156 protein-coding genes, 3 tRNA genes and 2 pseudogenes are annotated in these 165,599 nt (G+C 68.1%); 39 read left to right on the forward strand and 122 right to left on the reverse strand.

What is annotated here, in order from left to right; translation table 11 throughout:
- Positions 1-26: 26 nt before the first annotated feature.
- From OC372_RS05335 to OC372_RS05375, 9 genes are all read right to left on the reverse strand, one after another.
- Positions 27-878 carry an aldehyde dehydrogenase family protein gene (locus OC372_RS05335; RefSeq protein WP_262001122.1) on the reverse strand — a complete coding sequence of 284 codons (852 nt, stop codon included), beginning with the start codon at positions 876-878 and terminating at the stop codon, positions 27-29.
- Positions 875-2,317 carry an aldehyde dehydrogenase family protein gene (locus OC372_RS05340; protein WP_262001123.1) on the reverse strand — a complete coding sequence of 481 codons (1,443 nt, stop codon included), beginning with the start codon at positions 2,315-2,317 and terminating at the stop codon, positions 875-877. Before OC372_RS05340 ends, OC372_RS05335 begins: the two co-directional genes overlap by 4 nt.
- Before the next feature lie 13 nt (positions 2,318-2,330).
- Positions 2,331-3,332 carry a deoxyribose-phosphate aldolase gene (gene deoC, locus OC372_RS05345; protein ID WP_262001124.1) on the reverse strand — a complete coding sequence of 334 codons (1,002 nt, stop codon included), beginning with the start codon at positions 3,330-3,332 and terminating at the stop codon, positions 2,331-2,333.
- Positions 3,329-4,264 (reverse strand): sugar-binding transcriptional regulator, encoded by a 936-nt coding sequence (locus OC372_RS05350; RefSeq protein ID WP_029261628.1) that lies wholly within the window; start codon positions 4,262-4,264, stop codon positions 3,329-3,331. The genes deoC and OC372_RS05350 overlap by 4 nt, the downstream gene beginning before the upstream one ends.
- A 154-nt stretch (positions 4,265-4,418) precedes the next feature.
- The gene (locus OC372_RS05355; RefSeq protein WP_029261627.1) at positions 4,419-5,060 is read right to left on the reverse strand and encodes an ATP-dependent Clp protease proteolytic subunit; all 642 of its coding nucleotides are present in this window, start codon (positions 5,058-5,060) and stop codon (positions 4,419-4,421) included.
- A gap of 20 nt (positions 5,061-5,080) precedes the next feature.
- Entirely contained in the window at positions 5,081-5,677 is a 597-nt protein-coding gene (locus OC372_RS05360; protein ID WP_017830295.1) for an ATP-dependent Clp protease proteolytic subunit, read from the reverse strand.
- Between the two features lie 81 nt (positions 5,678-5,758).
- Positions 5,759-6,253, reverse strand: coding sequence for a tetratricopeptide repeat protein (locus OC372_RS05365; protein ID WP_262001125.1), 495 nt, complete (start codon positions 6,251-6,253; stop codon positions 5,759-5,761).
- 72 nt (positions 6,254-6,325) lie between these two features.
- On the reverse strand, positions 6,326-7,801 hold the full coding sequence (gene tig / locus OC372_RS05370) for a trigger factor (RefSeq protein ID WP_262001126.1): 1,476 nt from the start codon (positions 7,799-7,801) through the stop codon (positions 6,326-6,328).
- A 62-nt stretch (positions 7,802-7,863) separates the two neighbouring features.
- A tRNA-Pro gene (locus tag OC372_RS05375) sits at positions 7,864-7,937 on the reverse strand.
- 123 nt (positions 7,938-8,060) lie between these two features.
- Between OC372_RS05375 and OC372_RS05380 the strand changes: the two genes are divergently transcribed.
- A tRNA-Gly gene (locus OC372_RS05380) sits at positions 8,061-8,131 on the forward strand.
- 125 nt (positions 8,132-8,256) lie between these two features.
- Positions 8,257-9,489, forward strand: a complete 1,233-nt coding sequence (locus OC372_RS05385; protein ID WP_262001127.1) for a hypothetical protein — start codon at positions 8,257-8,259, stop codon at positions 9,487-9,489.
- 74 nt (positions 9,490-9,563) lie between these two features.
- Here OC372_RS05385 and OC372_RS05390 read toward each other — a convergent pair whose 3' ends face one another.
- The 17 genes from OC372_RS05390 to OC372_RS05470 all read right to left on the reverse strand — a co-directional run bounded on the left by OC372_RS05390 (position 9,564) and on the right by OC372_RS05470 (position 26,348).
- Positions 9,564-9,917, reverse strand: a complete 354-nt coding sequence (locus tag OC372_RS05390; protein WP_017830291.1) for an RNA polymerase-binding protein RbpA — start codon at positions 9,915-9,917, stop codon at positions 9,564-9,566.
- Positions 9,917-10,165, reverse strand: a complete 249-nt coding sequence (gene secG, locus OC372_RS05395) for a preprotein translocase subunit SecG (protein ID WP_029261623.1) — start codon at positions 10,163-10,165, stop codon at positions 9,917-9,919. Before secG ends, OC372_RS05390 begins: the two co-directional genes overlap by 1 nt.
- An 81-nt stretch (positions 10,166-10,246) precedes the next feature.
- Positions 10,247-11,038 (reverse strand): triose-phosphate isomerase, encoded by a 792-nt coding sequence (gene tpiA, locus OC372_RS05400; protein WP_167633366.1) that lies wholly within the window; start codon positions 11,036-11,038, stop codon positions 10,247-10,249.
- Entirely contained in the window at positions 11,029-12,243 is a 1,215-nt protein-coding gene (locus tag OC372_RS05405; protein WP_029261621.1) for a phosphoglycerate kinase, read from the reverse strand. The genes tpiA and OC372_RS05405 overlap by 10 nt, the downstream gene beginning before the upstream one ends.
- A 10-nt stretch (positions 12,244-12,253) precedes the next feature.
- The gene (gene gap, locus OC372_RS05410; RefSeq protein ID WP_105710159.1) at positions 12,254-13,264 is read right to left on the reverse strand and encodes a type I glyceraldehyde-3-phosphate dehydrogenase; all 1,011 of its coding nucleotides are present in this window, start codon (positions 13,262-13,264) and stop codon (positions 12,254-12,256) included.
- A 115-nt stretch (positions 13,265-13,379) separates the two neighbouring features.
- Complete coding sequence (locus tag OC372_RS05415) at positions 13,380-14,006, reverse strand: superoxide dismutase (protein WP_029261619.1); 627 nt, start codon at positions 14,004-14,006, stop codon at positions 13,380-13,382.
- Between the two features lie 156 nt (positions 14,007-14,162).
- Positions 14,163-14,933, reverse strand: a complete 771-nt coding sequence (locus OC372_RS05420; protein ID WP_262001128.1) for a hypothetical protein — start codon at positions 14,931-14,933, stop codon at positions 14,163-14,165.
- Between the two features lie 12 nt (positions 14,934-14,945).
- Positions 14,946-15,923: a DNA-binding protein WhiA gene (gene whiA, locus OC372_RS05425; RefSeq protein WP_017202788.1), complete on the reverse strand. Its 978-nt coding sequence runs from the start codon at positions 15,921-15,923 to the stop codon at positions 14,946-14,948.
- A 67-nt stretch (positions 15,924-15,990) separates the two neighbouring features.
- Positions 15,991-16,863, reverse strand: a complete 873-nt coding sequence (rapZ, locus tag OC372_RS05430) for an RNase adapter RapZ (RefSeq protein ID WP_091037165.1) — start codon at positions 16,861-16,863, stop codon at positions 15,991-15,993.
- A gap of 34 nt (positions 16,864-16,897) precedes the next feature.
- Positions 16,898-18,802 carry an excinuclease ABC subunit UvrC gene (gene uvrC / locus OC372_RS05435; RefSeq protein WP_029261616.1) on the reverse strand — a complete coding sequence of 635 codons (1,905 nt, stop codon included), beginning with the start codon at positions 18,800-18,802 and terminating at the stop codon, positions 16,898-16,900.
- Positions 18,802-21,690, reverse strand: a complete 2,889-nt coding sequence (uvrA, locus tag OC372_RS05440) for an excinuclease ABC subunit UvrA (protein ID WP_262001129.1) — start codon at positions 21,688-21,690, stop codon at positions 18,802-18,804. The genes uvrC and uvrA overlap by 1 nt, the downstream gene beginning before the upstream one ends.
- Before the next feature lie 9 nt (positions 21,691-21,699).
- Complete coding sequence (locus OC372_RS05445) at positions 21,700-22,296, reverse strand: hypothetical protein (RefSeq protein WP_262001130.1); 597 nt, start codon at positions 22,294-22,296, stop codon at positions 21,700-21,702.
- Positions 22,293-23,606, reverse strand: a complete 1,314-nt coding sequence (locus tag OC372_RS05450) for a DUF58 domain-containing protein (protein ID WP_262001131.1) — start codon at positions 23,604-23,606, stop codon at positions 22,293-22,295. Before OC372_RS05450 ends, OC372_RS05445 begins: the two co-directional genes overlap by 4 nt.
- The gene (locus OC372_RS05455) at positions 23,603-24,574 is read right to left on the reverse strand and encodes an AAA family ATPase (protein ID WP_029261612.1); all 972 of its coding nucleotides are present in this window, start codon (positions 24,572-24,574) and stop codon (positions 23,603-23,605) included. Before OC372_RS05455 ends, OC372_RS05450 begins: the two co-directional genes overlap by 4 nt.
- Positions 24,571-25,086: a hypothetical protein gene (locus OC372_RS05460; RefSeq protein WP_262001132.1), complete on the reverse strand. Its 516-nt coding sequence runs from the start codon at positions 25,084-25,086 to the stop codon at positions 24,571-24,573. The genes OC372_RS05455 and OC372_RS05460 overlap by 4 nt, the downstream gene beginning before the upstream one ends.
- A complete protein-coding gene (locus tag OC372_RS05465; RefSeq protein ID WP_262001133.1) occupies positions 25,083-25,829 on the reverse strand; it encodes a DUF4129 domain-containing protein in 747 nt (248 codons plus the stop codon). The genes OC372_RS05460 and OC372_RS05465 overlap by 4 nt, the downstream gene beginning before the upstream one ends.
- Positions 25,830-25,904: 75 nt before the next feature.
- Entirely contained in the window at positions 25,905-26,348 is a 444-nt protein-coding gene (locus OC372_RS05470; protein WP_029261609.1) for a MarR family winged helix-turn-helix transcriptional regulator, read from the reverse strand.
- Between the two features lie 45 nt (positions 26,349-26,393).
- Here OC372_RS05470 and OC372_RS05475 point away from each other — a divergent pair, with 45 nt between their 5' ends.
- Positions 26,394-26,636, forward strand: a complete 243-nt coding sequence (locus OC372_RS05475) for a hypothetical protein (protein ID WP_081859978.1) — start codon at positions 26,394-26,396, stop codon at positions 26,634-26,636.
- 2 nt (positions 26,637-26,638) lie between these two features.
- On the opposite strand, the gene OC372_RS05480 is transcribed toward OC372_RS05475, so the two are convergent.
- The 10 genes from OC372_RS05480 to rpsA form a co-directional block, all read right to left on the reverse strand.
- Positions 26,639-26,989 (reverse strand): TfoX/Sxy family protein, encoded by a 351-nt coding sequence (locus OC372_RS05480; RefSeq protein WP_262001134.1) that lies wholly within the window; start codon positions 26,987-26,989, stop codon positions 26,639-26,641.
- 15 nt (positions 26,990-27,004) lie between these two features.
- Complete coding sequence (uvrB, locus tag OC372_RS05485) at positions 27,005-29,077, reverse strand: excinuclease ABC subunit UvrB (protein WP_029261607.1); 2,073 nt, start codon at positions 29,075-29,077, stop codon at positions 27,005-27,007.
- A 78-nt stretch (positions 29,078-29,155) separates the two neighbouring features.
- Positions 29,156-29,755: a dephospho-CoA kinase gene (gene coaE / locus OC372_RS05490; RefSeq protein WP_105710165.1), complete on the reverse strand. Its 600-nt coding sequence runs from the start codon at positions 29,753-29,755 to the stop codon at positions 29,156-29,158.
- A gap of 32 nt (positions 29,756-29,787) precedes the next feature.
- Positions 29,788-30,372, reverse strand: a complete 585-nt coding sequence (locus OC372_RS05495) for a CoA-binding protein (RefSeq protein ID WP_258134069.1) — start codon at positions 30,370-30,372, stop codon at positions 29,788-29,790.
- The gene (locus tag OC372_RS05500) at positions 30,369-31,673 is read right to left on the reverse strand and encodes an O-acetylhomoserine aminocarboxypropyltransferase/cysteine synthase family protein (protein ID WP_105710166.1); all 1,305 of its coding nucleotides are present in this window, start codon (positions 31,671-31,673) and stop codon (positions 30,369-30,371) included. Before OC372_RS05500 ends, OC372_RS05495 begins: the two co-directional genes overlap by 4 nt.
- Complete coding sequence (acs, locus tag OC372_RS05505; protein ID WP_410054855.1) at positions 31,670-33,673, reverse strand: acetate--CoA ligase; 2,004 nt, start codon at positions 33,671-33,673, stop codon at positions 31,670-31,672. The genes OC372_RS05500 and acs overlap by 4 nt, the downstream gene beginning before the upstream one ends.
- The gene (locus OC372_RS05510) at positions 33,670-34,527 is read right to left on the reverse strand and encodes an ABC transporter permease (RefSeq protein ID WP_262001136.1); all 858 of its coding nucleotides are present in this window, start codon (positions 34,525-34,527) and stop codon (positions 33,670-33,672) included. Before OC372_RS05510 ends, acs begins: the two co-directional genes overlap by 4 nt.
- Positions 34,524-35,564, reverse strand: a complete 1,041-nt coding sequence (locus OC372_RS05515; protein WP_105710168.1) for an aliphatic sulfonate ABC transporter substrate-binding protein — start codon at positions 35,562-35,564, stop codon at positions 34,524-34,526. Before OC372_RS05515 ends, OC372_RS05510 begins: the two co-directional genes overlap by 4 nt.
- Entirely contained in the window at positions 35,561-36,418 is an 858-nt protein-coding gene (locus tag OC372_RS05520) for an ABC transporter ATP-binding protein (RefSeq protein WP_262001137.1), read from the reverse strand. The genes OC372_RS05515 and OC372_RS05520 overlap by 4 nt, the downstream gene beginning before the upstream one ends.
- 142 nt (positions 36,419-36,560) lie before the next feature.
- Complete coding sequence (rpsA, locus tag OC372_RS05525) at positions 36,561-38,018, reverse strand: 30S ribosomal protein S1 (RefSeq protein WP_105710170.1); 1,458 nt, start codon at positions 38,016-38,018, stop codon at positions 36,561-36,563.
- A gap of 238 nt (positions 38,019-38,256) precedes the next feature.
- Between rpsA and OC372_RS05530 the strand changes: the two genes are divergently transcribed.
- The 3 genes from OC372_RS05530 to OC372_RS05540 all read left to right on the forward strand — a co-directional run bounded on the left by OC372_RS05530 (position 38,257) and on the right by OC372_RS05540 (position 40,542).
- Positions 38,257-38,796, forward strand: coding sequence for a hypothetical protein (locus OC372_RS05530; RefSeq protein WP_262001138.1), 540 nt, complete (start codon positions 38,257-38,259; stop codon positions 38,794-38,796).
- A gap of 269 nt (positions 38,797-39,065) precedes the next feature.
- Positions 39,066-39,566, forward strand: a complete 501-nt coding sequence (locus tag OC372_RS05535; RefSeq protein ID WP_262001139.1) for a PKD domain-containing protein — start codon at positions 39,066-39,068, stop codon at positions 39,564-39,566.
- Positions 39,567-39,597: 31 nt separating this feature from the next.
- On the forward strand, positions 39,598-40,542 hold the full coding sequence (locus OC372_RS05540; RefSeq protein WP_105710375.1) for a 5'-3' exonuclease: 945 nt from the start codon (positions 39,598-39,600) through the stop codon (positions 40,540-40,542).
- An 18-nt stretch (positions 40,543-40,560) separates the two neighbouring features.
- On the opposite strand, the gene OC372_RS05545 is transcribed toward OC372_RS05540, so the two are convergent.
- Positions 40,561-41,547, reverse strand: coding sequence for a PHP domain-containing protein (locus OC372_RS05545; protein ID WP_181156214.1), 987 nt, complete (start codon positions 41,545-41,547; stop codon positions 40,561-40,563).
- A gap of 2 nt (positions 41,548-41,549) precedes the next feature.
- Entirely contained in the window at positions 41,550-42,620 is a 1,071-nt protein-coding gene (gene trpD, locus OC372_RS05550; RefSeq protein ID WP_262001140.1) for an anthranilate phosphoribosyltransferase, read from the reverse strand.
- A 288-nt stretch (positions 42,621-42,908) separates the two neighbouring features.
- Between trpD and OC372_RS05555 the strand changes: the two genes are divergently transcribed.
- From OC372_RS05555 to OC372_RS05580, 6 genes are all read left to right on the forward strand, one after another.
- Entirely contained in the window at positions 42,909-43,466 is a 558-nt protein-coding gene (locus OC372_RS05555) for a heme-copper oxidase subunit III (protein WP_205828862.1), read from the forward strand.
- 20 nt (positions 43,467-43,486) lie between these two features.
- On the forward strand, positions 43,487-44,287 hold the full coding sequence (locus OC372_RS05560; RefSeq protein ID WP_029261592.1) for a c-type cytochrome: 801 nt from the start codon (positions 43,487-43,489) through the stop codon (positions 44,285-44,287).
- 36 nt (positions 44,288-44,323) lie between these two features.
- A complete protein-coding gene (locus tag OC372_RS05565; RefSeq protein ID WP_029261591.1) occupies positions 44,324-45,400 on the forward strand; it encodes a ubiquinol-cytochrome c reductase iron-sulfur subunit in 1,077 nt (358 codons plus the stop codon).
- Positions 45,397-47,208 (forward strand): cytochrome b, encoded by a 1,812-nt coding sequence (locus OC372_RS05570; protein WP_105710174.1) that lies wholly within the window; start codon positions 45,397-45,399, stop codon positions 47,206-47,208. Before OC372_RS05565 ends, OC372_RS05570 begins: the two co-directional genes overlap by 4 nt.
- A gap of 79 nt (positions 47,209-47,287) precedes the next feature.
- A complete protein-coding gene (locus OC372_RS05575) occupies positions 47,288-47,695 on the forward strand; it encodes a RidA family protein (RefSeq protein ID WP_262001141.1) in 408 nt (135 codons plus the stop codon).
- 2 nt (positions 47,696-47,697) lie between these two features.
- The gene (locus OC372_RS05580) at positions 47,698-48,213 is read left to right on the forward strand and encodes a GNAT family N-acetyltransferase (protein ID WP_262001142.1); all 516 of its coding nucleotides are present in this window, start codon (positions 47,698-47,700) and stop codon (positions 48,211-48,213) included.
- A gap of 198 nt (positions 48,214-48,411) precedes the next feature.
- Here OC372_RS05580 and OC372_RS05585 read toward each other — a convergent pair whose 3' ends face one another.
- From OC372_RS05585 to OC372_RS05605, 5 genes are all read right to left on the reverse strand, one after another.
- Positions 48,412-48,846 carry a cytochrome c oxidase subunit 4 gene (locus tag OC372_RS05585; protein WP_029261586.1) on the reverse strand — a complete coding sequence of 145 codons (435 nt, stop codon included), beginning with the start codon at positions 48,844-48,846 and terminating at the stop codon, positions 48,412-48,414.
- A gap of 3 nt (positions 48,847-48,849) precedes the next feature.
- The gene (gene ctaD, locus OC372_RS05590) at positions 48,850-50,583 is read right to left on the reverse strand and encodes a cytochrome c oxidase subunit I (protein ID WP_029261585.1); all 1,734 of its coding nucleotides are present in this window, start codon (positions 50,581-50,583) and stop codon (positions 48,850-48,852) included.
- Between the two features lie 3 nt (positions 50,584-50,586).
- The gene (gene coxB, locus OC372_RS05595; protein ID WP_029261584.1) at positions 50,587-51,489 is read right to left on the reverse strand and encodes a cytochrome c oxidase subunit II; all 903 of its coding nucleotides are present in this window, start codon (positions 51,487-51,489) and stop codon (positions 50,587-50,589) included.
- Positions 51,490-51,628: 139 nt separating this feature from the next.
- A complete protein-coding gene (gene erpA, locus OC372_RS05600) occupies positions 51,629-51,991 on the reverse strand; it encodes an iron-sulfur cluster insertion protein ErpA (RefSeq protein WP_029261583.1) in 363 nt (120 codons plus the stop codon).
- A gap of 70 nt (positions 51,992-52,061) precedes the next feature.
- A complete protein-coding gene (locus OC372_RS05605; RefSeq protein ID WP_262001143.1) occupies positions 52,062-53,465 on the reverse strand; it encodes a dipeptidase in 1,404 nt (467 codons plus the stop codon).
- A gap of 45 nt (positions 53,466-53,510) precedes the next feature.
- Here OC372_RS05605 and OC372_RS05610 point away from each other — a divergent pair.
- Positions 53,511-54,083: pseudogene (locus tag OC372_RS05610) on the forward strand (DUF3043 domain-containing protein).
- Here OC372_RS05610 and OC372_RS05615 read toward each other — a convergent pair.
- The 27 genes from OC372_RS05615 to OC372_RS05745 form a co-directional block, all read right to left on the reverse strand.
- Positions 54,058-55,095 (reverse strand): quinone-dependent dihydroorotate dehydrogenase, encoded by a 1,038-nt coding sequence (locus OC372_RS05615; protein WP_262001144.1) that lies wholly within the window; start codon positions 55,093-55,095, stop codon positions 54,058-54,060. The pseudogene OC372_RS05610 and the gene OC372_RS05615 overlap by 26 nt on opposite strands.
- A gap of 10 nt (positions 55,096-55,105) precedes the next feature.
- Positions 55,106-55,576, reverse strand: coding sequence for a transcriptional regulator NrdR (gene nrdR / locus OC372_RS05620; protein WP_105710179.1), 471 nt, complete (start codon positions 55,574-55,576; stop codon positions 55,106-55,108).
- Positions 55,577-55,586: 10 nt separating this feature from the next.
- A complete protein-coding gene (gene hisD, locus OC372_RS05625; RefSeq protein WP_262001145.1) occupies positions 55,587-56,891 on the reverse strand; it encodes a histidinol dehydrogenase in 1,305 nt (434 codons plus the stop codon).
- A gap of 1 nt (position 56,892) precedes the next feature.
- Positions 56,893-58,101: a hypothetical protein gene (locus tag OC372_RS05630; RefSeq protein WP_262001146.1), complete on the reverse strand. Its 1,209-nt coding sequence runs from the start codon at positions 58,099-58,101 to the stop codon at positions 56,893-56,895.
- 70 nt (positions 58,102-58,171) lie between these two features.
- Positions 58,172-61,690, reverse strand: a complete 3,519-nt coding sequence (gene dnaE, locus OC372_RS05635; protein ID WP_262001147.1) for a DNA polymerase III subunit alpha — start codon at positions 61,688-61,690, stop codon at positions 58,172-58,174.
- 62 nt (positions 61,691-61,752) lie between these two features.
- Positions 61,753-62,781, reverse strand: coding sequence for a hypothetical protein (locus tag OC372_RS05640; RefSeq protein WP_262001148.1), 1,029 nt, complete (start codon positions 62,779-62,781; stop codon positions 61,753-61,755).
- A gap of 22 nt (positions 62,782-62,803) precedes the next feature.
- Positions 62,804-63,409, reverse strand: a complete 606-nt coding sequence (locus OC372_RS05645) for an RNA polymerase sigma factor (RefSeq protein ID WP_262001149.1) — start codon at positions 63,407-63,409, stop codon at positions 62,804-62,806.
- A gap of 31 nt (positions 63,410-63,440) precedes the next feature.
- Positions 63,441-64,040, reverse strand: a complete 600-nt coding sequence (locus OC372_RS05650; protein WP_262001150.1) for a GNAT family N-acetyltransferase — start codon at positions 64,038-64,040, stop codon at positions 63,441-63,443.
- A gap of 48 nt (positions 64,041-64,088) precedes the next feature.
- Entirely contained in the window at positions 64,089-65,009 is a 921-nt protein-coding gene (locus OC372_RS05655; protein WP_262001151.1) for an RluA family pseudouridine synthase, read from the reverse strand.
- Positions 65,010-65,011: 2 nt separating this feature from the next.
- On the reverse strand, positions 65,012-65,707 hold the full coding sequence (gene lspA, locus OC372_RS05660) for a signal peptidase II (protein ID WP_262001152.1): 696 nt from the start codon (positions 65,705-65,707) through the stop codon (positions 65,012-65,014).
- An 8-nt stretch (positions 65,708-65,715) separates the two neighbouring features.
- Positions 65,716-66,315 carry a DivIVA domain-containing protein gene (locus OC372_RS05665; RefSeq protein ID WP_105710187.1) on the reverse strand — a complete coding sequence of 200 codons (600 nt, stop codon included), beginning with the start codon at positions 66,313-66,315 and terminating at the stop codon, positions 65,716-65,718.
- Positions 66,316-66,496: 181 nt separating this feature from the next.
- Positions 66,497-66,796, reverse strand: coding sequence for a YggT family protein (locus OC372_RS05670; RefSeq protein ID WP_029261567.1), 300 nt, complete (start codon positions 66,794-66,796; stop codon positions 66,497-66,499).
- Positions 66,797-66,799: 3 nt separating this feature from the next.
- Positions 66,800-67,273, reverse strand: coding sequence for a cell division protein SepF (locus OC372_RS05675; protein WP_029261566.1), 474 nt, complete (start codon positions 67,271-67,273; stop codon positions 66,800-66,802).
- 43 nt (positions 67,274-67,316) lie between these two features.
- The gene (locus OC372_RS05680) at positions 67,317-68,024 is read right to left on the reverse strand and encodes a YggS family pyridoxal phosphate-dependent enzyme (protein WP_105710188.1); all 708 of its coding nucleotides are present in this window, start codon (positions 68,022-68,024) and stop codon (positions 67,317-67,319) included.
- Complete coding sequence (ftsZ, locus tag OC372_RS05685; RefSeq protein WP_029261564.1) at positions 68,021-69,163, reverse strand: cell division protein FtsZ; 1,143 nt, start codon at positions 69,161-69,163, stop codon at positions 68,021-68,023. Before ftsZ ends, OC372_RS05680 begins: the two co-directional genes overlap by 4 nt.
- Before the next feature lie 185 nt (positions 69,164-69,348).
- The gene (locus tag OC372_RS05690) at positions 69,349-70,161 is read right to left on the reverse strand and encodes an FtsQ-type POTRA domain-containing protein (protein ID WP_262001153.1); all 813 of its coding nucleotides are present in this window, start codon (positions 70,159-70,161) and stop codon (positions 69,349-69,351) included.
- A gap of 131 nt (positions 70,162-70,292) precedes the next feature.
- A complete protein-coding gene (murC, locus tag OC372_RS05695; RefSeq protein ID WP_262001154.1) occupies positions 70,293-71,693 on the reverse strand; it encodes a UDP-N-acetylmuramate--L-alanine ligase in 1,401 nt (466 codons plus the stop codon).
- Positions 71,694-71,733: 40 nt separating this feature from the next.
- Entirely contained in the window at positions 71,734-72,810 is a 1,077-nt protein-coding gene (locus OC372_RS05700) for a UDP-N-acetylglucosamine--N-acetylmuramyl-(pentapeptide) pyrophosphoryl-undecaprenol N-acetylglucosamine transferase (RefSeq protein WP_262001155.1), read from the reverse strand.
- Positions 72,807-74,012, reverse strand: coding sequence for a putative lipid II flippase FtsW (gene ftsW, locus OC372_RS05705; RefSeq protein WP_029261560.1), 1,206 nt, complete (start codon positions 74,010-74,012; stop codon positions 72,807-72,809). The genes OC372_RS05700 and ftsW overlap by 4 nt, the downstream gene beginning before the upstream one ends.
- The gene (murD, locus tag OC372_RS05710; protein WP_262001156.1) at positions 73,981-75,516 is read right to left on the reverse strand and encodes a UDP-N-acetylmuramoyl-L-alanine--D-glutamate ligase; all 1,536 of its coding nucleotides are present in this window, start codon (positions 75,514-75,516) and stop codon (positions 73,981-73,983) included. The genes ftsW and murD overlap by 32 nt, the downstream gene beginning before the upstream one ends.
- Positions 75,506-76,612, reverse strand: a complete 1,107-nt coding sequence (gene mraY / locus OC372_RS05715) for a phospho-N-acetylmuramoyl-pentapeptide-transferase (RefSeq protein WP_029261558.1) — start codon at positions 76,610-76,612, stop codon at positions 75,506-75,508. The genes murD and mraY overlap by 11 nt, the downstream gene beginning before the upstream one ends.
- Positions 76,609-78,021 (reverse strand): UDP-N-acetylmuramoyl-tripeptide--D-alanyl-D-alanine ligase, encoded by a 1,413-nt coding sequence (murF, locus tag OC372_RS05720; RefSeq protein WP_262001157.1) that lies wholly within the window; start codon positions 78,019-78,021, stop codon positions 76,609-76,611. Before murF ends, mraY begins: the two co-directional genes overlap by 4 nt.
- Before the next feature lie 27 nt (positions 78,022-78,048).
- The gene (locus OC372_RS05725) at positions 78,049-79,818 is read right to left on the reverse strand and encodes a peptidoglycan D,D-transpeptidase FtsI family protein (RefSeq protein WP_105710194.1); all 1,770 of its coding nucleotides are present in this window, start codon (positions 79,816-79,818) and stop codon (positions 78,049-78,051) included.
- A 25-nt stretch (positions 79,819-79,843) separates the two neighbouring features.
- Positions 79,844-80,410, reverse strand: coding sequence for a hypothetical protein (locus tag OC372_RS05730; protein WP_262001158.1), 567 nt, complete (start codon positions 80,408-80,410; stop codon positions 79,844-79,846).
- Positions 80,407-81,345, reverse strand: coding sequence for a 16S rRNA (cytosine(1402)-N(4))-methyltransferase RsmH (gene rsmH, locus OC372_RS05735; protein WP_029261554.1), 939 nt, complete (start codon positions 81,343-81,345; stop codon positions 80,407-80,409). The genes OC372_RS05730 and rsmH overlap by 4 nt, the downstream gene beginning before the upstream one ends.
- 102 nt (positions 81,346-81,447) lie before the next feature.
- Positions 81,448-81,879 (reverse strand): division/cell wall cluster transcriptional repressor MraZ, encoded by a 432-nt coding sequence (gene mraZ, locus OC372_RS05740; protein WP_029261553.1) that lies wholly within the window; start codon positions 81,877-81,879, stop codon positions 81,448-81,450.
- A 244-nt stretch (positions 81,880-82,123) separates the two neighbouring features.
- Positions 82,124-82,498, reverse strand: a complete 375-nt coding sequence (locus OC372_RS05745) for a DUF3040 domain-containing protein (protein WP_262001159.1) — start codon at positions 82,496-82,498, stop codon at positions 82,124-82,126.
- 97 nt (positions 82,499-82,595) lie between these two features.
- Between OC372_RS05745 and OC372_RS05750 the strand changes: the two genes are divergently transcribed.
- Positions 82,596-83,684, forward strand: a complete 1,089-nt coding sequence (locus OC372_RS05750; protein WP_262001160.1) for a polyprenyl synthetase family protein — start codon at positions 82,596-82,598, stop codon at positions 83,682-83,684.
- A 13-nt stretch (positions 83,685-83,697) separates the two neighbouring features.
- Here the strand turns inward: OC372_RS05750 and OC372_RS05755 are convergent, their stop codons facing one another.
- Positions 83,698-84,066 (reverse strand): Rv2175c family DNA-binding protein, encoded by a 369-nt coding sequence (locus OC372_RS05755; protein ID WP_331280457.1) that lies wholly within the window; start codon positions 84,064-84,066, stop codon positions 83,698-83,700.
- Positions 84,067-84,187: 121 nt separating this feature from the next.
- Between OC372_RS05755 and OC372_RS05760 the strand changes: the two genes are divergently transcribed.
- Both OC372_RS05760 and pknB read left to right on the forward strand, forming a co-directional pair.
- Positions 84,188-85,378, forward strand: a complete 1,191-nt coding sequence (locus OC372_RS05760; RefSeq protein ID WP_262001161.1) for a LysM peptidoglycan-binding domain-containing protein — start codon at positions 84,188-84,190, stop codon at positions 85,376-85,378.
- 77 nt (positions 85,379-85,455) lie between these two features.
- Entirely contained in the window at positions 85,456-87,411 is a 1,956-nt protein-coding gene (gene pknB, locus OC372_RS05765) for a Stk1 family PASTA domain-containing Ser/Thr kinase (protein WP_029261548.1), read from the forward strand.
- Positions 87,412-87,470: 59 nt separating this feature from the next.
- Here pknB and OC372_RS05770 read toward each other — a convergent pair whose 3' ends face one another.
- The gene (locus OC372_RS05770; RefSeq protein ID WP_029261547.1) at positions 87,471-88,811 is read right to left on the reverse strand and encodes a class II 3-deoxy-7-phosphoheptulonate synthase; all 1,341 of its coding nucleotides are present in this window, start codon (positions 88,809-88,811) and stop codon (positions 87,471-87,473) included.
- Between the two features lie 48 nt (positions 88,812-88,859).
- On the reverse strand, positions 88,860-89,549 hold the full coding sequence (locus OC372_RS05775; RefSeq protein WP_029261546.1) for a lysophospholipid acyltransferase family protein: 690 nt from the start codon (positions 89,547-89,549) through the stop codon (positions 88,860-88,862).
- A 150-nt stretch (positions 89,550-89,699) separates the two neighbouring features.
- On the opposite strand from OC372_RS05775, the gene OC372_RS05780 reads away from it, so the two are divergent.
- Complete coding sequence (locus tag OC372_RS05780) at positions 89,700-91,532, forward strand: AMP-dependent synthetase/ligase (protein ID WP_262001162.1); 1,833 nt, start codon at positions 89,700-89,702, stop codon at positions 91,530-91,532.
- 62 nt (positions 91,533-91,594) lie between these two features.
- Here OC372_RS05780 and OC372_RS05785 read toward each other — a convergent pair whose 3' ends face one another.
- From OC372_RS05785 to OC372_RS05795, 3 genes are all read right to left on the reverse strand, one after another.
- A complete protein-coding gene (locus tag OC372_RS05785; RefSeq protein WP_105710201.1) occupies positions 91,595-92,086 on the reverse strand; it encodes a peptide deformylase in 492 nt (163 codons plus the stop codon).
- Positions 92,086-93,882: an AAA family ATPase gene (locus OC372_RS05790; RefSeq protein WP_258134080.1), complete on the reverse strand. Its 1,797-nt coding sequence runs from the start codon at positions 93,880-93,882 to the stop codon at positions 92,086-92,088. The genes OC372_RS05785 and OC372_RS05790 overlap by 1 nt, the downstream gene beginning before the upstream one ends.
- Positions 93,883-93,950: 68 nt before the next feature.
- On the reverse strand, positions 93,951-97,358 hold the full coding sequence (locus tag OC372_RS05795; RefSeq protein WP_262001163.1) for a pyruvate carboxylase: 3,408 nt from the start codon (positions 97,356-97,358) through the stop codon (positions 93,951-93,953).
- A gap of 93 nt (positions 97,359-97,451) precedes the next feature.
- Here OC372_RS05795 and OC372_RS05800 point away from each other — a divergent pair, with 93 nt between their 5' ends.
- Entirely contained in the window at positions 97,452-98,264 is an 813-nt protein-coding gene (locus OC372_RS05800; protein ID WP_029261541.1) for a ParA family protein, read from the forward strand.
- Positions 98,265-98,339: 75 nt separating this feature from the next.
- On the opposite strand, the gene OC372_RS05805 is transcribed toward OC372_RS05800, so the two are convergent.
- From OC372_RS05805 to OC372_RS05815, 3 genes are all read right to left on the reverse strand, one after another.
- A complete protein-coding gene (locus OC372_RS05805) occupies positions 98,340-98,885 on the reverse strand; it encodes a MerR family transcriptional regulator (protein ID WP_029261540.1) in 546 nt (181 codons plus the stop codon).
- Positions 98,886-98,985: 100 nt separating this feature from the next.
- Positions 98,986-99,672 (reverse strand): MerR family transcriptional regulator, encoded by a 687-nt coding sequence (locus OC372_RS05810; protein WP_105710204.1) that lies wholly within the window; start codon positions 99,670-99,672, stop codon positions 98,986-98,988.
- A complete protein-coding gene (locus tag OC372_RS05815) occupies positions 99,672-100,157 on the reverse strand; it encodes an FHA domain-containing protein (RefSeq protein ID WP_029261538.1) in 486 nt (161 codons plus the stop codon). The genes OC372_RS05810 and OC372_RS05815 overlap by 1 nt, the downstream gene beginning before the upstream one ends.
- A 101-nt stretch (positions 100,158-100,258) precedes the next feature.
- Here OC372_RS05815 and OC372_RS05820 point away from each other — a divergent pair, with 101 nt between their 5' ends.
- Both OC372_RS05820 and lpdA read left to right on the forward strand, forming a co-directional pair.
- Positions 100,259-100,909: a copper resistance protein CopC gene (locus OC372_RS05820; RefSeq protein ID WP_105710205.1), complete on the forward strand. Its 651-nt coding sequence runs from the start codon at positions 100,259-100,261 to the stop codon at positions 100,907-100,909.
- Positions 100,910-100,918: 9 nt separating this feature from the next.
- Complete coding sequence (gene lpdA, locus OC372_RS05825) at positions 100,919-102,316, forward strand: dihydrolipoyl dehydrogenase (protein ID WP_029261536.1); 1,398 nt, start codon at positions 100,919-100,921, stop codon at positions 102,314-102,316.
- A gap of 66 nt (positions 102,317-102,382) precedes the next feature.
- Here the strand turns inward: lpdA and OC372_RS05830 are convergent, their stop codons facing one another.
- The 6 genes from OC372_RS05830 to OC372_RS05855 form a co-directional block, all read right to left on the reverse strand.
- Positions 102,383-103,504: an FAD-dependent oxidoreductase gene (locus OC372_RS05830; RefSeq protein ID WP_262001164.1), complete on the reverse strand. Its 1,122-nt coding sequence runs from the start codon at positions 103,502-103,504 to the stop codon at positions 102,383-102,385.
- On the reverse strand, positions 103,491-104,225 hold the full coding sequence (locus OC372_RS05835; RefSeq protein WP_262001165.1) for a methyltransferase domain-containing protein: 735 nt from the start codon (positions 104,223-104,225) through the stop codon (positions 103,491-103,493). Before OC372_RS05835 ends, OC372_RS05830 begins: the two co-directional genes overlap by 14 nt.
- Entirely contained in the window at positions 104,222-105,382 is a 1,161-nt protein-coding gene (locus OC372_RS05840; protein ID WP_262001166.1) for a type III polyketide synthase, read from the reverse strand. Before OC372_RS05840 ends, OC372_RS05835 begins: the two co-directional genes overlap by 4 nt.
- Positions 105,383-105,445: 63 nt before the next feature.
- Complete coding sequence (locus OC372_RS05845) at positions 105,446-106,060, reverse strand: CYTH domain-containing protein (protein WP_262001167.1); 615 nt, start codon at positions 106,058-106,060, stop codon at positions 105,446-105,448.
- Positions 106,053-106,268 carry a hypothetical protein gene (locus tag OC372_RS05850; protein ID WP_029261531.1) on the reverse strand — a complete coding sequence of 72 codons (216 nt, stop codon included), beginning with the start codon at positions 106,266-106,268 and terminating at the stop codon, positions 106,053-106,055. The genes OC372_RS05845 and OC372_RS05850 overlap by 8 nt, the downstream gene beginning before the upstream one ends.
- A gap of 51 nt (positions 106,269-106,319) precedes the next feature.
- The gene (locus tag OC372_RS05855) at positions 106,320-106,790 is read right to left on the reverse strand and encodes a prepilin peptidase (protein WP_262001168.1); all 471 of its coding nucleotides are present in this window, start codon (positions 106,788-106,790) and stop codon (positions 106,320-106,322) included.
- Between the two features lie 131 nt (positions 106,791-106,921).
- Here OC372_RS05855 and OC372_RS05860 point away from each other — a divergent pair, with 131 nt between their 5' ends.
- The 3 genes from OC372_RS05860 to OC372_RS05870 are packed head-to-tail and all read left to right on the forward strand — an operon-like array spanning position 106,922 to position 112,706.
- Positions 106,922-107,704 carry a hypothetical protein gene (locus tag OC372_RS05860; protein WP_262001169.1) on the forward strand — a complete coding sequence of 261 codons (783 nt, stop codon included), beginning with the start codon at positions 106,922-106,924 and terminating at the stop codon, positions 107,702-107,704.
- Positions 107,701-109,239 (forward strand): DNA polymerase Y family protein, encoded by a 1,539-nt coding sequence (locus OC372_RS05865; RefSeq protein ID WP_262001170.1) that lies wholly within the window; start codon positions 107,701-107,703, stop codon positions 109,237-109,239. Before OC372_RS05860 ends, OC372_RS05865 begins: the two co-directional genes overlap by 4 nt.
- Positions 109,239-112,706 carry an error-prone DNA polymerase gene (locus OC372_RS05870; protein ID WP_262001171.1) on the forward strand — a complete coding sequence of 1,156 codons (3,468 nt, stop codon included), beginning with the start codon at positions 109,239-109,241 and terminating at the stop codon, positions 112,704-112,706. The genes OC372_RS05865 and OC372_RS05870 overlap by 1 nt, the downstream gene beginning before the upstream one ends.
- Before the next feature lie 31 nt (positions 112,707-112,737).
- On the opposite strand, the gene OC372_RS05875 is transcribed toward OC372_RS05870, so the two are convergent.
- Positions 112,738-113,121 (reverse strand): hypothetical protein, encoded by a 384-nt coding sequence (locus tag OC372_RS05875; RefSeq protein ID WP_091037394.1) that lies wholly within the window; start codon positions 113,119-113,121, stop codon positions 112,738-112,740.
- 262 nt (positions 113,122-113,383) lie between these two features.
- Complete coding sequence (locus OC372_RS05880) at positions 113,384-113,968, reverse strand: NADPH-dependent FMN reductase (protein ID WP_262001172.1); 585 nt, start codon at positions 113,966-113,968, stop codon at positions 113,384-113,386.
- A gap of 163 nt (positions 113,969-114,131) precedes the next feature.
- On the opposite strand from OC372_RS05880, the gene helR reads away from it, so the two are divergent.
- Positions 114,132-116,264, forward strand: a complete 2,133-nt coding sequence (gene helR / locus OC372_RS05885) for an RNA polymerase recycling motor ATPase HelR (protein WP_262001173.1) — start codon at positions 114,132-114,134, stop codon at positions 116,262-116,264.
- An 18-nt stretch (positions 116,265-116,282) separates the two neighbouring features.
- Here the strand turns inward: helR and OC372_RS05890 are convergent, their stop codons facing one another.
- The gene (locus OC372_RS05890; RefSeq protein ID WP_262001174.1) at positions 116,283-116,771 is read right to left on the reverse strand and encodes a FadR/GntR family transcriptional regulator; all 489 of its coding nucleotides are present in this window, start codon (positions 116,769-116,771) and stop codon (positions 116,283-116,285) included.
- A 51-nt stretch (positions 116,772-116,822) separates the two neighbouring features.
- Between OC372_RS05890 and OC372_RS05895 the strand changes: the two genes are divergently transcribed.
- Positions 116,823-117,215, forward strand: a complete 393-nt coding sequence (locus OC372_RS05895) for an alpha-isopropylmalate synthase regulatory domain-containing protein (RefSeq protein ID WP_262001175.1) — start codon at positions 116,823-116,825, stop codon at positions 117,213-117,215.
- A 28-nt stretch (positions 117,216-117,243) separates the two neighbouring features.
- Here OC372_RS05895 and OC372_RS05900 read toward each other — a convergent pair whose 3' ends face one another.
- From OC372_RS05900 to OC372_RS05925, 6 genes are all read right to left on the reverse strand, one after another.
- On the reverse strand, positions 117,244-117,786 hold the full coding sequence (locus OC372_RS05900) for a hypothetical protein (protein ID WP_262001176.1): 543 nt from the start codon (positions 117,784-117,786) through the stop codon (positions 117,244-117,246).
- Between the two features lie 44 nt (positions 117,787-117,830).
- The gene (locus tag OC372_RS05905; protein ID WP_262001177.1) at positions 117,831-118,931 is read right to left on the reverse strand and encodes an ATP-binding protein; all 1,101 of its coding nucleotides are present in this window, start codon (positions 118,929-118,931) and stop codon (positions 117,831-117,833) included.
- A 92-nt stretch (positions 118,932-119,023) separates the two neighbouring features.
- Positions 119,024-119,410, reverse strand: coding sequence for a hypothetical protein (locus OC372_RS05910; RefSeq protein WP_262001178.1), 387 nt, complete (start codon positions 119,408-119,410; stop codon positions 119,024-119,026).
- A 195-nt stretch (positions 119,411-119,605) separates the two neighbouring features.
- Positions 119,606-120,985 carry an FAD-binding oxidoreductase gene (locus tag OC372_RS05915; RefSeq protein WP_262001179.1) on the reverse strand — a complete coding sequence of 460 codons (1,380 nt, stop codon included), beginning with the start codon at positions 120,983-120,985 and terminating at the stop codon, positions 119,606-119,608.
- Entirely contained in the window at positions 120,978-121,871 is an 894-nt protein-coding gene (locus OC372_RS05920) for an alpha/beta hydrolase (protein ID WP_262001237.1), read from the reverse strand. The genes OC372_RS05915 and OC372_RS05920 overlap by 8 nt, the downstream gene beginning before the upstream one ends.
- 5 nt (positions 121,872-121,876) lie before the next feature.
- Positions 121,877-123,103 (reverse strand): metal-dependent hydrolase family protein, encoded by a 1,227-nt coding sequence (locus tag OC372_RS05925; RefSeq protein ID WP_262001180.1) that lies wholly within the window; start codon positions 123,101-123,103, stop codon positions 121,877-121,879.
- 94 nt (positions 123,104-123,197) lie between these two features.
- Here OC372_RS05925 and OC372_RS05930 point away from each other — a divergent pair, with 94 nt between their 5' ends.
- Both OC372_RS05930 and solA read left to right on the forward strand, forming a co-directional pair.
- A complete protein-coding gene (locus OC372_RS05930; protein ID WP_262001181.1) occupies positions 123,198-123,764 on the forward strand; it encodes a TetR/AcrR family transcriptional regulator in 567 nt (188 codons plus the stop codon).
- On the forward strand, positions 123,761-124,942 hold the full coding sequence (gene solA / locus OC372_RS05935; protein WP_262001182.1) for an N-methyl-L-tryptophan oxidase: 1,182 nt from the start codon (positions 123,761-123,763) through the stop codon (positions 124,940-124,942). The genes OC372_RS05930 and solA overlap by 4 nt, the downstream gene beginning before the upstream one ends.
- A gap of 22 nt (positions 124,943-124,964) precedes the next feature.
- Here the strand turns inward: solA and OC372_RS05940 are convergent, their stop codons facing one another.
- Positions 124,965-125,750 (reverse strand): HAD-IIB family hydrolase, encoded by a 786-nt coding sequence (locus OC372_RS05940; RefSeq protein ID WP_262001183.1) that lies wholly within the window; start codon positions 125,748-125,750, stop codon positions 124,965-124,967.
- Positions 125,747-126,865 carry a LacI family DNA-binding transcriptional regulator gene (locus tag OC372_RS05945; protein ID WP_105710225.1) on the reverse strand — a complete coding sequence of 373 codons (1,119 nt, stop codon included), beginning with the start codon at positions 126,863-126,865 and terminating at the stop codon, positions 125,747-125,749. The genes OC372_RS05940 and OC372_RS05945 overlap by 4 nt, the downstream gene beginning before the upstream one ends.
- Positions 126,866-127,082: 217 nt before the next feature.
- Here OC372_RS05945 and OC372_RS05950 point away from each other — a divergent pair, with 217 nt between their 5' ends.
- The 3 genes from OC372_RS05950 to OC372_RS05960 are packed head-to-tail and all read left to right on the forward strand — an operon-like array spanning position 127,083 to position 130,007.
- A complete protein-coding gene (locus OC372_RS05950; RefSeq protein WP_105710226.1) occupies positions 127,083-128,021 on the forward strand; it encodes a carbohydrate ABC transporter permease in 939 nt (312 codons plus the stop codon).
- Positions 128,018-128,890 (forward strand): carbohydrate ABC transporter permease, encoded by an 873-nt coding sequence (locus OC372_RS05955; RefSeq protein ID WP_262001184.1) that lies wholly within the window; start codon positions 128,018-128,020, stop codon positions 128,888-128,890. The genes OC372_RS05950 and OC372_RS05955 overlap by 4 nt, the downstream gene beginning before the upstream one ends.
- A gap of 34 nt (positions 128,891-128,924) precedes the next feature.
- Positions 128,925-130,007 carry a glycosidase gene (locus OC372_RS05960; protein WP_262001185.1) on the forward strand — a complete coding sequence of 361 codons (1,083 nt, stop codon included), beginning with the start codon at positions 128,925-128,927 and terminating at the stop codon, positions 130,005-130,007.
- Positions 130,008-130,151: 144 nt separating this feature from the next.
- On the opposite strand, the gene OC372_RS05965 is transcribed toward OC372_RS05960, so the two are convergent.
- Together OC372_RS05965 and OC372_RS05970 are read right to left on the reverse strand one after the other, a co-directional pair.
- Positions 130,152-134,678, reverse strand: coding sequence for a discoidin domain-containing protein (locus tag OC372_RS05965; RefSeq protein WP_262001186.1), 4,527 nt, complete (start codon positions 134,676-134,678; stop codon positions 130,152-130,154).
- Positions 134,679-134,836: 158 nt separating this feature from the next.
- On the reverse strand, positions 134,837-136,141 hold the full coding sequence (locus tag OC372_RS05970; RefSeq protein WP_262001187.1) for an ABC transporter substrate-binding protein: 1,305 nt from the start codon (positions 136,139-136,141) through the stop codon (positions 134,837-134,839).
- Between the two features lie 338 nt (positions 136,142-136,479).
- Here OC372_RS05970 and OC372_RS05975 point away from each other — a divergent pair, with 338 nt between their 5' ends.
- Positions 136,480-137,016: a hypothetical protein gene (locus OC372_RS05975; protein ID WP_262001188.1), complete on the forward strand. Its 537-nt coding sequence runs from the start codon at positions 136,480-136,482 to the stop codon at positions 137,014-137,016.
- Positions 137,017-137,036: 20 nt separating this feature from the next.
- On the opposite strand, the gene OC372_RS05980 is transcribed toward OC372_RS05975, so the two are convergent.
- Positions 137,037-137,615 (reverse strand): hypothetical protein, encoded by a 579-nt coding sequence (locus tag OC372_RS05980; RefSeq protein ID WP_262001189.1) that lies wholly within the window; start codon positions 137,613-137,615, stop codon positions 137,037-137,039.
- Positions 137,612-138,298, reverse strand: a complete 687-nt coding sequence (locus OC372_RS05985; protein WP_262001190.1) for a hypothetical protein — start codon at positions 138,296-138,298, stop codon at positions 137,612-137,614. Before OC372_RS05985 ends, OC372_RS05980 begins: the two co-directional genes overlap by 4 nt.
- 156 nt (positions 138,299-138,454) lie before the next feature.
- On the opposite strand from OC372_RS05985, the gene OC372_RS05990 reads away from it, so the two are divergent.
- Entirely contained in the window at positions 138,455-139,291 is an 837-nt protein-coding gene (locus OC372_RS05990) for a hypothetical protein (RefSeq protein WP_262001191.1), read from the forward strand.
- Between the two features lie 37 nt (positions 139,292-139,328).
- Entirely contained in the window at positions 139,329-139,862 is a 534-nt protein-coding gene (locus OC372_RS05995) for a hypothetical protein (RefSeq protein WP_262001192.1), read from the forward strand.
- On the opposite strand, the gene OC372_RS06000 is transcribed toward OC372_RS05995, so the two are convergent.
- The 5 genes from OC372_RS06000 to OC372_RS06020 all read right to left on the reverse strand — a co-directional run bounded on the left by OC372_RS06000 (position 139,859) and on the right by OC372_RS06020 (position 144,747).
- Positions 139,859-140,617, reverse strand: a complete 759-nt coding sequence (locus OC372_RS06000; protein ID WP_262001193.1) for a pentapeptide repeat-containing protein — start codon at positions 140,615-140,617, stop codon at positions 139,859-139,861. The genes OC372_RS05995 and OC372_RS06000 overlap by 4 nt on opposite strands.
- On the reverse strand, positions 140,614-141,096 hold the full coding sequence (locus OC372_RS06005) for a hypothetical protein (protein WP_262001194.1): 483 nt from the start codon (positions 141,094-141,096) through the stop codon (positions 140,614-140,616). The genes OC372_RS06000 and OC372_RS06005 overlap by 4 nt, the downstream gene beginning before the upstream one ends.
- Before the next feature lie 132 nt (positions 141,097-141,228).
- Complete coding sequence (locus tag OC372_RS06010) at positions 141,229-141,807, reverse strand: hypothetical protein (protein ID WP_105710257.1); 579 nt, start codon at positions 141,805-141,807, stop codon at positions 141,229-141,231.
- A 147-nt stretch (positions 141,808-141,954) separates the two neighbouring features.
- A complete protein-coding gene (locus OC372_RS06015; RefSeq protein WP_262001195.1) occupies positions 141,955-144,318 on the reverse strand; it encodes an arylsulfatase in 2,364 nt (787 codons plus the stop codon).
- Positions 144,319-144,673: 355 nt separating this feature from the next.
- Positions 144,674-144,747 (reverse strand) — tRNA-Pro (locus OC372_RS06020).
- A gap of 108 nt (positions 144,748-144,855) precedes the next feature.
- Here OC372_RS06020 and OC372_RS06025 point away from each other — a divergent pair.
- Genes OC372_RS06025 through OC372_RS06045 form a run of 5 tightly spaced genes read left to right on the forward strand, consistent with a single transcriptional unit; the run spans position 144,856 to position 148,515 of the window.
- Positions 144,856-145,440 carry a GNAT family N-acetyltransferase gene (locus OC372_RS06025; RefSeq protein ID WP_262001196.1) on the forward strand — a complete coding sequence of 195 codons (585 nt, stop codon included), beginning with the start codon at positions 144,856-144,858 and terminating at the stop codon, positions 145,438-145,440.
- A gap of 34 nt (positions 145,441-145,474) precedes the next feature.
- Complete coding sequence (locus OC372_RS06030) at positions 145,475-145,930, forward strand: hypothetical protein (protein WP_262001197.1); 456 nt, start codon at positions 145,475-145,477, stop codon at positions 145,928-145,930.
- 59 nt (positions 145,931-145,989) lie between these two features.
- A complete protein-coding gene (locus OC372_RS06035; protein ID WP_262001198.1) occupies positions 145,990-146,658 on the forward strand; it encodes a lysoplasmalogenase in 669 nt (222 codons plus the stop codon).
- Positions 146,658-147,029 (forward strand): RNA-binding S4 domain-containing protein, encoded by a 372-nt coding sequence (locus OC372_RS06040; RefSeq protein WP_262001199.1) that lies wholly within the window; start codon positions 146,658-146,660, stop codon positions 147,027-147,029. Before OC372_RS06035 ends, OC372_RS06040 begins: the two co-directional genes overlap by 1 nt.
- Before the next feature lie 52 nt (positions 147,030-147,081).
- Entirely contained in the window at positions 147,082-148,515 is a 1,434-nt protein-coding gene (locus OC372_RS06045; RefSeq protein WP_262001200.1) for an HNH endonuclease signature motif containing protein, read from the forward strand.
- A gap of 45 nt (positions 148,516-148,560) precedes the next feature.
- Here the strand turns inward: OC372_RS06045 and OC372_RS06050 are convergent, their stop codons facing one another.
- The 17 genes from OC372_RS06050 to OC372_RS06130 all read right to left on the reverse strand — a co-directional run bounded on the left by OC372_RS06050 (position 148,561) and on the right by OC372_RS06130 (position 164,775).
- Positions 148,561-149,460 carry an NUDIX domain-containing protein gene (locus tag OC372_RS06050; protein WP_262001201.1) on the reverse strand — a complete coding sequence of 300 codons (900 nt, stop codon included), beginning with the start codon at positions 149,458-149,460 and terminating at the stop codon, positions 148,561-148,563.
- Positions 149,461-149,521: 61 nt separating this feature from the next.
- Entirely contained in the window at positions 149,522-150,994 is a 1,473-nt protein-coding gene (gene der, locus OC372_RS06055) for a ribosome biogenesis GTPase Der (RefSeq protein WP_262001238.1), read from the reverse strand.
- Positions 150,995-151,034: 40 nt separating this feature from the next.
- Positions 151,035-151,757, reverse strand: coding sequence for a (d)CMP kinase (gene cmk, locus OC372_RS06060; protein ID WP_262001202.1), 723 nt, complete (start codon positions 151,755-151,757; stop codon positions 151,035-151,037).
- Entirely contained in the window at positions 151,750-152,886 is a 1,137-nt protein-coding gene (locus tag OC372_RS06065; RefSeq protein ID WP_105710292.1) for a prephenate dehydrogenase, read from the reverse strand. Before OC372_RS06065 ends, cmk begins: the two co-directional genes overlap by 8 nt.
- Positions 152,883-153,689: a pseudouridine synthase gene (locus OC372_RS06070; RefSeq protein ID WP_262001203.1), complete on the reverse strand. Its 807-nt coding sequence runs from the start codon at positions 153,687-153,689 to the stop codon at positions 152,883-152,885. The genes OC372_RS06065 and OC372_RS06070 overlap by 4 nt, the downstream gene beginning before the upstream one ends.
- A complete protein-coding gene (gene scpB, locus OC372_RS06075; protein WP_262001204.1) occupies positions 153,686-154,282 on the reverse strand; it encodes an SMC-Scp complex subunit ScpB in 597 nt (198 codons plus the stop codon). The genes OC372_RS06070 and scpB overlap by 4 nt, the downstream gene beginning before the upstream one ends.
- Positions 154,272-155,120 carry a segregation and condensation protein A gene (locus tag OC372_RS06080; protein ID WP_410054856.1) on the reverse strand — a complete coding sequence of 283 codons (849 nt, stop codon included), beginning with the start codon at positions 155,118-155,120 and terminating at the stop codon, positions 154,272-154,274. Before OC372_RS06080 ends, scpB begins: the two co-directional genes overlap by 11 nt.
- A complete protein-coding gene (locus OC372_RS06085; protein ID WP_167381670.1) occupies positions 155,110-155,943 on the reverse strand; it encodes a ParA family protein in 834 nt (277 codons plus the stop codon). The genes OC372_RS06080 and OC372_RS06085 overlap by 11 nt, the downstream gene beginning before the upstream one ends.
- A 156-nt stretch (positions 155,944-156,099) precedes the next feature.
- Positions 156,100-157,002 (reverse strand): site-specific tyrosine recombinase XerD, encoded by a 903-nt coding sequence (xerD, locus tag OC372_RS06090; protein ID WP_262001206.1) that lies wholly within the window; start codon positions 157,000-157,002, stop codon positions 156,100-156,102.
- Positions 157,003-157,005: 3 nt separating this feature from the next.
- Entirely contained in the window at positions 157,006-157,587 is a 582-nt protein-coding gene (locus OC372_RS06095; protein ID WP_262001207.1) for an NUDIX domain-containing protein, read from the reverse strand.
- Positions 157,580-159,289 carry a CTP synthase gene (locus OC372_RS06100; RefSeq protein ID WP_029261484.1) on the reverse strand — a complete coding sequence of 570 codons (1,710 nt, stop codon included), beginning with the start codon at positions 159,287-159,289 and terminating at the stop codon, positions 157,580-157,582. The genes OC372_RS06095 and OC372_RS06100 overlap by 8 nt, the downstream gene beginning before the upstream one ends.
- A gap of 17 nt (positions 159,290-159,306) precedes the next feature.
- Entirely contained in the window at positions 159,307-160,998 is a 1,692-nt protein-coding gene (recN, locus tag OC372_RS06105) for a DNA repair protein RecN (protein ID WP_262001208.1), read from the reverse strand.
- Positions 160,995-161,915: an NAD kinase gene (locus OC372_RS06110; RefSeq protein ID WP_029261482.1), complete on the reverse strand. Its 921-nt coding sequence runs from the start codon at positions 161,913-161,915 to the stop codon at positions 160,995-160,997. The genes recN and OC372_RS06110 overlap by 4 nt, the downstream gene beginning before the upstream one ends.
- Positions 161,912-162,709 carry a TlyA family RNA methyltransferase gene (locus tag OC372_RS06115; protein WP_262001209.1) on the reverse strand — a complete coding sequence of 266 codons (798 nt, stop codon included), beginning with the start codon at positions 162,707-162,709 and terminating at the stop codon, positions 161,912-161,914. The genes OC372_RS06110 and OC372_RS06115 overlap by 4 nt, the downstream gene beginning before the upstream one ends.
- Positions 162,706-162,882, reverse strand: a complete 177-nt coding sequence (locus tag OC372_RS06120; protein WP_262001210.1) for a hypothetical protein — start codon at positions 162,880-162,882, stop codon at positions 162,706-162,708. Before OC372_RS06120 ends, OC372_RS06115 begins: the two co-directional genes overlap by 4 nt.
- A gap of 52 nt (positions 162,883-162,934) precedes the next feature.
- Positions 162,935-163,972, reverse strand: a complete 1,038-nt coding sequence (locus tag OC372_RS06125) for an HAD-IIA family hydrolase (RefSeq protein ID WP_262001211.1) — start codon at positions 163,970-163,972, stop codon at positions 162,935-162,937.
- Positions 163,972-164,775, reverse strand: a complete 804-nt coding sequence (locus OC372_RS06130; protein WP_105710300.1) for a hypothetical protein — start codon at positions 164,773-164,775, stop codon at positions 163,972-163,974. Before OC372_RS06130 ends, OC372_RS06125 begins: the two co-directional genes overlap by 1 nt.
- Before the next feature lie 6 nt (positions 164,776-164,781).
- Here OC372_RS06130 and OC372_RS06135 point away from each other — a divergent pair.
- Positions 164,782-165,599: pseudogene (locus OC372_RS06135) on the forward strand (hypothetical protein); the annotation flags it as partial.

Here is a 165,599-nt window from a genome sequence, read left to right on the forward strand (position 1 = left end):
CCCCTCACGAGATCTGCAGAGCCGCGTCAGACCATGCTCTTGGTGTGCCAGACCGTCTTCACCTCGGTGAAGGCGCCGATCCGCTCGGGAGAGGCGACGACCTCACCCGGAGTGAGCACACGCTTGAGGGTGTCGGCGGCCGCGATCTGCATGTCGACCCAGTCGAGGTCGCCGGCACCCGCGAGGTCGAGGGCGTTCACATCCTGGTGCGACGCCAGCCACGGGGCGACCTCCGCAGGCGAACCCGTCAGCACGTTGACGACGCCGCCCGGCACGTCACTCGTGGCCAGGACCTCGGCGAGGCTGATGGCCGAGAGCGGATGCCGTTCGCTGGCCACCACCACGACCGTGTTGCCCGCCACGAGCGCCGGAGCGACGACCGAGACCAGCCCCAGCAGCGCGGAATCCTGCGGCGCGATGATCGCGACGACGCCCGTCGGCTCCGGAACCGAGATGTTGAAGTACGGGCCCGAGACCGGGTTCGCGTTCCCCGCGACCTGGGCGTACTTGTCGCACCAGCCCGCGTACCAGACCCAGAGATCGATGGCGTCGTCCACCTGCGTGGCCGCGGCCGAGGACGAGAGTCCCTGCTGGGCGACGATCTCGTCGATGAACTGCGCACGCCGACCCTCGAGCACCTCGGCGACACGGTAGAGCACCTGTCCGCGGTTGTAGGCGGTCGCCCCGGACCAGCCCTTGACCGCGGCGCGCGCGGCCACCACGGCGTCACGGGCATCCTTGCGGGAACCCTTCGCGGCATTGGCGAGGAATTCGCCCTGGGGCGAGAGCACCTCGTACGTGCGACCTGACTCGCTGCGCGGGAAAGCCCCGCCGATCGCGAGCTTGTACGTCTTCGGGACGGTCAGACGCTTGCTCATGCTGCAGCTCCCTTGAGGTAGGCGGTGAGACCCTGACGTCCGCCCTCGCGGCCGTATCCGGACTCCTTGTAACCGCCGAACGGGCTCGACGGATCGAAGCGGTTGAACGTGTTGGCCCAGATCACCCCGGCGCGGAGCCGGTCGGCCACCGCGAGGATGCGGGATCCCTTGTCGGACCAGATGCCCGCCGACAGCCCGTAGGGCGTGTTGTTCGCCTTCGCCACGGCCTCGGCCGGTGTGCGGAAGGTGAGCACCGAGAGCACGGGACCGAAGACCTCGTCACGCGCGATGCGGTGCGACGCCTCGACTCCGGTGAAGATGGTCGGAGCGAACCAGAACCCCTGCTCGGGGATCGCGCAGTCGGCCGTCCAGCGCTCCGCACCTTCGGCCTCGCCGATGTCACTCAGCTCGCGGATGCGGGCCAGCTGGGCTGCGGAGTTGATCGCACCGATGTCGGTGTTCTTGTCGAGCGGGTCGCCGAGGCGCAGAGTCGACAGGCGCGCCTTGAGCCGGTCGACGACCTCATCGTGGATCGACTCCTGCACCAGCAGGCGGCTCCCTGCGCAGCAGACGTGGCCCTGGTTGAAGAAGATGCCGTTGACGATACCCTCGACGGCCTGGTCGATCGGAGCATCGTCGAACACGATGTTCGCGGCCTTGCCGCCCAGTTCCAGCGTCACCTTCTTGTTCGTCCCGGCCACGGCGCGCGCGATGTCGCGACCGACGCCGGTCGAGCCGGTGAAGGCGACCTTGTCCACATCGGGGTGACGCACGAGCGTCGAGCCCGTGGCTCCCGCGCCGGTGACGATGTTCACGACACCGGCCGGAAGGTCGGCCTGCTGCAGGATCTCGGCGAAGATCAGCGCCGTCAGCGGCGTGGTCTCGGCGGGCTTGAGCACGACCGTGTTGCCGGCGGCGAGAGCGGGCGCGATCTTCCACGCGAGCATGAGCAGCGGGAAGTTCCACGGGATGATCTGTCCGGCGACGCCGAGAGCGCGGGGGTTCGCGCCGAGCCCGGCGTGATCGAGCTTGTCCGCCCAGCCCGCGTAGTAGAAGAACCAGGAGGCGACGAGCGGCACGTCGACGTCACGGCTCTCCTTGATCGGCTTCCCGTTGTCGAGGCTCTCCGCGACGGCGAGCTCGCGAGCACGCTCCTGCACGAGGCGGGCGATGCGGAAGAGGTACTTGCCGCGGTCGCGGCCGCTCATCCGCGACCAGGTCTTCTCGTAGGCGCGACGCGCCGCCTTGACCGCACGGTCCACGTCGTCGTCACTCGCGGAGGCGATCTCCGCGATGTGCTTCTCGGTCGCAGGGGAGATGGTGTTGAAGGGCGTGCCCGACCCGTCGACGAACTCGCCGTCGATGAACAGCCCGTAGCTGTTCTTGAGGTTCAAGACCGCAGTGGACTCCGGTGCCGGAGCGTATTCCAGAAATGACATGTTCGTCTTCCCGTCAGTCGATCGTGACGTAGTCGGGGCCCGAGTAGTGGCCGGAGCTGAGCTTCTGACGCTGCAGGAGCACATCGTTGAGAAGGCTGGACGCACCGAAGCGGAACAGGTGCGGCTGCAGCCACTCCTCCCCCACGGTCTCGGCCACCGTGACGAGGTACTTCACCGCGTCCTTCGAGGAGCGGATGCCGCCGGCCGGCTTCACGCCGATCTTCTCACCCGTGCCGCGGTGCCAGTCGCGGACCGTCTCGAGCATCAGCAGCGTGGTCGGCAGGGTCGCCGCAGGCTGCACTTTTCCGGTCGACGTCTTGATGAAGTCGCCTCCCGCCAGGATGCCGAGCCAGGAGGCGCGCTTGATGTTGTCGTAGGTGTTCAGTTCACCGGTCTCGAGGATCACCTTGAGGGAGGCGGACGAACCGTCTTCGCGGCGGCAGGCTTCCTTCACCTGGGCGATCTGATCGAACACGAGGCCGTAGCGCCCGGAGAGGAAGGCTCCCCGATCGATGACCATGTCGATCTCGTCTGCGCCCGCGGCGACCGCCTCGGCGGTGTCGGCGAGCTTGATCGCGAGCGACGCACGGCCGCTCGGGAACGCTGTGGCCACTGCCGCGACCGAGATCAGACCGTCGTCGGGGTCGCCGTGCAGGCTGCCCAGGGCGGTGACCGCGTCGCCCACCATGTCGCCGTACACGCACACGGCCGCGACCCGAGGGGTCGAGGGGTCGGCGGCGTCCGGATTCTTCGCCTTCGCGACGAGCGATCGCACCTTGCCAGGAGTGTCCGCACCCTCGAGTGTGGTGAGGTCGATCAGCTTGATGATGGTGTCGAGGGCCCAGGCCTTCGACGTGGTCTTGATGGAGCGGGTGCCGAGGCCCGCAGCGCGCTGCTCCAGGCCGACCGCGTCGACACCGGGGAGCCCGTGCAGGAAGCGACGGAGGGTGGCATCGTCCGGCTCACCGCCGAGGACATCCACCGCCGTCCTGCGGCTGATTTCTGTGGTCGTCACTGTTCCTCCAACAATGCTCGTGCTGTGGTCTCATCGGTCACCAGTACACCGCACAGGCCACTGGTCACGACCGTACGTGCGATGTCGTGCTTGGCGGGGCCCGCCGTGACGAAGATCGCGTGGGCGGCTCCGCGCAGCCGGTCGAGCGACACGCCGACCGTCCGGGCGTCGAGCTGCGAGTCGACGATGTTGCCCTCGGCATCGACGTAGCGGCCGAGAACGTCACCGACCGCGCCGCGCCGCGCCAGCTCCTCGACCTCCTCGCCCGTGAGGTAGCCGTTCTCGACGTGGGCGGACGAGGCATCGCAAGGTCCCGCGGTGAACAGGAACGCCTGCGCCTCGGCAGCTTCTTCGAGAACTGCCGCGACCGTGCGGTCGGACTCGATGGCCTGTTTGGTCTCCACGCGCTCGAGGATCGCCGGGCTCGGCAGCAGCGACACCTGCCCGGAGGCGCGCTGGGCGATCGTCACTGCCAGCCCGGCCGCGCCGCCGGAGCGGCGGTTCAGGCTGACGCCGCCGTTGAGCTGCACGACGGTGACACCGTTGGCCCATCCGTCGGGGAGGGCTTCAGCGACGGCACGGAGCGTACGCCCCCAGCTCACGCCGAGGGTGCGCGGAACCGGACGCAGCGCGGTCAGGAAGTCGGCGGCAGCCTGCGCGACGCGCTCGAGCGTCCCGTCGTCGCCGTCCGGCGCGGGCACGACGACGGCATCGGTGAGGCCGAACCGCTCCACCAGCATCCGCTCCAGACCGAGCCGACGGGCACGCGGGTGCACGATCTCGATGCGCACGATGCCGCGGTCCTTGGCCTGGACCAGAAGTCGGCCGACCTTCCAGCGGGAGATCTTGAGGAGCCCGCCGATCTCGTCCTGGGTCTTGTCCTCGTCGTAGTAGAGCTCGGCGACGCGAACCATGAGCAGATCTTCTTCCACGGCATCCTCCTTCCTCACCCAGCGTAGGCCGGAAACTGCGTTCGCGCACGCAATTGCTCATATGAGCAGAACGCCCGCAGCGCGTGCACATTCGCCGGACACGGCGAAGGGGCGCCCGTCATGATGACGGACGCCCCTTCAGAACCGAACGGTCTCAGACCCGCTTGCGCGTGGTGAGCACCTGGTCGACGATGCCGTACTCCAGCGCCTGCGCGGCGGAGAGGATGTTGTCGCGATCGATGTCACGATTCACCTGCTCCGGGGTGCGCTTGGTGTGCCCGGCCAGGGTCTCCTCGAGCCAGGTCCGCATACGGAGGATCTCCGCGGCCTGGATCTCGATGTCCGAAGCCTGGCCGTGGCCGGCCTCGCCCATCGCGGGCTGGTGGATCAGCACTCGGGCGTTCGGCAGCGCGAGACGCTTGCCGGGTGCGCCGGCCGCGAGCAGCACGGCCGCGGCGGATGCCGCCTGGCCGAGCACGACGGTCTGGATCTGCGGCGCGACGTACTGCATCGTGTCGTAGATCGCCGTCATCGCGGTGAACGAACCACCGGGCGAGTTGATGTACATCGTGATGTCACGCTCGGAGTCCTGGCTCTCCAGGACGAGGAGCTGCGCCATCACGTCGTCGGCCGACGCGTCGTCGACCTGCACGCCGAGGAAGATCACGCGGTCTTCGAACAGCTTGTTGTACGGGTCCTGACGCTTGAACCCGTAGGCCGTGCGCTCCTCGAACTGCGGGAGCACGTAGCGGCTGGAGGGCAGGTCACCGGCAGCGCGGAAGGTGGGTGTGTACATGAGCGTCCTTTCGCTTTCCGTTACTCGGTGTCCTGGTCGGTTCCGCCGCCGCCGATGACGTCGGAGGCCGATTCGCGGATGTGGTCGACGAAGCCGTACTCGAGCGCTTCCTCGGCGGTGAACCAGCGGTCGCGGTCACCGTCGGCGTTGATCTGCTCGACAGACTTGCCGGTCTGCGCTGCGGTGATCTCGGCGAGGCGGTTCTTCATCGACATGATGAGCTGCGCCTGGGTCTGGATGTCACTCGACGTACCGCCGAAGCCACCGTGCGGCTGGTGCAGCAGCACCCGGGCGTTGGGCGTGATGTAGCGCTTGCCCTTGGTGCCCGCGGTCAGCAGCAGCTGGCCCATCGAGGCTGCCATTCCGATGCCGACGGTGACGATGTCGTTCGGCACGAACTGCATCGTGTCGTAGATCGCCATACCCGCGGTGATCGAGCCACCCGGCGAGTTCACGTAGAGGTAGATGTCTCGCTCGGAGTCCTCTGCGGCGAGAAGAAGGATCTTCGCGCAGATCTCGTTCGCGTTCTCGTCTCGCACCTCCGAGCCGAGCCAGATGATGCGGTCCTTCAGCAACCTGTCGAAGACGCTCGTTGCGAGGAGGGGTTCTGCAGCCATGTCAGCTCCTGATTCCGTGTTTCAGTGATTCGAATCTACCGGCGACAACGCAGCACTCAGGCCGTGTTCGCCGTCGGCATATCAGGTGTCGGTGCCGGCGATCTCGTGGGCGTAGGCCGTCATCGAGCGGTGGTACCGCGGGAGGTGCGGCACGAGGGCGAGCAACGCGACCGAGAGCCCCTGCGCCGGTCGCCCGGCACTCGCGAGGATGAGTGCGTGGACCGTCGCGACGGCGTCGCGATAGGGCCCATCAGCCGACAGCTCCTCCTCGGCACGGATGACGGCGAGAGCCTCGTCGTACTCCCCCAGGTTGCGCAGGGAGCTCGCCAGCTGGATCACGCACTGCGGGCGGTGCTCCTCGTCGAGACCGAGCTGCAGGGCGCGCCGGTACAGTTCCACGGCCTCGGCCGGCTTACCCGCAGAGTCGCGCGCACCCGCACGTTCGAACTCCGCGCGTGCGTCGTCCGATCCGCGCTCGGCGGCCAGGGCATCGATCCGCGCGATCGTGTCGTCGCCGACCTCTTCGCCCGTCGCGTCCTCCCACACCTCGTCGATGCGCTCATCCCACGTCTTCATCGCTGCTCCCTCCCTGGATGGAAAAGAGGGCGGATGCCGCAGCACCCGCCCTCTTCACTGGATCGTGTCCGATCACTCAGCCTTGTCGGCAGCCTTCTTGGCCGGAGCCTTCTTGGCGGCGGGCTTCTTGGCAGCCGGCTTCTTCTCGGCGGTCTCGTCCGCAGCGTCGGCTTCGGCCTTCTTGGCCGGAGCCTTCTTGGCGGGAGCCTTCTTGGCCGGAGCCTTCTTGGCCGGCTTCTCCTCGGCTTCCGCCTCGGTCTCGGCCTCGTCGTCCGTGACGATGAAGTCGGAGAGGTCGACGGCCTTGCCGTTGCTGTCGACGACCTTGACCTTGCCGAGCGCGATGGCGAGGGCCTTGTTCCGGGCCACCTCGCCGACGAGCGCGGGCAGCTGGTTCGAGGACTGCAGCGCCTCGACGAACTCCTGCGGAGCCATCCCGTACTGCGCGGCAGACTGGATCAGGTACTGGCTCAGCTCTTCCTGCGAGACCTGCACGTCGGCCTGCTCGGCGATCGTGTCGAGCAGCACCTGCGTGCGGAACTGCTTCTCGCTCGCCTCGGTGACCTCGGCGCGGTGCACGTCGTCCTCGAGACGGCCTTCGCCCTCGAGGTGGTTGTGCACCTCGTCCTCGATGAGCTGCGGCGGAACCGGGATCTCGATCTTCTCGAGCAGCGCCTCGACGAGCTTGTCGCGCGCGGCGGAACCCTGCGTGAAGACGCCCTGCTGTGCGACGCGCTCAGCCAGGCTCTCGCGGAGCTCCGCGATGGTGTCGAACTCGCTCGCGATCTGCGCGAAGTCGTCGTCGGCCTCGGGAAGCTCGCGCTCCTTGACGGCCTTGACGGACACGGAGACTTCGGCCTCGGAGCCGGCGTGGTCGCCGCCCACGAGAGCCGAGCGGAACGTGGTGTCCTCACCGGCGGTGAGCGACTCGATCGCGTCGTCGATGCCCTCGAGCAGCTCGCCGGAGCCGATCTCGTAGGAGACGCCCTCGGCGCGGTCGATCTCGGCGCCGTCGATCGTCGCGACGAGGTCGAGTTCGACGAAGTCGCCCTTCGCTGCCGGACGGTCGACCGGCACCAGCGTGCCGAAGCGCGCACGCATGTTGTCGAGCTCGGCATCCAGTGCGGCCTCGTCGGCCTCGACGGCGTCGACCGTCACGGTGATGTCGTCGTAGGCGGGCAGCTCGATGTCGGGGCGGACGTCCACCTCGATGTCGACGAGCAGGTCACCGGAGAAGTCCTTCTCGTTCGGCCACTGCGTGATGTCGGCGGCCGGACGGCCGACGACGCGCAGCTTGTGCTCGACCGTGGCGTCACGGAAGAACTTGTCCAGGCCCTCGTTCACCGCGTGCTCGATGACCGCACCGCGGCCGATGCGCTGATCGATGATGGGCGCCGGGACCTTGCCCTTGCGGAAGCCGGGGATCTGCACGTCCTGAGCGATGTGCTCGTAGGCGTGCGCGATGCTGGGCTTGAGGTCGTCCGGGGTGACCGTGATGGTGAGCTTGACCCGGGTCGGGGTCAGCTTCTCGACGGTGCTGTTCGCCATGCTGGTGTGTTCTCCTTGTGATTTCCGCGCGGTATCGCGGCTGTAAGGTCCGTGGGGCCGTGTCGGGGCGACAGGAGTTGAACCTGCGACCTCCCGCTCCCAAAGCGGGCGCTCTACCAAGCTGAGCTACGCCCCGGGGAATCCGCACGCAGATTCAGCCCCACCGAGTCTAACGGACGAGAGCACCCCCGACTGTCCGGTATGATCGATGAGTCCGGAGATGCGACTCCGGCCCGTCCCCGAGATTCCGCGGGGATCCGGGGCTGTAGCTTAGTGGTAAAGCCTTAGTCTTCCAAACTAATGATGCGGGTTCGATTCCCGTCAGCCCCTCCGGATCAGAAGGCCCCCATCGGAAACGGTGGGGGCCTTCTCGCATGCTCGGCGGTCGGTCCAATACTCTGAAAGCATCGACTCTCGCAGTCTCCGACCGGAAGGCACCATCGAATGGGCACGACGTGACCGCCCCGCTTCCGTCCGGCCTGGAGGCTTCGATCCCCCTGACACGCGGGCCCCACGAGCTGCCGGCGCGCTTCTCCTCGAGTCCGAATCCGACCGCGCGTCCCCGTGCTCGCCGACGCCCGCATCAAGGCCTCCTCATCGGCGTTCTCGGCGGCGCCGCGGTGATCGCCGCCCTCGGCATCACCCAGCTGTCCGCGAACCTCGGCTACGACGCTGCCGCGGACCGATTCGCCGACACCCTGCGGACCGCGACGGCGATCACGTCGGAAACCGCTCACACCCGAGACGTGCTGACCCGGGCGACGGATGCCGGCCACGTCATCCTGGACGCGGGCAGCGCACAGATCGCCGTGCCGGAGGAGACCGTCTCTGCACTGTCGACCGCCGTCGCCGAGGGGGAAGAAGCCGGAGCGGTCGCGGAGAAGCTCCTCGCCACCGCCTTGCCGTCCCCCGAAGAGAAGCCGGTCTGGTTCTGGGAGCTGTTCGGAGCGTCCGCGGCGCTCGTCGAGGACGAGAGCGCGCTCGACGAACTGGCGCAGGAGCTCGAAACCGCGTCCGAGAGCGCCGTCGAAGCAGAGGAGGCCGTTCAGGAGAGTGGCCTGGGCGTGCTCACCGCAGCCGGTGAGGCGGCAGCGGGTTTCGAGACGGCACACCCCTCAGCCCGCAACGATGCCGTGATCGCGCTCCGGAGCGCCGCCGCGGATGCGCTGGCGGCGACGACCGTCGATGACGACGCGGCGACCACCTATGTCGCATTGCAGGACGCCGGCGCGCAGGTCATCGCGACCGAGTCCGAAGAGATGGCGGAGAAGTCGGGGCCGTTGCGAGGTGCTCGCCTGGAGATCGAGGCCTTCGCCCGCTCACTCGCCCCCGGCGTGCTCCTCGAATTCGACTGGTCCCCCGTGGTCAACGGCGCGGGTTACAACGGCAGCATGGGCGGGTACACCACGTGGTGGTGGGATGACCCCGGCCGCGCCAACATCGAGCTGTCGAACTCGGTCGCCGAGCAGTGGCCGGCGGAGCGGAGCAAGGCACTGGTCGCGCACGAGGTCGGTCACGCGATCAGTGTCAAGTGCGAGGACATGTACGACGCGTCGACACAGGACAGCATCGAGAAATGGGCGACTGCGTGGGCCATCAGCATGGGATACACCGACGATGCCAACGGGGTCTGGGCCTACGGATACCCGCCCCAGGAGTACATCGACGCCGCCGCAGGCTGCCGCTGAGCCACGAAACAGACCCGGGAACGGAAGAAGCCGCCGTGATCGCTCACGGCGGCTTCTTCGATGTCAGCTCGAGGTCACTGTCCCCGACGCTCGCGCAGCTGCGTGAGTGCGTCGTCGAGAAGCTGGACGGCTTCCTCGTCGGTACGACGCTCCTTCACATACGCGAGGTGCGTCTTGTACGGCTCCGCCTTCGCGAGAGCAGGAGGGTTCTCCTTGTCACGCCCGGCCGGGAGACCCGACTGCGGGTGATCGATCGTCTCGGGGATCTCCTCTTCGGGGAGTCCCGCAGCGAAGTAGCGCACGGTCTCGTTGCCGAGTCCGTCCCAGTACGAGACCGCGATTCGGTCGGCGTGATAACCGTGATCCTGCTCGCCCATCGGGCCGGAGCCGACACGGGTGCCGCGGATGGCGTTTCCACCGGTAGCCATCAGATGACCTCGAATTTCGTGATGAGGCCCAGCGCGACGATGGCGACGAACCATGTCAATGCCAGGACGACGGTGAAGCGGTTCAGGTTCCGCTCCGCAAGACCGGAGGAGCCGACCGCAGAGGTCATGCCTCCACCGAACATGTCGGACAGTCCACCGCCCCGACCTTTGTGCAGGAGGATGAGGAGGGTCAGCAGAACGCTGGTGATGCCCAGCACGACCTGCAGGACGAACTCGAGAATTGCCACGAGAAAGAGCCTTTCGCTGGGGCCGGAACGCCCCCGTAACGGTCAAGTATACGGTGCAGCGGGGCCGCAGCCCCGCTGCACTCACACTCCGACGTGCTTCTCGAAGCGGATGATCGCTGCGAACTCGTCCACGACGAGGCTCGCCCCGCCGACCAGTGCGCCGTCCACATCGGGCTCGCGCATGAAGCTGGCGATGTTCGCCGCCTTCACGGAGCCGCCGTAGAGGATGCGCGTGCGCGCGGCTGCCTCGTCGCCCAGAACCTTCGCGACGACCGCACGCAGAGCGGCGCAGACATCCTGCGCCTGCTGCGGCGTCGCGGCCTGGCCGGAGCCGATCGCCCACACCGGCTCGTACGCCACCACGATGTCCGCCTTCGGGGACACGCCCTGAAGCGCGGCCTCGAGCTGCGACACCGGGACGGCGCTCGCACCGAACTTCTCCAGGTCGCCCGCGGTCTCACCGACGCAGATCACCGGCACGAGACCGTGCTTGAGCGATGCCTGCACCTTGGCCGCCACGACATCGTCGCCCTCGGCGTGGTATTCACGACGCTCCGAGTGGCCGATGATGACGTACTTCGCGTCGAGCTTCGCCAGGAAAGCACCGGAGACCTCACCGGTGTACGCACCGGAGTCGTGTGCCGACACATCCTGCGCACCGAGCGCGAACGGGATCTTGTCCGCGTCGATGAGCGTCTGCACGCTGCGGATGTCGGTGAACGGCGGGAAGACCGCGACCTCGACGGATCCGTCTTCGTGCTTGGCATCCTTCAGCGTCCAGTGCAGCTTCTGCACGAACGCGACCGCCTGAAGGTGGTCGAGATTCATCTTCCAGTTTCCCGCGATCAGCGGGGTACGGGAGTTCACACCCATCCGAGGACCTCCAGCCCAGGTAGTTTCTTGCCCTCGAGGAACTCGAGGCTCGCGCCGCCGCCGGTCGAGATGTGACCGAACTGGTCGTCGGTGAATCCGAGCTGACGGACGGCCGCGGCGGAATCGCCGCCACCGACGACACTGAGGCCGTCGACCTCGGTGAGCGCCTGCGCGACGGTCTTGGTGCCGGCCGCGAACGCCGGGAACTCGAACACGCCCATCGGGCCGTTCCAGAACACGGTCTTCGATTCGCGGATGACGTCGGCGAAGCGTGCTGCCGTCTCCGGACCGATGTCGAGTCCGATGCCGGAGGCACCGAACGGCGTCGACTCGATCGCGTCCGCCGCGGCGACTTCGTGCGCGGCGTCCGCGCCGAACGATGCGGCGACGACGACATCGGTGGGGAGCACGAGCTCGACACCGCGTTCGGCCGCCTCAGCGATGTAGCCGCGAACCGTCTCGAGCTGATCCTCTTCCAGCAGGCTCGAAGCCACAGCGTGCCCCTGCGCCTTCAGGAAGGTGAAGAGCATTCCGCCACCGACGAGAATCCTGTCGACGCGCGGCAGCAGGTGCGAGATGACGCCGAGCTTGTCGCTGACCTTCGACCCGCCGAGCACGACCGCGTACGGGCGCTCGGGGTTCTCAGTCAGACGGTCGAGCACGTCGAGCTCGGCCGCGATCAGCAGTCCGGCCGCAGACGGGAGCAGTTCGGCGAGCTCGTAGACGCTCGCCTGCTTGCGGTGCACGACTCCGAACCCGTCGGAGACGAGCACGTCACCGAGCTCGGCGAGCTCAGCCGCGAAGGCTCCGCGCGCGGCGTCGTCCTTCGCGGTCTCCCCCGGGTTGAACCGCAGGTTCTCGATGACGACGACCCCGCCGTCCTCGAGCGAGGCGACGGCCTCCTTCGCCGACTCGCCGACCGTGTCGCGTGCGAACGCGACCGGAGCGCCGAGCAGCTCGGACAGCCGCTGAGCCACCGGCTCCAGGCTGTACTGCGGGTCGGGCGCGCCATCCGGCCGTCCGAGGTGAGAGCACACGACGACGCGGGCGCCCGCGTTGATGAGTGCATTGAGGGTCGGCAGCGAGGCGCGGACACGGCCATCGTCCGTGATGATCCCGTCCCGGAGCGGGACGTTGAGATCACAACGGACGATGACGCGCTTGCCCTCGAGCGACCCCAGTGTGTCCAGGGTGCGCAGAGTCATGTTCCTGAGCTTAGAGGCGCTCGGCCACGTACTCGGTCAGGTCGACGAGACGGTTGGAGTAGCCCCACTCGTTGTCGTACCAGCTCGAGACCTTGATCAGGTTGCCGCTCACGTTGGTGAGCGTCGAGTCGAAGATCGACGAGTGCGGGTTGTGCACGATGTCGCTCGACACGATCGGGTCCTCGTTGTACTGGAGGTAGCCGGCGAGGCGACCCTCGGCAGCAGCCTTCTTGTACGCCTCGTTGACCTCGTCGACCGTGAGGTTCTCACGGTCGGTGATGAGGGTGAGGTCGACGATCGAACCGGTGGGAACCGGAACGCGGTACGACGAGCCGCTGAGCTTGCCCTGGAGCTCCGGGAGCACCTCGCCGATGGCCTTGGCAGCACCGGTGGAAGCCGGGGTGATGTTGATCGCGGCGGCGCGTGCACGACGGAGGTCGCTGTGCGGGCCGTCCTGCAGGTTCTGGTCGGCGGTGTACGCGTGCGCGGTCATCATGAAGCCGCGGTCGATGCCGAACGCGTCGTTGAAGACCTGCGCGAGCGGTGCGAGGCAGTTCGTGGTGCACGACGCGTTGGAGATGATGTGATCCGTCTCCGGGTTGTACGTGTCCTCGTTCACGCCCATGACGAACGTGCCGTCGACACCGGTGCCCGGAGCCGAGATGAGGACCTTCTTCGCGCCGGCCTCGATGTGCTTCTTGGCGAGCTCGGCCTTGGTGAAGAAGCCGGTCGACTCGATGACGATGTCCACACCCAGCTCACCCCACGGGAGACCGGCGGGGTCGCGCTCGGCGAAGGCCTTGATGACCTTGCCGTTGACGGTGATGCTCTCGTCGTCGTAGCTGATCTCGGCGTCGAGGACGCCGCCCACCGAGTCGTACTTCAGCAGGTGCGCCAGGGTCTTGTTGTCGGTGAGGTCGTTGACGGCGACGATCTCAAGGTCCGCTCCCTGCGCGAGAGCCGCGCGGAAGTAGTTGCGTCCGATGCGGCCGAAGCCGTTGATACCGATCTTGACAGACACTCAGGTCTCCCTGTTTCTCGTGCGCTGCACACAGCTTTCCAGCATGTATGAAGCGCGGGGTTTTTTGGCTGAGAGGGCGTCCCGACGAGCCGTGGCCCGTCGGGACGCGACCCGATTACGACAGTACCAGCAGGCCGTTCGTCTGCTTGCGGGCGACCTCGAGGCGCTGGGCGACGTTCTCCCAGTTCGCGATGTTCCACGCGGCCTTGACGTAGTCCGCCTTGACGTTCAGGTAGTCGAGGTAGAACGCGTGCTCCCACATGTCGAGCTGGAACAGCGGGATGGTGCCCTGCGCCGTGTTCGACTGCTGGTCGAACAGCTGCTGGATGATCAGGCGCGAGCCGATCGAGTCCCAGCTGAGCACGGCCCAGCCGGAGCCCTGGATGCCGGTCGCCGCCGCGGTGAAGTGCGCCTGGAACTTCTCGAACGAGCCGAAGTACTCATCGATGGCCGCCTTCAGCTCGCCCTCGGGCTGGCCTCCGCCGTTCGGCGACAGGTTCGTCCAGAAGATCGAGTGGTTGACGTGGCCGCCGAGGTTGAAGGCGAGGTCCTTCTCGAGCTTGTTGACGTTCGCGAGGTTGCCGCTCTCGCGGGCTTCTGCGAGCTGGTCGAGCGCGGTGTTCGCGCCCGCGACGTACGTCGCGTGGTGCTTGTCATGGTGCAGTTCCATGATCTTGCCGCTGATGTGCGGCTCGAGGGCTGCGAAGTCGTAGGGAAGGTCGGGGAGCGTGTAAGTCGCCATATCGCTTTCATCCAATCCGCGCCGCGCCGCGGCGCTTGCCGATCCTCCGCGCCGCCGATGTGCGGCGTAGAGCGGACATCTTTCATCCTACTGACGACAACGCGGGTGCGCCCCGGAACCTTCCGCCATATGACGGTTCGGACCGGTCGACCCGGATCAGGCGTTCAGCCCCATCTGCGGGATGCCGAGGGCGAACGGACTGAGCACGAGCTTGCGACGGTCGACGTACATCAGCGAGTCTTGTCGGAGCGCCGCCGGATTCGGCGCCCCCGTAGCCACGACCTGCTCCAGGAGTGCGCCCGCGGCGATGGATGCGTTCTCGGGGGTGGCGGGGAACGAGATCCGCTCTGCGTGCGCCTTCCCGCCCACCGGCATCACATGTATGTTCCCGGTCCCCGCCTTGAACGCGATGCTCAGCGAGGTCTTGCGACGCGCCGCCCAACGGTCGGCCCTGGCGAGGGCGTCATGTGCCGGATCGGCGTACCAGACGTGCAGTTGCGCCTCGGAACGCCCGTCCCCCAGCGCGGCCGTCGCCTCGCACAGCGTGACGAGTGTCCGGGTCAGGACCGGAGCCAGCGCGTCGAAATCGTCGACGACCCGCTCCCCCGGCAGGTAGCTGCCGTCGGGGAGGAGGCCGATGTCATCCGCGCGCCACCGGTAGGGAAGAGCAGAGTCGGGCAGGGACTCGAAGTTCCGATACTCCTCGTCAGCGATGGCATCCGTGTGCGCGACGAGGATCTGCGCACCGCCACTGCTCGACGGACGGACGGAGATCTGCCGCGCACCGTCGTACCAGCGGACGAAAGGCCCCTCGGTGATCGTGGGAGCGACGCCGAGGACCGTGATCGCATCACGGATCGTCTCCGCGAACGGCGTCTCGACCGTCGCCTCACCGAACTCTGCACTGCGCCAGCCGAAGACACTCATGCAGGGATTCTCTCAGACGTCGAGTCCCACGGGCACGGCGGCCTCGGTGCCCGGAATACCCTCCTGCTGAGCGCGCTTGTCGGCCATCGCCAGCAGGCGGCGGATGCGGCCAGCGACGGCATCCTTCGTCAGCGGCGGGTCGGCGTGATGGCCGAGCTCGTCGAGGCTGGCATCCCGGTGAGCCAGACGCAGCTCTCCGGCGACCTTCAGATGATCGGGTACCTCGTCGGCCAGGATCTCGAGTGCGCGCTCCACACGCGCGCAGGCGGCGACCGCGGCCTGCGCCGAGCGGCGCAGGTTCGCGTCGTCGAAGTTCACGAGGCGGTTGACCCCGGCCCGGACCTCGCGGCGCTGACGGAGTTCTTCCCACGCGATGGCGGTCTTCTGCGCGCCCATCTCGTTGAGGATGGTGCGGATCGCCTCCCCTTCGCGCACGACGACACGCGGCATGCCGCGGACCTCGCGAGCCTTGGCGGCCACGCCGAGCCGGTGCGCGGCACCGACGAGGGCCATCGCCGCTTCCGACGACGGGCAGACGACCTCGAGCATGGCCGAACGGCCCGGCTCGCTCAGGGTGCCGGCGGCGAGGAACGCTCCGCGCCACAGGCCGGCGACCTCGGCCCGAGAACCGGTCGTGAGGCGGTTCGGGAGCCCACGCACGGGACGCCGCCGCTGGTCGAGGAGCCCCGTCTGACGGGCGAGCGTCTCGCCCTGGGCGATCACCCGCACGGCCCACCGGGCACCGTCGTTCGCGGTGCTCGACTGCACCTGCGCGATCTCGGGACGCACGCCGTAGATCTCGGCGAGGTCACGTGCGACGCGGCGCGCGAGAGTCTCGGCGTCCACCTCGGCCTCCACGGCCACGCGGCCGGCGATCGAATGCAGACCACCGGCGAACCGGAGGATCGCGGTGACTTCCGCAACTCGCACCGTCGGGGGTGCATTGCGGATGCTGACCAGCTCGGCCTTGACGTCGGTGGTTAGTGCCACGACACTCCTTCACGTTCACGCGCCGGGTCGCGGCGCAAACGTCCAGCTTACTCGGCCGGGCGGACCGCTATTCTCGGCCGAGGTCTCGGTGGCGGACGTTGACGGCGACGCCGGGGATCGCGGACAGCCTGCGCGCGAGCTCCTCCGACATCGCGACCGAACGGTGCTTTCCCCCCGTGCAACCGATCGCGATCGTGGAGTGGCTCTTGTTCTCGCGCTGGTACCCCTCGAGGACAGGCACGAGGGCCGTCGAGTAGGCGTCCAGGAACTCCATCGCACCCGGCCGCGAGAGGACGTACTCACGGACCGTCTCGTCCTGGCCGGTCAGGCCGCGGAGTTCTTCGTTCCAGAACGGGTTGGGCAGGAATCTCATGTCGGCGACGATGTCGACGTCGGTCGGCAGGCCGTACTTGAATCCGAAGCTGAGGAGCGTCACGCGGTGGCGCGCCGCGCCCTCCTCCGAGAAGATGTCCGAAACCTGCGTCGCCAGTTGATGGATGTTGAGCCGCGAGGTGTCGATGACCAGGTCGGCCGCCTCACGGATCGGTGCGAGTCTGGTGCGCTCGATGCGGATCCCGTCGAGGAGCGTCCCATCCCCCTGGAGCGGATGCGGCCGTCGGACGGACTCGAAGCGCCGCACGAGGACGTCGTCGGAGGCGTCGAGGAACAGGACGCGGACAGACCCTCGAGACCGGAGAGCGCGCGCGACGCCGGGGAAGTCGTCAAAGAGGTTGCGTCCCCGGACATCGACCACGGCGGCGACCTTGGGAAGCGCATTGCCACCCATATCGGTCAGATCCAGCAGCGGCCGGAGGATCTGGGGCGGGAGGTTGTCGACGACGTACCAGCCGAGATCCTCCAGCGCATTCGCCACCGTGGTCCGACCCGCGCCGGACATTCCCGTGACGATGAGGAACTCGCCCTTTTCCTCGTCAGACATTGCTCAGTGCTCCCTCTCCCCCTCGGCCTCCAGCCTAGCGAGTGGACAGGTGCGAATGGATGTTCTGGGCGAGCACGGGCCCGATTCCCTGCACTTCTTCGATCTGTCCCGGTTCGGCTGCGCGCAGCGCCGTCACCGAGCCGAAGTGCTTGAGCAGCACCTTGATGCGGGATGCCCCGAGCCCCGGCACCTCGGCGAGCACGGAGGAGATGTCGTTGCGCCGTCGCTTGCGCTGGTGCGTGATCGCGAAGCGGTGCGCCTCGTCACGAAGACGCTGCAGCAGATAGAGCGCCTCGCTGGTACGCGGCAGGATCACCGGGAAATCGTCACCCGGGAGCCACACTTCCTCCAAACGCTTCGCGATTCCGCAGACCGCGATCTCGGTGTGCCCGGCGTCACGGAGGGCCCGGGCCGCTGCTTCCACCTGCGGTTGCCCACCATCGACGAGCAGGAGCTGCGGCGGGTAGGCGAATCGCGGCTTTCGCCGCGCGGTCGCCTCTCCCACGTCTTCTCCGACGACTGCCTCGGTCGTCGGATCGATGACCTCCGGTTCCTCGGGACGATCGAGGTAGGCGAGCCGACGACGAAGCACCTGGTACATCGAGTCGGTGTCATCCGTCGTCTCGGCGATGTTGAAGGAGCGGTACTGGTCCTTGCGGGGAAGACCGTCCTCGAACACGACCATCGATGCCACGACGTTCGTTCCGCCGAGGTGCGAGATGTCGAAGCACTCGATGCGCAGCGGGGCCTCGGACATCCCGAGAGCCTCCTGCAGGTCGGTGAGCGCCTGCGTGCGGGCGACGTAGTCGCTCGTGCGCCGGGTCTTGTAGCGGATCAACGCCTGCTGCGCGTTCAACGTCGCGGTGCGCATGAGGTCTGCCCGCTGCCCGCGCTGCGCGACCGCGATCTCGACTTTCTTGCCGCGACGTTCGCGCAGCCAGACTTCGAGCTCGGCAGCGTCGTCCGGAAGGGTCGGGACGAGGATTCGGCGAGGGACGTCCTGCGCCTCGCCGTATGCCTGCTGCAGCACCTGTTCGACGAGATCACCACTCGAGATGTCGATCTCCTTCTCGATGGTCAGCGCACGCACACCGCGTACCCTGCCGCCGCGGATCACGAAATGCTGCACAGCTGCCGCCAGCTCATCCTCGGCGATGCCGAAGAGATCGGCGTCCTCGTCGGCCGGGAGCACGAGCGCGCTCTTGCCCAGAACTGCTTCGATCGCCGAGAGCTTGTCCCGGTACTTCGCCGCCGCCTCGTAGTCCATCGCCGCCGAGGCAGCCAGCATCCGCTTGGTGAGCTCCCGGGTGAAGCGCTCATCACCGCCGGCCATGAACGCCACGAAGTCATCGACCATGGCCCGGTGCTCCTCGATGCTCACCGTCATAGAGCAGGGGCCGCCGCACTTGCCGATCTGCCCGGGGAAACAGGGCCTGCCGGTCTGCATCGCGCGCTTGTAGCTGGAATCGCTGCAGGTGCGGATCGGGAACGCCTTGATCATCAGATCGATGGTCTCGTGCACCGCCCACACCTTCGGGAACGGGCCGAAGTACCGCGCACCGGGGATCTTGCGATTGCGTGTGACGATCACCCTGGGCGCTTCGTCGGCGAGCGTCACCGCCATGAAGGGATACGACTTGTCGTCTTTGTAGCGCACGTTGAACGGCGGATCGAACTCCTTGATCCACATGTACTCCAGCTGCAGCGAGTCGACGTCCGTCGACACGACCGTCCATTCGACGGATGCCGCTGTCGTGACCATGCGCCGGGTGCGCTCGTGGAGCGTACGCAGCGGGGCGAAGTAGTTCGACAGGCGCTGACGCAGGTTCTTCGCCTTGCCGACATAAAGCACCCGCCCGGACGCATCACGGAAGCGGTACACGCCGGGATCGGTCGGGATCTCCCCCGGCCGCGGCTTGTACGGCAGCACGTCGGCCATCAGCTGGCCTTCCGCGCGGCGCGCCCCTCACCCAGGATCTCGCCGAGGAACAGCCCGGTGTGGCTCGCCTCGACGCGCGCGATCTGCTCCGGGGTTCCGGTGGCGACGATCTGGCCGCCGCCGGAACCGCCCTCGGGGCCGAGATCGATCACCCAGTCGGCCGACTTGATCACATCGAGGTTGTGCTCGATGACGATCACGGTGTTGCCCTTGTCGACCAGTCCGTTCAGCACCTCGAGGAGCTTGCGGACGTCTTCGAAGTGCAGACCCGTCGTCGGCTCGTCGAGCACGTAGATGCTGCGTCCGTTGCTACGACGCTGAAGCTCGGTGGCGAGCTTGACGCGCTGCGCTTCACCACCGGAGAGCGTCGTCGCCGACTGTCCGAGTCGGACGTAGCCGAGCCCGACGTCGACGAGCGTCTTCATGTAACGGTGGATCGCCTGGATCGGCTCGAAGAACTCCGCGGCCTCCTCGATCGGCATCTCGAGCACCTCGGCGATGTTCTTGCCCTTGTAGTGCACGGCCAGCGTGTCGCGGTTGTACCGCTTGCCGTGGCAGACCTCGCAGTCGACGTAGACATCGGGCAGGAAGTTCATCTCGATCTTGATCGTGCCGTCGCCGGAGCATGCCTCGCAGCGGCCACCCTTGACGTTGAAGCTGAAGCGACCGGGCTGATAGCCGCGGACCTTCGCCTCCGGTGTCTCGCTGAAGAGGGTGCGGATGCGATCGAAGACACCCGTGTACGTGGCGGGGTTCGACCGCGGGGTGCGGCCGATCGGCGCCTGGTCGACGTGGACGACTTTGTCGAGGTTGTCGAGTCCGGTCACACGCGTGTGCTTGCCGGGGACCGTGCGAGCCCCGTTCAGCCGCGACGCGAGCACCTGGTACAGGATGTCGTTCACGAGCGAGGACTTGCCGGAGCCGCTGACACCGGTGACGGCGGTGAGCACACCCAGCGGGAAGTCGGCCGTGACGTTGCGGAGGTTGTTGGCCCGAGCGCCGACGACGCTCAGCATCCGCTTCTTGTCGATCTTGCGGCGCTTCGTCGGCAGGGGGATCTCACGGCGACCCGAGAGGTACTCCCCCGTCATCGAGTCGCTGTCGTCGAGCAGAGCCGAATACGGACCCGAATGCACGACCTCGCCACCGTTGACGCCGGCGCCGGGACCGATGTCTACCACCCAGTCGGCCGCTTCGATCGTCTCCTCGTCGTGCTCGACGACGATGAGGGTGTTGCCGAGGTCGCGCAGCTTCAGCAGCGTGTCGATGAGGCGCCGGTTGTCACGCTGGTGGAGTCCGATCGACGGCTCGTCGAGCACGTAGAGGACACCGGTGAGGCCGGAGCCGATCTGCGTGGCCAGGCGGATGCGCTGCGCCTCTCCACCGGACAGGGATCCGGCCGAGCGGCTGAGGTTGAGGTAGGAGAGTCCGACCTGGAGCAGGAAGTCGAGGCGCAGGCGGATCTCGCGCAGCACCTGAGCGGCGATCTTGGCCTCACGGTCGGTGAGCGTGAGCGTCTCCATGAACGCGCGGGCGTCGGCGAGGCTGAGGTGCGAGACTTCGGCGATGGAGTGTCCGTGCACCTGCACGGCCAGCACCTCGGGCTTCAGACGATTGCCGTCGCAGACCGGGCACGGCACTTCGCGGAGGTACTCGCCCCACCGGCTGCGCTGGTTGTCGGACTCCGCCTGCAGATACTGCCGCTCGATGTAGGGGACCACGCCCTCGAAGCCGGAGGCGTAGCGCATCTCGCGTCCGTAGCGGTTCTTCCACTTGACGGTCACCTTGTAGTTCTCGCCGCGCAGGATCGCGTTCTGCACATCGGAGTGCAGCTTGCGCCACGGGGTGTCCAGCGAGAAGTCCAGATCGCGGGAGAGTCCCTCGAGCAGGCGCTCGTAGTACTGGAAGAGGCCCTTGCCCTGAGTGGTCCAGGGGATGATGACGCCCTCGCGGATCGAGAGATCTTCGTCGCCCAGCATCAGGTCGACGTCGACCGACATGCGGGTGCCGAGCCCGGAGCAAGCCGGGCACGCACCGAACGGCGCGTTGAACGAGAACGTGCGGGGCTCGATCTCGGTGAGCGTGAGCGCGTGCCCGTTCGGGCAGGCCAGCTTCTCGGAGAACGTCTGCCATGCGTCGTCGCCCTCGCCGTCGACGTAGTTGATCTGCACCACTCCGCCGGCGAGACCGAGCGCGGTCTCGACCGAATCGGTCACGCGGCCGAGGATGTCATCAGACGCCACGAGGCGGTCGACGACCACCGCGATGTCGTGCTTGTAGCTCTTCTTGAGCGTCGGCGGCTCGGCGAGTTGGACGAGATCTCCGTCGACGATGGCACGCGAGTAGCCCTTCGCACCCAGTTCGCGGAACAGGTCGACGAACTCGCCCTTCTTCTGGGAGACGATCGGTGCGACGACCTGGTAGCGGGTGCGCTCCGGAAGTTCCATGAGCTGATCGGCGATCTGCTGCACGGTCTGACGCTGGATGCGTTCACCGCATTCGGGACAGTGCGGGATACCGATGCGCGCCCAGAGCAGGCGCATGTAGTCGTAGATCTCGGTGATCGTGCCGACGGTGGACCGCGGGTTGCGGTTGGTCGACTTCTGGTCGATCGAGACGGCCGGGCTGAGGCCCTCGATGAAATCGACGTCGGGGCGGTCGACCTGCCCGAGGAACTGGCGCGCGTACGCGCTCAGCGATTCGACGTAGCGACGCTGCCCCTCGGCGAAGATCGTGTCGAACGCGAGACTCGACTTGCCCGACCCGGACAGGCCGGTGAACACGACCAGCGAGTCGCGGGGGATGTCGATGTCGACGTTCTTGAGATTGTGGACGCGGGCACCGCGGACACTGAGTTTTCCTGGGGAAGCAACGGGGACGATGGGCACCGAACAAGTCTACGAGGGACCACGGACATCGGCTCCGACTCCGGCATCCACTCCGGTCTCTCCCCCGCCCGAGGCCGTGTGCGCCGGCTCACCGTCCGACCGTTTCGCCGCCCGCAGAGCGAGGAGCACACCCATGACCAGGGCCGCGGCCGCGACCGGCGCAAGCCACTCCGTTCCACGGTCGACACCGCTCGGTGCTAGCAGCCACATCGCGAACACCAGCGGCTGCGACAGGAGCTGCACGATGCCGAAACGCAGGAGGGTCGGCCCCAGCACCCGCAGAGCGAGGCGCGACCGCAACGGCACGACCAGGCTCAGCGCGGCGAGGACGTGGATCGCGTGCACGAGTAGGAGCGCAAGAGCCGTCCGGCCCGGGGACGGCTCCGTGAGGATCACCCCGAACGGGAGGCATGCCGCAGCCGCCCACGCCGCGAGTGTGCGCGGGATGACGACGGCGACGACGACCGCGACAACGGCGATCGCCTGCCAGAGCGGGAACGGGACCAGCGTCACCGCCCCGACCGCGACCACGCCGACGAGCAGCAGCCGGACCGTGACCCCGGGTACGGCACCCGGCACCTGAATCTGCCGGATCGCGCGACTCATCGTCGCACCGCCCTCATCCGCTGCTGGCGCAGGTCCGCCAATCGCATGGCGGCATCGACGTCGGGCGCCGCCCACGACACCACCTCGATGCCCGCATGGCGCAGCTCGGTCAGGATGTCGGTGCGCTCCGCGAGGACGGTGCGCAACGCGATGTGCTGCTCCCGAGTGAGGCGTGACGCGTCTGGCGTCGGAAGGACGTCCACCGCGACGACGGCGTGGCCGGACGCTCGCCATCGGGTCGCCAGCTGGGCAGCCACCCCGTCGAAGAAGGTCGAGAGCACGAACACGATGGAGCCGGAGGGGACGACGGGTGATCGGCGATAGGGCGAGCCGTCGGTACTCGGACCGGTCGCGGCGATGACATCGCGCACCCGGGCGAGGTGTCGTGCTCCTCCGCCCGAAGGGATGCTCCGCCCGCCGCTCGACAGCGCGTGGTAGGCGATCCTGTCGCCCGCGCCGACGGCCGTGGTCGCGATCGACAAAGCCGCTTCTCGGGCGAGGTCCAGCGAGGTCACGCCGGACCGGTCGGGGTCGGCGGCGCCCCAGCCCGCGACCACGACACCGAGATCCTCTGCCGTGTCCACCGCGATGACGACCGACGAATCGCTCAGGGTGTTGTTCCGTCGCACGAGGAGCTCGCCGGGCCGCTGGGCAGCCCGGGCAGTGGCCCGCCAGTCGACGCGGCGCAGCTCGTCACCCGGCGCGAACGGATGGATGTCGCGGAAGTCGCCACCCTGCCCCGGGCGTCCGCCCTCATGAGCGCCATGAAGCCCGGTGAGTCGCGGTGCCACGGGGAGTCCCGCGAGCCGGAGTACGCGCGGCGGCGTGTTCCACCGGATACCGGCGGCCGGAGCCTCCTCCGTGATCCAGGCGCCGTCCTGCGCCACGCACCGCGCCGTCACGCTCAACAGATCCAAGGGGCCGGAATGCTGAAGGCGTGTCCTCGTGGTGACCACGGATCGACCGACGCCGACATCTGCGAGTCGCTGCGGGCCCCTGTCCTGCGCGACGGCGAGCTGCACCCAATCCGCATCGACGTGGATGTCGAGGTCGCCCCATGCCTCCGCCTGCTCACCGCCCACGCCAGCCTGCGCGCGCAGTTCGACCCGCAGATCGGCCGTCGCAGGCCGGCGCACCAGCATCCAGGCCGTCGTCAGCGCGAGAGGCAGGCCGATGCCGATGATGTCCGGCCGCGAGAAGGCGAGCCCCGCCGCGACGAGCAGCGCCGCCCCGGCCACACCGATCGCGACGACGGGGGTCCGCCGCCAGCGGAGAGTCGTGCGCTCGGAGACGCGGATCGGATCGGTCATCGCACCGCGGAGACGGTCGGCGGCACCGACGTCTTCGCGACGACCGCCGCGACGACCGCTCGGGGATCCACGCCCTGCGCCCAGGCCTGCGGGGTGAGGGTGAGGCGGTGCGCGAGCACGGGCTCCGCGATGCGTTTGATGTCGTCCGGTCGCACATACGCACGTCCGTCCAGTGCCGCGAGAGCGCGTCCGAGCAGCACCAGGGACTGCGAGCCGCGTGGAGAGGCGCCCACCGAGACGTTCACCGCCTCGCGTGTGGCGCGGACCAGCTCGACGCAGTAGCGGGCGACATCCGCGTCGACGTGGATCCGTTCCACCGCTCGCTGGATCGCCAGCAAGCCGTCGCCGTCGACGACCGGTTCGACGGACACGTCGGGCGACTGTCGTCGCACCCGGTCCAGGATGATGCGGGTCTCGTCGTCCGCGTCTGGATAGCCGACCGAGAGTCGCACCATGAAGCGGTCGAGCTGGGCCTCGGGAAGCGCGTAGGTCCCCTCGTACTCGATCGGATTCGATGTGGCGATGACGTGGAACGGCCGGGGCAGTGGGAAGCTGTTGCCCTCGACGGTGACCTGACGCTCGGCCATCGCCTCGAGCATCGCCGACTGCGTCTTGGGGGTGGTGCGGTTGATCTCGTCCGCCAGCAGCAGTCCGGTGAAGATGGGCCCCGGCCGGAACGGGAACTCGCCCGTCGCCGGCGCGTACACGTACGACCCTGTGACGTCACCGGGGAGCATGTCGGGAGTGCACTGCAAGCGCCGGAAGTCCAGGCCCAGCGCAGAGGCCAGGCTCCGCGCTGCGAGTGTCTTGCCGAGTCCCGGGACGTCTTCGAACAGCACGTGACCACCGGCGAAGATCGCGGCCAGGGCGATCGTGACCGGCTCGTCCATGCCGACGACGACTGCGCCGACGCTCTCCCGCACTCGACGCCCGAGGGCGGCGATCTGTGTGACGTCTTCCGTGTTCATCGGTTCTCCTCTGTGCCGACTTTCGCGGCGGTCTGGGGGTCTGAGTTCGCGGGGACCTCGGTGGTGATGCGCTCGACCGCGTCGAGGACCCGCTCGAGATCGGCAGCCTGAACCTCGCGATTGTGCAGAGAGTCACGTACTCCCGGCCCGAGGAGCGCGTCGATCGCCGCGTGTTGAGCGGGGTCGTCGAGGTCGAGCCCCCGGTGGGCCAGTCGTCGCCGCAGCACGTTCTGCACCCGACGGACGACCACGTGCCCGGCGACACCGGTGCGCGAGTTGATCGACCAGGCGAGCCGAGACACCTCGGAGCCGAGCTCCGCACGTCGGCGTCGCTCCGGGGGCCAGAGGGAGGCTTCGTCGAAGAAGACCTGACGGCTCACGAGCGCGATCGTCAGCACGATCAGCAGCCAGGACGCGGCGAACAGCGTCGGCACGCCGAGTGCGCCGAGCAGCACGAGGACCACGGCCGCGACAGCCGCCCCGACTCCCAGGAGAATCAGCCGTCCCTTCATCGCCACCCCGCCTGGATGCCACGTAGACACGCTGCTGCCGTGGCGCGGTCGCGTTCCTCCGCGACGAGACCGCCGAAACGGACCTGTTCGTACAGTCCGAGCAGCGCGACGACATCAGCCGCGATTCCCGCGCGGCGTCCGATGATCCGGACCGTGAACTCGGACGGCGTCTCGTGCGGGGCCCGACCGGCACCGGCATCCGTCGCCGATTCCTCCAGACCGACCCACGCGGCGACGATGCTGTCACCCGGCGCCGGGTCGACATCGATCGTCCGCAGCGCTTCGTCGATCCCTCTTCGGATGATCGCGGCGTCGGGCTCGGCATCCGTCCCGGCGATGACCACGCTCATCGCGTCGACGGCGGCCGCCTCGCGCCTCTCGAGCGGTCGATCTCGCCAGAGTCCGCGCAGGTAGCGGACCAGCATGCGCGCGCCGAAGAACAGCAGCGTCAGCACCGCGATCGCGACGAGGACCGCCAGGATCACCTTGAACAGTGGCGATTCCTCGGTCTGTTCCATCGGCCCGGGCGTCATCTCGGCGGGCGCCGGCTCGGAGGTCCCGACGTCGACGAGTTCCGTTCCACCGCCCGGCAGCGGGCGGAACTGCGGAAGGCCCTGCTCCGCTGCTACGAACATGACGACGGCGAAGAAACCCGCGACTGCGACGAGAGGCAGCAGAACCCGGAGCACGCGCGAGCCGCCGACGCGCCGGTCCCCGGAAACCGGGGCTTCGTGGCGCGACATGACTCCACCCTAGGACGCGACTCCCGAGGAATCCGTCGTCGGGACGCGAGCCGCGCTCGGCGGAGTCGGTCGGACTCAGCCGAGATCGGGACGCCGCCCGGCGAACGGACCGAGGCCGTCGCGGAGTGCGGCGACCTCATCGATACCCATGCCGACCGCCGCCATGACCTGGTGCGGAACGTCTACAGCCCGTTCGCGCAGCGCCGCGCCCGCCGCGGTCAGGGTGATCTCCAGACGCCGCTCGTCCTCACTGCTTCGCTGTCGGGCCACGAGGCCTTCTGCTTCGAGCCGCTTGACCAGGGGCGATGCCGTCGCGGGTTCCAGAGCGAGATCCAGAGCGAGATCGTTCAGCGTCCGCGGCGCCCGCTCCCACAGGGCGAGCATCACGAGGTACTGCGGGTGCGTGAGACCCAGAGGCTCGAGGATCGGGCGGTAGAGGGCGACGACGTTGCGCGCCGCGGTCACCAGGGCGAAGCACAGCTGGTTCTCCAGCTTGAGCAGGTCGTCTGTAGCCGTCACAACCTCGACTATACATCTGCACTAATCATTAGTACACTAAGCAACATGGCACAGGACCCGGACCGCCCACCCCTTCGCACCCGCATTCGCGAAGCAGGTGGCCTCTATTCCTGGGTGAACACCAATCTCATCCGGCTCGCCGGTCCTGCCTCCGTCGGCCCGTATGAGAAGACTCCCCCACCGAGCGCCGCAGAACGCGCCGAACGCGCGTGCCCGCTGTGCGGCGCCCCGATGACGCAGCACGAGATCGACCGCTCGGGTCCCAAGCCTCTGATGCACTGCCCGTAGGGTCAGTCCTGGTTGGATCCATCGGTCGCCGAGCCGGAGGACTCGCGCGCGACGTCGAGCCAGAACATCAGACCGCCGTCGTCCTCGATGACCTCGGGCGAGACGTCGAGCCATCCGGATCCCATCGTGCGCGAGCCCATCACCGCCCGGGCGACACCCGTGCGCGTCACGAGCGCCGCTCCGTTCTCGTCGTCGACACGCACCAGAAGCACGCCGCCCGGCCGCGCTCCGAGAAGGATGCGCCCGTCGTCGAGGAAAGCCCGGGTTCCGAACATCCGCCGCTCCTCGATTCCGACGTCGGCGCTCAGCAGTGTCCGGATCCGATCGGCCAGCTCGTTCCCCGCAGCATCCATGGTCCGAGTCGCGCCTTACGCGTGCCCCGCGCGTTCCATCGCCCGCAGCTCCTTCTTGAGGTCTTGCACCTCGTCGCGCAGGCGTCCGGCGAGCTCGAATTTCAACTCCGCGGCTGCCGCAAGCATCTGGTCGGATAGATCCTGGATCGTGGCTTCGAGCTGTTGCGCTCCCTCGGCCGCGATGCCCGTGCGACGCAGGTTGGGCGTCGGCGACTTGCCCTTGCCCGATGCGCGACCACGGCCCGACATCATCTCCGCCGTGTCTGCGCCTTCGCGGGCGAGCACCTCGGTGATGTCCGCGATGCGTTTGCGGAGGGGCTGCGGGTCGATGCCGTGCTCCTTGTTGTACGCGACCTGCTTCTCGCGGCGACGATCCGTCTCCTCGATCGCCTTCGCCATCGAGTCGGTCATCTTGTCGGCGTACATGTGCACTTCGCCCGAGACGTTTCGGGCGGCGCGACCGATGGTCTGGATGAGTGAGGTCCCCGACCGCAGGAAGCCCTCCTTGTCGGCATCCAGGATCGCCACGAGCGAGACCTCCGGAAGATCGAGACCTTCACGCAGCAGGTTGATGCCGACCAGCACGTCGTACACGCCGGCACGCAGCTCACTGAGGAGTTCGACACGACGCAGCGTGTCGACATCGGAGTGCAGGTAGCGCACGCGCACACCGTGCTCCCCGAGGAAGTCGGTCAGCTCTTCGGCCATCTTCTTCGTGAGGGTCGTGACGAGAACCCGCTCGTCCCGCTCGACGCGGACGCGGATCTCCTCCAGCAGGTCGTCGATCTGCCCCTTCGACGGTTTGACGACGATGTGCGGGTCGACCAGACCGGTGGGACGGATGATCTGCTCGACGATGCCGTCGGCGATCCCCATCTCGTATTTGCCGGGCGTGGCCGACAGATAGACGGTCTGTCCGATCCGGTTCTTGAACTCGTCCCATCGCAGCGGGCGGTTGTCCATCGCGCTCGGCAGCCGGAAACCGTGATCGACGAGGGTGCGCTTGCGGGACGCGTCTCCCTCGTACATCGCGCCGATCTGGGGCACGGTGACGTGCGACTCGTCGATGACCAGCAGGAAGTCGTCGGGGAAGAAGTCGAGCAGCGTGTGCGGCGGCTCCCCCGGCATGCGCCCGTCCATGTGACGCGAGTAGTTCTCGATCCCCGAGCAGAAGCCCAACTGCTGCAGCATCTCGAGATCGAACGTGGTGCGCATGCGCAGACGCTGCGCCTCGAGGAGCTTGCCCTGCCGCTCGAACTCGGCCAGGCGCTCTTCCAGCTCGTGCTCGATCGTGCCGATGGAACGCTGGATCACATCGGTGCCGGCGACGTAGTGAGACGCCGGGAAGATCGGGACGGCGTCGAGTTTCTCGATCACCTCGCCCGTGAGCGGGTGGAGCGAGTACAGGGCCTCGATCTCGTCGCCGAACAGCTCGATACGGATGGCGTGCTCTTCGTAGACGGGGATGATCTCGATCGTGTCGCCGCGTACCCGGAAGTTGCCTCGCGAGAAGTCGACGTCGTTGCGGTTGTACTGCATCGCGATGAACTGGCGGATCAGCGCGTCGCGGTCGTATCGCTCCCCCACCTGCAGGGCCACCATGGCGCGCAGATACTCTTCGGGAGCGCCGAGTCCGTAGATGCAGGAGACGGTCGAGACCACGATCACGTCGCGACGGCTCAGCAGCGAGTTCGTCGTCGAATGCCGCAGCCGCTCGACCTCGGAGTTGATCGACGAGTCCTTCTCGATGAAGGTGTCTGTCTGTGGAACGTAGGCCTCCGGCTGGTAGTAGTCGTAGTACGAGACGAAGTACTCGACGGCGTTGTTCGGCATGAGCTCGCGGAATTCGTTGGCCAATTGGGCCGCGAGCGTCTTGTTGTGCGCGAGCACGAGCGTGGGCCGCTGCACCTGCTCGACGAGCCAGGCCGTGGTTGCCGACTTTCCCGTACCCGTCGCTCCGAGCAGCACGACGTCGGTCTCGCCCGCATTGATCCGCGCCGCCAGATCGGCGATCGCCGCCGGCTGGTCGCCGGCGGGCGCGTACTCGCTGATGACCTCGAAGGGGCGGACACTGCGCGTGGGTTGCATACCTCCAGCGTATGCCGCCCCTCCGACATCGAGGCCGTCAGGCAACGATGGTCGCCGTCTTCACGTGCCCGGGTAAGATCACTGCTGCCGGAGCCGCCCCCAGAGCGCGTCGGTCTGCTCGTACGTGCGCTCCAGGGTTCCTGCCGTGTCGATCACGACATCCGCGATGGCGAGCCGCCTCTCGTCGGAGACCTGAGCGTCCACCCTCTCCTGCGCCGCTTTCTCTTCCATGCTCCGCAGCTCGGTCAGCCGCTGGAGCCGCACCGCCGCGGGGGCGTGCGCGACCACGATCAGGTCCCACGGATCGTCGACTCTGGCCTCCACCAGCAGGGGGACGTCGTAGACGACCACGGCATCCGCATCAGTAGTGAACGCCGCATCGAATCGGCGCTGCGACTCCTCCCGAACGGCGGGGTGCACGATCGCGTTCAGCTGAGCGAGCAGCTCGGGGTCTCCGAAGACCTTCGCACCCAGGGCTGCGCGGTCGAGCGCGCCCTCGCCGTCGATCATCGATGCTCCGAACGTCTCCGCTATTCGCTCCAGCACCGGCGAGCCCGGCGCCTGCACGTCGCGGACGATCTGGTCGGCGTCGACGATCACCGCACCGTGCTCCGCCAGTCGCCGGGCGATGGTCGATTTCCCCGAGGCGATGCCGCCGGTGAGCGCGATGAGTGGCATGTCGCCAGTCTATGTTTCGATCCGATTGATGCTCAGCGGGCGAGCAGCTGGCGCCGCGAGCTGATCACGCCGGTGTCGAACCCGGCGAGGTGCAGACCGCCGTGGAATCGCGCGTGTTCGATCTTGATGCAACGATCCATCACCACCGACATCCCTGCCGCCTCGGCGACCGCCGCAGCGTCTTCATTCCATGAGCCGAGCTGCAGCCAGAGCGTCTGCGCGCCCGCCTCGATTGCCTCCTGCGCGACACCCGGAAGGTCGTCGTGCCGGCGGAACACATCCACGATGTCGGGGACGACGGGAAGGTCGCTCAGCGACGCGTAGACCGGCTGCCCGAGGATCTCGGTCTCGCGCGGGTTGACGAGATAGACGTCGTAGCCGGTGCTGGAGAGGAGGTAGGTCGTCACGAAGTACGACGCCCTCGCCGGGTTGTTCGACGCCCCCACGATCGCGATGGATTTGGCCCGCCGGAGCAGTCCGAAGCGCTCCTGTTGGCTCGGGCCGACCCAGCTCCGCTCGGGATGAGCTGCGGGCGCACCGGGCAGCGCACAGGCCACCCCGTCCGACACCGCCGGAACAGCGCAGGACTCTGCGGTGGCCGTCTGCGTCTCGCTCATCGGTTCGCTCCTGTCGCGGTCGTGAGGGCCTGGTCGAGATCCCAGATGATGTCTTCGGCGTCTTCGAGACCCACCGAGATGCGGATCAGGTCGGGGCGCACGCCGGCGGCGACGAGCTGCGCCTCGGTGAGTTGGCGATGCGTCGTCGAGGCCGGGTGGATCACGAGGGTGCGAGCGTCGCCGATGTTGGCGAGATGCGAGGCGAGCTGCAGGTTCTCGATCAGCGTCTCCCCCGCTTTCCGGCCATCTTCCGCCGCGACGCCGAACGCGAACACCGAACCGGGGCCGAGCGGCAGGTACTTCGCCGCCCGATCGTGGTGCGGATGCTCTTCGAGACCCGCCCACGTCACGTAGGCGACCCGCGGATCGGAGGCGAGCCAGTCGGCGACGATGCGTGCATTCGCGAGGTGAGCATCGATGCGCTGCGGAAGCGTCTCGATGCCTTGGAGAAGATTGAAGGCCGACTGCGGGCTGAGTGCCGGGCCGATGTCGCGCAGTTGCTCCGAGCGAAGCTTGGTGAGGAATCCGTACTCCCCGAAGTTGTCCCACCATTTGATGCCGCCGTAGGAGTCCACGGGCTCGGTCATCTGCGGGAACTTGCCATTGCCCCAGTCGAACGTCCCCTTCTCGATGACGACGCCGCCGAGGGTGGTGCCGTGCCCGCCCAGGAACTTCGTCACGGAGTGGATCACGATGTCGGCGCCGTGCTCGAGCGGCCGTGCCAGGTAGGGCGTGGCGAGAGTCGCGTCCACCACGAGGGGAACCCCGGCCTCATGGGCGACGGCGGCCAGTCCTTCGATGTCGGCGATCTCCCCGGACGGGTTGCCGATCATCTCGACGTAGACGACCTTGGTCTCCGGACGGATGGCCGCCGCATAGTCGGCAGGGTCGGAGGACGCGACGAACGTCGTCTCCACGCCGAACCGTCGCAGCGTCACGTCGAGTTGCGTCACGGTCCCGCCGTAGAGCTGAGCCGCAGCGACGACGTGGTCGCCGGCCCCGACGAGGGCCGCGAACGTGATGAACTCGGCGCTCATGCCCGATGCGGTCGCGACGGCGCCGATGCCGCCTTCAAGCGATGCCAGGCGCTCCTCCAGTGCGGCGACCGTGGGGTTGCCGATCCGCGAGTAGATGTTGCCGTACTTCTGCAGGGCGAACAGGTTCCCCGCATCCGCCGCATCCTCGAAGACGAACGAGGTCGTCTGGTAGATCGGCACCGCTCGGGCACCGGTCGCCGCGTCGGGCGTGCCACCGGCGTGCAGGGCTCTGGTGCGAAATCCGAAGCGGTGTTCTTCCGTCATGCTGTCCTCAGTTCGGCGGCGGCGAGCACGTCGGCGATGTCGTCGACGGCCCAGGGGTTCTGCAGCGATGTGGTGTCCCCGAGGGGGCCGGGGTCGCGGCCGGCTCTGCGATCCTGCTCGGCCTCCCACAACTGTGCCAGGAGTCTGCGCATGATCTTGCCCGAGCGGGTCTTCGGCAGGTCGGGCACGATCACGATGTGCTTCGGCTTGGCGACGGGGCCGATGGATCGTGCGACCTGGGTGCGCAGGTCGGATGGGGTGATCTCTGCCCGGCCGGACGGGGTGACGAAGGCGACGACGGCCTGTCCGGTGACCGGATCGGACACGCCGGCGGACCCGGCCTCCCCCACGGTGTCGTGTGCGACCAGAGCCGATTCGATCTCGATCGTGGAGAGTCGGTGTCCCGAGACGTTCACGACGTCGTCGAGTCGGCCGAGGATCCAGATGTATCCGTCGGCGTCCCTGGTCGCTCCGTCACCGGCCACGTAGAACCCGCCGTGGTCACCCCTACCTGCGAACGTCGACCAGTAGGCGTCGCGATAGCGGGCGGGGTCACCCCACACGGTCCTGGCCATTCCGGGCCAGGGTCTGCGGACCACGAGGGTGCCCGAGCGGCCGGGCGCGACCTCGTCGCCCCGCTCGTCCACCACCGCCGCATCGATGCCCGGGAGCGGGACCGAGGCAGAGCCCGGCTTGAGGGCGGTGACTCCCGGGAGCGGGGCGATCATCGCCGCGCCGGTCTCGGATTGCCACCAGGTGTCGATGACGGGCAGTTCGTCGCGGCCGAAGTTGCGTCGGAACCACACCCAGGCTTCCGGGTTGGTCGCCTCCCCGACGGTGCCGAGCAGTCGCAGGGTGGAGAGGTCGTGGCCCTGTGGCAGCTCCGCACCGAACCAGGTCATGAACGTGCGGATCAGAGTGGGCGCCGTGTAGTAGACGGTCACCCCGTAGCGCTCGATGATCTCGAGGTGGCGTTCCCGGTGCGGTGCGTCGGGAGTTCCCTCGTAGACGACTTGCGTGAGTCCATTCGACAGCGGACCGTAGATCTCGTAGGTGTGCGCCGTGACCCACGCGAGGTCTGCGGTACACCAGTGCACGTCGTCGGGCTTCGCGTCGAAATGGGCCCAGTGCGCCCAGCTCGCGTGCGTCAGGTACCCGCCGGACGTGTGCACCAGCCCCTTCGGCTTCCCCGTCGTGCCGGACGTGTAGATGATGAAGAGCGGATGCTCGGCGTCGAAGGATTCCGCCTCGTGCTCCGGCGACGCCGTGTCGACGACGTCATGCCACCACACGTCGCGATCGTCCGTCCACGGGACGTCCTGACCGGTGCGGCGCAGGACGAGGACGTGCTCGAGGTCAGGAAGATCCGCCGCGGCGACGTCGGCCGTCGACTTCACCTCGGTGGCGGTGCCGCGGCGATACTGACCGTCACTCGTGACCAGCAGCTTCGCGCCGGTGTCAGCGAGACGGAACCGCACGGCTTCGGCCGAGAAGCCACCGAAGACGAGCGAATGCACGGCGCCGATCCGCGCACAGGCGAGAGTGATCACGATCGTCTCGACGAGCACGGGGAGGTAGATCACGACGCGGTCCCCGGGACGGATGCCGAGAGCTGTGAGCGCGTTGGCGGCCTGCGACACGCGGCGCTGCAGATCGGCGTAAGTGACCGAGAGGCGGTCGCCCGGCTCCCCCTCGAAATGCAGGGCCACCTTGTCGCCGCGTCCGGCGTCGACGTGACGGTCCACGCAGTTGACCGCGACGTTGAGTCTGCCGCCGACGAACCAGCGCGCCGCCGGAACGGCATCGCTGACCGGCGGGTCCCATTCGTGGGCGGTGTTCCACGGCTCGGACCAGTCCAGGCGGCGCGCGGCCTCTTCCCAGAACGCGATCGGATCCGCGGCGGCGCGCGCATACGCCTCCGCGGTGACGTTCGCGTCGCTGAATCCGCCGCCGGGCGCGTACACACGCGACTCCTGCAGTCGAGCCTCGGTCACCCTCACACCCACCGACGGAGCAGGTATTTCTCGACCAGCACGAGGATCCCGTTGGTGAGCGTGCCCAGAAGTGCGAGCAGCACGATCGAGAGCAGGATGCGGTCCACGCGCCCGCTGCTCTGCGACTCGGTCAGCAGGAAGCCCAGGCCCATGGACGCTGCGATGAGTTCTGCGGCGACGAGGAACAGCCACGCTTGCGCGAGTGCCAGACGCAGCCCGGACACGACGGACGGCACCACCGCCGGCAGCTGCACGATGCGGAACAGCGACCAGCCGCGCAGGCTGAACGAACGCCCGGCTTCGACGAGCTGCGGATCGACGTGTCGGAGCGCCGACGAGACCGTCGTATACACCGGGAAGAACGCACCGATCGCGATCAGAGTGACCTTCGACTCCTCGCCGATCTGCATCCAGAGGATGAGGAGCGGCACCCAGGCCAGCGACGGCACGGCGCGGACTGCGGTGAGTGTCGGACTGAGAAGCACCTCTCCCAGCCGGGAGAGCCCGACGATGCCGGCCGCGGCCAACCCGATGACGGATCCGATCGCGAAACCGAGCAGCACGCGCTGCACCGAGATCGCGATGTGCGTCCAGAGCTGTCCGGTCTCGGCCAGCTCCACACCGGCCTGGAACACCGACGCCGGTGTGGGCAGGCGGTACGGCGGCACCATCCCGCTCGTCGTCACCACCTGCCAGGCCGTCAGGATGATCACGGGCAGCAGGAGACCGGCGATGAACCGCACGACCGGCCGGTCCCACGAGCGCCGCGTAGCCCCGCTCCGGGGCTGTGACGTGCCCTTCGCGAAGTCGAGCGCGTCCCGAGACTCCTCGGGAACGATCAGTCGGTCGGGAATGGTCACTCGCCGTCGACCGCCTTCTTCGCGAACGTGTCGTTCACGATCGATGAGAGCGCCTTGTCGACGGAGTCCTTGCCGCCCTGCACGTCACCGGACTCGACGAGAACGGGCGCGATCTTCTCGAGCACCGCGATCTGGTCGTCACCGGGGACGCCGCTCACGTCGAGGTTCGAGCGCTCCTCGATCACCGTGGTGGCGACTTCGGGGTCGATGCCGGCGACCTCGGCGAGCAGCGCGGCAGTCTCCTCGGGGTTCTCGAGCGCCCACTCTCGCGCCTGCTCGTACGCGTCGACGACAGCCTGTGCGAGGTCGGGATGGTTCGTGATGAAGTCCTCGGTGGCGTTGAGGAAGCCGTACGTGTTGAAGTCGACATTGCGGTAGATGAGCTGGTCACCCGACTCCACCTCGGCCGCGGCCATGATCGGGTCGAGTCCCGCCCAGGCGTCCACGGAGCCACCGTCGAGCGCGGCTCGGCCGTCGGCGTGCTGCAGGTTCTGCACCTCGACGTCGGAGAGCGACAGGCCGCCCTCCTCGAGTGCCTGCAGGAGGAAGAAGTAGGGGTCGGTGCCCTTGGTGGCGGCGACGGACGCGCCCTTGAGGTCTTCGAGGCCGGTGATGTCGCTGTCCGGGCCTACGACGATGGCAGACCACTCGGGCTGCGAGTAGATGTCGATGACCTGGATGGGCGAGCCGTTCGCCCGAGCGAGCAGTGCGGCCGATCCTGCCGTCGAGCCGACATCGACGGAGCCGGAGCGCAGCAGTTCGTTGGCCTTGTTCGAGCCGGCGGACTGCACCCACTCGACCTCGACGTCATCGCCGAGGATCTCCTCGAGGATGCCCTGGTCCTTGACGACCAGACTCAGCGGGTTGTAGGTGGCGAAGTCGATCGACAGGGTGTCCGCCGACCACTCGGTCGTGCCCGGTGTGCTCTCGGTGTCCGATGCCTTGGCATTCTCTCCGGCCACGCACCCGGTCGCGACGAGCATCATCGTCCCGGCGATCGCGATCGCGGGGATGATTCGGCGTGTGGTGGTGCTCATCGGGACTCCTCGGTGATGCGGTGGTGGGTGTCGACGCCGAGTCCTTCGAGAAGGTCGGCGCGCAGGTCGGCGAGGCCACGGTCGGCGCGGTCGCGGGGACGGACGCCCGGCACGGAGATCGTGCGGGCGATGGATTGGTCGTCGTCGGCGCCCGTGCCCGAGCTGTCCAGCGTGCGCAGCAGCAGCACGCGGTCGGCGAGGTAGAGCGCCTCTTCGACGTCGTGGGTGACCAGCAGGATCGTGGTGGGCTCGGCCGCATGGATCTTCAGGAGCAGATCGTGCATGCGCAGACGCGTCAGGGCGTCGAGCGCGCCGAACGGCTCATCGAGCAGCAGCACCCCGGGGTTTCGGGCGAGCGCCCGGGCCAGGGAGGCGCGCTGGGCCATACCGCCGGAGACCTCGCGCGGGCGCTGGTCGGCCGCGTGCTCGAGCCCCACGAGGTGCAGCAGCTCGCGCACTCGCTCACGGCCGACACGGCGGGCGGTTCCTCGCGGCAGGCCGAGCTCGATGTTCTGGGCGATGGTGCGCCATGGGAGCAGTCGCGGCTCCTGGAAGGCGATGGCGGTCCGCTCGTCGACGTCGGCGACACCGATGTCGTCGAGGAGGATGCGTCCGCTCGTCGGAGCATCCAGTCCGCCGACGAGACGGAGGAGGGTGGACTTGCCGCACCCGGAGGGACCGACGACCGCGAGGATCTCCCCGGCCGCGATGTGGAGGTCGATGCCGCGGAGCACGTCGCGCCTCCCGCGCGGCAGCGCGAAGGAACGGTCGATCCCGTCGAGACGGACAGCCTGCGCAGTTCCTGCCGACGGCGAAGCGTCAGCGGTGCGCGACGCGGGCAGCAGAGCAGTCATAACCCCATGCTGGCGGGGCGGACCGATTGTTACGAATGCCGACGTAATGTTCCGTCACGCAAAAGCAGCAGCACCCCGGAAAAGCGAAACGGGCCGCCACACCCGCCCGAAGGCGAGGTGGCGACCCGATTCAGAGTGCTGCTTAAGCGTTGCCGCCCGAGAGCTTCTCGCGCAGAGCCGCGAGAGCCTCGTCGTCGGCGAGGGTGCCGGCGCCGGCGACCTCGCTGGTGAAGGACTGGCCTCCGCCGAAGTCCTCTCCGGCTGCGGCCTCGGCCTCGGCCGCCTTGACGACCTGAGCCTTGTGCGCCTCCCAGCGAGCCTGGGCTGCAGCGTACTCCTGCTCCCATGCCTCGCGCTGGGCGTCGAAGCCTTCCTTCCACGCACCGGTCTCGGCGTCGAAGCCCTCCGGGTACTTGTACTCGCCGTTCTCGTCGTACTCGGCGAGCATGCCGTAGAGAGCCGGGTCGAACTCGGTGCCGTTGGGGTCGACCGACTCGTTGGCCTGCTTCAGCGACAGCGAGATGCGGCGACGCTCGAGGTCGATGTCGATGACCTTGACGAAGACCTCTTCGCCGACCGACACGACCTGCTCGGCCAGCTCGACGTGCTTGCTGGAGAGCTCGGAGATGTGGACGAGGCCCTCGATGCCGTCTGCGACGCGGACGAACGCACCGAACGGAACGAGCTTGGTGACCTTACCCGGCGTGACCTGACCGATCGCGTGGGTGCGGGCGAAGACCTGCCACGGGTCTTCCTGCGTCGCCTTCAGCGACAGGGAGACGCGCTCGCGGTCGAGGTCGACCTCGAGGATCTCGACGGTGACCTCCTGGCCCACCTCGACGACCTCGGAGGCGTGCTCGATGTGCTTCCAGGACAGCTCGGAGACGTGCACGAGGCCGTCCACGCCACCCAGGTCGACGAACGCACCGAAGTTGACGATCGACGACACGACACCCTTGCGGACCTGACCCTTGTGCAGGTTGTTCAGGAACGTGGTGCGCGACTCCGACTGCGTCTGCTCGAGCAGCGCGCGACGGCTGAGGACGACGTTGTTGCGGTTCTTGTCGAGCTCGAGGATCTTGGCCTCGATCTCCTGGCCGAGGTACGGCGTGAGGTCGCGGACGCGACGCAGCTCGATGAGCGACGCCGGCAGGAAGCCACGGAGGCCGATGTCGACGATGAGTCCACCCTTGACGACCTCGATGACCGTACCGGTGACGACGCCGTCGTTCTCCTTGATCTTCTCGACGTCTCCCCAGGCACGCTCGTACTGTGCGCGCTTCTTGGAGAGGATCAGACGGCCTTCCTTGTCCTCCTTCTGGAGAACGAGGGCCTCGACCAGGTCGCCGACAGCGACGACCTCGTTGGGGTCGACGTCGTGCTTGATCGAGAGCTCGCGCGAGGGGATGACACCCTCGGTCTTGTAGCCGACATCGAGGAGGACCTCATCGCGGTCGATCTTGACGATCGTGCCTTCGATGATGTCGCCGTCGTTGAAGAACTTCAGGGTCTTCTCGACCGCGGCCAGGAAGTCCTCAGCAGATCCGATGTCGTTGATGGCGACCTGCTTGGTGGCCGGGGCGGTCGTTGCGGTAGTCATGTAGTGGGTTGTCCTTGTTGAATGGAGACTCGGGCTGAGACTCAACGGCCGCGCACGGCCGACTGCATGCTTCTCAGCGGTTGGATTTTGGTTTTCTCGCCACGAGGGCATGCGCATGCACGCCACGAGTGACGGTTAAGGCTATCAGAACTTCGGATCCCGCAGGAAGTCGGATTCCGGCCTCGCGAGCTGTGGATAACTCGAACGGGCAGGCGGCCCTCCGAGTTAGCGTGACCGGGTGATCTCCCCGACGCCTTCCTTCCGCTCGTTCGCGCGCGTTGCAGCACTCACGAGCACTCTTCTCCTGCTCGCCGGCTGCGCGCCCGAGCCCTTGCCCTCGCCTACTCCGACCCCCGCCTTCGCCTCGGAAGAAGAGGCCTTCGCCGCCGCCGAGGCGACCTATCGGGCATACACGGATGCGTCCAACGCGACTGATCTTCACGATCCACATTCGTTTGAACCGGTGTACCGATGGCTACGAGGGGAAGCCCTCTCAGCAGCCAAGGAGAACTACAACGCCTTTTATGCAAGCGGCATGACCCGCTCTGGCGAAACCACGTTCGACTCGTTCACTCCTGTTTCGCACGACGGACAGATCATCGCGGCTCGTCTTTGCTTGGACGTTTCGGACGTTGAACTGCTCGACACGAATGATGTTTCAGTAGTGCCAGCCGACCGCGCACCCCGACAATCGCTCGAAGTTGAGTTCGTCCCTGCGAAGACAGACTCCGCACTGGCGATATTGTCGACCATCTCGACGGCGGCGATCAAATGCTAAGAGTCCGCGCCCTGCTAATCGTCTCTCTGGTCTTGGGGCTCGTGGCGGCTGGGCAGACGGACACTCGTCCGCCCCAGGCGGGTATCGATGATGCTTGGGCATCGAACGTCAACAACTCCGTCGTCATCTCCGGCACCGATACCCAATCGCCCCGCGACGCCTCCCGGTCACTTGACACTCCAGGCGACAAGCAGACGAGTCCCGAGAAGCCGAAGCCCTGCACAACCGACCCCGTCCGCCAGGCGTCCTGCAACTTCACCGCTGAGCGGGTGACGAACGACGAAGGCCGTCCGCTCACCATCACCGACGTCGCACAGTTCGCTCCTGCACCCGTCACCACCGCCGGAGAGCCGGGCAACGTCGGCATCGCAGGCATGCCGACGAACTTCGTGGCAGCCGCAGCCGTGCACACCCGTGCCGGCACGCTGTTCGACAGACCGATCAGCGTACGATTCACGCCTGTCCGTTTCGGGTTCGCGTTCGGCGACGGCACAGCGGCCACCTCGAACACAGGCGGTCGGTCATGGGCTTCCCTGGGGCAGGCGCAGTTCACCCCGACCCCGACGAGTCACACGTATCGCGACCGCGGCACGTATTCGGCGCACGTCACCGTCCACTACACCGCCGAGGTCGACATCGGCGGTGGGTGGTTCCCGATCGACGGCGAGCTGTCCATCGATGGCCCGGCGCGGCAGATCCGTGTCTACGAAGCAGAGACCGCACTGGTCGCTCGCACCTGCGTCGAGCAACCCGGTGCGCCCGGTTGCTGACCGCGGGCCGACCGCGCTCTACGCTGAGTCCATGACCCGCGCCGACCGCCTCATGCTGCTCGACACCGCCAGCCTCTACTTCCGCGCCTTCTACGGCGTTCCCGACAAAGTGACGGCGCCGGACGGATCGCCCATCAACGCGGCCCGCGGTCTGCTCGACATCATCGCCAAGCTCGTCACCCTGTATGAGCCGACGCATGTGATCGCGTGCTGGGACGACGACTGGCGCCCGCAGTGGCGCGTCGATCTCATCCCGAGCTACAAGACCCATCGCGTCGTCGAGATCGTGGCCAGTGGGCCGGACGTCGAGGAGATCCCCGACCCGCTCGAGGCGCAGATCCCTCTGATCCGCGAGACGCTCGCCGCCATCGGTATCCCCATCATCGGCGTCGCGGAACACGAGGCCGATGATGTGATCGGCACACTCGCGACCGACGCCACGATGCCGGTCGACATCGTCACGGGCGACCGCGACCTGTTCCAGCTCGTCGACGACGCCCGCGACGTGCGCGTCATCTACACCGCGCGCGGCATGAGCAACCTAGAGATCGTGACCGATGCGACCGTCGTCGCCAAGTACGGGGTCCTCCCGTCTCAGTACGCGGACTTCGCGACCATGCGCGGTGACGCCTCCGACGGGCTCCCTGGCGTCCCCGGCGTGGGAGAGAAGACAGCGGCGACCCTCCTCCAGACGCACAGTGACCTCACGGGGATCCGCGCCGCGGCGGAAGCCGGCGAGGGGATGAGCGCGGGAGTCCGCGCGAAGGTCCTGGCGGCTTCGGACTACCTCGAGGTCGCACCCACCGTGGTCGCCGTGGCGACCTCGCTGCCGATCAGCGCCCCCGGCATCCCGCTCCGCGTCCTCGACCCCGCCGAGGTCGACGCCGCCACCGCTCTCGCCGAGAAGTGGAACCTCGGCGGTTCCATGACGCGGGCGGTCGCAGCCGTGTCGAAGGCTGCCCTGCAGGCCGACTGATCGGCGTGCGGGCCCGACTCACTCGGCCCAGGCGAGCAAACGGGATAGGCCCCAGGTCGTCACGATCCGTGATGCGGGGATCCCCGCCCGTTCCGCGCGCTCGGCGCCGTGATCCAGCAACGACAGCTGCCCCGGTGCGTGCGCATCCGAATCGATGGAGAACAGGCACCCCGCGTCGAGCGCGATGGCGATCAGTTCGTCCGGAGGGTCCTGCCGCTCGGGCCGCGAGTTGATCTCCACCGCCACGCCGTTCTCCGCGCAGGCGGCGAAGACGGCTGCGGCGTCGAACGCCGACGGCGGACGCGTTCCCCGATCGCCCTGCACGAGCCGGCCCGTGCAATGCCCGAGTACATTCACCCGAGGATCCGAGACGGCGGCGATCATCCGCGCCGTCATCGGCCGTGCGTCCATGCGCAGCTTGGAGTGCACGGAGGCCACGACGATGTCGAGTTCCGCGAGCAGCCCATCCTCCTGGTCGAGTGTGCCGTCCTCCAGGATGTCCACCTCGATCCCCGCGAGCAAAGTGAATCCGTCGCCGGACTCGGCACGCACCAACGGCATCTGCTCACGAAGGCGCTCGGCAGACAACCCGCGTGCCACCCGGAGTCGTGGAGAGTGATCCGTGATCGCCTGATACTCGTGTCCCAGCGCCCGCGCGGCCGCGGCCATCACCGGGATGGGTGTCGTGCCGTCCGACCAGTCGGTGTGCGCGTGCAGGTCACCGCGCAGCTTGGCACGCAGCGCCGAGACGCGCTCCGGCTCGACGTCGCCGCGCAACTCGACGAGATAGTCGGGAATCCGACCCGCCTGCGCCTGACGGATGACCGCGAATGTGGACTCTCCGATGCCCTTTGCCGCACGAAGCCTCGTCGGATCGGCCTGCACGTCGTCGGGCAGATCCTGCAGAGTCGCCGCGGCCTGGCGGAACGCCTTCGCCCGATACCGCGACGCACGCTCGCGTTCGAGGAGGGAGGCGATCTCGAGCAGCGCGTCGACGGGATCCACGATCACTCCTGGGGTGCCGCCAGCTCGCGGCTGACGCCGATCCACTGATCGAGCTTGGCCAGGGCACGACCGTCGTCGACCGCCGCCGCGGCCTTGTCGTACCCCGCGCGCAACCGCTCCAGGATGGGCCGCTGCACCTGCGTGGCGTCCTGCGAGAGCTCGAAGGCGACGATTCCGGCAGCGGCGTTGAGGAGCACGATGTCGCGTACCGCGCCGGTCTCCCCCGCGAGCGTGCGCCGGAGCACCTCGGCGTTGTGCTGCGGTGAGCCGCCGATCAGGTCGGAGAGATCGGCGATCGGGATGTCGAGGTCGCGGGGGTCGAGGTCGTGCTCGTGGATGTCTCCCCGGGTGACCTCCCAGATACGACTGTGTCCGGTGGTCGTCAGCTCGTCGAGCCCGTCGTCGCCGCGGAAGACGAGTGCGGTCGCGCCGCGGGTGCGGAACACGCCCGTGATCAGCGGCACCCGTTCGATCTGCGCGACACCGACGGCATTGGCTTCGGCACGCGCCGGGTTGCACAGCGGGCCGAGCATGTTGAAGACCGTCGGCACCCCGAGCTCGGCACGCACGGTGCCTGCGTGCTTGAAGCCCGGGTGGAACGCCCCGGCCCACGCGAACGTGATGCCGGTGCGGTCGAGAATGGATGCCACGTCGGCGGGGTTCAGAGAAAGCTCCAGGCCGAGCGCTCCGAGCACGTCCGACGATCCGGAGGCGGAGCTGGCCGCACGGTTGCCGTGCTTCACGACGGGCACGCCGGTGGCACCGATGATGATCGCCGCGGTCGTGGACACGTTGACCGTACCGACGCGGTCCCCTCCGGTTCCGACGATGTCGAGCACGTCCGGGGAGACCGGCAGCGGCACGGCGGCCTCGAGGATCGCATCACGGAACCCGACGATCTCGTCAATCGTCTCGCCCTTCGCACGGAGAGCGACGAGGAAACCGGCGAGCTGCGCCTCGCTCACGCCACCCTGCATGATCTGACGCATCGCCCACGTGGACTCCCAGACGCTGAGATCGCGGCGCTCCAACAGCGAGGTGAGCACGTCGGGCCAGGTCAACGAATCAGGCATGTGTGCGATCCTATCGGCGTGGAGAAAACATGCAGATGCTTCCGCACGCATGCGCACTCCGTGCCCACCCCCTGTTTCCCGCGGATTCACCGGGTATTCGCAGTGTTTTCTTAGGGTCCCCTAAGTCCAGGTCCGGCGATTCGAAGGTCGTGGGTGCAAGAATCACGCCCCAGGATCGGCCATAATGGAGGGGTGACGACCTCAGCGACGTATGCCCCGGCGGCGAGAACGATTAAGCGGCCCAACCCGGTAGCTGTCGGCACCATTGTGTGGCTCGGCAGTGAGGTGATGTTCTTCGCGGGACTCTTCGCGATCTACTTCACGCTCCGCAGCACCTCCCCGGAGCTGTGGGCAGACCGGACCGAGCTGCTGAACGTCCCGTTCGCCGCAGTGAACACTGCGATCCTCGTCCTCTCCTCGTTCACGTGCCAGATGGGCGTGTTCGCGGCAGAAGACCTGCAGCCCTACAAGATCGGTAAGGGGCAGAAGAACGGCGCCGGACGCCGTCGCCTCTTCGGTTGGGGAATGGTCGAGTGGTTCTTCCTCACCTTCGCCCTCGGCGCGATCTTCGTCTCCGGCCAGGTGTGGGAGTACGCACAGCTGGTCGCTGAAGGCATGCCGATCAACGCCGACTCGTACGCCTCCGCCTTCTACCTGACGACCGGCTTCCACGCCCTTCACGTCACGGGCGGCCTCGTCGCGTTCCTGCTCGTCATCGGACGCGCATACGCCGTCAAGAACTTCCGGCACAAGGAGGCGACCTCCTCGATCGTGGTGTCCTACTACTGGCACTTCGTCGACGTCGTCTGGATCGTGCTGTTCCTCGTTATCTACTTCCTGAAATAAGAGCGGAGCTGATCCCCGAGATGGCACGAGAGAAGAAGCGCCGTTCCAGCGGTCGTCGCAGCCCGTTGGCGGCGGCCGCGCTCATCGGAGCAGGCCTCATGATCACCGGCGCCGTGTACGCCGGTGCGACGGCTGCGTTCGCCGCATCCGACACGCCGACCGCGTCGACGCAGCTGACCGTCGAAGACGGCGAGAAGCTGTTCCAGGCGAACTGCGCCACCTGCCACGGTCTCGACCTGCAGGGAACCGCCAACGGCCCCAGCCTGTACGGCGTGGGCGAGCTGGCGACCGAGTTCCAGCTGTCGACCGGTCGCATGCCCCTGCAGATGCAGGGACCGCAGGCGCCGCAGAAGGCACCGCAGTTCACCGAGGACCAGATCCTCGCGATCTCCTCGTTCGTGCAGTCCGAGGCTCCCGGCCCGACGTTCCCCGCCGACCACATCCTGGACGGAGAAGGTGACGTCGCGAACGGCGCCGAGCTGTTCCGCGTCAACTGCGCGATGTGCCACAACGTGGCCGCAGCGGGTGGAGCGCTCACCGAGGGCAAGTACGCACCCGGTCTCCAGGAGACCAGCGCGCTGCACATGTACGCGGCGATGGTCACCGGCCCGCAGAACATGCCGGTCTTCGGCGACATGAACCTGTCCGACGAGGACAAGCGCGACATCATCTCGGCGCTGCTCTTCCAGCAGCAGTCCGTGCAGATCGGCGGATTCTCGCTCGGTTCGCTCGGACCGGTCTCCGAGGGCCTGTTCGTCTGGATCTTCGGAATCGGCGCGCTCGTCGCCATCACCGTGTGGATCACGGCGAAGTCCAACTGACGCTTATTCATCGAAGAGGAACGTACGAGGAGCACCATGGCACACGACGACGACTCGCAGGCTCTTGACAGGGCCTACCAGCCCTCTCCGGGGCTGGGTGTCGCAGTCAGCGATCCCGTGCAGAACCCCGGGCTTCCGCCGCACCGCGAGCGGATGACCGACAAGGACCCGCGCGCTGAGAAGGCCGCTGTCCGCACTGTCTACACGCTGTTCTACCTCTCGCTGGCCGGGAGCATCTGGGCGGTCGCCGCCTACATGCTGTTCCCGATCGAGAGCGGCGCGCTCATCGACATCCGGCAGAACAACCTCTTCATCGGTCTCGGCATCGCCCTCGCGCTGCTGGCCCTCGGCATCGGTGCGATCCACTGGTCCAAGGCGCTCATGTCCGACAAGGAGTTCATCGAGCACCGCCACCCCACTCGTGGCAAGGACGCGACCCGCGAGGCGGCCATCCAGGCCTTCTCCGACGCGAACGAGGAGTCCGGTTTCGGACGCCGCACGGTGATCCGCAACTCGCTGTTCGCCGCACTCGTCGCCTCGATCATCCCGGGCGTCACGCTCTTCCGTGGTCTCGCTCCGCACTCGACGCCGGATGACCCCACCGCGGGCGACCCGGTCGTTCTCCTCAAGCACACGATGTGGGAGAAGGGTGCGCGCCTCGTCCGCGACCCCGACGGCACCCCGATCCGCGCCGCGGACGTGACCCTCGGGTCGGCGTTCCACGTGATCCCCGAAGAGCTCGCGACGCTCAGCCACCACGACGGCTACCTCGAGGAGAAGGCCAAGGCCATCGTGCTGATGATGCGTCTGCGCCCCGAGCAGCTGATCGAGGCCGAGGACCGCAAGGACTGGTCCTACGACGGCATCGTCGCCTATTCCAAGGTCTGCACGCACGTCGGATGCCCTGTGGCTCTGTACGAGCAGCAGACGCACCACCTGCTGTGCCCGTGCCACCAGTCGCAGTTCGACGTCACGGACCACGCCAAGGTCATCTTCGGCCCGGCGGCTCGTCCGCTGCCGCAGCTGCCCATCACCGTCGATGACGAGGGCTACCTGGTCGCACGCAGCGACTTCAAGGAACCCGTCGGCCCGAGCTTCTGGGAGCGCCATTGAGCACCGCAACGCTGTCCAAAGAGGACAAGGACACCAAAGCGCCCCTCGGCGGTCGCTTCGTCGGTGCCGCGTCGAACTACATCGACGAGCGCACCAGCCTCTCCGGCTTCGTCAAGGAGCTCGGACGCAAGATCTTCCCCGACCACTGGTCGTTCATGCTCGGCGAGATCGCGCTGTGGAGCTTCGTCGTCGTGTTCCTCTCCGGAACCTTCCTGACGTTCTTCTTCCAGGCATCCATGGTCGAGACCCACTACACCGGCGCCTACGCGCCGATGCGTGGTATCGAGATGTCGGCGGCGCTCGAGTCATCGCTGCACATCTCGTTCGACCTGCGCGGCGGGCTCCTGGTCCGCCAGATCCACCACTGGGCGGCGCTCGTGTTCATCGCCGGCATCGGCGTGCACATGCTCCGCGTGTTCTTCACCGGCGCGTTCCGCAAGCCGCGTGAGCTCAACTGGGTCATCGGCTTCGTCCTGTTCATCCTCGCGATGGCAGAGGGCTTCACCGGCTACTCGCTTCCCGACGACCTGCTCTCGGGTAACGGCCTCCGCATCATCGACGGCATGATCAAGGGTCTCCCCCTGATCGGCACCTGGACCTCGTTCCTCCTCTTCGGCGGCGAGTTCCCCGGGACCGACATCGTCGGACGTCTGTACACGCTGCACATCCTGTTGCTGCCGATGCTCGTCATCGCGCTCATAGTCGTGCACCTGATGCTGATGATCATCAACAAGCACACGCAGTTCGCGGGCCCCGGCCGCACGAACGACAACGTCGTGGGCTACCCGATGATGCCGGTCTACATGTCGAAGATGGGCGGCTACCTGTTCATCGTGTTCGGCGTGATCGTCATGATCGCGACGTTCTTCCAGATCAACCCGATCTGGAACTACGGCCCGTACGACCCCTCCCCTGTCTCGGCCGGCACGCAGCCGGACTGGTACATCGGCTTCGCCGACGGCGCTCTGCGTCTGGCGCCGTCGAACTGGGACATCGTGTTCCTCGACCGCACATGGTCCTTCGGAATCATCGCTCCCGTGCTTGTGCTCGGCCTGTTCATCGTGGTCGTCGCGATCTACCCGTTCATCGAGGCGTGGGTCACCGGCGACAAGCGCGAGCACCACATCGCACAGCGTCCCCGCAACGCGGCGACGCGCACCGCGATCGGCGTCGCCGGCGTCATCTTCTACGCCGTCCTCTGGGCTGCAGCATCGTCCGATCTCATCGCGACGCACTTCATGCTCACGATGGAAGGCGTCATCCACACGCTGCAGGCGTTGCTCTTCCTGGGCCCGATCCTCGGATACTTCGTCACCAAGCGCATCTGCATCGCGCTGCAGAAGAAGGACCGCGAGATCGTACTGCACGGCTTCGAGTCGGGGCGCATCGTCCGTCTCCCCGGTGGCGAGTTCATCGAGGTCCACCAGCCGGTCGACCAGTACGACCGCTGGAAGCTCATCGATGTCGACTCCTACGAGCCTCTCGTGGTTCGCCCGAACGCCAAGGGCCGCATCCCGTGGACGGAGAACCTCCGTTCCTCGATCTCCCGATGGTTCTTCGAAGATCGTCTGGCCCCGCTCACGCAGGCCGAGGTCGAAGCAGCCGATGCGCACCAGCACCACGTCACGGCTCAGAACGATGAGACCGAGGCCGCAGAGATCCAGGGCGCTCACGAGCGCGCCGGCTTCCCTGATGCCCCGCTCACGGTCGATGAGACACACGTCGACGAGACGCCGAACACCCCCAGCACGGTCATCGCGACCGAGCCGGTGAAGAAGCCTCGCAAGAAGAAGGAGGATGGCGAGTAGTCGCCACTCCCCCACGATGAAGGCCTCGTCCACACGGACGGGGCCTTCATCGTTAATCCGTGAATGAGAGGATCGAACCATGTCATCTGCCGTCCAGCTGATCCGCGCCCCTGCCCTCGCCGACGCCCCCTACGCCTATGCCGCCACTGCACCGGCGGGTTCGCGTTTCATCTTCCTCGCGGGAGCCTGCCCTCTGAACGACGACGGGACGACCGCCGCACCGGGCGACTACGCGGCTCAGGCGGCCCGATGCGTGCAGACGCTCGAGGCAGCACTCGACGTCGCTGGCGCGGACCTCACCGATGTCATCAGCACACGAGTGCTGGTGGCCTCCTCCGCGCAGGCCGACCTCGTCACGGCGTGGGACGTGGTCCACGCTGCCTTCGGCGACCACGATGTCCCCAGCACCCTCCTGGGTGTCACGGTGCTCGGTTACGATGACCAGCTCGTCGAGATCGAGGCCATCGCCGCCGTCGCAGGAGAGTGACCATGGAGATCCGAGTACGTCCTGCGCATCCGGCGGATGACGCGGAGACCGAACAGATCGAAGCCGCGGCGGATGCTCTGCTCGTCGATCGTTTCGACGCGGTCGACTGGCCGCCCCCGACCACTGCTCGGGAGCGCGCTTCGATGCCGGGCTTCGTGCTCGTCGCTGAGCCCCACGAGGCCTCAGCCCCCTCTTCGGGCCCCGTCGGCTTCGTGCACGTCCTGGAGATCGACGGGCACGCTCATCTAGAGCAGCTCTCTGTGCTGCCCACGTACGGCCGGCGCGGGATCGGGCGTCGGCTCGTCCAGGCGGCGCTCTCTGAGACCCGAGACCGCGGACATCGTACGATCACCCTCCGCACCTACCGTGACGTCCCCTGGAACGCGCCGTTCTACGCCTCCTGCGGCTTCACGGAGACCGAGCCGGACTCCGCTCTGCTCCGCTCCCTCATCGACACGGAGACCGCCCTCGGGCTCTTCATATACGGCCCTCGCGTGCAGATGACTGCCACCCTCTGATGCGTCGACGCTGACGGCATTCGCTCTCTGGGCAACGCCGACGGTGTGCACTGCCGTCCTGTCGACCCACCGACCGGCATCGCACGGGTCCGAACGAGGTCGTGAAGATCCCCGCCGCCCGCACACGAACCGACCCACTGGCGCGTACACGAAGAAGGCCCCCGGACGAATCCGGGGGCCTTCTTCTATTCAGAAGTCTCAGCGGGCGAAGTTGCCGCGGTAGTACTCGTAGACCCAGCCGACGATCGCGACGACGAAGATCGCGAGACCGATCGGGAGCAGGAAGTGTCCGACAGCAAGGCCGACGACGAAGACACCGGCCGAAGCCGCGAGCACGATCGGCCACCAGGACCACGGGCTGAACTCGCCGAGCTCAGGGTCACCGTCGTCGATGTCCGCCGTCAGGATGTCTTCCGGCAGCTCACCGTTCTGCGCCTTGTGCGTGCGATCGAGATAGAACGCGACCATCGCGGCCATGAAGGCTGCGAAGAACAGGGCGACAGTGCCGACCCACTCGATCCGCATCGCGAAGTTGTCGGACGGAGTGACCAGGATGTGCCAGCCGGTGTAGACGACACCGACGAGGGCGAAGAACGCTGTCAGCACCCACCAGAGAATGACGTTGTCGCGCATGACTTAGTGGGCCTCTCGCTCGCCGGGCGCCGTGGTCGCGAACTCGGCAGCCTCCGGGTGATTCAGGTCGAACGCGGGACGCTCGCTGCGGATACGCGGGATCGACGTGAAGTTGTGCCGCGGCGGCGGGCACGACGTCGCCCACTCGAGCGAAGCACCGTAGCCCCACGGGTCGTTGACCGTGACCTTCGGAGCCTTGCGGGCCGTGATCCACACGTTCAGGAAGAACGGGAGCATCGAGGCGCCGAGGATGATCGCACCGATCGTGGAGACCTGGTTCTGCCAGGTCCAGCCGTCTGCTGCGGAGTAGTCCGCGTAGCGGCGCACCATGCCGTCGACACCCAGCCAGTGCTGGATGAGGAACGTCATGTGGAAGCCGATGAACAGCATCCAGAAGTGCACGTAGCCGAGACGCTCGTTGAGCATGCGACCGGTCCACTTCGGCCACCAGAAGTAGAAGCCGGCGAACATGGCGAACACGACGGTGCCGAACACCACGTAGTGGAAGTGAGCGACGACGAAGTACGAGTCGGAGAGCGCGAAGTCCAGCGGCGGGGCCGCGAGGATGACACCGGTCAGACCGCCGAAGACGAACGACACGAGGAATCCGAGTGCGAAGACCATCGGAGTCTCGAAGGTCACCGATCCTCGCCAGAGCGTGCCGATCCAGTTGAAGATCTTCACCCCCGTCGGCACGGCGATGAGCATCGTCATGAGGGCGAAGAAGGGCAGCAGCACCGATCCGGTCACGTACATGTGGTGCGCCCACACGGCCACGGAGAGAGCGGCGATCGCGATCGTCGCGTAGACCAGCGTCTTGTATCCGAAGATCGGCTTACGGCTGAAGACCGGGAAGATCTCCGACACGATGCCGAAGAACGGCAGAGCGATGATGTAGACCTCGGGGTGGCCGAAGAACCAGAACAGGTGCTGCCACAGCAGGACACCGCCGTTGGCGGGGTCGTAGATGTGAGCGCCGAGGATGCGGTCCGCTGCAGCGGCGAAGATCGCTGCCGCGAGCACGGGGAACGCCATCAGGATGAGCAGGCTCGTGATGAGCGTGTTCCAGGAGAAGATCGGCATGCGCCACATCGTCATGCCGGGAGCGCGCATCGTGATGATCGTGGTGATGAAGTTGACGGCACCGAGGATGGTTCCGAAACCGGAGATGCCCAGTCCGACCATCCAGAGGTTTCCACCCGCGCCCGGCGAGAACGACGCACCGGCCAGCGGTTGATAGGCGAACCATCCGAAGGAGGCCGCGCCCTGCGGGGTGAGGAAGCCGGCGACCGCGATGGTCGAGCCGAAGAGGAAGAGCCAGAAGGCGAACGCGTTCAGACGCGGGAAGGCCACGTCGGGGGCGCCGATCTGCAACGGCAGGATCGCGTTGGCGAAGCCCGCGAAGAGCGGCGTCGCGAACATCAGCAGCATGATCGTGCCGTGCATCGTGAACAGCTGGTTGTACTGCTCCTTCGTCGGGACGATCTGCATGCCCGGCGCGAACAGCTCGGCGCGGATGACGAGGGCCATCACGCCACCGAGGAGGAAGAACAGCACGGACGCGATCAGGTACATGTACCCGATGGTCTTGTGGTCGGTGGAGGTGATCCACTTGACGACGATGTTGCCCTTCTGCTCCACGCGCGAGGAGCTCATGAGAGCGGCCTGGCGGGCGGGCAGAGTGGTCGGACGCGACTGGGGAGTCTCGTCGGTACGGGGAGCTTCTGTGGTCGACATGACTTACTCCCCTCCTTCCTCGGTGTCGGTCTTCGGGGTCGTCCCCGGGAAGTTCGAGAGACGGTCGTACGCGTCGGTGATGTCGCCCGTGTTGCCCTTCTCCTCGAGCGACTCGAGGTACGCGTCGTAGTCGTCCTGAGAGACGACCTTGACGTTGAAGAGCATCATCGAGTGATACTCACCGCAGAGCTCGGCACACTTGCCGGCGTACTCGCCCTCACGGGTGGGGATGAACGACCAGGAGTTGTCCTTCCCGATGAACATGTCCTTCTTGTAGAGGAAGTCGATGATCCAGAAAGAGTGGATGACGTCGCGCGACTGCAGGTCGATCGTGACCTTCTTGTCGACCGGCAGAACCAGCGTCGGCAGCTGCGACTGATCGATGTTGCCTTCGGCGTCGGGCTGGGCCTGGATGCCCATCGTCCACACGGCGTCGGAGTTGTCTTCCTCTTCACCGTCGTACTGGAAGTCCCACGCCCACTGCTTGGCGATCGCGGTGATCTCGACGTCGGGCTCGTCCCACTTGGCCTCGATCTCGGTCTGATCACGAGCGGTGAAGAAGAACATACCCAGCACGAGGATGAGCGGCACGATCGTGTAGAAGATCTCGATCGGCATGTTGTAGCGCATCTGCACCGGGAGGCCGGTCTGGCCCTTGCGGCGACGGTACGCGATCGCGGCCCAGGCCATCAGGCCCCAGGTGATGATGCCGACGGCGAGAAGCACGATCCAGGAGTTCACCCAGAGCGAGGAGACGCGCTCGGTCTGATTGGTGGCTGCGGGGCCACCCTCCACGAAGCCCGGAAGAAAGCCGTTCAGCTCGGTGGGAGAACATCCCGCCAGGGCCAAGGCTGCCACGACTCCCACAGGGAGTGCGGCCCAACGAAGGCTGCGTTTCGAGGGCACGATGCACCTTTCAGATCGCGAACAGAGCACACCCAAGTCTAGGGCAACCTCACACCTGATTCATGCCAACCACGCAGGTTCCGAAAGCGGAACGGCCGCCGTCACCCATGGTGACGGCGGCCGTTCGGCAGACGGACGATCAGTGGAAGCTGTCGCCGCAGGCGCAGCTGCCCGCTGCGTTGGGGTTGTCGATCGTGAACCCCTGCTCGGAGATCGTGTCCTTGAAGTCGATCGCCGCACCGTCGAGGTACGGGACGCTCATGTTGTCGATGATCACCTCGACGCCGTCGAAGTCGACGGTCTCGTCGCCTTCGAGGTAGCGCTCGTCGAAGTACAGCTGGTAGATCAGGCCCGAGCATCCGCCGGGCTGCACGGCGACGCGAAGACGGAGATCGTCGCGGCCTTCCTGCTCGAGGAGGTTCTTCACCTTGACGGCGGCAGCGTCGGTCAGGGTGACGCCGTGTGCGCGGGTGGTCTCTGGGGAGAGTGTGGTGTCGCTCATGTCGCTCCTTGTGACGGGCCGCAGGGGCACGGCTTCTCGGACGATTCTACCGCCGCAGATCCTGTGAGGCTCAGAGTTCTGCAGCATTCATGCGGGTGAGCAGCAGCGCCTCGGTCGCGACCGCATGGCGGAAGGTGTCGAGGTGCAGCGACTCGTTGGGGCTGTGCGCCCGCGAATGCGGGTCCTCGACACCGGTGACGAGGATCTGCGCGGCCGGGAACTCCCGCACCAGGTCGGCGATGAACGGGATCGAACCGCCGACGCCCAGGTCCACCGGCGGAACCCCGTAGCCGTCGTGCATCGCGTCGCGCGTGAGCTGCACCGCCCAGCCGCTGGTGTCGACGAGGAAGCCATCCCCCAGGTCGACATCCGAGAAGGTGAGCTCCGCGCCGAACGGAGCGTGAGCCCGCAGGTGGCTCTCGAGGGCGTCATACGCGGCCTGCCCCGTCTGCCCGGGCGCGACACGAGCGCTGATCACGACCGTGACCTCGGGAAGCAGGGTGTTGGATGCCGCCGCCACGCTCGTCGCGTCGATGCCGATCACCGTCACCGCGGGCTTGTTCCAGATCCGGCTGAGGATCGTGCCGTCACCGATCGGAGTGGTGCCGGGCAGGAGCCCTGCCTCGTCACGGAGTGTCGCCTCGGTGTAATCGGGAGTGGGCGCATCGCGCTCAGTCATCCCCGCCACCGCCACCGATCCGTCGGAGTTCCACAGCGTGGAGAGCAGCTTCACGGTCGACATCATCGCGTCGGGCACCGCTCCCCCGAACATCCCCGAGTGGGACGCGTGATCGAGGGTGCGCACGCGCAGCGTGAAGCGCGCGTTCCCGCGAAGCGAGACGGTGAGGCCCGGGGTGACCGAATCCCAGTTGCCGGAGTCGGCGACGACGATGGCGTCCGCGCGGAGCGCCTCCTTGTTGTCGGAGAGGAACTGAGCGAAGGAACGAGACCCGTACTCCTCCTCCCCCTCGATGAACATCGCGATACCGAGGTCGAGGTCGTCCCCCAGCACCTCGTGTACGGCTCGGATCGACGCGATGTGCGCCATGATCCCCGCCTTGTCGTCTGCGGCGCCGCGTCCGTACAGACGCCCGCCACGGACCGTCGGCTCAAACGGCGGGGTCTCCCAGAGGGCGTCATCACCGGGAGGCTGCACGTCGTGGTGCGCGTAGAGCAGGATCGTCGGCTTGCCGTTGCGGGCCGCGCGCGTGGCGAGGACTGCCGGCTGTCCCTGCTCATCGGTGCCCGGGATCGCGGCACGGAGCACACGCACCTCGTCGAAGACACCGGTGTCCGAGGCCAGCGCAGCCACGGCTTCCGCGCTGCGCTCCAGCTGGGTCTGATCGAACGCGGGCCAGGCCATTCCCGGGATGCGCACGAGGTGGCCGAGGTCCGACAACGCGGAGGGGATACCGGTCGCCACAGCCTCGAGGACGGCGGCATCGGGCTCACGGGGAGGAACAGGAGAGGTCATGCGAGTAATCTTAAGGTGATCCCCCGCAGCGAACCGAGGAACTCCGTGGCCACTACCCCTGTCTCCCCTTCGACGAACGACGACGCCCCCGAGACGCCCGCCGTCTGAAAGGGGCGCGCGACGCCGACCCGTGCGGAGCAGGAGGCTGCCCGCCGCCGCCCCCTGGTCGCCAACACCAAAGAGGCCAAAGCCGCCGCCAAGGCCGAGCTCAACGAGCGCCGAGCCAAGGCACAGGCCGGCATGGCCGCCGGCGAGGAGAAGTACCTCCCCGTCCGCGACAAGGGGCCTCAGCGCCGCTGGGTGCGCGACTACGTCGATGCGGGCTGGCACCCGGCCGAGTTCGTGATGGGCGTCATGGTGCTGGTCATCCTCGCCTCGCTGCTGCCCACGAACATGATGATCTCGTTCTACGCGTACCTGGTGATGATGGGCTACCTGGTGATCGCGATCGGCGGCATGGTCCTGCTGGCCATGCGGGTCAAGCGCAAGGCTGCGGCGAAGTTCGGCAAGGAGCGTCTCGAGCGCGGTCTCGGCTGGTACGCGGCGATGCGGGCCCTGCAGATGCGATTCATGCGCTTGCCGAAGCCGCAGGTCAAGCGCGGGCAGTACCCCGACTGATCAGTCCCCTGTTGATCTCGCGGCCCCAGAACGGACCGCGGTACAGGAACGCCGTGTAACCCTGCACGAGAGTGGCGCCGGCTTCCAGACGCTCCTGCACGTCTGCAGCGGTCTCGACACCGCCGACCGCGATCACGCAGAAGTCGGCGGGAACCGCGCCTCGCACGACGCGCAGCACCTCGAGCGAGCGCTGCTTCAACGGCGCCCCCGACAGACCACCGGCGCCGGCGGCCTCGACCTTCGCCGCATCCGAAAGCAGGCCGTCTCGGCTGATGGTCGTGTTGTTCGCGATGATGCCGGCGAGTCCTTCGACCACTGCCAGCTGCGCGATCGCTGCGATCTCCTCGTCCGGAAGGTCCGGGGCGATCTTCACGAGCAGCGGCGTGGCACCGGAGGCCTGCTTGACCGCCCGCAAGAGCGGGGCGAGGGTCTCCACCGCCTGCAGCCCGCGCAGCCCCGGCGTGTTGGGAGACGACACGTTCACGGCGAGGTAGTCGGCGAGCGGGGCGAGACGAGTCGCGGAAGCCACGTAGTCGGCCGTCGCGTTCTCCACGTCCACCACCCGACTCTTGCCGATGTTGACGCCGACCACCGTGTCGGGCGCTCCACGGCGCAGACGGGCCAGACGGCGCGCTGCCGCGTCCGCGCCCGCGTTGTTGAAGCCCATCCGGTTGATGACGGCACGATCGGCGATGAGACGGAACAGACGCGGCTTGGGGTTGCCCTCCTGCGGGATCGCGGTGAGCGTGCCGACCTCCACGTGCCCGAAGCCGAGAGCTGCCAGGCCCCGCACCCCGACCGCGTTCTTATCGAACCCGGCCGCGATGCCGAACGGCGAGGGGAAGGTGAGACCGAGAGCCTCGACACGCAGCGATGGGTCCGGGTGCGTCATGGCACGCGTCACCCAGGAGAGGGGGCGCACGCCGAGAACGCGGATCACCGCCATGCCGGCGTGGTGGGCGAACTCGGGGTCGAAGCGCGAGAGGACAGCGCGGAAGAGCAGCGGATACATCCCTGCCAGATTACCGCTCCGCGGACTCCTGCTTCGTGTGGTCGGCCCGCAGATCGGTGATCGCTGCCTCGAAGTCCTCGAGCGAGTCGAACGCCTGGTAGACGCTGGCGAAGCGGAGGAACGCGACCTCGTCGAGCTCACGCAACGGGCCCAGGATGGCGAGACCGATCTCGTTCGCGTCGAGCTGCGAGACACCGGTCTGGCGAACCGCCTCCTCCACACGCTGCGCGAGGATCGCGAGGTCGGCCTCGGTCACCGGCCGCCCCTGACAGGCCTTGCGCACGCCGGAGATGACCTTCTCGCGGCTGAACGGCTCCATGACGCCGGAGCGCTTGATGACGTTGAGGCTCGCCGTCTCGGTCGTGGTGAACCGGCCCCCGCATTCCGGGCACTGGCGGCGGCGTCTGATCGACAGCCCGTCGTCGCTGGTGCGCGAGTCGATGACACGGGAGTCGGGATGACGACAGAAGGGGCAGTGCATCTGACCGATCCTACGCCGTGAAACGCGCCTCGATCGCCTCGCCGTGTGCCGGGAGCACCTCGGTTTCGGCGAGGGCCACGACACCGGCGCGAACGACTGACAGCGCCGCGCGATCATACGAGATGACCTGCTGCGGGCGCAGGAACGTGTAGGACCCGAGACCGGGCGCATACCGCGCCTGACCACCGGTCGGGAGCACGTGGTTGCTTCCCGCCATGTAGTCACCGAGGCTGACGGGAGTCTGGTCGCCGACGAAGACGGCACCCGCGCTGGTGAACGCCGCCGCCGCATCTGCGGCGTCGGCGAGGTGCAGCTCGAGGTGCTCCGGAGCGTAGGCGTTGCTGAAAGCCGTCGCCATGGCACGGTCGTCGACGAGGACGATCGCGGATTGCGGACCGCTCAGAGCCGCCCCGACACGCTCGCTGTGGCGTGTGACCGCCGCCATCCGCTCGACCTCGACGGCGACCTGATCCGCGAGCCCGGCAGCATCCGTCACCAGGACGGCGGAAGCCTGTTCATCGTGCTCCGCCTGGCTGACCAGATCCGCAGCGATGAGTCTCGCATCGGCATCGGCATCGGCCACGACGAGGATCTCGGTCGCACCGGCCTCGGAATCCGTCCCGACGACGCCGGCGACGGCCCGCTTCGCAGACGCGACATAGTTGTTCCCCGGGCCGGAGACCACGTCGACGGGGTCGAGGCCGAGCGACGGAACGCCATGTGCGAAGGCGCCGATCGCGCCGGCTCCCCCCATGGCGTAGACCTCGGTGACGCCCAACAGGGCGGCGGCCGCAAGGATCGTCGGATGGATCCGACCGCCCTGATCGGCCTGCGGTGGAGACGCCAGAGCGATCTGCTCGACGCCCGCCACCTGCGCGGGAACCACGTTCATGATCACGCTCGACGGGTAGACCGCCTTGCCGCCGGGAATGTAGACGCCCACGCGGTGCACGGGCTGCCACCGCTGCAGAATGCGCGCCCCAGGGCCGATCTCGGTGGTCTGAGGCGCCGGCACCTGGGCCTCGGACCCACGGCGCACGCGCACGATCGCCTCTTCGAGCGCAGCGCGGACGGGGGGCTCGATGGATGCGAGGGCGTCGGCGATGTGCGCGGCGGGAACCCGCACCTCGTGGCCCGTCACCCGGTCGAACTGCTCCGCCTGCTCACGGAGAGCGGCCTCACCGCGAACGCGCACGTCCTCGACGATCCGGGCGGCGGTGTCGAGCGCCTCCGCCCGAGCCTGCGTGGCGCGCGGCACGGCCGCGAGCATGTCAGCGGGCGAGAGCTCGCGCCCCCGCAGATCGATCGTGCGCATTTCAGCCCTTCGAGATGTCGGAGATGTCGTGGAGGTAGCCGATCCGTCCGTCGTCATGTCGGACGACGTACGCACCTCCACGGTCCTCGATCACGAGGGCCCAGGCACTCGGCCCGATGCGGAACAGCGGTTCTCCTCGCTCGTCATGCACATCCCGTTCGGAGGCGGCGAGGATCCAGAACGGCTGCGCGGCGGGAGCCGCCTCGCGAGGATTCGTCGCGTCGAGATCAGCGTCGGCGTCGGCGAAGCCCTCGACGATGCGGGGCTCCGCTTCGGCCAGGACATCGCCGGTCTCGTAGGTCGCTGCGGTCTCGAGCAGCGACTCGATGCTTCCGGTGTCCGAGACGATCTCGGGCTCCTGTCCACGGGATCGACGGGAGTAGGCGGGCACATAGTCCTCGTCGGAGGCGTCCTGGTCGGTCCCGACGCCACCGCCGGAGGCATGCGCCGTGAGAGGTACCTGCTCCGCGAGGTCGAGTCGGGCGATCTCGTCAGTCGCCTGTCGCCCGGTCGTCTCGATGTCGAGGCCGGTCACCGGGGGCAGCCCTGACGCATCGACGGTGACCTCGGGCTCGGTGCTGCTGGGGGAAACGGTCGACTCGGCGACGGGAGCGGGCTCGGGGCGCGGGCGCGCGATGACCGGGCGCACCGGATTCGCATTGCGATGCGCGAGCGTGACGAGGCGGCCGTGGAAGTCCTCCTTGAGACCCGGAATGATCGGGGCGAAGACCGTGAGCACGACCAGCGCGAGAGACGTGATGACCATCCCCACGCCGTTCCACGGGAGCCCCCAGTAGCCGGTGGCGATCAGCCCGGAGATCGAGAGCCACAGATTCCCGACCCAGACGACGGCCGCGACGGAGAACGCCACGGAGGCGAACTGGTCGATGCCCAGCGAGCCCACTCGGCGGATGCCATCCGGCGAGAAGCGGCGCAGCACCAGCAGGAAGACGGCCACGGTGGGAAGCGCGATGGGGAGGATCCACTGGATACCGATCCCCCAGAGCGAGAGGCCGCCGGTCAGCGGGAAGAAGGACAGCACGAAGGCCACCACCCATACGCCCACGATCAGCAGTTCACGCAGCGTGAATCCGAGAATGCCGAATTCCGGAGTCACCTCGTCGTCGTAGAGCACGCCGTCGTCGTCGCTGAAGATCGAGTCCTCGGGGTCCGACTCGGGAAGGTCGGGTTCGGAGGTGTCCGTACTCATGGTGGTCCTTTCGTCACAGTGCTCGACGGGGGTGTTCGTCGTGCTGCCGACGGCTCACGATCCTACCCGCTCACCCCAGACAGGTGGGTCCGAGCAGTGACTTGAGGTCACCGAAGAGGTCTGCGGAGACCTTGACCGGCATCGGCACTTCGAAGACCTTCGCGGTCCCCCCTCGATGCACGCGGAGCAGCACTTCGGTATCGCCGTTGTGGCGGCGAAGCACCTCGGCGAGCTCGGTCATCACCCGCTCCGTCGCGCGCTGCTCGGCGAGGACGAGCGACAGCGGACCCGCCGCATCGAACGAGCCGATGTCGGGCGCGAACGCCGATTGGGCGTGCAGGTTGAGCCCGTCGTCACGTCGGGAGACTCGTCCGCGGACAGCGAGGATCGCATCCTGCTGCAGCGTGTGCTGGAACTCGGTGTAGGTCTTCCCCATGAACATCACGGTCACCTCGCCGTTGAAGTCCTCGACCGTGATCATGCCGTAGGGGTTTCCGCTGGCCTTGGCGACGCGGTGCTGCACGCTGGTCACGAGTCCGGCGACCGTCACCTGATCGCCGTCCTGAAGGTCCTCGGAGTTGTTGAGGTCGTGGATCGAGATCGACGCGTGCTTGGCCAGCGGGACCTCGAGGCCCGCGAGCGGGTGATCGGAGACGTAGAGGCCGAGCATCTCCCGCTCGAAGGCGAGCTTGTCCTTCTTGATCCACTCCGGGCGGGCGGGCACCTTGGCGGGAGCTGCCTCTTCCATGCCGTCGTAGAGGCTGTCGAAATCGAAACCGATCGCTCCCTGGGCCTCATTGCGCTTACGGTCGACGGCTGCCTCGACCGCGTCCTCGTGTACCTCCATGAGAGCCCGCCGCGAGTCCCCCATCGAGTCGAAGGCACCGGCTTTGATCAGCGATTCGACGGTGCGCTTGTTCGAGACGTGCAGAGGGACTTTGTCGAGGAAGTGATGGAACGAGGTGAACCGCTCGTCCTTTCGAGCCCGCACGATGCCGTCGACGACATTGCTGCCGACGTTGCGCACAGCGCCGAGACCGAAGCGGATGTCATCGTCGACGGCCGCGAAGTAGTTGATCGAGTCGGACACGTCGGGAGGGAGCACCTTGATGCCCATGCGACGGCACTCGTTGAGGTACAGCGCCATCTTGTCTTTCGAGTCACCGACGCTGGTCAGCAGTGCCGCCATGTACTCGGCGGGATAGTGCGCCTTGAGGTAGGCGGTCCAGTACGACACGAGGCCGTACGCGGCGGAGTGGGCTTTGTTGAACGCGTAGTCCGAGAACGGAAGCAGGATGTCCCAGAGGGCCTTGATCGCCGCCTCTCCGAATCCGCGCTGCTTCATGCCCCCCGCGAAGCCCTCGTACTGCTTGTCGAGCTCGGACTTCTTCTTCTTTCCCATCGCTCGGCGCAGGATGTCTGCTTGTCCGAGGCTGAATCCGGCCACCGCCTGAGCGATCGCCATCACCTGCTCCTGGTAGATGATGAGGCCGTAGGACTCCTCCAGGATCTCCGCCAGAGCCTCCTCGAGTTCAGGGTGGATCGGCGTGATCTCCTGTAGACCGTTCTTGCGCAGCGCGTAGTTCGTGTGGGAGTTCGCTCCCATGGGGCCAGGGCGGTAGAGGGCGATGAGGGCCGAGATGTCACCGAAGTTGTCGGGCTTCATGAGGCGCATCAGCGAGCGCAGCGGCGGACTGTCGAGCTGGAAGACACCCAGGGTGTCGCCGCGCGCGAGCAGTTCGTACACCCCGGGATCATCGAGGCCGAGGTGCTCGAGGTCGAGCTCCTCGCCACGGTTCGTGCGGATGTTGTCGAGCGCGTCGGAGATGATCGTGAGGTTACGGAGCCCCAGGAAGTCCATCTTGATCAGGCCGAGCGACTCGCACGACGGATAGTCGAACTGCGTGACGATCTGACCGTCCTGCTCCCGCTTCATGATCGGGATGATGTCGAGCAGCGGGTCGGACGACATGATCACGCCGGCGGCGTGCACGCCCCATTGACGCTTCAGACCTTCGAGACCGAGCGCGCGGTCGAAGACCGTCTTCGCCTCGGGGTCGGTCTCGATCAGCGCACGGAACTCGCTCGCCTCTTTGTACCGCGGGTGCGCCGAGTCGAACATACCGTCGAGGGGCATGTCCTTGCCCATGACGGGCGGCGGCATCGCCTTGGTCAGACGCTCCCCCATGCTGAACGGGAAGCCGAGCACGCGGCCCGCATCCTTCAGCGCCTGCTTGGACTTGATGGTGCCGTAGGTGACGATCTGGGCGACGCGCTCCGAGCCGTACTTCTCCGTGACGTAGTCGATGACCTCGCCACGACGGCGATCATCGAAGTCGACGTCGAAGTCGGGCATCGAGACGCGGTCGGGGTTCAGGAAGCGCTCGAAGATCAGGCCGTGCTCGAGGGGGTCGAGGTCGGTGATCTTCATCGCGTACGCGACCATGGAACCGGCACCGGAGCCACGTCCGGGACCGACGCGGATGCCGTTGTCCTTGGCCCAGTTGATGAAGTCGGCGACGACCAGGAAGTACCCGGGGAAGCCCATCTGCAGGATGATGCCGGTCTCGTACTCGGCCTGCTTGCGCACCTTGTCGGGGATGCCACCCGGGTACCGGTAGTGCAGGCCCGCCTCGACCTCTTTGATGAGCCAGCTGTCTTCGGTCTCGCCGTCCGGCACCGGGAACCGCGGCATGTAGTTCGCCGAGGTGTCGAACTCGACCTCGCAGCGCTCGGCGATCAACAGAGTGTTGTCGCAGGCCTCGGGGTGATCGCGGAACAGCTGCCGCATCTCCGCGGCGGTCTTGATGTAATAGCCGTCGCCGTCGAACTTGAAGCGGTTCGGGTCGTCCATGGTGGAGCCCGACTGCACGCACAGCAGAGCCTCGTGCGCATCGGCCTCGTGCTGATGCGTGTAGTGCGAGTCGTTGGTCGCGACCAGCGGGATGTTCAGGTCTTTCGCGAGGCGGAGCAGATCGGTCATCACCCGACGCTCGATGGAGAGACCGTGGTCCATGATCTCGGCGAAGTAGTTCTCCTTGCCGAAGATGTCCTGGAACTCTGCCGCCGCCGCCCGTGCCGCGTCGTACTGCCCCAGCCGGAGCCGCGTCTGCACTTCGCCAGACGGGCACCCCGTCGTCGCGATGATGCCCTTGCCATAGGTCTGGAGCAGCTCGCGGTCCATGCGGGGCTTGAAGTAGTAGCCCTCCATGCTCGACCGTGAACTGATCCGGAAGAGGTTGTGCATGCCCTGGGTGCTCTGGCTCCACATCGTCATGTGGGTGTAAGCGCCCGAGCCGGAGACGTCGTCGCTCTTCTGGTCGGGCGAGCCCCACTGCACGCGCGTCTTGTCGCTGCGGTGTGTGCCCGGCGTCATGTACGCCTCGAGCCCGATGATGGGCTTGATGCCCGCATTCCGCGCCGCGTTGTAGAACTCGAACGCCGCGAAGGTGTTGCCGTGATCGGTCACCGCGATGGCCGGCATGCCGTAATCGGCGGCAGCCTGGGTCATCGCATTGATCTTCGCCGCACCGTCCAACATGGAGTACTCGCTGTGCACATGAAGGTGGACGAAGGAGTCGGATGCCATGCCTTCGAGTCTACGGCTGAGCCCCGACACCGCAGGTCGGTGTCGGGGCTCAGCCTCGGCCGCTAGCCCTGGGGCGCGGAGTCCACGACGGAGGTGCGCACCGTGGTGACGGAGTCGACCGTGTCGCCTGCAGGTCCTCCGCTTCCGTAATTCTCCGAGATCGAGTCGACGAGGCCCTGCTCGGTATCGATCGCGATCTCCGTCGTCCGGTGGCCGGGAACGACGTACTGCAGCGTCGCCGTCGAACCCTCCTCCGCCACCACCTCGAATCCGGGGATCAGCGCGATCGCGAGGAAGAACGCCGAGCGCAGGTCGGCCGGCATCAGGTTGATCGCCGACGGGTCGCTGAGACTCGCCACGAGCCAGCGGTCCCCCTCCTCCCCCGTCATCCCCGACTGCGCGCGGAGCCAGTCGAGCAGCTTCTGAGGATCCCTCGGCATCTCGGAGTAGTACGGACGGTATCCGTCCGCCAGGTACGGCATCGGCGGTTCGTCGCCTCCCACGGCGAGGTACTCGCCCGCCGGGAGCGTCTCGATCGTGCCGCGTCCACGAATCGCGGAGCCGGGCGAGGATGACCACTCCCGCACCGCCTCCGCGCCACGGGGTCCGAAGGAGTCCACGACCTCGGAGGAGCCCCAGTCGTAGAACCAGTCACCGGCCCGGTCGGCCGGGACGTAGAGCACGCGCGTGTCCCGCTCCAGCACGGCGGCGTCGGCACCGTCTCGCGAGACGTTGAACGCGAACGTGTTCTCGTCATCGTCATCGGCCCATTCGGCCTTCCAGAAATGGAGGTACTCACCGACGGTCTCGATCCGCAGGTACTGGCCGGCGACGAGTGTCGTGTCCTGCGCATCGAACGTCACCGCTGACGCACGCTCCAGCACTTCGGCTGCGGCCGCGTCGGGTGCGTCCGGTGGCGCGATGACAGAGCCGACCACGATCGTGGCCACGGCCGCTCCGGCCACGAGACCCCCGAGACCGATGCCGGCCCATGTGCGTCGTCGCGACGACCTCGCGCGCTCCGGACGCGCACTCCGCGCCATCTCTCGCGTCAACGCCTGCCGCGCTGCGAGAACGGTGTCATCATTCACACGGGACTCATCGATCCCGATCTCACGAACTTGTTCCATAAGCTGCATCGCTCTCCTCCTTCGCCATCCATGTCAGTCGAGCTGCTCCGTGCGAACCGGGCGGCGCGAGCTTGCGACGAACGCGATTCAGTCGGGACCGAACGGTTCCGACCGGCACGCCCAGCGCAGCGGCGATCTGCTCATACGTGAGATCGCCCCACGCATGCAGCAGCAAGGTGTCGCGATCCTTCGCCGCGAGGGTCGCGATCCGCGGGGCCAGCGCCCGCAGAGCGGCATCGGCATCGATCCGCGACTCGGATGCGACCTGCGGAGTCTCCACGGCGACTTCCTCCGCTGATGCCGAGGCTTCGAACGCCCGCCACTGCCGCGCTTCCGCAGCACGATGGCTCTTCACCACCCTGGTCGCGATGCCGAGCAGCCAGGGCCGCGCCGACTCCGTCTCGAGGTCGAACGACGAACGCCGTCGGAAGGCGACGAGGAACGTCTCGCTCAGGACGTCGTCGACGGCGTCCGCCCCGACCCGTCGCCGGAGGTAGCCTCCGACGGGTCGGACGTGCCGCTCGAAGATCTCGGAGAAGACTCCGGGTTCTTCGAGCGACCGCTGGATGATCTCGCTGTCCGTGCTCACACTGAGTATTGGGGCGAATCGCGAAAACGGTTCACGCTTTCTTCGGAGCCTTTCGTGAAGCGCCCAGATCGAGCCGCATCAGCACCCGGGGGAACCCGTCGAGCACGGAACCCGTATCCGCTGCCTTCACGAACCCTGCGCTCTCGAAGAGCGCTCGCGTGCCGACGTACGCCATCGTCAGGTTGACCTTCTCCCCGCCGTTGTCGACCGGGTACCCCTCGATGGCCGGGGCGCCGCGCTCCCTCGCGTAGGCCACGGCACCGTCGATCAGCGCGTGGGAGATGCCCTGCTTGCGGTGTCCTGGCCGCACCCGGAAGCACCACAGCGACCAGACGTCCGAATCGTCGAAGTGCGGGATGAGACGGTTGCGCGCGAACCTCGTGTCACGCCGTGGATGCAGCGCCGCCCAGCCCACCGGCTCATCGTCGAGGTAGGCGATGACCCCAGGTGGCGGATCCTGATGGCACAGCTCGCGCACGCGATCAGCGCGCTGCGACCCGCGCAGCGCGACGTTCTCCTTGCTGCCGATGCGATAACTCAGGCAGAAACAGACGTTGGACGTCGGCTTCTTCGGGCCGACGAGCGTCGCGACATCGTCGAACTCCGTTGCTGGTCGAACCTCGATGCCCATGCGATCAGTGTGGCGCACGACGCAGACATCGCGTCGATGAAGCGCGGGCTATTCGCCGCGGAGCACGTCCAGCGCGTGCCGGAAGTCCTCGGGGTACGGCGACTCGAACTGCACCCAATCCCCCGTCGCCGGGTGCGTGAACGCCAGTTGGTGCGCATGAAGCCACTGCCGCGTGAGTCCGAGGCGGGCCGACATGGTCGGGTCGGCCCCGTACAGCGGATCACCGACGCACGGATGCCGGTGGGCGGCCATGTGCACACGGATCTGGTGCGTGCGGCCGGTCTCGAGATGGATCTCCAGAAGCGAAGCACCGGGGAACGCCTCGAGCGTCTCGTAGTGAGTGACCGAGGGCTTGCCGTCGGGAACGACGGCGAACTTCCAGGAGTGGTTCGGGTGGCGCCCGATCGGCGCGTCGATCGTCCCCGCGAGCGGGTCGGGGTGCCCCTGCACGACGGCGTGATAGATCTTCTCGACCGTACGATCCTTGAACGCCTGCTTCAGAACCGTGTACGCGTGTTCGGATTTCGCGACGACCATCAGACCGCTGGTGCCGACATCGAGCCGATGCACGACGCCCTGACGCTCGGGAGCGCCACTCGTGGCGACGCGGAATCCCGCGGCGGCAAGAGCGCCGACCACGGTCGGCCCCTCCCAACCGACCGACGGATGCGCCGCGACGCCGGTGGGCTTGTCGACCACGACGATGTCGTCGTCGTCATACACGATGCCGAGCTCGGGCACCGCGATCGGAATGATCTTCGGTGCTTCCTTCGGCTGCCACTCGACATCGAGCCAGCCGCCGCCGCGGAGGCGGTCGGACTTGTCGAGTGTCACGCCGTCCAACCGCACACCGCCTGCGGCGGCGACGTCGGCGGCGAAGGTGCGGGAGAAGCCCATGAGCTTCGCCAGAGCTGCGTCGACGCGAGTGCCGTCCAGACCGTCGGGCACCGGCAGAGACCGCGAATCCACGGTCAGCGTCCTTCGGATGCGGGAGCCGCATCCTCCGATGACGCATCGTCGTCGCTCGAGCGTCCTGTGCCTGCGGCATCCGTCGCTGCATCATCCGCGTCCGCGAATTCTGCATCCTTCTCGGTCGCGACCATAGCGGCCACAGCAGCCGCTTCGGCTTCTTCCTCGGTCTCGACGACAGCGTGGTCGCGCTCTCGCGTGCCGTCGAATCGGAGCCCGAACACGACGAGAAGGGCGACCGAGATCATTCCGGTCACGATGAAGACGTCTGCCACGTTGAAGATCGCGGGCATCATCCACGGCATCGAGATCATGTCGACGACGTGCCCCACGGGGAAACCGGGCTCACGAAGCAGCCGGTCCGTGAGGTTGCCCAGCACACCACCGAGCAGGCACCCGAGAACGACGGCCCACAGTCGGGACTTGATCCCGAACGCCTTCCAGATGATGATCGAGGCCACCACCGCGAGGGCGATCGTGAAGATCCACGTCACCTCGGACCCGAGCGAGAATGCCGCGCCGGGATTGCGGACGTAGTACAGCTGAAGGAACTCACCGAGAACCGGAACCGGCTCATGCAGGGGCAGGTTCTCGATCGTGAGGTACTTCACAAACTGATCGGCGGCCAGCACGAGCGCTGCGAGAATCGCAACGATCGCACCGGCCGCCGACCGACGAAGGGGCGGGCGTCCTGACAAGGGGCGCCTTACAGACCGATCGCGGAGACGGGCGTGGAGTCCGTGGATGCCGACTTCTCGTCGAGCTCGCGGAGCTGACCCTCGATGTAGCCGCGCAGCTGCGAGCGGTAGTCGCGCTCGAAGTTGCGGAGTTCGGTGATGCGGGCTTCGAGCGTGTTGCGCTCGCGCTCCAGGCGTGCCGACTCTTCGCGCTGCTTCGCCTCGGCCTCGGTGCGGATGCGGGCCACCTCGGTCTCGGCCTCGGCGATGAGCGCATTGCGCTTCGCCTCACCCTCGGCCACGTGCTCGTCGTGCAGACGCTGCGCGAGCTCGATGATGCCGGCAGTCGCGGTGGCGGAGCCGGTCGGTGCGGGCTCGGCAGCAACCTCGGCGACGGGCGCGGGGGCCTCGGTCGCGACGGGTGCAGCGGCGGGCGCGGCGGCCTCGGGGGCAGCACCGGACTCGTACGCGGCCAGCTTGGCCTTCAGCTCGACGTTCTCCTCGAGAGCCTTGCGCCACTCGATGACGATCTCGTCGAGGAAGTCGTCCACCTCGTCCGGGTCGAAGCCGTCCTTGAATCGGACGTGCTGGAACTGCTTGGTGACGACGTCATCCGGGGTAAGTGCCATGAGTGGCTCCTCTTTCGATGAGTTCGAATGCCAGTATCGATGTATGGCGTGGTCGTGATGTGGCGCGAACCCGGGGCGCGCACCTGGGTGCCAGCATAGCCCCCGCGCCTCAGCGCCGCGATGTCGCGACACCCAGAGAACACGAACTCGGGGCGTGCCCGACACACGGAGCGGGCGGAGTTCAGCGGATGAAAAGCCGCACGATGTTCATCAGGATCAGCACCACCAACAGGGTGAGTGTGAACCCGAAGTCGAGTGACAGCGATCCGATCCGCAGCGGTGGGATGAGCCTCCGGAAGAACCGGATGGGTGGATCGGTGACCGTGTAGACGGCCTCAGCGGCGACCAGACCGAAACCCTTCGGACGCCATTCCCGATTGAACATCGGGATGTAGTCCAGGATGAGGCGCGCGAAGAGCACGAAGATGTACAGCAGCAGCACCAGGTGGACGATGCTCGCTGCGACGGAGACCAGCTCCACGGGCTACGACTGGTCGAAGCCCGCAGACTCAGCGTCTGCGTGTGCGATGCCCCCGTGGCCCGAAACCGCGATGTTCTCCGGCGAGAGCAGGAACACCTTCGAAGTGACGCGCTCGATACGGCCGTACAGACCGAGGGAGAGCCCGCTCGCGAAGTCGATGAGGCGACGCGCGTCGGCATCGCTCATCTGGGAGAGGTTGATGATGACGGGGACGCCCTCACGGAAGCTCTCGGCGATCAGCTGTGCGTCGCGGTACTGCTTCGGGTGGACGGTGAGGATCTCGTTCACGGCTCCTGCAGACGGCTGGCGGACGGCGACAGGGCGGCGCAACGGCGTGACGGGGGCCGGTGCCGGCTCCTCGCGGTCACGGTCACGTTCGCGGTGAGCGCGGGCAGGAGCCTGCGCCTCTTCCTCATAGACCTCTTCCTCGTCGGCGAGGCCGAGATACACCATGGTCTTCTTCAGCGGGTTACCCATCGTGTCCTCCGGTTCGAACGTTTGGGGCTGGTCTTTTCACAGGTTAACCCCGGTCGGGCCGGGGTCCGGTGATTGCGGAGCCGATCCGCAGGTGTGTCGCGCCGGCGGCGATCGCCTCGGCGAAGTCGCCGGTCATCCCGGCCGAGATCCAAGTCGCGTCAGGGGCGGTGGCTCGGACGACGTCGGAGACGTCGCGCAGCCGAGCGAATGCGGCAGCAGGCTCCTCATCGAGAGGAGCGACAGCCATCACGCCGCGCAGACGCAGGGAGGGCAGGGCGAGCACATGCTCGACGAGACCGACCGCATCGGCGGGGGCCACGCCTCCTCTACCCGGATCATCCGTCAGGTTGACCTGCACGAGCACGTCGAGCACATCGTCGCCGTCGGCGGCTCTGTGCAGGGCATCGGCGAACCGGTCTCGGTCGACCGAGTGCACCACATCGGCGCTGCGACGGATGGCCGCCGCCTTGTTGGTCTGCCCCTGGCCGATGAAGTGCCAGGCCAGGTCGAGGGCGGCGAGCTCGGCCTGCTTGGCCGACAGCTCCTGCTGTCGGTTCTCGCCGACCGCGCGCACACCGATCGCATGCAGGTCGCGCACGAGCGATGCCGGGTGGAACTTCGTCACCACGATCCTGGTGAGCTCTTCTGGATCTCTGCCTGCGGCACGCGCGGCGGCGGCGATCCGTTCGTCGATCGCCGCCAGCCGCGCGGCCAGGCCCGATGGCTCCTGGCCGTCGACCGCCGAGGTCACTTCAGGAATTCGGGGATGTCGATGTCGTCGTCGGCGAAGGCCGGCTCGATGCTCGTGGCGGGCACCCGCTGGTGCACGGGCTCGGCCTGTGCGGGCTCGCTCTTCGTCTCGGACTCCTCCGGGAGGGACACCTCGGGAAGCGTCGCGGCCGACGGACGCGAGACCACCATCGGGTCGAGGCGCAGCGAGGGCTCTCCCCCATCGAACCCGGCGGCGATCACGGTCACGCGCACCTCGTCACCGAGGGTGTCGTCGATGACCGTACCGAAGATGATGTTCGCCTCGGGGTGCGCGGCCTCCTTGACGAGGTCGGCGGCATCGTGGATCTCGAAGATGCCGAGGTTCGATCCTCCCTGGATCGAGAGCAGCACACCGTGCGCACCCTCGATGGATGCTTCGAGGAGCGGCGACTCCACGGCGAGCTCTGCGGCCTTGATCGCACGGTCGGCGCCGCGAGCGGAGCCGATGCCCATGAGCGCCGAACCTGCGCCCTGCATGACCGACTTGACGTCGGCGAAGTCGAGGTTGATCAGACCCGGGGTCGTGATGAGGTCGGTGATGCCCTGGACACCGGCGAGCAGAACCTGGTCGGCGGTGGCGAAGGCCTCGATCATCGAGATGCCGCGATCGCTGATCTCGAGGAGACGGTCGTTCGGCACCACGATGAGGGTGTCGACCTCTTCCTTGAGCTTGGCGACACCGGCCTCCGCCTGGCTCTGACGGCGGCGACCTTCGAAGGAGAACGGCTTGGTGACGACACCGATGGTGAGGGCGCCGATGGACTTCGCGATGCGAGCGACGACCGGGGCGCCTCCGGTTCCGGTTCCGCCGCCTTCGCCGGCCGTCACGAAGACCATGTCGGCGCCGGTCAGGGCCTGCTCGATCTCCTCGGCGTGATCCTCCGCGGCGCGTCGACCCACTTCGGGGTCCGCGCCGGCACCGAGGCCGCGGGTGAGCTCACGGCCCACATCGAGCTTGACGTCGGCGTCGCTCATCAGCAGCGCCTGCGCGTCGGTGTTGACGGCGATGAACTCGACTCCGCGGAGACCGAGATCGATCATGCGATTGACGGCATTGACGCCGCCACCGCCGACGCCGACGACCTTGATCACGGCGAGGTAGTTCTGGTTCTGGCTCATGGCCGGCCTCCGATTATTCGAGCCTGGAAAGGGTGAACCTTAAACCTCAACTAGAGGTGTAAAGTATTTCCCGGTATTGCGTTCTCTTTGATCGAAGGTAAGCGCCGCCTGCCTGCGCGCGCGCAATCGCCTGGGCGTGTCGCGCCATTCCCCCGGGAAAGCCGTCGGCTCGACCTCGAAAGGCGTCAGCCGACGACGGCTACCTCAGGAGAAGTGACGTCGATGGAGGCGGCGTCCGGGTTCTTGACCATGGCTGCCGAGAGGGCGAGCGCCTTGAGCGCAGACTCCTCCGCACTTCCCCAGACCACGGTCAGCCCGGAATCGAGGGTCAGGGTCACATCGTCCGCTGTCGTCGCACGCACACCCGTGAGCGCAGCGCGGACATCTGCCGGCAGCGCGCGCACGACGAGACCCGCGCTCTGGAAAGCACGCGACTCGACGCCGCCGTCGACCTCGATCACCGGCTGTCCCGCCGGCTGATCGGACGTGGTCGAGAGAGCGACTCCCGCGGCATCGACGAGGGTGTACCCGGCACCCGATCGGATGACGCCGACCGGCGTGCGTTCCACGATCCGCACCGTGAGGTCGTGCGGAGGACGCGCTTCGAGTGCGTACGTCTCGATGAGCGGGAACGCCAGCAGCGCAGCCTTCACCTCGCTGGTGTCCACGAGCGCCAGTGGTGTGCCGAGCTGGTCGCCCAGGGCCGCCTCGATGGCGGCGGGGTCGAGGCTCGCGGCCCCGACCACGGAGATCTTCTCCACGGCGAACAGCGGGCTGTAGGCCGCCGCGACGCTCCCCCCGATCAGCAGGACCACGGCGCCGATGCTGCTCAGCCAGATGATCCGTCGACGCCGGGAGCGCTGCGTGAAGCGCCGGATCTCGGAGCGGAGAGCCTTACGTCTGGCCCGTGCTGCACGCCACACGTCCCTGGTCGAGGTCGGCTCCGGCTCGTCCGCGCCAGCAGCGTAGAATCCGTCGTGGGCCGGAGGCTCCGGCACCGACCCATCCGGTTCGGACCGCACCCCGCTGCGGTCGCTCCGCCGTCCGTGGCGTGCCCGTGCTTCTGACGCGTCGCCCTTCTCCACCGGGCTCTCCGGTGCGGACGGAAGCGGTGCGGGACGGCGCATCGTTACGCCTCGTCGGTCCGGCGCAGCGAATCCAGGACCTGCGGGATGATCTGGTAGACGTTGCCGCAGCCGAGCGTCACGACGAAGTCGCCGTCACGGGCCACCGCGGCGGTGTAGTCGGCCGCCTGCTGCCAGTCGGCGACGAAGTGCACATGCGACGGATCGCGGAACGCCGTGCTCACCAGCTCGCCCGTGACACCGGGGACGGGGTCTTCGCGAGCGCCGTACACGTCGAGCATCACCGTGTGATCGGCGAACTCCTCGAGGACGTCGGCGAACTCCTGATACATGTGCTGTGTGCGGGAGTAGGTGTGCGGCTGCTGGATCGCGATGATCCGTCCCGACCCCGCGATGCTGCGCATGGCCTCGAGCGCCGCCCGCACCTCCGTCGGATGGTGCGAGTAGTCGTCGTAGACCGTGACGCCTCGTTCGACGCCGTGCTGCTCCAGGCGGCGCACGGTCCCGGCGAAGCCCTCGACCGCGCGCACGGCGTCGACGAGCGGGTACCCGAGTGCTCGGAGCACCGCGACGACTCCGGCCGCGTTGATCGCGTTGTGCACGCCCGGGACCGCGAGCTGCATGCGCGCCTGCTCATCCCCTTGGCTGATGGTCGCGGCGACCGGTCCGGCCGCGACGATGTCGGTGACGCGCACGTCGGCGTTCTCCGCCTGGCCGAACGTGAGCACGTTCGGGTGGGACAGCCCTGCACCGACGCGGAGTGCACCGGCGTCGTCGCTCGAGATGACGACGGCTTCGGTGGCCGCGTCGGCGAACCGCACGAAAGCGTCGTGGAATGCCTCTTCCGAGCCGTAGTGGTCGAGGTGGTCGGGATCGACGTTGGTGATGAGCGCGACCGCGGTGTCGTAGAGCAGGAAAGTGCCGTCGGACTCGTCGGCCTCGACCACGAACAGGTCGCCCGTGCCCGTGGCGCTCGAGGTGCCGAGCTGCTCGATGACGCCTCCGTTGACGAAGTGCGGGTCGGCGCCCAGCTCACGCAGCGCCGTGACGATCATCCCGGTCGAGGTGGTCTTCCCGTGGGCACCGGCGACCGAGACCAGCCGCCGCGAACCGATCAGCCAATGCAGCGCCTGCGACCGGTGGATCACGTGCAGGCCGCGAGCCTTCGCCGTCACGAACTCGGGGTTCTCGGGCCAGATGGCGCCCGTGTGCACGACGGTGTCGGCATCACCGAGGTGGGCGGCGTCGTGGCCGACGTGCACGGTCGCCCCCGCGTCCGCCAGGGCACGCAGATTGTCGCTGTCCGCCCGGTCGCTGCCGGAGACGCGGATACCCGCGTCGAGGAACATCTTCGCGAGGCCGCTCATGCCGGAACCGCCGATGCCGATGAAGTGCGCAGCGGTGATCGTCTCGGGAATGGGGAGGGAGAGGTCGGGTCTGATCATGTCCGCTTCAGTCTACTTTTCTTCGGTGTCGACGACCGTGTCAGACCGCGTCCAATGCGCGGTCGATCAACCCGATCACGTTCTCGGTGCCGTTGCGGGTGCCCGCCGTCTCGGCCGCGGCGGCCATCCGGTCGAGCCTGTCCCTGTCTCCCAGGATCGGCAGGACGATCCGCCGTACGGCGTCGCCGTCGAACGTCGCGTCGTCGAGAAGCTCGGCCGCTCCTGCCGCCACCGCAGACGCCGCGTTCAGGCGCTGCTCGCCGTTGCCGACCGAGTACGGCACGTAGAGGGCGGGGATGCCCAGCGCACTGATCTCGCTGACCGTCGCCGAGCCGGACCGCGACACGATCAGGTCCGCCAGCGCGAAGGCCAGATCCATGCGGTCGACGTAGCGCCGCAGCGCGTACCCCTCGACGCCCGGATCGGCGAGATCGCTGCGCTCACCCGTCACATGCAGCAGCTGCCACCCGGCTGCGAGGACATCGCGCCAGGAGTCCGCGAGGGCCTCGTTGAGGCGCTGAGCACCGAGCGAGCCGCCGAACGCGAGCAGCACCGGGCGATCCGGGTCGAGACCGAAGTACTCCGCGGCCTCCGCGCGCGTCGCCGCACGATCGAGCGTGATGACCTCCTGGCGCAGCGGCATCCCGACCGTCTCGCTACCCCGGAGCGGCGTGCCCTCGAACGCCACGCCCACGGCCGCGGCACGGCGGGCCCCGAGCACGTTGGCGAGACCGGGCTTGGCGTTGGCCTCGTGCACCACGAACGGCACGCCCTCGCGCCGCGCAGCCACGTAGGCGGGTGCGGATGCGTAGCCCCCGAATCCGACGACGACATCGACGCCGTGTCGGCGGATGTGCGCGCGCACCTGAGCGATGGCGCGGCGGAACCGCATCGGGAAGACCGCAGCCTGGCGATTCGGACGACGCGGGAACGGGACCTTGTCGACGACGAGCAGTTCGTAGCCTCGAGCGGGCACCAGCCGGGACTCGAGCCCCTCGGCCGTACCGAGCACGAGCACGGTGGCATCGGCGTCGCGTTCACGAAGTGCGTCGGCGACGGCGAGCAGGGGGTTCACATGGCCGGCGGTGCCACCGCCGGCGAGGAGGTACGAGGTCACCTGGTGACCCTACCCCGCTCGGCTGAGGGCTTCTCGACCACGGGAATGGTGCGCGCGAAGGCGAGCAGCACCCCGCACGCGATCAGCACGGCGAGCAGTGCCGTGCCTCCCTGAGACATGAACGGGAGCGGGACTCCCATCACCGGGAACACACCGATGACGACGCCGATGTTGAGCACGGCCTGACCGACGATCCACACCGTGATTCCGCCGGCCGCGACGCGGATGAAGGGATCCGGCGTCTTCCGGATCACGTGGAAGGCACCGACCGTGAAGAACGTGAACAGCGCCAGAACGACGATGCAGCCGATCAGCCCGAGCTCTTCCCCGACGATCGCGAAGATGAAGTCGTTGCCGGCGGCGGGCAGCCAGCCGTACTTCTCCTGGGAGTTGCCGAGTCCGAGCCCGAATATCCCGCCCGATGCCATCCCCCAGATGCCGTGGATGGACTGGTAGCAGTCGCTCTCGTACAGCGCCATGTTGTCGCAGGTCGCCGTGATGCGCCGCATCCGGTCCTGGCTCGACAGCGCGTAGGCGAGGACCGCGCCGATGCCGATCACCACCGGGATGATGAACAGGCGGAGTTTGACGCCCGAGAAGAAGAGACAGCCCAGCAGGATGAGCACCAGCACCATCGCGGTGCCGAGGTCCTTGCCGGCGAGCACGGTACCGATCGCCAGCGCCCCGACCGGGATCACGGGGATGAAGACGTGGTGCCAGGTGCCGAGCATGGCCTGCTTGCGCAGCAGCACCGCGGCGATCCACAGAGCCAGTGCGAGCTTCAGGAACTCGGAGGGCTGCAGCGTGAAGCCGCCGATGTCGATCCAGTTCCGGTTTCCGCCGTCTTCGATCCCCAGGGGGGTGAACACGAGTAGCTGCAGGGCGACGGCGCCGAACAGCGCGGGCCACGCCATCTTCTTCAGGAACGCGACGGGTAGACGGCTGATCAGGAACATCAGCGGGACTCCGAGGAGCGCGAACACGCCCTGGCGGAGGACGCCGCCCATCGGATCGGCTCCGCTCGCGACTGCGGTCGCGCTGGTCGCGGAGAGCACCATGACCAGGCCGAAGAGCGTCAGCAGCAGGGCGGTCGACGCGATGAGGAGGAACTCGGTCGACACCGGCGTGAACCGGCGTCCGAGCGACACCCTGGCGGCGAGTCCGCCGGACTCAGAGCGCGGAGGGCGGGACACCTGCGTCATCGGCGCTCCCCCGGTCTATCCAGTCACGCACCGCCTCGGCGAAACGGTGACCTCGATCCGCGTAGCTCGAGAACTGATCGAACGATGCCGCCGCCGGGGCCAGCAGGACTGTGCCCTCGCCTTCGACGATCCCCGACGCGATCTCCACGACACGGTTCATGACCTGTCCAGTCTCGCCAGCATCGACCTCGAACACCGGTACCGACGGCGCGTGTCGCTGGAATGCCGCGACCACGGAGTCCCTCTCGACCCCGATCACGACAGCGGCTCGCGCCGTGGCACCGACATCGGCGACCAGATCGGCGATGTCGACGCCCTTCAAGTCACCCCCGACGATCCACACCGCGCCGGGGTAGGCCCGCAGCGACGACGCCGCGGCGTGCGGATTGGTGGCCTTGGAGTCGTCAACCCAGGTGACGCCCGCATGCCGCGCGATGACCTGGATGCGGTGCGCGTCCAGCCGGAAATTCTGCAGCGCCGTGTGGATCGCCTCCGGTTCGACTCCCAGTGACCGCGCCAGAGCACTGGCGGCGAGGATGTTCTGGACGATGTGCGGAGCCGCGAGCCCGGCCTCGTCCAGGGCCGCGATGGTCGTCAGCTCGAGAGCGCTGCGTGCGCGGTCGTCGAGGAAGGCGCGGTCGACGATGAGCCCCTCCACGATGCCGAGGTCGCTCGGTCCGGGGATGCCGAGATCGAAACCGATCGCGCGGGCTCCTTCGACGACCTCGGCTTCTTCGACCATGAGCCGGGTCGCCTCATCGGCCTTGTTGTAGACACAGGCGACGCGGGTGTTGCGGTAGACCACGGCCTTCGCGTCGCGATATGCCTGGGCGCTGCCGTGCCACACCAGGTGGTCGTCGGCGAGGTTGAGGCACACGGCCGCGTAGGGGAAGAGCTCGCCCTCGGGCCGCGACTGGCCGAGGTACCAGAGCTGGTGGCTGGAGAGCTCGACCACGAGCACGTCGAAGCCGGCGGGATCCCGCACCGCGTCGAGGACGGGTACGCCGATGTTGCCGCAGGGCGCCGCACGAAGGCCACCCTCGACCAGCAGCGAGGCCGTGAGTTGCGTCGTGGTCGTCTTGCCGTTGGTCCCCGTGATGAGCACCCAATCAGCCGGCGTACCGTCGGCGCGGACCACCTTGTCGCGGACGCGCCAGGCGAGTTCGACATCGCCCCAGATCACGATTCCCGACGCCTGCGCCCAGCGGATCACGGAGTGCGATGGGGAGAAGCCGGGCGAGGCGATGACCACCTCGGGCGCGAAGTCCACCAGTGCGGCCGGCACCTCGGCCAGGGGGCCGAGCTCGAGCGCGGCACCGATCACCGGGAGCAGACGCGCGTACTCCTCTTCTGCGGACTCGCTGAGGACGAGCACCTCCGCACCGAGCTCTGCGAGAGTGTCGGCCACCGAGAAGCCCGTCATCGACAAGCCGAGCACGGCGACGCGGAGATCACGCCAATCGGCGTTCCAGCTCGTGAGTCCGCTCAGGCGATCAGTCGACACGAGTGAGCCACTCGACGTAGAAGAGGCCGACCGCCGAGACCGCAAGGAGTCCGGCGATGATCCACATGCGCACCACGATCGTGACCTCGGACCAGCCGCGCATCTCGAGGTGGTGATGGAAGGGACTCATCAGGAACAGCCGCTTGCCTCGTGTGATCTTGAAGTAGGCGCGCTGCAGGATGACCGAGCCGGAGGACAGGACGAACACGCCGGCGATCACCAGCAGGAGAAGCTCGGTGCGGGTGAGGATCGCCATCGCGGTGATCACGCCGCCGATCGCCATCGAGCCGACGTCACCCATGAAGACCTTCGCCTTGGGCGCGTTCCACCAGAGGAACCCGATGAGGCTGGCCGCGACCGACGCCGCGATGATGGCCAGGTTGAACGGGTCGCGCACCTCGTAGCATCCGCCGAGGGCGTCGGGATCGCCGCCGATGCAGGGCTGCTTGAACTGCCAGAAGGCGATCACGCTGTAGGCGCCGACGACGATGACTCCGGCCCCGGCGGCGAGACCGTCGAGACCATCCGTCAGGTTCACACTGTTCGAGGTCGCGACGCCGATGATCGAGATCCACACGAGGTAGAGGATCCAGCCGAGGACGACGCCGAAGGCGAAGAGGTTGAGCCAGGTGATGTCGCGGAAGAGCGAGATCGCGGGGCTCGCCGGCATCTGCCCCCACCTGTTCGGGAAGTTCAGAGCGACGATGCCGAAGGGGATGATGACCAGCAACTGGCCGATCACCTTGCGCCAGCCGGACAGCCCGAGGCTGCGCTGGCTGCGCACCTTCATGTAGTCGTCGATGAAGCCCACGGCGCCGAAGCCGACCATCAGCCAGATCACCAGGATCGCCGAGAGTGCCGGCACCTCGCCGCTCACCAGCACGCCGGTGAAGTAGCCGACGATGGATCCGACGATGAAGATCACGCCACCCATGGTGGGGGTTCCGCGCTTCGCCTCGTGGCTCGGATTGTGCACCGACTCCGGGGTGCGGATGACCTGCCCCCAGCCCCACTTCCGGAAGAGCCGGAGGAAGACAGGAGTCAGGAACAGGGTGAAGGCGAGCGAGATCGCCGCCGACATGATGAGAGACCTCACGAGAACAATTCTCCCAGACGATCGCCGAGATGCCGGAGGCCCACGGAATTGGATGACTTCACGAGTACACGGTCACCGTCGCGGAGCTCGGTGCGCAGGTACTCGAAGGCTGCCTCCTGGTCGGGGAGGTGGATGGCCTCGCTGTCCCAGGAGCCCTCGCCGACCGCAGCGAGGTAGAGCCGCCGCGCCTCAGGGCCGACGACGACGATGCGTTGGATGTTGAGCCGCACCGCGAGCAGACCGATACGGTCGTGCTCCTCCCCCGCACCTTCTCCGAGCTCGGTCATCGCGCCGAGAACGGCGACGGTGCGCTCCTCCGGCCCGGTGATCTGCGCGAGAGTCCGCAGCGCCGCGGCCATGGAATCGGGACTCGCGTTGTAGGCGTCGTTGATGATCCGCACACGGTCGCTGCCCAGCGGCTGCATGCGCCACCGCTCGGCGATCTCGACCGTCTCCAGACGCGCGACCGCGTCTGCGGGCGTGACGCCGACGACGAGCGCTGCGGCGATGGCTGCCAGCGCGTTGGACACGTGATGCGCACCGAGGACCCGCAGACGAAGGGTCAGGCGGTCGCCGCCGACCTCGACGGTGCAGGACGTGCCGGAGGCGGAGACGGAGATGTCGTGCGCGCGGACATCGGCGCTCGACCCTTGTCCGAAGCCGACGACCTGCAGACCACGCGCTTCGGCGAGCCCTTCCATGGCGGCGACCCTGCTGTCATCGAAGTTGAGGACGGCGGTCCCGGGAACGCGAGCCGCTTCGACGAGCTCGGCCTTCGCCTTCGCGGTGGCTTCGATCCCCCCGAATCCGCCGGCGTGCGCCATGCCGACCATGAGCACGACGGCCACGTCGGGCTCGACGAGACCGGCGAGGTGCGCGATGCTTCCCGGTGCCGCCGCCCCGAACTCGCTCACCAGGAACCGCGTGTTCTCGGTGACGCGGAGCATCGTGACGGGGGCGCCGACCTCGTTGTTGAACGACTTGACCGGCGCGACGGTTTCGCCCTCACCCTCGAGGATGCGTGCGAGGAAGTTCTTCGTGGTGGTCTTGCCGTTGGATCCGGTGATCCCGATGATGCGGAGGGAGCCGCCGGCACGCACACGTGCCACGACCTCTCTGGCCAGCTCGCCCAGCGCAGCGACGGCGTCGGCGACGACGATCTGGCTGACGGGCACATCGACCGGGTGCTCCACGATCGCCAGCACGGCGCCGGCTGCGACAGCAGCTCCCACGAACTGGTGGCCGTCGGTCTCCGCGCCGGGCTTCGCGACGAAGATCGAGCCGGGGACCATCGTCCGCGAGTCCGTGTCGACGAGGCCGTCGACGACGGTCTCGGCCGTGTCTTCTCCGGCCACGCGCAGATCACCGCTCACTGCGGCGGTTATCTCAGCGAGCGTCAGGGCGATCATTTCATCTCCATGCGCGGCTCTCGCCGACTATCCGAACTTGGGAAGGAGCTCGTCCATCGGGACAGAGGACGGCATCACGCGATACGTTTTCATCACCTGCGTCATCGCCTTCTGGAAGGCGGATGCGGTGGCCGCGGACGATACAACCTTAGTCGGCTCATCGAGGGTGACCACGACGACGTACTGGGGATCGTCCACCGGCGCGAAGCCCACCATGCTGGTGTAGTACACGCCGTTCTTGTAGCCGCCGTTGACGGGGTCTGCGACCTGAGCGGTACCGGTCTTGCTGGTCACACGGTAGCCGGGCACCTGGATCCGCTCGGCGTTACCGCCCTGAACGGCCACGTTCTCGAGCATCCGGGTGATCTCGGCCGCGGTCTGCTTCTCGATGATCTGCTCGTGCTTCGGCTTGTCGGGCGCGGCGACGGTGCCGTCCGATTTGGTGCAGGACTCGACCAGCGAGAGATCGATCTTCTCGCCGCCGTTGGCGATCGCCTGGTACGCGCCGGCGAGCTGCGCGGCTGTGACCGTGTAGTACTGGCCGAAGGTCGTCGTGTAGAGCGACTGGCTGTCCCATTCGCTGACCGGGTGCAGTGTTCCCCCGACCTCGGAGGGGAAGTCGATCGTCTTGTCGCCGACCCCGAACCGCTCCAGGTAGTCGTAGCGCACCTCGGGACTCACCTTGGTGCCGAACTTCGACAGCGCCACGTTCGAGGAGTCGATGAGTCCACCGGCGAGGGTGTAGTTGTACGCCGGGTGGTTGAACGCATCGTTGATCACGGCGCCGTTGGGGAATGTCTCCCGCGACGACGCGGTGACCGTGCTCAGGGGCGTCAGCCCTGCGCCTTCGATGACGGCGGCGGCGGTGATGGCTTTGAACGTCGATCCCGGCTCGAAGTCCCGGTGGAAGATCTGGCTGTATCGCGTCTCGGGTGTCGAGGAGTCGAGGTCGTTGGGGTCCAGGGACGGCCACTCCGCCGCCGCACGGATCTTCCCCGTCTTCGCCTCGACGACGGTGACGGTGCCGCCCTTCGCTCCTTGCTTGCGCGCCTCTTCGCCGACCATCTGCTGCAGGTACCACTGCAGATCGCTGTTGATGGTCAACTGCACCGAGCCGCCGTCCACGGCATCCACCGTGCGCTCGCTTCCCGGGATCACGACGCCGTTCGCGCCGCGGCGATAGGACTCCTCGCCGTCGATCGGCGCCAGGCACTCTTCGCCCAGCTGCTCGACACCGGCCTGCGCCGTTCCGGAGCCGTCGAGGAAGCCGAGGATGTTGCCGGCGACCGCGCCGTTCGGGTACACCCGGGTCTCCCGTCCCTCCATGTGGAGGTAGGCGAGCTTCAGGTCACGCAGCTCGATGTACTGCTCGGTGGTGAGGGACTTCTTCAGCGGTGCGTACTGACTCTGCGAATCCTTCGCGAGTGCATCGGCGACGAGCGCGCGGACCTCGTCGCCGGTCTGCCCGGTGATCGCCGCGATCTTCTCGGACGCTTCCGCCCAGGGAACCTTCGGGTCCTTCTCTTCGAACTGGTTGATGACGAGCGGGCTGAGTTGCGCGTCGTACACGAGCACGCTCGAGGCGAGGACCGTTCCACCGGCGTCGACGACCGATCCGCGCTGACCCGGGATCTTGTCGCCCGCGCCGATCTTGGTGAGCGACTGAGCGACGTGCTCGTCGGCGCTCACGACCTGGATGTCGACCAGACGCACCACGAAGGCCGCCAGCACGGACAGGATGACGGCGAGGGCGACGACGGTGCGTCGCCGCGGTCCGCGGGTGGCTCGTGTCGTCATGGGTCTCTCCGTCGATCGTGGGCGTTCAGCGTGTGGTGGGGCTCGGGAGTCCGTCGGTGATCGCCGGCGGCAGATCTTGGGTCGTCGCGTCCGAGGGGCCGTCATCTGTTGCCGTCTTCGTCTCCGTCGGCGCGGGCTTGACGATCAGTGAGTTGCTCACTGCACCCGCTCCACCCGGGTTCACGGTCGACGTCCAGTCCGCTCCCGCCCCGGTGCCGAACACCGCGCCATCGCTCAGACGCAGGTACGACGGCGATCCCGCCACCACCATCCCGAGTCCCGCAGCGCTGTTGGCGAGCACCTGCGGTGAGCTCAGACCGGTGAGCTCCTCCTGGAGAGCGTGCGTCTGCAGACTCAGCTCACGCTGCTGGGACGAGAGACCGGCGAGTGTGAACGAGTCCTGTGTGATCGCGAGCGACAGCGCGACCTGAGCCGCGCCGATCGCCAGCGCACCGCTGAGGGCGACGAGTGCGTAGGCGAGCTTGGGCTTGCGGCGGACGGCAGGCGAGCTGACGGGCTGAAGTCTCCGCTGCGGCTCGCGGGCGGGTGCGACCGGCTGGACCGGTTTGCGGACGACGGCGTTCAGGCTCATGCGCTCTCCCGCAGCTTCTCGGCGGCGCGGAGCCGCACCGGTATCGCCCGCGGGTTGCGCGCGCGTTCTTCGTCGGAGGCGAGTTCTGCCCCCTTGGTGAGGATGCGGAACTTCGGAGCATGCTCGGGAAGCTCGACGGGGAGCCCTGCCGGAGCGGTCGAGGCTGCGGCGGCGGCGAACGCCTGCTTGACCAGACGGTCCTCGAGCGACTGGTACGACATCACGACGATGCGTCCGCCGACGCCGAGCGCATCCATCGCGGACGGGATGGCATCGGCGAGCACGTTGAGCTCGGTGTTCACCTCGATGCGCAGGGCCTGGAACACACGCTTGGCCGGGTGCCCGGCGCGCTGAGCGGCTGCCGGAGTCGCGGCGATCAGGATCTCGACCAGCTGGCCGGAGCGGGTGATCGGCTGCTTCTGCCGGGCATCGATGATGAAGCGCGCATAACGGCCGGCGAGCTTCTCCTCGCCGTACCGCTCGAAGATGCGACGCAGGTTGCCCTCGTTGTACGTCGCGATGACGTCGGCCGCCGTGACGCCCTTGGTCTGATCCATACGCATGTCGAGCGGAGCATCCTTCGAGTACGCGAATCCTCGCTCGGCCTCGTCCAGCTGCAGCGAGGAGACGCCGAGGTCGAAGAGGATGCCCGCGGCGCCCTGGGCGTGCAGGCCGATCTCGTCGTACACCGTATGCACGAGCGTCACGCGGTCTTTGAAGCGCGCGAGCCGCTCCCCCGCGATGCGCAGGGCGTCGGTGTCGCGGTCTAGTCCGACGAGGCGGATGTTCGGGAAGCGCTCGAGCAGCGCCTCCGAGTGGCCGCCCATGCCGAGCGTGGCATCGACGAGCACCGCTCCGTCCGCCTGGAGGGCGGGAGCGAGCAGCTCGACGCAGCGGTCGAGCAGTACGGGGGTGTGAATGTCTCGGAGGTTCATGATCTTTCTCGGGGTGACCTTCGGCTCTGATCCCCCTCCGCTTCTCGACCCGGCACCGGGGAAGTGTGTCGGGGCGGGAGCGGCGGGGCATCACAGCCGTGGTCAGAAGAGTCCCGGAATCACCTCCTGCTCGAGGTCCGAGTAGGTCTCCTCGCCGGCGGCGAGGTAGGTGTTCCAGCTCTCGGCATCCCAGATCTCGGCGTGTGCGCCGACTCCGGTGACGATGAGCTCTTTCTGCAGACCTGCGTACTGACGCAGGTGCGCGGGGATGGTGATGCGGTTCTGGCTGTCGGGCATCTCCGCGCTCGCTCCGGAGAGGAACAGTCGCATGAAGTCACGCGCCTGCTTGTTGGCGAGCGGGGCCTGACGGATCCGCTCGTGCATCGCCTCGAACTCGGCCGTGCTGAAGACGTAGAGGCAGCGTTCCTGGCCTCGGGTGACGACGATGCCGCCGCCGAGGTCTTCGCGGAACTTCGCAGGAAGGATGACCCGTCCTTTGTCGTCCAGCTTGGGTGAGTGCGTACCCAGCAGCATCGGCCACCACCCCCTCTCCGTCCGGCCAACTCGAGGTGCGCCCCACTTTACTCCACTTTCCTCCACTTACCTACGACCAATCCGCAGATATCGCACCATCGGCCCGAAGGGCGCGCCGAAGAACCGCGGAATTCCGCGGTGGAGGAAGGTGGAGGCTCAGTGGAGGAGCAGAGCGGCGCGCGCGTTAACGACAGAAGCCCGGATGCTCAGCATCCGGGCTTCTGTCGTGAAAATCTGCGGGGGGTCAGTGACCGTCCTGGCGCCGATCCCAGCGATCATTCATACGGTCCATGAACGAGGCGGAATCCTGACGCTTCGGGGCGGAACGCTCTCGCGGCTCGGCGGGAGTCGCTCGACGCACGGGTGTGACGGCGACCATGACTCCGGCGAGCATCGCCGCGAATCCGATCACACCGACCACGATGCCCCACACGCTGCCGAGGATGACGCCGGCCACGAGGCCGCCGACTCCGGCGAGCAGGAGAAGAGCCCCGTAGACCAGATTTCGGTAGCTCAGTGCACGGTCGCCGGACGGCGCGGTGACCACGTCGGCATCGTTGTGAAGGAGATGGCGTTCCATCTCGTCGAGCAGACGCTGCTCCTGTTCGGAGAGTGGCATTTCGTCCCCCTCGGGTATCGTGCGTTCCATTCTACGCGCGCCCGGGCGTCCGGGGCTAGCAGTTCGGCGTCCCCTTGCTTTACGTATGCTGGGAGTCGTGCCGACTTCCTCCCCCGTTCCCGGTGCGGTCGCCGCACGCCTCGACCGATTCCTCACTCGGATGCGCGAGGAATCCTCGGAGTACGGCCCGGATGCCGCCTCCTTCTTCGATGCCGCTGCCGGCACGCTCGAAGGAGGGAAGCGGTTGCGCGCCCGGTTCTGCCACGCCGGGTGGCGGGCCGTCAGCCGATTCAGCGATCGCACCGCGACCGAGACGGATGCCCTCTGGGACATCTGCACCGCGTTGGAGATCTTTCAATCGGCCGCGCTCGTCCATGACGATCTGATCGACAACTCGGACACGCGCCGCGGCCGCCCGGCCGCCCACCGCGCCCTCGAGGAGTCGCACCGTTCGGCCGGCTGGTCCGGCGATGCTGAGGCCTTCGGCCGCGCTTCCGCGATCCTCCTCGGTGATCTCCTCGTCGCCTGGAGCGACGACCTGCTCGAGTCCGCCCTCAAGGGGCTCCCGCACGCCGGGGACGTGCGCTCCGAGTACGCCAGGATGCGCCGAGACGTGACCACGGGGCAGTTTCTCGACATCGCCGAGGAGTCGGCCTGGAGCGTCAACGACGGTGGACTCCATGCCGAGCGAGCGCTGCGCGTGGCGTCGCTGAAGTCCGCCAGGTACAGCATCGAGCAGCCTCTGGTCCTGGGCGCGGCCCTCGCCGGCGCCGAGCCCGATCAGACGGCGGCGCTGCGTCGCTTCGGCCACCCGATCGGCATGGCCTTCCAACTCCGCGACGACGTGCTCGGGGTCTTCGGAGACGCGTCCGTCACGGGCAAGCCGGCCGGGGATGATCTTCGAGAGGGAAAGCGCACGGTACTCATCGCCCTCACCCGGCAGGCCCTCGACCCGTCGGCGCGGAATCTTCTCGACGAGATGCTCGGCGACCCGGAGCTGACCGCGCAGCAGGTGTCGTTCCTGCAGGCCACCATCACCGACTCCGGTGCACTGGACCGGGTGGAGGCGATGATCGCCGATTATGCGCGCGAAGCGGATCGCGCGCTATCGGGTGCTCGCCTCGACAACGCGGCAGTCGGCGAGCTGCGCGAGCTGGCGCGAGCCGCCACCGTCCGCTCCGCCTGACGCGGAACCCGTCTCAGGCGAGGGTGCGCGCGAGCCGCCGGACCGCGCTCTTGTGCCCGGCCAGCAGCGCGTCGATCGGCGAGCGACCGAGGGTCTCCTCCTCCGTGAGGAGCCAGTCGATCAGCTCATCGTCGGAGAAGCCGGCATCCTGCAGCACGATGATCGTCCCCCGCAGCGAGCTGAGCGGATGCCCGTCGACGATGAACACCGCCGGAACCGCGAAGGTGCCGCTGCGACGCGACCCGACCAGATAGTGGTCGTCGATCAGGCGGCGGACACGACCGAGGGGCTCGTCGAGCACCTCGACGAGATCGGGCATCGTCAGCCACTCGACGTCAGCGGCGGCAGGGGTTCCAGCAACGTTCTCAGACACGTTGCCCACTATCTCATCTCTGCAGAGGCATCGCATGTCGCCCCTCCAGTCACATCCTTCACTTGCGTCACTTCTGTTGACTTCCGTTTACATCCGTGTCAGCGTGAAGTGCTCGAAAAGGGGGCCCGCCTTGAGAACCAAGACCGCCACGCGTCGGACGCGAAGCCTGCAGTTCGGAGTGCCCGCCGCCGTGCTCGGCGCTCTCGCCGCCACTCTCACCGCCGCGCCGGCCGAAGCCGCCGCGACGACCACAGATCTCGCTCCGGTCGAGCGCCACCGCAGCATGCCCGTGCGCGTGGTGCCGGCACAGGCAGCGCCCGCGAGCTATGTCGTGCGACCGGGCGACACGGTCTCATCGATCGCCTCGCGTTTCGGACTCCGCACCGTCGACGTGCTCGCCTGGAATCATCTCTCCTGGCGCTCGGTGATCTACCCGGGCCAGACGCTGACGCTGCGGACAGCCGCTGCGTCTCCCGCCCCTGCTCCCGCTCCTGCTGCTGCGACCTCCACCTCGCACAAGGTGGTCGCGGGCGACACCGTGTACGCCATCGCGCAGAAGTACGGAACCACCGTCGATGCGGTCCTGGCTGCGAACGGGCTCACGCGCGCATCGGTGATCTACCCCGGACAGGCCCTGGCGGTGACCGGCTCGGCTGCGCCCGCCGCCGCACCGGCAGCAGCACCGGCGTCCGCGCCCACGCCCGCCGCCACGGCATCGCACATGGTCGTCGCCGGCGACACCGTCTACGGGATCGCCCAGAAGTACGGCATCACCACGCAGACGGTGTTCGCCCTGAACGGACTGGGCCCGTCCTCGATCATCTACCCCGGGCAGAAGCTCGCCGTTCGTGCGGCACCTGTTGCCGCACCTCCCGCAGCGGCAACAGCCACGGTGGGCGGACAGCGGTCCGCGACCCTCGACAGCGAGCAGGCGGCGAACGCCGCGCTCATCATCCGCGTCGGTCGAGAGCTCGGCATCCCCGATCGGGGAATCGCCCTCGCACTCGCGACCGGCATGGTGGAATCGGGTCTCCGCAACCTCGACTGGGGTGACCGCGATTCGCTCGGCATCTTCCAGCAGCGTCCGAGCACCGGGTGGGGAACGCCGGCGCAGATCATGGACGCCGACCGGAGCACCCGCGTCTTCTACGGCGGGCGGAACGACCCGAACGGACACATGACGCGCGGTCTGCTCGACATCGCCGGGTGGGAGAGCATGCCGTTCACATCCGCCGCTCAGGCCGTGCAGATCTCCGCGTATCCGGACAAGTACGGGCAGTGGGAGACGCAGGCCTACAGCTGGCTCGCCCTCCACGGCTGACCACTTCCATAAAATCCGCAGGGCCGAGAGGTGAGCCGCTCCCCTGTCTTTCAGGCAGTTCTCAATAGAATTCTGACGTGACGACCAATCAGCAGGCCGACCCCCTCATCGGGCGGCTTGTCGACGGTCGCTACCGCGTCCGTGCTCGGATCGCTCGCGGAGGGATGGCGACGGTCTACGTCGCCACCGACCTCCGCCTCGAGCGGCGCATCGCGCTCAAGGTCATGCACGCCCACCTCAGCGACGATTCGGCATTCCAGAGCCGCTTCATCCAGGAGGCCCGCGCAGCCGCCAGGCTGGCGGATCCGCACGTCGTCAACGTCTTCGATCAGGGGCAGGACGGCGAACTCGCCTACCTCGTGATGGAGTATCTGCCCGGCATCACGCTGCGCGAGCTGCTGCGTGAGCAGAAGCGACTCACCATCCCGCAGACGATCACGATCATGGATGCGATCCTCGCCGGGCTCTCGGCCGCGCATCGCGCCGGAATCGTGCACCGCGACGTCAAGCCGGAGAACGTGCTCCTCGCGGAGGACGGCCGCATCAAGATCGGCGACTTCGGGCTGGCCAGAGCGACCACGGCGAACACGGCGACCGGGCAGCAGCTGCTCGGGACGATCGCCTACCTCGCCCCCGAGCTGGTGACCCGCGGGACCGCGGACGCCCGCAGCGACATCTATGCCCTCGGCATCATGCTGTACGAGATGCTCGTCGGCGAGCAGCCCTACAAGGGCGAGCAGCCCATGCAGATCGCGTTCCAGCACGCCACCGAGTCGGTGCCGCGTCCGAGCGTGCGCAACCCCGCCGTGCCGGAACAGCTCGACGAACTCGTGCTCTGGGCGACGGAGAAGTCTCCCGACGAGCGACCGGACGACGCCCAGCAGATGCTTGAGCGCCTGCGTGCCATCGAGCGCGAACTCGGTGTCACCCCGACCGCAGCGAGAGCGACCGCTCCGCAACACAGCCATGCCGACTCCGGAGACCTCACCAAGGTGATGCCGGGGACGATGGTCATCGCGGATCCGACTGCACCGGTCCCTGCCGAGATCGACAACGCGACGCTCCTTCGACGCCGAGCGTCGAAGCGCCGGGCCCGCGGAGCGTTCCTCCTGACACTGGTGCTGCTGTTGGCGGTGCTCGCCGGCGGTGTGGGCTGGTGGTTCGGATCCGGCCCCGGCTCACTGATCGCCGTGCCGGGTGTCGCCGGCAAGACGTACGACGAGGCCGCGGCCCTCCTGGTCGACGCCGGGTTCGTCCCGACGCAGAAGGACGAGCCTTCCGTCGATGTCGAGGCCGGTGCGGTGATAGAGACCGACCCCGAAGAAGGTGCCCGCCTCGACAAGGGGACGACCGTCACGGTCGTGGTGTCATCGGGTCCTGCATCCCACGACATCGCCCCGGTCGCCGGCGTGGCGTCGGACGACGTCCGCGCGGCGCTGCAGGCGGCCAACCTCGAACTCACGGACGACGAGGAGTACTTCGGCGACCTCGACGACGGCAAGGTCATCAATGTCCGCATCACGCCGCGCGACGGCGGAGACGCGTTCGGCTGCGCCGAGGGCTGCACGGTACATGAGACCGACACAGCGACGATCCAGGTGTCGCGCGGCGCGGTTCCCGATGTCAGCGACCTCAGCGTCGCCCAGGCCACGGACGCGCTCACAGGCAAGGGGCTGAAGGTCAATCCGGAGAGCCTGTACCAGACCAGTGACGGCATCGGAAAGGACCGGGTCATCGGGATCGCGGATCGACCGACCGAAGGCGCGTGGCGCCCCGGCGAGACCGTGCAGCTCATCATCTCCCAGGGCCCCCCGCTGTTCGACGTGCCCGATGTGTCCGGGAAGACCCGTGACGAAGCGACGCGTGCGCTCAACGACGCCGGCTTCAAGTGGTCCTACACGAGCGGCACCGGACTCCCGGACTCGGTGTGGGATCTCTTCGCCAACGAGAACACGAAGGTCGAGTCGTACAGCCCGACCGACGCCCAGCGCAAGGGTACGACCATCACCCTCACGATGAGCTTCTCCGGCTGAGGCCGGACGCACGAAGAGGGGGCCGGAATCCGATTCCGGCCCCCTCTTCGTCTACAGCGTCAGCGCTTCTCGAGCTCCTCGGCCACGAGGAACGCCAGCTCCAGCGACTGCATGTGGTTCAGGCGCGGGTCGCACAGGCTCTCGTAGCGGGTCGCCAGCGCGGCCTCGTCGATCTGCTCGGACCCGCCGAGGCACTCGGTGACGTCGTCCCCGGTGAGCTCGACGTGGATCCCGCCCGGGAACGTGCCGACCGCACGGTGCGCCTCGAAGAAGCCGCGCACCTCGTCGACGACGTCGTCGAAGCGACGGGTCTTGTATCCGGTCGGCGTGGTGATGCCGTTGCCGTGCATCGGGTCGGTGACCCACAGCGGCTGTGCCCCGGAGTCACGGACGGCCTCGAGCAGCGGCGGCAGAGCGTCGCGGATTTTGCCCGCACCCATCCGCGTGATGAAGGTGAGCCGACCGGGCTCGCGCTCGGGGTCGAGCTTGTCGATCAGGGCGAGCGCGGTCTCGGGCGTCGTCGTCGGTCCGAGCTTCACTCCGATCGGGTTGCGGATCTTGGAGAAGTAGTCGACGTGCGCGCCGTCGAGCTCTCGCGTGCGCTCGCCGATCCAGAGGAAGTGTGCGGAGGTGTTGTACGGGGTGTCGGTGCGCGAGTCGATGCGCGTCATCGGACGCTCGTAGTCCATCAGCAGGCCCTCGTGGCCGGTGAAGAACTCCACTCGCTTGAGCTCATCGAAGTCGGCACCCGCCGCCTCCATGAACTTGATCGCACGGTCGATCTCGGCCGCCATACGCTCGTAACGCTGGTTGGCCGGGTTCTGCGCGAAGCCCTTGTTCCACGAGTGCACCTCGCGGAGGTCGGCGAACCCACCCTGCGTGAACGCACGGATCAGGTTCAGCGTGGATGCCGCCGTGTGGTACCCCTGCAGGAGACGAGCAGGGTCCGCCGTGCGGGATCCCTCGGTGAAGTCGTAGCCGTTCACGATGTCGCCGCGGTACGCGGGCAGGGTGACCTCGCCACGCGTCTCGTTGTCGCTGGAGCGCGGCTTGGCGAACTGACCGGCCATGCGGCCCATCTTGACGATCGGCATCGACGCACCGTAGGTCAGCACCACGGCCATCTGCAGCACCGTCTTGATGCGATTGCGGATCTGCTCGGCCGTCGCTCCCGCGAAGGTCTCGGCGCAGTCTCCGCCTTGCAGGAGGAACGCCTGCCCGGAGGCGGCGCGCGCGAGGCGCTCGCGGAGGTTGTCGACCTCACCCGCGAACACCAGCGGCGGGAGGCCTGCGATCTGACGGGAGACGTCGGCGACGCGGTCCGCGTCGGGCCACTGCGGCTGCTGCTTGATGGGAAGCGAGCGCCATGCATCAAGGGCTTCGATGTGGTGCGGGAGCATGCGTTCCAGCCTAGTGGTCGCGCGTACTGCCCAGACGCGCGCCGAGGGCTATGTGACGCGGGTCGGGAGGCGGTCTTTGACCGTCGACGCGTAGACGTCCTCGTAGGTCTGCTCGCCGAGGCGCTGCAGGGCCACCATGATCTCGTCGGTGACCGATCGGAGGATGTAGCGGTCGTTCTCCATGCCGGCGTACCGGGAGAAGTCGAGAGGCTCCCCGATCACGATGCCGACGCGCACGATGCGCGGCAGCCGCCTGCCGATCGGCATGGCCGTGTCGGTGTCGACCATGATCACGGGGACTACGGGGACCTTCGCCTCGAGCGCCATCCGGGCGATGCCCGTTCGACCGCGGTACAGCTTGCCGTCGGGGCTGCGCGTGCCCTCGGGGTAGATGCCGAGCAGGTCGCCACCGCCGAGCACCTGAAGCCCCGTGTTCAGGGAGGCCTCCGAGGCCTTGCCGCCGGACCGGTCGATCGGGATCTGACCGGTGGCCTTCATGAAGAACTTCGTCGCCCAGCCTTTGAGTCCGCGCCCGGTGAAGTAGTCGCTCTTCGCGAGGAAGGACATCGACCGGTCGATGACCAGCGGCAGGAAGATGGAATCGGCGAAGGAGAGGTGGTTGCTCGCGAGGATCGCTGCACCGTTCGCGGGCACGTTGTTCCGCCCCACGATCCAGGGGCGGAAGACACCCTTGACCACGGGGCCGATTACGACGTACTTCATCAGCCAGTAGAACATCGAGGTGAAGTCTAGCGCCGCCGCGCCCCGTGCCTCGGAGATCTCGCGTTCTCGACCTCAGGAGCGACTGAGTCTCACCTCGGGCGCGACCCGATTCCATGCCCTACACTCGAAGGACACCCGTGCCCGACCGGTACCGAAGGAGCTGCCGTGGTCCAGTTTGAAGTCCCCGCGATCGTCCCCGCCGATCCCGACGCGAACGTCGCCGACCTGCTGGTGAAGCGCGTCGAAGCCACTCCGGATCGTGCGCTCTTCTCCGTGCCCGACGGCGACGGCTGGCGCGACATCTCCGCAGCCGACTTCCAGACGGCCGTCGTCGCTCTGGCGAAGGGCTTCGCCGCGGCCGGCATCCAGCCCGGCGAGAAGGTCGGCTTCCTCGCACGCACGACGTACGAGTGGACGCTCGTGGATTTCGCGCTCTTCTACGCCGGCGCGGTGATGGTGCCGATCTACGAGACCAGCTCGCCGTCGCAGATCCAGTGGATCCTCGAAGACTCCGGTGCGATCGCTCTGATCGTGGAGACCTCCGAGCACTTCGCACGCGTCGATGAGGTGCGCGGGGACCTGCCGCTGCTCCGCGAGGTCTGGCAGCTGCACCTCGGGGCCATCGACACCCTGACCGCTCAGGGCGCCTCGGTGACCGATGCGGAGATCGAACGACGCCGCACCCTCGCCGTCGGTTCCGACATCGCGACGCTCATCTACACCTCCGGCTCGACCGGGCGGCCGAAGGGGTGCGTGCTCACGCACAGCAACTTCGTCGAGCTGTCCCGCAACTCGGCCAAGGCGCTCGACGCCGTCGTACAGACCCCCGGCGCGTCCACGCTGCTCTTCATCACCACGGCGCACGTGTTCGCGCGCTTCATCTCGATCCTCGACATCCACGCCGGGGTGCGCACCGGTCACCAGCCGGATACGCGCCAGCTCCTGCCCGCGCTCGGGTCGTTCAAGCCCACCTTCCTTCTCGCCGTGCCCCGCGTGTTCGAGAAGGTGTACAACTCCGCCGAGCAGAAGGCCGAGGCCGGGGGCAAGGGCAAGATCTTCCGCGCCGCGGCCGATGTCGCCATCGAGCACTCGAAGCTGTTGGAGGCGGGCAAGAAGATCCCGTTCGGGATGAAGCTCAAGTTCGCCCTCTTCAACAAGCTCGTGTACAGCAAGCTCCGCGAGGCGATGGGCGGCAACGTCGTGTATGCCGTCTCGGGCTCCGCTCCCCTGGGCTCGCGGCTGGGTCACTTCTTCCACAGCCTCGGCGTGGTCATCCTCGAGGGATACGGTCTCACCGAGACGACGGCACCCGCGACGGTGAACCTGGCGGACAAGTCCAAGATCGGGACCGTCGGCCCTGCGCTCCCGGGTGTGGGCGTGCGCCTCGCCGACGACGACGAGATCGAAGTGCGCGGCATCAACGTGTTCAAGGAGTACTGGAACAACCCCGAAGCGACGGCGGAAGCCTTCAGCGAGGGTGGCTGGTTCCACACCGGTGACATCGGCAGCTTCGACCCCGAGGGCTTCCTCACGATCACCGGACGCAAGAAGGAGATCATCGTCACCGCCGGCGGCAAGAACGTCGCTCCCGCAGCACTCGAGGACCCGATCCGCGCCAACCCGATCATCGGACAGGTCGTCGTGGTGGGCGACCAGCGTCCGTTCATCTCGGCACTCGTCACCCTCGACCCCGAGATGCTCCCGACGTGGCTCGCGAACAACGGCCTCGAGGCGAAGATGTCGCTCGAGGACGCGTCCAAGAACGCCGCTGTCCGCGCCGAGGTGCAGCGAGCGGTGGACATCGCGAACGCCCACGTCTCGCGTGCCGAGTCGATCCGGAAGTTCACGATCCTCGACTCGGAGTGGACGGAGGCTTCCGGTCACCTGACGCCGAAGCTCTCGATCAAGCGCAACGTCATCATGAACGACTTCGCCGACGAGATCGCCGCGATCTACGACGAGCCCGTCGCCACGACCAACGTGGCGATCGGCGGCTGACGCTTCGACGGACGATCTTCACGAAGAAGGGCCCCGCTCACGCGGGGCCCTTCTTCGTATGTTCAGAACCAGGCGCTCTCGCGGACCTCGCGCATGGCGATCTTGCGGGTCTCCGCGTCGAGACGCGTCAGGAAGAGCTTGCCGTCGAGGTGATCGGTCTCGTGCTGCAGCGCCTGGGCGAGCAGCCCCTCGCCCTCGAGCACCACGGTCTCACCGTCGAGGTCGATGCCCTCGACGCGCGCCCACGGGTAGCGCTGGGCATCGTGCCAGAGGCCGGGAACCGAGAGGCATCCCTCCCCCGTCGGCTGCGGTTCACCGCGCACCTCGGTGAGGACGGGGTTGAGCACGTACCCGATGTCGCCGTCGATGTTGTAGCTGAAGGCGCGGAGCGCGACACCGATCTGCGGGGCGGCGACGCCGGCACGTCCGGGGAGTTCGACGGTGTCGACGAGGTCCGCCACGAGCGCCCGCACACCGTCGTCGATCTCGTCGATCGGTGCACAGACGCTGCGCAGAACCGGGTCGCCGAAGATGCGGATCTCACGAACCGCCATCAGGCAGCCTTCGCCCGCAGGCCCTCGACCAGCAGTGCCGCCAGCTCTCGGGCGGCGATCCGGGTCTCCGGGAGCAGGTTCGCGAACACGATCGTCCCTCCACCCGCGATCTGCGGGTCATAGGGGACACGGACGACGCTGCGGGCACGGGTGGCGAAGTGCGCCTGGAGTTCGTTCAGTCGCACCAACGGGGTTCCCGGCGTCGACTGGTTGAGAACCACGATCGCGTCGCGCGCCTGCTCCGCATAGCCGTTGGTCTCGAGCCAGGTGAGGGTCTCGGAGGCCAGCCGGGCCTCGTCGACGCTGAGTCCGGAGACGATGACGATCTGATCCGCGAGGTCGAGGGTCGCCGACATCACAGAGTGGACGATGCCGGTTCCGGTGTCTGTGAGGACCAGGGAGTAGTAGTGCGCGGCGACACCGGCGACGTCACGGTAGTCGCTGTCGCTGAAGGCCTCGGCGATGCGCGGGTCGGAGTCGGAGGCGAGCACGTCGAGTCGTGTCGCGTCCCTGGCGACGATGGCCGAGATGTCGTGGTATCCCTTGACGTCGTCATGGATGCGGACGAGGTCGCGCACGGACTTGCTGTGGTGCGGACGCACGATGCGCTCCGCGAGCGTGCCCCGATCGGGGTTGGCGTCGACAGCGATCACGCGATCCTCGCGTGCGTCGGCGAGAGCCATGCCGAGCAGCGCGGTGATCGTCGTCTTGCCGACTCCCCCCTTGCGCGAGAGCACCGGGACGAACCGCGCTCCGCCGGCGAGCGGAGCGGCGATCCGCGCCGACAGGGCCTTGCGCTCGCGCGCACGGCGCCCGTCTCCGATGTTGATGCGCCGCCCGGAGACGGCATAGAGGAAGTGGCTCCACGCGCCTTCCGGTTCGGGCTTCGCGAGCCGGTGCGGGTCGAGCAGCCGGTCGGCGGTCAGCAGGTCAGCCGACTCCCTCGAGGCATCGCCCAGGTCGTCCAGACGTTTGGACGTGAGCGTGACGTCGACGCGCGGAGCGGGTCGGACGGGCTGGGAGGCGACGGACTTGTTCTCATCGGGAGTGGACACGGACCTGTTCTCCTTCTCGACGGACGCTCGGGCAGGCACGGACGCGGCGGGCGCCGGTGCGGCATCGGCCTTCGCTCTGGCGAGGAAGCGTTCCGCAGTGGCCGCCTCTTCGGACTGCTCGTCGTCGTCCGGCGTATCGACGAGCGCGGTGGCGTCGGGCTCTTCGATGACCACGGCATCGATGATGTTCTCCGAACGCGGATGGACCAGCGGAGGCGAGGACACCGGGGCCTCGTCGATCGCGGCGGCGTGGACGACCGCCGACTCGACGACCTCGGCCTCGGGCTCGGGCTCGTCGACCGCGGGCTTCTCGACCGCGGTCTCGTCGACCCCTCTCGCCGGACGCCCGAGATCTTCGACCTTCTTCGGAGCCGGGACCGGGGTCGGGATCGGGGTCTTCGCCGCTGCCTTCTGCTTCTTCGGCTTCTTCGCGGGGGCCGCACGCTCGGTCGGAGCGGCGGTCGCCTCCACGGCGGGCTCCCCCGAGGCCAACGGCTTCGCCGCGGACGCGGTCGCCACCGCGGATTGCACGGCAGCGGGAGGGTCGATCACGAGGTCGCCGACCACCTCTCCCTCGACGACCCCGTCGTCGGTGAGGTCGTCATCCTCGTCCTTGGGCAGCGTCACGCTGACCTGCGCGGTCCCGCCGAGGATGCCGATGCCGGCCGTGTCGAGTGACGCGGCTTCATCGAGCACCCCCAGCGGGCTCTCGTCGGGGTCAGTGATGTTCTTCGGTGTCACGATCTCGCTCCCAGCCTGTGCGGGCCTCGGGTATGCGCACATGGTGCACAGGCCTCGCCCGCACAAGGTTAGTGCGCGGGGCGGATCACGACCAAAAGATCTCCGGCATCCACCTGCTGCGTCTCGGCGATCGCATGGCGCTCGATGACGCCATCGACCGGCGCGGTGATGGCCGCTTCCATCTTCATCGCCTCGATCGACGCGACCGGCTCCCCGGCCCGCACTGCGGCGCCGACTTCGGCCTTCAGAGTCACGACGCCCGAGAACGGAGCCGCGACCTGCCCGGGAACAGAGGTGTCCGCCTTCTCCACCTCGTGCGCGTCGACGACGATCGAGCGATCGCGCACGAACACGGGGCGGAGCTGTCCGTTGAGCGTCGTCATCACGGTCCGCATGCCCTTGTCGTCCGCTTCACCGATCGCTTCGATACCGACGTAGAGCTGCACTCCCCGATCGATCTCGATCATGTGCTCCTGCCCTGCGACCAAGCCGTAGAGGTAGTCGCTGGTGTCGAGCACGGAGAGATCGCCGAAGAGCTCACGGCGCTGCGCGAATTCCGCGGTCGGTCCGGGGAACAGCAGGGTGTTCAGTCGTGTCCGCCGCTCGGCGCTGGTTCCGGCGAGTGCTGCCTCGTCCTCCGAGGTGATCTCCGTGAGACCGAGCCGCACCGAGCGTCCGGCGAGAACCTTCGTCCGGAAGGGCTCCGGCCACCCGCCGGGCAGATCGCCCAGCTCGCCCGCCATGAAGCCGACGACCGAATCCGGCACGTCGTACTTCTCCGGGTTGGCCTCGAAGTCGGCGGGATCCGCCTTCACGGCTGCGAGGTGAAGGGCCAGGTCGCCGACCACCTTGGAGGAGGGAGTCACCTTCGGCACGCGTCCCAGGATCCGATCGGCGGCTGCGTACATGTCCTCGATGAGCTCGAAGTCGTCCGCGAGGCCCAGAGCCTTCGCCTGCTGACGCAGATTCGAGAGCTGACCGCCGGGGATCTCGTGGTGGTAGACGCGCCCCGTCGGCCCCGGAAGCCCGGACTCGAACGGAGCGTACGCCCGACGCACCGCTTCCCAGTAGGGCTCGAGGTCGGACACTCCGTCGAGCGAGATCCCGCTGTCCCGCTCGGTGTGCGCGAGAGCTGCGACGAGCGAAGACAGGGACGGCTGGCTCGTGGTGCCGGACAGAGGTGCCGACGCCGCATCCACGGCATCGACGCCGACGGCGCTAGCTGCGAGGAGCGTGGCCAGCTGACCGCCCGGCGTGTCGTGCGTGTGCAGATGCACCGGGAGGTCGAACCGCTCACGCAGCGCTGCGACGAGCTTCGCCGCGGCCGCCGGGCGCAGCAGGCCCGCCATGTCCTTGATCGCGATGATGTGCGCGCCCGCCTCGACGATCTGGTCGGCGAGGCGCAGGTAGTAGTCGAGCGTGTAGAGGTCTTCTGCGGGGTCGAGCAGATCGCCGGTGTAGCAGAGCGCCACCTCGGCGACAGCCGTGCCCGTCTTGCGGACGGCCTCGATCGCCGGTCGCATCTGCTCCACGTCGTTGAGCGCGTCGAAGATGCGGAAGATGTCGACACCACTGGCAGCCGCCTCCGCGACGAACGCCTCGGTGACCGCCGTCGGGTAGGGCGTGTAGCCGACCGTGTTGCGGCCGCGCAGCAGCATCTGGATCGCGACGTTCGGCAATGCGGCACGCAGCTTGTCGAGCCGCTCCCACGGGTCCTCTCCCAGGAACCGCAGGGCGACGTCGTAGGTCGCGCCGCCCCAGGCCTCGACGGACAGCAGGCCGGGAGTCAGCCGCGCCAGGTAGGGAGCGGCGGCGACGAGGTCCTTCGTGCGGACCCGGGTCGCCAGGAGGGACTGGTGCGCATCCCGGAAGGTGGTGTCGGTGATCGCCAGTGCGGTCTGCTCTCGGAGGCTGCGGGCGAAGCCCTCCGGCCCGAGTTCGAGGAGCCGCTGACGAGAGCCTGCCGGCGGTTCCGCGGTCAGATCGACCGTCGGCAGCTTCGACGAGGGATCGATCACACCCGGGTGGGCGCCGTGCGGCTTGTTGACGGTGACATCGACCAGCCAGTTCAAGTACTTCGTCCCACGGTCCTTCGACACCCGGCCACGCAGAAGCTCGGGCCGCTCGTCGATGAACGAGGTGCTCACATCGCCCGCGATGAATGCGTCGTCTTCCAGCAGCGCCTGCAGGAAGGGGATGTTGGTGGAGACCCCGCGGATGCGGAACTCCGCCAGGGCGCGACGCGCTCGGGCGACGGCGGCGGGGAAGTCGCGACCACGGCAGGTCAGCTTCGCCAGCATGGAGTCGAAGTGCGGGCTGATCTGCGCCCCCTGGTGGACGGTTCCGCCGTCGAGACGGATGCCGGCGCCACCGGGCGAGCGGTAGGTCGTGATCTTCCCGGTGTCGGGGCGGAAGCCCTGCGTCGGGTCCTCCGTCGTGATCCGGCACTGCAGCGCGGCGCCACGCAGATGCAGGTTCTCCTGCTGCAGGCCGAGGTCGGCGAGGGTCTGCCCGGACGCGATGCGCATCTGGCTCTGCACGAGGTCGACGTCGGTCACCTCCTCGGTGACCGTGTGCTCCACCTGGATGCGCGGGTTCATCTCGATGAAGACGACCTCGCCCGTGCGCTCCCCCGCCGTCTCGAGCAGGAACTCGACCGTGCCGGCGTTCTCGTAGCCGATGGACCGCGCGAACGCGACCGCGTACCCGTGCAGCGCGGTGCGGACGCTGTCGTCGAGGTTCGGAGCCGGAGCGATCTCCACGACCTTCTGGTGACGTCGCTGCACCGAGCAGTCGCGCTCGAACAGGTGCACGGTCTCGCCGGTCTTGTCCGCGAGGATCTGCACCTCGATGTGCCGCGGGCGCACGACCGCCTGCTCGAGGAACATCCGGGCGTCTCCGAATGCGCTGGCCGCCTCGCGCATGGCCTCGGCCAGCGCGGGGGCGAGATCACCGAACGTCTCGACACGGCGCATGCCGCGACCGCCGCCGCCGGCGACCGCCTTGGCGAAGAGCGGGAACCCGATGTCCTCCGCCTGGGCGACGAGAGCATCGACGTCGTCGGAGGCTTCCGTGGATCGGAGGACGGGCACGCCCGCCTCGATCGCATGACGCTTCGCCTCGACCTTGTTCCCCGCCATCTCCAGGACTTTGGAGGGCGGACCGATGAACACGATGCCGTTGGCTGCAGCCTTCTCGGCCAGCTCAGGGTTCTCCGAGAGGAAGCCGTATCCGGGATAGATCGCATCCGCTCCCGATTCGAGAGCGACGCGGATGATCTCGTCGACGTTGAGGTATGCGCGCACCGGATGGCCGCGCTCCCCGATCTCGTAGGCCTCGTCGGCCTTGAGCCGATGCACCGAGCCGCGGTCCTCATGAGGGAACACCGCGACGGTGCGCGCCCCCACTTCGACTGCTGCACGGAATGCGCGGATCGCGATCTCGCCGCGGTTCGCCACAAGGATCTTCTGGAACATGCACACCTCTGAAAGCTCGATGCGCAGCGTTTTCGATGCGCATGGGGCGGGGCTGAGTGTTCCCTCAGCCTAGGGGAAGGTAACGTGGTGTCCGTGCACGTACTCAGCGTCAGCTCTCTCAAGGGGGGCGTCGGCAAGACGACCGTGACACTCGGGCTGGCCTCAGCGGCTTTCGCCCGAGGCGTCCGGACTCTCGTCGTCGACCTCGACCCGCAGTCCGACGTCTCCACCGGGATGGACATCCAGGTGGCCGGACGACTCAACATCGCCGACGTCCTGGCGAACCCGAAAGAGAAGGTGGTCCGTCAGGCGATCACCTCCAGCGGCTGGGCGAAGGTCCACCCCGGCACCATCGACGTGCTGATCGGGAGCCCTTCTGCGATCAACTTCGACGGCCCGCACCCGAGCGTGCGCGACGTCTGGAAGCTCGAGGAGGCGCTCGCCTCCGTCGAGGCGGACTACGACCTCGTGCTCGTCGACTGCGCGCCCTCGCTGAACGCCCTGACCCGCACCGCCTGGGCCGCGAGCGATCGCGTCATGGTCGTCACCGAGCCCGGTCTCTTCTCCGTCGCCGCAGCCGATCGCGCCCTCCGCGCCATCGAGGAGATCCGTCGCGGTCTCTCTCCCCGGCTGCAGCCTCTCGGCATCGTCGTGAACCGCGTGCGCCCGCAGTCCATCGAGCACCAGTTCCGCATCAAGGAACTGCGCGACATGTTCGGCCCCCTCGTGCTCTCCCCGCAGCTGCCGGAGCGCACTTCGCTGCAGCAGGCGCAGGGTGCCGCCAAGCCGCTGCACATCTGGCCCGGCGATTCCGCCCAGGAACTGGCGGCCGACTTCGATTCACTTCTCGACCGGATCATCCGCACCGGTCGGATCGCCGTGCCCGAGAGCGGTCCACAGAGCTGATCCTCCCCACGCGCACAGCGAAACGGCCATCCTCATCGAGGACGGCCGTTTTCTGTATGTCGGGGAGGCGCGGTGTCAGGCGGAGCGCTTGGTCCGACGGGCGGAGAGCTCGTCGACCGGATCCGGAGCGGTCGCATCGAATGCGACCAGCGTCGACTCCACCTCACGGAGGACCTTGCCGACGGCGATGCCGAAGACGCCCTGGCCGCGGCTCACGAGGTCGATGACCTCGTCGTTCGAGGTGCACAGGTAGACCGACGCACCGTCGCTCATGAGCGTCGTACCGGCGAGGTCGCGGATACCCGCACGTCGCAGCTCGTCGACGGCCGTTCGGATCTGCTGCAGCGAGATGCCCGTGTCGAGCAGGCTCTTCACGAGCTTCAGCACGAGGATGTCGCGGAAGCCGTAGAGACGCTGCGAGCCGGAACCGTTCGCCCCGCGAACGGTGGGTTCCACCAGCTCGGTACGCGCCCAGTAGTCCAGCTGACGGTAGGTGATGCCGGCGGCGCGAGCGGCGACCGCGCCACGGTAGCCGACCTCGTCATCCATGGCCGGAAGACCGTCGGTGAAGAGGAGTTCGGGTACGAACCGCGGGTCTCCTGCGAGCTCATCCGCATTCATCTGAAATCCTCCCTGGAACGGTTATCTTCCACGGTAGAGCAGTGCCTGGGCACCGGCAATCACATCCGCGGGACCGCGAAGGTGTGTCGCAACCAGTTCGTTACGAAAGCACTCGTGACAGTGCGTCCCTGACGAAGAGCGAGCGCACTTCGTCGATCTTCGTCGCCAGTTCGGGCGCGAGTTCGCTGGCCTTGGCGCGAGACGGTGCGTCCGTCCGACGCAGCAGCGCGGACATCGCCGATTCGATGAGCGCGACCTCGCGCTCCGCCCCCTGACGCAGCGAACGCAGGTGCCGCGGCTCGATGCCGTGGCGGTCGAGGGCGACGAGGCCGCGCAGCAGCGTGACCGTCGTCTCCTGGTAGCTCTCCTGCGCGATGATGACGCCGGTGCTGATCGCATCGTTGAGCAGCTGCGGGCCCGCACCGGCTGCGGCCAGCAGCTCGTCGCGACGGTATCTGCGCGGCGCCGGCATGATCGAGGGCGGCGGAGCGAGCGGTGTCGCCTCCCCACCCGCATCGACGTCGTCGAGCTGCTCGCGGATCACGCTCAACGGAAGATAGTGGTCGCGCTGCAGGGTGAGGCCGAGCCGCAGCCTCTCGATGTCCGACGCGGAGAACTTGCGGTAGCCGGACTCGGTTCGAGAAGGACTGACGATGCCCTGCACCTCGAGGAAGCGCAGTTTGCTGGAGGTGAGGTCGGGGAACTCCGGTGTGAGCCGAGCGAGGACCTGGCCGATGCTCAGCAAGCCCGCGGACGCGGAACGTTCGCGGGCGGGAGTAGCCGCCATCAGTCGTTCGCCGCCGCGCGATCGCGAGGGGAGGCGAAGAAGTTCAGGCGGAACTTGCCGACACGCAGTTCTGAGCCGTCCACGAGCGGGCTGCGGTCGACGCGCTCCCCGTTGACGTACGTTCCGTTGAGCGAGCGCTGATCGATGATCTCGAACGTCGACCCGGTGCGGGTGATCTCGGCATGACGACGGGACACGGTCACGTCGTCGAAGAAGATGTCGGCCTCCGGGTGACGGCCGACCGTGGTCACATCGGTGTCGAGGAGGTAGCGCGCACCGGCGAGGGCGCCGGAACGGACCAGCAGCAACGCCGATCCTGCGGGGAGGGCGCTGATCGCGCTCTGCTCCACATCGGTGAGTTCCACCCCGAACGGCACGAATGACAGGTCGGAATCGTGCCCGAACGTCTGCGTCACGTCATGTCTCTGCTCACCGGAACGGTGGATCGCGGCTTCTCCGGCCGGTCGGCTGTCGCTGTCAGTCACTGTGCCCTCCTTGGTTGTCCAGACTAACGGATGCCGAGGCCCTCGCGGGAGGCCGCTTTCGCACTCAGCCACCACATACCGGTGTTTCCTAGGGTGGAGCCGTGAAGACCAAAGCCCTGCGGCGCCCGGCGACCCCGATCGCCCTCGCCGCCACCCTGCTCGCTGCGTTCCTCGTTCTCCTCTCGCCGCTCTCGGCCTCCGCGCACGACGCGCTCGTGTCGTCGTCTCCGGCCGCGGACGAGTCCGTCGAGACCGTGCCTTCGGCGCTGACCCTCACCTTCAGCGCGAAGCTCATCGACGGCGACGGCGCGACCGAGGTCGTCGTCACCGGCCCCGACGGTTCCTCGATCACCGACGGCGCCGCGACGGTCGACGGCGCGATCGTCACCCAGCCGCTGCAGGGCTCGGGCCCGGCCGGCGAGTACCACGTCATCTGGAAGGTCGTCTCGAGCGACGGTCATCCCACCTCCGGCGAGTACTCCTTCACCGTGACCGTCGGCGACGACGCGGCTCCGACAGAGGAACCCACTGCCGCCCCCACGTCCGCGGCACCGACGGCCGAGCAGACTGCCGCCCCCGAGGCGACCACGACGCCGGCGGCGGATTCCGGTGACGCCGAAGGTGGGTCCCCGTGGATCTGGGTACTCGTGATCGTCGCGGTGCTGGTCGTCGCCGGCGTGGTCACGTGGATCGTCGTGAGCCGCCGTCGTGGCGGTTCCGCGACCGGTTCCGACGCCCCCGTAGAGCGATAGGCTTAAGGCATGCCACATTACGACGTCGTCATCCTTGGTGCAGGTCCTGGCGGATACGTCGCTGCGGTTCGCAGCGCGCAGCTCGGTCTGTCCACCGCCATCATCGAGGAGAAGTACTGGGGCGGTGTCTGCCTCAACGTCGGCTGCATCCCGTCCAAGGCGCTCCTGAAGAACGCGGAGCTCGCGCACACCCTGAATCACAAGGCTGATTTCTTCGGAATCTCCGGCGAGTTCACGATCGACTACGGCAAGGCGTTCGACCGCAGCCGCGTGGTCGCCGATGGCCGCGTCAAGGGCATCCACTTCCTGATGAAGAAGAACAAGGTGACCGAGTACGACGGTCGCGGCACCTTCACCGGCCCCAAGGCCATCTCGGTCGCCAAGGCCGACGGCTCGACTGAAGAGGTCACCTTCGACAACGTGATCATCGCGACCGGCTCCAAGGTGCGCCTGCTGCCCGGTGTGACGCTCAGCGAGAACGTCGTCACGTACGAAGAGCAGATCATGAGCCGTGAGCTGCCCGAATCGATCGTCATCGTCGGCGCCGGCGCCATCGGCATGGAGTTCGCCTACGTGATGACGAACTACGGCGTGAAGGTCACGATCATCGAGTTCCTCGACCGCGCGCTCCCCAACGAGGACGCCGACGTGTCGAAGGAGATCGCGAAGCAGTACAAGAACTACGGCGTCGACATCCTCACCTCCACCAAGGTGGAGTCGGTCGTCGACAACGGCTCGTCCGTCACCGTCACCTACACCGCCAAGGACGGGCAGCAGTCGTCGATCGAGGCCGGCAAGGTCCTCATGTCGGTCGGATTCGCCCCGAACATCGAGGGCTTCGGCCTCGAGGCCACGGGTGTGAAGCTGACCGAGCGCGGCGCGATCGACATCGACGACCACATGCGCACCAACGTCGAGGGAATCTACGCCATCGGCGACGTGACCGCCAAGCTGCAGCTCGCCCACGTGGCCGAGGCACAGGGCGTCGTCGCGGCCGAGACCATCGGCGGCGCGGAGACGCAGACACTGGGCGACTACCGCATGATGCCGCGCGCGACGTTCTGCTCCCCGCAGGTGGCCTCGTTCGGCCTCACCGAGCAGCAGGCCAAGGACGAGGGGCGCGAGATCAAGGTCGCCACCTTCCCGTTCATGGCGAACGGCAAGGCGCACGGTCTGGGCGAGCCGGTCGGCTTCGTCAAGCTGATCGCCGACGCCGAGCACCTCGAGCTCATCGGCGCCCACATGATCGGCCCGGATGTCTCCGAGCTCCTGCCCGAGCTGACGCTGGCCCAGAAGTGGGACCTCACGGCCCTGGAGCTGGCCCGCAACGTGCACACGCACCCGACGCTGTCGGAGGCGCTGCAGGAGGGCTTCCACGGGCTCGCCGGCCACATGATCAACTTCTGATCCACCCCCTCGAAGGCCCGGTCCCGCGCACCGCGGACCGGGCCTTCGTGCGTCAGAGGCCGTGCGTCAGAGACCGCGCATCGTGAGGAGTCCGGCCGTCCATCCCCGTGCCGACGGCGAGCCGAGTGCGCGCATCAGGAGCTCCCTGCTGCGGACCACGGGCATCGGCGCCGGCGCACCCATCGACATGTAGAACGCCGAGCGCCGCTGTGCACGCGAGGCGGAACGCCGTACATGCCACTCGAACCTGGCCAGCGCCGGCATCCGATGCGGCAGCGACCGCGCGAGTTCGGATGCGAGGCGTCGGGCATCCACCCACCCCAGGTTCATCCCCTGCCCGCCGATCGGACTGATCTCGTGCGCGGCGTCTCCGAGGAGCACCACCCGACCCCTGGTCAGCCGTGTCGCCCGGTGCTGTGCGGCGACGAAGGAGGTCGGCTCCGCATCGGGCGGGAGCGGGATGGCGATCCCGGTGCGCGCCTCGATCGCCGCGCGAAAGGCCTCGGGGTCACGCAGATCCCCGTCGGACCCTTCGCGTACGACCCAGCGCCGAACCCCTCCGGGAAGCGGGAAGGACTCGACGAGCCCTTCCGGTTCGCAGTGCAGGACGGCACGCGCGCCCGGCGTCACGTCTTCGACGTCGAGCATCGAGTACGACGCGCGTCCCGGACGACGGCGCCAGCCGAGATCGAGATCATCGCGCAGACGGCTGCGCACCCCGTCCGCCCCCACGACGATCGACGCCGTGAACGTCCGCGGTCCCGCCCTACTCTGCGTCAAGACCTGAACAGCATCGGCGGTCCCCCGCACACTCTGCACCGTGCATCCGGAGATCAGCGCATCCGGAGAGAGTGCCTGCAGCCGGGCTCGGAGCAGCGCACTCGTCCGCGGCTGCGGGAGGATCAGGACGGGGCGATCCGGCGCGAAGGTCAGCGTGGCCAGGGCCCTGCGGCGGCTGCGCACCTCTCCGCCTGCGAGCCGCAGCGCTTCCGACCGGACGTCCGTCCCGATTCCGACCGCATCGAGAGCGTCCAGCCCCGGCCGATGGATGCCGATCGCCCTGGTCCGATCGTCGGCATCCGTGCGCCGCTCGCAGACCACCACCCGCAATCCGTCCTGCAGCAGCAGGCAGGCCAGGAGCAGACCGACCGGCCCTGCTCCCACGATCAGCACGTCATGATCGGGCACTGCCCTCCTCCCACCGCAGTTCGAGCCGCGAGGGCAGTCCCCCGCGGACGGTCCACCCGGTCGGAGCGATCGCCGTCAGCTCGGCGGCCGTGTACGAGCGTCGGATACTGATGAGACCGTCTTCGCGGATGAACGAGTCGGCGAGGAGGGTGCGCGAGATCGGCCAGGTCGCCGCGGCGAACAGCACGTGAGCGGTCCGGCTCCGGGCGATGTCGTGGTGGGACACCAGCCCGTTCGGCGCGACGAGTCTCAGCGAGTCGCTGAGCACCGTCTGGAGCTCGCCCTCATCCAGATGGTGCAGCACGTGGTTGGACAGCACGACGTCGTAGGTGTCGCCCGCGTCGACCAGCTCGGTGGTCAGCGCCCGTCGATAGCGGATGCCGGCGCCGCGGTCGTGCGCCGAGGCCCACCGGATCGCCCGCTCATCGGCATCGAGTGCGGTGATCTCGGCGTCGTACCCGTCGTGACGCAGCCGCCCCGCGAGCAGGCGGCAGAGGTCTCCGCCGCCGGCGCCGACATCGAGGATGCGCAGCCGCTCCGCACGCCCCGCACGCTCCGCACGCGGGAGGATATCGCGGCGATAGAGGGTGCCAGGTCGCGAGACCAGCGCGTTCACGAAGCCGAAGCGCCCGTAGGTCCGCGCCAACATCCGTGCATCGGCGTGCGGGTCGTCCATCAGCTCACGGGCCTCGACGTCCCTGGCCGCCAGGGCTGGGATCATGAGGCCGAAGGACCGACGACGGTGAGCAGCGCGCTCTCGGCGGTCAGCCCCGGCCCGAAGGCCATCGCGGCGACACGCTCGCCCGCAGCCGCGCCCTCCTCCTCCAAGATGCGCTTGAGGACGAAGAGCACCGTGGCGCTGGACATGTTGCCGTTCTCGCGCAGGACCTCGCGGGCGGGGTGCAGCTGCGCATCGCTGAGATGCATCCGCTCCTGCACCCGGTCCAGGATGCTGCGGCCCCCGGGGTGGATCGCCCAGTGCTCGACCTTCTCCCCCACCCGCCCCGCCTCGAAAGCCTCGGCCATCTCCGCATCAGCGGAGTACAGCGGCCGGAGCGCGCCGATGATGGTCTCCCCGATGATCTGCGGGACGGCGGTGGAGAGGATCATTTCGAATCCGGTGTCGCCGATCGTCCAGGCCATGTCCTTCTCGCCCTCCGGGGCGATGGCCGTGTGGAACCGGTCCAACCGCAGGGCGGGTGATGTCGACGGAAGGTCGCGGGCCGTGACGATGCCGGCCGCCGCACCGTCGGCGAACAGCGAGGAGGCGACGATCGTGTCCGGGTTCTCCGAGGAACGCAGATGCAGGGTGCACAGCTCGACGCTGACGACCAGGACGACCGCGTTCTCGTCGGCGATGCAGAACTGGCTCGCTGCCCGCAGCGCCGGCATCGACGCGTAGCAGCCCATGAACCCGAGGTGGAAGCGCTGCACCGCATCGGACAGCCCGAGAGCGCGCACGATCTCGTATTCCGGCCCGGGAGCGTGGAACCCGGTGCAGGACACCGTGATGACGTGAGTCACATCCTCCGGGCCGATCTCGGGGTCGGCGTCGAGGGCCCGCCGCGCGACGTCGACGAAGAGCCGGGCGGCCTCCCGGGTGTAGATGTCGTTGCGCGCCTTCGTGCCCGGAGCCAGCAGCTCGCCGGAACGCCGGTCGAAGAAGACGGGATCGGCCACGTCGGAGTCGAGTGACAACTCGTCGATCACGGTGTGGCGGCGGTCGATGCCCGAGACGTTGAACGATGTCGTGACGATCCGCTGCGCCAAGCGCCCGAGGTCGGGCTGCTGGGCGAAGACGTCGCGCACCTGCTCCTGGACGAGAACGGTGTCGGGGACGATCGTCTGCAGCGATCGGAGCACAGGCGGTCGACTCATGCTGTCACTCAAGCACGCGGTGTCGTCCCGGGGAAAGGGGTTGCGTTCGACTCGGCCGTCTGACTAGAAGCCGAGGGCGCGGGCGAGCTTGGAACCGGATGCCGATTCCCGGCCTCCCGCGGCCAGGACGGCGCGCTCCACCGCAGCGAAGAAGGCGGCGCGCGCCTCGTCGTCTGCCGGGGCTGCGGGACCGAGCTCCATCTCCCACTCGCGCCATTCGCGCTGCACGTCGCCTCGGAGATCCGTCGCCTGCACCCGGTCGTCGACGAACTCGGCCACGACTCCCGCGGGACCGGTGAGCAGGTAGGCGGTGCGGTCGTTGCGGATGCGGGCGAGCGGGGTGAGTGGCGCGGTCGTCCAGGCGGACACGGTGTCGGCCACGGCCCCGGGGAGCTCGTCGCCCTCGCCGAGCGGCCAGCCGAGTTCGAGCCGGCCGTCGCCCTCCCGCGGTCCCTTCACGTGCCAGCCCTCGTCCGGGCCGCCGGTGCGACGGCGCAGCGCCACCCCAGCACGGGCGAGATCGCCGTCGGCTGTGTCGAAGTACTGCGCGTCGAGCGCCCGGGCTTCCCCGGCGGTGACGGCGTCGACCCCGGGGATCGCTTCCCAGACCGGCAGCGGGGTCTCGCCGTCGACGTCGTATTTGCGCTCGACCTCGACCGTGCGGGACGGTTCAGTCATCGTCGTTGAGAGTGAGATCCTCGAGAGACTCTTCGAACCAGTAGTCGACCTCGGTCGGCCCATCGTTCGGGCCGGTGTTGTGCGGTTCGCTACGGCGGTTGTACACCACCTGCGTCTCGCTGTAGGGGACGATCAGCTTGTCGTCCGCGTCGCCGAGGGGGATGATCTGCCCGTCCAGCGGGCCGCCGTGAAGCCGTGCAAGTGCCATGTGCTTCAGGGTAGCCCCGACATCGGACTATCCGTGCGAGGCCCGGCGGATTCAGCCGAGGACGATGCCGAGGAGCGCGCCGATGATCATCCACGGTCCGAAGGCGATGCGGGTGGCCCCGTGTGCTCGGCGCAGGAGAATGAGCACGAGCGCGTAGAGCGCCCCGAGCACGAACGCCGAGGCGGCTCCGATCGCGAGCGACTGCCAGCCGTGCCAGCCGAGCACGAACCCGATGACCGCGGCGAGCTTCACATCGCCGCCACCCATCCCCGCACGACTGATCCCCCGCAGCACGGCGTAGAAGCCACCCAGGATCACCATGCCGAGGAGGGCGCGCAGGAACGCGGTGCTCTGCCCCGTGACCAGGGCGTCGCCGGCACCGAGCACGATCAGGGCGGCGAGCGTCGGCAGCACGATGCGATTCGGGAGGCGGTGCGTGCGCGCATCGATCACGATCAGCCACCCACCGACGCCCGCCAGCATCACGTGCACGAGCGAGAGGAGTGCGAGCCGGGGGTCCATACGCGCAGGTTAGGAGATCTGCAGGCCCGGTGCCGACGCCCTGTGGAGAACTCCGCCGATGTCCGATGTACGAACTATCGTCATCCACGCGACTTGTTATATTAGAATATATCTTCGAGAAAGGATGCAGGGTGATCGGTCTCGATGCACTGGGCTCCCTCTCGCCGGCGAGCGACTCCCGCGCGGGAGAAGTGCTGCGACTGCGCCGCGAGATCAGCCGGATGCAACGGCGGCGCAGCGAGCATACGCTCCTCCCCCTCGACCCCGCCTTCTCCGCCCTCCTCCCCGAGGAGGGCCTGCAGACCGGCACCTCCTACACCGTCTCCCCCTCGCCGAGCCTCGTGCTCGCACTGCTCAGCGCCGCATCGCAGAAGGGGCACTGGTGCGCCGTCGTCGGCATGCCGACACTCGGCGTCGAAGCGGCGGCCGCATTCGGCATCGATCTCGCCCGTCTGATCCTCGTCCCCGACCCGGGAGAACGCTGGCTCGCGGCGACCTCCGCGCTGGCCGAGGTCGTACCCCTGATCGTCGTGCATCCCGCCACACGGGCGCGGGATGCCGACGTCTCCCGCCTGAGCGCTCGCCTGCGCGATCGCGGATGCACGCTCCTGGTCACCGAGACGCCCGGCACCGGACGGTGGCCGCAGAGCGAGGGGACGATACGCCTGCAGGACCCGCACTGGCACGGCCTCGGCGCCGGCTGGGGCCTGCTCTCCGACTGCACGGTGACCGTGACTGCGCAGACCCGGCACACCTCTCGCCCGTCGAGCGTGCAGGTGCGCCTGCCGGGAGGCCACGGCGCCGTCGAGACCGTCGGGGCCGAGCTCACCGCGCTGCCCGCGCTCCCGCCCGAGCTCGTCGGGCAGGGCGATTACGCACCGCCCGAACTCCTGCGATGGGCGGAAGCCGGATGAACAGCCCGCTCCGCGTGCTCGTGCTGTGGTTCCCCGACTGGCCCCTGCGGGCCGCGCTCGGCAGTCCGCCTCCGCACCCGCCCACCGCCCTGGTGCAGGCGAACACGATCGTCGCCTGCACCGCCTCCGCCCGAGAGCACGGCGTGCGCACCGGTCAGCGCCGCCGCGTCGCACAGGGCCATCTCTCCTCGCTGCGCGTGCTCCCCCACGACCCCGACCGCGACGAGCGTGCCTTCCTCCCCGTGCTGCACCTCATCGAGAAGCATGCGCCCGGGGTGACGCTGCTGCGACCGGGACTCGCGATCGTCCGCGCCCGGGGCATCTCCCGCTATCACGGCGGGGAGGCGGAGGCGGCCGAGGCGCTCACCACCGTCCTCGCGGAGGCCGGTCTCCCCGAGGTGCGCATCGGCGTCGCGGACGGCCCGTTCACCGCCGAGATCGCCGCGCGGGGACCCACCCCCTGCACGGTCGTACCGCCCGGCGGATCCCGGGAGTTCCTCGCCCCCTACCCCGTGCAGGTGCTGCGCGACGAGCAGATCGCCGGTCTCCTCGTCCGACTCGGGGTGCGCACCCTCGGCGAGTTCACCGCGCTCGCCCCGCTCGACGTGCGCGACCGCTTCGGTGAACACGGCGCACGTCTGCACGCTCTCGCCGCCGGCGCCGACTCCCGCCCGCTGACGCCGCGTCCGCCCGACCCCGAGCTCGTTCGGGACATCGAGTTCGACTCGCCGCTGGCCGGAGCGGATCAGGTCGCCTTCGCGGTGCGGCAGACGGCGGATGCGGTCATGCTCGCACTCGGCGACGCCGCGGTCGTGTGCACGGAGGTGCGGATCGATCTCACCGATGACAACGGCGTGGTCTTCTCCCGGGCCTGGCTGCATCCGACGTGCTTCGACGCCTCCGATCTCGTCGACCGGGTGCGCTGGCAGCTGGAGGCACTGGCAGCGCAGTCGGCGAAGGAGCCGGTCGATGAGGCACGGGCGTTCGGCGGCATCATGGCGGTGCGCATCGTCCCCGCCGCCGTGGACGACGCCGCCCATCACCAGCCGGGGCTCTTCGGATCCGGCACCGACGAGCGCCTGCACCATGCGGTCTCCCGCGTGCAGACCATGCTGGGCCATCAGGGCGTCGTCACCGCCGCGGTCGCCGGCGGCCGCTGGCTCGCCGATCGGCAGGTGTTGACGCCCTGGGGCGAGCGCACGGTCCCCCCGCGCGACCCGGAATCGCCCTGGCCGGGGAGCCTGCCCGATCCGCTCCCGGCAGAGGTGTTCCGCCCGCCGCGTCCGATCGGAGTGCTGTCCGCGGACGAGACCACGATCACCATCGATGAGCGCGGGGCGCTCTCGAGCGATCCCGCCCGCATCGACGGGGCGGCCGTGCAGGCGTGGGCCGGCCCCTGGCCCATCCACGAGCGTCGCTGGTCGTCCGGCGGGGGCAAGCGCGGGCACCGACTGCAGATCGTCGACGACCGCGACCGCGCCTGGCTGGTCTTCCACACCGGCGAGCGCTGGTGGGCCGAGGGGAGGTATCGCTGATGGGCTGGCACAACCCGCCCCTCTCCTGGAAAGACCTGGAGCGCACCCTCAGCGGCGACGAGTCGCCCCCGCCCCCTCCCGGCGCCGAGCCGCGCGGCCAGCGGACGGATCCAGGGCCGGTGAGCCGGCGCCGCAAGCGCACTCCGCCCACCGCCAGCGCACGCCCCGAGGATGCGGTCCCCTACGCCGAGTTGCACGCCCATTCCTCGTACTCGTTCCTCGACGGCGCCTCCTCCCCCGAGGATCTCCTCGCCGAGGCCGACCGTCTCGGCCTGACCGCCCTCGCCCTCACCGACCACGACGGCTTCTACGGCGCTGCCCGCTTCGCCGAGGTCGCCGACCTCATGGAGAGTCCGCTGCAGACGGTGTTCGGAGCCGAGTTGTCGCTCGACCTGCCCGCACCGCAACGAGGCTCCGCCGATCCCGCTGGGGAGCATCTGCTGGTCCTCGCTCGCGGGATGGAGGGCTACCACCGGCTCTCGGGCGCGATCTCCGCCGCACAGCTGCGCGGTGGAGAGAAAGGGCGTCCCGTCTATGACCTCGACGATCTTGCCGCGCGCGCGGGCGGGCACTGGACGATCCTGACCGGATGCCGCAAAGGTGCGGTGCGCCGTGGGCTCGCGGCCGGAGACGCGGCCACTCCGCTGCGCTCCCTCGCCGACCTGTTCGGAGCCGACAACGTCGCCGTCGAGCTCTTCGACCACGGCGACCCCCTGGACCCCCGCCGTAACGACGCCCTCGCCGATCACGCCCGTCGGATGCGGCTGCCGGTGGTCGCGACCAACAACGTGCACTACGCCACCCCCGCACAGGCACCGCTCGCCGAGGCGGTGGCCGCGGTCCGCGCGGTGCGCAGCATGGATGAGCTCGACGGCTGGCTGCCCGCCCACGGCGGCGCGCATCTGCGCAGCGGAGCCGAGATGTCCGCCCGCTTCCAGCGCTACCCCGGCGCGATCTCGTACGGGCTCGAGCTGGCCGCGGCATCCGCCTTCCCCCTGCGTCTCGCACGACCGGCGCTCCCCCAGCAGCAGGTACCGGAGGGGCACACGCCGATGAGCTGGCTGCGTCACCTGGTCTGGGAGGCCGTGCCGTCGAAGTACCCCCGGCTGGACGACGCCGGCCACCGCCGCATCGAACGCGAGTTGGACGTGATCGAGGAGAAGGACTTCCCCGGGTACTTCCTGATCGTGCACGGCATCGTCGCCGAGGCGCGCAGACGCGGCATCCTCTGCCAGGGCCGGGGGTCGGCCGCGGCGAGCGCGGTCTGCTACCTGCTGGGGATCACCGCGGTCGACCCGATCCTCTACCGCCTGCCCTTCGAGCGATTCCTCGCGACCACGCGGACGGAGGAGCCGGACATCGACGTGGACTTCGACTCCGACCGCCGTGAGGAGATCATCCAGTGGGTGTACCGGGAGTACGGGAGGGAGCGGGCCGCCCAGGTGGCGAACGTCATCCAGTACCGTCCGAAGAACGCGGTGCGCGACATGGCGAGAGCGCTCGGCCATTCCCCCGGGCAGCAGGACGCCTGGTCACGCCAGGTGGACGGCTGGGGTGTGGGGCTCGAACCCGTCGAGGGTCATGACATCCCGGAGAACGTGCTCGCCTACGCGGGTGAGCTGCTGAAGGCACCCCGCCACCTCGGCATCCACTCCGGCGGGATGGTGCTCACCGCACGCCCGGTCGGCGAGGTCGTGCCGGTGGAGCATGCCCGCATGGAGAACCGCACCGTCATCCAGTGGGACAAGGACGACTCCGCCTTCATGGGCCTGGTGAAGTTCGACCTGCTGGGCCTCGGGATGCTCGCCGCCCTCCAGCACTGTTTCGACCTGATCCGCGAGAACACCGGCGAGGAGTGGACGCTGGAGAGCATTCCCAAAGAGGAGGCGGGGGTGTACGACATGCTCTGCCGCGCGGATTCGATCGGGGTCTTCCAGGTGGAGTCCCGTGCGCAGATCGGCCTGCTCCCCCGCCTGCAACCCCGCTGCTTCTACGACCTCGCCATCCAGATCGCGCTCATCCGGCCCGGTCCCATCCAGGGTGGGGCCGTGCACCCCTTCGTACGGCGCAAGATGGCGAAGGATCGTATCGACGAAGAGAACCGGGGGCGCCGGGCTCGGGGCGAGGAGCCTGTGGACTTCACGATCCCCTACCCGCACAGCGACCTGGAGGACATCCTCAAACGCACGCTGGGCATCCCGATCTTCCAGGAGCAGCTCATCCAGATGGCGACGGCCATCGGTGACTGCACGGCCGACGAGGCCGACCTGCTGCGTCGGGCCATGGGATCGAAACGCGGCCTGGAGAAGATCGAGAAGGTCAGGGACAAGCTGTACGCCGGCATGGCCAGGCGCGGCCTCGTCGATGAGGCGGCCGATCGCATCTACGCCCAGATCCAGGCGTTCTCCAACTTCGGCTTCGCGGAGTCGCATTCACTGTCGTTCGCTCTGCTCGTCTACGCCAGCTCCTGGCTGAAGCTGCACTACCCCGCCGCCTTCCTCGCCGGCCTGCTGCGCTCGCAGCCCATGGGCTTCTACTCTGCGGCGACCCTCACCGCGGATGCCCGACGGCACGGGGTGGAGGTGCGTCGTCCCGATCTGCACGTCTCGGGAGCGACGGAGATGCTGGAGCCTCTCGATGAGAGCGCGTCCACGCGCGGGCCGACCGGGCGGGAGGACTGCCTCGACGATCCGCAACCGCCCACCCTCCGCTTCGACAGGGAGGCACCGGACGAGTCCGCGGCACATCGGCGGGACGGCGGATCCGCGGTGCGGCTCGGGCTCAGCGGCATCCGCGGGATCGGCGTGCCGATGGCGGAGAAGATCGTCGCCGAGCGTGAGGCGCATGGACGCTACCGGGACCTTCACGATCTGGTGCGCCGGACGGATGCCACCGCCACGCAGCTGGAGGCGCTCGCCACCGCCGGCGCTTTCGACTGCCTGGGGCTGGAGCGCCGAGAGGCCATCTGGCTCGCCGGCGCCGCGGCGGACGACCGCTCCCGCTTCCTTCCGGGGACCACTGTCGCCGTGCAGCCGCCCCTGTTCGCGGATCAGACCAGCTACGAGCGGCTCTCGGCGGACCTCTGGGCGACCGGAGTGTCGACCGACGACCATCCGATGGCGCACTTCCGGGAGGCGCTGCGCACCCGCGGGGTGCTCACCGCCGCCGATCTGCAGGGCCACGAGGTCGGTCGCCGTATCGAGGTCGCCGGCCTCGTGACCCATCGCCAGCGGCCGGCGACGGCGTCCGGGATCACCTTCGTCAACCTCGAGGACGAGAGCGGCCTGGTGAACATCGTCTGCTCGGCCGGGGTCTGGAACCGTTACCGCCGTATCGCCAGGGAATCACCGGCGCTCATCATCCGCGGCATCCTGGAGCGGTCGGCCGAGGGGGTGGTCAATGTGCTCGCCGACGGTTTCGAGGATCTGCGCACCGGCCTCACGCATCGGTCCAGGGACTTCCGCTGACGACACGGGCCTCAGCGCCCCCGGGGCGATCTCACCAGAAGCGCTCGGGCTCCTCCACCGGGGGACGATCCGCGCCACCCCATCGGTCGGCTTCGGCCTTCGCCGCATCGGCGGCCGCGTCGGCGCCGCGCAGCGCGATCTTGGCTCCGGTCGCTCCGGGGCCGATGGGATCGACCAGCAGAGTGGTGCGCGCCCCGATCCCGCCGATGGTCACCGTGCACTCCAGCACCCGGCCGATCCATCGCGAGAAGTCGCCGCCCGGCTCCTCCGTGCGGCGGTAGCGGATGCCCGTGTCGAGGTCGACGAGAGCGAGGACGACGGGTTCATCGGTGAGCGGATCGACCTGCTCCGTCACCTCGACCCGGTGGCCGTGGGTGATGGCGACCTGAGCGGGGAGCACGAGCATTCTGTCCATGAGTCCACCCTAGGCATCGCCGCCGGGAAGACAACAGGCGACCGGAATCGCAACATTCGCAAATTTCTTTGTCCCCCAAATGGCGGACAAGCCGATTAAGCGGTATTCTGCTCAGGTAGCGGGGGCTACAGGCTGAGATCTGGGGAGATCAGCCGAGAGCGCAGCGAGAACTTCGCCGCCTCCCCAACCGTCCGGGAAGGACGGTCAGCCCTCTCGGCGGTACCGTCTGGGGCGGATCGTTCGGGAGGGCATACCCCGCCGACTAGCCCTGATCCCCGACGTGGCCCGGTGCGGTGAGCGACAGCACCCGCTCGACGAAGGCGGCGTACTCGTTCATGTAATGCTGGAGGAACTCCCGCGTGCCGGCATCCTTCACCTCGCCATCCGGACCGAAGGCCTCGGGATCGAACGTGATGTACGCCTCCGGGGCGTTCAGCTGCGGGGCGTTGAGGAAGCTCAGGACGCTGCGCATCGACGACTGCATGACGGCCGTACCGATGGCACCCGTGGATGCTCCGATGATGCCGGTGGGCTTGCGGGCGAAGGAGTTGTGGCCCCAGGGGCGGGAGCCCCAGTCGATCGCGTTCTTCAGCGCACCGGGGATGGAGCGGTTGTACTCGGGCGACACCAGCAGCAGCCCCTCGGAGCTCTCGATGGCGCGTTTGAACTCCGTCACCGCGGCTACCGGATCGAGCTCATCGTCGCGGTTGTAGAGCGGGAGGTCCCGGATCGGGATCTCGACGAGTTCCAGGCTGGGCGGCGCGAGCCCCACGAGCGCTTTCGCGAGGATCCGGTTGATCGAGTCCTGCGCGAGACTTCCGATGAGATAGCCGATGCGATGCGTCATGTGTGCTCCGCAGGGAGGGCAGTCGGTCGAATGCGTCAGCGTGATCCCCGCGTCCTTCCATTTCCAGGATATCTCCGGGATGGGGGCTTGCCGCAAGGCCCCCTCCATGCGGCAGAATCGACCCTCGCTCGTGCGATCCGGCCCTCGCGCGTGAAGGAGACCCATGCCTTTCGATCCCTTCCACCTGCCCGAGAATCTGAGTGCGAAAGCCACCCCCGCCCTTCTCGATGCCGACCGCGAGCACCTCCGACGAATCGCCGACACCCTGGAGGAGCAGCGCGCCGAGGTCACCCGACGTCTCGCCGAGGTGCGCCGCCAGCGTGCGGGATTCGGCGACAGCGCCGTGGACCGCGATCTGGAGATCCGACGCCTGAGCGGGCGACTCCGGATCCTGCAACGGTTCGGCATCGACATCTGCCTGGGCCGGATGACTCCGGCAGAAGGCGAACCGATCTACATCGGCCGCACGGGGCTGGCTGCGGCGGACGGCACCCGGCTGCTCGTCGATTGGCGGACCCCGGCGGCCGAACCGTACTTCGCCGCGACCATGGAGGATCCGCGCGGCATCGTCTCGCGTCGTCGATACCGCTGGACGGACGGGCTCGTCAACGACTACTGGGACGAGGCGCTCACCCCCGCCGGGTTCGTCGGCGCAGCGTCCCTGGACGATCAGTCCGCGTTCATCGCCGGCCTCGGCACGCACCGCACCTCGCGGATGCGCGACGTGCTCGCGACGATCCAGGCCGACCAGGACGCGATCATCCGCACGCCCTCCCCCGGCGCGCTCGTCGTGGACGGCGGTCCTGGCACGGGAAAGACGGTCGTCGCTCTGCACCGGGCCGCGCAGCTGCTGTACGCGGAACCGCGCCTGACACAGGGCGCCGGAGGCATGCTGCTCGTCGGGCCGAACGCGCACTATCTCGCCTATGTGGAAGACGTGCTGCCGAGCCTCGGCGAGGACACGGTGCGACTGTGCACGCTGCGGGACCTCGTCCCGGAGGGTGCGACCGCCGTCGAGGAGCCGGATCCGCGCGTGGCCTCACTGAAGGCCTCACTCTCCCCCGACCTGATGCTCGATGCCGCGGCGCGGTCTTTCGAGCGTCCGCCGCAGCACGCCATGCGTCTGGAGTCGCCGTGGGCGGACCTCTGGCTGAGCCGTCAGGAGTGGGGCGAGGTGTTCGCCGCTGCCGACCCCGCAGCGTCGCACAACGAGGCGCGGGATGACGTGTGGGAGGAGCTCTTGGAGATCCTCGTCGACCAGGTCGGCGACGAGGAGGTGCCACCGCACGCGATCCGGCGTTGGCTGCGTCAGGACGACGAGCTCACCGGGACGTTCGTGCGCGCCTGGCCGCTGCTGTCGCCGACCACCGTGGTGGAGCGGATGTGGAGCTCGCCCGATCTGCTCCGGAAGTGCGCTCCGGGGCTGTCCGCTGACGACGTCGCGCTGCTGCACCGGGAAGGGACGGCGCCGTGGACGTCGGCGGACCTCCCGTTCCTCGACGCGGCGCGGCGCCGCATCGGCGACCCGGAATCCGTGCGCGAGGAGCACCGCCGTCAGGCCGTGATCGCCTCGGCGCAGGAGCAGATCTCCCACGTCGTCGACCACCTGATCGAAGATGACGACAGCGAGATGAAGGTGATGTCGATCCTGCGCGGGCAGGACGCACGGAACGTGCTGCTCGGCGTCGACGCCCCTCCGGCGCTCACCCCCGACGAGCTGGCCGGCCCCTTCGGCCACATCGTCGTCGACGAAGCGCAGGAGCTGACGGATGCGGAATGGCGGATGCTCGTCGCCCGCTGCCCCTCGCGCAGCTTCACGGTCGTCGGCGATCGCGCGCAGGCGCGGCAGGGCTTCACCGAGACCTGGGAGCAGAGGCTCACTCGCATCGGCCTCCGCGACGTGCGGATCACCCACCTCGGAGTGAACTACCGGACCCCCGCGGAGGTGATGGCGACGGCGGCCCCCCTCGTGCTGGCGGCGATCCCGGACGCGAACGTGCCGACGTCGGTGCGAGAGAGCGGCGTTCCGGTACGCTTCGGCGAAGCCTCATCACTGCCGGCGGTGCTGGACACCTGGCTCGACGCCCATCCCGACGGCGTGGCGTGCGTCATCGGCGACCCCGGCTTCGCACCGACGGAAAGGGTGCGCTCGCTGACCCCCGAGGGCGCCAAGGGGCTCGAGTTCGACCTGGTCGCCCTCGTGCGGCCGGAGCAGTTCGGTGACGATGTGACCGGCGCCGTCGACCGCTACGTCGCCATGACCAGGACCACTCGAGAGCTGGTCATCCTGCGGTGAGCGGCCGGACCGACGCCGTCAGGCCAGCGCGTCACGCAGCGCGAGGAGGTGGGCGCGGCTGAGGTCGTCCGCGCCTTTCGCGTCACGGTCGGCGATCGCCCGGGCGAGCACGGCGTGCGCATCGTGGTCCTCGTCGCCGCCGAACACCCGGCGGATGCGGAGCATCTCGACCATGGCCTCCCGCAGCCGCGGGGTGAAGCTGTCGAACAGATCGAGCAGGACCGGGTTGTGTGCTGCGGCGACGATCGACCGGTGGAAGACCGTGTCGGCGTCGACGTGGCTCTCGATATCCGAGCGGTGCGCAGCACGATCGGCCAGAGCACGGCGGATGGCGCGCAGATCGGCGGGCGTGCGTCGTGAGGCGGCGAGCGCCGCCGCCTCGGTCTCGATCGCGACCCTCGCCTCGATCACCGCGACGACTCCCGCTCGGCGGAGGACCGAGTCCCAGTCCTCCGGGGCGTCCAGCGCGGTGACGAAGACTCCTGACCCCTGCCGCGAGGCCAGCACCCCGCGCCCGGCGAGCTGACGGCGGAGATCACGGCCGCCGAGCTGTGGGACGTGTTCGGGAGCGCGTACATCCGCCCGGCCGCCGCTGCCGTCGAGCTCGTCGCGTACGACATCGCCGAGAGCGCCGGGCGCACCCACACCGCCATCACGCTGCGCATCGACGGACACGCGCACGTCACCGACCACACCGAGGTCGGCCCGGTCGAGGCCCTCACCGCTGCACTCGACGCCCACGGCATCCGCGTCGATGTGGTCAGCCTGCATCAGACGAGCGTCGGCTCCGGCAACGACAGCGACGCACTGACCCTGTTGGAGCACCGTTCGTCGGGCGGCGACCGATGGATGGCCGGCCGAGGGCGCTCGGTGCTGGCGGCCACCCTGTCGGCCGTGATCGCCGCCGCGAACAGCATCCGCACCACCGTGCCGGTGGGTAGCGCCGCCTGATCGGGCTGACGCGCTCGCGCCACCCCCGTCAGTGCACGAGCGCCTTGAGCACGACGAACGCGATCCCGAACGACGCCGTGGCCAGCGCCCCGAGCAGGCGGACGACCTGGGGGCTTCCGCGGCGGAGGAATGCCACGTAGCCGAGGAAGGCGAGGATCACGACTCCCGACCACAGCGCGAGGTCGTTCGCGAGCCCGTCGGGGATCACCCGTGTCGTTCCGGCGAGCAGGATGATCGCCGGAACGGCCGCCGAGGTGAGCATGCCCAGGGAGTGCTTCACCGACGCGACGAACGCCGCCCGCACACCGACGCGCTCACCGCGAGCTCGCTCATCACGGTCGCTGACTCTCGCCACGGTGCCGGCGTAGACATGCGCACCCCAGAACACGAGGACCGTGACGGCTACGGAGATGAGAACCGCGAAGGATGTCTCCCCGTGCGCGGACGACACCGCGACGAGACCGCTGACGAGGATGGTGCCGTAGACGGCGGCCTCCGTCCCGAATCCGGGGCGCAGCACACGGTGCACACGCAGGATCCCGTCGTCCGCAGCAGACCTGTTCGTCGTCATCTCCGTCGCCGCTTCCGCTCGCCGCGCACCGCCCTCGTCGAGTTTCACTCATCTCCCGCCCGGAGTGGGACCTTCACGTCGCCACCGGCCTCCTCGGTGAGCCGCGCGCCCATCTGCACGAACGTCGGCTCGGCGATGAAACCACCGGCGAACAGCGCCTGCCCCTGCACGAACTGCGCGGACCGACGGATGGCCTCCTCCGAGGCGAAGCCGAACACGTCGGCGAGCTCGGCGAGGTCCCGGGGTGCATTGACCCGCATCAGCGCGAGGTTGTCGCACTGTGAGAGGACGTTGGGGTGGATCTTCGTCGGCCGCTGGGTGGAGAGCAGCAACCAGAGCCCGAACTTGCGCCCCTCGGCCGCGATCTGCACCAGCTGCTCCGTGAGGGCTCGCTCGACCGCCGTCTCCGGATTCGGCGAGCACAGGTTGTGCGCCTCATCGATCACGATCAGCAACGGGCGGCGCTCCTCCCGCCGGGACCAGAGGTGCTCGAGCACGGCGAGCGCGGCGACCTTCGGCTCCGGCCGGTGCTCGAAGCCACCGAGGTCGAGGACGGTCGCCCGCGGGCGCTGGTCGATCGTGTCCACCACCGACAGGGCACCGCGCGACCACAGTTCCCACTCCAGGACCTCGAGGTTCTCCATCCGGTTCGCGAGTCCGACCAGGGCGGGGTCGTCCGACGCGCGCAGGTCGGGGAGCATGTCGCGCGCGTCGAAGCTCTCGGCCTCCTGCTCGACATGGATCAGGGCGTTGTACTCCTCGGCGTCGGCGATGGGATCCATCCGCAGCACGGCCGCCTTCGATGAGGGCACCAGATCGACGAAGCGCACATGCAGCCGGTCCCCGTCGCCCACCCCTGCGCCCGAACGGAACACCCGGATGTCCGCCGCGGCGATCCGCGACGCATCCGCATCGTTCGCCGTGGCCCTGGTCTCGCGCAACCGGGTGAAGTCGCCGTTCGGATCGAGGATGAGCATCGGCAGCTCGGTCTCCAGTAGCAACTGCTCCAGCAGCACGCCGAGCGCGTACGTCTTGCCGCTCCCGCTCTGACCGACCCAGAAGGTGTGGCGGTTGAAACGCCGCGCGTCGAGTTCGGCTCTTGCCCCGGCATCGCCGAGAACAGTTCCGATCGTGAGGTTCGTCATCGTCGCGGTACGCCCTTTCGTTCACGGTGTCCTGGCGATGATCGATATCATCCTCGATCCCGCGGGTGGGCGCTAGAGTCGGCGGCGTTGCGTCACGGGATCCCGATCGCGAAGCCCGGGGCCCAGGCCACGACCGCGTAGGACACGAACGGAGCGATGGCGAGCAGGATCACCCCGGTGACGACCACGCCCCGCGGTCGGCCGAGGAACGCGGCGAGGAGCATCGTGAGCACGTACAGGGCCACGACGATCACCGTCATCACCAGCGCGCTGCCTTCGCGGTGCTCGAGGAAGCAATTGCTCGTCGCCGGGTAGACCGCGGCGCACACGACGGGGCCCACCGGCACGGCCACGAGCCAGATGAGCGCGACCGTCCCCGCTGCCAACAGGGTGGCCGTCAACAGCAGCCCCCAGAGGACCGGTGGTCGGCGCGTCGATCGCTGCGCGCGCCCCTGCACGGAGGATGCGGTTTCGGTCATGCCACCAGAGTACGGATGCAGCGACAGGATCGGCATCCTGGCCCTGTGGGAAGCGCCCTCGGCTCGGGTGTGCTCTCCGACCCTGCCGAGGTCTCGATCCATCGGCCTGGTGCCGCTCGACCTGGAGAGCCCTTTCGCATACGAACTTTCCGGTCACCCGCGCGAGCTCCTGACCGGGCACACCGACTTCCGCTCTCACCCGATGACCTTGCCGGGGTTGAGGATTCCGGCGGGATCGAGGGCGGCCTTGATCGCTCGATGCATCTCGAGGACGGCGGGAGCGAGCTCTGACACCAACCCCTCGCGCTTGAGCAGACCCACGCCGTGCTCGCCGGTGACCGTGCCTCCGAGCGCGAGGGCGGCGTCGATGATCTCCATGAATGCCTTCTCCGCGCGAGCGCGCGCCTCGTCGTCACCGGCCGGAACGACGAGGAGCGGGTGCAGGTTGCCGTCGCCCGCATGCGCGATGTTGGCGATGAGCACGTCGTTCGCGAGCCCGATGGCCTCGATGCGTCCGAGCATCTCCGCAACGGCGGCTTTCGGGACGCACACGTCTTCGGTCAGGACGGGACCGAGGCGTTCCAAGGCCGGATAGGCCAGTCGTCGGGCGGCGAAGAGCGCCTCCCCCTCGGCCTCGTCCGTGCTCCGGTCGGCCCACGTGGCACCGCCGCGCTCGAAGGCGGCCAACAGTGCGGCGGCCTGTTCCTCCCCCGCGGCACCCGGGGTGTCCACGCGCCCGAGCAGCACGACCGCGGCGTCGGCCGAGAGCCCCATGTTCTTCCAGTCGTCGACCGCGCGCAGGCAGTTCCGGTCGATCAGCTCCAGCGCCGACGGCGTGAGCCCGGCAGCCGCGACCTCGCGCACCGTCTCCCCCGCGTCGGCGAGCGAGTCGAAGAACCCGGCGATCGTCTGCTCGGGCGGGCGAGCCGGCCGCAGTCGCACCGTGATCTCGGTGACGATACCGAGCGTCCCCTCGGATCCGACCAGAAGACCGGTCAGGTCGTATCCCGCGACGCCCTTCGCGGTGCGGCGTCCCAGGCGGACGAGCTCTCCCGTCCCGGTCACGACCTGCATCCCGAGCACGTAGTCCCGGGTGACGCCGTACTTCACGCAGCAGACCCCGCCGGCATTCGTCGCGACGTTGCCGCCGATGGTCGACCAGGGCGAGCTCGCCGGATCCGGTGGATACCAGAGGCCGTTCTGGGCGACGCGGGCGCGGAGGTCGTCGTTCACCACCCCGGGCTGCACGACGGCGAGGCGCTCGAGCTCGTCCACCTCGAGCACGGCGTTCATCCGCTCCAGGGAGATCACGACGCAGCCGGGGAGCGCGTTGGCACCGCCGGAGAGCCCGGTGCCCGCCCCACGGGCGACAACCGCGGTGTCATGGCGCAGGCATGCCCGGACCACTGCCTGCACCTCCTCGGGGGTGCGCGGTCGCACGAGGCAGGCGGGCAGCGACCACTCCGCCCACTCGGCGTCGTCGTGCGCGTAGCTCTCGAGCACATCCGGGTCCGTCGTCAGACGGTCAGCGGGAAGCACCGCGGAGAGATCGGCGAGGAGCGCGGACTCAGTCACGGGCATCGTCGCCGTGGATGGATCCCGAGCGCGTGTGGCAGGTCTTGAGGTAGCTCAGGAACGAGGCCTGCAACCCGGTGAGGTGGGTCTCGTGCAGCATGGCCCTCGAGACGTCCCCCGCGCGTCCCCTCGCATGCAGTTCTTCGAGGACGGTGAGCAGGTTGCGCCCGATCTCCCGGTAGATGGGAATCTCTCCGAACAGCTCGGCTTCGTTCAGCGTGACGTGCAGCCGCCGAGCGGAGGAGGCGGGATCGTGGTCCGAAAGCGCGGCGATCAACGGGAACACCTGGCTGTCCGTGGCCGCGACACCCGGGCTGCCGGCGCCGAACGTCGCGAACGGAGACGTCTCACGCAACCACGCGTACAGGGCGAAGAGACCTCCGTAGGAGTAGCCGAAGAGGCCATGACCGGTCACGCTCACACGGAACTTCGACTGCAGGAGGGGGTGGAGCTCCTCCGTCAGGAATTCGAGGAAGACGTCGGCGTGGGTGTCGGCCAACTGGGCGAGGTAGGCGTCGACGTGCTCCGGGGTCATCGCTCCGGAATCGCGGGCAGCCGTGAGTGTCCTCCGCATCTCGTCACCCACGGGTTCTCCCGGCGGCACGAGGTCGCGGTTGCGAAGCTGGGCCCACTGCGCGGCCTCGTCACCGGCATAGCCGACGCTGACCTGGATGTAGGGAGCGATCGTGAGGTAGGGGTCCGCCTGGGTGACGATGAGCGGGGCCGTGAGCCCGACCGCCCAGTTCCCGTCCGTCACGTAGATCAACGGCAGGGGGTCGGCGGATTCCGCATAGCCCGGGGGTGTCGTCACCCAGACGGCGTAGCGATGCCCCGACCGTGCCGTGACCTCGAGGTACTCCGTGTCGGCCAAGCAGCCGTTCAGCATCGCGCTCACTGGGTGTCTCCCTTCATGATGCGGCCGGCCTTCACGACGAAGGCGGCCATGTCCGGATCCGCGAAGACGCGGGCATCGTCGAGCGGGTTCCGCTCCCACGCGACCATGTCGGCGGCCATGCCCACGCGGAGCATCCCGACGGTGTCTCCGATGCCGAGGATGTCGGCATTGACGCGGGTGGCCGAGACGAGCGCCTGCATGGGCGACTCCAGCTCGGCGCGCAGTCGCAGCTCCTCGCCTCTGCGGTATTGCTCGGGTCCGAGGAGGTCAGAGCCGAGGCCGATCCGCACCCCCGCTGCGAGGGAGATCTCGAGCGCGTTCGCCATGCGGCGACGAGCGCCGGCCAGGCGGTCGCGTGTCGATGGGTCCACGTCGAGGCTCCCGGGGTCCATGATCTGATCGACCACCGCGAAGGTGGGGACGAGCGCCACGTCGTGCTCCCGCATGAGCTGTGCGGTCGGCTCGTCGATGTCTGTCCCGTGCTCCACACAGCGCACGCCCGCCCGCACCGCATTGCGGATGCCGGCGTTGTTGTGCGCATGCACGGTCACGTAGGTGCCGCGCGCGGCGGCCTCCTCGACGGCGACCGCGATCTCCGCCACCGTGAACTGCGTGTCGTCGAGGCGGTCGTGACCCCCGACGACACCGCCCGTGACGCACAGTTTCAGGAAGGTCGCCCCGCGCCGGAACGACTCCCGCACATTGCGCCGCAGCTCGTCGGCGTTACCCGACATGAGGGACAGGGCCGTGAGCCCGGGGATGTGGTGCGTCTCCCACAGCTCGGTCGGCTCCCACGCCGCCCCGTAGTAGCCATGTCCGCCGGTCTGGCACTGCACCGGGCCGCACGACAGCACCCGCGGACCGCGCACCTTGCCCTTCGCGATGACGTCGACCACTCCCCCGTCGATGCCTCCGGTGTCGCGCACCGTGGTGAAGCCCGCGTCGAGGGTGCGGCTCGCGGTGTGGAAGATGTCGGCGGCGATCTCGGCGGCCGAGAGCTGGAAGCCGAACTGCGCGCGGATCGGGCTCGAGAGTCCGAAGTGCACATGGGCGTCGATCAGGCCGGGCGTCAGCAGCATGCCGTCGAGGTCCACGGTGGTCGCGCTCGCCGGAGCCGATCCGATCCGGGTGATCACGCCGTCTTCCACGCAGACGTCCGCGGGCGAAGGCTCGGCGCCGGACCCGTCGGCGATGATCCCGCCTGCGAACCAGATCTCGGTCATGACGCCTCTTCCGAGAACGACTGCGTCCTCAACAGTGGTGAATTGGTTGTGCGCTAACGTACTCAACAGTGGTGAAGAAGTCAACGGAGGCAACATGCGAGCACCGGTGGGCGAAGGAAGGGCACGGCTCCTGGAGGCGCTGTTCGACGAGTTCGGCGAGAACGGCCCCAGCCCGAACCTGTCGATGCGGCAGGTGGCGGAGCGCCTCGGCGTGCACCACACGCTGCTGACCTACCACTTCGGTTCGCGGCCGGGTCTGCTCAGCGCTGTGCTCTCCGAAGCACGCCGCCGCGACAATCTCATGATCGCGGCGACGAGCGAGGGCCTCGGATTCATCGATCTGTTCCGGGCGATCTGGGACTTCTATTCGAGCACAGCACAGGAGGAGCGGACCCGTGCGTTCTTCCACTTGATCGGCCTGGCCGTGTATGAGCGCGGCGCCTACGACGAGTTCGTGGCCGATCTCGATGATCTGACGCGTCTCCTCGAAGCGGCTGCCCGTCGCGACGGATCCTCGGCGACGGATGCCGCGCAGTCGAGCCTCGTCGCCGTCGCCGGCATGCGCGGACTCCTGCTGCAGCGACTGCTCAGCCCCTCGGCGGAGGTGGATGCCGCCGCATACCGTTTCATCGCATCGTTCACGAAGGAGTCGACGACATGAGCCAGGGCTACTCTCACATCGTCATCGGCGCCGGAGCCATCGGATCCGCGGCCGCCTACTGGCTGGCGCAGGGCGGCGCAGAGCGCGTTCTCGTGCTGGAGCAGTTCGAGTTCGGCCATGCCTTCGGCTCCTCCGGCGACCATTCTCGGATCATCCGCCGCGCCTACCATCGCGAGGAGTACACCGCTCTCACGGATGCGATGTTCGCCGCCTGGGCCCAGGTCGAGGAGCGTTCGGGTCTGCAGGTCTACACGAAGACCGGAGGGATCGACCTCGCGGCCGCGGGCAGCCCCGGCGCGGCGGAGATCGACGGGTACCGCCGGGCGATGGATGCCGCGGGCATCCGCTACGACGAGCTGACGATCGACGACATCCGCACGCAGTATCCGCAGTGGAACGTGAGCGACGACACGATCGGGATCCATCAGGCGGACGGCGGCATCCTCGACATCCGCCGGTCAGTGTCCGCTCATGTGTCGCTCGCCCGGGCCGCCGGGGTCGAGTTCCGCTCGGGGGTGGTCGTGACCGGTGTGCGGGTCACCGCCGAAGGGGTCACGGTGACGACTTCGGAGGGCTCGTTCGACGCTGGCCACCTCGTCGTCGCCGCCGGTTCGTGGCTGGGCGACCTCATGCCTGACCTCGGCCTCTCCTTCGAACTCACGCTGAGCCAGGAGCAGGTCGGGTACTTCTCCTCATCGAACCTCGCGGAGTTCACTCCGGACAGGTTCCCCATCTGGATCCATCACGCCGACGAGGTGCACTACGGGTTCCCCGTCTACGGCGAAGCGGCGATCAAGATCGCCCGGGACATGCGCGGGCGCTTCATTTCATCTGCCGAGCGGACGTTCGTGCCCGACGACACGGAGCCGCTGCTGCTCCACGACTTCCTTCGGGAGCACCTTCCGGCCGCCGCCGGCCCGCTCCTGGTGAGCAAGACCTGCGTGTACGACATGCCCGCCGACCGCGACTTCGTGCTCGACACCATCCCCGGCCATCCCCATGTCGCGGTGTTCAACGGCGCCGGCCACGCGGGCAAGTTCGCGAGCCTGATGGGGCGGATCCTCGCCGAGCTGCTGACCGTCGGCCGCACCGAGCACGACATCTCCGCGTTCAGCCTGCGGCGCCCGGCGATCGTCGACCCCGACTTCGTACCCGTCTTCCGGCTGGGACCGGGGTGACGGGACGGCGGGCGCGTGAGCCTCATCCAGCAGTGCTGTCCCGCGCCCCTGAGCGGAGGATGAGACCTCGGAGAAATGCGGCTGTGTCCTCCCAACCTGCAACGGCTTTGCAGGGGACGCCCATCGCGAGCACCGGATAGTCGTTCCCGTCGACGTCCAGACGGTCGCCGACGAAGAGCATGTCGTCGAGCGGGATGCCTGTCTGCTCGACGAGCCGCTTCATCCCGTAGGCCTTGTCGATACCGCGCTCGGTGATGTCGACCGAGGTCGAGCCACCCGACCGCACCTCCAGCTCCGGGAGGCGAGCGGCGACGGCGGCGCGCAGCGCATTCTTCTTCGTTCCGGTCGGGTCCCACGCGGACTTGGCACCGACGGGAGCGTGCTGGCCCAGCGCGGAGAATGTGACTTGCGACCCTCGGTCTTCGACGATCTCGCCCCAGGGCCTGGTCTCCCACAGGCCGAGTCGCCGAGCCTCCTCCTCCACGACAGCCATTGCCTCGGCTCGGGCGTCTGTGGCGAGGCTGCGGGCGTACACGGTCTCGACGCCGGCGAGTCCGATTCGGTAGTACTGGGTTCCGCAGGCAGGAAGCAGGTGAAAGCTGGAGAGAGTCGCGGCATCCGCCTCGGGCAGTCGATCCACGACTTGAACGAGGAACTGCTCGAGGCTTCCTCCCGAGATGATGGCGACGTCGATGCGGCCGGCGAGCGCACACAGCAGCCTTCCCATCACGGGGTGGATAGCGCTCTTCGACGGCGCGAGCGTGTCGTCGAGATCGAACGCGATCAGACGGGGAGCGCCGTCGTTCATTCGTTCCCTTCCGGGAGGGTCTCCGACGGCATCGGCACCTTCGCCGTGCTTCCCCGCACCACGAACTCGACCGCGGGCAAGTCGATCGGCGCGTGCTCCCGCTCTTCGATCAGCGCCACCAGTGTGCGGGCGCAGGCATTGCCCCACCGGAAGACGTCTTGTCGCACCGTGGTCAGCGGCGGTGTGATGTACGGCGCCAGCGGGATGTCGTCGAATCCCACCACCGAGAGGTCCTGCGGCACACGCAGACCCCGGTCGATCGCTGCCGAGATTCCCGCAATCGCCATGATGTCGTTGGCGTAGATGATCGCCGTCGGCGCTTCCGTCTGGTCCAGCAGCTCGTGGGTGGCTCGTGCTCCCGATCCTCCGGTGAAGTCCCCCTGCGCCACACCACCCGGCTCGAGCCCGAGCCGTCGCATCTCCGATTCCCAGGCTTCACGGCGCACGCGCGAGTGCACGTACCTGTCACCCCCGGCGACATGGGCGATGCGCTGGTGACCGAGCGCATGCAGATGACGGACGGCGCGCCGGACGCCGGCCGCGTCGTCCAATCCGATGGGAGCACTCCCCTCACCCTCGGGCGATCCGAGGACGACGTAGGGCACACCCAACGCGGCGAGCGCGCTCGGCCGCTCGTCGTCGACACGAAGGTCGGTGATGAACACTCCGTCGACGCGCGCTTCTCGCGCGAACCGCGAGTATGCCTCCTTCTCGGCGTCCTGTCCGTCTACGACCTGAAGCACCAGGGCATATCCGACCGTCGAGAGGTGGCTTTCCACACCGGCGACGAACTGAGCGAAGAACGGATCGGTGCTGACCAGTTCAGGGTCACGGAGGATCACGAGCCCCAGAGCCTGTGCGCGGCTCCGCGACAGGGCACGCGCTCGCGCATCCGGACGCCACTCGAGTTCACGGGCCGCCTGGAGGATGCGCTCCTTCGTCTCCTCACCCACACCTGGCCGACCGTTGAACGCGAACGACACCGCGCTCTTGGAAACGCCGGCCCGAGCTGCGACGTCATCGATCGTCACTTTGCGGTCGCGCGGAGCCGCCGCCGCGATGGAGTCTCTCGCACCCGTACCACTATCCGGCGCTTCGGAGGGGGTCGCTGTCATGCTCGAATCGTATCCCACGTTTAGCCGGATTTAGTCACTCTGAGATCTCCAATATGGCCTGTGTCGCGCCGAATCCCGCAGCCATGATCCGGGCGACCCCACCAGTTGACCAGATTGACCAAAACCGGTTTACTAAGAGAGTTGTCAACGCCGGGACCCGTCCGAGATCGATGCACGGGCACTCGGCGGACGGTCGTATCAGTGAGGAACACACGCCATGGGCAGTGACGCACCAGCGCAGGAATCGAACGTCGGGGTCCGCCGACGCGGCAGCACGCTGCGTCGCTGGCTCGGCGAGAATCCGCTCGGCCTGCTGTTGAGCGCCCCCTACATGCTCTTCGTCATCGTGGTGTTCCTGATCCCCTTCGGCTTCGGCATCTGGATGTCGGTGCACGACTTCTACTTCACCGCCCCTGGGGTGGAGGTGCCCCACCCCTTCGTGGGCTTCGAGAACTTCGCGACGGTCCTCGGCGACCCCGTTGTGCATCAGGCGTTCGGCAACCTCCTGATCTTCCTCGTGATCAACGTGCCACTCACCGTCGTCCTCGGACTGCTGCTCTCGTCCGGTCTCGACGCCGTCGTGCACTGGAAGGGCTTCTTCCGCATCTCGTACTACGTTCCGTACGTGACGGCATCCGTCGCGACGCTCGCGGTCTGGATCTTCCTCTTCAACGGCAACGGCGTCGTGAACTCGATGCTCGGATCGCTCGCGCCCGACCCCTCGTGGCTCGCGAACCCTGCCCTGATCATGCCGCTCATCGCGGTGTACGTCACGTGGAAGAACCTCGGTTTCTACATCCTGCTCTACCTCGCCGCCCTGCAGAACGTGCCGAAGGAGCTGCACGAGGCCGCGCAGCTCGACGGGGCAGGACGCTGGCAGCGCTTCCGCTCGGTCACGCTCCCCGCCGTGCGCCCCGTGACCTCCCTCGTCGTGCTGCTGTCGATCATCACCACCGGCCAGATCTTCACCGAGCCGTACCTGCTTACCGGCGGCGGGCCGAACGGCGCATCGATGACCCCGGCGCTGCTCATGTACCAGCAGGGGATCCAGCAGGGGAAGCCCGATATCGCCGCCGCGATCGGGATGATCCTCGTCATCGCCGTGATGATCGTCTCGCTCGTCTCGCGCCGCATCACGGAAGGCAGGACCCGATGACCGCCACGACCACCCGGGCGACGCGCCCCGGCCGCAGCGGCCGGGTGATCTCCGCCCTGAGATTCGCCCTGCTCCTCGTCGGGGCCGTCGCCGCCCTCGTGCCGTTCTACTACATGGTGATCGGCGCCCTCCAGCGCAAACGCGACACCAGTCTGCTCGGCCTCCTCCCGCTGCCGCAGAACCTCACCTTGGACAACTTCGTCGAGATCAACGAATCGGTGAACCTGTTCGGCTCGCTGCTGAACTCGCTCATCTTCACCGCCGGCGTGGTGGGCTGCACGCTCGTCTTCGGGCTGCTCGTGGGCTACGCGCTCGCAGTGCTGTCGTTCCGAGGACGCGGACTCGTGTTCGCGCTCGTACTGCTCGTGCAGGCGATCCCGTTCCAGCTGCTCATGATCCCGCTGTACGTCATGGTCGTGCGCTACTTCGGCCTGGCCGACAACTTCATCGGGATGATCCTGCCGTTCGCGATCAACTCGGTCGCCGTGCTGATCTTCCGCCAGTACTTCCTGCAGATCCCGCGCGACGTGTTCGACGCCGCGCGCATCGACGGCGCCAGTGAACTGCGCATCCTGCTCCTCATCGCGGTTCCGCTCGTGCGCCCGGCCGTGCTCACGGCGATGCTCGTGACGTTCATCGGACCGTGGAACGAGTTCCTGTGGCCGTTCCTCGTCACGAAGGATGCGACGAAACAGACGCTCGCCGTCAGCCTCGCGAACTTCTCGCAGACGAACGGGTCGTTCCTCGAGAACCCGATGGGAGCCGTCCTCGCGGGCGCGTGCGTGCTCGCCGTGCCGGTGGTCGTGCTGTTTCTGATGTTCCAGCGACACTTCACGTCCGCGAACCTCGGCTCCGCCATCAAGGGCTGAGCCGTCGACCCCGAAACACCCCGAAAGCAAGGCAATGACCCCATTCCCCTCCTCCGCTCCGACGACTGCGATCCCCTACGCCCTGACGCGACTGGGCACGATCATGACCGCCGACCCCGCCGACCCGCTCGAGGCCGAGGGCGTCCTCAACCCCGGCACCGCCTGGGGGCCGGACGGCGAGCTCTACCTCTACCCACGGGTCGTCGCAGAGGGCAACGTCTCACGAATCGCGCGAGCCCGCGTCATCATCGAGGACGGCGTGCCGACGGGTGTCGAGCGCCTCGGCCTCGTGCTCTCCCCCGACGAGCAGTGGGAGCACGGCCACCAGAACGCCGGAGTCGAAGACCCGCGCATCACCTTCCTGGAACCGCTCGGCCTGCACGTCATGACGTACATCGCCTACGGACCGCTGGGGCCACGACCGGCGCTCGCGTACTCGCGCGACACCGTCACGTGGCACCGTCTCGGCCCGATCCAGTTCGCCTATCAGCCCGAACTCGCGACCGACCTGAACCTGTTCGCCAACAAGGACATCGTCTTCTTCCCCGAGCCGGTGCCCGGTCCTGACGGGAAGCCGCGCATCGCCGTGCTGCACCGCCCGATGTGGGATCTCGACTGGCTGCGACCCGGCGAGGGGGCACGACCCCCGGCAGGCATCGACGAAGTACGTCCCTCGATCTGGATCGGCTACATCGACCTCGACGAGGCGACGGCAGACATCACGGCCCTGACGCGCCTGCACGACTCGGCGATGCTCGTCGGGCCCGAGATGTCCTACGAGAGCGCGAAGATCGGCGCCGGACCCTCGCCGCTGCGCGTGCCGGAAGGCTGGCTGCTGCTGCACCACGGCGTCTCGGGCGCCACTCCGAAGGGCTTCGAGCTGGCCTACGGCTCGCGCTACTCGGCAGGTGCGATCCTGCTCGACGCGGAGAACCCGCGCCGCGTGCTCGCCCGCTCGGCGGAGCCCCTGCTCGAACCCGAGACCGCGGAGGAGCTGCAGGGAACCCTCGGAAACGTCGTGTTCCCCACTGCGGTCGAGGAGATCGGAGGACGGACGTTCGTCTTCTACGGCATGGCCGACTCGTCGATCGGTGTCGCGGAGCTCACCCGCCTCTGATCCGCAGCCTTCGAAGGGCCGTCTCCTGATCGGGGAGGCGGCCCTTCCGCATGCGTGGTCCGAACAAGGGCCTGGCGTTCGCGCGAGGGCACCGACGAAGGGGCCGCCTCCCTCGGGAGACGGCCCCTGCGTCGGTGCCGCGGTTCAGTCGCGGGGCTGCCGTCGCGCCTTCATCGCTACAGCGCCCGAGAGCAGCAGCAGCAGCGCCATGGCGAGCGTCCACGGCAGCCAGGCGAGGTCGCCTCCGGTGGCGGGGAGCGCGCCGGATCCGTCGGTTCCGCCGTCGCCCGGCCCGCCCGGCGCACCCGGGCCGGCGGCGGCGATGATCCGCACCGGGGTCGAGGCGATGTCCGCCCCGTCGTGCATCACGACGAGCGTATGCGCGCCGGCCTCGACATCTTCGGGCACGACTCCGCGGAAGGCGAAGCTGCCATCCGTCTCGGCGGTCACGGTCCCGAGATCGGCCGGAGTGGAACGCAGCTGGACGGTGTACTCGATCCCCGGCTGGAATCCGACGCCGCTGACGTCGATGCGTCCACCGACCTTCGGCGAGCCTTCGACCGTCACGCTCGGGGTCACCACCTCGGGATCGACCACGACGACGATCGCGGCGGAGGGCACGGACCACCCGCCCGCGTTCTGCGCCCGCACCGTCACGGCGTACTCGCCGGCGGCGAGCCCGGTGACGGCTGCCGTGAGCACGGCCCCTTCGGCCTGCACGACACGGTCGCCCACGGCGACCTCGTACGCGATGATGGGCGATCCGCCCACGTTCTCGGGCACCGTCCACTGCACGTTCACCCGGTCGCCGGAAGCGGTCGCGACGACATCGCGCGGCGCGCTCGGAGCGGCATCGAGTCGGATGAGCCCGGCGAGTGCCGCCGCGAGAGCGTCGGCCGCCGCATCCACCTGACCCTGCGCGGACCCGGGCGCGGCGAGCACGTCCTTGCCCGCCTCGAGCGCGGGCAGCAGCGGCTTCCAGCTGGCCGACGTGTAGGCCGTGCTGTCGAGGGTGTTCGCCGCGTCGACCTGTGCCTGCAGCCGACCCGTGTCGGCAATCACGGTGACCGTGCACCAGGCGATCTCGCTGCCGCCCTGATGGCGGATGCCGACGGTCGTGCGCCCGGGTTCGCGGGTCGCGAGGTCGACCTCGACCCGGCCGTCTGCCGAGACACGGGCGTCGCCCTTCACGGTTGCGACGGAGTCGTCCATCACCACCGCCGTGAACGTGTCGGCGGGGTTCACCGGCGACACCGTCGCGGCGACGACGGCCGCACCGTCGCGCCCGGCCGAGACCGGTCCCGCGCACTCGAAGGTGTAACCGCCGTACAGCTCGAGCTCCCAGATGTTGAGCCCGTACTGCGTCGCCGGCATGCCGGACAGGCGCACGTACCGCACGTCGGTCGCCGCGAAGTCGTGCTGATGGATGAGCGTCGGCTGCGCAGCCTGGACGCGGGCCAGGGGCATCCAGGTCGTGCCGTCGACCGAGCCCTCGATGCGATAGTCGTTGGACGTGCCGGCTTCCCAGGCGACCACGGCGCGCGAGACCGACCGCACGCTCTCCAGGTCGACCTGAAGCCAGTGCTCGGCGGCTGCTCGCGCCGACGACCACTTGGTCGAGCGGGAACCGTCGGTCGCCTTCGGCCCGGTGATCGTGGCGTTGTTCTGGTGGACGCTGTCGGCCGTCGTCGGGCGACCGAGCGCGAGGTTGGCGTTGCCCACCGGAACGGCGGGGGCCTCGGCGACCAGCCGATCGGAGAAGATCTCGAACTCCCACAGCGAGGGTCCGTAGTCCAGAGCACGCGTGACGGTCTGCATCCGCACGAAACGGGCGCTCTGGTCGTTCAGCGTGATCACATCGACACCGCCGTCGCTCCCGGCTGAAGGGGTGACATAGGCGTCGCGCCAGTTCCTGCCGTCGTCGGACAGCTGGATCCGGTACGCCTTGGCATACGCCGCCTCCCACGAGAGGCGCACCGTCGACACGGGCTTCGATTCGCCGAGATCGACCTGCGCCCAGGCGCTGTTGGCGTTGTTGCCGCGCCAGCGCGTGGACGGATCGCCGTCGGCGAGGGCGTGGACGAGGTTGTATCCCGCGTAGCCCGAAGCCCGCGTCGCACCGTCGATCGAGAGATTGACGCTCGACGCCACCGACAGCTCGCGGATGCCGTAGCCCTCCCCCTCGCCGTCGAGCAGAAGCACGCGCACATGCTCCGCCGGGGTCGGGTCGAGCGGGATCTCGTCGACCCCGCCGTCGCCGTCGGTGACGTGGGCTCGGTCGGTCCAGTCGACGCCGTTCTGCGACGTCTGCACGACGAAGTCGCCGGCGGGAGCATCCGTCCAGTCGATGGTCGCCTTCGTGACCCACGATCCGCGGGGCAGCGTGACGGCCGCCCACTGCGTGCCGTCGCCGGCCGATCGCCACGCGGTGTCCCGGTCGTCATCCCCGAGCGCGGCGGCGGACGAGCCGTCTGCCGTGCTGCTCGCCGAGAACGCAGAGGTCGCCGGGAGCGGACCCGCGGCGAGCGCGGAAGTGACGGTCCTGCCCATGTTCTCGCCCGATCCGAGCGCGAACCTCGCGTGCTGGTCCTGGCCGCCGCCGGTGAGGGAGACCCCGACGGACAGCCCGGGGCGGTCGGGGTTGGAGAGGCTGACGACGGGGGTCTCGCCGCGCTCGTCCAGCAGGACGATGCTGGGCTGGTCGACGGTCAGCGCGCGGCCGCCGCCGAGATCGAGCGTCCCGGCGGCGTAGAACGTCGCCATGGTGATCCCTGCCGCGTCGTGCCGCACCGCCTGCACCGAGGTGTCGTTGCGGAGCGTGCGCATGGCGGGCGCGTCGGCGAAGGCGGCGACCTCGGCGGGGGTGGCCGCCGGCAGCACCGTGTAGTCGTACGTGCCGGCGGTCGGCTTGGTCCCATGGTCGACGTACAGCGTGAAAGCGTCGCGGCTGACGGCTTCCTGCCCCTCCCAGCTGCCGGACTGGGCCCGGTTCGAGACCCTCACGTCCTGGCCGTCTGCGAAGACGTATCCGACCTCGTCGTTGTAGGCCCACCGGGCGCCCCCGACGCTCTGGTCGTCTGCATCGCCCGCGACGGGCTTGCCGCCGACGGTCGCGTTCTCCTTGGCGGATGCCTGATTGATCGTCGTGTGCACGGCCGCGCCACTCGTCGAGGCGATGCCGGCGCCGAGCGCGACCATGCCCTCGTCGAATGTGAAGTAGCTCTTCCGCGCGCCGGTGCCCGCGGCGTCGAGGGTGAGCACGCTCGCGCCGAACTCCCCGTCGGACGTGCCGCCGGTGAAGCTCGCGCCGTCTCCGTTGCGCCCACGGTTCTCGAATCCGCGTTCCGTTCGCTTCTCGTCGGGAGCGGTCACTCCGGGGTAGTGCCACCAGTCGAACGTGGGACCCAGATCGAGGTACTCGCGGTTGTTGACCTGGATGGCGGTCGAGCCCATCGCGTTCCAGAAGACGGGGTTGCCGAGATCGTCACGGTAGGACGTGCGCAGCTCGGCGCCGAACGTGCGAGACGAGTTGAGACGGGTGAAGATGCCGTAGTCATCGCGCTGGTGAGATGCGAACTCCGAGCGCCAGAAGTACTTCGCGCCGGTGACGCCGTTCGTCTCGGTCTTACCGAGCACCCCGTCGAGCACGGCCTGGTAGGCGGTCGAGTAGAGGGCGTCCGTGCGCACCATGCGCTGCAGCGGCTCGATGAACTCGGAGGCGTGGCTGGTGATGTCGCTCACGGTCTTCGGCGGCCGGTAGTTGAGGTAGAGCATGCCGATCTCTCCGCGGATGAGCCAGCGGGTTCCCTCGATGAAGTAGAAGGCGATCGAGTCCAGCTGCGCGCGCGTGAACGCGAGTCCGGTGCCGCGTGCGACGTCCGACCACAGGGCCGCGTAGGTGAACAGCACCATCCCGTAGCCCTCGCTGTACAGCTGCGCGCCGTGGGCCCAGAAGCTGGCGTCCGGCTGGACCGCCTCTTTCACGGTGCCGGAGTGGTCGACCGCGATGGTGGCGACGATCGTCGCGAACCCCTCCTTCACCTTGGCGATGTCGCCGGTGGAGAGGGCCTCGAAGATGTAGTTCGACGTGCGCCACGAGCCGTTCGCCCCGACCGGGTCGAGCTTGCCGGTGTTGTGCGCGAGGCTGACGCGGAAGGCGTCTTCACTGAGCTCGGAGCCGAGGAACATCGAGATGCGTCCCATCGCGATCGACTCGCCGATCTCGGTCTCCCACCAGTTGGTGTTGCCGGGGTTCACCCGGTCCCAATGCAGCAGCGCCCGCTGCACCGCGTCGACCAGCCGCTTGTCACCGTGGCCTGCGGCCTTCGGGTCCTTGTACGCCTGCGTCATCGCGAGCATCCGGTAGAGCGCCGTGTACGCCGACCAGACGCTGCCGTTCGCCGAGCTCGTGCGATCGGCGTAGTCGACGTCGGCCCACGATCCGTCCTCCTTCTGCGACGCGACGTAGTCCAGCGCCTCCGAGGTCTTGGCGAGGTAGATGCCGTTGGCGATGATGATGTCGTCGCCCTGCCCGAGGTAGTACTCCTCGAGGCGGTCGATGACCGTCGCGACATCGTCTTCGGGAGCGGCGGATGCCGGCACCGTGGTGAGCGCGGACGAGCCGATGACGAGGGCGACGGTGAAGGCGATGAACGCGGTGATGCGTCTCATGGCTGGGCTCCTTTGCCGGTGTGCCGATGGGCAGGCGAGGCGGATGCCTCAGCGGGAGGAAGAACGCGACCGCGCGCGCCTGCGGGTGCACGGAGCGAAGCCCGGGGTGCGCGATCGCGCGCACCCCGGGATGATCGGCGGGGGACCGATCGGATCGATCAGCCCTGGGCGATCAGGGCGTCGATCTTGTCTGCGGCGGTCGAGAAGGTCTCCTTCAGGTCGCCCTCGCCTGCCTGCACGGCCTGACCCCACGCGTCGCGGAAGGTCTGCCACATCTCGGTCGCACCGGCGACGTTGGGCACGTCGACCGTCAGCGGGACGGAGGCGGCGAACGTCGACAGCACCGGGTCGCCGGCCAGGAAGTCGCCGGCGATCGTGTCGATGTCACCGCGGATGGGGAACTGCCCGGTGGTCTCGAGCAGGGCGAGGTCGTTGTCGGCGTCCATCGAGAACTTCACGAAGTCCCAGGCGGTCTGCTTGTTCTCGCACGAGGTGTAGAGCCCGACGTTCTTCGAGTCGCCGAACGTGTAGGTGTCCTCTGGTGCGGTGCCGTCGGCGGTCGGCAGAGGCACGATGCCGTAGTCGACCTTGCCGTCGAACGCTCCGGCACCCCACGGGCCCGCGATGCCCATGGCCGACACCCCGTCGGCGAAGGGACCGGCCCAGGCGTCGCCGCTGTACGCCTCGGCCGAGGAGTAGCCCTCGGCGTAGAGGGTCTTCCAGAACTCGAGGGTCTCGAGGCCCTCATCGCTGGTGAACGCGGCGGCGCCGTCGCTCACCAGCTGGGTGCCGCCGGAGTTGGCGAGGAAGAACGGATAGAAGTCGAAGAGCGCGTTGGTGTAGTCGCCGGATGCAGGCGGGTAGAGCGAGTAGTCGGCGGCACCGCTCTCCTTGATCGCCGCCGCGGCCGCGATCACGTCGTCGTAGGTCGCCAGCTCGGGGTTCTCGGGGTCGAGTCCGGCCGCCGCGAAGACGTCCTTGTTGTAGTAGAGCATGAAGGGGTTGGCCTTCCACGGCACCTGGTACAGGTCGCCGTCGGGCGAGCGGAAGCCGTCTGCCGCGGCCCCCGACCGCTCGGTGATGAACGACTCACCGTCGTCGAAGGTCGTCGAGATGTTGACCAGACCGCCCTGCTTCTGGAAGGCCGGCACGGCGGCCGGGGCCGTGTTGTAGACGAGGCACGGCGTGTTGCCCGCCGTGATCGCGGCGCCGATCGCGTCTTCGGACGACTTGCCGGACGGGATCGCGGCGGCCGTGACCTTCTCATCGGGGTGGTCGGCGTTCCAGCCCTCGACCACGGCTTCCGCCCAGGCGATCTCCTGCTCGTTCGTGGAGTACCAGATCGTGATCGGGCCCGAGGTCAACTCTGCGCTCTCGGGGGCGTCGCCGCCACCGGTCGAGCCGCAGGCGGCGAGGGGCAGGGCGAGGGCGGCCAGGGCGAGGACACCTGCATAACGCTTCATTGCGAGAAACTCCTTCGTTCGGAAGCTCGGGTGACGGCTTCCTTGCTGTCGGGACCGGGCGCTTACGGGAGGCCGGGCACGATCAGTAAACCGGTTTTGTTTCGTTAAGTCAATGCCCGTGGGATCCTCGCGCATCCCCTTGTCTAGCAAGCGATCCTGGACCCTCGCTCGCCACCATAATGCTAAACAGCACTAAACCCGCGGTTGGTTCACGACGCCCTGCCCCTGAGCGCCGCCGCCGAGGCGCACCGACTCATGGATACCGGCGAGGTGCTCGGGCGCATCGTGCTCCTGCCTTGAATCCCTCACCACCCGGACCCTTCTCGTAGAGTCGATCCATGCCTCACACGTTGACGGTGAACGGTCGTCCGACTCTCGAACATGTCGATCTGGAGCTTCTCGATTCGTACCGTTTTCCGGACGGAGGAGGGTTTCCCGAGTCGTATCGTGCGTTCATCCAGCATGCGGGCTGGGCTCGACTCTTCGGCCTCTGGCTGATCTACCCACCCGTTCTTCCCGGCTTCGCCGACGGCCTTCAGGGGCGTGGGGAGAACCTCACCGCTCGATTTCTTTCCGCGTATCGGGAGGGCGAGGAAGAGGAGTTCGAGTGGATGGTCGAGCCCGATGCCGATTGGTCACGGCCGGCGTCATTGCGAGTGTTCGGGTGGAGCGAGAACGGTGACGCGCTGCTGTGGGACACTTCGTCGCGCACCCCGGACGGGGAGTTCGCCGTCTGGGAGTCCCGCTCGCTCGATTCGCTCCACCGACTCGGCGGAAGCCTCTCCGAAGCGTTGCCTCTGATCCAGGCGCGGGCGCGCGGATCGTTCGGCGCCCGAGGCCACGACGTCGAACCGCTGCCCGCCGTCCGCCTCTGAGATCCCTCGCGGTCAGCTCGTCAGCGCTCGACCGTGAACCAGGCCGTCGGGCCATTGGTGAGCAGCGGAGCATCCTTCGCCCCGAAACGGGACGCGGCATCCGGCCACGCGACGAAGTTCCTCTCCGCGCGAGGCGCCACGCTCTTCGTCATCGGGTCGACGGCGAACACGCCCATGCCGCGGGTGCGCACCACGCGCATCAGTTCACGGATGTACTCGGTGGTGCGGGTGTCATCTTCCGGCGCGGATGCCCGCAACTCGCCGTTCCACAAGCCGTCGTCGTCGGAACGCGACCGCACGAAGCTCGCGAGGCCGGCCCCGACGATCGCGTACACCCACCCCTGACCGGACGGGTGAGGCACTACGTAGTCACGATGGAAGACGCTCTCGGAGATGATGCTCGTGTCCACGAGGGTGATGTGAGGGCCCGCGCACTCGCTCAGTGACGAGCGAAACGTCGGGGTGCGTGTCTCGGGTTGTTGAGTGGCGTCGACGAACCGCACCGCGGGAAGGCTGGTTCGCACCGCGTCGCTGAACTGTTCTTCATCGGCGGGTGTCAGGAAGACGCAGAGCCGGTGGAGCTTCGACGGCGTGCTCATGGCACCAGCGGTGACGTGATCTTGGTCGCCCGGTACGACTGCCCATCTTTCGTGGCACGCCACCGGCGCCAGTGCTTCGCCGACAGGCGGAAGGGCAGGTGCTTCTGCACGTGGGCGGCAGCATCGTGCAACCGGTCGTCGGCGGGGAACGCGAGCCAGAGCGAGAGGGAGGAGGCTGTCGTGCCGAACGTGGCACGCACCCCGGACGCGCCGAGGAGGCGCCCGTAGCCATCCACCGCGAACCCACCGAACGCGTCGGCGTCGATCCCCTCGTACGTCGATCCTGTCGCGGTGTCGACGAGAGCCACCGGCGCGCTCCAGACCAGCGAGGCCAGCGGGTGCCCATGGGTGGTCACGGCTCCCGAACCCGCACCGCTCAGGGTGTCGAGCGTGGCATCGACGTCATCTGCGCGACCCCGCCACTGGGTGTGTGTGCGCTGCCGGCTCTGCGGTCCCCCGAGGTGCGCGGCCGCGAACGATTCGAGACGGTCGGTTTCGTCGGGCGGCCCTCCGGCCCAGAGTTGGAAGGACATCTCCGGCGCACCGATGGTCACCACGGCGGCGTCGAGGAAAGCCTGAACGCTCTCGTAGGCAGTGCGGGGATTCTTGGTGCGAAGCGAATGCGCGCCTCCCGCCGAGGCCGGCAAACCGTCGTAGGTCACGACCTCCTGAGTCAACGTCACCGCTCCATTATCCCGACGACCAGGACACGCGCGAAGCGTGCGGTGCGAGCGGGACCGGCCCGGCACGGCAGGAGCGACGACAGCTCGCACAACTAATCTGAGTTGTGCGGCGGGGACGACAGCCCGCGGACTCACGGGTGAACGGATGAGGACATCATGAGCAAGCGGACCATGGTGCTGCACAGTGCGCACCAGGACCAGTTCGACGTGCCGGACAGGGACCTCGTGTTCTACGACCAGCCCTACGACGCCGAGCAGCTGTCGCGCATCACCGATGTGCACCTGTGGTCTCCGCTGGACGGACCGATCGACCGTCTCCCGGAGATCATCTCGGCGATGACGAATTTGAAAGCCCTCAGCATCGGCCCGGGGCGGGTCCTCCCCACCATCGTCACCGAACTGCGGCAGGGCGATCTCCCCGAGAGTCTGGAAGACCTCTCGGTGCACATCGGCGATCGGACCCTGGTGTGGCCGGATGTGGTGGTGCCGAACCTGAAGACCCTCTACGTCGGCGAACCCTTCCGCTTCAAGAACGAGCACTTCCCCCGGCTCCAGGCCCTCTCCCTCTACCCGCAGAGATCTCTGAACAATGTGCGGCAGGCGCTCGAACTGCCGCTGGAGGAATTGAACCTGTTGAACGTGCCCACAGACGAGGAGATCTTCCGCCTCGTCGAACCGGTCGGGCTTCGCCGGCTCGGGTTGATCGGTGGACGCACGCTGACGAGCCTCACCGGGATCAGCGTGCTCCCCCAGTTGGAATCGTTGCGGCTGAAGAATCTCACCGCCCTGGGTGACATCTCCGAGTTGGCTGCCCTCCAGCGACTCGAGATCGTGAACATCCAGTACTGCAAGAAGATCACCGGCATCGCCGCCGTCAACGACCTCCCGCGACTTCGCCGGCTCACCTTGGTCGGATGCGGGAACATCGGCCTCGCGACGATCGAGGCGAAGCTGTCGACACTGGAATGGGCCAACACGGGCGCGACCACGTGACCGTCTGCCTGAAGAGACTGCTCGGTAGCCTGGAAGCATGACGGAACTCTTCCGACGTGCCACCGGATGCCTGCAGGAAGCCGGGTGGACGTGTGAGCCGCCGCTGTCCACGGAAGACGGAGTTCCCTCCGCGCTGCTCACGGCACCCGACACAGTGGCCGGCTGGGCGTCCTCGTTCTCACAGTTGTCGAACGCAGACGAGACCGTGTGGTTCTTGTCCCGCCACGACTATTCGACCGGCACGGAGGATGCCTTCGCGTGGAACGAGTTCGAACAGCTGAGCATCCAGGCGGCGACAACGGATGATGAGCTGGTCGCGGTCGCCCGTTTCTGGGAGCGCCACCTACCCATCCTGCTTTCCGTCCGCGGCGGATACGAGTACCTGGCAGTGCGCGACGATGGAGCTGTCGTCCACGGAACGGAGCCGGAGTTCGAAGAAGCGGCGGTCGCGTTCTCTCACTTCGAGGATCTGCTGAGGTACATCATCGCGCGTCCGGCAGCACGGAACGACGTCGTCGAGAGACTCCTGTTCGACGGCACCAGCATGCCTGACACGACGCTAGGCCGCTAGCTCTCGGCGTCCGGATCCAAGGGCAGATCGTCCGCACGTCCCGCGGCCGCGGCACGCGCATAGCGCTGCGCGTACGCTTCACGCGCGGCGTCGGCGTGCTCCTCGCCGTCCCATTGGTCCGGCAACGGCTCGCCCTCACGATGGGAGCGTGTCACGCGCGCGAGCCTGAAAGCGACGGACGTGTTCAGAAATGTGCACCGGGTGAAGCTCGTGCCCGCGGAGAAGGTGGCATCGACGAAAGTGCAGTCCGTGAAGGTGGCATCCGAGAAGTCGGCTCCGCTGAGGTCGGCACCGTCGAAGATGCAGCGTTCGAACCGAGCGTTCGGCAACGATCTCACCGTGCGCAGGTTCGCGCCCGAGAAGTCGCACTCGGTGATCTGCGTGCCGATCGCCAGCCCCTTCAGTGAAGCTCCGCGGAAGCTGCATCGCACGAAGCTGCGATCGAAACGGGGCTGCCCGTTGAGCGATACCGAATCGAACAGGCAGTCGGAGAGCTCGGACTCGAAGAACATCAGGCGGCCGCGCGCACGGCGGAAATCAACGCGGGACAAGGTGACGAACCGGAACTGCAGACCTTCGCGCCCCGATTTCACGCCGCGCAGATCAAGCAGTCCCTCGTCCGTCGCCGGCCAGTCGGTGTCGAACCGATGCGGACCCTTCACGATGCGCGCCTGCTCCAGGATCTGCTCCTGCAGCGCAGCCAGCCGCTCTGGTGTCCACCGGCGTGACAGCTCGGCATCGTTAGGCGCTTTCACTCGCGCATCCTCTCGCCAGCAGGCGTCTCCGCATCGGGAACGGCCTGAGCGTCGACGGTGTCCTCGTCGTCGAGGAAGGCGATCTTCTCCCGCTCGGTGTCCGCGTCGAAGGCAGGGTCACGAGCAGCGATGCGACTCATGAGCTCGGCGATCGCCTGGTGGATCGTCTGCTGCAGGAAGGCGACGGGATCAGCGGCGGCGCTGACATCGTCGTTGCTGATCCGGATCTCTCCCGTGGCAGTGCGTCGCGACAGGAACACCCGCGGTGTTCGCAACCCGGACGGCCCGGGCACCGGCGTGATCTCGCCGCCGACCGTCAGGAAGAGGTCGAGACGGTACGAGAATTCGACCGTGCGCAGGCGCTGCTTGATCCGCGCGACCTCTTCGATGAAGCCCGCTTGCGGCGATGGACCACCCCACACCGTGCGGAACGTGAGCCGGCCATTCGGCACGCCGTCGATTCCGGAGGGATCAGTCATCGCGGGGCCCCACCGGGATCGGGTCGGTGGCGCCGTCCGGCGTCACGACCTCATATTCGACGGTGCTCACCGGGGCAGTTTATCGACAGCGGTTCGAGGGCTGCGAGCTGCCAGCGCTGTTGTCGCGTTCGGCTAGAAGTCGAGGAAGCCTGCGACGACATCGCGCACGATCCCGTCCGCGCCCGGTGTGCCGTAGAAGTACACCGAGCCGAATCCCCACAGATACTCCTCGATGAGGTCTTCGAGCTCGCCCTCCACGGGCCACCCGTCCTCATCGATCTGAAAGAGGAAGCGATGCCCATCGGCGCGCACGGCATCAGCGAATGCCGGCTCGCTCTGGATCAAGACGGGTTCGTCATCGATCCGCACCAGGGCCGGCGTGGACGCGGCGTCCGGGCGTTGGATGAGCGCTGTCGCACGCAGCCCTGGCCACCCCAGGTCGTCCCGCCCGCCACGCGGCGAGGGGTCATGGACGATTGCCCGCATAGCCATGTCCGGATAGACGACATCCTCGTCTTCGATGCCGAAGCCGGCACGCAGCACCACCGACACCTCACGGCCGCCCGTCCACGACGCGCAGCCCGCGGCGAGAGTCAGCAGATACCGATGCGTCTCCAGAAGCGGATGCGTCTCGATCGCCGATGGCGGAGCGCCACCCAACCGCGCCCCATCCCCGCGATCCGGTAACGCGGGATACAAGAACGCAGGCATGCGCCCAGCCTATGGGCACGCCGACGCACGGCGGCGGACACGGGTAACTCGGTTGGGAGAACGCCCAGGTCGGCGGACTGACTATGGCTGTTCGGTACCGGCGCGCGGACTGCGTGGCACTCGCATGCACGAGGTCACACGACTCCCCTATTGACGGGTGGTGATGATGCGCATGCGATCTTCCGGACGGATGAGGTGATCGTGTGCGTGGGCGTCGTCGCCGAGATCGATCTGCACGCGGTGCACCTTTCCGGAGAAGATACTGCCGCGGCTCGTGTAATCGTCGCTGACGGGGGTGCCGGTGTCGGAGCCGACGTCCATCGTCTCGTCCCCTGAGAATGCCAGCGGCACGGTCGCGTCGATGCGGCCAGTCGCGACCTGCTCACCGTCTAGGTACAGTTCAGCGGTGGCACCTTTTCCGAGTCCGCCGCCGTCGTAGGTGAACTCGAGCCGCACCTGGTGGTCGCCCGCTGCCAGAGGCGCTTCGGCGCGGACGTGGGTGCGGTGCATGCCGAAGAGGTTGTAGCAGTAGCTCGGCCGCCCCTCGTGCAGGTAGATTGCCCACCCTCCGAACGCTCCGCCCTGGGCGATCACGACCCCGGTCGCGGTCTCGTCGGAAACCGTGAGGTCAGCAGTGATCGCGTGCGACTTGTTCTTGACGTTGAGGACGACGTTCTCGGTGAGCCGGCCCATGCCGCCGAACAGCACCTGCTGCTTACCGCGGATCAACGTCGGCCGTCCGGCTAGGTCGGAGTTGAACCGTTCGATGCGCCGGTCATCGAGCGGGAACACCTTGTACTTAGCCGCCTCGAGAAGGAACTTCTGCTTCAGGTGCGCGAGCTTGTCGGGGTTGTCCGCGGCGAGATCGTGCGCCTGGGTCCAGTCGTCGGGGCCGTACAGCTCCCACACGTCGGTGTCGATGGGCGGAAGCGGCTTGCCCTGATCCCAGGGGATCGAGTGCCGGGTGACGGCCGTCCACCCCTGGTGATAGATGCCGCGGTTGACGAACATCTCGAAGTACTGGGTGCGCCGCCGGTCTGCAGCCTTCGCGTCGTCGAACGTGTACGCCATGCTCACGCCCTCATACGGATGCTGCTGCACGCCGTGCACGAACGTGGGCTCCGGGATGCCAGCCGCCTCGAGCACTGTCGGGGCGACGTCGATCACGTGGTGGAACTGGTGGCGCGTCTCGCCGGTGGACTGAATGCCGCGCGGCCAGTGCACTATCGTTCCGGTGCGGGTGCCACCCCAGTGCGAAGCGACCTGTTTCGTCCACTGGTAGGGCGTGTTCATGGCGTGGGCCCAGCCGACTGCGTAGTGGTTGTAGGCCTCCGGGGTCCCGAAGTCATCGATCCGCGCGGCCATGAACTCCGGGGTCTGCATGGCACCGGCGCCGTTGAGGTTAATGAGTTCGTTGAAGCAGCCGTTGACGTCGCCCTCAGCGGAAGCGCCGTTGTCGCCGATGATCACGTACACGAGGGTGTCGTCGAGCACACCCAGCTCGTCGAGCGCGTCGACCAGGCGTCCGACGTGGTGGTCGGTGTGCTCGAGGAACCCCGCGTAGACCTCCATCTGCCGCTGGAGCACCGGCTTGAGTTCGACGGGCATGTCGTCCCACGCTGGAATCTGCTCGTGCCGCGCGGTGAGTTCGGCCGATTCCGGAACCACGCCGAGCTGCTTCTGCCGCGCGAACGTCTGCTCGCGCAACACGTCCCAGCCCTCGTCGAACGCACCCTTGTACTTGTCCGACCATTCCGTCGGAACGTGGTGAGGAGCGTGTGTGGCGCCAGGAGCGAAGTACGTGAAGAACGGCTTGTCCGGCATCAGCGCCTTCTGCTGGCGCACCCACGCAATCGCCCGATCCGTGATGTCCTCCGTGAGGTGGTACCCCTCGTCGGGAGTCCCCCAAGGCTCAACCGGCGTGGTGTTCTCATATAAAGCCGGGGCGTACTGGTTCGTCTCGCCGCCGATGAACCCGAAAAAGTGCTCGAACCCGCCCCCGCCCGAGGGCCAGCTCTCGAACGGACCCATCGGGCTCGTCTGCCACACGGGCACCTCATGACACTTGCCGAACTGCGCCGTCGAATAGCCGTTGAGCTTCAAGGTCTCTGCCAGCGGCGCGCAGTCGTTCGGTCGCACCGAGCTGTACCCCGGAGCCGATGTGGCGATCTCGGTGATGCCTCCCATCCCGACGGTGTGGTGGTTGCGGCCCGACAGCAGCGCCGCTCGCGACGGGGAGCACAGCGACGTGTTGTGGAAGCGGGTGTACTTCAGCCCTTGGCTCGCGAGTTTCTCGAACGTCGGGGTGTTCGCCGGTCCACCAAAGGCACTCGATGCACCGAACCCGCAGTCGTCGATCAGTACGATCAGCACGTTAGGCGCTCCTTCCGGAGGCAGCAGTGGCTCGAGCGGCGGGAACTCCGTGTCGGGATCCTTCGCGTCGTACGTCGCCGGTGAGTTGCTGCCCTGATACGGGATGGGCAACACCTGCCGCATAACCGAAACACCCATGCCAACCTCCGATGATCGTCCGGCCCCTCGAAAAGACCTTTCGGCGCGCGCCAATCGCGCTGGTGCCAGCATCCTCCCGACAATCCCGCGCCGGGGATACCTCTCACCCCAGGCGGGCGATGACCACCGTCCCGCCGCGCCCCGGACACGGGGTCTGGCCATCGGGCTCGTGCAACATCGCACGATACGCGAGCCGAGGAGTGGGACGGCGATGCCAGAGGCTGTGGCGAGATCGAGTGGCGGCACGGCATCGTCCTGGCAGCGGCTGTGGACAACCGGAGGGGTTTTGCAGGGGTTGACCTCTCGGACAGGCAGAAGGCCCGGAGACTCTTGCGAGTTTCCGGGCCTTTCTCGGTCGGGCTGACAGGATTTGAACCTGCGACCCCTTGACCCCCAGTCAAGTGCGCTACCAAGCTGCGCCACAGCCCGTTGTTCTGCACTCTCGCGCAGGCAACTCCCCTATCTTAGCCGCAACCCGAGCCCCTCCGCGAACCGAGCCGTTGCGGGTTGTCGGATGCCGCGCGTACCGTCGCGTGCATGGTGACGATCACGACCGAGGTGGCGACGACCGACCGCTGGGACGATGTGCAGCATGCTCTCACTGGCGGCGGTGACGGCGCGAGCTGCCAGTGCATCTGGCCCGTACTGAGCAACAAGGCCTGGAACACGACCACGACCCCGCAGCGCACCGAGATGTTCCGCGCCGAGATCACCGAGGGACCACCGCCCGGGATCATCGCCTACGTCGACGGCGAGGCTGCCGGGTGGATCAGGATCGGGCCACGTACCCGCCAGGCGCGCATCCCGCGCACTCGCATCATCGCCGCGGCGACCACCGAGCCGTTCGACGACGAGTCGGTCTGGGCAGTCACGTGCTTCGTCGTGCGCCGCGAGCACCGCGGCGCCGGGCTGAATCACGCACTCCTGGAAGCCGCTGTGGACTACGCCCGCGAATCCGGTGCTCGGCTGATCGAGGGCTACCCGGTCGACACACGCGGCGAGAAGCAGCGGGCCAACGATCTGTTCCACGGCACGCTCGGCACGTTCCTGGCCGCCGGATTCACCGAGAAGACCGCGCTCAAGCCGGGGCGCACCCTCGTCGCCCTCGACCTGGCCCCATGATCGCGCCACACCCCCGAGCCACTAGCGTGAAGGCATGAGCGACGCGAGCCCGACCATCGACGATCCCGAACTCGGCACCTTCACCCGCGCCACATCCGAGCTCACCGACGGCTCCGTGCTCACACACGACTGGTTCGTCGGCACGGTCTCGGTCGAGGGAACGGAACTCGAGCTCATGCTCGAGGGAACGACCACCGACGAGGTGACCCTGCTGCTCCCCCGCATGCGCGAGGTCGTCAAGCGGCTGCACACGCTGCGCCGGATCGCGACGGATGCCGTGGTCACGAACTTCAACACGGGCGAGCCCGACCCTCAGGACCTCGATGACGCCGCCTCCGATCTCGCGCTCGAGGCGATCGAGGCCACCCCCGACGGCACGGTCATCCTCCACTTCACCGACAGCTGCGGCGAGCACTTCCCCGAGGGATACTGGCCGGCCGTGCACCTGGGCATCGACGATGCCGTCCAGCAGGTCACCGTCGAATCCTGAGCCCGCGCATGCCTCATCCGACAGCGCGCCCGGCAATCGGCCGAGCCTACGATGGGGAGATGCAGCGCCGCGCCCCGTCCTCGCTCCTCGCCTGGACGTTCCTCCCCTACGTCGCGGTCTCCGTTCTCCACGTCATCCTGCTCGCCGTCGGAAGCCCGCTCGCCGGACCGACGAAGCTGCTGCTGATGCCGATGCTCGCAGTCCCCGTCCTGGCCGCTGCCCGGTGGATCAAGCCGCCGATGACCCTGGTCCTGCTCCTCGCGGCGGTGCTCTTCTCCTGGCTCGGGGATGGCGTGGGCGCGTTCTTCCCCGCGGCACCGGAACTCCCCCTCATGCTGCTGTTCTTCGGCATCGCCCATGTGGCATACATCCTGCTCTTCGCCCGCCGGCTGAGCGTGCGGCGGATGCCCCGGTGGGCCCTGATCTACGCACTCTGGTGGGTGGCGATGATCGCGGTCCTCGGCCCGCATACAGGCGGCCTGCTGATCGCGGTCGCCCTCTACGGACTCGTCCTCGGCGGCACGGCCGCATTCTCGGCGCGGTGCCACCCGCTGGTCGCGACCGGCGGAGCGTTCTTCCTCGCCAGCGACACACTGCTCGCGTTCCGACTCTTCCTCCCCGACGGACTCCCCGCGTGGAGCAGCCCGGCCGTGATGCTCACCTACACGCTCGGCCAAGGCCTCATCATCGCGGGCGCTCTGGTCACGCTGCGAAAGCGGGCTTCCTGATGGATGCCGCACGCGTCGACAGCTGGCTCTGGGCGATCCGCGTCTACAAGACCCGGTCGGCGGCGACCACCGCATGCCGCGCGGGGCATGTACGGGTGAACGGCGACAAGGTGAAGGCTGCACAGCAGATCCGCGTGGGCGACGAGCTGCGTATCCGCATCGCCGGATTCGACCGGATCCTCTTCGTACGTCAGCTTCTCGTCAAGCGAGTCGGCGCTCCTGTGGCGGCGCTCGCATACGAGGACAAGACGCCCGAACGGGAGCCCCAGGCGGCACTCGGTCTGCGTGACCGCGGGGCCGGGCGACCCACGAAGCGGGAGCGTCGCGACATCGACAAACTGCGCGGGCGGAACCACGACCCAGAGGATTGATATGCCGTCATCCTCGCGCCGCACTTTCGAATATTTGTTCTAGAATAGGGGTATGGCTACTCGGACCGACATCGACCTCGAACTCGCGGAGCGACGCCGCGTGCTCGATGCCTGGGCCGAGAAGCGACGGCGCATCGCCGCGCTCGAAGCGGAGGCCGCAGAGCTGCTGGTGGAGCAGATCGCTCTCCACGATGCCGAGGTGTCAGAGAGCCCGTTCCACCACGACGCGATCCACCGCTCGATGATCGCGGAGTTCTCCGCCGCCGGTCATGTCTCCCGTGGGTCGATGGACTTCGCATTCGCCGACGCACAGGCGCTTCACGACCACCTCCCCGCGGTCCGTGCAGCGTTCGCCGCGGGTTCCCTGAGCGCCGGCCATGTCCGCGAGATCGCCCGCGCGAGTGCGCTCGTGGCCGAAGCCATCCGCAACAAGAAGGTCGATGCCGGCGTCATGGCCCTGTTCGAGACGGCAGTCCTGGTCGTCGCCGAGCAAGACACGGCTGCTCGCACCCGTGCGCACGCCAGACAGGTCGCCAGCGCACTCATCGGCGAGAGTATCAGGGAACGGCATCAGCGAGCGGCGAAGGAACGCTGCGTGACCGTGAAGTCGCTCGACGACGGCCTCGCCCTACTCACGGCGGTGTTGCCGGAGTGGATCGCGACCGCCATCTCCGACCGGCTGAGCCGGATGACGCGGGAGGTCGTGCGAGCGCGGGAGGATCATGTACCCGAGTTCCTGCCCTGGTGGTCGGACGAAGACATCGATGCTCTGCATCCCGAAGACTTCGCGCTCGACGACCCGGCCTTCGACGCCTACGCCGAGACAGGCGCCGACGGGAGGATCTTCGGCGCCGACGGAGAGACCTTCGCCACCGATCCCGAGATCGAGCACATCCCTGCCGACACGCGCACGTGGGCGCAGATCCAGGCAGACCTCCTCACCGACCTCCTCCTCGCCGGCGACCCGTCCCTCGCGCACGGCGACGGCCTCGGTCGCATCCAGGGACGCGTCCAGGTCACGGTCGCCGCGACCACGCTCGCCGGTATCGATGACCGACCTACCGAGCTCGACGGGCACGGCCCGTTGCACCCCGACATCGCCCGCGCTCTCGCGGGGTGGAACACCGGATGGACCCGTCTGTTCCTCGACGCCGCCGGGATGCTCGTCGAGACCGATACGTACACCCCGACCGAGGGCATGCGACGGTTCCTGCGTGCTCGTGACCAGCACTGCCGCTTCCCCGGCTGTCGCATGCCGGTGCACCGCTGCGAGATCGACCACCAGCACGACCATGCCAAGGGCGGGAAGACGCGCCTCGACAACCTCGGGCATCTCTGCCGCGCGCACCACACCCTCAAGCACCCCGACATTCCCGACCCGCATCGCTGGGCGGCGCAACAGGAACGAGACGGCAGCATCACCTGGCACAGCCCGCTCGGACGCGCCTACACCGATCCGCCACCCCGACGGGTCATGTTCGTCTGACGCCGGTTCGGCGGATGAACCCTGGCCCCCGGAGGGACGTCAGGGTCAGTGATCGATCAGATCGCGCAGCCATCCGGCCGATCGCACATGCTCGGCACCGGCGTGCTCGACGCGTTCGCGCAGGCCCCGGTCACTCGTCACCGCGACCACGGTGTGCTTCGCGGCCACCAGACGCTCGACCTCTGCGACGATCGCATCATCGCCCGCGGCGTCGGCGCGGATGACGGAGACCACACTCGAATCGGAGTCGATGCCGCGAGCCTGCCCCTCGACCACCATCGACACCTCCGGGAACCATACTGACCCCTCGAGTTCCAGGTCAGCGGCAGGCACGGTCAATCCCTCGAGGCGCGCACGCAGTCGCCGGGCCGCTCCCGCGCGGTCCTTCCACCACCCGTCCGGCACCGATCCGACGACGTTCGCCGCGTCGACGACGACCACCAGCCGCACCTTGAGCAGCGCGCGCAACGCCGGCCACGACACACCGAAACCCGGATGCAGCGGCAGCTCGGCGACCTGGTCGAACGGCACCCACTCGAGCGCCACACTCTCCGGATCGCTGATCACCGGGTCGAACGGCACGCGCACATCCGCGACGACCGTCGTGTACGACCAGATGTCCAGATCGAGAACGCTCGTGAAGCGAGGCCGCACGGCGCCGTCCGGCACACCGGCTTCCTCCTGCGCCTCGCGGATGGCGCCCACGATCGCACTCTCGCCCTCGTGCAGCGCACCGCCGGGCAAGCCCCACGTGCCGCCGAAATGACTCCACGCGACCCGATGCTGCAGCAGGATGCCGCGAGCGGGGTCATACGCCAGCAGACCGGCAGCACCGAAACGCCCCCAGTACCGCTCCCCCGACTCGGCGACCACCCACGCGTCGCCCGGGTCCCGCGGCCCCTCGGGGCGACGCGGTTCACCGGCGGCAGGAGGTACGACAGTCACCACCTCAGCCTTTCACAGCATGGGGGTATCGGCACCACGGCGCGACATGCGCCGGAACAGATCAGCGCTGACGCTTCTCACGCACACGCATGTTGATGACGATCGGCGTGCCCTCGAACGAGTAGAGCTCGCGCAGACGCCGCTGGATGAACCGACGGTACCCGGGGTCGAGGAAACCGGTCGTGAACAGCACGAACGTCGGCGGGCGCGTCGACGCCTGCGTGCCGAACAGGATGCGCGGCTGCTTGCCACCACGCAGCGGGTGCGGGTGCTCGGCCACGAGCTCCGCGAGGAAAGCGTTGAACTTGCCCGTCGGGATACGACGGTCCCAGTTCTCCAGCGCCGTCTCCAGCGCGGGAACCAGCTTGTCGAGGTGACGACCGGTCTTGGCCGAGATGTTCACGCGCGGAGCCCAGGCGACGTGCGCGAGGTCCTGCTCGATCTCACGCTCCAGGTAACGACGGCGGTCGGCGTTCTCGAGGTCGTCGTCGTTCAGACGGTCCCACTTGTTGAACGCGAGCACGAGCGAGCGGCCGGACTCCAGCACGAGGTCGATGATGCGGACGTCCTGCTCGCTGATCGTCTCCGACACGTCGAGCACGACGACGGCCACTTCGGCCTTCTCCAGTGCCGCGGAGGTGCGGAGCGAAGCGTAGAAGTCCGCCCCCTGCGCCATGTGCACGCGACGACGGATGCCGGCGGTATCGACCAGGCGCCACATCTTCCCGCCGAGCTCGACGACCTCGTCCACCGGGTCGCGGGTCGTGCCGGCCAGGTCGTTGACGACCACGCGCTCTTCGCCGGCCGCCTTGTTCAGCAGCGACGACTTGCCCACGTTCGGGCGACCGAGGATGGCGACACGACGCGGTCCGCCGATCTCCTGCTTCGCGACGGCCGAGACCTCGGGCAGCTTCTTCAGCACGGCGTCCAGCAGGTCGGCGACACCACGTCCGTGGATGGCGGAGACCGGATGCGGCTCACCGAGGCCGAGGCTCCACAGAGCCGCGATCTCGGGCTCCTGACGGGCATCGTCGATCTTGTTGGCGACGAGGAACACCGGCTTGCCGCTCTTGCGGAGCAGCTTGACGACGTGCTCGTCGGTCGAAGTGGCGCCGACCATCGCGTCGACCACGAACAGCACCATGTCGGCGAGGTCGATCGCGACCTCGGCCTGCATCGCGACGGAACGGTCGATGCCGCGCGCGTCGGGCTCCCACCCACCGGTGTCGACGAGCGAGAACCGCCGGTCGCCCCACTCGGCCTTGTACGTCACGCGGTCGCGGGTCACACCGGGGGTGTCCTCCACGACGGCTTCGCGACGGCCGAGGATGCGGTTCACGAGCGCGGACTTGCCCACGTTCGGTCGCCCGACGATCGCCACGACGGGAAGCGCCGGGCTGAACAGGATGCCATCTTCGCCGAGGGTGATGCCGGCGAGCAGCGCCGCGTCCTCATCGTCCAGGTCGTAGTCGGCGAGCCCGGCGCGCAGCGTCTCCGCCCGCTGCTCGGCGAGATGCTCGTCGATCTGTTCCATCTTCTCGGCGAGCTGGTCGGGGCCGCCTTCGTATTCTTCGTCAGCCACGGTGTGCTCCTTGGATTCGCTCGATCACCGTGAGGACGGCGTCGATGGTCTGGGGGAAATCGAGTTCCGTCGAATCGACGACCTCGACGCCTTCTGCGGCGTTCAGGAAGTCGACGACGGCGCTGTCTGAGGCGTCGCGCTTGTGCAACGCCGCGGCGACAGCTGCCGCGTTCTCGCCGGCGAGTTCACCGGCACGTCGAGCGGCCCGTACTTCGGGGGCCGCGGTGAGGAGGATCCGCACGGGGGCGTCCGGTGCGACGACGGTCGTGATGTCGCGGCCTTCGACCACGACGGCCGGGTACGACGACTCGGCGACGAGCGTGCGGAACAGCTCGTTCACCTGGGCGCGCACCGCGGGCACGCGCGCCACGCCGCTCACGGCACCGGAGACCCGCGGGTCCCGGATGGCTTCTGTCACATCGGCATCGCCGACGCGGACGGTGCGGTCGTCAGGGTCGAGCCCCAGTCGCACCGGGAAATCGGATGCGGCGGCGAGGACCGCGTCGGCATCGGAGGTGTCGGCGCCGCGGTCCAGTACATGCCAGGCGAGTGCGCGGTACGCGGAGCCCGTGTCGAGGTAGCCGAAACCGAGCGTGCGGGCGACGGCCTTCGACACGCTGGACTTGCCCGAACCGGCCGGGCCGTCGATGGCGATGAACTTGTGCGCGTCGGTCGCGGAAGCCGGTGCCGCGGACGGGGTGGTGGTGTCAGTCATTGGTGTTCCCCGCAATCCGCCAGCCGCGTTCCTGGAGCCCGGTGATCGCCCCGTGCAGTGCAGCGGGGTCGACGCTGATCTCGGCCAGGCCGAACTGGGCCCCGGGCGAGTGCTCGAGTCGGAGGTCCTCGACGTTCACACCGAGTTCTCCGAGCTCGCCGAACAGGCGACCCAGCTGACCGGCGGTGTCGTCGATCATGACGATGAGCGACTCGAAGCGCTGGTTCTGTCCGTGCTTTCCGGGAAGACGGTCGACGCCGTCGTTCCCCTGACGGATCGTCTCCGCGACGATGCGCCGGGCACCGGGAGCGCCCGGCTCACGCAGCGCGGCGGCGACATCGGCGAGATCGCCCGCGAGAGCGTCGAGGATCTCGACGACGGGACCGGCGTTGGCGCCGAGGATCTGCACCCAGAGCTCGGGGGCGGAGGCGGCGATGCGTGTGGTGTCGCGCACTCCCTGGCCGGCGAGGCGCAGAGCGCCCTCCTCGGCATCCGCGAGACGGCCGGCGAGCAGGCTCGCCACCACCTGCGGCACGTGGGAGGTGAGCGCGACGGAGCGGTCGTGCTCCTCCGGCGTCATCTCGAGCGGCATGGCCCCCACGTCGAGGGCGAGGGCTTCGACCAGGGCGAGATCGGCGGCCTTCGTGTCTTCGTCACGGCACACGACCCAGGGGCGACCGACGAACAGGTCGGCGCGCGCCGAGATCGCTCCCCCGCGCTCGCGCCCGGCGAGCGGATGCGAGCCGATGTAGCGGGTGAGGTCGACGCCGCGTGCCTGCAGCGTGCGGAACGGCTCGAGCTTCACGCTGGCGACGTCGGTGACGACGGCGGCCGGGAAGCGTTCGAGTTCGGCCTGGATCACGTCGGCGGTGACGTCGGGCGGCACGGCCACCACGATCAGGGCGGGCTCGTCATCGTCGGCGGCGAGGCGACCGGCGCCGTAGTCGACCGCGAGGCGGAGCTGCGCGGGCGAGGCATCCGTCAGCACGACGTCGATGCCCTTCGACCGGAGCGCATGTCCGACGCTCGCCCCGAGCAGGCCGGCACCGACGACGCGGACGGTGCCGGAGAGCCGCGGCGCGACGGCGCCTGCCCTCCGCGCCGTGGGCGCACTCGTCGTATCGGTCATTCGTTCTCCTGCTCGCCTGGCGCCTCGGCGACACCGGAATCACGGCGCGACAAGGTCAAAAGCGCGCCGAGTTCGATTTTAGTCAGTTCCCGCGTCTTCCCGGCCGGGAGGGTTCCCAGGTGGAGCGGTCCGAACTGCCGACGCACCAGTTCGGTGACCGGGTGGCCGACCGCGGCGAGCATCCGGCGCACGATGCGGTTGCGTCCGGAGTGCAGCGTCAGCTCGACCAGGCTCGACCCGCGCGAGGTGTCCAGCAGGCGCGCCTTGTCGGCCGCGATCGGACCGTCCTCGAGCTCGATGCCCTTCGTGAGCTTCGAGATCGTCTGGGCCAGCACCGTGCCCTCGACCTTGGCGATGTAGACCTTGGTCACCCCGAAGGACGGGTGGGCGAGCACGTGCGCGAGCGCGCCGTCGTTGGTGAGGATCAGCAGACCGCTGGTCTCCGCGTCGAGGCGGCCCACGTTGTAGAGACGCTCCTCGTAGTCTTCGGTGAAGCGACGGAGGTCGGGACGACCGCTCTCGTCCTTCATGCTGCTGACGACGCCGGTGGGCTTGTTGAGCATTACGTAGCGCTTGGAGACGTCCAGCTGCACGGCGGTGCCGTCGACGTCGACGAGGTCGTGCTCCGGGTCGATGCGCCGGCCGAGCTCCGAGACGACGATGCCGTTGACGCGGATGCGCCCCTCGGTGATGTACTGCTCGACGACGCGGCGCGAAGCCACCCCGGCGCCGGCGAGCACCTTCTGCAGACGGATGCCCTCGGGGGCGCCCTCGGAGTCGGTGGAGGCCTCGAAGCCGCTCATCGGATGGTCCCTTCGTCGAAACCGTCTGCACCGTCATCGAGCAGAGGGGAGATCGGGGGCAGCTCGTCCAGCGAGTTGATGCCCAGGTGCTGCAGGAGTGCGTCGGTGGTGCCGTAGTTGATCGCGCCGGTCTCGGAGTCGGCGAACAGCTCGGTGATGAGACCACGGGCGAGGAGGGTGCGCACGACGGAGTCCACGTTCACCGCACGGATGGAGGCGACCTGACTGCGCGTCACCGGCTGCTTGTACGCGATGACCGCCAACGTCTCGAGCGCCGCCTGCGAGAGTCGAGCCGGGGCCTGTCCGCCGACGAACTCGGCGACCAGCGAATCGAGGTCCTCGCGCACATAGAGACGCCAGCCGCCGCCGACCTCGCGGAGCTCGAAACCACGGCGCGGGCCCTTGCCCTTCCCGTCGTAGTCGTCGACCAGCGTCTCGAGCGTCTGCCGCACGGCGGGCACCGGGGATCCGACCGCGGCGGCCAGCGCCACCAGCCCGAGCGGCTCGTCGACGATGAGGAGGATGGCCTCGATGCGCTCGGACAGCGGGATCTCGGTCACCTCGTCCACGGTCTCGGTCATGTCATCGGTCATAGTCGGCCCCCAGGGTCGCAAGAGTCTCGTCCGACCAGGAGTCGGCTGCCCAGCGCAGCGTGAGCTCACCGAGCGGTTCCAATTGTTCGAAGGACAGGGCCGCGTGGCGGTACAGCTCCAGCACCGAGATGAAGCGCGCGACGACGATGCCGGGCTCGCTCACCCCCGAGACGAGCTCGCGGAAGCTCAGCGACTCCGTGCCGCGCAGCAACGTGACGACGATCGCCGCCTGCTCGCGGATGCTGACCAGCGGCGCGTGCAGATGATCGAGGCCGACGTGCGGGATCTCCTTGGGCGCGAACGCCAGGAGCGCGAGTGCCGCGAAGTCGTCGACGGTCAAGGACCACACGAGCTCGGGCGTCTGCTTGCGGTGCTTCTCGTCGAGGCGTGCCGCGCGCACGTGCCGACGGTCCTCACGCTGCAGACAGCGGGAGAACCACGCCGAGACCTCCTTGAAGGCCCGGTACTGCAGCAGCCGCGCGAACAGCAGGTCGCGCGCCTCCAGCAGCGCGACGGCTTCGGCATCCACCAATTCGCCCTGCGGGAGAAGCCCGGCCACCTTCATGTCGAGGAGCGTCGCCGCGACGACGAGGAACTCGGACGCCTGGTCCAGCTCCTCCTCGTTCTCGAGCTGACCGAGGTAGGCGATGAACTCGTTCGTGACCACGCTCAGCGAGACCTCGGTGATGTCCATCTCGTGCTTCGAGATGAGGTTCAGGAGCAGATCGAACGGGCCGTCGAAGTTGGACAGCGAGACCCGGAAGCCCGGCTCGGGCACGGCCGTATCTTCCGCGCTCTCCTCGAGCGTCGCGTCGACGGACTCCTCGCTAGGCGACAGCGCCACGGGCGACCAGCTCCCGCGCCAGCCGCAGGTATGCCTGAGCGGCCGCGTGCTCGGGGGCGAACTCGGTGATGGGCACACCCGACACCGAGGCGTCGGGGAACTTCACGGTACGGCCGATCACGGTCTCCAGCACATCGTCTCCGAAGGCCTCGACCACGCGCTCGAGGACCTCGCGGGAGTGCAGCGTGCGCGGGTCGTACATCGTCGCCAGCAGGCCGTCCATCGTGATGGAGGGGTTCAACCGGTCGCGCACCTTGTCGATCGTCTCGATGAGCAGGGCCACACCGCGCAGGGCGAAGAACTCGCACTCGAGCGGGATGATCACGCCGTGTGCGGCGGTGAGGGCGTTGACCGTGAGGATGCCGAGCGAGGGCTGGCAGTCGATGAGGATGACGTCGTACTCCCCCGCGACCTGGCGCAGGACCCGGGCGAGGATCGTCTCGCGGGCGACCTCGTTGACGAGGTGCACCTCGGCGGCCGACAGGTCGATGTTCGCGGGCATCACGTCGAGGCCCTCGACGCTGGAGTGCACGATCGCGTCATGCGCGTCGCGCTTCGTGTCGAGCAGGAGGTCGTAGATCGTCGGCACGTCGTGCGTCGGGATGCCGAGACCGGCGGACAGTGCGCCCTGCGGGTCGAAGTCGACGGCGAGCACCTTCCGGCCGTACTCCGCGAGAGCTGCGGCCAGGTTGATGGAGGTCGTCGTCTTGCCGACGCCGCCCTTCTGATTGCACAGCGCGATGATGCGTGCAGGGCCGTGGGACTTCAGCGGTTCCGGGATCGCGAACCCGTGATACGGACGGCCGGTGGGTCCCATGGGGGTCTCGTCGGCCTTCTGCGCCTTCGCCCTGGACTTCGCCACTTTCTCAGCCACCGATTCTCCTGCTCCTTCGTGCTTGGTCGATTGTACCGGTCGGCCCGTTCCTCAGCCGCCTCGGCACGCGGCACGGCGCCTGTCCCGCATCGGCGGACGTCACCGCGCGCGCGGGTGCGAGGTGGCGTAGATGTCTCGCAGGGTGTCCACCGAGACGTGCGTGTAGATCTGCGTCGTCGCGACCGACGAGTGCCCGAGCAGCTCCTGCACCACGCGCACGTCGGCTCCGCCCTGCAGCAGATGCGTCGCGAAGGAGTGCCGCAGCGTGTGCGGCGATACCTCGGAGGTGATCTGCGCCTTCTCGGCGGCCGCCCGGATCACGAGCCAGGCGCTCTGCCGCGACAACGGTGCTCCGCGTGCACCGAGGAAGAGCCGGGCCGACGCGTGCCCCTTCGCCGCGAGCGCCGGACGCACGCGCGTGAGATACGCATCGACGGCTGCGCGCGCGAACGATCCGATCGGCACGATGCGCTCCTTCGACCCCTTGCCCCGCAGCCGCAGCACATCGCCGTGTGCCAGGTCGTCGACGTCGAGCCCGATCGCCTCGGACACGCGGGCACCCGTGGCATAGAGAAGCTCCAGGAGCGCGCGGTCGCGCACGCCGATCGGATCCTCCGGTGACGGAGCACCGAGCAGCCGCTCGACCTGATCGATCGTCAGCGCCTTCGGGAGTCGACGCGGGGCCTTGGGGGGACGCAGCCGTCCGCTCGGGTCATCGATCTCGATTCCTTCCCGAGCGAGGAATCGATGCCAGCCCCGCACCGACGATTGCAGCCGCGCGAGACTCGACGACGCCGGGGCCGGCTCGGCCGAGGCGCGTTCCGCGATGAAGCGGTCGATCACCGCCGCCGTGACCGCCGACGTGTCGGCGATGCCGTCTGCTGCCAGCCACTCCGTGTAGACCCCGAGGTCGCGCCGATACGCGGCGATCGTGTGCTCGCTCAGACCGCGCTCGATCGTGACATGACGCAGGTACGCGTCGCGGGCGCGCTCGAGCAGCATCCCTCAGCCCCGATCGCGGAGCCTCTGCGCCGCGGCCAGCACGCCGATCGTGAGGATGCCGTTGTGCATGCGGCCGCCGAGAACGGCCTCCACCGCATCGTCCAGCGGCACCCACTCGACGCGGATGTCGGCTTCCTCGTCCTCACGGTCGTGCGGGCGCTCGGCCGAGGCGATGCCCGTCGCGAGGAAGATGTGGATCATCTCGTCGTTGCCGCCGGGGGTGGTCCACGAGGAGACCAGCGGCTCCCAGTGGGTGGCCACCAGATCCGCCTCCTCCGCGAGCTCGCGCTGGGCGGCCGCGAGCGGCTCCTCCCCCTCGACGTCGAGCAGACCCGCGGGCAGCTCCCAATCCCGATGACGGATCGGATGCCGGTACTGCTGGATCAGCAGGACACGCCCGTCGTCGTCGAGCGCGAGGATAGCCACGGCGCCCGTGTGGTCGACGTACTGCCGCACGATCTCGCCGTCGCCGTAGCGCACGCGGTCGGAGCGCACGTCCCAGACCCTGCCTTCGTAGACGAGGTCGCTCTGGAGCACCTCCGGCTCGAACGCCTCGTCCCGGAGGGGCTCGATCGGCTCAGGCATCGGCCGTGACGTCATCGCTCACGTCGAACAGTTCGCTCGCACGGTGACGCTCGATCGCGGCGCCGACGAGCCCGCGGAACAGCGGGTGCGGCGCGGTCGGGCGCGAGCGCAGTTCCGGGTGCGCCTGCGTGGCGATGTAGTACGGGTGCACGTCGCGCGGCAACTCGACGTACTCGACCAGGTCGAGCTCGGGGTTGAGGCCCGAGAAGACCAGCCCGGCGTCCGTCAGACGGTCGCGGTAGGCGTTGTTGACCTCGTAGCGGTGACGGTGCCGCTCGGAGGCCTCCGGCGCACCGTACAGCTCGCGGGCGAGCGATCCTTCGGCGAGGGCCGCCTGGTACAGACCGAGGCGCATCGTGCCGCCGAGGTCGCCGCCGTCGAGGATGTCGATCTGCTCGGCCATCGTGGCGATGACGGGCTCGGCGGTCTCCGGGTCGAACTCGCTCGACGAGGCGCCGACGATGCCGGCCACATCGCGTGCGTACTCGATGACCATGCACTGCAGGCCGAGGCACAGGCCCAGCGTCGGGATGCCCTGCTCGCGTGCGAACTTGAGGGCGCCGAGCTTGCCTTCGATGCCGCGGATGCCGAAGCCGCCGGGCACGCAGATGCCGTCGAGCTCGGCCAGCTGCTCCTGGGCGCCTTCCGGCGTCTCGCAGAGGTCCGAGGGGATCCAGCGGATGTTGACCTTGGTCTCCTGCGCGAAACCGCCGGCCTTGAGAGCCTCGGTCACGGAGAGGTAGGCGTCGGGCAGGTCGATGTACTTGCCGACCAGGCCGATCGTGACCTCGTGCTTGGGGTTGTGCACGGCATGCAGCACCTTGCTCCAGCGCGTCCAATCGACCTCTTCCGCGGCCTTCTGATCGAGGCCGAGGCGACGCACGATGTACGAGTCGAGCCCCTGGTCGTTGAGCGTCGACGGGATGTCGTAGATGCTCGGCAGGTCGACCGTGTTGATGACGCCTTCGACGTCGACGTCGCACATGAGGGCGATCTTGTTGCGGTTGCTCGCGCTCACGGGGCGATCGCTGCGGAGCACGAGCGCGTCGGGCTGGATACCCACCTGACGGAGCGCCGCGACGGAGTGCTGCGTGGGCTTGGTCTTCTGCTCCCCCGACGCCCCCATGAACGGGACGAGCGAGACGTGCACGAAGAACACGCTGTCGCGGCCGAGCTCGTGGCGCAGCTGGCGGGCGGATTCGAGGAAGGGCTGCGACTCGATGTCGCCGACCGTGCCGCCGACCTCGGTGATGATCACGTCGGGGCGCGGGTCTTCCGAAGCCTGCAGGCGCATGCGGCGCTTGATCTCGTCGGTGATGTGCGGGATGACCTGCACCGTGTCGCCCAGGTACTCGCCGCGGCGCTCGCGCGCGATCACCTGCGAGTAGATCTGGCCGGTGGTGACGTTCGCGGCCTCGGACAGGTTGATGTCGAGGAACCGCTCGTAGTGGCCGATGTCGAGGTCGGTCTCGGCGCCGTCGTCCGTGACGAAGACCTCACCGTGCTGGAACGGGTTCATCGTGCCGGGATCGACGTTCAGATAAGGGTCGAGCTTCTGCATCACGACGCGCAGACCGCGGGCCGTGAGGAGGTTGCCGAGGCTGGCCGCCGTCAGTCCCTTACCCAAAGACGAAACGACACCACCAGTCACGAAGATGTGCTTGGTCGTGTCGTTCTTGGGTGCCGCGGAAGAAGAGTTCATCACGGGCTTCGATCCTATCAGGCGGTGGGGACGCGGAGGCTGAGAAGTTCACGCGCATGGGTCAGCGCGGCGTCGGAATCGGTGAGTCCGGACAGCAGACGGGCCATCTCGGCCTCTCGGTCTTCGCCCTCGAGACGCCGCACGCTCGAGGCCGTGACCGCGCCATCATTGGCCTTCACGACCGACAAGTGATTGTTCGCGAACGCCGCCACCTGCGCGAGGTGCGTCACCGCGATGACTTGCGATTTCTCTGCGAGCCGGGCGAGTCGCCGCCCCACTTCGATGGCGGCCGCACCTCCGATACCGGAGTCGACCTCGTCGAAGACGAACGTCGGGACCGGGTCGGTCGCCGCGATGACGACCTCGATCGCGAGCATCACGCGAGACAACTCGCCGCCCGAGGCCCCCTTGGAGACGGAGCGCGGCTCGGCACCCGGATGCGGGGCGAGGAGGATGGCGACGTCGTCCCGACCGTGGGTGCTCTCGGCCCCCTCCGAGACGGCGACCTCGAGGCGCGCATCCGGCATCGCGAGGGCGTGCAGCTCGTCAGTCACGGCTTCGCCGAGGCGGACGGCGGCGTCGGTGCGCACAGCGGTCAGCGCGGCGGCGTGCGCATCGAGTTCGGCGCGCGCCGCGTCACGCTCGGCGATGAGACGTTCGATGCGATCACCGTCGTCGTCGAGCTCGGCCAGGCGGGCGGACCCCGTCTGCCACAGCGCGAGAGCTTCGTCGAGGGAACCGTGTGCACGGATCAAGGTCCCGAGCGCCGCGCGGCGCTCTTCGACGGCGGCGAGCTCGTGGGGGCCCGTTTCGTCGAGGTCGGCCAGATAGGCGGAGAGCAGACCGGCGGTGTCGGCGATCCGGTATCCGATGTCGGCGATGCTTTCGCCGATCTCGGTGAGTTTCGCATCGGCGGTGCGCTCGAGCAGGCGACGCGCCTCGGCGACGAGGGCCGATGCGTCGGGTTCGCCGTCTTCGCTCGAGAGCGCGCCATGCGCGAGAGAGGCCGCGAGGCGCAGCTCTTCGGCGTTCGCGAGTCGCTCCGCGCGTTCGGCGAGCTCCTGATCCTCCCCCGGCTCCGGCGCGGTCGCCTCGATCAGGGCGAGGGCTTCGCGCAGCCGAGCTGCTTCCTCCGCACGGCGGTCGCGGTTCTCGGTGATCTCGGAGATCTCGGCGTCGAGTGTTCGCCAGCGGGCGAAGGAGCCGGCGTACGTCTCGAGCGCCTTCGCGATCGGCGCACCGCCGAAGCGGTCGAGCGCGTCGCGCTGCGCAGCCGCGGAGCGCAGACGCAGCTGCTCGGACTGTCCGTGGACCACGACGAGTTCTTCGGCCAGAGCCGAGAGCACGCCTGCCGGTGCTGCGCGGCCACCGACGCTCGCGCGGCTGCGGCCCTCGGCGCTCAGCGTGCGCGAGACGTACAGCTCGGCCTTGCCGGCCCCTGCCGGCTCCAACTCTCCCCCGGCGTCCGCCACGATCTCGGCGACATCGCCCTTCTCGGGGACGATCCACACCCCGGCGACCGAGGCCTGCGCAGCGCCGGCGCGCACCGCGCCGGAATCGGCGCGCTGGCCCAGCAGCAGGCCGAGTCCCGTGACAACCATCGTCTTGCCGGCACCGGTCTCGCCGGTGATCGCCGTGAATCCCGGACCGAGGGGCAGCACGGCGTCGGCGATCACGCCGAGGCCCTGCATCCGCATCTCTTCGATCATGACGGCGCCCCCGGCGTCTGACCGCGCCATCCTTCGACGGGCAGCTGGAACTTGCGCACGAGCCGGTCGGTGAACGCCGTGGGGTGCAGCCGTGCGAGGCGCACCGGACGTGAGGACCGCCGGACGACGACGCGTGCGCCGGGAGGCAGGTCGTGCGAGCGTCGCCCGTCGCACCACAGGATGCCGGAGCCGTCGGTGCGCTCGAGCATCTCGATGGCGACTGCGGCATCAGGGCTCACGACCAGGGGTTTGGCGAAGAGTGCGTGCGCCGACAGCGGCACCACGGCGATCGCCTCGACGCTGGGCCAGATGACCGGTCCCCCGGCGGAGAAGTTGTAGGCGGTCGAGCCGGTGGGAGTGGAGATGACCATGCCGTCGCAGCCGAAGCTCGACAGCGGGCGACCGTCGATCTCGAGGACGACTTCGATCATCCGCTCCCGGCTCGCCTTCTCGACCGTGGCCTCGTTGAGGGCCCAGGTCTCGTACACGACCGCCCCTGCGGCATCCTTCACCCGCACGGAAAGCGCGAGCCGTTCCTCGACCTCGTAGTCACGATCGATCACGCGGCGGACGGCCTTGTCCATGTCGTCGCGGTCGATCTCGGCGAGGAAGCCGACGTGGCCCATGTTGATGCCCAGCACAGGTGCGCCGCTGTCACGGACGAGCTCGGCCGCACGAAGGATGGTCCCGTCCCCACCCAGCACGATCGCCAGTTCGAGGTCGGCCGGATCGACGGATACGCCGAGCACCTCGGTGTCGGCGAAGAACTCGTCCACGGCCACGAGGGCCTCATGGTCGTCGGCGGCCAGCACCGGCCGGGCTCCGGCCTCGCGGAGCGCCCCGATCACCCGACGGGCCGCGTCGACCGTGTCCACTCGACCGGCGTGGGCGACGACCAGGATGCTGCGCTCGTTCATCGTCCTCCTGCCAGTCGGTTGATGGTGTCCAACCATTCTGTCGGATTGCTGCCCCGACCCGGCGCGAGGTGCACCAGATACTCGGCATTCCCGTGCGTTCCGAGGATCGGGGACGGCAGGATGCCGAGCATCCCGAGCCCGAGATCCCAGGCGGTCCACACCGTGCGGGCGACGGCGTCCGCCCGCGTGGCGGGGTCGGTCACCAGACCGCCGCGCACCGCGGTTCGCCCGACCTCGAACTGCGGCTTCACGAGCAGCAGGACGTCGGATCCCGGCTCGGCGATGACCGCCACTGCGGGCAGAACGAGCTCTAGCGAGATGAACGACAGGTCCCCGACGATGAGGTCGGGCACGCCACTCTCGCCGGTCGCCTCCGCGAGGTTCTCACGCGTCATGTGACGGACGTTGTAGCCCTCGACGGCGACGACGCCGGGGTCGGCCGCGATCGACGCGGCGAGCTGTCCGTGCCCGACGTCGACCGCCAGGACCTTTCGTGCGCCGCGCTCGCGGAGCACCTGCGTGAAACCTCCCGTGGAGGCCCCCATGTCCAGTGCGAGCCGCCCCTCGACGGGGATCGCGAATCCGTCGAGCCCGGCGATGAGCTTGTGGGCCGCGCGGCCGACATAGTGGTCGGCACCCGCGATCGTGATCTGCGCCTCATCGTCGACGGCGGTCGAAGCCTTCACCGCCTGGCGGCCATCGATGCTCACGAGCCCTTCGGCGATGAGCGTGGCGGCGTGGCTGCGCGAACGGGCGAGTCCTCGGGCGGCGAGGGCAGCATCGAGTCGCGTCATCGGGATCCCGGAGTCTCCCGTTGGTCGAGCTTCGCGCCGTTCTCGAGGCGTCGGGAGAGCTCGTCGTGCAGGCTCGCGTACGCATCCGCTCGCGCCGGAAGGGGCTGCCCCTCGATCAGACGCAGACGGCTCCACAGGCCGTCGGTCGGCGCACTCGTCGTCTCTTCGCTCACGGTTCCACTGTACGCGGCGCCTCCGACGGCGGCCGGAGCGACGCGAGCTGCCTCAGGGGCGATGGAAGGGGTCGTCGTAGAGACGCTCGGGAACGCGCAGCACGAACACGGGTGTCCCCGATGCCCAGATCGCGGCCGCGCCGGCGCGCAGCAGGTCGATCTGAGATCCGGACTCCGTCACGATCTCGACGTCCGCCCCCACGACCCGCACGGATGCGCCGTTCACGTCGAACACGCCATCGCGTTCCGTGACCTCCGGGTACGGCACATGCAGCTCGCGCAGGTCGCCGAGGATGTACGTCGGGCGCGATCCCTCGGGCGCCGCCAGCACATGCTTGGGTCGATCGATTCCGGTGAGGACGAGCACTGAGTCGATCCCGACCCGGCTCGCACCCATGATGTCCGTGTCGAGCCGGTCGCCGATGAACAGCGCCTTCTGTGCGCCGAACCGGGCGAGCGCCTCTTCGAAGATGGGGGCCTCCGGCTTGCCGGCGACGGTAGCCAGCCGACCGATGGCCGTGTGCACCGCGGAGACGAGAGTGCCGTTACCCGGTGCGACACCGCGCTCACGCGGGATCGTCCAATCCGTGTTCGTGGCGATCCATGGGATCCCACCCTCGTCTTCGGGAAGTTTGAGGGCGAATGCGGCTTCGGCGAGATCGGTCCACGCCACCTCCGGGGCGAACCCCTGGACGACGGCGCTCGGCGAATCCTCGGCGCTGCGCGTGACCGTGTAGCCGGCCTTCTGCACCTCGTCGACGAGGCCGTCGCCGCCGACGACGAGGATCGTCGCCGGCGCGGGCACCATCTTCGCCATCAGCCGCATCGCCGCCTGCGGGCTCGTGACCACATCGGCCGCATCGACGCGGAGCCCCAGGCTGCTGAGGTGCTCCGCGACGGATGCGTCAGTGCGGGCCGCGTTGTTGGTGATGTAACCGAGTCGCGCCGACTTCGCGGCCTCATTGAGACTGTCGACCGCATGCGGCAATGCGCCGGGGCCCGCGTACACCACCCCGTCGAGATCAGCGAGGATCGTGTCGACCCCATCGAGGGGGGTGCGCAGAGCGCGCTTGCGTGAGAACAGCGCCACTACGCCTCCGGGTCCGCGTCGTCGGTCTCGTCCTCACCCAGGAGCTCGCGGACCTCGTCCTCGACCGTGGGCTCTTCGGCGTCGGTCTCGTCAGCCATGGCGTCGGAGTCAGCAGCGGGCTCTTCAGACACTTTCTCGTCCGCTTCGTCATCCGTCTCGTCGGAATCCGCAGTGGCCTCGACGACGTCAGCCTCGTCTGCTTCATCGGCCGGTTCGGCGACCTCGTCGTCGAGGAACTCGCCCTCGATCATGCTGTCCTCGATGAAGATCTCCTCGTCACCGGCCTCGTCGATCCCGAGAGCCTCGGCAGCGACCTCGGCACGGTGTGCCCAGAAAGCGGCCTCATCGGTGCGTCCGAGGTCTTCGAGAACAGCGGCACGAGCGGCGAACAGAGCAGGGCTCCATTCGAAAGCCCGATCCGGGTCGAGCTCGGGGATCTCGAGCTCGCCGAGCGCAAGCTCCAGATCGCCCTGATCCAGACGAGCACCCGACATCGCGATCGCCAGTGCGACACGCACGGGAGTCTCGAGGGCAGACCGGTCGACAGCGCGGCCGGTCTCGAGCGCGCGATCGGAACGTCCGATGCCACGCTCGCTGTCGACCATCAGCGCGATCTGATCGTCCTTGCCCGAGATGCGTCGGTAGGTGCGGAGTTCGCGGAGAGCAAGGGCGAAGTCACCCGTCGCGTAAGCGGTGATGCCGAGAGTCTCGCGGACGATCGCGATACGGCCGGCGCGTCGAGACGCCGCCAGCGCGTGCTCGTGCGCGAGCGCGGGGTCCTCGTCGATGAGCTTCGACGCCATCGCCAGGTGACGCGCGACGTGCTCGGCGTTCTCCTTGCTCAGGGTCTTGAGCTCGTTGCGAGCGCCCCCGTTGAGGTCGCGCGCAGTGATCTCGTCGGGAATCTGCGGCTCATCGAACCGCGGACGCTCATTCGCCGTCTGAGCCGGACGCTCCCGACCGGCGCCTCCGCGCTGCGGGAACGAGCGGGACTTGTCGCGATCACCACCGTCACGGCGGGGCGCCGAATCGCGGCGCGGGGCACCACCGTCACGGCTGTAGCCACCGCCTTCACGGCGCGGGGCACCACCGTCACGGTTGTAGCCACCGCCCTCACGGCGGGGGGCTGCACCGTCACGGTTGTAGCCACCGCCCTCGCGACGCGGGGCACCACCGTCACGGTTGTACCCGCCACCCTCGCGGCGCGGGGCTGCACCATCACGGTTATAGCCACCCTCGCGGCGCGGGGCTGCACCATCACGGTTATAGCCACCCTCGCGGCGGGGGGCACCACCATCACGGTTGTACCCGCCACCCTCACGACGGGGGGCACCATCCCGGTTGTAGCCACCGCCTTCACGGCGCGGGGCACCACCATCACGCTTGTACCCGCCACCTTCACGGCGCGGGGCACCACCATCACGGTTGTAGCCACCTTCGCGGCGCGGGGCACCACCATCACGGTTGTAGCCACCGCCCTCACGGCGCGGGGCACCACCATCACGGTTGTACCCACCACCCTCACGGCGCGGGGCTGCACCGTCACGGTTGTAGCCACCGCCCTCACGGCGCGGGGCACCACCATCACGGTTGTAGCCACCGCCCTCACGGCGCGGGGCACCACCAT

This window comes from Microbacterium sp. Mcb102, from assembly GCF_024519805.1.
Lineage (GTDB): Bacteria > Actinomycetota > Actinomycetes > Actinomycetales > Microbacteriaceae > Microbacterium.

Bases quoted from the DNA above. Each gene is read 5' to 3' on its own strand.
- OC372_RS05910 (WP_262001178.1), bottom strand. From the start codon at position 119,410: ATGACCGAAACCGCATCCTCCGTGCAGGGGCGCGCGCAGCGATCGACG.
- OC372_RS05390 (WP_017830291.1), bottom strand. From the start codon at position 9,917: ATGGCTACCGGTGGAAACGCCATCCGCGGCACCCGTGTCGGCTCCGGC.
- tig (WP_262001126.1), bottom strand. From the start codon at position 7,801: ATGGCGAACAGCACCGTCGAGAAGCTGACCCCGACCCGGGTCAAGCTC.
- OC372_RS05450 (WP_262001131.1), bottom strand. From the start codon at position 23,606: ATGACCGATCCGATCCGCGTCTCCGAGCGCACGACTCTCCGCTGGCGG.
- OC372_RS05940 (WP_262001183.1), bottom strand. From the start codon at position 125,750: ATGAACGACGGCGCTCCCCGTCTGATCGCGTTCGATCTCGACGACACG.
- rapZ (WP_091037165.1), bottom strand. From the start codon at position 16,863: ATGTCTGACGAGGAAAAGGGCGAGTTCCTCATCGTCACGGGAATGTCC.
- dnaE (WP_262001147.1), bottom strand. From the start codon at position 61,690: ATGGCATCCGACTCCTTCGTCCACCTTCATGTGCACAGCGAGTACTCC.
- OC372_RS06030 (WP_262001197.1), top strand. From the start codon at position 145,475: ATGAGCGACGCGAGCCCGACCATCGACGATCCCGAACTCGGCACCTTC.
- OC372_RS06025 (WP_262001196.1), top strand. From the start codon at position 144,856: ATGGTGACGATCACGACCGAGGTGGCGACGACCGACCGCTGGGACGAT.
- OC372_RS05445 (WP_262001130.1), bottom strand. From the start codon at position 22,296: ATGAGTCGCGCGATCCGGCAGATTCAGGTGCCGGGTGCCGTACCCGGG.
- rpsA (WP_105710170.1), bottom strand. From the start codon at position 38,018: ATGACTACCGCAACGACCGCCCCGGCCACCAAGCAGGTCGCCATCAAC.
- murC (WP_262001154.1), bottom strand. From the start codon at position 71,693: ATGATCAGACCCGACCTCTCCCTCCCCATTCCCGAGACGATCACCGCT.
- OC372_RS05340 (WP_262001123.1), bottom strand. From the start codon at position 2,317: ATGTCATTTCTGGAATACGCTCCGGCACCGGAGTCCACTGCGGTCTTG.
- OC372_RS05675 (WP_029261566.1), bottom strand. From the start codon at position 67,273: ATGGGTAACCCGCTGAAGAAGACCATGGTGTATCTCGGCCTCGCCGAC.
- OC372_RS05835 (WP_262001165.1), bottom strand. From the start codon at position 104,225: ATGATCCCAGCCCTGGCGGCCAGGGACGTCGAGGCCCGTGAGCTGATG.
- OC372_RS06115 (WP_262001209.1), bottom strand. From the start codon at position 162,709: ATGACGCGACTCGATGCTGCCCTCGCCGCCCGAGGACTCGCCCGTTCG.
- OC372_RS05900 (WP_262001176.1), bottom strand. From the start codon at position 117,786: ATGACGACGAACAGGTCTGCTGCGGACGACGGGATCCTGCGTGTGCAC.
- OC372_RS05850 (WP_029261531.1), bottom strand. From the start codon at position 106,268: ATGGCACTTGCACGGCTTCACGGCGGCCCGCTGGACGGGCAGATCATC.
- OC372_RS05355 (WP_029261627.1), bottom strand. From the start codon at position 5,060: ATGTACACACCCACCTTCCGCGCTGCCGGTGACCTGCCCTCCAGCCGC.
- OC372_RS06110 (WP_029261482.1), bottom strand. From the start codon at position 161,915: ATGAACGAGCGCAGCATCCTGGTCGTCGCCCACGCCGGTCGAGTGGAC.
- OC372_RS06035 (WP_262001198.1), top strand. From the start codon at position 145,990: ATGCAGCGCCGCGCCCCGTCCTCGCTCCTCGCCTGGACGTTCCTCCCC.
- uvrC (WP_029261616.1), bottom strand. From the start codon at position 18,802: ATGGCCGACGTGCTGCCGTACAAGCCGCGGCCGGGGGAGATCCCGACC.
- OC372_RS05980 (WP_262001189.1), bottom strand. From the start codon at position 137,615: ATGAGCACGCCGTCGAAGCTCCACCGGCTCTGCGTCTTCCTGACACCC.
- OC372_RS06015 (WP_262001195.1), bottom strand. From the start codon at position 144,318: ATGGGTGTTTCGGTTATGCGGCAGGTGTTGCCCATCCCGTATCAGGGC.
- ftsZ (WP_029261564.1), bottom strand. From the start codon at position 69,163: ATGAGCCAGAACCAGAACTACCTCGCCGTGATCAAGGTCGTCGGCGTC.
- xerD (WP_262001206.1), bottom strand. From the start codon at position 157,002: ATGCTGCTCGAGCGCGCCCGCGACGCGTACCTGCGTCATGTCACGATC.
- erpA (WP_029261583.1), bottom strand. From the start codon at position 51,991: ATGAGCGACACCACACTCTCCCCAGAGACCACCCGCGCACACGGCGTC.
- nrdR (WP_105710179.1), bottom strand. From the start codon at position 55,576: ATGCACTGCCCCTTCTGTCGTCATCCCGACTCCCGTGTCATCGACTCG.
- trpD (WP_262001140.1), bottom strand. From the start codon at position 42,620: ATGCCTGATTCGTTGACCTGGCCCGACGTGCTCACCTCGCTGTTGGAG.
- OC372_RS05725 (WP_105710194.1), bottom strand. From the start codon at position 79,818: ATGACGACACGAGCCACCCGCGGACCGCGGCGACGCACCGTCGTCGCC.
- OC372_RS05630 (WP_262001146.1), bottom strand. From the start codon at position 58,101: ATGAGTACGGACACCTCCGAACCCGACCTTCCCGAGTCGGACCCCGAG.
- OC372_RS06085 (WP_167381670.1), bottom strand. From the start codon at position 155,943: ATGGGACCCACCGGCCGTCCGTATCACGGGTTCGCGATCCCGGAACCG.
- OC372_RS05650 (WP_262001150.1), bottom strand. From the start codon at position 64,040: ATGGGCATCGAGGTTCGACCAGCAACGGAGTTCGACGATGTCGCGACG.
- mraZ (WP_029261553.1), bottom strand. From the start codon at position 81,879: ATGCTGCTGGGTACGCACTCACCCAAGCTGGACGACAAAGGACGGGTC.
- OC372_RS06005 (WP_262001194.1), bottom strand. From the start codon at position 141,096: ATGACTGATCCCTCCGGAATCGACGGCGTGCCGAATGGCCGGCTCACG.
- lpdA (WP_029261536.1), top strand. From the start codon at position 100,919: ATGCCACATTACGACGTCGTCATCCTTGGTGCAGGTCCTGGCGGATAC.
- OC372_RS05805 (WP_029261540.1), bottom strand. From the start codon at position 98,885: ATGAATGCGGATGAGCTCGCAGGAGACCCGCGGTTCGTACCCGAACTC.
- OC372_RS05965 (WP_262001186.1), bottom strand. From the start codon at position 134,678: ATGAGACGCATCACCGCGTTCATCGCCTTCACCGTCGCCCTCGTCATC.
- OC372_RS05855 (WP_262001168.1), bottom strand. From the start codon at position 106,790: ATGGACCCCCGGCTCGCACTCCTCTCGCTCGTGCACGTGATGCTGGCG.
- coaE (WP_105710165.1), bottom strand. From the start codon at position 29,755: ATGCCACTCATCGCGCTCACCGGCGGCATCGCCTCGGGGAAATCGACC.
- OC372_RS05415 (WP_029261619.1), bottom strand. From the start codon at position 14,006: ATGGCGACTTACACGCTCCCCGACCTTCCCTACGACTTCGCAGCCCTC.
- OC372_RS05580 (WP_262001142.1), top strand. From the start codon at position 47,698: ATGGAGATCCGAGTACGTCCTGCGCATCCGGCGGATGACGCGGAGACC.
- OC372_RS06095 (WP_262001207.1), bottom strand. From the start codon at position 157,587: ATGCCTGAGCCGATCGAGCCCCTCCGGGACGAGGCGTTCGAGCCGGAG.
- OC372_RS05405 (WP_029261621.1), bottom strand. From the start codon at position 12,243: ATGACTCTGCGCACCCTGGACACACTGGGGTCGCTCGAGGGCAAGCGC.
- cmk (WP_262001202.1), bottom strand. From the start codon at position 151,757: ATGACTGACACCACCACCCCGTCCGCGGCACCGGCTTCCGCGACCGAC.
- scpB (WP_262001204.1), bottom strand. From the start codon at position 154,282: ATGACCGATGACATGACCGAGACCGTGGACGAGGTGACCGAGATCCCG.
- OC372_RS05950 (WP_105710226.1), top strand. From the start codon at position 127,083: ATGGGCAGTGACGCACCAGCGCAGGAATCGAACGTCGGGGTCCGCCGA.
- OC372_RS05335 (WP_262001122.1), bottom strand. From the start codon at position 878: ATGAGCAAGCGTCTGACCGTCCCGAAGACGTACAAGCTCGCGATCGGC.
- OC372_RS05975 (WP_262001188.1), top strand. From the start codon at position 136,480: ATGCCTCACACGTTGACGGTGAACGGTCGTCCGACTCTCGAACATGTC.
- OC372_RS06130 (WP_105710300.1), bottom strand. From the start codon at position 164,775: ATGGCGTCGAAGCTCATCGACGAGGACCCCGCGCTCGCGCACGAGCAC.
- OC372_RS05565 (WP_029261591.1), top strand. From the start codon at position 44,324: ATGGCACACGACGACGACTCGCAGGCTCTTGACAGGGCCTACCAGCCC.
- OC372_RS05795 (WP_262001163.1), bottom strand. From the start codon at position 97,358: ATGTTCCAGAAGATCCTTGTGGCGAACCGCGGCGAGATCGCGATCCGC.
- solA (WP_262001182.1), top strand. From the start codon at position 123,761: ATGAGCCAGGGCTACTCTCACATCGTCATCGGCGCCGGAGCCATCGGA.
- OC372_RS06100 (WP_029261484.1), bottom strand. From the start codon at position 159,289: ATGAACTCTTCTTCCGCGGCACCCAAGAACGACACGACCAAGCACATC.
- OC372_RS05555 (WP_205828862.1), top strand. From the start codon at position 42,909: ATGTTCTTCGCGGGACTCTTCGCGATCTACTTCACGCTCCGCAGCACC.
- OC372_RS06010 (WP_105710257.1), bottom strand. From the start codon at position 141,807: ATGCCTGCGTTCTTGTATCCCGCGTTACCGGATCGCGGGGATGGGGCG.
- OC372_RS05745 (WP_262001159.1), bottom strand. From the start codon at position 82,498: ATGCCACTCTCCGAACAGGAGCAGCGTCTGCTCGACGAGATGGAACGC.
- OC372_RS06045 (WP_262001200.1), top strand. From the start codon at position 147,082: ATGGCTACTCGGACCGACATCGACCTCGAACTCGCGGAGCGACGCCGC.
- OC372_RS05665 (WP_105710187.1), bottom strand. From the start codon at position 66,315: ATGGCACTTACCCCGGATGACGTCGTCACCAAGCAGTTCCAGCACGTC.
- OC372_RS05990 (WP_262001191.1), top strand. From the start codon at position 138,455: ATGAGCAAGCGGACCATGGTGCTGCACAGTGCGCACCAGGACCAGTTC.
- uvrB (WP_029261607.1), bottom strand. From the start codon at position 29,077: ATGCAACCCACGCGCAGTGTCCGCCCCTTCGAGGTCATCAGCGAGTAC.
- OC372_RS05605 (WP_262001143.1), bottom strand. From the start codon at position 53,465: ATGACCTCTCCTGTTCCTCCCCGTGAGCCCGATGCCGCCGTCCTCGAG.
- OC372_RS05995 (WP_262001192.1), top strand. From the start codon at position 139,329: ATGACGGAACTCTTCCGACGTGCCACCGGATGCCTGCAGGAAGCCGGG.
- OC372_RS05970 (WP_262001187.1), bottom strand. From the start codon at position 136,141: ATGAAGCGTTATGCAGGTGTCCTCGCCCTGGCCGCCCTCGCCCTGCCC.
- OC372_RS05560 (WP_029261592.1), top strand. From the start codon at position 43,487: ATGGCACGAGAGAAGAAGCGCCGTTCCAGCGGTCGTCGCAGCCCGTTG.
- OC372_RS05880 (WP_262001172.1), bottom strand. From the start codon at position 113,968: ATGACGCATCGCATCGGCTATCTCATCGGAAGTCTCGCGCAGGACTCG.
- OC372_RS05785 (WP_105710201.1), bottom strand. From the start codon at position 92,086: ATGGCGGTTCGTGAGATCCGCATCTTCGGCGACCCGGTTCTGCGCAGC.
- OC372_RS05460 (WP_262001132.1), bottom strand. From the start codon at position 25,086: ATGAAGGGACGGCTGATTCTCCTGGGAGTCGGGGCGGCTGTCGCGGCC.
- OC372_RS05730 (WP_262001158.1), bottom strand. From the start codon at position 80,410: ATGAGCCTGAACGCCGTCGTCCGCAAACCGGTCCAGCCGGTCGCACCC.
- OC372_RS05540 (WP_105710375.1), top strand. From the start codon at position 39,598: ATGACCCGCGCCGACCGCCTCATGCTGCTCGACACCGCCAGCCTCTAC.
- OC372_RS05920 (WP_262001237.1), bottom strand. From the start codon at position 121,871: ATGCTGAACGGCTGCTTGGCCGACACGGAGTACCTCGAGGTCACGGCA.
- OC372_RS05515 (WP_105710168.1), bottom strand. From the start codon at position 35,564: ATGAGCACCACCACACGCCGAATCATCCCCGCGATCGCGATCGCCGGG.
- OC372_RS05480 (WP_262001134.1), bottom strand. From the start codon at position 26,989: ATGGATGCTGCGGGGAACGAGCTGGCCGATCGGATCCGGACACTGCTG.
- OC372_RS05875 (WP_091037394.1), bottom strand. From the start codon at position 113,121: ATGGACAGAATGCTCGTGCTCCCCGCTCAGGTCGCCATCACCCACGGC.
- OC372_RS06070 (WP_262001203.1), bottom strand. From the start codon at position 153,689: ATGAGCGGCTTCGAGGCCTCCACCGACTCCGAGGGCGCCCCCGAGGGC.
- OC372_RS05615 (WP_262001144.1), bottom strand. From the start codon at position 55,095: ATGTATCCGCTGCTCTTCCGCGCTGTCCTCTCGCGCTTCGACCCCGAG.
- OC372_RS05585 (WP_029261586.1), bottom strand. From the start codon at position 48,846: ATGCGCGACAACGTCATTCTCTGGTGGGTGCTGACAGCGTTCTTCGCC.
- recN (WP_262001208.1), bottom strand. From the start codon at position 160,998: ATGATCGAAGAGATGCGGATGCAGGGCCTCGGCGTGATCGCCGACGCC.
- OC372_RS05930 (WP_262001181.1), top strand. From the start codon at position 123,198: ATGCGAGCACCGGTGGGCGAAGGAAGGGCACGGCTCCTGGAGGCGCTG.
- OC372_RS05770 (WP_029261547.1), bottom strand. From the start codon at position 88,811: ATGCTCCCGCACCACATCGAAGCCCTTGATGCATGGCGCTCGCTTCCC.
- OC372_RS05465 (WP_262001133.1), bottom strand. From the start codon at position 25,829: ATGTCGCGCCACGAAGCCCCGGTTTCCGGGGACCGGCGCGTCGGCGGC.
- OC372_RS05775 (WP_029261546.1), bottom strand. From the start codon at position 89,549: ATGTTCTACTGGCTGATGAAGTACGTCGTAATCGGCCCCGTGGTCAAG.
- OC372_RS05475 (WP_081859978.1), top strand. From the start codon at position 26,394: ATGGCACAGGACCCGGACCGCCCACCCCTTCGCACCCGCATTCGCGAA.
- rsmH (WP_029261554.1), bottom strand. From the start codon at position 81,345: ATGAACCTCCGAGACATTCACACCCCCGTACTGCTCGACCGCTGCGTC.
- der (WP_262001238.1), bottom strand. From the start codon at position 150,994: ATGGAACAGATCGACGAGCATCTCGCCGAGCAGCGGGCGGAGACGCTG.
- OC372_RS05945 (WP_105710225.1), bottom strand. From the start codon at position 126,865: ATGACAGCGACCCCCTCCGAAGCGCCGGATAGTGGTACGGGTGCGAGA.
- OC372_RS05520 (WP_262001137.1), bottom strand. From the start codon at position 36,418: ATGACTGCTCTGCTGCCCGCGTCGCGCACCGCTGACGCTTCGCCGTCG.
- OC372_RS05575 (WP_262001141.1), top strand. From the start codon at position 47,288: ATGTCATCTGCCGTCCAGCTGATCCGCGCCCCTGCCCTCGCCGACGCC.
- tpiA (WP_167633366.1), bottom strand. From the start codon at position 11,038: ATGGGTGTGAACTCCCGTACCCCGCTGATCGCGGGAAACTGGAAGATG.
- murF (WP_262001157.1), bottom strand. From the start codon at position 78,021: ATGATCGCCCTGACGCTCGCTGAGATAACCGCCGCAGTGAGCGGTGAT.
- OC372_RS05495 (WP_258134069.1), bottom strand. From the start codon at position 30,372: ATGAGCGAGACGCAGACGGCCACCGCAGAGTCCTGCGCTGTTCCGGCG.
- ctaD (WP_029261585.1), bottom strand. From the start codon at position 50,583: ATGTCGACCACAGAAGCTCCCCGTACCGACGAGACTCCCCAGTCGCGT.
- OC372_RS05365 (WP_262001125.1), bottom strand. From the start codon at position 6,253: ATGAAGACGTGGGATGAGCGCATCGACGAGGTGTGGGAGGACGCGACG.
- OC372_RS05870 (WP_262001171.1), top strand. From the start codon at position 109,239: ATGGGCTGGCACAACCCGCCCCTCTCCTGGAAAGACCTGGAGCGCACC.
- OC372_RS05865 (WP_262001170.1), top strand. From the start codon at position 107,701: ATGAACAGCCCGCTCCGCGTGCTCGTGCTGTGGTTCCCCGACTGGCCC.
- ftsW (WP_029261560.1), bottom strand. From the start codon at position 74,012: ATGACGCAGGTGTCCCGCCCTCCGCGCTCTGAGTCCGGCGGACTCGCC.
- OC372_RS05455 (WP_029261612.1), bottom strand. From the start codon at position 24,574: ATGAACACGGAAGACGTCACACAGATCGCCGCCCTCGGGCGTCGAGTG.
- hisD (WP_262001145.1), bottom strand. From the start codon at position 56,891: ATGCGCACGATCGATCTGCGGGGGCGCGAGCTCTCGCCCGCTGACATG.
- helR (WP_262001173.1), top strand. From the start codon at position 114,132: ATGCCTTTCGATCCCTTCCACCTGCCCGAGAATCTGAGTGCGAAAGCC.
- OC372_RS05925 (WP_262001180.1), bottom strand. From the start codon at position 123,103: ATGACCGAGATCTGGTTCGCAGGCGGGATCATCGCCGACGGGTCCGGC.
- OC372_RS05905 (WP_262001177.1), bottom strand. From the start codon at position 118,931: ATGACGAACCTCACGATCGGAACTGTTCTCGGCGATGCCGGGGCAAGA.
- OC372_RS05840 (WP_262001166.1), bottom strand. From the start codon at position 105,382: ATGAGTCGACCGCCTGTGCTCCGATCGCTGCAGACGATCGTCCCCGAC.
- OC372_RS05360 (WP_017830295.1), bottom strand. From the start codon at position 5,677: ATGGCTGCAGAACCCCTCCTCGCAACGAGCGTCTTCGACAGGTTGCTG.
- OC372_RS05420 (WP_262001128.1), bottom strand. From the start codon at position 14,933: ATGAGTGTCTTCGGCTGGCGCAGTGCAGAGTTCGGTGAGGCGACGGTC.
- OC372_RS06040 (WP_262001199.1), top strand. From the start codon at position 146,658: ATGGATGCCGCACGCGTCGACAGCTGGCTCTGGGCGATCCGCGTCTAC.
- OC372_RS06065 (WP_105710292.1), bottom strand. From the start codon at position 152,886: ATGACCGATACGACGAGTGCGCCCACGGCGCGGAGGGCAGGCGCCGTC.
- OC372_RS05810 (WP_105710204.1), bottom strand. From the start codon at position 99,672: ATGGCGGCTACTCCCGCCCGCGAACGTTCCGCGTCCGCGGGCTTGCTG.
- OC372_RS05955 (WP_262001184.1), top strand. From the start codon at position 128,018: ATGACCGCCACGACCACCCGGGCGACGCGCCCCGGCCGCAGCGGCCGG.
- OC372_RS05960 (WP_262001185.1), top strand. From the start codon at position 128,925: ATGACCCCATTCCCCTCCTCCGCTCCGACGACTGCGATCCCCTACGCC.
- OC372_RS05845 (WP_262001167.1), bottom strand. From the start codon at position 106,060: ATGACTGAACCGTCCCGCACGGTCGAGGTCGAGCGCAAATACGACGTC.
- OC372_RS05500 (WP_105710166.1), bottom strand. From the start codon at position 31,673: ATGACGGAAGAACACCGCTTCGGATTTCGCACCAGAGCCCTGCACGCC.